Below are 192,789 nucleotides of genomic sequence, written 5' to 3' on the forward strand. Positions count from 1 at the left end.
GGACGGTTCCGGAGGCCGACATCGTGGACACTCTCATCACCGAGGCCAACCGGCTCGCGGAGCAGATGCGCTCGGCGGGGGTACCCTCCGGCGAGCCGTCGGTGAGCTGGGCCTAGCCCCGGACGGGCAGACGAGCCACCGCGACCGGCAGACGGCTCGACATCGGAGCGGGCCCGGCGACGGGCCCGGGCGGGAGGAGGGGGACGTGCTGCGGACCACCTCCCTGCGCGTCCTGGGGCCGCGCGACGTCGAGGCGGCCCTCGCGCTCGTCGACCGCGACCCGGTGGCCAACGTCTTCGTCGGCGCCCGGGTGCACGCGGCCGGGCTCGACACCTGGCGGCTGGGGGCCGAGGTGTGGGGCCACGTCGTCGACGGCGAGCTCGACGCGCTCTGCTACGCCGGGGCCAACCTGGTGCCCGTGGAGGCCGGTCCGGAGGCGGTGCGGGCGTTCGCCGAGCGCGCCAAGCGGCTCGGCCGGCGCTGCTCCTCGATCGTCGGCCCGCGCGAGGCGGTCGAGCCACTGTGGGCGCTGCTCGAGCCCGACTGGGGGCCGGCCCGGGACGTACGCCGCGACCAGCCGCTGCTGTCGATCTCCACGCCGCCGCTGGTCGACCCCGACCCGGACGTCCGGCTCGTGCGGCCGACCGAGCTCGACGTGCTGCTCCCGGCCTGCATCGACATGTTCACCGAGGAGGTCGGCGTCTCCCCGCTGGCCGGCGACGGGGGAGCGCTCTACCGCGCCCGCGTGGCCGAGCTGATCGCGGCCGGCCGGGCGATGGCGCGCATCGAGGACCGGCGGGTCGTCTTCAAGGCCGAGGTGGGCGCCGCGGTGCCCGGCGCCTGCCAGGTGCAGGGGGTTTGGGTCGACCCGGAGCTACGCGGGCGCGGGCACTCGGTCGCGGGCATGGCGGCGGTCGTCGAGCTCGCGCTCGCCGACATCGCGCCGGTGGTCTCGCTCTACGTCAACGACTACAACACTCCCGCCCGCCGGGCCTACGAGCGCGTCGGCTTCCGGCAGGTCGGCACGTTCATGTCCGTCCTGTTCTGAGCCCAAGCCTGCTTCGAGCGCGGATGCGGGCGCGGGGCTGCGCCCTGACCCGTCGCGGGCTTCCGTCGGCGCCTGCCGTTCGACGACCGGGTCCGTGCGGCCCCGGCCCCTAGGGCCGCACGGTCCCCCCTCCTCAGCTGAGGGGCACTCAGACCGGGAACTCCCGCGGCGTGTGCTGCACGCTCACCCAGTGGTCGGTCGTGAACTCCTCGATCGCCCACTCGCCGCCGAACCGGCCCAGCCCGGAGTTCTTCTCCCCGCCGAACGCGACGTGGTTCTCATCGTTCATCGGCTGGTCGTTGACGTGCGTCATTCCGGCCTCCATCCGCAGCGCGAAGCGCACCCCGCGGTCGGTGTCGCGGGTGAAGACCGCGCTGGACAGGCCGTACTCGGTGTCGTTCGCGAGCGCCAGCGCGTGCTCCTCCCCGTCCGCCCGAATGACGGTCGCGACCGGGCCGAAGACCTCCTCGCGGGCGGTCGTGACGTCGTTGGTCCCGAGCAGGACGTGCGGCGGCAGTACCAGGCCGGTCGGGCCGAACGGCTCGCCGCCGAGGACCTGCTCGGCTCCGTCGGCGCGGGCCCGGGCGACCTTGTCCTGGACCGACTCCAGCTGCTTGGCGTTGATGATCGGCCCGACGACCGTCGCCGGGTCGGCGGGGTCGCCCGCCACCAGGCTCTTCACCTTGTCCACGAAGCGGCTGACGAACTCGTCGTGCACCGAGGCGTCGACGATCACCCGGTTGGTGATCATGCAGACCTGGCCCTGGTGGAAGAACTTGCCGAAGACCGCCCCCGCCACGGCGTAGTCCAGGTCCGCGTCGTCGAGCACGACGAGCGGGCCGTTGCCCCCGAGCTCGAGCGAGAGCTTCTTGACCCCCGCCTTCGCCGCGATGCCCTGCCCGACCGGGGTCGAGCCGGTGAAGGACACGACGCGCGGCACCGGGTGCTGCACGATCGCGTCGCCGATGTCGCTGCCCGAGCCGATGACCACGCTGAGGAGCCCGGCCGGCAGCCCGGCCTCCTCGTACACCTTCGCCAGCAGCAGCCCACCCGTGACCGGCGTGTCACCGGCCGGCTTGAGCACGACGGCGTTGCCCAGCGCGAGCGCCGGGGCGACCGAGCGGTTGGACAGGTGCAGCGGGACGTTCCACGGGCTGATCACCGCGACGACGCCGACGGGCTGCCGGTAGACGCGGTTCTCCTTGCCGGGGGTGTCCGAGGGCAGGATGCGCCCTTCCATCCGGTACGGGTAGGACGCCGCCTCCAGGAAGTCGCGGTGCGTGATCGAGAACTCGAACTCCGCGACCAGCCGGGTGCTGCCGGCCTCCTTCACCGTCCAGTCGGTGACCTCGTCCTTGCGTGCGGCGAAGACGTCCGCCGCGCGGCGCATGACCGCGGCCCGCTCGGCCGGCGGGCGCGCCGCCCACTCCTTCTGCGCCTCGCGGGCAGCCGCGTACGCCTCGTCCAGGTCGTCCTCGCCGGCGAGCGGGATCTCGGTCAGGAGGTCGCCGGTGTAGGGGTTGACGTCCTTCGCGCTCTTGCCCGACCTCCCCCCGCGCCAGGTGCCCGCGATGGGCATCGCGTCGAAGCCGTCGTACGCCGCCGGTGTGCTGGTGTCCGTCATGCCCTCCGGAGTGCCCACGACGGTTGCGCTCGCAACCCGCCTGTGGAAACCGCGTACGGCGACCGCCCCCCGGCGCCGTATCCTCGCCGTGCCCGTCCCACCTCGCCGAGGAGCCCGCCCATGCCGCTGCGGATGTCGACGCTGTTCCTGCGCACCCTGCGCGAGGACCCCGCCGACGCCGAGGTCGCGAGCCACAAGCTCCTCGTGCGCGCCGGCTACATCCGCCGCGCCGCGCCGGGCATCTACAGCTGGCTCCCGCTCGGCCTCAAGGTGCTGCGCAACGTCGAGCGCGTCGTGCGCGAGGAGATGGACCGCGCCGGCTTCCAGGAGGTCCACTTCCCGGCCCTGCTGCCGCGCGAGGCCTACGAGGCGACCGGGCGCTGGACCGAGTACGGCGACCTGCTCTTCCGGCTGCAGGACCGCAAGGGCGCCGACTACCTGCTCGGGCCGACGCACGAAGAGATGTTCACTCTTCTGGTCAAGGACCTCTACTCGTCCTACAAGGACCTGCCGCTCTCGATCTACCAGATCCAGACCAAGTACCGCGACGAGGCGCGTCCGCGGGCCGGCATCCTGCGCGGCCGCGAGTTCGTCATGAAGGACTCCTACTCCTTCGACGTGACCGACGACGGGCTCCGCGAGTCCTACGCCAAGCACCGCGCGGCCTACATCGCGACCTTCGACCGGCTGGGCCTGGACTACGTCATCGTGTCCGCGGTCTCCGGTGCGATGGGCGGCTCGGCCTCGGAGGAGTTCCTCGCCCCGTGCGAGGCGGGGGAGGACACCTTCGTGCGCAGCACGGAGAGCGACTACGCCGCCAACAGCGAGGCCGTCGTCACGCCGGCGCCGGCCCCGCAGGGCTGGGACGCGCTCCCGGCCGCGCAGGTCGTCGACACGCCCGACACCCCGACCATCCAGAGCCTGGTCGACCTGCTCAACGCGCGGGACGACCTCAGGCGGACGGACGGCCGGGACTGGCAGGCGTCGGACACGCTGAAGAACGTCGTCGTCCAGCTCGTCCACCCGGACGGCACCCACGAGCCGCTCGTCGTCGGCGTACCGGGGGACCGGGAGGTCGACGCCAAGCGCCTCGAGGCGTCGGTCTCGCCGGCAGAGGTAGCAGCGTTCGCCGAAGAGGACTTTGCGAAGCATCCTTCGCTCGTGCGGGGCTACATCGGGCCGCAGGCGCTGGGGGAGAAGAGCGCCTCTGGCATCCGCTACCTCGTCGACCCGCGGGTCGCCGACGGCACGTCCTGGGTGACGGGCGCGAACGAGCAGGGCAAGCACGTCGTCGGCCTCGTCGCCGGGCGGGACTTCACGGCGGACGGCACCATCGAGGCCGCCGAGGTACGCGAGGGCGACCCCTCGCCCGACGGCCACGGGGTCCTCACCATCGCGCGCGGCATCGAGATCGGCCACATCTTCCAGCTGGGGCGCAAGTACGCCGACGCCCTCGGGCTGAAGGTGCTGGACGAGAACGGCAAGCAGGTCACGGTCACGATGGGGTCCTACGGCATCGGCGTCTCCCGCGCCGTCGCCGCGATCGCCGAGCAGACCTACGACGAGCAGGGCCTCTGCTGGCCGCGCGAGATCGCCCCCGCCGACGTCCACGTCGTCGCCACCGGCAAGGACGACACCGTCTTCGCCGAGGCCGAGCGCATCACGGCCGCCGCCGAGCAGTTCGGGCTGCGCGTCATGCTCGACGACCGGCGCGGCGTCTCGCCCGGGGTGAAGTTCAAGGACGCCGAGCTGATCGGCGTCCCGACGATCCTCGTGGTCGGCAAGGGGCTCGCGACCGGGGTGGTCGAGCTGCGCGACCGGCGCACCGGCGAGCGCTCCGAGGTGCCGGTCGCCGAAGCGGTCGAGCGGCTCCGCGAGGCCTGCTCCCTCGGCACCGTCGGCACCACGGCCAGCTGAGGCGTGCCCGAGCTCCACATCGTCCTCGCGCTCTGCACGGCGGCGCTGCTCGCCGGCTGGGTGGACGCGGTCACCGGCGGCGGCGGGCTGATCCAGCTGCCCGCCCTGCTGGTGCTCCTGCCGGGCGCCGCGCCCGCGCAGGTCCTCGCGACCAACAAGCTGTCCAGCGTGGCCGGGACGTCGGTCGCGGCCTGGACGTACTACAAGCGGGTCCGGCCGGACATGCGCACGGCGCTGCCGATGGCCGCGGCCGCGGTCGCGGGGTCGGCCGGGGGAGCGGCGCTGGCGTCGCTGATCCCGCAGTCGGCGTTCAGGCCGCTCGTGCTGGTCCTGCTGCTGCTGGTCGGGGCCTACACGCTGCGCCGGCCCGCGCTGGGCGAGTCGCAGGCGCTGCGCTGGTCCGGCCACGCGCACTACGCCGCCGCTGTGGGCGCCGCTCTCGGGATCGGGTTCTACGACGGCATCTTCGGCCCGGGCACGGGCAGCTTCCTCGTCTTCGCCCTCGTGGCCTTGCTGGGCTACTCGTTCCTGCAGGCGTCCGCGAAGGCGCGCATCGTCAACCTCGCGACCAACGTCGGCGCGCTTGCGGTCTTCATCCCGCAGGGCGCGCCGATGTACCGCCTCGGCCTGGCGATGGCCGCCTGCAACATCGTCGGCGGCCGGCTCGGCGCGAAGACCGCGCTGCGGCGGGGCAGCGGCTTCGTGCGCGTCGTCTTCCTCACCGTCGTGGCCGCCCTCGTCGTCCGGCTGACCTACGACGTGGTCACCGGCTAGGAGCGCTCCGGAAGCCCCGGGAAGGGCACGGCCGACCGGCGCCACAGCGCGCCGCGGACGGCCGTCTCCTGCAGGGCCCGCGCGGCCGTGACGCGCAGCGCCTCGCCCTCGGCGGCGGCGACCAGGTCGGCGTACGCGGCGGCCAGCCGCTCCTCGACGAGCACCGCCAGCCGCACCGCCTGCGCCGCCGTCGTCACCGGCCCGGGCAGGTCGTACGCCGGCGCCGCCGCGGCCGGCGAGGCGGCCGCCCGCTCCAGCGTCCGCTCGAGCGCGTCCCGGCGTGCGCGGTGCGCGGCGAGAGCAGCGAGGGCCTCCGGCGCGCGGTCGGCGGGCAGCTGGGCGCCGACCACGCCGTACGCCCAGACCGCCGCGTGCTCGCCGGCAAGCGCCGCCTGCAGCGCGTCCGTCTCGCTCACGCATCCCTCCGGCGCAGCAGCGCGGCGTGCGCGGCCTCGGAGGCGCCGATGGAGGCGAGCAGCCGGCGTACGGGCGCGGACGCGGTGACCAGGCCGTCGACGCGGGCGTCGGCCGCGGCGGACTCCTCCTGCGCGAGCAGCCGCAGGACCGCGGCGGGGGTGGCGGGCAGCGCGGGGGCCGTCGGAGCCCCGGGCGCCGGGGTCGGCGCAGCACTCGAGGCCGCGGCCGGGGCCGCGGGAGAGGTAGCGGTCGGGGCTGTGAGCGACGGCGTCGGGGAGGAGCCGGCGGACAGCGCCTCCAGGTGCCCCGCGTGCTCGGCCCGGAACGGCTCGAGGCGGTCGGCGAGCGCGGGCTGCTGAGCGATCGCCGCGTCGTACAGCGCGAGCAGTCGGTCCTCCGCGGCCCGTGCGCGGAGCAACGGCTCCGCGTCCGGGTCCGGAGGTGCTGGCGGCGCCGGGCCGTCCTCCCCGGTGCAGCCGCCCAGCGCCCCCGCACCGCCGAGAGCCACGAGCGTCCCGCCTCCGACGAGCACGGTGCGTCGGCGCAGCGGAGCGGGGGTCACCCGGCTCAGCCTGCCATCGGGGGCCACTACGCTGTGCGGGTGGGGCAGTGGCGCCCGGCGCGGTGCCGTGCCGTCCCGCCGAGCAGCGCCGCTCGTGCCAGCCAGCCACCAGACCAGCTACCCACGGACACCACCGCCCACGGTGGACAAGAGAAGAGGGAGGACCTGAGCCCATGGCGAGAGCCGCCTCCCGAGAGAGCCTCCTCGAGCTGCTCGCCCCGGTCGTCACGGACGCCGGGTGCGACCTCGAGGACGTCGTCGTGACCCCTGCCGGGCGCCGCCGCCTCGTGCGGGTCGTGGTCGACCGCGACGAGGGCCTGCCGCTCGACGTCGTCGCCGACGTCTCGACCGCCGTCTCCGCCGCGCTGGACGCGGCCGACGCGCTGGGCGAGACGCCCTACGTCCTCGAGGTCACCAGCCCCGGGGTCTCCCGTCCGCTCACCGAGCCGCGCCACTGGCGGCGGGCTGCCGGCCGGCTGGTGGAGGTGCCGCTCGTCGAGGGCGGGGCGCCCCTGCTCGGCCGCGTCGTCTCCGCCGACGAGGAGGCCGTGGTCCTCAGCGTCGGCGGGGACGGCGCCGGGGACGAGCGCCGCCTGGCCTACGCCGAGCTCGGGCCGGGCCGCGTCCAGGTCGAGTTCTCGCGCAAGGGCGAGGACGCCGAGCTGCAGGAGATCGAGGGCGCCGACGACGAGGACGCCGACGAGGCCGACGACGTCGACAACCCGGACGACACGGACGACGCGGACGACACCGACGACCCGGACGACACCGACGACACCGACAAGACCGACGAGGAGGCGTAGTGGACATCGACATGGCAGCCCTGCGCGGGCTCGTGCGCGAGAAGGAGGTGTCGTTCGACCTGCTGGTGCACGCCATCGAGCAGGCCCTGCTCGTGGCCTACCAGCGCACCGAGGGGCACGCCCCCCGGGCGCGCGTGGAGCTCGACCGCAACACCGGGCACGTCACCGTCTGGGCCCGCGAGGAGGCGCCGGAGGGGGCCGACCCGGCTTCCGGCCGCGAGTTCGACGACACGCCGACGGGGTTCGGCCGGATCGCCGCGACCACGGCCAAGCAGGTCATCCTGCAGCGGCTGCGCGAGGCCGAGGACGAGCAGACGCTCGGCGAGTTCTCCGGCAAGGAGGGCGACATCGTCTCGGGCGTCATCCAGCAGGGGCGCAACCCGAGCGACGTGCTAGTCGACCTGGGCAAGATCGAGGCGCTGCTGCCGCCGCACGAGCAGGTGCCGGGGGAGCGCTACGAGCACGGGTCGCGCATCCGCTGCTACGTCGTGGCGGTCCGGAAGGGCCCGAAGGGCCCGCAGATCGCGCTCAGCCGCACGCACCCCGGCCTGGTGAAGAAGCTGTTCGCCCTCGAGGCGCCGGAGGTCGCCGACGGCAGCGTGGAGATCGTCGCGGTGGCGCGCGAGGCCGGCCATCGCACCAAGATCGCGGTCCGGGCGACCCGCTCGGGGCTCAACGCGAAGGGCGCCTGCATCGGCCCGATGGGCTCGCGGGTGCGCGCGGTCATGTCCGAGCTGCACGGGGAGAAGATCGACATCGTGGACTGGGAGGAGGACCCGGCGCGCTTCGTGGCGAGCGCGCTCTCCCCGGCCCGGGTGTCCTCGGTCAAGGTCGTCGACCCCGAGGCGCGCGCGGCGCGGGTCGTCGTCCCCGACTACCAGCTCTCGCTCGCCATCGGCAAGGAGGGCCAGAACGCCCGCCTCGCCGCCCGGCTGACTGGGTGGCGCATCGACATCCGCAGCGACGCCGCGCCGGACCAGCCGGCCGAACAGCTGCGGGCCCGGCCCGGCGCGCCCGCGTCCGGCCGGCCGGCCGGCTCCTGACGGCTGGCCGCCTTGGCGCCCGGCCCGCGTCGGCGAGGAGTAGACTGGCCTGTGGCTGGTCGTACGACTCCCCAACGCACCTGTCTCGGGTGCCGCAGGCGTGCGCCCAAGTCGGAGCTGATCCGCGTCGTGGAGGCCGGGGGCGCATGCGTCCCCGATGTCCGCGGGCGGCTACCGGGAAGGGGCGCCTACGTGCACCCCGACCAGGAGTGCCTCGATGCCGCCGAGCGCCGGCGGGCGTTCCCCAGGGCCTTGCGGTCCCAGGGGCCGCTCGACTGCTCGGAGGTACGGGCAGCGGTCGACGCCCTGGGCCGTCAAGCCCGGGAAGCATCGTCGGCCGTGCGCAGTTCAACGCAGGAAGAGCCCCGTCAGGAAGCAGGTCGAGAAGCGATGAGCGCTCGATGAGCACCCAGCGATGACCATGTACGTGGACTAGCGGCCCACCCCTGCGAAGGGGCCCGGGCCGAAAGAGGAGAGCAGTGGCAAAGGTCCGGGTCTACGAACTCGCCAAGGAGTTCGGCGTAGAGAGCAAGGTCGTACTGTCCAAGCTCCAGGAGATGGGCGAGTTCGTCCGCTCCGCGTCCTCGACCATCGAGGCGCCCGTCGTGCGCAAGCTCAAGGACGCCTTCCCCGGCGGGAGCCAGGGGAGCGCCGATGGCGCCCCCAGCCGTCCCGCCCCGACGCCGGGCTCCGGCCCGCGCCCCACCCCCGGCAACTTCGGCGGTCCCCGTCCGGGCCCCCGGCCCGGCCCGGCGGCCCCCGCCGCGCCGGCTCCGGCGGCACCGGCCGCACCGGCCGCACCGTCGGCTCCCGCGGCCGCCGCTCCGGCCCCGGCAGCACCGGCGCCCGCGCCGGCGGCGCCCGCCGCGCCGGCTGCCCCCGCGGCGCCGACGACCCCCGCTTTCGCTCCCGCCGCGTCCGCGGCACCGAGCGCTCCGGCGGCTCCCGCCGGCCCGCGCCCCGGTGCTCCCGGCCCGCGCCCGGGCGCTCCGGCGGCTCCCGGCTCGGCGGCTCGTCCCGGCCCCGGTGGCCCTGGTGGCGCTGCCCCGCGCCCCGGCACGCCCGGTGCCCCCGCGGCCCCGGCCGCTCCAGGCTCGGCGGCCCGTCCCGGCCCGGGTGGCACGAGTGGCACGAGTGGCACGGGCGGTGCCGCTCCGCGTCCGGGTGCCTCCGGTGCCCGTCCCGGTGCTCCGGGCGCTCGTCCGGGCGGCCCGCGTCCGGGCAACAACCCGTTCAGCTCCGGTGGCAGCACCGGCATGCAGCGTCCCGGCGCCCCGCGCCCGGGCAACAACCCCTACTCGGCCGGCGGCAGCACCGGCATGCCGCGTCCGGGCGGTGCCGGCGCTCCCGGCATGCCGCGTCCGGGGGGCACGGCCGGGCCGCGCCCGACCCCGGGCCCGCGCCCGGGCGGTAGCGCAGGCCCCGGCGGCCCGCGCCCGAACCCCGGCATGATGCCGCCCCGTCCGCAGCGTCCGGCCGGCCCCGGCGGCGCCGGACGTCCCGGTGCTCCGGGCCGCGGCGGTGCTCCCGGCCGTCCCGGTGCCCCCGGCGGCGCAGGCCGTCCCGGCGGTGGCGGCGGCTACGCCGGCCGTCCCGGCGGCGGTGGCCCCGGTGCCGGTGGCGGTGGCGGCTTCGCCGGCCGTCCCGGTGGTGGCGGCGGTGGCCCGCGCGGCCGCGGCGGCACGGCGGGCGCGTTCGGCCGTCCCGGCGGGCGTCCGGCCCGTGGGCGCAAGTCGAAGAAGCAGCGCCGTCAAGAGTTCGACAACATGCAGGCGCCGAGCATCGGCGGCGTGCAGGTCCCGCGCGGCGACGGCTCGACCCCGGTCCGCCTGCGCCGCGGTGCCTCGTTGACGGACTTCGCCGAGAAGATCAACGCCAACCCGGCCTCGCTGGTGACCGTGCTGTTCCGCCTCGGCGAGATGGCCACGGCGACCCAGTCGCTCGATGAGGACACGTTCCGCCTGCTCGGCTCCGAGCTCGGCTTCGACGTCCAGATCGTCAGCCCCGAGGACGAGGACCGCGAGCTGCTCGAGTCCTTCGACATCGGCGGCGAGTTCGACGACGACGAGGAAGACCTCGCCCCGCGGCCGCCGGTCGTCACGGTCATGGGCCACGTCGACCACGGCAAGACCCGCCTGCTCGACGCGATCCGCAAGACCAACGTCCAGGCCCGTGAGGCCGGTGGCATCACCCAGCACGTCGGTGCCTACCAGGTCGTCCACGAGCACGAGGGCGTCGAGCGTCCGATCACGTTCATCGACACCCCGGGCCACGAGACCTTCACGGCCATGCGTGCCCGTGGTGCCAAGACGACGGACATCGTCATCCTCGTGGTGGCGGCCGACGACGGCGTGATGCCGCAGACGATCGAGGCGCTCAACCACGCCCAGGCAGCCGACGTCCCGATCGTGGTCGCGGTCAACAAGATCGACAAGGAGGGCGCGGACCCGACGAAGGCCCGCGGCCAGCTCACCGAGTACGGCCTGGTCGCCGAGGAGTACGGCGGCGACACGATGTTCGTCGACGTCTCGGCGCTGTCCGGCCTCGGCATCGACGACCTGCTCGAGGCGGTGCTGCTGACCGCGGACGCCTCGCTCGAGCTGGTGGCGAACCCGACCGCCGACGCCCGCGGCACCGCGATCGAGGCCCGCCTCGACCGTGGTCGCGGCCCCGTGGCGACCGTGCTCGTCCAGCGCGGGACGCTGCGGGTCGGCGACGCGATCGTGTGCGGCGACGCCTACGGCCGCGTCCGGGCCCTGCTCGACGAGAACGGCGACCCGATCGACGAGGCGGGCCCGTCCCGCCCGGCGCAGGTCCTCGGCCTCACGTCGGTGCCGGGCGCCGGTGACACCTTCCTGGTGGCACCGGAGGACCGCATCGCCCGGCAGATCGCCGAGCGGCGCGCGGCGGCTGAGCGCAACGCCCAGCTCGCCCGCTCCCGCAAGCGCGTCAGCCTCGAGGACTTCCTCGAGCGCAGCAAGGTCGAGACGCTCAACCTGATCCTCAAGGGCGACGTCTCCGGCTCGGTCGAGGCGCTGGAGGACGCCCTCTTGCAGCTCGACGTCGGCGACGAGGTCGACCTGCGGATCATCGACCGCGGCGTGGGCGCGATCACCGAGAACAACGTCATGCTCGCCGTGGCGTCGGACGCGGTCATCATCGGCTTCAACGTCCGGCCGGAGGGCAAGGCCCGCGAGCTCTCCGAGCGCGAGGGTGTCGACGTCCGCTACTACTCGGTCATCTACCAGGCGATCGAGGAGGTCGAGGCGGCGCTCAAGGGCCTGCTGAAGCCGGAGTACGAGGAGGCCCAGCTCGGCACGGCGGAGATCCGCGAGGTCTACCGCTCGAGCAAGTTCGGCAACATCGCCGGCTGCCTCGTCCGCTCCGGGGAGATCCGCCGCAACTCCAAGGCCCGCCTCATCCGGGACGGCGTCGTGGTGGCGGACAACCTGCAGATCCACTCGCTGCGCCGTTTCAAGGACGACGCGACGGAGGTCCGCGAGGGCTTCGAGTGCGGTATCGGCCTCGGGTCGTTCAACGACATCAAGGTCGACGACGTCATCGAGACCTTCGAGATGCGCGAGAAGCCGCGCGTCTGAGGTACGACCGCGGTGCGGGGCGGCCCTCTGCGGGCCCTCCCGCGCTGGCGGTGCCCGCCAGGGGCACCGCCATCGTCAGTCCATCAGGGGGCGCCGCAGGCGCTCCCTGATGGACTGTTGCGTCCTAGGAGGGGCAGGGGAGGGCAGTGTTCGTCGGGACCCTTCGCCTGGACCTCCTGCTCGGGGACGTCCACTCGCTCAAGGCCAAGCGCTCGGTGGTTCGCCCGATCGTCGCCGAGCTGGCCCGCTTCGGTGTCTCGGCCGCGGAGGCGGGCGCCCAGGACCTGCACCGGCGGGCCGTGATCGGCGTCGCCATCGTGGCGGCCGACGCCCGGCACTGCCGGGAGGTGCTCGACTCGTGTGAGCGCGCGGTGATGGGGCACCCCGAGGTCGACCTGCTCTCCGCGCAGCGGCGGATCCTGCGCCCGGAGGACGACCTCGACCCGTTCGACGTCGTCCACGACGACTGACTTGTGAAGACCGTGACTCCCCGCACCTGTCGGGAGTCCTCAGGAAGGAGCTCCGGCCATGGTTGACGCCGCCCGCGCGCGCAAGCTTGGTGACCGCATCCGGGTCATCGTCGCGGAGATGCTCGAGACCCGGGTCAAGGACCCGCGGCTGGGATTCGTGACGGTGACCGACGTGCGGATGACCGGTGACCTCCAGCAGGCGGAGATCTTCTACACGGTCTACGGGACGGACGAGGAGCGGGCGGCGACCGCGGCCGCGCTGGAGAGCGCCAAGGGCGTCCTGCGCAGCGAGGTCGGCCGCCAGACCGGCGTCCGCCACACCCCCACGCTCACGTTCACCGCCGACGCGATCCCGGAGAACGCCAAGCACATCGAGGACCTGCTGGCCCGCGCCGCGGCCGCCGATGCCGAGGTCTCTCGCGTCGCCGCCGGTGCGACCTACGCGGCGGGGCCGGACGCGTACCGGACGAAGGACGACGAGGACGCGGAGTAGGCACCGGTGACCGCTCTCGACGTCCCGGCCGCGCCGCGCGCCGCAAAGGAGGTGTTCGACCTCGTCGGCCGTGCGCTCGCGACGACGGACGACGTGGTGCTGCTCGCGCACACCACTCCCGACGGCGACGCCCTGGGCTCCTCGCTCGCGGTCGCGCACGCGCTGCGCCGGCTCGGCCACCGACCGCGCGTCTCCTGGGGCGACGAGCCGTTCCGGGTGCCGCGGCCGCTCCGGTCGCTGCCGGGCGCGGCGCCGGCAGACGGGCTCGTCGTCGCGCCGGCTGAGCTGGCCGTCACCGAGCGGACGCTGGTGCTGGTCTTCGACTGCGCGAGCGGGGACCGGCTCGGCGTCCTGCGCCCGGTGCTCGAGCGCGCCGCGCTCACCGTCGCGTTCGACCACCACGCCTCGCACGTCCCCTTCACGTCCGAGCGCGTCGTGGACGCCGCCGCGCCTGCCACGGCGGCGATCGCGTACGACCTGGTCCGGAACCTCGGCGTCGACCTGACACCGGAGATCGCGACCTGCCTCTACGCCGGGCTCGTCACGGACACCGGGTCGTTCCGGTTCTCCAACACCACGCCCGACACGCTCCGGCTCGCGGCGCGCCTGCTCGACACGGGCGTACGCCACGCGGAGCTGGCCCGCACCCTCATGGAGGACGTCCCCGGGGCACTCCTGCCCGTGCTCGGAGCCGCCCTGCAGAGCGTGGCCCTCGACCCGGCCGCGCTCGGCGGCGCCGGGCTCGTCACCGCCGTGGTGCCCGCGGACGCTCGCCGGCCGTCGGGCCTGTCGGTGGACGAGGTGCACCCGGTGCTCGACGTGGTGCGCCGGGCCGAGGAGGCCGACGTCGCCTGCGTCGTCTACGAGGGCGAGCCCGGCCGCTGGCGCGTCTCGCTCCGGTCCAAGGGGGCGGTCGACGTGGCCCGGGCCGCGGTCTCGCTCGGTGGCGGCGGGCACCGCGCCGCGGCCGGGCTGTCGGCGGCGGGCGAGGCGCACGAGGTGCTCGCCCAGGTGCGGCGGGCGCTCGAGGCGTCGGCCGCGAGCTGACCGCGACGGCAGGGGCCCAGCGGGAGCACCGGAGCCTCGCCCCGTGCTGCGCGGGCCTGCGCTGCGTCCCTCAGGCGCCGTGCGTCACGAGCCGCTGTCGACGAGGATGAGCACCGCCCCGAGGCAGCCGCACGCCGCGCTCGCCACCACCGCGACGCGGATCCAGCCGGCCACCTCGAGCGTGCGGACGAGGACCACGGCCGCGACCAGCCAGAGCAGCGTGAACGCGAGCCATACCCAAGCCATGCGCCGATCCTCTCAAGGCAGGGCGTGGCCCCCGCATCGCCATACCTGAGGCCCGGTGCGGGCAGCGAGGGACGGCAGCAGGCCTTCCTGGCCCAGCTGACGGCCGGGGAGAACGCACGCTGGGCGGAGGCCATGCTGGCACCGGCGACACCGCCGAAACAGGAGTAGGGCAGCCTGGTCGCGACCGGCGAGTTACAACCACCGAGCAATCGGGGAGTCGAACCGACGTGACCTCTGCCTTCCCGTCCTCCGCCTCCGGGCGACCGCGCGTCGTCGTCATCGGTGCCGGGTTCGCCGGCATCAACGCGATCCACGAGCTGCGCGGGGCCCCGGTCGACATCACGATCATCGACCGGAACAACTTCCACACGTTCCAGCCGCTGCTCTACCAGGTGGCGACGTCCTACCTGCCGCCCGAGCAGGTCGGGGCCACGCTCCGGACGGTCTTCCGGCGGCAGAAGAACGTCAAGGTGCGCGTCGGCGAGGCGATCGCCGTGGACTGGGACGGGCAGACCGTCGAGCTCAAGGACGGCTCGACGGTGCCCTACGACTACCTCGTCATCTCGGCGGGCGCCACGACCAACTTCTTCGGCATCCCGGGGATGGCCGAGCACTCCTACCCGCTCTACACGATGAGCGACGCGGTCCGGCTCCGCCTGCACCTGCTCGAGGAGATCGAGCTGGCCGCGCGGGACAACAGCTCGGACCGCTCCCACGAGACCGTCGTGGTGGTCGGCGGCGGGCCCACCGGGGTCGAGACCGCAGGGTCGCTGGCGGAGATGAGCTGCCACCACATCGGCGGCGAGGTCGACCTGCGGGTCGTGCTCGTGGAGATGATGCCGCGGCTGCTCAACACGTTCAGCGAGCAGTCCGGCGAGCAGACGCTGAAGGACCTGCGCAAGCGCGGCGTCGAGATCCTGCTCAACACCTCGGTCAAGTCCGCGGACGAGAAGGGCGTCGAGCTCAGCGACGGACAGCGCATCGACACCCACACCGTGGTGTGGGGCGCCGGCGTGCAGGCCAGCCCGCTCGGCCGCGCGCTGGGGCTCGAGCTCGGGCGTGGCGGCTCGGTCGTCGTCGAGCCGGACCTGCGCCTGCCCGGGCGCGACAACGTCTTCGCGATCGGTGACATCGCCTCCCCGAAGCGGCCCGAGGGCGCCCGGCCGTTCCCGCTGGTCGCCCCCAACGCGATCCAGCAGGGCAAGCACACCGGCAAGCAGATCGCCCGCCTAATCCAGGGCCAGCCCGCCGAGCCGTTCGAGTACTTCGACAAGGGCATCCTGGCCGTGATCGCCAAGGGCGACGCCGTCGCGGAGCTGCCGATCCCCGGGCGCGCGGGCAAGAGCTTCAAGACGAAGGGCTTCCCCGCCTGGGCGCTGTGGGCGGGCGTGCACATCGTCTACCTGGTCGGCTTCCGCAACCGGCTCAAGACCCTCACCGACTGGGTCTACAACTTCGGGCTCAGCAGCGGCGGCGGCGGCATCCTCGTCCGCGCCAGCCGCGGCGGGAAGGTCGACTCGCCCTGACGGCAGCCCGGCCTGACGACGACGGTGGCGGGCCCCGCCCGGACAATGGACGGGTGAGCGAGAGCGCGCCCGAGGGCATCGTCGTCGTCGACAAGCCGGGGGGCTGGACGTCGCACGACGTCGTCGGCCGCATGCGCCGGCTGGCGCGCACACGCCGGGTCGGCCACGCCGGGACCCTCGACCCGATGGCCACTGGCGTCCTCGTCCTCGGCGTCGGGCGAGCCACCCGGCTGCTCGGCCACCTCGCGGGGGCCGACAAGGCGTACTCCGCCACCGTGCGGCTGGGGCAGGCCATGACGACGGACGACGCCGAGGGCGAGCCGCTCGGGGGCGCGCCGGCCGGCGACGTGGCCGACGAGGCGCTGCACGCGGCGGTTGCGGCGCTGACCGGCGACATCGAGCAGGTGCCCAGCTCGGTCAGCGCCATCAAGGTCAACGGCAAACGGGCGTACGCGATGGCCCGCGCGGGCGAGGACGTGCAGCTCGCGGCGCGGCCCGTCACGGTCTCGCAGTTCACCGTCGGGGAGCGCCGGCCCAGCGAGGACGGCACGCTGCTCGACGTGGACGTCGAGGTGGTCTGCACCAGCGGGACGTACGTCCGCGCGCTCGCCCGTGACCTCGGCCGCGCGCTCGGGGTCGGCGGCCACCTGACGATGCTGCGGCGCACCCGGGTCGGCCCGTGGACGCTGCAGGACGCGCGCACGCTCGAGCAGCTCGAGGGGTCGGTCGACGTGCTCGCGATGGAGGCGGCCGCGGACCGCGCGTTCCCGCGCCGTGACGTCGATGCCGCCGACGCGGCGCGGCTCGCGCACGGGGGGCTGCTGCCCGCGCTCGGGCAGGCGCCAGGCCCGGTCGCGGTGTTCGGGCCGGACGGCACCTTCGTCGCGCTCGTGGAGGAGCGGGGCGGGCGCGCGAAGCCGCTCGCCGTGTTCGCCGCGGCGTGAGCCAGACGTGAGCCCGGCCCGCGCCCGGCCGGGGTACGGCCGGAAGCCCGGCTGAGCCCCGGCCTGTCCACGGCCGGCGCGGCGCCACCACCGGGACCGGCCTGCGTGCGCCGGGCCCGGGCCGCCTGCCGGCCGTCTGGCAGGCTGCACGGCGTGCAGGTCTGGCAAGGGCTCGGAGCGATCCCCTCCGACTGGGGCCCCTCGATCGTGTCCATCGGCGTGTTCGACGGAGTCCACCGCGGCCACCGCGCCGTCATCGGCCGGGCGGTCGCGCGCAGCCGCGCGACGCACGTGCCCGCGGTCGTGGTGACCTTCGACCCGCACCCGCTGGAGGTGCTGCGCCCCGCGGCGGCCCCCAAGGCGCTCACCACGGTCGCCCACCGCGCCGCGCTCCTCGGCGACCTCGGCGTCGACGCCGTCTGCGTGCTGCACTTCGACGCCGAGCTGGCCTCGTGGTCGCCGGAGACGTTCGTGGACAAGGTGCTCGCGCAAGCCCTGCACGCGGCCGACGTCGTCGTCGGGGAGGACTTCCGCTTCGGCCACCGGGCCGCGGGCGACGTACGCCTGCTCGCCGAGCTCGGCGCGACCCGCGGGTTCGCCGTCCACCCCGTCGGGCTCGTCGAGGAGGCCGGGCACCGCTGGTCATCCACGTTCGTCCGCGACCGGGTCGCACTGGGGGAGGTGGAGGCGGCCGCCCGCGCCCTGGGCCGGCCGCACCGCGTCGAGGGCGTCGTCGTGCACGGGGACGCCCGCGGCCGCGAGCTGGGCTACCCGACCGCGAACCTCGACGTCCCGGCACGCACGGTCGTCCCGGCCGACGGCGTCTACGCCGGCTGGCTCGTCCGCGGCACGCCGCACAACGTCTCGTCGGCAGGGGAGACCCGGCTCCCGGCCGCGATCTCGATCGGCACCAACCCGACGTTCGGCGGAGAGCGCCGGCGGGTGGAGGCCTACGTCCTCGACCGCACCGACCTCGACCTCTACGACGAGCACGTGGCGCTCGACTTCGTCGCCCGGGTCCGCGACACCGAGAAGTTCGCCGGGGTGGACGAGCTCGTCGCCCAGATGGACCGCGACGTGGAGCAGGTGCGCACGCTGCTGCGCTGAGCGGTGCGGCCTGCTCGGGTCGGGGCCCGTTGCCAGCCGCTTGCAGCGCGGTCCGCGTGGGAGGACGCACCGTCACCGGCTGGTAGCCTCGGGAGTGCCGTGTGAACCGGCCGCGGACAGAGAGCGCCTCGTGGGACAGCCCGGGGCACCGCGCAGCGACCCCCCGGAAGGAGCCCTGTGTCCCTCGACGCAGCGACCAAGAAGAAGATCCTCGACGAGTACTCCGTGACGCCGGGTGACACCGGGTCGCCCGAGGCGCAGGTCGCGCTGCTCAGCCAGCGCATCCGCGACCTCACCGAGCACCTCAAGACCCACAAGCACGACCACCACAGCCGTCGCGGGCTGCTGCTGCTCGTCGGCCGCCGCCGCCGGCTGCTGCAGTACCTCGCCAAGAAGGACATCAACCGCTACCGCTCGCTCATCGAGCGGCTCGGCCTGCGCCGATAGCGGCCCGAGGGGAGTGGCCACCGGCCGCTCCCCTCGCTGCTTCGCGGGGCCGGCCCCGGCCGGCAGGCCGACAGGGCTCGCCAGATCGGGCACGGCCCCCGCGGGCATCAGCAGTTCGACAGCCCAGCCACCGGGCGGGAAGCACGACGAGGACGTCGACGTCGGTCCTCGGTAGTGGCTCTCGGAGCGGGACCGCTCCGGGCGCTTCTCTCGAAGACCGGCTCCAGGCCTCCGGCCGTGCCTCCTGCTCCCAGCACAGATCAGGAGGACCCGTGGAGGGTTCCGACATCACGACGGCCAGCGCCGTCATCGACAACGGCCGCTTCGGCAAGCGCACCGTCCGCTTCGAGACCGGGCGCCTCGCGCGCCAGGCCGCCGGCTCCGCCGTCGCGTACCTCGACGAGGAGACGATGCTCCTCTCGGCGACCACCGCGTCGAAGAGCCCGAAGGAGCAGTTCGACTTCTTCCCCCTGACGGTCGACGTCGAGGAGCGGATGTACGCCGCGGGCCGCATCCCCGGCTCGTTCTTCCGTCGCGAGGGCCGCCCGAGCGAGGACGCGATCCTCACCTGCCGCCTCATCGACCGCCCGCTGCGCCCGTCCTTCGTCAAGGGCCTGCGCAACGAGATCCAGGTCGTCGTCACGGTCATGGCGCTCAACCCGAACGACCTCTACGACGTCGTCGCGATCAACGCCGCGTCGCTGTCCACCCAGCTGGCCGGGCTGCCCTTCAGCGGCCCGATCGGCGCCACCCGCGTCGCCCTCATCGAGGGCCAGTGGGTCGCGTTCCCGACGCACGAGCAGCTCGCGGGCGCCGTGTTCGACATGGTCGTCGCCGGCCGCGTCGTGGGCGATGACGTCGCGATCATGATGGTCGAGGCCGAGGCCACCGACCAGGCCTGGCGCCTGGTCAAGGAGGAGGGCCAGGGCGCTCCGACCGAGGAGGTCGTCGCCGAGGGCCTCGAGGCCGCGAAGCCCTTCATCCGCACGCTCTGCGAGGCGCAGTCCGAGGTCGCCGCCAAGGCCGCCAAGGAGACCCGCGAGTTCCCGCTCTACCCGGACTACCAGCCCGACGCCTTCGAGGCCGTCGAGGGCGCCGTCACGGCCGAGCTCTCCGCGGCGCTGACGATCGCGGGCAAGCAGGAGCGCGAGGCCGAGCTCGACCGCGTCAAGGGCCTGGTCACCGAGCGCCTGGGCGAGCAGTTCGCCGGCCGCGAGAAGGAGCTCTCCGGGGCCTACCGCTCGCTGACGAAGAAGCTCGTGCGCCAGCGCATCCTGCGCGACAAGGTCCGCATCGACGGCCGCGGCCTCGCCGACATCCGGCAGCTGGCCGCCGAGGTCGAGGTCCTCCCGCGGGTGCACGGCTCGGCGCTGTTCGAGCGCGGCGAGACCCAGATCCTCGGCGTCACGACGCTCAACATGCTCCGCATGGAGCAGCAGCTCGACACGCTCTCCCCGGAGACGCGCAAGCGCTACATGCACAACTACAACTTCCCGCCCTACAGCACCGGTGAGACCGGCCGCGTGGGCTCGCCGAAGCGCCGCGAGATCGGCCACGGCGCGCTCGCCGAGCGGGCGCTCGTGCCGGTGCTGCCGACGCGTGAGGAGTTCCCCTACGCGATCCGCCAGGTGTCCGAGGCGCTCGGCTCCAACGGCTCGACGTCGATGGGCTCGGTCTGCGCCTCGACGATGTCGCTGCTCAACGCCGGCGTGCCGCTCAAGGCGCCGGTCGCGGGCATCGCGATGGGCCTGGTCTCGGACGAGGTGGACGGCAAGACGGAGTACGCCGCCCTCACCGACATCCTCGGCGCCGAGGACGCGTTCGGCGACATGGACTTCAAGGTGGCCGGCACCAAGGAGTTCGTGACGGCGATCCAGCTCGACACCAAGCTCGACGGCATCCCCGCCTCGGTGCTCGCGGGTGCGCTGACCCAGGCCCGCGAGGCCCGGCTGCACATCCTCGACGTGATGAACGAGGCCATCGACGTCCCGGACGAGATGTCGCCGTTCGCGCCGCGCATCATCACCGTCAAGATCCCGGTGGACAAGATCGGCGAGGTCATCGGCCCGAAGGGCAAGATGATCAACCAGATCCAGGACGAGACCGGCGCCGAGATCACGATCGAGGACGACGGCACGATCTACATCGGCGCCGTCGACGGCCCGTCCGCCGAGGCGGCCCGCCAGACGATCAACGGCATCGCCAACCCGACGATGCCCGAGGTCGGCGAGCGCTACCTCGGCACGGTCGTCAAGACCACGACGTTCGGCGCGTTCGTGTCGCTCGTCCCCGGCCGCGACGGCTTGCTCCACGTCTCCCAGCTGCGCAAGCTGGCCGGCGGCAAGCGGGTCGACAACGTCGAGGACGTCGTCAAGATCGGGCAGAAGGTCCAGGTCGAGATCGCCGAGATCGACCCGCGCGGCAAGCTGTCGCTCGTCCCGGTCGTCGACGAGGCGGAGGCTGCCGCCGACGCTCCGTCGTCCGAGGCTGCCGCTGAGCCGGCCGACGCCTGACGTGGGGGCCCGGCTTCGCGACCAGCGGGCCGGCACCACGCGCACTCTCGCCCGGGAGGACGGGGGCGGCGGCACTGTCCGCCGCACCGTCCTCCCGGGCGGTCTGCGCGTCGTGACCGAGGCCGTCCCCGGCGTGCGCTCCGCCGCCATCGGCATCTGGATCGGCGTCGGCTCCCGCGACGAGGCCCCGTCCCTCGCGGGCGCGTCGCACTACCTCGAGCACCTGCTGTTCAAGGGCACGAAGCGGCGCTCTGCGTTGGACATCTCGGCGACGATCGACGCGGTCGGCGGCGAGATGAACGCCTTCACCACGAAGGAATACACCTGCTACTACGCGCGGGTCCTCGACGAGGACCTGCCGTTGGCCATCGACGTGGTGTGCGACCTCGTGACGTCGTCGACCGTCAGCACGGCCGACGTCGAGCAGGAGCGCGGCGTGATCCTCGAAGAGATCGCGATGCACGACGACGACCCGACCGACGCGGTGCACGAGCTCTTCAGCGAAGCGCTCTTCGGCAATGCGCCGCTCGGCCGTCCGGTGACCGGGACGGTCGAGTCGGTGTCGGCGCTCTCGCGCTCGGCGATCAACGGCTACTACCGCCGGCGCTACCGGCCCGAGGCGATGGTCGTCACGGTCGCGGGCAACGTCGACCACGCCAAGGTCGTCCGGCTGGTCAAGGCCGCGTTCACCACCGCGGGCGCGCTCGGCGGCGACGGCGTCCCCACCCCGCCGCGCCTCGGCACGACCAAGGCCCCGCGCGGCCTCGGTGGCACCCGGGTGCTGGAGCGGCGCACCGAGCAGGCCAACCTCGTGCTCGGCGTGCCCGGGGTCGCCCGGACCGACGACCGCCGCTTCGCCCTCGGGGTCCTCAACGCCGCGCTCGGTGGCGGCATGAGCTCGCGCCTCTTCCAGGAGGTCCGGGAGAAGCGCGGCATGGCCTACTCGGTCTACAGCTACAACGCGCAGTACGCCGACGCGGGCGCCTTCGGCGTCTACGCCGGCTGCCTGCCGAAGAAGGTCGACGACGTGCTGGCAGTCTGCCGTGAGCAGCTCGAGCTGGTGTCCACGAAGGGCATCACGCGCGAGGAGCTCGTCCGCGGCCAGGGCCAGCTGCGCGGCGCGCTCGTCCTCGGCCTCGAGGACACCGGCGCGCGGATGAGCCGGCTGGGCAAGGCCGAGCTCGTCTACGGCGAGCTGGTCGGGATCGACACGGTCCTGGCCCAGATCTCCGCCGTGACCCTGGACGACGTGCAGGCCGTGGCGCAGGACCTGCTCTCTGTACCGCCGGCGCTCGCCGTCGTCGGGCCGTTCGCCGAGGGCCGCGAGTTCTCCGCGGTCGCCTAGCAACGGCCTGGCGGCCGTCGTGGGGTGCCACTGCTCGTTCGACGACGATCCCGGGGCTCGGCGTGCGGGCCACGCCGGTCCGGCGGGGCCGAGTCCGGGGTCGTCGCCGCATCGTCCGCCGAAGGGGAACGTGACCAGATGACCAAGGTCGCCGTGATCGGGGCGTCGGGCCGCATGGGCTCGACCGCCTGCCGCGCGCTCGACGCCGCCGACGGCCTCGACCTCGTGGCCCGGCTCGGACGCGGGGACGACGTCGGCACGCTGGCGAGTGCCGGCGTGGAGGTCGCCGTCGAGCTCACCCGGCCCGACGTGGTGATGGCAAACCTGCGTTCGTGCATCGAGCAGGGCGTCTCCGTCGTCACCGGCACCTCCGGGTTCACCCCCGAGCGCCTGGACGAGGTACGCGGCTGGCTGGCCGGCGCCCCCGGCGTCTGCGTGCTCGTCGTCCCGAACTTCAGCGTCGGCGCCGTCCTCCTCATGCGCTTCGCGGCGCAGGCCGCGCGGTTCTACGAGTCCGTCGAGATCGTCGAGCTGCACCACCCGGGCAAGGCCGACGCCCCGAGCGGGACGGCCCGGCGTACGGCCGAGCTCGTCGCGGCCGCCCGGGCCGAGGCGGGGGTGCCGGCAGCCCCCGACGCCACGGTCGACTCGCTCGACGGCGCGCGCGGCGCCACCGTCGAGGGGGTCCCGGTCCACGCCGTACGCCTGCGCGGGCTCGTGGCGTCCCAGGAGGTCCTGCTCGGCTCGCCGGGGGAGACGCTGACGCTGCGCCACGACTCACTCGACCGGGAGGGCTTCATGCCCGGCCTGCTGCTGGCGGTCCGGCGGGTGCGCGAGACGCCCGGGCTGACCGTCGGGCTCGAGGCCTACCTCGACCTGCCGTGAAGGCCCGCCGGACGGCGCTGCTGCTCGCCGCGCTGGTCGTCGTCTACGCCGTCCTGATCGGCTGGCGCGGCGTCACCCTGATCGGCGACGGCCGACCCGTCCCCGTCGTGCTCGGCGTCGCGGTGCTGCTGCTGCCCGTCGTGGGCGTCTGGCTCACGGTCGCCGAGCTGCGCTTCGGCCGGTCGGTCGAGGCGCTCGGCCAGGAGCTCGGCGCCGAGGGCGGGCTGCCGGTGGACGACCTGCCGCGCCGCCCCAGCGGGCGCCCGGAGCGCGCGGCCGCCGACGAGCTGTTCGCGCGGCGCCGGGACGAGGCGAAGGCCGCTCCGGAGGACTGGCGGACGTGGTTCCGGCTCGCGCTCGCCTACGACTCCGCGGGGGACCGGGCCCGGGCCCGGCGCACCATGCGGCGCGCCATCGCGGTCCACGCGGGCCGGCGCGCGGACTGACGTCACCCGCGTACGGCGCCCGCGCTCTCCAGCTCCGCCGCCAGCAGCCGCGCGACCTCGTCGATGCGCGCCCCCTGCAGCAGGTTCTCGTGCCGCCCGTCGACAGAGGCCACGCGCACCTGCCCGGTGACGAACGGCGCCCACGCCTGCTCGGGGTCGCGGTAGGAGGAGTCGGCCGCCCTGACCATGAGGATCGACCCGGCGAACCGCCGTGCCGGCCGGTACGCCGCCGCCAGCCGGCCGCTCTCCTGCATGCTCCACGCGGTGCGGAACTCCACGTCGACGGGCGAGCCGTCGACCACGGCGTCGAGCTGCTCGCGCCACTGGCGCTGCAGGCTCCGCATGCGCAGCGCGACCGGCACGTTGCGGGCCTGGTTGCCGGTCAGCCGGGCCACGCGACGCAGCCGCTGGGCCGGCGGGAGGGCGCGCAGCTCCCCGAGCCGGTCGGCGGCCCGGCGGGCGAGCGGGACCGCGGCCGCCGGCGGCGCGCCCGCCGGGGCGTCCGAGTCGCCCATGGCGAGCAGCCGGACCGCCGCGCCGGCCTGCTGCAGCTGCACGGCCATCTCGTACGCGATGACGCCGCCGAGGGAGTAGCCGAACAGCAGGTAGGGCCCGTCCGGGAAGCAGCGCCGGGCCTCGGCCACGTAGCGCGCCGCCAGCTCCTCCAGCGTCTGCTCGTCCGAGGCGCCGCCGTGGAGCGTGGGCGCCTGGAACGCGTAGACCGGCTGGTCGTCAGGAAGGCCGGCGGCGAGGCGGCGGGCGAACAGCACGTTGCCGCCGCCGCCGTGGACGAGGAACAGCGGCGGACGGCCGCCCCCCACCCGGACGGGGACCAGCGGCTCCCAGCCCTGCACGCCGCTGCGCAGCACGTCGGCCAGCCCCGCCACGGTCGGGGCCTCGATCAGCAGCGAGATCGGCCGGTCGTAGCCGAGGCGCTGCTTCATCAGCGAGAAGGCCCGTGCCGCGCGCAGCGAGTCGCCGCCGAGGTCGAAGAAGTCGTCGTCGACGCCGACCTCGCGCAGCCCGAGCACGTCCTGCCAGATGGCGACGAGCGCGGCCTCCAGCTCGGTGGAGGCGGCCGTGGCGGGCTGCTCGAGCATCCGGGCCGCGCTGCGCTCGGGCAGGCCGCGCCGGTCGACCTTGCCGCCGGGCAGCCGCGGAAGCTCGGGCAGCACGACCACGGTGTCGGACAGCATGTACGCCGGCAGCCGGCGCGCGAGCCGCGACCGCAGCACGTGCGGCACGAGCGGCGTCGAGCCGGTGGGGGCGACGAAGGCCTCGAGCCGGACGGTGCCGGCCTCGTCCGGGCGCCCGACCGCCGCGGCCGCGGCGACGCCGTCGAGCTGTTGCAGGGCCGTCTCGATCTCGCCGAGGTCCACGCGGTTGCCGGAGATCTTGACGACCGAGTCCATGCGGCCGTGGCACTGCAGGACGCCGTCGGCGCCGAGCGTGCCCGCGTCACCGGTGCGGCAGGCGACGGTCCCGTCCGGCCGCCGGCGCCAGACCGTGCGTGTCTGCTCGGGCCGGTTCCAGTAGCCCGTGCCCCCGAAGGCGGTGACCACCGTGACCTCGCCACGCTCCCCGGCGGGCAGCGGGGCGCCGTCCTCGTCGACGATCTCGATGCGGCAGCCGTCGATCGCCCGGCCGGCGGGCAGCCGCCCTTCGCCGAGCGGCTCGTCGCCGGGGACCGCGAGACCGGCGACCGTCCCGGTCTCGGTGGTGCCGTACATGTTGTAGACCGTGGCGTCCGGCGGGAGCACCGTCCGCAGCATCCGGACGTCCTCCCAGGTCGGCGCCTCCGCCCCGAGGACGACCGCCTTGAGGTCGGCCAGCACCAGGCCCGGCGGCAGCGCCGGCACGAGCGCGCGCAGCAGCGTCGGGACCATCGGGACGGCCTGTATCCGCTCGGCGAGCAGCCAGGGGACGAGCCCGCCGAGCCCGAGGCGGCGTACGGGATAGGCGTGCAGGGTGCCGCCGCACATGACGACCCCGCGGACGACCGCCTCGTAGAACCCGACGGTGCCGGCCGAGAGCATGCCGACGCGGGCCCCGTCCGGGAGCCGCCAGAAGCGCGCCACCCAGCGGGCGAACGCCTGCCGCTGCGCCTGCGTCACGACGATGCCCTTCGGCACCCCGGTCGACCCCGACGTGAACATCACCGCCGCCAAGGCGTCCGGCGCGGGGGCGGGGGAGGAGCAGGCGCCGGGGTGCGGGCCTGCAGCGAAAGCCAGCGGGTCCTCGACCCGGCGGGACACGGCCTCGGCGTCGCCCGGGACGTCGCTCAGCAGGATGGGGGCGTCGACGTCGGCGAGGATCGTCTCGACCCGCTCCAGGGGCGCGGTCGGGTCGACCGGCACGACCGGCATCCCCGCGCGCTCGAGGCCGAGGGTCACCACGCAGATCGCGAGCGGTCCCTGCAGGCGCACCGCGACCGGGCGCGGAGCCGGGCCCAGCTCGTCGACGAGGGCCTGGGCGAGCCGGCCGACGAGCGCGTCGAGCTCGGCGTAGGTCGTCCGCTCCGGCGACTGCCCGCCGGTCACGTCCACGGCTACCCGGTCGGGCACGGCGCGGGCGACGACGCGGAGTGCCTCGTCGGCCGCACGCGCCCCGTCGGCCGGCCCTGCTCCGTCGGCCCGCTCCGGTCCGGGCCGGTCGTCCTCGCCCGCCATCCTCGCCACTCCTCCTGCTGGGCAGGCGGTCCACGCTAGGGGCGGGCGCGCGGGCGCGACGTCGACTTCCGGAATGTCGAGGTGGGCGGGCGCGGAGCGTCACGCGATCGCGCGGAGCAGGGCCGCCGTGCCCGCCGCGACCGCGACGACGACGAGGAACGGCGCGCGCAGCAGCAGCGCGAGGCCGCCGGCCGCGACCCCCGCGAGCCGGGCGTCCACCGTGAGCGAGCGCCCGTCGGACAGCGTCTGCACCGCCACCAGAGCGGCGAGCAGCGCGACCGGCAGCAGCGTTGCGGCGAGGCGTACGCGGGGCGGCTCGAGCGCTCGCGGCGGGACGAGCAGGCCGGCGAGCTTGAGCAGGTAGACGCCCGCGCTGGTGAGCAGGATGGCGCCCCAGACGCTCATGCGCCCGCCGACGTCGTGGAGGCACGGACGAGGACGGCGCCGGTGACGGCGAGCAGGGCGCCGGCCATGACGGGCACGCCCGCGGGGGACACCGGGACGAGCGCGAGGGCGAGCACGGCGGCGACGACGGCGACCAGGACGGGCCGGCGCCCCTGCAGCCTCGGCGCGACGAGGGCGAGGAACGCGGCCGGCGCGGCGGCGTCGAGCCCCCACGTCGCGGGGTCGCCCATGGCGGTGCCGCCGAGCGCGCCGACGAGGGTCGCGAGGTTCCACAGGACGTAGATCGAGAGCCCGGTGGACCAGAAGCCGAGCCGGGCGGCGGCCTCCTCTGGCTGCGCAACCGCCACGGCCGTCGACTCGTCGATCGTCAGCTGGGCGGCGGCGAGCCGGCGCGCACCGCGCACGCGCAGGATCTCGGCGATGCGCAGGCCGTAGAACCCGTTGCGCGCGCCGAGCAGGACCGACGTCGCCGTGCCCGACAGCAGCGGGCCGCCGCCGCTCACGACACCCACGAAGGCGAACTGCGAGGCGCCGCTGAACGCGAGCAGGGAGAGCGCGCAGGCCTGCAGCACGTCGAGGCCGCTGGCGGTGGCGAGCGCGCCGAAGGAGACGCCGTAGGCCCCCGTGGCGACGCCCACGCCCAACGAGGTGCGCAGCACGGCGCGGCGCCGGTCGGCGGGCAGCGTCATGCCGGAGCCGTCGTGTCGGCGGCCCGCTTGCGCGAGCGGTAGGCGCGCACCTTGTTCTTGTTGGCGCACCCCGAGCCGCACCAGGCGCGGGACCGGTTGCGCGACTCGTCGAAGAAGGCCCAGGCGCAGGTGTCGTCCGGGCAGATCTTCAGCCGGTCCCACGAGCCGTCCGCGCCGCTGCGGGCCGCCGCCACGAGCACCTGCGCCAGGGCGGCGCGGGCACCTTCGCCGCCAGCGACGAGGTCGGGCGTGCCCCCGGCGAAGCTCACGTGCAGGGGCAGCCGGGCGGCGAGGCCGTCGAGGACGGCCACCGCGCGGGTCGCCTCGGCGGGGTCGAGGAGCCCGTGCGCCGCCTCCCCGTGGCCGACGAGCGCGGCGCGCAGGCCCGCGCGGACGTCCCGCGCGACGGCGAGGTCGTCGTCGGCCACCTCGTCGTCGGCCCCGAGCAGGTCGTTCGACGCCAGCCACCGGCTCAGCCCGGCAGCGTCGGCCAGCGCGTCGGTGCCCTCGTCGACGTCGAGCGTGTTCACGAAGGCGCGCACGAGCGTGGCGTGCTCCGGCGCGGCGCTCGGCGGCGCTCCGGTCCCGGCGTCACTCATGTCACCAGCGTACGCGTTTCGGTGGTTGCGCTCGGGTATGTAACCGGCATAGCGTGAACACCAGTGACACAGTCGACCGAGGAGGAGTCATGGACGCGGACTACGTCATCGCGCAGGCGTACCTCATGGGGCTGCGAGCCGAGGCTGCCGGACAGCGTCGCGCCCGCGCCGCCGGCCCGACGACAGCGAGCCGCGCGCGGGGCCCGCATCTGGGCCTGCGTCGGGGCTTGCGTCGGGGCGCGTGGCGGCGAGCGGGGCGGGCGGCCGCACCGCCCGCGACGGCGGGGGAGGTCGTCTGCCTGCGCGCGGCGGCGGGGGCGCGGGCATGAGCGCGGCGCCGGCCCTCGTCGACGGGGTGGTCAGCAACCTCGTCGTCGACTGCAACGACCTCGGCCTGGTGAGCCGCTTCTGGAGCGGGCTCCTCGGGCTCGCGGTGACGGAGAGCGACGAGCAGTGGGCCGACCTCGAGCCGCTGCCGGGCGGGCGGCTGACGCTGTCGTTCCAGCGTGTGCCCGAGCGCAAGGAGGCGAAGAACCGGCTGCACCTCGACATCACGGTCCCCGACGTGGAGGCGGCCGGGCGCCGGGCCGCGGTCCTGGGGGCGCAGCCGGCCGGCCCGCTGCACGTGCCGGCGGACGTGGGCCCGTGGCGCGTCTGGCGCGACCCGGAGGGCAACGAGTTCTGCCTGCTCACCCGGGCCGGCTGACCCTTCGGCGGCGGCTCAGGCCTCGGCGGTGCCGTCCTCGAGCTCGAACAGCTCGCTCACCCCGGCCAGTGTCAGGAAGCGGGCGAAGCGGCTGCCGGGCACGACGCGCAGGACGAGGCGTACGCCGACCAGCCGGGCGCGGCGCAGGGTCGCCACCAGCGCCTGGAGCCCGCTCGAGTCGCAGAACGACACCGCGGTCAGGTCCAGCAGCAGCTCGCCGGAGGGCGCCGGGAGCTGGTTGAGCTCGCCGGTGAGGTACTCGCGCAGGCGGGGCCCGGTCTCGAGGTCGATCTCACCCGTCACTCGGACGATGGCGCGCTTCCCGTCGTGGTCCGACGTCCAGGTGCTGAGGTCCACGCCTCTCCCGTCTCGCGTGAAGGCTTCCCCTGGGCATGTCGGCCGCCTGTTTGACCGGGTGTCACCGTCCGCAATCACATCACACCGGTGGTCAGGGGACACGCGGACGCGGTAAGCCCCGGCCCGGGGAGCGCGCCTCGGGCCCCGGCGCGTCCCGCCGAGGCGTCGAGGGGCCGCGCCCGCGCTGCCCGGTACCGTTGCGCCATGGCCTCGACGACATCGCCCGACCGGCCGTTCGGGACGGTCCTGACCGCGATGGTCACCCCGTTCACCGCCGACGGCGCGCTCGACCTGCCCGGCGCCCAGCGCCTCGCGCAGGCCCTGGTCGAGGCCGGCAACGACGGCCTCGTCGTGAACGGCACCACCGGCGAGTCGGCCACCACCAGCGACGCGGAGAAGGACGCGCTCGTGCGCGCCGTCGTCGAGGCCGTCGGCGACCGGGCGACCGTGGTCGCGGGCGTGGGCACCAACGACACCGCGCACAGCTGCGAGCTGGCCTGCGAGGCCGAGAAGGCCGGCGCCCACGGGCTGCTCGTCGTCACGCCCTACTACTCCCGGCCGCCGCAGTCCGGGCTGCTCGCGCACTTCCGCACGGTCGCCGATGCGACCGGCCTGCCCGTCATGCTCTACGACATCCCGGCGCGCACCGGCCAGCCCATCGCGACCGAGACCCTCGTCCGGCTCGCCGAGCACCCGCGCATCGCCGCGGTCAAGGACGCCAAGGACGACCTGGCGGCCACGAGCGCCGTCCTCGCGCGCACGTCGCTCGCCTACTACTCCGGCACCGACGCGCTCACGCTGCCGCTGCTCTCGGTCGGGGCGGTCGGCGTGGTCGGCGTCGTGACCCACGTGGTGGGCCGCGAGACCCGCGAGATGATCGACGCGTACGCCGCCGGCGATCCCGCCCGTGCGCTCGCCCTGCACCAGCGGCTGCTGCCGGTCTTCACCGGGATGTTCCGCACCCAGGGCGTCATCCTCGCCAAGGCCGCGCTCGCGCTGCAGGGCCTGCCGGCCGGGCCGGTCCGCCCGCCGCTGCCCGACGCGACCGAGGACGAGGTGCGCCAGCTGCGCGAGGACCTCGCCGCCGCCGGCGTCGGGGCCGCCGCATGAGCCACCCGCACCCCGAGCTCGGCCCTCCGGAGCCGCTGCCCGCGGGCGGGCTGCGCATCGTCCCGCTCGGCGGGCTGGGCGAGATCGGCCGCAACATGGCGGTCTACGAGTACGACGGCCGGCTGCTCGTCGTCGACTGCGGCGTGCTCTTCCCCGAGGACGCCCAGCCCGGCGTGGACCTGATCCTGCCGGACTTCGAGTTCATCCGGGACCGGCTCGACAAGGTCGACGGCATCGTCCTGACCCACGGGCACGAGGACCACATCGGGGCCGTCCCCTACCTGCTGCGCGAGAAGCCCGACATCCCGCTGATCGGGTCCCCGCTGACGCTCGCCCTCGTCGAGGCGAAGCTGCGCGAGCACCGCATCACGCCGTACTCCCTGACCGTGCGCGAGGGCCAGCGCGAGCGCATCGGCCCGTTCGACTGCGAGTTCGTCGCGGTCAACCACTCGATCCCAGACGCGCTGGCCGTCGCGATCCGCACACCCGCCGGGCTGGTGATCCACACCGGCGACTTCAAGATCGACCCGCTGCCGCTGGACGGCCGCGTCACCGACCTGCGCGCGCTCGCGCGGCTGGGGGAGGAGGGCGTCGACCTCATCCTCAGCGACTCCACCAACGCCGAGGTCCCGGGCTTCGTGACCCCGGAGCGCGACATCGCGCCGGTCGTGGACCGGGTCTTCGCCAACGCGCGGCGGCGCATCGTCGTGGCCTGCTTCGCCTCCCACGTGCACCGCGTGCAGCAGGTGCTCGACGCCGCGGCCAAGCACAAGCGCAAGGTCGCCTTCGTCGGCCGCTCGATGGTGCGGAACATGGGGGTCGCGCGCGACCTCGGCTACCTCAAGGTGCCGGACGGCCTCGTGGTCGACACCAAGCAGTTGGAGGACATGCCCGACGAGCAGGTCGTCCTCGTCTGCACCGGGTCCCAGGGCGAGCCGATGTCGGCGCTCTCGCGCATCGCCAACCGCGACCACTGGATCCGCATCAGCGAGGGCGACACCGTCCTGCTCGCGTCCTCCCTGATCCCGGGCAACGAGAACGCGGTCTATCGCGTCATCAACGGCCTCAGCCGCTGGGGCGCCAACGTCGTGCACAAGGGCAACGCGCTCGTGCACACGTCCGGCCACGCCGCCGCGGGCGAGCTGCTCTACGTCTACAACATCGTCAAGCCGCGCAACGTCATGCCCGTGCACGGGGAGTGGCGGCACCTGCGGGCCAACGGCGAGCTGGCGGTCCTCACCGGCGTCCCGAGCGACCGGGTCGTGCTCGCCGAGGACGGCGTCGTGGTGGACCTCGTCGACGGGGTCGCCCGCATCACCGGCGCCGTGCCGTGCCACAACGTCTACGTCGACGGCTCCACCGTCGGCGACGTGACCGAGGCGTCGCTGAAGGACCGGCGGATCCTGCGCGACGAGGGGTTCATCTCGGTGTTCGTCGCCGTCGACTCCGCCAGCGGCAAGATCGTCGCCGGGCCGCAGATCTCCGCGCGGGGCGTGGTCCAGGACGACGCCGTCTTCGACCAGGTGCGCCCGCGCATCGAGGACGCCCTCGCCAAGGCCGCGCAGGACGGCGTCAACGACACCTACCAGCTGCAGCAGTTCGTACGCCGCGTCGTCGGCAAGTGGGTCAACGAGTCGCTGCGCCGCCGCCCGATGATCGTGCCCGTCGTCGTCGAGGTCTGACCGCTCAGCCGGAGCCGGCGGCGTACGGCTTGTCCGGCCAGTACGCCCACTCCTCGAAGTCGTCGACCCGCCCGTCGGGCGCGAAGTGCAGCACCCACAGGTCGCGGTACTCCTGCCGGACCGGGTCGCCGTAGCGCACCTGCAGGCGGACCACCGCGTCGTCGCCGCTGACCACGACGACGCGCGCGGTCATCGTGAAGACCTCGTCGTCGTCCTCGAGCCAGAAGGCGCGGATCGCCGCGTGCCCCACCTCGTCCGGGGCGTACGGCGAACGGCGGTACCTCGCGTCCTCGGTGAACAGCCGCCCGACAGCCTCCAGGTCCGCGGCGCGCCAGGCCTGCTCGTATCCGCCGACCCAGCGCAGCACCCCGGACTCGTCCATGGACCGCAGCATGCCGCAGCGATGCCGGGTGCGGCGGCGGGCCGGCCTTGTCCCGGACCGGCTCCCGGGCCGACGGTGCGATCGGCCGGACACGAGCCGTGACCGGCGTCACGGAAGCGCCGGCGCCCGCCGCCGGTTGGCACTCGGCGTGGCCGCCACAGCGGCCCGCACCCCCCGACTCCAAGGACGACCTGCCTGTGATTCCCGTTGCCGCCCGCTCCACCGCCAGTGCCGGGGCCCCGTTCGTCGCGACGACCATCGAGCGCCGCGACCTCGGCCCGAAGGACGTCCTGATCGACATCGCGTACGCCGGCATCTGCCACTCGGACATCCACACCGCACGCGGCGAGTGGGGCCACACCCTGTTCCCGCTGACGCCGGGCCACGAGATCGCCGGCGTCGTCTCGGCGGTCGGCTCCGAGGTCACCAAGCTCGCGGTCGGTGACCGCGCCGGCGTGGGCTGCATGGTCGACTCGTGCCGGGAGTGCGAGCCGTGCCTCGCCGGCGAGGAGCAGTACTGCGTCAAGGGCAACATCGGCACCTACAACGCCATCGGCAAGGACGGCCGGCCGACCGAGGGCGGCTACAGCGAGAAGATCGTCGTCGACGAGGACTTCGCGCTGAAGATCCCCGAGGGCATCTCGCTCGACGTCGCCGCCCCGCTGCTCTGCGCGGGCATCACGCTCTACTCGCCGCTGCACCGCTGGGGTGCCGGCCCCGGCAAGAAGGTCGCGATCGTCGGCCTCGGCGGGCTCGGGCACATGGGCGTCAAGATCGCGAAGGCCATGGGCGCCGAGGTGAGCGTGCTGTCGCAGTCGCTGAAGAAGCAGGAGGACGGGCTGCGCCTCGGCGCCGACGCCTACTACGCCACGGGCGACGAGGGCACGTTCGAGACGCTCGCCGGCACGTTCGACCTCATCGTGTCGACGGTCTCGGCGACGGTCGACATGGGTGCCTACCTCGGCTTGCTGAAGCTCGACGGCGCGCTCGTCAACGTCGGAGCCCCCGAGGAGCCGCTCGCCGTCCCGGCGTTCGCCCTGATCGGCGGGCGGCGCAGCCTCGCCGGCTCGATGATCGGCGGCATCCGGGAGACGCAGGAGATGCTCGACTTCTGCGCCGAGCACGGCATCGGCGCCGAGGTCGAGGTCATCTCGGCCGACCGGATCGACGAGGCGTACGACCGGGTCGTCGCCAGCGACGTGCGCTACCGGTTCGTCATCGACGCCTCGACGATCGCCGGCTGAGCCTTTTCCACGCCGCGAAGGGCCGCCCGCCGTGCCGGTGGGCGGCCCTTCGCGTCCCGCGCAGCCGGGGGCTGCCCGAAGGGGCGGACCCTGGGCGGCGACCCGCGGGAGCCTTGTGCCGGCCCGGACCCGGGAGCAAGGTACGAGCATGCAGACCCGGCGGTTGGGTGAGCCAGACGCGGATCTCGCGCAGGGCCGTCGGCCCGCCGCCAGGCCGGCTCGCCCCGGCGGCGTCGTGGGCCACGTGATGCGTCTGCAGGCGGCCGCGGGCAACCGAGCCGTCTCGGCGCTCGCCGCCGGTGCAGGCGACGGGCACACGAATGACGCTCACAAGAACCACAGGCACAAGAACGACGGTGCCGGCCGCGACGAGCCCGACCGGGGCGTCCACGAGGGCGCCGTCGAGGACGTGGTCGGGCAGGCCGAGGCCAAGGGGGCCGAGGAGGGAGCCGAGGACGCCGCCGGTGCCGGGCGGCTGCCGGTCGTCGCTTCGCTCACGCTCGCCGAAGGCTCCGGCTCCGCGCTCTCCGGACCGGGCCACGCGCGGCCTGACGCCGTCGCGTCGGCGCTCACCATGGCCTCCACCACCACGCGGTCCGGGACGGTGAGCCCCTTCGGGGCCGAGTACGTCACCTACTCGATCCGGAACCCGACCTGGAGGACTGCGGGCGGTGTCATCCACGTTGGCGGGCAGGTCGGGGTGGACACGACGTGGAACACCAACTCCGGCGGCAACACGAACGTCGCGGGCGCCAACGACCCCGCGGTCACCGCCACGACGTGGCGCGCCGCGGCCGACGACCTGACCCCCGACGCCACCGGGCGCCCGCCGCGCACGAGCTACTGGGCGGCGGACCTCACCGAGCGCCACGAGCAGTTCCATGCCGCCGACGACATCGCACGGGCGCGGCTCTACCTCCCGGCCGCCGGTGCGTGGCTCAACACCCAGACCGTCGACGTCTCGTGGTTCGACTTCGTGACCTCGCGACGGGTTGCGGCGCTGCTCGAGCTCGCCCGCCAGCGCATCGAGGCCGACGGATGGGCGTGGTACGACCGGACGGGCGGGGCGGGGGAGAACCGCGCGTACGCCGACGGCCGGGCTGCGTACCAGGGGCGCGCGGACGCGGTGCGCTCCCGGGCGGCGACGGAAGGGTGGACGTGAGCGACGACCCGGGCCACGCCCGCGCCGCGGCGTCGGCCCGGGAGCTCGGCCGACGAGGGCTGGGCGTCGACACGCCGGGCCTGGTCGCTGCGCTCGAGGACACGACGCTCGGAGTGCGCGCCGAAGCGGCGTACCTCCTCGGCGGCCGAGGCGACCCGTCCGCGGTCCCCGCGCTGCGGCGGGCCCTTCTCGACCCCGAGGCCCGGGTCCGCGTGGAGGCGGCGGCGGCGCTCGCCCGGCTGGGCGACGCCGACGGGGGCCGTCAGGTCCTCGTCGCCGAGCTGGAGGGCGAGGACTTCGCCGGTGCCCCGATGCGGGCGGCGCGGGCCCTCGCCGCTCTGGGCGACCCGCTGGGGTGGGCGCGGACGCTGCGGTCCCTCGACTCGGCGTTCCCCTCGAGCCGGATGGAGGCGGTCGCCGTGCTGCCGTTGTTCGCGCCGTTCGACGGGGAGCAGGTCGCCGGAGACGTCGTCGACGTCCGTTCCGCGCTGTGGCGCGCGACGCAGGACGAGGAGCCGCTGGTCCGTGACGAGGCGAGGCGCGCCCTCGAGGAGCTGGGCTAGCTCCCCGCGTCGCGCTACGACACCGACACCGTCACGACCGGCGACGTGGACGCCGCGACTGTCGTCGTCCCGGGCATCCGCCAGCGCAGCTGAAGCGACCCTTCGGCCGGCCCCCTCGCCACGACCCAGCCGTCCTTCGTCGTGCGGTAGGCGCGCAGCTTCTCCCACGCGCCCGAGCCGACGCGTCCCTGCAGCTCCAGCGGGGCCTTGGCGACCGGGTCGCCGTAGAGCGACAGGACGCGGCCGTACACCGTCAGCGTCCGCCCCGCGCGCAGCCGCTTGCGGTCTACCCCGATCTCGACCGTGGAGGCGTGGCGCAGCGTGAAGGCGGAGGTCTCCGGCGCGGAGATGGCGACGGCCGCGCCCCGGTCGTCGGTGTACTCCCACCGGATGTCGTCCAGCGTCCAGGTGCCCAGCGCGGCGGTCGGCGGGAGGACCGCCTTCGCCCGCCAGGCGAGGCCGTACTCGTCGGCCAGCTCGAACCGCACCGGGAGCGCGCTGCCTCGCGGCGGGCGCAGCGTCGCGGTCACCGACCCGTCCACCGGGGTGCTGAACCGCAGCGTGAGCGTCTCGGTCACCGGGACGGCCCGGGCGAAGACGTGCACCGGCCGGCTGACGTCGAGCGCCGTGGCGACCGGTGGCTCGACCCCGGCGCGCGCGACCGCGGCGCCAAAGGTGCCGGGCGCCGCCACGAGCGTGGTCAGAGCGGTGGCGGCGCCGACGACGGCGCCGACCAGCGTGCGGATGCGCATCAGGTGCTCCTCCTTCCGTCGCGTCAGGCGCCGTGGCACCACGGCGTGCACAGCGCGCGGCACGCCCGCGCGGGGTGCGAGCGGTCGGCGTACGGCCCTTCGAGCCGGGCCAGCAGGGCGCGCGCGTCTGCGGCGGGGGAGGGCGGGGTGTCGGTGCTGCTCATGAGTTCTCCTCGGGTGGCGGCGCGCGGCCGGCGACGACGGCGCCGCTGCGGTCGGGCACCAGGGAGACAGAGCGGAGCCGGGCAGCGCAGATACCGCTCTGTCAGGCAGCTGACGGTCGCCACCGAGGCGTGTCGCCGTTGTGACGGATGTGACTGGTGAGATAGGGGCGGTACCCTCCGCCCATGGCGACTCGGACGACGGGGGGCACCCGTCCGCGCTCTACAGGGGCGCCGGCATCCGGACGCGGCGGCGGGGCGTCCCGTCCGCGGGCGTCCGCACCTGCCCGCACCCAGCCCGGCATGGGGGCCCGGCTCGTCCGGGCGCTCGGCATCGCGCTGCGCGGGCTCTGGCTCGGGACCGCCCACGTGGTCGGCGGCTCCGTGCGCGCCTTCGGCCGCAGCGCCCGCGACCTCGACCCGGCCCACCGCCGTGACGGCATCGGCCTGGCCGTCATCGGGCTCGCGGTGGTCACGGCCGCCGCCGCCTGGTGGCGGGTGGACGGCGCACTCGGGGACGCCACCACCTGGCTCGTCGCCGGTGCCGTCGGCCGCGCCGACATCCTCGTCCCGCCGCTGCTGCTCCTCCTGGCCTACCGGCTGCTGCGCCACCCCGATCGCGAGATCGTGCTCGGGCGGGCCGCCGTCGGCTGGGCCGCGCTCTCGGCCGGGTCGCTCGGCCTGCTGCACATCGCGCGCGGCACGCCCCAGCCGCCCGAGGGGGCCGAGGCGATCCGCGGGGCCGGCGGCTACGGCGGCTGGCTCGCGTCCAGCCCGCTCGTCGACGCCGCGAGCGTCTGGGTGGCCGTCCCGCTCCTGTTGCTCGTCGTCGGTTTCGGCCTGCTCGTCGTCACGGCAACGCCGGTCAACGCGGTGCCCGAGCGGCTGCGCGGCCTGCGCGACACCGCGCTGCGCCGGGAGGCCGTCCCCGCCGAGCGCTCGCGTGGGCGCCGCGACCGCGGGGGAGAGCCGCGCGAGGGCGACCCGGCGTACGACACGCCCGTGGTCGCCGAGCCGGCCCGCCGCGGCCGACGGCCCGCCGCCCCGCAGCCGGCCGACGACGAGACCGAGGTGTTCGACGCCGAGCAGGCGATGGGGCTGGCGCCGGCCCCGCGCAAGGGGCGCAAGCGCGCCGGCGCAGACGGCCCGGGGGAGGAGCCGGCCGAGCGGCCCGGCGCCGGCCCGGTCGTCGCCCCGTCCGGCGACATCGACGCGACCGACGTCTTCGCGGTGCCCACGCCCGTCGACGCCGTGGACCTCGAGCCCCCCACGACGGTCCTCGAGCAGATTCCCGGCAGCTCCGACATGCCGCCGCGCGTCGAGCAGCTGCTCCTGTCCGGCGACGTGACCTACGAGCTGCCCGCGCCGACCATGCTGCGCGCCGGCTCGGTGCACAAGGCCCGCACGCCGGCCAGCGACGCCGTCGTCGAGTCCCTCACCGGCGTGCTGGAGCAGTTCGACATCGACGCCGCCGTCACCGGCTACACCCGCGGCCCGACGGTCACCCGCTACGAGGTCGAGCTCGGCCAGGGCGTCAAGGTCGAGCGGGTCACCGCGCTGTCCAAGAACATCGCGTACGCCGTGGCGAGCGCCGACGTCCGGATCCTCTCCCCGATCCCGGGCAAGTCGGCCATCGGCATCGAGATCCCGAACACCGACAAGGAGATCGTCGCGCTCGGCGACGTCATCCGCTCGCGGGCGGCCACCGGGACCCCGCACCCGATGGTCGTGGGGCTTGGCAAGGACGTCGAGGGCGGCTTCGTCGTCGCGAACCTGGCGAAGATGCCGCACCTGCTCGTCGCGGGTGCCACCGGCTCCGGCAAGTCGAGCTTCGTCAACTCGATGATCACCTCGATCCTGCTCCGGTCCACGCCGGACGAGGTCCGCATGGTGCTCGTGGACCCCAAGCGGGTCGAGCTGACGGCGTACGAAGGCATCCCGCACCTCGTCACGCCGATCATCACCAACCCCAAGAAGGCGGCCGAGGCGCTGCAGTGGGTCGTGCGCGAGATGGACATGCGCTACGACGACCTGGCGGCGTTCGGCTTCCGGCACGTCGACGACTTCAACAAGGCCGTCCGCGAGGGGACGGTGCGCCCGCCGGAGGGCAGCGAGCGCGTGCTGCGCCCGTACCCCTATCTGCTGGTGATCGTCGACGAGCTCGCCGACCTCATGATGGTCGCCCCGCGCGACGTCGAGGACTCGATCGTCCGCATCACGCAGCTCGCCCGGGCCGCGGGCATCCACCTCGTCCTCGCGACCCAGCGCCCGTCGGTCGACGTCGTCACCGGCCTCATCAAGGCCAACGTGCCGAGCCGGCTCGCGTTCGCGACCTCGAGCCTGGCCGACAGCCGCGTCATCCTCGACCAGCCGGGCGCGGAGAAGCTCGTCGGCCAGGGTGACGGCCTTTTCCTCCCCATGGGCGCCAGCAAGCCCATGCGCATCCAGGGCGCGTGGGTGACCGAGGCCGAGGTCGAGGCCGTGGTCGAGCACTGCAAGACCCAGCTGCAGCCGACGTACCGCGAGGACGTCACGGCCGTGGCCGCGAAGAAGGAGATCGACGAGGACATCGGCGACGACCTGGACCTGCTCGTCCAGGCGGTCGAGCTCGTCGTCACCACCCAGTTCGGGTCGACGTCGATGCTGCAGCGGAAGCTCCGCGTCGGCTTCGCCAAGGCCGGGCGGCTGATGGACCTCATGGAGAGCCGCGGCATCGTCGGGCCCAGCGAGGGCAGCAAGGCCCGCGACGTGCTCGTGAAGCCGGACGAGCTCGAGGGCGTGATGTTCACCCTGCGCGGGGAGTAGCCGGGAACTCCGCGTCACAGCCGGGCGTATCCCCCGTTGTCGGGCAGGGCCGTAGACTCGGCCCTGCCTAAGCCGGCCCGTCGCAGCACCGCCAGCACCGCGACGCCGGACGCCGCCCTCGAGACGACGGAGGACACGCCGTGACCATCGGCGAGACGCTCACCTCCGCCCGCCAGGCCGCCGGGCTCAGCCTCGACCAGGTGGCCGACCGGACCCGCATCCGGCGCACCGTGGTCGCCGCCATCGAGCACGACGACTTCAGCCACTGCGGCGGCGACTTCTACGCCCGGGGCCACCTGCGCACCATCGCGCGCACCGTGGGGGCCGACGCCGAAGCGCTGATCCGGCAGTACGACGACGAGATCGCCAGCGTCGAGTCCGCGCCGCGCCCCCCGAGCGAGGTGGTCGACCTCGACGCCGCCGTCGGCCGGAGCCGTCGCGGGCTCAACTGGTCCAACGTCCTCGTCGCCTCGCTCGTGGTCGTCGTGGGCTACGCCGGCTTCTCGGTCCTTCGCCCCGGTGGTGACGGCGGCGACACGGCGCCGACCGGCAACGCCGCCCCGGCCGCGGTATCCGACGTGCCCTCCCCGGGCGCGACACCGACCCCGACGGGCGCCGCCCCGTCGGCCACCCCGAGCCGCAAGCCGCCGGTGGTCGCCGCCAACCCCGAGGCGGGCGTACGCGTGGTCGTCGCCGCCACCGAGGGCCAGTGCTGGCTGCGGGCGACCGGCGCCGGGGGCAAGCGGCTCTTCGAGGGCATCGTCGCCAAGGGCAGCTCGCGCCAGTTCACCGACACCGAGGTGGTGAGCCTGCTCGTCGGCGACGCCGGGGCGGTCTCGCTCACGGTCAACGGCAAGCAGATCGGCGCTCCCGGCGCGCGCGGCGAGATCGCCCGCGCGCAGTTCACCCCCGAGGACCCGTGACGGCGGGCACTGCCGGTGCGCCGGGCCGGTGACGCAGCCGGTCCGTCCCGTCGAGCCGCTCCGGCGAGCACCTAGGCTGGGACGGTGAGTTCTCTTCCCGACGCGGCGGCGCCCGCGCCTGCTGCGCTGCGCTCGGTCGCCCTGGTCACGCTCGGCTGTGCCCGCAACGAGGTCGACTCCGAGGAGCTGGCCGGCCGGCTCGCCGCCGACGGGTGGCGGCTCGTGGACGACGCCGCCGAGGCCGACGTCGCGGTCGTCAACACCTGCGGCTTCGTGGAGGCGGCGAAGAAGGACTCCGTCGACGCGCTGCTCGAGGCAGCCGACCTCAAGGGCTCGGGCCGCACGCAGGCCGTCGTGGCCGTCGGCTGCATGGCCGAGCGTTACGGCGACCAGCTCGCCACCGCCCTGCCCGAGGCCGACGCCGTGCTGGGGTTCGACGACTACGCCGACGTCTCCGCCCGGCTGCGCGGGATCCTCGCCGGCGAGCGGCACGTCGCGCACGCCCCCCGCGACCGGCGCGCGCTGCTCCCGATCTCCCCGGTCGCGCGCGGCGCGGCGGCGCGTACGGTCGCCGTCCCCGGGCACGGCGCCACGGCGCCCGGCTCGGCCTCCGCCTCCTCCGGGGCGCCCGACCTGCCTGCGGGCCTCGCGCCGGCGTCCGGCCCGCGCGTGCTGCGCCGCCGGCTCGGCTCCGGCCCGGTCGCGCCGCTCAAGCTCGCCTCCGGCTGCGACCGGCGGTGCGCGTTCTGCGCCATCCCGGCCTTCCGCGGCGCGTACGTCTCCCGCCAGCCGCAGGAGGTGCTCACCGAGGCCCGCTGGCTGGCCGAGCAGGGCGTCCGCGAGCTCGTCCTCGTGAGCGAGAACTCCTCGTCCTACGGCAAGGACCTCGGCGACCTCACCGCGCTGGAGAAGCTGCTCCCGCAGCTGGCCGCCGTCGACGGCATCGCCCGGGTGCGGGTGAGCTACCTGCAGCCGGCGGAGGTCCGCCCCGGCCTGCTCGACGTCATCGCCGACACCGACAAGGTCGCGGCCTACTTCGACCTGTCCTTCCAGCACGCGTCCGGCCCGCTCCTGCGCCGCATGCGCCGGTTCGGCGACGCCGACCGCTTCCTCGAGCTGCTCGCCGCGATCCGTCAGCGCGCGCCGCTCGCGGGCGCCCGGTCCAGCTTCATCGTCGGCTTCCCCGGCGAGACCGACGCCGACCTCGCCGAGCTCGAGCGCTTCCTCGTCGAGGCCCGGCTCGACGCCATGGGCGTCTTCGGCTACAGCGACGAGGAGGGCACCGAGGCCGCGACGCTGGACGGCAAGCTGCCCGAGCCGGAGGTCGCCGAACGGCTCGAGCGCTTCTCCACGCTGGTCGAGGAGCTCGTCGCCCAGCGCGCCGAGGACCGCGTGGGGGAGCGGGTCGAGGTCCTTGTCGAGCGGGCGGGCGACGACGGCCCGGAGGGCCCGGCCGAGCACCAGGCCCCCGACGTCGACGGCCTCACCGTCCTCACCGGCGACGCGCCGGTCGGCTCGCTGGTCATCGCGCGCGTGGTGGCCGCCGCGGGCGCCGACCTCGTCGCCGAGCCGCTCGAGCCGGCGCTGTCGTCCACCTCGCCGCAGCCCGCGGGCGCGGCCGGCCGGCCGGCCTGACGCCACCGATGTCCGGGACCGAGCCCCTCGGCGGGCCGCTCGCCGCGGGCGCGTCGCACGGCGCGGCGCGCCCTGACGCGCCCGGCTCCTGGAACCTGCCCAACGCGCTGACCGTCCTGCGCCTGCTGCTCGTCCCGGTCTTCGCCTACCTCCTGCTGCGCGACGGCGGGGACGACACCGCCTCGCGCGTAGCGGCCTGCGTGGTCTTCGCGATCGCCTCCATCACCGACTTCGTCGACGGCGACATCGCCCGACGGTGGGGCATCGTCACCGACTTCGGCAAGCTGGTCGACCCGATCGCCGACAAGGCGCTGATCGGCGCGGCCCTCGTCGGCCTCTCCCTGCTCGGCGAGCTCTGGTGGGCCGTCACCGTCGTCATCCTGGTGCGCGAGGTCGGGGTGACCCTGCTGCGGCTCTGGGTCATCCGGCACGGAGTCATCCCGGCCAGCCGGGGCGGCAAGCTCAAGACCGTGCTCCAGGGCGTCGGCATCGGCCTCTACCTCCTCCCGCACCCCGGCGCGTGGGCCTGGCTGGCCGGCGGCGTGCTCGCCGCGGCCGTGGCGGTCACGCTGGTCACCGGGGTCGACTACGTCGCCCGGGCCGTCCGGCTGCGCCGCACGTCGGGCCGCTGACCCCGTGCACGCCGAGGTCGTCTGCGTCGGCGACGAGCTGCTGTCCGGGCGGGTCGCCGACGCGAACGCGGCCTGGCTCGGTGCTCGCCTGGCCGAGCACGGCGTACCCGTCCTGCGCAGCACCGTCGTCCCCGACGACGTGCCGGCCATCGTCGAGGCGCTGACGGGCGCGGCAGCCCGGGCCGGCCTCGTCGTCGTCACGGGCGGGCTCGGGGCGACCAGCGACGACGTCACCCGGGACGCGCTCGCCGCCGTCCTCGGCACCCGAGTCGTCCGGGACCGGGCCGTCGAGGACGTGCTGCGCCGGCGCTACGCCGAGCGCGGGGCCGAGCCGCCCGTCGGCGCCCTGCGCATGGCCGACGTCGTCGAGGGCGCCGAGGTGCTGCCCAACCCCGCAGGCGCCGCGCCCGGGCTGCGCGCCCGGATGGGGTCCGCGCAGGTCGTGCTCCTGCCGGGCGTCCCGTCGGAGGTACGCGCCATCGCCGAGGCCTCGGTGCTCCCCGGCCTGCCGGCGGCTGCGGGCCTGGTGACCCGCGCGCTGCACGTGCCGCGGACTCCCGAGTCCGCGGTCGGCGCGGCGCTCGCCGGGCTGGAGGCGGCTCTCCCGCCCGGGGTGCGCGTCGCGTACCTCGCGAGCCGGACGGAGGTGGAGGTCAGGCTCACGGCTGCGGCGGCGGCGACCACTGCGGCCGAGGCGCTGCTCGAGCCCGTCGTCGCCGACGCCCGGGCCGCGCTGGCCGCGCTCTCGCCGATCGTCGACGACGTCCCGCTGCCGGTCGCCGTCGTCCGCCGGCTCACGGCGCGCGAGGAGACCGTCGCCGTGGCCGAGTCGCTGACCGGCGGGCTGGTCACCGGGGCGCTCACGTCGGTGCCGGGCTCGTCGGCCGTGCTCCGCGGCGGGGTGGTGGCGTACGCGACGGCGGTCAAGGCGAGCGTGCTCGGCGTCGACGCGGCGCTGCTGGCCGAGCGCGGCGCGGTCGACCCGGATGTGGCGCTCGCCATGGCGCACGGCGTCCGTGCATTGCTGGGCGCCGAGTGGGGAGTCTCGACCACGGGCGTCGCCGGCCCGGGGCCGTCGGAGGGCAAGCCGGCCGGCGAGGTCCACGTCGGGGTCGTCGGGCCGGGCGTGCAGGGTGTGGAGTCCCTGCAGTTTCGCGCAGAGCGTGACGGCGTCCGGGCGTCCTCGGTCGCCGCGGCCTTGGCATCGCTGCGGGAACGGCTAGGTTGATTACAGCGTTGCACCACACATCCGGAACCGGTCCGAGCGCACGCGCGAGCCGGCCGCTGGAGTCCGGGACAACGCGCGGCCTCTCCGAGGCGTTCGCCGGTCGCGGAGAGGGAACGGTACGGGTACGGTGGGTAATCACCGTCCCAGGAGGGAGAGCCCCGCGATGATTATTCTCCGTCGCCTGCTCGGGGACGTGCTGCGGACGCGGCGCCAGGACCAGGGCCGCACCCTGCGCGAGGTCTCCGCTGCAGCCCGCGTCTCCCTCGGCTACCTGTCCGAGGTGGAGCGCGGCCAGAAGGAGGCTTCGTCCGAGCTACTGGCGTCGATCTGCGCTGCGCTGGACGTGCCCATGTCCGAGGTCCTGCGTGAAGTCAGCGACGGCCTCATCCTCGCCGAGGCGGAGGCCGCCGTACGCGACGCTGCCCTGCGGGAGACCGCGCTGCCCCCACGGTCCGCCCTGTCCACCGTCATCCCGCCGCCGGAGCCAGCGGCGGGGCGCGCCGGTGGCGTAAGCGGCGTCGACGGCCGGGTGGCCGTCGAGGTTGCGGCCTGAGCGCACGACGCGGCTGAGGCTTCGGCCGCTGAACGTCGAACTGTGGCCACGGCCGGCGGTTGCCGGCCGTGGCCACACTGCTTCTCGCGCCTCTTCCCGGCGCAGCCGTGGGCGCCGTCGCGCCTCTTCGTGCCGGGCCGTGCGCGCCGTCGCGTAGTCCTGGCGTCGACCGCATCCGTCGTACGCCCAGCAGCCGTACGAGCATCCCCGCGCCCGACGGGCTCGCCCGCGGGGCACGCGGCGTCCACTGCCGCGTACACGACACTGAATGCCGCGCGCTACCTCGCGGCCGTGGCGGTGCGGCGACTGGTGAGGTTGCCGGACGCTGGGTCTCGGCGGAGCCTGAACCGCATGCCTAACGAGCTGGCCAACAGCATGCGGCGTCCACTGCCGCGTACACGACACTGAACGCCGCGCACTACCTCGCGGCCGAGGCGATCCTGCCGGCGTGGGGGTTACCCGCAAACTGGGGCCTCAGCGGGGCCCGGCTCACGTGTCCGACGGCTGGCCCGCCGGGCATGCGGCGTCCACTGCCGCGCCGACGACAGCCAACGCCGCGCGCCTCGACGACGACGCCCGGACGATCGCCGCACTGCGCGGAACGCTCAACCAGTCGCCGCACTGGGCGGAACGTCCGACGCCGACGTGCCTACCCCTGGCACTCGATGTTGCTGACGCCGGCACCACCCGGCCCCGCCTCGTTGTCACAGGCGACCACGTTGCCGTGCGCACCCGGCTCGGGGGAGACGGCCACGACGTACCCCTTGACCCCACCCAGCACCCGGTTGCCGCGGAAGGTGTTGTTCTCCCCGGAGCCCGGCGCGCCGTTGATCACGTGGGTCTGGATGGCGTCGAGCAAGGTCCCGGTGCCGGTGTTGCCCTCGACGAGCCAGTCGCTGCCCTTGATGTCGATCCAGGAGTCGGCCGAGTTCTCGCCGCTCGTGCCGGCCTGCTCGAACCGGTTGCCGACGACGCGCCCACCGCGGGTGCCCTCCTTGATGTCGACGCCCTCGGCCGGGGTGTTCCAGATGCGGTTGCCCTGGACCAGCACGGCGTCCGAGCGGTCGGGGCCGCCGTCGGTGCCGTAGTCGCCCCAGTTCGACTTCGCCGACCCGACGTAGACGCCCTCACCGAACTGCGGCGACTTCAGACCCGTGTCGTGCACGTCGCTGTTCGCGATGACGCCGTTGGCCGACCCGGAGCGGAAGTGCACCGCCTCCTGGCCGATGCGGCCCACGTCGAGCCCGACGAGGACCGACCCGACCGAGCCGTCGAGCACGATGCCCTTCTTCGCTGTGCGCACCGTGAAGCCGTCGAGCCGCCAGTAGTCCCCGGTGACGTGGAGCCCGTAGCCGCCGTTGTCCGTGGAGCCGGTCGTCAGCACCGCTTTGCGCGAGCCGTGCAGCGTGATGGGCGCGGCCTTCGTGCCGGCGGCCGGCGCCTCGAACTGCGGGTCGCCGACGTACGTGCCGTCGGCCAGCTCGATCCGGTCTCCGGGACGGACCGAGGAGAGCGCGGCCCGCAGCTCGTCCGCCGTCGACACGTCGACCACGCGCTTCGCCTTCGGCGCGGCAGGAACGCTCGCCTGCGCGCTCGGCGCGGCCGCGGGCGCGCTGCTCCCGGTGCCGGGCGCGGTGCTCGAGGTGCCGTCCGCGGACACCGTGAAGGTGACCTCGCGCCGGGACCGGTTGCCGCCGGACTCCACGCGCGCCCGCAGCTCGTGCTCACCGGGGTCGGGGTCGAGCGTCAGCTCGTACGGCGGCGAGGAGTCCTTCTCCAGGTACGAGCCGTCCAGCGTCCAGGTCACGCTCTCCACCGCCTCGTCCAGCACCGTGACGGTCAGCGGCGCGGCCACCGTCGCGCCGTCGAGTTCGCTGCCGTCGGCCCGCAGCTCGTACGTCCCCCCGCCCGCGTCGGGCGTCGTCGGCGGCTCGGACGTCTCGGGCGTCGACTCCTCGGACGGCTCCTCCGATGGTGGCGCCTCGGTCGGCACCTGTGCGGGGCTCGACGCCGGGGGTGGCGCAGCCGTCTCGTCGTCGTCGCCTCCTGGCCACAGGAGGACGGCGAGGGCGATGACGAGCGCGGCCACGACCGCTCCTGCGACGGCCGCGACCGCCGTCCGACGGTCCAGGAAGCCGGGGGAGGCCACCCTCAGGCCTCCGTCCCGGCCCGGCGGCCGCGAACGGGAGTGGCACGGCAGGAGTCAGCGGTGGCGCTCGGGCAGATGCGAAGGGTCGACACGAGCAGGCAACTCTGCCACGCGCCCGCAGCGTTCCCTGCCGGCCACCTGGCTACCCGGGCAACTCGGCGCTCGGCCGCCCAGCCGCCCAGTCGGCCAGTCGGCCACCGGTCACGGTCGGTAGCGCGTGCGTCCCGCCGGTCGGGCCACGTCCGCCCGCCGCATAGGGGCGGGCGCCGGGCCCGGTTGGCAGCGGGGGCACCAGTACGTCAGCCGGGCGTAGGGCGCGTCGCCCTGCTCGGCGAGGAGCACGGCCGTGCCGCAGCGCCGGCACGGCTGGCCGGAGCGTTCGAAGACCCAGTGCTGGCGCCCGCGCCGCGACTCCCCGGTCGTCGACTGCTCGGGGTGCGCCTTGTTGCGCTCGAGCAGGACGCGGGCGCGCTCGACGAGCGCGGGCAGGTCGGGCACGTCCTCGACCCGCGTCCACGGGGACACCCCTTGCAGGAAGAGCGCTTCTGCCTTGTAGAGGTTGCCGATGCCGGCGAGGTTGCGCTGGTCGAGCAGGGCCTGGCCGATCTCGCGGTCGGGCTGGGCGCGCAGCCGGCGCAGCGCCTCGTCCCGGTCCCAGTCGGGGCCGAGCAGGTCGGGCCCGAGGTGCCCGACGGCCTCCTCCTCGTCGCCCGGCGCGAGGAGCTCGACGACCGGCATCCGGTAGCCCACGGCCTGCCACTCGGCGTTCTCCAGCACCACGCGGGCCTGCCAGGCAGGGCCGCCGCGCCAGCGCTCGCCCGGCCGGTAGAGATGCCAGCTGCCGTCCATGCGGAAGTGGGTGTGCAGGGTCTGCCCGTCGTCGATCCGCGTCAGCAGGTGCTTGCCCCGCGAGACGACCTCGGTCACGGTCCGCCCGGAGAGGTCGGCCGTGGCGAGCTGGGGGACGCGGAAGTCGGTGCGGGTCAGGACTCGCCCGGCCAGCGCGTCGTGCATCCGGCGCCCGGCGAGCCAGACGGTGTCGCCCTCGGGCACGGCGCCTCCTAGCCCCGGATCCGCAGGCCGCGCGGGGTCGCGACGAAGCCGGCGGACTCCAGCGCTGCGACGAGCGGCCCGCCGAGCACGGCCGACCCGTCGGCGCGCTCGACGGTGATGCGGCCGAGCGCCCCCTCGCGCACCGCGAGCGCGAGCGCGTCGACGGCGGGCTGCAGCAGGGCCGGGTCCTCGGACCACGTCAGCAGCGAGCGCCCGCCCCGCTCCACATAGAGCACCAGCTCGCCGTCCACGGTCGCGACCAGGGCGCCCGCCTTGCGGCCGGGCTTGTGGCCGGCCGCGGTCTCCCCGGGCCGGTCGGGCCACGCCAGCGCGCCGCCGTAGGGGTTGGCCGGGTCGGCAGCCGCGAGGACGAGCGCCTGTGGGCCGTCCGCCGCCGGCTGCCCGGGGCGTACGCCCACCGCCCCCCAGCCGGTCGCCGCCGCGCCCGCCTCCCGCCGCTCGGCCGCAGACTGCAACGCACGCATACGGTCGACCGCTCCGGGCAGCGCGAACTGCGCCGCTCCCAGTCCTTCGACGAAGTAGCCGCGACGACAGCGCCCGGCCTCCTCGTAGGCGGAGAGCACCCGGTAAGCCGCGGCGAACCCGCCCTCGGCCCGCTCGGCGGCCACGGCCCCGCGCACCACGACGCCGTAGCGCTCGAGCAGCAGGTCGGCCGTCGCGGTCGCCCGCCGGGTCGGGTCGGCCTCGCGCGCGGGCAGCACGGACCAGCGGCCTGCGGTCTGCGGCGGGCCGCCGCGGGTCGGCATCGCCGGACGGGCCCGGCCGTAGCGGCTGCGGGCCGGCGCCTTGCGGGCCCGGCGCGCACCACCGCCGCCGCCGCCGAGCAGCGTGCGGAGCGGGGCGAGCGTGTCGTTGGTGACCGCGCCGGCCCACACGAGGTCCCAGAGCGCTGCGGCGAGGGCCGGATCGTCGGTCGAGCCGACGGCGTCGGACAGCTGGCGGAAGAACCAGCCGCCGCCGCGCGACAGCGCGTCCAGCACAGCCTCGTGCACGGGCGTCGAGGCTGCCTCGTCGGGCACGGGGGCGAGCGTCAGCGGCGCGTTGTCCGCGAGGTGCAGCGAGACCCATCCGTCCCCGCCGGGCAGCGAGCCGGCGCCCGACCACAGCACCTCGCCACTGGCGCACAGCTCGTCGAGCAGCGCGGGGGAGTAGCCCGCGACCCGGGCCGGCAGGACCAGCGTCTCCAGGGCCGAGGCGGGCAGCGCCGCCCCCTGCAACTGCTCCACGACGGTCAGCAGCCCGTCCGCCCCCCGGAGCGGGGAGCCGATGTTCTGCCAGGCCGGCAGGAAGCGGGCCAGAGCGCGGGTGGGGACCGGCTCGACCTCCTTGCGCAGCGCGGCGAGCGACCGCCGGCGCAGGGTGCGCAGCACCTCGGCGTCGACCCACTCGGTCCCGGTGGCGCCGGGGCGGAACTCGCCCTCGAGCACCCTGCCCGCGGCGGCCAGCCGACGCAGCGCGTCGGCGACCACGGCGGGCCCGAGCCCGAAGCGGCCGGCGACGTCTGACGCCGGGAACGGGCCGTGGGTTCGGGCGTAGCGGGCCACGAGGTCGCCCAGAGGGTCGCGGACCGGCTCGAGGAAGGCCTCGGGCACCCCGACGGGCAGCGGGGCGCCGAGGGCGTCGCGCAATCGGCCGGCGTCCTCGATCGCGGCCCAGTGCTCGGCACCCGCGATGCGGACGCGGATGACCCGGCGCCGACCCTCCAGCTCCACCAGCCACGCGGGGTCGACGCCGCGCTCGGCGGCCTCGACGGTCTGCAGCGGGCCGAGCAGGCGGAGCAGGTCGGCCGTCCCTTCGAGGTCGCGCGCCCGGCGGTCCTCGGTCAGCCGCTGCAGCTCACGGTCGAGGGTGTCCACGACGTCGGCGTCGAGCAGCTCGCGCAGCTCCGCGGCCCCGAGCAGCTCGGCGAGCAGGGACTGGTCGAGCGAGAGGGCCTGCGCCCTGCGCTCGGCGAGCGGGGAGTCGCCTTCGTAGAGGTACTGCGCCACATAGCCGAAGAGCAGCGACCGTGCGAAGGGCGAGGGCGCCGGGGTCTCGACCTCGACGACGCGGATCTGGCGCGCCTCGATGCCGCGCATCAGCTCGACCAGGCCGGGCACGTCGAACACGTCCTGCAGGCACTCGCGCACCGCTTCGAGCACGATCGGGAACGAGCCGTACTGGCTGGCGACGGAGAGCAGCTGCGCGGAGCGCTGTCGCTGCGCCCACAGCGGCGTACGCCGCCCCGGGTCCCGGCGCGGGAGCAGCAGCGCCCGGGCGGCGCACTCGCGGAACCGCGCAGCGAAGAGGGCGGACCCGCCGACCTCCGCGGTGACGACGGGCTCGACCTCGTCCGGCGCGAGGACCGCCGCCTCCGCTCCGGCGGGCGGCGCGCTGCGCGACAGGCTCTCGTCGTCGAGCAGGCTGCCCGGCAGCACGTCCATGTCGGGCAGCCGCAGCACGATGCCGTCGTCCGCGTGCATGACCTGCACGTCCACCCCGTGCCGCTCCCGCATCCGCGCGGCGAGGGCCAGCGCCCACGGCGCGTGCACCTGCGCACCGAACGGGGAGTGGATGCAGACCCGCCAGTCGCCGAGCTCGTCGCGGAACCGCTCGACCACGATCGTGCGGTCGTCGGGCACGTGCCCCGTGGCCTGGCGCTGCTCCTCGAGGTAGGCGAGCAAATTCGTGGCCGCGAGCTCGTCCAGGCCGGCGGCCGCGACCCGGGCGCGCGCGGCCTCGGCGTCCAGCCGGCCCACCTCGCGGATGAAGGTCCCGATGCCACGCCCCAGCTCGAGGGGGCGCCCGATCGAGTCGCCGTGCCAGAAGGGCAGCCGCCCGGGCTGGCCGGGGGCGGGGGAGACGAGCACCCGGTCGTGCGTGATGTCCTCGATGCGCCAGCTGCTGGACCCCAGGGTGAACACGTCGCCGACCCGCGACTCGTAGACCATCTCCTCGTCCAGCTCGCCCACGCGGCGCGCCGGCCCCTCGCCGGCCGCGAGGAAGACCCCGAACAACCCGCGGTCCGGGATCGTGCCGCCGCTCGTGACCGCGAGCCGCTGGGCGCCGGGCCGCCCGGCGACGGTCCCCGCCGTCCGATCCCAGACCACGCGAGGGCGCAGCTCGGCGAACTCGTCGCTGGGATAGCGCCCGGACAGCATGTCCAGCACGGCGTCGAACGCGGACGCCGGCAGCTCGGCGAAGGGTGCGGCACGGCGTACGAGGTCGAGCAGGTCCCCGACGTGCCACGTGTCGAGCGCGCACATCGCGACGATCTGCTGGGCGAGCACGTCGAGCGGGTTGCGCGGGATGCGCAGCGCCTCGATGGCGCCGGCCCCCATGCGCTCGGCGACGACGGCCGTCTGCACCAGGTCACCGCGGTACTTCGGGAAGATCACGCCCTTGCTGACCGCGCCCACCTGGTGGCCCGCACGCCCCACCCGCTGCATGCCGCTGGCGACCGACGGCGGCGACTCCACCTGCACGACGAGGTCGACGGCGCCCATGTCGATGCCGAGCTCGAGGCTGCTCGTCGCGACGACGGCAGGCAGCCGCCCCTCCTTGAGCGCCTCCTCAGTCAGCGCCCGCTGCTCGCGGCTCACCGACCCGTGATGGGCCCGGGCGATCTCGGTGCCGGCGGGCGCGCCGCGGGAGGCGCCCGCATTGGCCATGACCTCGGCCGGCCGCAGCTCGCCCGAGGCGGGCAGGTCCTCGCCGGACGCCCGCTCCCACGCGATCTCGTTGAGCCGAGCCGTGAGGCGCTCCGCGAGCCGGCGCGAGTTCGCGAAGACGATCGTCGAGCGGTGGGCCTGGACGAGGTCGACGATCCGCTCCTCGACGTGCGGCCAGATCGACGCCCTGCGCTCGGCGCCCGCAGCGGACCCCGAGTGCTCCTGCACGGTCTCGGACAGGTCGGCCATGTCCTCGACGGGCACGACGACGTCCAGCTCGATCTGCTTGGCGCTCGCCGGGCGCACCACCGTGGGCGTGCGGCGGCCGCCGAGGAACCGGGCCACCTCCTCGATCGGCCGGACGGTCGCGGACAGGCCGACCCGCTGCGCGGGGCGCTCGAGCATCGCGTCGAGCCGCTCGAGCGACAGGGCCAGGTGGGCCCCGCGCTTCGTGCCGGCGACGGCGTGCACCTCGTCGACGATGACGCTCTCGACGCCGGCGAGGGCTTCGCGCGCCCGGCTGGTCAGGATGAGGAAGAGCGACTCGGGCGTGGTGATGAGGATGTCGGGCGGGCGCCGGCCGAAGGCCCGGCGCTCCTCGGCCGGGGTGTCCCCGGAGCGCACGCCCACCCGGATGTCCGGCTCCGGCAGCCCGAGCCGGACGGCGGCCTGCCGGATGCCCGTGAGCGGCGCGCGCAGGTTGCGCTCGACGTCCACCGCCAGCGCCTTGAGCGGCGAGACGTAGAGCACCCGGCACCGCTTGAGCGGCTCGTCCGGGACGGGGGACGCCGCGATGCGGTCCAGGGACCACAGGAACGCCGCGAGGGTCTTGCCGGACCCGGTGGGTGCGACCACGAGCGCGTCCTGGCCCCCGCTGACCGCGTCCCAGGCCCCGGCCTGGGCGGCCGTGGGCGCCTCGAAGGCGCCCGTGAACCACGAGCGCGTGGCCGCGGAGAACCGGCCGAGCACGTCCTCCGGCGACTCGGCCGCCGCCTGCTTCGCGCTCACCCGCGCCTCGCTTCCGTGGTCACCCCGTCAGCATGCCGCGCGGCACCGACATCGGCCCGTCGTGCACAGGCGGAGGCGCTCCGGCTTCGCCCTCGGCGCAGCCTGTGGACGAGGCGTCGGACGCGGGCGGTGCGCGCTCGCCGCGCGGCCGGGCATGCTGGACGGGTGCGGATGACGGAGTTCCGGGAACGGATGGTCGAGGCGTTCGGGGCGGCGCAGGCGAGCTGGATCGCGCGCGACCACGTCTTCGCCGGCCTCGGGCAGCGCACCGTCGACGAGGCGCTGGAGCGGGGCACGGACGCCAAGGACGTGTGGCGCGTCGTGCACACCGAGATGCGGCTCCCGCCGCGGCTGCGCTGAGGCGCGCGTGCACCTCGAGCTCGTCGCCGTGCTCGTGTACGACTACGACGAGGCGATCGCGTTCTTCGTCGGCGTGCTCGGCTTCGAGCTGGCCGAGGACTCGCCGGCGACGACGAACGACGGCCGCCCCAAGCGCTGGGTCGTCGTACGCCCGCCCGGCGCCGCGACCGGCATCCTGCTCGCGCGGCGGACGGCGCGGCCCAGGCCGCGGGGGTGGGCGAGCAGTTCTCCGGGAGGGGCGGCCTCTTCCTGCGCGTCGACGACTTCGACGCCGCCTACGACCGGATGACCGCGGCGGGCGTCGAGTTCGTCACCGCTCCGCGGGCGGAGGCGTACGGGCGGGTGGCCGTCTTCCGGGATGTGAGCGGGAACCGGTGGGACCTGCTCGGCCCGGCCTGACCCGAGCGACGCGCTTCGACCCCGGGGGCGGCGTCCGGCGCACGCGTCAGCCGACCTGGGCCGCAGCCTCCTCACGCTCCGACGCCCCGTCGAGGTGGAGCTGCATGAAGACGTCGGCCCGGGCGTACGGCATGTGGACCGTGTCCGCCGGCACGTGGGCGAAGCCGAACGACTCGTAGAGGTGCACCGCCGGGGCGAGCTTCGTCGAGCTGCCGAGGAACAGCGACGTGGCCCCGAGGGCACGTGCCCGTTCGATGGCCGCCGCGATGATGCCGCGCCCGATGCCCCGGCCGCGCAGGCCGGGGGAGACCGCCATCTTCGACAGCTCGTAGACGCCGTCGTCCGTGGGGCGCAGGGCGACGCAGCCCACGACCGTGCCGTCGATCTCGGCGACGAGGATCTCGCCGCCCGGGTCGACGATCACGCCGAACGGGTCGTCGAGCTGGCGCCGGTCCTCGGGCTCGAGCGTGAAGTAGCGGGTGATCCATTCCTCGTTGAGGGTGCGGAACGCCTGTGCGTCCTCCGGGGTCTGCAGCGGGCGGATCGTGAGCTCCATGGCTCCATTCCACGTCGCCTCGGACTGCACGTCCAGGATCTCGTTCGTCTGGACTGAGAGGCTGTGGCTATGGATGTGGAGCTGCGGCACCTGCGCTACTTCGTCGCCGTCGCGGAGGAGCTGCACTTCGGGCGCGCGGCGCAGCGTCTGCACATGGCCCAGCCGCCGCTGTCGCAGGCGGTGCGCCAGCTGGAGGAGGCCGTCGGGTGCGCGCTGCTGTCGCGCACCTCGCGGTCCGTGCGGCTCACGCCGGCCGGGGAGGCGTTCCTCGACCGTGCCCGGCGGACGCTGCACAACGTTGCGCGCGACGTGCACGAGGCGCGCAGCATCGGGCGTGGGGAGGCCGGCGTGCTGAACGTCGGATACGTGGGGTCGGTGATGATGACGCTGCTGCCCGACGTCCTGCGTCGGCACCTCGACGAGTTCCCCGGCGTCCAACTGCGCCTGCACGAGTCCTTCACATCCCGGGTGGTCGAGGGCCTGCTCGACGGGAGCGTCGACGCGGGCGTGGTGCGCGACGCGGAGCCGGTGGCCGGGCTGGAGGCCTCACCGCTGCTGACCGAGCGCTTCGTCGCGGTGGTGCCTGCGGCCCACCCTGCGGCCGGCGGGAGCTCTGCCTCGGTCCTCGAGCTGCGGGACGACCCGTTCGTCTCCCCGCCGCGCAGCGCCGGCCCGCGGGCCTACGAGAAGCCGATGAGCATCTGCGAGGAGCACGGCTTCCGGCCCGCGGTCGCCCACGAGGCGACCCACTGGCTGACGATCCTGCGCCTCGTGGGCGCCGGGCTCGGGGTGACGATCGCGCCGGAGTGCGTCCGGACGATCGCGTCGCCGGAGGTGCGCTGCCTGGACCTGCCCGGGACCCGGGTGCGCAGCGAGGTGGAGCTCGTGCACCGCGAGGGCGAGCCGCGGCCCATGGTCGCGGCCTTCGAGCGAGTGGCCCGCGCCCAGGCGCAGGCGCATGCGCACGCGCAGGCTCGCCGCGACGCATGAGCGCCGGGTGCGCCTCCCGGCGTGTCGGCGTGGCGATCGAACACGTGTTCGGGTTCACTGGACGCAGCTCGGGCACCCCGCTCGGGCGCGGCTTGTCCGGCCGTGCGGCCGGCACCCACAGCCGGCCGTCCACAGCGGGGCGCCGGAGCACGGTCTGTCCACAGCTCGCGCTCGCTCCGCCTGCGTTGTCGGTGGTCGGCCCTAGCGTCTGGAGACGTGGCTAAGACGATGGCTCGACCCGGGAGGACCCCCATGGCACCAGCAGCAGACCGCGGCGCCGACCGCGGCAAGGCACTCGACGCGGCGCTCGGCCAGATCGAGCGCCAGTTCGGCAAGGGCTCGGTCATGCGCCTGGGCGAGGAGGGGCGCGCTCCCGTCGAGGTCGTCCCCACCGGCGCCATCAGCCTCGACGTCGCGCTCGGCATCGGCGGCCTGCCCCGTGGGCGCATCGTCGAGGTCTACGGCCCGGAGTCCTCGGGCAAGACGACCGTCGCCCTGCACGCCGTGGCCAACGCCCAGCGGGCCGGCGGCATCGCGGCGTTCATCGACGCCGAGCACGCGCTCGACCCGGAGTACGCGAAGAAGCTCGGCGTGGACACGGACGCGCTGCTGGTGTCCCAGCCGGACACCGGCGAGCAGGCGCTCGAGATCGCCGACATGCTCGTGCGCTCCGGTGCGCTCGACATCATCGTCATCGACTCGGTCGCCGCCCTCGTGCCGCGCGCCGAGATCGAGGGCGAGATGGGCGACTCGCACGTCGGCCTGCAGGCCCGCCTCATGAGCCAGGCGCTGCGCAAGATCACCGGCGCGCTCAACTCGACGGGCACGACGGCCATCTTCATCAACCAGCTGCGCGAGAAGATCGGCGTCTTCTTCGGCAGCCCGGAGACGACGACCGGTGGCAAGGCCCTCAAGTTCTACGCCTCGATCCGGCTGGACGTGCGCCGCATCGAGACGCTGAAGGACGGCGCCGAGCCGGTCGGCAACCGCACCCGCGTCAAGGTCGTCAAGAACAAGATGGCCCCGCCGTTCAAGCAGGCCGAGTTCGACATCCTCTACGGCATCGGCATCAGCCGCGAGGGCGGCCTCATCGACATGGGCGTCGAGCACGGCTTCGTCCGCAAGTCCGGCGCTTGGTACACCTACGAGGGCGACCAGCTCGGCCAGGGCAAGGAAAACGCACGCGCGTTCCTGCGGGACAACCCCGACCTCGCCGACGAGATCGAGAAGAAGATCAAGGAGAAGCTCGGCGTCGGGCCGCGCGTTGACGCGCCCGCCGAGACCGAGGTGCCCGAGGTCGACTTCTGACCACGCCGCGCATGTCCCAGCGTCGCCGTCGGGGCGGGGGCCGGCACCAGCAGGAGCCGGCTCACGACTCCCCGGCAGCGGCGGGGCCTGCCGCCGACCCGCTGGCCGTCGCGCGCAAGATCGTGCTCGATCAGCTGGCCGCCGCTCCGCGGACCAGGGCCCAGCTCGAGGCCGCGCTCGCCAAGCGGGACGTCCCCGAGGAGGCTGGGCGGGCGGTGCTCGACCGGTTCACCGAGCTCGGCTACATCGACGACGCCGCCTTCGCCCGGTCCTGGGTGGCGAGCCGCTCGGCCGGGCGGGGGCTGGGCCGGCGGGCGCTGGCGCAGGAGCTGCGCACCCGTGGCGTCGCGGCCGAGACCGTCGCGGCCACCCTCGACGACCTCGACCCGACTGCCTCCGAGCAGGCGGTCCGCCGGCTGGTCGCCCGCAAGCTCGCCGGCACACGTGGCCTCGACCCTGCGGTCCGGCTGCGCCGGGTCGCGGGGATGCTCGCTCGCAAGGGCCATGCGCCGGGAGCGGCTCTGCAGTTCGCCCGCGAAGGGCTGGCGGCCGAGGGCGCCGAGCCGGCGGACGACGACGCTCCCTCCGCCGTCGAGGACTGACCGAGCGCTCGCTGCGGCGGGCCCACGCCGCCTCGTCCCGACTCCACCGGTACGTCCGCGCACCGCCGCTGCCTGCCGCCGCAGCGCCGCGTGGCCTCGCCGTCGCTCTGCGGCGCGGCCGGTCCTACCGCAACCTTTCCGTGACCCGGCGTACGGTGGTCCTCCACGCTGGCCGCCGGGGCCACCAGGACGGGGGAGGGGCTGTGGCGGACAGCGACCTCGCGGTCGGCGTCTACGCCGCGCTGACCCTTGCCGCGCTGGTCGCCCTGGCCGTGCTCGTCCTGCGCGGACGGGCGGCCGACCGCAGCGCGGCGCACCTGCTCGCGGACGCCCAGGCCGAGGCCGACCGGCTCCGGGCCCGGGCGGAGGCCGACCTCGCGGCCAAGCTCGCGCTGGCCGAGACCGCAGCCGTCGCCGCGGCCCGCGACCGCGAGGCGACCGAGGAGCACGCCCGGACGACCCGTGAGGACCTGCGGCGCCAGCGCGACGACCTCGAGCGCCGTGCCGAACGGCTCGACGAGCGCGAGGAGCGGCTCGAGCGGGCCGTGACCGCGATCGAGTCCCGCGAGCAGGCGCTGCGCACGCTCGAGGCGGAGCTGGCCGCCCGCGAGGAGTCGTTGCGCGACGTGGCGGAGGAGCGGATGCGCATCCTCGAGCGGGCCGCCGGGCTGACCGCCGAGCAGGCCCGCCAGGAGATCCTCGCCGGGGTCGAGCAGCGGGCCAAGCGGGACGCCGTCATCCGGGTGCGTGAGATCGAGCGCGTGGCCCAGGAGGAGGGGGAGGCTCGCGCCCGCGAGGTGGTGACCTCCGCGATCCAGCGGGTGGCCACCGAGCAGACCGCCGAGGCCGTGGTCACCGTGCTGCACCTGCCGAGCGACGACATGAAGGGCCGGATCATCGGCCGAGAGGGCCGCAACATCAGGGCCTTCGAGGCCGCGACGGGTGTCAACCTCATCGTCGACGACACCCCAGAGGCCGTGCTGCTCTCCAGCTTCGACCCGGTGCGCCGCGAGGTGGCGCGCACTGCGCTCGAGGCGCTGGTGCTCGACGGCCGCATCCAGCCGCACCGCATCGAGGAGTCGGTCGACAAGGCCCAGCGCGAGGTGGACGACCGTTGCCTGCGTGCGGCCGAGGACGCGGTCGTCTCGGTCGGCATCCACGACCTGCACCCCGAGCTCGTCACGCTGCTGGGGCGCCTGCACTACCGCACGTCCTACGGGCAGAACGTCCTCAAGCACCTCGTGGAGAGCGCTCACCTGGCCGGGCTGATGGCCGCCGAGCTCGGCCTGGACCCGATGCTGCTGCGGCGGTCGGCCTTCCTGCACGACATCGGCAAGGCGCTCACCCACGAGAGCCTGGGCAGCCACGCGCTCGTCGGTGCGGACCTGGCCCGCAAGTACGGCGAGGACCCCGACGTCGTCCACGCCATCGAGGCCCACCACAACGAGGTCGAGCCGCGCACGGTCGAGGCCGTGCTCGTGCAGGCGGCCGATGCGGTCAGCGGCGGGCGCCCGGGCGCGCGGCGCGAGCCGCTGGACGCCTACGTCAAGCGCATGGAGCGGCTGGAGGAGATCGCCTCCAGCCGCGACGGCGTCGACAAGGTCTTCGCGATGCAGGCCGGCCGCGAGCTGCGGGTCATGGTCCTGCCGGACAAGATCGACGACATCCAGGCCCAGATCCTCGCCCGGGAGATCGCCAAGCAGATCGAGGACGAGCTGACCTATCCGGGCCAGATCCGCGTCGTCGTCGTCCGGGAGAGCCGCTCCACCGAGGTCGCTCGCTGACGACGGCGCTCCGCCACGAGGGCGCGGTGCCCCGGCCGCGCTGAACGACGTCCCCGAAGGGTCGACCGTGGCCGGGGGACGCACGCGCGCCCGGCTCCGGCTCGCGCAGGCGGCCCGCCCACGACAACGCCCCCACGCCCGATCGGGCGTGGGGGCGTCGCGGAGCGCGAAGCGGGTCAGGCGCCGGCGTCCGGCTCCCCGGCCCCCATCTGCACGTTGCGGTCGGCCGTGCGTCGCCGCCCACGCTCCCGGTTGCGCCGCTCGAGCCACGTCGCCACGAGCGACAGCGCCAGGCAGATCACGATGTAGATCGCGCCCACAACGATCGCGACCGGGATGGTCGGGAACTCGAACTCGCCGTAGCTCGCCAGCTGCCGCGCCTCCGTGAGCAGCTCCCGGTAGGTGATGAGGAAGCCCAGCGCGGTGTCCTTGAGCAGCACGACGAGCTGGCTGATGATCGCCGGCAGCATGGCGCGGACCGCCTGCGGCAGCAGGATCATCCGCAGCACCTGGGACTTGCGCAGCCCGATCGCGTACGCCGCCTCGGACTGCCCGCGCGGCACCGCCGCGATGCCGGCCCGGAAGACCTCAGCGAGCACGGAGCCGTTGTAGATCGTCAGGGCGATGACGACGGACCAGAAGGTCGAGGCGGAGCCGGCGTTGGCGAGCGTGCCGTAGTAGATCAGAAAGATCATGACCACCACGGGCAGCGCGCGGAAGAGCTCGACGACGAGGCCGGCGGGCACGCGTACCCAGGCCCGGTCGGACAGCCGGGCGAAGGCGAAGAGGACCCCGAAGGCGAGGGCGAGCACGGCACCGGTCGCTGCGGCCTTCAGCGTGTTGCCGAGCCCGCTGAGCAGGGTCCGTTGAACCTGCTCGTACTGGAAGATCGACCACTTGCGGCCGGAGAACTGCCCGGTGTCGTAGAACTTCCAGACGACGTAGGCGAGCACGGCCACCACGGCGAGCGTGGTGAGCAGCCCGTAGAGGCGGTAGCGGTTGCGGGCCCTCGGCCCGGCCGCGTCGTACAGGACGGTGCTCATCGGGACCTCACGACCGCACGCTCGAGCCGACGTTGCGTCAGTGACAGCGGGAGCACGACGATCACGAAGCCGACGGCCACCCAGATCATCGCGTCGAAAGCGGGATAGCCGCGCTCGTTGAGCGTCGCCCCGATCGCGCCCGCCTCCATGACGCCGAAGCCCGAGGCGATGGTCGTGTTCTTCGCGAGGGCGATGATCACGCTCATCACCGGGGGGACCGCGGCGCGGAGCGCCTGCGGCAGCACGACCTGCGTGAGCGTCTGACCAAACGTCATGCCGATCGCACGGGCGGCCTCGGCCTGGCCCACGTGAACGGTGTTGATGCCTGAGCGCACCGCCTCGCAGACGAAGGCGGAGGTGTAGGCGGAGAGCGCAACGACCGCGAAGGCGAAGTAGCTGAAGCGGATGTCGAGCCGGGGGAAGCCGAACGCGACGAAGAAGAAGACGAACGTGAGCGGGGTGTTGCGCAGCAGCGTGACGTACGCGGTCCCGGCGGTCCGCAGCGCGGGGACCGGCGAGACCCGCATCGCGCCCAAGAGCGTCCCGGCGACCAGCGAGATGGCGCCGGACACGATCAGGAGCAGGACCGTGGTGCGGAACGCCTCGACGAACAGGTCCCAGTTGTCAGTAAGGGTCTCGAGCACCGGCGACTCCTCTCTCGCGAATCGAGGGGCGAAGCGTCCTACGGGGAAGCCCGCTTCGCGGCAGCGGGCGGGCCCACTTCCTGAAGGAAGTGGGCCCGCCCGTGGGTCGGCTTACGTCAGTAGCGCTCGAGCGGCGGCGGCGTGGCCGTGGAGCCAGACTGGCCGAGCGTGGCGTCGTAGATGCGCTGCCACTCCCCGCTGGTCTCCATCTCCTCGATCACGTCGTTCACCTTGTCGCGCAGGACCTTGTCGTCCTTGGGCAGCCCGACGCCGTACTTCTCCTCGCTGAACGGCTTGCCGACGACCTTGAGCTCGTCCGGCTGCTGCGCCGCGTAGCCGAGCAGGATCGCGTCGTCGGTCGTGATCGCGTCGACCTGTCCGCTCAGCATCTGGTCGACGCACTGCGAGTACTTCTGGAACTCGATCGTCTTGGCGCCCTTGTACTCGTCCCGGATGCGCTGCAGCGGCGTGGAGCCGGTGACGGAGCAGACGGTCTTGCCGTCCAGGGTGTCCGGGCCGGTGATGGAGTTGTCGTCCTTGCGCACCAGCAGGTCCTGGCCGGCGATGAAGTACGGGCCGGCGAAGGAGACCTGCTCCTTGCGCTTGTCCGTGATCGAGTAGGTGCCGACGTAGTAGTCGATCTGCCCACCCTGGATCGCGGTCTCGCGGTTGGCCGAGGGGACCGCCTTGAACTCGATCTTGTCCTCGCCGAAGCCGAGCTTCGAGGCGATGTACTTGGCGACCGAGATGTCGAAGCCGGAGTACTCACCGGTCGTCGGGTCCTTGTAGCCGAGGTTCGGCTGGTCCTCCTTGACCCCGATGACGACACTGCCGCGCGACGTCATCTTGTCGAACGTGGGGGAGCCCTCGAGGGTGACGCCGGTGGCCGCGGAGGGGGCGGGCGCCGCGCCGGCGTCCTCCTCCTCGGAGTCCTTGCCGCAGGCGGACAGGGCCAGCGCTCCCGCGATGGCCAGGACGGCCATTCTGCGCATTCGCATGTGTGGTGCCTCCTTCGTCGAGGCGGGCGGGTGCCCGCCGGCGAGGGTCAGTGAGTGAGGATCTTGGAGAGGAAGTCGCGGGCGCGGTCCGACCGCGGTGACGTGAAGAACTGTTCCGGCGGTGCTTCCTCGACGATGCGCCCGGCGTCCATGAAGACGACGCGGTTGGCCGCCCGGCGAGCGAAGCCCATCTCGTGCGTGACGACGATCATGGTCATGCCTTCGCGGGCCAGGCTCGTCATGACGTCCAGGACCTCGTTGACCATCTCGGGGTCCAGTGCGGAGGTGGGCTCGTCGAAGAGCATCACCTTCGGCTCCATGGCCAGGGCCCGCGCGATCGCGACACGTTGTTGTTGACCGCCGGACAGCTGCGCCGGATACTTCTCGGCCTGGTCGGCGACGCCGACGCGCGCCAGCAGCTCGCGTCCGCGCCGCTCGGCCTCCTCCGCCTTGCGTCGCCGCACCTTGACCGGTCCCAACGTGACGTTCTGCAGGACGGTCTTGTGCGGGAAGAGGTTGAAGGACTGGAAGACCATCCCGACGTCGCTGCGCAGCCGTGCGAGCTCGCGCCCCTCCTGAGGCAGCGGCTGGCCGTCGACCTCGATGGCGCCCTCGTCGATGGGCTCGAGCCGGTTGATGGTGCGGCAGAGCGTCGACTTGCCGGACCCGGACGGCCCGATGACGACGACGACCTCGCCGCGCTGCACGGTCAGCTCGATGTCCTTGAGGACGTGGAGCGCCCCGAAGTGCTTCTGCACCCCGCGCAGGGTCACCAGGGCCTCGCCCGTCGGCGCCTTCTGCAGCGTCGTCATCGCCCGGTGCTTTGTCGGCTCAGCATGCTGACGGACGCTAAGCCCGGCTATACGCTCCTGTCACCTGTTTGAGCCGAACTTGAGGTGGCGTGTTGCGGGTGCTCGTGGTGGAGGACGACGACCGGGTCGCCGGTGCCCTCTGCACCGTCCTGACCAGGCACGGGTTCGTCGTCCGGCGGGCGTGCAACGGCGAGCAGGCGTTGAGCGCGGGCACCGACACCGATGTCGTGCTCCTCGACCTCGGCCTGCCCGACGTGGACGGCTTCGAGGTGGGGGAGCGCCTCCGCCATCTCAGCGACGTCCCCATCATCATGGTGACGGCCCGGTCGGAGATCGCGGACCGGCTGCGCGGGCTCTCCGTGGGCGCGGACGACTACCTGTCCAAGCCGTACGACCTGCGCGAGCTCATCGCCCGGATCCACGCGGTCACCCGGCGGGCCTCGCACGCAGCGGTCCCGGCCCAGCGGACAGGCTCGGTGACCTTCGCCGGCGGCATCGTGCTGGACTTCGACACGCGCACCGTGCGTGTGGAGGGGCGCGAGGTCCTGCTGACGCGCAAGGAGTTCGAGGTGCTCGCCGTGCTCGCCCGCAGCCCCGGCATCGCGGTGCGGCGCGAGCAGTTGATGGGCGCGGTCTGGAACACCAGCTGGAAGGGCACCGAGCGCACGCTCGAGGTGCACGTCGCCTCCCTACGCGCGAAGCTCGGCGTCCCGGAGGCCATCGTCACGGTGCGTGGCGTCGGCTACCGCGTCCTCGCCTAGCCAGGCCGAGCTGTGCGCGCCCGGCTCCTCGCGGTCCTGCTGGCCCTGCTGGCCGGGGCGCTCGTCATCCCCTGCGTCGCGCTCGGGCGCAGCCTGGCTCACAACGCGCTGCAGGCCGTCTTCCTCGACCGGTCCTACGACGTCGCGCGCGTCGTCAGCCTGGCGCGCGAGGCGCGTACGCCCGCGGACGCCCAGGCGCTCGCCGCCGACCTCGCGCGCTACGAGCAGGTCTACTCGGGGACGATCGCCGTGGTCGACCCCGACGGGCAGGTCGCCATCGGGTCGGCCCCGGGCAGCCGGGTCGACCCCGCGGTGGTCGGGCCGGCGCTCGACGCGGCGCTGACTGGGCGCTCGTCGTCCGGGGTGGGGTTCCGCTGGCCCTGGGACGACCGCCCGGTCGTGGTGGCGGCGCCGGTGATGGACGCGGGCGACACCGTGGGCGCGGTGGTCGTGGTCGCGCCGACCGACCGCGCCGACGCAGCGGTGCTGCGCTCGTGGGCGGCGCTCGCGGCGGGCGCGCTGGCGGCGCTCGTCGTCGCGGTCGGGCTCGCGCTCGGCGCGGCGCGCTGGGTGCTGCGCCCCGTGGACGAGCTGGACGGCGTCGCCCACGCGATCGCGAAGGGCCGGTTGGACGCCCGGACGCCGGCCGATGACGGCCCGCCCGAGCTGCGCCGGCTGGCCGCCGCGTTCAACGAGATGGCCGACCACGTCGAGGCCTTCGTCGAGCAGCAGCGGGCGTTCGTCGCGGACGCCTCCCACCAGCTGCGCAACCCGCTCAGCGCGCTGCTGCTGCGCATCGAGGGGCTCGGGCTCGAGCTGCCGGAGGACAGCCAGGAGGACCTCGAGCAGGCGCGCGACGAGGGCCGCCGCCTCACCGCGCTGCTCGACGACCTGCTCGCGCTCGCCCGGGCCGAGCGCGCCGTCGCGGCTCCCGAGCTCGTCGCCCTCGGCCCGCTCGTGGCCCGGCGGGCCGACAGCTGGCAGGTGGTCGCGGTCGGGCGCGGGCTCCGGCTCGGGGTCGAGGCGCACGGCGACGCGTACGCCGTGCTGGACCCGGCGGCGTTCGCGAGCGCCCTGGACGCGGTCGTGGACAACGCGCTGAAGTTCACCCCCACCGGCCGCGCGGTCACGCTGCGCGTCGGCCAGCTGGGCGGGCGGGCGGAGGTCGCCGTGCTCGACGAGGGGCCGGGGCTGGCGCCCGAGGAGGTGGCGCGGGCGACGGACCGCTTCTGGCGCAGCCCGGGCCACCAGAACGTCCCGGGCTCCGGGCTGGGCCTGGCGATCGCGCGTGCGCTGCTGGAGCGCTCCGGCGCCCGGCTGTCGGTCGCGAACCGGCCCGAGGGCGGGCTCGTGGTGACGCTGGACGCTCCGGCCACGGCTCTGCCGGTGCAGGAGCTGCCGGTGCAGCCCTCGCCCGCGAAGGCCCGCGAGCCGGCGGCACGGGTCAGGCCTTGACCCGCCGGTAGTAGCGCTCCGCCCCGGCGTGCAGCGGCACGGGCTCGGTGAAGATGGCGGCGCTGCGGTCGAGCCGGGCGGCGAGCGGCACCGACCGGGCGAGCTCGTCGCGGAAGTCGAACAGCAGCCGGGTGAGCGCCTCGACGAGCGCGGCCGGTGCGTCGCGGCGGGTGAGCAGGTAGTTCGCGATCGCGATGGTGTCGACCGGCTCCACGCCTTGGTAGCTGCCGGTCGGCATCCGGGCCGTGCGGTAGGACGCGCCGAAGCGCGCGCGCAGCCGCTCGGCGGCGTCGCCGAGCGGCAGCAGCCGGATGGGGACGGCCGCCGCGAGCTCGGTGACGCCGGCGCTCGGCAGGCCACCGGACCAGAAGAACCCGTCGAGCTCGCCGGCGCGCAGCGCGTCGGCGGAGTCGCTGAGGCTCAGGTGGCGCTCACGGACGTCGCTGCGCGTCATCCCGGCCGCGGCGAGGACACGGTCGGCGACCACCTCCGTGCCGGACCCGGGAGAGCCGAGCGAGACGCGCAGGCCGCGCAGCCCGCGCAGGTCGCGAGCGGGCGAGGTGGCCGGCACGACGAGGTGGACGTAGTCGTCGTAGATCCGGCCCAGCGCCTGCAACGGGAGCGGCTCGGTGAACGGCGGGCGGCCGCGTACGGCATCTGCGGCGACGTCCGAGGCGCTGAACGCGACGGTGAACCGGCCGGCGGCCAGGCCGCGGATGTTCTCCACGGACCCGGTCGTGGGCTGGACGCGCGCGGACACCCCGTCCAGCTCGGACCCCGCCAGAGCGGCCATCGCGCGGCCGTACTCGAAGTAGACGCCCTTGTTGCCGCCGGTCGCGAGCACGACGGTGCCGGTGGCATCGGGGGCGGACGGCGGGGCGAGCAGCCGCACCGCGACCGCGAGCAGCGCGACCGGCAGCAGCAGGGTGGCCGTACGCCCCGGGTGGCGCCGCAGCGCGTGCCCCGCGCGCGCGGCGGCCCGGCGCAGCGCCGGGACCCGCCGTACGTCGCCCTGCGGCACCGTCGCGTTCGGCACGTGTCGGATCCTCCCGCTCCCATGCTCAGGCTTTGCTCAGATTCGTTGGTGCCCGGATATGTCACGTCTAGCGTCCCGCCCAACTTCTCGCCGCGGGGCGCCTTCGTGTCCCACGGCTGAAGTCGACCGAGGGCGCCGCTGCCGCTGGAAGCCGCAGCGGCGCCGTCATGTCGGTGCCATCGTGCCCTGCTCCGTCGATCGTCCGTGCCGTCGTCCACAGCACTTGTCCTCCGGAGGAACCGTGCGAGTACGTGCCCTAGCCGTCCCTGCCCTCGCCACCGCCCTGGCCGCCTCGGTCAGCACCGGCGTCGCCTACGGCGTCCGCAGCGCCGACGCCCCGGCCCCCGCCTTCAGCGTCCCGTCCCTCGCCGCCCAGTACCCGACACCGTTCGAGGCGAACGGCGCGACCAACTGGACGACCCTCGCCGAGGAGCAGACGTTCCTCTCCGCTCTCGACGCGGCCAGCCCGCGCACGAGCATCAGCCAGGTCGGCACGACCAAGCAGGGCCGGCCGATCCAGCTCGTGCAGATCCAGGGCACGCCGAAGAACAGCAGCATGAAGGACCACGCCACGGTCCTGTTCACCTGTCTGCAGCACGGCAACGAGCCCGCTGCCCGCGAGGGCTGCCTGGTGAAGCTGCGCGACCTCGCGCTGGCCGACGACCCCGCCGTCGTGAAGATGCTGCAGGACGTGACGGTGCTCTTCGTCCCGACGGTCAACCCGGACGGCCGCGCCGCCAACACGCGCGCCAACTCCGACGGGATCGACATCAACCGTGACCACCTCGAGCTGGAGAGCATCGAGGCCCAGACCGTCGCGAAGCTGTTCCGCGAGCGCAAGCCCGACATCGTCCACGACACCCACGAGTACTCGAGCGCGCCGCGTACCGACATCACGTACATGTGGCCGCGCAACCGCAACGTGCACGATGCCGTCCACGACCTCGCGTACGAGCTGAACGTCGACTGGGTCGCGCCCAGCGTCGAGGCCGGCGGGTTCACCACGAACCAGTACGGCATCACCGTGAAGAACGGCAAGCAGGTCGCGCAGAGCGCCGGCGACGGTGACGAGCGCATCCTGCGGAACGCGACGGGCCTGCATCACGCGCTGGGCATCCTGGTGGAGTCCTACACCGCGAACCAGAACGCGGCGGAGCAGGCCGACCCGAGCCTGAACCGCAAGCGCCGGGTGGAGACGCAGGCGAGGGCCATCGACGGGACGCTCGCCATGGTCGCCAAGAACCGCACCCGGCGTGACATCACCGCGGCCACGGACCTCTCCCGCGCCACCGCAGCAACGCGCTGGGCGAGCAACATCGATGCCTTCGCCTTCGCCGGTGCCGACAACGAGCTGCCGGCGACGAACGAGATCGCCCTCACCCCGCCCTGCGCCTATACCCTGACCGCGGCGCAGCTCGCCGAGGTGGGGGCCCTGCTGGAGCGGCACGGCGTCGCCGTGACCCCGCTGGAGAACGGCGGTGCCCGGGTCTCGATGGGCCAGGAGTCCGCGCCGGTCATCCCGCTGCTGCTCGACTCCCGGGCGCTGTACTCGCCGGTCAACGCGACGGCGACGACCACCTGCACCACGTCCTGACCGGACCCGCACAGGCCTCGGGGCCGGGCGCGCCGTGCTGGCGCTCCCGGCCCCGAGCCGTGTCACGACCCGCTCAGCGGTAGAGCGAGTTGAAGAGCAGCTTGAACGTGCCGTGCGACTGCGCCCGGTGCTGCGCCCGGAAGCCGAGCATCACCACGTGGCCCTCGCCGAGCGATGCCTCCACCACGGCGCCCTTGCCGGCGATCAGCTCCCCGCCGATGGCGAAGCCGCTCTGCAGCAGCTCGTCCGCCCCGGCGTACGTCGCCACCGTCCGCACCGACGGGTCCGTCGACGTGAACGCGTGGCTCGCGTCGTAGAACGCCGAGGCCTCGGCCGGCATCCCGTACGCCACGGGGTGCGTGTTGTCGACGTCGATGCCGAGGACGGAGCCGGGGATGTTGAGCTCCTCGTCGTCGACGCCGGTCGTGACATCGGTGACGGGGAGGCCGAACGCCCGGATCGGCAGCTGGGACGCGGTGTCGAAGGTGAGCAGCGTGCCGCCCTGCTCGACGAACGTGCGCAGGTTCTGCACACCGGCAGCGGTCATGCCGCCGGTGTACTGCGCCGGCATCGCGGTGGCGCCGAGGCCGTTCTGCATGCTCGACAGGGTGGCGTCGGGCAGGACGATGACGTCATAGCTCGCCCGCAGGTTGCCGGCGCGGACGGCCGCGTCGTGCAGCCGGGTGTAGTCGAGCTCGAAGTCCTCGAGCAGGTAGCGCGTCCAGCCCTCGTCCATGTTGCCGCCCCACGCGTGGTAGAGCCCGACGCGCGGCTTCTCCACGACGGTGGTGCTCCCGGGGTCGGCGGCGACGTTCGCGGTCGTCACCCCGAGCTCGCGGACCGCCGTGCGCAGCCGGGCGCGGGTGCCGCGGTCCTCTTCGACGAGGAATGCGCCGGCCGGCCAGCTGCCGAGCGAGGTGGAGACCGGTGTCGTGGCGCGGCGCACGGTCTCGCCGGCCTCCAGCATCCGGTTGACGACGGTGAAGGTGGCGTTGTCGCGCGGGTCGAGCGCCCAGGCGAAGCCGGGGTTGGCGTCGACCGTGCCAGGCGGCGGGACGGCCACGTCGACGGGCTCGGTGCGGATCCGCACACCGCTGACGTCGCCCTCGATTTTGTCGACGTCGACACCCATCTGGAACGACAGGGTGTAGCCGGTGATGTCGTACGGCGCGTCGATCGGCCCGCCCGGCCCGGTGCGCCGCAGCGGGTACTCCTGGGCGTTCAGCATGTCGGTCAGGTGAGCGCGGAAGGCCTGCGCGCCGCGGACGACCCAGCTGCCGCGGGGGTAGGTCTTGTCCCCGAGGGTGAAGGCGCGCGTGGCTGCCTCGACCTCGATGCCGCCGTGGCGCAGCACGTTGACGAGCCGCGCGGCGGTGCCCGTGTCGGCCTGGTCGGCGGGGATGACGTAGAGCTCGTCCGCGCCGTCCTCGATGGCCTTCGAGCCCATGGCCCAGATGTTGTAGAGGAACTCGTCGGGCTTCTCACCGACGACGTCGAGCATCCCGAGCGTCGCGGACTCGATGTACGCGCAGCTGTCGGCGAGGTGCCACTCACCGCCCAGGTAGGGGCTCGGGTAGAAGATCGAGGGGATCTTCGTCGACTCGCCGTTGGCGAACGTGGCCGGGAAGTTGGCCGGGTTGTTCACGACGGGGTTCGGGTTGGCGTGCGCCGTCTCGGTGAGGATGCCGATCATGTTGTGGTAGTACGGCGCGGACCGCAGGCCGCCGTTCCACCACATGTCGAACTGCACGTTCGACACCGCGCCGGGCTTGTTCTCGTCGTCGAGCCGGCGCGACATCGCGCTGCCGATGAGGTTGACCCCGCGGGTGACGCGCGGGTCGATGTTGGGGTTGACCGGGTCCTCGAACGGCGGGATGAAGATCCGTGCCGGGTTGGGCGCCGTCTGGTGGGCGTTGTGCATGACCTGCGGGTACCACTCGTTGAACAGCTGGTTCCCGATGTTCCGCGTCTCGTCCAGGTTGAACATGTACCAGTCGCGGTTGTTGTCGTGCCCGGCGTAGTGCTGGTAGAGCTCCGGTAGCCGCATCTCCCACGCCTTGCCGCGGTTCGCGGCGTACCAGTCGGCGAGGTAGGTCTGCCCGTCCGGGTTGATGCTCGGCACGACGATGGTGATCACGTTCTCGCGGATCCGTCGGACGTCCGCGGCCTCGCTGTTGGCCAGGTTGTAGGCGAAGCGGGGCGCCAGCTGGTGCGGGGCGATCTCGGTGGTGTGGATGCCGAAGTCGACCCACGCGACGGCCCTGCCGTCGGACGAGAGCGCCTTGGCCTCGGCCTCGTCGACGCCTTCGGCGCGGGCGAGCCGTTCCGCGGTCGCCTTGTGCTCCTCGATGTTCGCGAGGTTCTCCGCGGAGGAGATGATCGCCATCTGCTGACGGCGCCCCTCCGTGGTCGTTCCGACGTCGACGAGCTGGACACGGTCGCTCGCCGCGTCCAGGGCGCGGAAGTACTCCATGGTCCGCTCGTACGTCGTGATCCGGTAGTCGGCGCAGGGCGCCCAGCCGATGACCGACTCCGGTGTCGGCAGCGGCTCGTCGGCGACGGCGCCGATCGGGGTGAGGACGCCCGCGGCCAGCGTCAGCGTCAGGGGGATGGTGATCCTTCGTCGCACAAGAGCCTCCGTTGGTTCTCATGACGGGACGAAGGGGACACAACGCCTGAAGTCACTCGGAGGTCAACGTTCTTGAGCTTCCCTGAAGCTTTTCCCGGCGTGTCGCGGCGCGCATCCGGTCAGGCCTGCGCCAAAGCCCGGCGGTTGCCCGGGCCAGGAGGACGAGGGCGAGCCGTCTGACCCGCCTGCACAAGGGCTCGGGGCCGGGCGCGCCGTGCTGGCGCTCCCGGCCCCGAGCCGTCTCACGACCCGCTGCGCGCGGCGTCTACCGCAGCACGCCCTGGTGCTGCGGCCGGCCTGCCGACGCCTCGCGACCGGAGACGTCGGCCTCCTCGAGCACCAAGAGCCGCGCCAGTTCGAGGCTGAGCGCGCGTTCCGGTGCGTCGAGCTGGTTCTGCGTGCCCGCCGGCCGTGCAGCGGCCTCGCGCGCCCGCGTGAGCGCCTTCTGCATCGCCTCCCACGCCTGGGCCGGGTAGTCCTCCGCGTCCAGTCTCAGCGCGTACGCGATGGCCGCGTCGAGTGCCGACGCGTCCGGCGCCCCGTCCACGGTCAGCCTGTCGCTCAGCAGGTAGTGGTCGAAGTCCACATGGCCGCCCGCCTGCTGGGTGGCGTAGTTGAAGAGGCCGAAGCGGTAGCCCATGAAGTGCGAGAGGCTCCAGTCCATCTGCAGCGGCCCCTGCCGTCCGCCGAGCGGTGCCCATGTCCGCCCGTCGAGGCTGTAGTAGAAGCGCATCCAGAGCTGTCCGTTCGACGAGGCGTAGTCCGCGTCCGCCTTGAGGTGCACCTCGGTCGCGTCGCCGAGGTCCACCGTCGTGCCGGGGACGAAGCGCTCGACCGCCGCCTGGTCGATGCCGGCGGTGAAGGGCTGCAGGCGCGTGACGACCCCGACGGTGTTCCTGCCGTCGACGCGCTTGACCGCCGCGTAGGAGAAGCTCCGGGTGTACGCCGCGAGACCCGCGACGTCACCGTTCCCCATCCCCGAGATGTCGAGCTTCGTCTCGGCGGACGCCTTGGGCCCGAAGACCCGCTGCGACAGCGTGTTGCGCGCCTCCTCGAACCACGTCAGCTCGTCCCGGCCGGACAGCTTGGTGTACTGGAAGGCGCCCGTCACGGCCCTGCCGGTCGTCAGCCGCAGCCAGCCGTCCCGCTCCGTCAGCGACCAGTAGCGGTTGTCCGGCGCGTGGTTCCACTCCCAGGCCATGTCGAGGCGCGACCCGTTGGGTGCCACCTCTGCCGGGTCCGGGAACTCGACGGTGACGGGCTGTCCGACCAGCGACAGGTCGTCGATCACGTAGCTCACCTGGTCCGCCGGCGTCTGGTTCGGCGCCCACGGCGTCTCGACGACGAAGCGGACGTTGCGCACGTCGGCGGTTGCGGCCACGGCGTACGTGCCCGTGACCGTCGTCCACTGGCCGCGGCTCGCGGTGACATTGGCGATCGTGCGGATCCCCGCGTTGTCGTTGAAGGCCAGGATGAACCGCATCGTGGCCGGCCCCTCGTCGTAGCGCACCCGCGCCGACGCCCGATAGGTCACGCCCTGCTGGACGTCACCCGTGACCACCTGGCCCGGCCCGGACCCGTTGTTGACCCGGTTCGCGACGCGCAAGGAATGGTCGCCGCTGGCCGCGTCGCCCCGCGCGACCGTGAGGTCGGCGGTGTACTGGAGCTGCCACGGCGCCAGCTGGCCGCTCTCGAAGCCGCCGTTCTCGAGCAGCTCGACGCCGAGCTTGGACTGGTCGACGACGGGCCGCGGGGGCAGCGTCCACTGGGTGTCCATGTACGCCTTGTGCGGGGCGTCGTTGGCGAAGTCGTCCGAGGCCACGATGCTCTTCTGCCGCTCGAACAGCTCCTGCTCGGGCGACAGCCGGATCGGCTTGGCGAAGGCGTCTGCGAGACGTACGACCCCGTCGCGGCCGAAGGTCGGCCACCCGTCCTGCCAGGTCGCCGGGATCAGCGCGGGGATCCGGCCCAGGGGCCAGGTGTCGCGGAAGAACATGCCGTACCAGTCGGTCCCTCCGCCGGCTCGCGCGATCGGGACGAGGCTGCCCTGGGCGAAGCCGTCCGAGTTCAGCGCGCTTCGGGCCTCCCAGGTGTTGACGCCCCCGACAGCGGTGTAGCGCCCGAGCAGCTCCTTGGAGCGGAAGAGCACCACCTGACGGTTGCCGCCCGACGGCCAGGTGATCGACGCGATGTAGTAGAAGTCGCCGATCCTGAAGACCTGCTGGCCCTCGTACGACGTCGTGACGTAGGCCTGGGTCGGGAAGTTGGCCTTGCTGAAAATGTTCGGGTACTCGGCCACGACGCGGGTCAAGCCGGCGTCGAGGCGCACCGCGCTCGTCGTGCCTGCGCCGTAGAAGATGTAAGGCGTCCCACCGTCGGCGTCGTCGAAGAAGAGGGACGGGTCGTGCAGGCCGCGCCCCAGCTGGATGCGCGTCCACGCGCCGTTCTCGATGTCGTCGGTGCTGAACAGCAGAGCACCACCGAGGTTGTTGGTGTTGAACACGACGTACCACCGGCCGCCGTGGTAGCGCAGCGACGAGGCCCATTGCCCGGCGCCGTAGGAGTTCTGGCCGTTGCGCAGCGAGGACGGGTCACCGACGCCCGTCCGGTCGAAGACGTAGTTGACCGTCTCCCAGTTGACCAGGTCGTAGGACTTCATGATGGGCGCGCCGGGCGCCAGGTGCATGGTCGTGCTGACCATGTAGTAGACGTCGCGGCCCTCGGCGTTCTCGGCGGCAGGGAGGCGCTCCACCGAGATGTCGGGCACGTCGGACCGGAGCAGGGGCACGCTGTAGGTGCCGTCGCCGTTGTCGGTCGTGGTGTACGAGCCCCGCGGCTCCCACGCCGGGTAGGCCGCCTCGAGCAGCGGGAACAGGGCTTCCTTCGCTGCGGCGCTGATCTTCCCGGGTCGCGCGGAGGTGAGCGCCGCCCGCACGGCCAGGAGCAGTTGCGTGCGCTCCACGGCCGTCGTCGCCGCAGCAGCGCTCGTCAGCTGCTCCTGCAGGTCGCGCCCCGCGCTCGGGGCGATGGCACCGGCGCGCGCGAGCTTCCCGACCTCCCGCTGCAGGGCAGCGACCCCGATGTGCGGGGCCAGGCTGTCGAGGAGCGCCGGCCAGAGAGCGTCCCAGGCCGCGGCGGGCACCTTGCTCTCGCCGGCCGACGCGACGTACGCGGTCAGCAGCTGCAGCTGCCGTGTGGTGCCCGCGGCGTCCCCGCCGCCCTCGGCCGCTTGTGCCGCGTCGAGGTAGCGCTGCAGGTCCCGCCGGACGCTCGCAGGGACGTCGAGCCGGTCGACCACGGCCCGCAGGGCGGGCAGCGCCGCAGCTGCGGCAACGCCCGGGACGACGGCGCTCGCAGCCGCGCCCGCCTTCGCCGCGGTGCTCGCCTGGCTCGGCGGAACGGCGAACGGTGCCGCGGTCAGCGCGCCGGCCAGGACGACCGCACTCGCGCACAGTCGGCGTACGGGAAGCCTTCTCACAGATCCTCCTCGATCCTGGAAGTAGGAAGCAGCAGAGCGGTCGCGCACGACCGGGCCGGCGAAGCGACGCGAGGGGCGTGCGCGGCGCCCGGGCGGAACGACGAGACGGGGCGCCCCGGTGACCGGGGCGCCCCGTCGTCCTTGCCTCAGATGTTGGCGACCGCCACGTCGAGGAGCTCGAGCAGCTCGTCCTTGGCGTCCGGCGAGACCTTGTCGGTGCGCGCGGAGGAGATCGCCGAGCGCAGCTCGTCCAAGGCGTTCGACCGGGCCAGCGGAGTCGGTGCGTTGGCTGCGACGGACAGCGTGTCCTGCAGCCCGCGAGCGGTGCTCGCCGCGATCGAGCCGTTGCGGGACAGCTCGGCGACCCTTCGCTGCACCGCGCTGACCTCGTCCTGGCCGACGCCGGAGTCGTCGAGCACGGCCCACAGCTGCGCCCAGGCGTCGGCGTCGAGCTTGCCCGTCGCGGCGCGGGAGATGCGCTCGACGAGGTCTCGGCCCAGACGCCGTTCGGTGGCCACGTCGCCGGCGCCGTCGGCCTCCGCAATGCTGTCGAGCAGGCCCTGCAGGTCGCGCGCGACGCTGCCCTGCACGTGCCCGTCGCCGGCGAGACCGGCCACCGCGTCGGACAGGGCAGCGGCGTCCGGCTCGGCGCAGAGAGCGGTGATCGGGTTCTCCCCGACCGCCGTGGCGAGAGCCAGGCGGTACGGCAGCGCGTTGTACGGGCCGCCTGCCTCGGGGGCGAGGCCCTGGTAGAGGAACTGCACGGGTGCGCAGGGGTCGATCGTCGGGGTCTGGCCGTATCCGACCCGCAGCAGCTCACCGTGCGAGACGTCCCGCGTCCACACCCCGCCGGGGAAGGAGACCGTGTCGACGGACGAGAACGGGTTGTTCAACGTCGCGGCAAGCTGCGTCCACGGCCCTCTGACGCTGTCGCCGGTCCACGACCGGTACCACCGGCGGCCGCGGGGGTCGATGGCCTCGACGAGCAGGAGGTATTTGTCCGTGCCCTTGATCTTGTACGTCGCCGACGCTTCGAACAGGTCGTTCCTGTTCGGCTCCTGCAGCGCGATCACCGTGTTCGCGTTCCCGTAGCCGTTCGGGAAGTCCTCGATCCGCGTCTGCGAGCGGTACAGCTGCCCGTTGTCGTCGGAGGAGAACAGGTAGCAGAACTCCTCGTCGCAGATGTTCCAGAAGTCGAGCCAGAACCCGTTGCCGATGTTCTGCCGGATGACGTCAGGCATTCCCTGCGCATAGAAGTTCCGCACCCGGCTCCAGGACGTCGGGTCGCTGATGTCCCTCGTCGTGGAGTAGCCCGCGTTGCCGTTCTGGAAGATCAGGTACCACAGGCCCTGCGGCTCGAAGTAGAACACCTGCGGCGCCGCGCGGTAGCCGCGGCCGATGGCGGACTGGTCGAGGTAGTAGTGCGGGGCCTCGTCCGCGTCGGCCCAGTCGGTGAAGCTGGTGTAGGCGATGTTCCACCCGTTGCCGTCGGCGGTGGTGAAGAAGACGTGGTACTTGCCGTCCGCGAAGACCACCGTCGGGTCCTTCGAGGCGACGGACACGTGCGTCGCGTCCGGCTTCGGCGAGATCAGCACCCCGGTGGAGGCCCACCGGAACGAGTCGGGGGGCGTGTCCGCCTGTGCGGGGGCGGACATGGCCGGCGTGACGGCCATCGCCACGGCCGCGAGGGCGACGGCAGACCGCCGCCACAGACGAGTCGCCAGCTTTCGCATGGATGGGCTCCTTTGCGTCATCCGAGCAGGTGCGTGTGAGCGCTCACACAATGCGGCCACGCGGCGGTGTCGGGAGGATGGGAGGGCCGAGCGTGGCGGGATGGGACGTTAAGACCCTCTTGCGGCCGGGACAAGAGGCTCCGAAACTTTTCGGCGGGTTCGAGGGCGGAAGTCCTGTCGCGCCGGGGCCAGGACGCTCCCGGCTCGCAGCCTCCGGGCGCCGAGGCGGGCCCGCGTGCGGTGCCGGCGTCGTCGCGCTCTGCGGCCCGGAGGGGGAACGGGGCGCCGTACCCTGGTGAACCGTGGCCCGGACGTACGAGGTGCGCACCTACGGGTGCCAGATGAACGTGCACGACAGCGAGCGCCTCTCGGGCTTGCTGGAGTCGGCCGGGTACGCCCGCGCGGGCGCGGGCGAGGAGGCGGACGTCGTCGTCCTCAACACCTGTGCGGTTCGGGAGAACGCGGACAACAAGCTCTACGGCAACCTCGGACACCTGGCGCCGCGCAAGGCCGCGCACCCGGGCATGCAGATCGCCGTCGGCGGCTGCCTGGCCCAGAAGGACAAGGGCGAGATCGTCCGCCGCGCCCCGTGGGTGGACGTCGTCTTCGGCACCCACAACCTCGGGTCGCTCCCGGCCCTGCTCGAGCGCGCCCGCCACAACGCCGAGGCCGAGGTCGAGATCCTCGACAGCCTCGAGGTCTTCCCGTCGACGCTGCCGACCCGCCGCGAGTCGGCCTACGCGGCCTGGGTGAGCGTCAGCGTCGGCTGCAACAACACGTGCACCTTCTGCATCGTCCCGGCACTGCGCGGCAAGGAGAAGGACCGCCGGCCGGGCGACATTCTCGCCGAGGTCGAGGCGCTGGTGGCCGAGGGCGTCCTCGAGGTCACGCTGCTCGGGCAGAACGTCAACGCCTACGGCTCGGAGTTCGGCGACCGCTACGCCTTCGGCAAGCTCCTGCGCGCCTGCGGCGAGATCGACGGGCTCGAGCGCGTGCGGTTCACCAGCCCGCACCCGCGCGACTTCACCGACGACGTGATCGCCGCCATGGCCGAGACGCCCAACGTCATGCCGAGCCTGCACATGCCGCTGCAGTCCGGCTCCGACGACGTGCTGCGCCGGATGCGCCGCTCCTACCGGCAGGAGCGCTACCTCGACATCGTGCGCAAGGTGCGAAGCGCGATGCCTGAAGCCGCGATCACCACCGACATCATCGTCGGGTTCCCGGGCGAGACGGACGAGGACTTCGAGCAGACGCTCCACGTCGTGCGCGAAGCCCGCTTCTCCAGCGCCTTCACGTTCCAGTACTCCAAGCGTCCCGGCACCCCGGCCGCCGACATGGACGGGCAGATCCCGAAGCGGGTCGTGCAAGAGCGCTACGAGCGGCTCATCGCCCTGCAGGAGGACGTCTCCTGGAGCGAGAACAAGGCCCAGGTCGGCCGCGTCGTCGACGTGCTCGTCGCCGAGGGGGAGGGGCGCAAGGACGGCGAGACCCGCCGCCTGTCCGGCCGTGCGCCCGACAACCGCCTCGTCCACTTCGCGCCCGGCGACGAGACACCGCGCCCGGGCGACCTGGTGAGGGTCGAGCTGACCTACGCCGCCCCGCACCACCTCGTCTCCGACGCGCCGGTCCGCGGGCTGCGCCGCACCCGCGCGGGCGACGCGTGGGAGGCGCGCCAGGCCGGCCCGAGCGTGCCGGCGTCGCGGTCCGTGGGGCTGGGCATGCCGAGCCTCGGCGTCCCGGCACCGCTGCCGGCCGTGACGAGCGCCTGCGCCGTCGACTGAGGGTCGGGTCCCTGGCGGCCGGCGGGGCGGGGCCGCTGATCGGCGTGTCGCCGTGATGCCGGCCACTGCGGGTGCCCTCTTGGAGCGCGATCAGCTGCGGTGAGGCTAACCTAAGTCCACCATGAGCCCTGTCCAGCTGGCCGACGCGCCGCTCGCCCTGGCCGCCGCCACCCCGGCCGCCTGGCTGCGCACGCACCTCGAGCCCCGTCTCGGCGGCACCGCGCCGGGCGACTGGTCCGGGCTCGACCGGCTCGAGCTTCCTCGGCTGCGCGAGCTGCACGCGCTGACGATGGCGTCGCGCGGCGCCAGCCCTGCCGCCGCCGCGAAGTGGCTCTGCGGCTGGTACGCCGGCGGCGTCGCCGCCGCCATCGGGCTGGCCCTGGTGACGGCCGAGGCCGCGCTGGTCCCCGCCGCCGGGCAGGTGCGGTGGCGGGTGAACCCGGGCGGCTGGCCGGACGCGTACTCCCTGGGCGCCCTCCGCGTGGTCGTCGCCGCCGGGCACCCGTGGGCCGGTCAGCCCGGCGTCGACGTCGTCGCCACCCTGGAGGGCGTACGCGCCGCCGCACTGGCCGCGGCCGTCGCCGTGGCGTCGCCGCTGGTCGAGCGGTGCAGCAAGGTGGCGAAGGTCGGCCGCGTCTCGCTGTGGGCCGAGATCGCGGACTGCTACGGGCTCGCCGCGGCCGGGCACCCCGACGTCCCCGTGCGGCAGCGCGTGGCCGAGGCTGTGGCGGCGGCGGTGGCCCTGCCCGAGGCGCCGTGGCGCGCCCGCCCGGTGCTCGTCGCCGAGCAGACGCCGATCGGGCCGACGTGGCTGTCGCAGAAGGGCGGCTGCTGCCTGGACTACCAGACGGTCGAGCCTGTCGCCGTCCAGCCCGTCGCGGACGAGCCCGTGGCGGCCGAGCCCGTCGCCGCCGAGGCCGTCGTGGAGCCGGAGCCGCGGCCGTACTGCGACACCTGCTCGCTGCGCGACTTCGCCGACTGCGCGTCGCGCCAGCTGCGGGCGCGCCAGGTCGCGGCCTCGTCCGCGGAGTAGGCCGGGTCGCGCTCGGGTAGCAGGGTCCTCGACCAACTCGAGACGCGATCCGGAGGACCCGCCGTGAGCGACAAGCCGAACCCGATCCAGATGCAGAAGTTCCTCGGGGGCGTGGACTACCCGGCGTCCAAGGACGACCTGGTCAAGCACGCGGAGTCCAAGGGTGCCGACGACGACGTGCTCGAAGGGCTGCGCGCGATCGAGGACCGGACCTACGACGGCCCGAACGCCGTGAGCGCGGCCTTCTCCAAGGGCTGACCCCCGATCCGGTGCACCGCGGCGGCCGTGGGGCGGTCTCCGCGGTGCACCAGCCCCACGGCCGCGCCCGTGCGAGCCGCTCGTCAGGCGACCCCGTTGCGGTGCGCCCACACGGCTGCGGACGTCCGGTCCGTGACGCCGATCGCGGCGTACACCCGGGTCAGGTGCGCCTTCACGGTCGCCTCGGTGATGCCGAGCCGGCGGCCGATCTGCTTGTTCGCCAGCCCCGCGGCCAGCAGGGCCAGCACCTCGCGCTCGCGCTCGGTCATCTCCACCGTCGGCCGGGCCGCGCGGGTGGTGAGCAGGGCGCGTGCGGCCTTCGGGTCCAGCGGGGACTCCCCGCGGGCGACCGCGCGGATGCCGCGCACCACGTCCTGCGGGTCGCCGTCCTTGAGCAGGTAGCCCACGGCGCCGGCGTCGAGCGCGCCGACGACCCGCTCGCGCTCGACGAACGACGTCAGCACCACGACCTGCGCGTCGGGCGCCTGCGCCAGGATCCGGCGGGTGGCCTCGACACCGTCGACGCGCGGCATCGACAGGTCCATGAGCACGACGTCAGGGGCGAGGGCCGCGGCGAGGTCAACGGCCTCGTCACCGTCGGTTGCGGCGCCCACGACGTCGATGTCCGGTACGGCCGCGAGCAGCTGCTGCAGCCCGGCGCGTACGAGCGCATGGTCGTCGGCGAGCAGGACCCGGATCACGGCGTCGGCACCTCCACCTCGACGAGCGTGCCCCCGTCGGGTCCGGGTGACGCGCTGAACGTGCCGCCGGCCCCTGCGGCCAGGTCGTGCATCATGCGCAGCCCGAAGTGGCCGTCGGGGGAGTGGCCAGCCGGCAGTCCTCGCCCGTCGTCGGAGACCGCGAGCCGGACCCGGCCGTCCACCCGACGCACGGTCACGTCGACCGAACTCGCGTGCGCATGTGTTGCGACGTTGCGCAGCGCCTCACGCGCGACGCGATAGAGCAGCGCCTCCACCTCCCACGGCAGGGCGACGTCGGTCGGGACGTCGAGTCGTACGTCGATGCCCTGTCCCGCAAGGGGCGCGGCGAGGTCCGACAGTGCGGCGCCCAGCCCGGAGGCGGCGAGCGACGGCGGATAGATGTCGACGAGCAGGCTGCGCAGTTCCTGAATCCCCTGTCTGGTGACGGACGAGGCGGACGCGACGGCGGACCCGACGTCGGGGTCCGAGGCTGTGGCCCGCTCCTGCACGGCAGACAGCCCGTAGCTCACGCTCACGAGCGTCTGGACGACGCCGTCGTGCAGGTCGCGCGCGATGCGCCGCCGCTCGTCGTCCGAGGCGTCGAGCGCGCGCCGCAGCAGCAGCTCGCGCTCGCGCTGCCCGGCCTGCAGCCGCTTGACGAGCGTCCACGCGAGCGGCAGCTGCAGCGCCTCCAGCAGGAGCATGGCGACCAGGAGGCCGGGCAGCACCTCGCGGAACGTCGTCGTCGCCTCGGCCGCGACCGAGCTGAACTCCTGGTAGGTCTCCAGCAGCATCGGCTCGCCCGACGGCGTGACCACCTGCTGGTAGACCTCCAGCAGCGGGCGGTCCTTGGGCTCGAACCGGTTCTCCGGCTTGTCCAGGTCCCCGACCTCGGCCTCGACGCCTCCCTCGGAGAGGACCTCGAGCTCCTCGCCGTCGAATCCGAAGTGGTCGCCGATCAGCCGCTCGTCGTCGGAGTAGACGACCGTGCCGGTCGCGTCCCAGAGCTTGACCCGCACGATCGGCGCGGCGAGGACCCGCTCGCGCACCGCGGCGTCGAACCGCGCCACCTCGGCGGGCTCCCCCTCCGCCAGCCCGTCGGTGACGAGCCCGGACACCGAGCGCGCCGCGATGCTGGACAGCTCGGCCGCGTCGTTGACCGCCTCCCGGGTGGCGACCCGGCGCAGCGCGAAGCCGGCCGCGAGGGCGAGCAGCAGCAGGGCGGCGAGCCCCGCCGCGACGAAGCGCAGGAGCAGCCGGCGGGGCACGCCGGCCGTGAGAGAGCTCCCCGAAGCGCCCGGGCGTAGTGCGGCCATCCCGGGATTGTGCGGGGCGGGCGCGACGGGCGGAGGCAGTTCGAGGCCTTCGGCACGCCGCGGCCGCGGGAGCCGCCCGACGCGGGGGTGGGCGGGCTCCCGCGTGCCGCGGGGCATCAGGAGAACGCGGGGTCGGTGACGGGCAGCGAGCCGCGGACCCGGTTCTGCGCCTGGCAGTCCTGCACGCAGTTGGACGCCCCGGCCGACAGCTCGACCGCGTCCTCGCCGAGCACGCCGCCCATCCGGCCGCCGGACGCGACGGACCACGTGGTGACGGTGTCGGTCTGGGAGAGCTTGGTGGCGACCTGCGGGCTGTCCTTGCCGCGGAAGTCGGTGCCGTTGCCGAAGTTGATCTTCCCGGTGTAGGGGTTGACGTAGTAGTACATCCCCGGCGAGAGGGTGTGGGTGACGAGCACGTTCCCCGCGCCCTCGGGCTCCATCTGGAAGATCCCGCCCGTGGCGCAGTCCTTGGCCTGGATCTTCATCTTGAGCTCACCGGCGCCCTTGCGCAGCAGCACCAGGTCGCTGTCGGAGAGCTTGATCTCGAGCTCGCCGGAGTTGAGGGTGCGGGTGCCGAGGTCGGCGACCTTGCTGGCGAAGACGGGCGTGCGGACGCCGCCGGTGAGGTCCACCGGGTTCGGGGCGCCGGTGAGCGTGTAGTCGTAGGCCGCGAAGGTCGAGACGTTGACGTCGAACTCGACGTACTTCCCGCGCACCTTCAGCGTCGACCCGGCCGGCAGCTGGCTGGGCTTGATCTTGTCGCCCCCGCTGCGGACCGCGGTGCCGTTGGGCAGCGTGACCTTGAAGCCGCCGCCGGTGCAGCCGACGGAGGTGGCGGCCCCGGCGGACGAGGCGGGCAGCGTCAGGGCGGCCGCGGCGAGGCCGGCGGAGCCGATGGCGAACAGGGTGCGGCGCAGGCGCATGAGGTCCTCCTGGGGAAGCGGAGCCGTCGACCGGCTCCGACGTGCTCACCCTCGCCGCGCCCTGGTGGGCGGGACCATTGGCGAGGGGTCGTACGACCTTCGGACGGTCACGCCTGGCCCACCCCAGCTCACCCTCCGCGACGATCATGCAGATGTGGCGAGTTGTCCCCAGCACCCCGCCGCGATCAAGCACATGTGGCGAGTTGTCCCCAGGCCCTGCCACCGCTCACGGCCCCCGCGGTCGGGCAGGCGTCGCAAACGGGCGGGAGCGGCGCCGACCGGGGGCCAACGCCGGACACTCCGTGCGGCTCCGGGCGCCGTGACGGAGAATCGCCCGGTGCTCGTCGCCGCCGCGGTCGTCCCGCACCCGCCCCTGCTCGTGCCCGAGGTGGCGGCCGGCGCGGCGGCGGAGCTCGACGGCCTGCGCGCGGCGTGCGACCGGGCGGTGCAGTCCCTGCTCGCAGCGCGCCCGGACCGCGTCGTCGTCGTGTCGAGCGCACCGGCGACCGGCCCGCTGCCGGCGTCCGCGCGCGCGGACCTCGGGGCGTACGGCCTCCCGCTCGTCCTCGGCGGCGGCCCGGGGCCCGAGCGCCTGCCGCTGGGAGCCGTGATCGCGACCTGGCTGCTCGACCGCGCCGGGTGGGCGGGGGAGCGGAAGCTGCTGGGCGTCGCCCCCGACGAGCCGGCGGCGGTGTGCCGAGAGCTCGGGCGCCGGGCTGTCGGCGCCGGCAGGGTCGCGCTGCTCTGCGCCGGTGACGGCAGCGCCAGCCGTGGGGCGTCCTCCCCGCGGCGCCCGGACCCGCGTGCGGTCTCGTTCGACGACGATGTCGCGCATGCCCTCGGCGCGGCCGACACCGGCGTGCTGCTCGCGATCGAGCCGGAGCTCGCGGACTCCGTCAGCGCCGCGGGCCGCGCGGCGTGGCAGGTGCTCGCGGGAGCGGCCGAAGGGGCGGCGTACGAGAGCGACCTGCTCGTCAGCACCGCGCCCTACGGCGTCGCCTACCACGTCGCCACGTGGGCACTGGAGATCGGCGAAGCAGCATTCGCATGAAGATCGTTGCAGTAGTCGGCCCGACCGCGTCGGGCAAGACCGACCTCGGCGTGCAGCTGGCGAAGGCGTTGGACGGCGAGGTCGTCAACGCCGACTCCATGCAGCTCTACCGCGGCCTGGACATCGGCAGCGCCAAGGCGAGCCTCGAGGAGCGGCAAGGCGTGCCGCACCACCTGCTGGACGTCTGGGACGTGACCGAGCCGGCGAGCGTGGCGGAGTACCAGCGGCTTGCCCGCGCGGCGATCGCGCAGGTCCACGCCCGCGGGAGGACCGCCGTCCTCGTCGGCGGCTCCGGCCTCTACGTCCGCGCCGTGCTCGACGAGATGGCCTTTCCTGGCACGGACGAGGCGGTGCGCGCCCGCCTCGAGCAGGAGCTCGCCGAGGTCGGCGCCCTCGCGCTGCACGCCCGCCTCGCCGAGCTCGACCCTGCCGCAGCGGCGGCGATCGAGCCCAGGAACGGCCGCCGGGTCGTACGCGCCCTCGAGGTCGGCGAGATCACCGGACGCGGGTTCGTGGCCGAGCTGCCCGAGCCGACGTACGCCGCCCCGGCCGTGCAGGTCGGGCTGCGCGTGCCGCGGCCGGAGCTCGACGAGCGCATCGCTCGCCGCGTGGACGTCATGTGGGAGCGCGGGCTGGTCGAGGAGACGCGCGAGCTGGCCGGCCGGGGGCTGCGCGAGGGCCCGACGGCGAGCCGGGCGCTCGGGTACGCCCAGGTGCTGCGCGTCCTCGACGGCGAGGCCGACGAGGGCTGGGCGCGCGAGGAGACCGTGCGCGCGACGCGCCGGTTCGCGCGGCGCCAGGAGTCGTGGTTCCGCCGCGACGTGCGGGTGCACTGGCTGGACGCCGGCGCGGGCGACGCCGCCGGCCTGGTCGACCGGGCCCTGAGGAGCGTGGCCGGTCATGAGTGAGCTGAGAGCTGAAAGTGACGGCAGCGTCACGGAAAGCACCAGAAGCAGGCATGCCCGCCCGCGTCGGCTGGGTATCTCCCTCCCCATGCGCCGGCCCGCGCTCTCCCTCCACGTCCTGCTGCTCGGTGCGGCGTGCACCGGGCTGCTCGTCGTGCCGGCGCAGATGTCCGCGACGCTGGCCGGCCCCGGGCCGGAGCACGTCGCCGAGGGCTATGGCGGGGGAGTGTCGTCTCCCGACAGCGCCGCGACGGCCGCCGGCTCCGACGCGCTCGCCGCCGGCGGCAACGCCACGGACGCGGCCGTGGCCGCCGCGGCGGTCCTCGCGGTCACCGAGCCCGCTGCGGCGGGGCTCGGCGGTGGGGCCGTCCTGCTCCGCTTCGACCCGGAAGCCGGGACGGTCGAGCGGATCGAGCGCTGCAACCCGGCGGGCGCCGCGACCGCGTGGCAGGCCGCCCTGCAGCAGTGGGGGACGACCTCGTTGGGTGCTGCTCTCGAGCCGGCCCGCGCGCTGGCGACCGGGCAGCTCGCCGCGTCCCTGACCGCCGTCACGGATCGGGGGCCGCGGGCGCTGCGCTCCGGCGCCCTCGGCGCGTCCGTCCGGGACGCGGCCGCGGAGGCCGGGGTCGTCCTCTCGCCGGCGCGCCTGCCGCGGGCGATGCTCGCGGAAGCGTCCCCTTACCAGGAGCTCGACGTCTACGGCGGGTCGGCCGGCACGCTCGCCCGGCTCGAGCCGCCGGCCACGGGGGCCGGGCTCACCGCGGACGCAGCGGTGCGCCGGGTGCTCGCGGCCACCGCCGAAGGGGCCGACGGGCCGGACGACGACGCGGTGGTGGGCGTCGTGGCCGCCGACAGGTGGGGTGGCGTGACGGCGGTCGCGCTCACGCTCGGCGTACGCGGCGGTGCCGCTCCGGTCCCCGGGGCCGGCTTCCCGCTCGGCGCGCCGACGGCGGGCGGCTGCGGAGCGGCGGCCCCGACGATCGTCACCCGCACGGCCGACCGACTCACGGCCCCCCGCGACCTGCCGGCGACGGGCCAGTCGGCCTACCTCGCCGTCGTCGGCACCGGCGGGACGGGGAGGCCGGCAGCAGGGGCGGCCACGGGCGTGGCCTCCCTGGTGAGCGGGCGCGTGGAGCGCGGGCTCGCGCTGGACCAGGCGCTGGAGGCGCCGCGCGGCGTGCGCGTGGGCCCGCGGCGGATGGTGCTGGAGGCCGGGCTCGGGGCGGACGCCGTCCGCGGGCTCGGGCGGCTGGTCGCGAGCGGGGACGCCCCCGAAGCCGCGGCTCTCGTCGCCCTCGAGGTCAAGGACGACGGGCGGGTGCAGGCCGTCGCGGAGCGCCGCCGTGGAGGGGGCGGCAGCGCCGCGGTGGTCCACCCGGACACCGACTGAGGCAGCGCGGCCGCTGGCAGACTGGTCCCCATGCGGGTGATCAAGGGCCATGGGACCGAGAACGACTTCGTGGTCGTGCCGGACCCTGACGGCGAGCTCGACCTGCCGCCGCGCCTGGTCGCGGCCCTGTGCGACCGCCGGGCGGGGCTGGGCGGGGACGGGGTCATCCGGGCCGTACGCACCGCGAAGGTCGCCGAGGTCGCGCACCTCGCGGGCGAGGCCGAGTGGTTCATGGACTACCGCAACGCCGACGGCAGCGTCGCGGAGATGTGCGGCAACGGAGTCCGCGTGCTCGCCCGCTACCTCGCGGCGTTCGCGCACGTCGACCCGGCCGACCCGCTGCCGGTCGCCACACGGGGCGGCGTCCGTCAGGTCCGCTTCGAGCCCGACGGCCAGATCACCGTCGGCATGGGCCGCCCGGAGCTGCTCGCCGCGCCCGTGCGGGTGACCACGGAGGCGGGCAGCTGGGACGCGGTGGGGCTCCACATCCCCAACCCGCACGCCGTCGCGTTCGTCGACGACGTCACCGCTGCCGGCGAGCTGCTCGCGGTCCCCGCGGTCGAGCCGCCGGGGGCGTTCCCGCAGGGCGTCAACGTCGAGTTCGTCGAGCGGCGCGGCCCGGGCGCCATCGCGCTGCGCGTGCACGAGCGCGGCGTCGGCGAGACACGGTCGTGCGGGACGGGCGTCGCCGCCGCGGCCGTCGTCGCGGCCCGGGCGGCCGGCGAGGCCGCTCCCGCGCGGTGGACGGTCGACGTGCCCGGCGGGCGGCTCGCGGTGACGCTGCTGGCCGACGGCGAGGTGGAGCTCACCGGCCCGGCCGTCCTCGTCGCGACGGCCGAGGTCGAGGAGGCGTGGCTGACCGCTGCGCTCGCGGGTGCGGGACCGGCGGCTTGAGCCGAAACCGATGTGACGCCCGCCGCGCATCATGGGAGCCTCGTCGGGATGATGCAGCCCGCTCGAGACGTTGAGAAGACCGTATGACGAATTCCTCCGAGGCTCTGATGGCCTCCACCGAGATCACGTACGCCGAGAGCGGGCTCGCGAGCGACGAGCAGCCGATGCACTCGGACCCCATTGCTGCTGGCTACCAGGACGACATCGACGGTGTGGGTGTCGATGGCGAGCAGCTCGACCTGGCGGACCGCCAGGCCCTACGTCGCGTCGTCGGGCTCTCCACGGAGCTGACCGACGTCACCGAGGTCGAGTACCGCCAGCTGCGCCTCGAGCGCGTCGTGCTGATCGGTGTCTGGACCGAGGGCACCCTCGCGGACGCCGAGACGAGCATGGCCGAGCTGGCCGCGCTCGCCGAGACGGCCGGCTCGGAGGTGCTCGACGCCCTTATCCAGCGTCGTGACAAGCCGGACGCCGGGACCTACATCGGCTCGGGCAAGGCGAAGGAGCTGCGCGAGGTCGTCATCGCGACCGGCGCGGACACGGTCGTCTGCGACGGTGAGCTGACCCCGGGCCAGCTCATCGCGCTCGAGAAGGCCGTGCAGGTCAAGGTCATCGACCGCACCGCGCTCATCCTCGACATCTTCGCCCAGCACGCGAAGAGCCGGGAGGGCAAGGCCCAGGTCGCGCTGGCGCAGATGCAGTACATGCTCCCGCGCCTGCGCGGCTGGGGTGAGTCGATGTCCCGGCAGGCCGGTGGCCGCGTCGCCGGCGGTGGCGGCATCGGCACGCGCGGCCCCGGTGAGACGAAGATCGAGACCGACCGTCGTCGCATCCGGTCGCGCATGGCCAAGCTGCGCAAGGACATCGCCGAGATGGGTACGGCCCGCGAGACCCAGCGCGGCGCCCGCCGTCGCGGTGGCGTGCCTGCGGTCGCCATCGCGGGCTACACCAACGCCGGCAAGTCCAGCCTGCTCAACCGGCTGACCGGCGCGGGCGTGCTCGTGGAGAACGCGCTGTTCGCCACCCTCGACCCGACCGTGCGCCGGGCCGAGGCGGAGGACGGTCGGGCCTACACGATCGCGGACACCGTCGGCTTCGTCCGGCACCTGCCGCACCAGCTGGTCGAGGCGTTCCGCTCGACCCTGGAGGAGGTCGCCCAGTCCGACCTCGTCGTGCACGTGGTCGACGGCTCGCACCCGCACCCGGAGTCGCAGCTGTCGACCGTGCGCCAGGTGCTGTCGGAGATCGGCGCGGGCGACGTGCCCGAGCTGGTCGTGGTCAACAAGTGCGACACGGCCGACCCGCACGTGATCGACCGGCTGCGGCGCACCGAGAAGGGCTGCGTCGTCGTCTCGGCGCGGACCGGCGAGGGGATCGACGCGCTGCGCGCGGCGGTCGAGGCGGCGCTCCCGCACCCCGAGGTCGAGGTCGACGCGGTCGTCCCCTACGCGCTGGGCGCGCTCGTCGCCCGGGTGCACGACACGGGGGAGGTCCTCACCGAGGAGCACACCTCCGAGGGCACGCACCTCGTCGCGCGGGTCGACGCCGCGCTCGCGGCGGAGCTGTCCGCGTACGCGGTGGCACCCGTCGCCTGACGGCCGACCGCACGTCCACAACGCCCGTCCCGGCTCGTCCGGGGCGGGCGTTGCGCGTTTAGCGGCGGGGTCGAGCGGCTATCACCGGTGCCGAGATCGACGGCGCGTCGTAGCGCCGCGCCGCAGCCTCCAGAATCCGGGGCCGTCTCCGCAGACCCGCCATCGCGGGCTGCGTCTCCCAGTTCTCGCCCCACCTCGATCGGCAGGGCATTCCGCACCACGCAAGGGGTCACCATGTCCACCGTCGGCTCTCGTCCCACCGCCCACCGCACGCTGCTGCAGACCGCGGCCCTGGCCGTCGCCGCGACGTTCGCGCTCGTGGGCATCCTCGGGTTCATCCCCGGCATCACGACGAACTACAGCGACCTCGGCGGCGCCGGCCACCACTCCGAGGCCAAGCTGCTCGGCATCTTCCAGGTGTCGATCCTGCACAACATCGTCCACCTCGCGTTCGGCATCGTCGGCTTCCTGCTGGCCCGCTCGGTCGCCGGTGCCCGCGCCTTCCTCATCGGCGGCGGCGCCGTCTACCTCGTGCTGTGGCTCTACGGCCTGCTGATCGACAAGGACAGCGACGCCAACTTCGTCCCGCTGAACACCGCTGACGACTGGCTGCACTTCGTGCTCGGCGTCGGCATGATCGGGCTCGGCGTCGTGCTGTCGCGCAAGGTCGACCGCGCTGACGGCTCGATCCGCTAGGCACCGCGCCGTCTCGCGGCACGTGACGGGCGCTTCCGGGATCAAGACCTCCGGAAGCGCCCTTCCTTCTTCTGGTCTGTCCGTGCCTCGAGTCCTTCCTGCTTGTGTCAGGCCGAGACGGCCCGCGCGGGCACCACGGCGTACGTCGACTGGACGAAGCCGCCGCCCAGCACGCGCGTGGAGCGGTGCTCCAGGTCGATATCGGCCGCGGTCGCCCCGAACAACGGCAGCCCGTCGCCCAGCAGCACCGGAGCGGTCGTGATGGTCAGCTCCGAGAGCAGCCCGGCGGCGAGGAACGACTGCACCACCTGCCCGCCGTCCACGTAGACGCGCCGCGCGCCCGCGGCCTCGATGGCCGCGACCGCCTCGTCGACGCTGCGGACGACCGTCACGCGGCTGTCGGAGGTGGCAAGGGCCCGGCTGAGGACGAGCACCGTCCGCCCCGCGTAGGGCCACGCGTCGAAGGTCAGCGCCTTCTCGTAGGTCCCACGGCCCATGACTAGGCAGTCGATCTGCGAGATGAACGCGTCGTAGCCGGTGTCGCCGATGGCCTCGGCCCTGCTCGTGAGCCAGTCGATGTCGCCGTCCCGGCGGGCGATGTAGCTGTCGAGGCTGGTGGCGATGAAGACGGCACCGGTGAACCCGGGCTCGGTCGTGCCAGTCATGCGTTCGCTTCCTTCGGGAGGGCGCGGGTGGGCCGCGCGGGTCGGTGGGGGAGCAGGACGGCGTCGACGGCTGCCCGCAGCTCGTCGCGCAGCGGGGCCTGCCCGAGCAGTGGCCACAGCACGAGGGCCCCGTTGTAGGCCACGTAGACGGAGTGGGCGAGCCGCTGCGGTTCTGCTCCGTCATCGAGCTCTCGCGCGTCCACCGCCTCGCCCAGCAAGGCCTCGAGCTCGGACTCCACCCGTCGGGCGTTGGCCGCCGCGTGGCGCCGGAACTCCTCGTCGGCCACGTCGAGCTGGAGGAAGCCGAGGCTGTTGGCCAGCTGGGCCGGGCTGTCCAGGCCCTCGGTCAGCGCGGCGAGGCCCTCGTGCAGCGCCTCGAGCGCGCAGTCCGTACGTTGCCGGGCCTGCGCGAAGCAGGCGCCCGTGGCGTCGGCGGCACGCTCGGCGAAGGCCAGCAGCAGGGCGCGCTTTGACCCGAAGCGCTGGACCAGGCCGGCCGACGACATGCCCGCCTCGCGCGCGACCGCGGCCAGCGTCGTACCGGACAGCCCGTGCCGGCGCAGAGCCTCGCCGGTGGCCGTGAAGATCTGCTCGTCGCTGGTCGTGCGTGGCCGTGCCATCGAGCTCCTGTCTTGTTCGTTAACGAACGCACGTTAACCAATCCTCCGAAGCTCGACAAGAGGGTCAGTGATGGGCGGCCGTGGTCGAGCAGTCGCAGAGGCAGGCGTGGTCGCGTCTGTCGTGGCTGGACCGGTTGCCTGTTGTCGCAGTACATTGACACAAGCCTTGCGACAGACAGCTCGCTCCGTGGAGGCTCCGTGGTCGGGACGCTCGTCGCCGTGCTGCTCGGCCTCGCCATCCCGGCCGGGGTGGCCGCCGTGATCTACCCACGGGGCGACGCGCCGCAGCGGCTGAAGCTGGCCGACGAGAAGGCCAGACAGGTCGATCTGGCCCTGACGCCGGACGTCGCCGACGACGTGGCCGAGCGCCTGCTGCGCCGCAAGCGCGCTTCGCTCCTGGGTGGTCTCCTCGGCTTCGCCGGAGTGCTCCCATTGCTCGTCACCCTCGCCGACCGCGCCTGGGCCGGCCTCGTCGTCGCCTGGGCCGCTCCCGCAGCAGGGCGCGCCGTGGCCCTGGCCGTCGTCGCCGCCCGAGAGGCGGTCCGGGCGCCCGACGCTGAGGCTCCACGGCTCGCGCGCGCCGTCCGCCCGAGCACCCGCGACTACGTCCCTACGTCTGCGCTCGCCTGCGCCGGAGCCGCGGCGCTCGTGGGGCCGGCCGTGGCGCTGGCCTCGCTGGCGACCGGGTGGGGCGACCCGTGGCCGGTCGTCGGACGCACCGGCATGGTGCTGGCGATCGCGCTCCCACCTGCCGTGCTCGCGCTCACCCTCCTGCTGTGGCGGCGCTGGCTCGACATGCCGCAGCCGGCGGCCACGGTCCAGCAGCTCGCCTGGGACGACGCGCTGCGCGCCGGGCTCCTGCAGGACTCGCTCGAGCTGCCCGTCATGTGCTCGGTCCTCGTCGTCCTTCCTCCGCTGTTCGCGGACGAGCGCTTCAGCGCCGCCTTCCCGTTCGTGCTCCTCGTGCTCATCGGCCTCGCGGTGGCCTTCACGGTTCGCCAGAAGCAGGGTTCTCGCGAACCACACTTCCGCCACCGGCTCTGGCCTCCGCTGCAGGACGCGGTCCGATGATCGTCGTCGACCCGCGCTCCCCGGTCCCGCCCTTCGAGCAGCTGCGCGCCCAGCTGGCCGACCAGGTGCGGACCGGCCAGCTGGCCGCGGGGACCCGGCTGCCGACCGTCCGCCGCCTCGCCGCCGACCTCGGGCTCGCGCCCAACACCGTCGCGCGGGCCTACAAGGAGCTCGAGCGCGACGGCCTCGTAGAGACCCGCGGCCGCAACGGCACGGTCGTCGCCGCCCAGGACGCCCAGCACCGGGCCGCGCAGGAGGCCGCCGAGGCGTACGCCCAGCGCGCCCGCGCCCTCGGCCTGCCCAGCGCCGAGGCGATCGCCCTCGTCCGGGCGGCGCTGGGCGGGGCCTGAGGCCCACGTCCGCGATCGCGAGCCCGCGTCAGGCGTGTCCCGGCAGCGATGTCGCGTGAGTGTGACTGGTCTGTCGGTGACCGGTTCCTCGACGATTCCGGGATTTGGCGCGCAACACGCCGGTGTCGCGGAGCCGAAGCCCGTGATCGTCGCGCAGCGTTGGGGAAAGCGGCACGGGAACGGCCCGGCTCCGGCTCCGGCGCGACGGGGCTCCCACCCGCGGCCCGCCGGCAACGCCACGTATCCGGAACCGCGGTGTCGGTCTCCGCGTCCAAGAACCGCCACCCGAACGGGGAAGTGCGGCGTGCCGTGGGGGGCCGCTCACTAGCCTCCTCCGGGGCATCGCAGGTGGCGGAGGAAGGGGCAGATCCGGGTGGACCTGCAGGTGTGCCTGCTCGGGCCGGTCCGCGCCGTCCGCGGGGACGAGGCGCTCGCGCTGGGGGGCCCGCGGCCGCGCGCGCTCGTGGCGCGGCTCGCTCTGTCCGCCGGGGGGTCGGTGCCGGTCGAGACGCTCGTCGCGGCGCTGTGGGACCCGCCGGGCCCGCCGAGCGCGCTGAGCACGCTGCGGGCGTACGTCTCGCGGCTGCGCGGCGGGCCGCTGAACGGCCTGCTGGAGAGCGCGAGCGGCGGCTACGCCCTGCGCGTCGACCGGGCGGCCGTCGACCTGCTCGCCGTGCAGGGCCTGCTGCGCGCCGCACGCGCGGCCGCCTCGGACCCGGCGCCGGAGCGCTCCGAGCGGGCGCTGCTGGAGGCCGCGCTGGCGCTGTGCACCGGGCCGCCGCTGTCGGACGTGCAGGACGCGCCGTTCGCCCGGGAGGCGGCGGCGGCCTTCGCCGAGCCGTACATCTCGGCCCAGGAACGGCTCGCCGAGCTGCAGTTGCGGGCGGGGGAGCACCAGGCCGCCATCGAGAGCCTGTCCGCGCTCGTCGCGGCCCACCCGCTGCGCGAGGGGCCGGCGGTGCTGCTGGCAACCGCGCTGGCGCGCACCGGCCGCGTACCCGACTCCCTCGACGTCCTCGACACCCTGCGCCACACCCTCGCCGACGAGCTCGGGCTCGACCCCACGCCGCAGGTGCTCCGGCTGCGGCAGGCCCTGCTCGTGCACGACCCGGTCGTCCTCGGCCTCGCCCGGCCCGACGCGGTGGCCCCGGACGCCGCCGTCCCTCAGGCCGCCGCCCCTCGGCTCCCGCTGCCGCTGACCCGGTTCGTCGGCCGCAGCAGCGAGATCGCCCAGGTGCACGCCGCGCTCGACACCGCCCGCCTGGTGACCCTGGTGGGACCGGGCGGCAGTGGCAAGACTCGGCTGTCGCTGGAGGCGCTGCGCCGGGCGGAGCTCGGCACGGCGCAGCCGACCCTCGTCGAGCTCGCGGAGCTGCAGGACCCCGGGCTGGTCGCGGCAGCCGTCGCCCAGGCTCTCGACATCTCGACGCGCGAGGGGGACGTCGAGCCGCTCGTCGCGTCCCTCGCCGGCCGCCGGGCGCTGCTCCTGCTCGACAACGCCGAGCACGTGATCGACGCGGTCGCGCAGCTGACGGCCACCCTGCTCTCACGCTGCCCCGGCCTGCAGCTGCTCGTCACCAGCCGGGAGGCGCTCGGTGTCCCGGGCGAGCGCGTCGTCCCGGTGCCGCCGATGCGGCTGGGCGCCTCCAGCGAGGCTGGTGAAGCCGAAGCGCTCTTCGCCGATCGCGCGTCACTGGCCGCGCCGGGCTTCACGCTGGACGAGCAGACCCTCCCTGCCGTACGCCGGCTCTGCGCCGCGCTCGACGGCATCCCGCTCGCGCTCGAGCTGGCGGCCGCCCGGCTGGCCGTGCTCTCGCTCGACGACATCGCGGGGCTGCTGGACGACCGGTTCACGCTGCTCGCCGACAACGGCCGCGCCACTCCGGCGCGCCATCGCACGCTGCGGTCGGCGGTGGAGTGGAGCTACGGGCTGCTCGACGACCAGGAGCGCGAGCTCTTCACCGCCACCGGAGTCTTCGCGGGGCCGTTCGGCCTCGACGCGCTGCGCGGGGTGTGCGAGCCGGAGCTGGGCTTCGACGTGCTGGGGCCGCTCAGCCGGCTCGCCGCGAAGTCGATGATCGAGGTGAGCGGCGGCGTGGACGCCCCGCGGCGCTACCGGCTGCTCGACACGCTGCGCACCTTCGCCCAGGAGCAGCTGCCCGCGGACCGGGGCGACCGGCTCGCCGAGGCACACACCGAGTGGTACGCCGCACTGGTCGATGCGATCGAGCCCGAGCTGCGCCGGGAGGGGCTGCGCGCCGCCCACGCCCGCCTGGACCAGGAGCGCGCCGACCTGCGGGCCGCCCTCACCCGTGCGCTCGAGCGCGGCCAGCGGACGCAGGCCCTCCGACTCGCGGGCGGCCAGGCCTGGCATTGGCTGCGTCGCGGCAACCTGGTCGAGGGGATGCGCTGGACGGACGCGGCGCGCGCCCTGCCCGGGCGGGCGCCGGCTGACGTGGAGACGCGGGCGACGATGGGGGCCGCGATCCTCGCCTACATGGCGGGCGACACGCAGCGGCTGCACGCGCTGGGGGAGGCGGGCGCGGCGCAGGCCGCGGAGGCCGGCGACGCCAGTGCCGGGGCCGTCGCCCACGGCTACTGCGGATATTGGGAATCCCTCTTCGGCGAACTCGAGCGCGCTCCTTTTCACTTCGCCGAAGCGCAGCGCCTGTTCGCCGACGCCGAGCCGTGGGCCCGGAGCAAGGTCCTGATGACGCGCGGGCAGTACCTCCGCGCTCAGGGGCGCCATGCCGAGGCGCTGACCGTGCTCGCCGAGGCTGCCGCCGAAGGAGCCCGGTGCGGTGACGTGTGGGCCGTCGGGTCCGCCCGCTGGGTCGCGGCGAAGGTCCACCTCGATCTCAACGACGGGCGATCCGCGCTTCGTCTGTTGCTGGCCGCGTGCACGGACACCTATTTCGACAGCGACATCACGAGCACGCTGGCCGGGCTGCACGTCGCGGCCGCGGCGCTCGCGATGCTCGAACGCCACGTGGAGGGCGCCCGGCTGCTCGGCGCGGTCGACGCCCTGGGTGAGCGCTACGGCTACTCGGCGGTGCGCATGGATCCCGTGGACGGGCCGGCCTGCGTGGACCGGGTGCGCGAGGGGCTGACGCCGCGGGTGTGGGCGTCGGCCTACGACAGCGGCCGCGGCATGTCCGTCGAGGCGCTCCTCGACCTGCTCCGCGACGTCGCGCGGGCGACCCGCGTGCTCCCCGTGGCCGCCACCGGCTGACCCGGCGCGCGGGCGGGCGCCGGCGCGCCGCCCGCACCCGCGCCGCCCGCACCGGCGCGCCGGCCGCCAGCCGCGGCCTGCCCGCACCCGGCCCGCCCGCACCCGCGCGCCGCCCCGGCCGGCGGTTGCAACGACGTTGCAGCCCCCGTTCCGAGGCCCGGACCGCGCCCGCCGCCGACAGGCTGTGCGGTCATGATCCGCCTGCCCTCCGCCCTGCTCGGGGCGCCCTCGCCCGCCGTCGACCGCCCGCCGCTCTGGGCCGGGCTCGGCCTGCCCACCGGCCACGACGCGCCCGCCGCTGCGTACCCGTCGATCAGCGACCTCCCGGCCTGGCGCTGGTGCTGACCCGCCCGGCCCTCACCTCTCCATCCCTCGCCCGCAACGTCCTCAGGAGTCGGCTGTGAAGCGCACCGCCGCGCACCGCGCGCCCCGTCCCCACCTCGGCGTCCGCTGGACCCTGGCCGTCGTCACGATGCTCGCCGCGCTCGCGGCGATGGGCGCGCTACGTGCCGGCGCGTTCTCCGGCCCCGCCCGAACACCCGAACTCGCGTTCTCCTTCGGCCCACCGGGCGCCATGCCGGCGCCGGCTGCGCCGGCCAGCACTGCGCCACGCGACGAACAGCCGGCCGCTGCGCCGCCGTCCGCTGCACCGCCAGCCTTCCGCGCCGCATCCGTGCAGCCGGGTGACCCGGTCTCCTTCGACGCGTGCGCCGCGGAGGCGGTGCGGGAGTCGGACGAGCAGACGCAGTGGGAGTTCACCGGCCCCGGCACCGCACAGCAGCGGTGGGGCTGCCGGGTCGACGTCTCCTTCGCCCGGCCCGGCACCTACACCGCGACGGTGCGGGTGGGGGAGGCGACCCGCGCCCAGACCGTCCTGGTGAGCACGGCCGACCCGGTCGCGGTCGCGGTCGGGCAGGGCCTGCGCCGCTTCGTCGCGTCCCTGGGCGTGGTCGACGCCGCCAAGCAGCTCGTCGCGGGCATGCCGCTCGTCGGTGAGGCCGCCGTGCGGGCGATCGACGACAAGGTCGACGACTGGCTCGACGAGGCCGAGGCGAAGATCGCGGAGGCATCGCAGCAGGCGGGGCAGACGATCGCCGAACTGGACGCCCAGCTCGACGACCTCAACGGCGACGGCGACACCACGGACGACATCGACGGGCTGAGCGGCCTGAAAGTCGACCTCGACGCCGGGATCTCGCCGCACGCGGCCGCCACGTCGTACGACATCACCCTCAAGGCCACGGTCACGGTCGACGCGATGCCGCAGCTGGAGCTCCTGGCCGAGGAGCTGAAGATCGGCGGGCAGACGTTGTCCGGCGGCATGACCTTCACGTCGCAGACGAGCTTCGTGCTGCGGCCGCAGCTCCCCGAGGACAAGCGCTTCGCCATCCCCGCCGCGGACGCGCAGATCGGCAGCTTCAAGCTCGCGTTCGCCAAGGCCTTCGCCGCCGGCTCCACCCCGCTCGCGCTGGACGTCGGGCCGCTGTCCGCCACCGCGACCGGTGCTGTGAAGGCCGACGTCGCGGTCGGCGCCCGATTCGTCGACCCGAACGGCGACGGCGTCATCGACTTCGGCGAGCTGGGCGACCCGGCCAAGCTGGTACGCGTCAGCTGCTCGTCCGGCGGCGCGCAGGTCGCGCTCGACGTGCGCGCCGGCCTCAAGGGCCTGGAGGGCAAGGTCGGCAAGGTCACGCTGGACGACAAGAACCTCTGCGACGGGGTGAAGGCGCCGGAGCTGGAGCTGGCGGACCTCGGGGACCTCCGCAACGTCACGGCCGTCGACGTCGTCAACGCCCTGGCCCAGCTGACCACCGCGCTGGGCTCGCTGCAGCAGGCCGGCGACCTCGACCTCCCGTTCGTGAAGGAGGGCCTGTCGAGCGTCGCCCAGCTCAACGAGAAGCTCGTGAAGTTCTTCGTGGACAACGGGCTGACCGACCCGGCGAACCCGATGGCGACGGTCACCGTCCCGCCGGAGCGCGAGGCCGAGTTCGACAGCCTCGACGAGCTCGTTCCCAAGCTCACCTCGGCCCTCGGGGTCACCCCGCAGCAGCTGGGCATGCGCTGGGAGGGCCGTCGGCTGCTCTTCGACGTCAAGCAGGCCTCGGACCCGGCGGCGAAGCCGAACGTCGGCACTCTCGACTTCGGCGACGCCCTGCAGAGCACGGGGCTGGTGTCCCTCACCGGCTCTGCGAAGGCGACGATCGACCCGGCGTACGCCGTGAACGTCACCGCGGGCATCGACCTGCGACCGGGCCTCGAGCTCGACGAGCGCGCGTTCCTCAAGGCCGGCGACGGGCCGGAGCTGAGCCTGGACGGCGTCGTCACCGCCGACGTCGACCTCACCGGCAAGGCCTCGCTCCTCGCGGTCACCGTGAAGGACTCGGCGAACGGATCCGTTCCCCTGCTGCGGCGCAAGGACGCGGCCAAGCCCATGGTCTCCGTCGACCTGGTGGACCGTTCGGGCGACGGCTATGTGACGCTCGCGGAGCTGGCCGCGGCCGTCGCCGCAGCCGAGTCGCCGGTGCGGGTGACGTTCAACGCGACCGTCCCGCCGACCGACCTGCTCGTGTCGGGCTCGGTCATCGGCCAGCAGGTCGTCGGCGGCAAGGTCACAGTGAGCTGGCCCGACGTCTCGGTCACGAGCGGGACCGGCGCGCTGTCGGTGACGGCGGACGACACGTTCAAGAACCAGGTGCTGCCGTTCGCGTACGACCCGCAGAACCCGACCGCGGTCGTCGGGCAGGTGCTCGCCGCGGCCCGCGAGATGGTCGTCGCGCTCCGCGACCAGATCGCGAAGGACCCGTCGCTGAAGGCCCGCCTTCCGCTGGTGGGGCGCAGCGTCGCGGACCTCGACCCGCTGCTCGGCCGCCTGGTCACCTCGCTGGACGAGATCATCGGTGCGCACGACGCGTTGACGCTGGCAGAGGCCCAGAAGGTGATGGAGAAGGCGCTCGCCGCGGCCCTCGGGCTGAAGGGGGAGAACCCGCCGGACCTGGTGACGCTGGCCTACACGCCCGCCACCGCCGACAAGCAGGCCACGCTCACGGCCACGCTGACCCTCGGTGCCTGCACCAAGGCGCGTGCTCCCGGCCGCGCCGGCTGCACCGTGAGCGAGGACGCGCTGAAGCTCCCGCTCAACCTCGAGCTGGGCGACTCCTCCGGCGCGGGCCTCGCGGGGGCCGGCACCACCGGCGACGCGACGATCGACTACGACGCCCGCGCCGTCCTGTCGGTGGGCGTGCGCCTGCCCCGGGTCAACCTCGGCAACACCACCACCACGCCGCCGTCGTCCAACGGCTCCGACCCCGTCCTCTTCGTCAGGGACGACAGCTCGCTCGACCTCGGGCTGGGCGTCGCCATCGGCGCCACGCTCGACGCCACCGCCGGACCGCTCACGCTGAAGGTGGGCAGCGCGGAGAAGCCGGCGAAGGCGGCCCTGGCGGCCCGCTTCACGCTGAAGGCCGCGACCCCGACCGGGGCCGAGCTCCGTATCGGCTCCGAGCTGACCAACTGGATCTCGTCCCTGATGCCGCGCAAGGGGCAGGTGACCGTCCACGAGCTCGACGGGCAGCTGCGGGCGAGCTGTCCCGGTGTCACCGGCGTCGTCGACGCCTGCGCCGTGCTCCCGGTGTACGCGGGGTCCGGCGCGACGTACCTCGGAGACGTGAAGTTCACTGCACCTGACCTGCTGACGCCGACCGGCTGGACGTTCGACGCGAGCGCGATCCAGCAGTCCCTGCAGAACGGCAGCGTGCAGCTCCAGCTCATCCTGGACGGGCTGCAGACCCTCGCCGACAAGCTCGCGGTCGCGCTCGAGGCGATGCCCGAGGGCACGAAGATCCCGCTGCTCGGCGTCGACGTCACCGCGGGCGCGGACATCGTCAAGAGGTTCGACGAGGGCGTGCTCCAGCCGGCGCAGAACATCGTCGCCGAGCTGCAGCAGCAGTCGACCGCGGGCGCGCTCCGCACGAAGGCCCAGCAGCTGCTGGGCACGCTGCCGGTCCTGCGCCCCGGGCAGCAGGCCACCGTGCTGCTCGAGTGCCAGAAGGGCGGCGGCGTCGGCGTCTGCGACGACGGCGCCTCGATCACCACCCTGCACCGCTTCGAGGTCAAGCTGCCGATCGGCGCCACCGTGCAAGGGGAGGCGCCGGCGTTCGACGTCGGCTTCCCCGGCCTGCGGCTGAAGAGCGACGGCCAGCTGGCCGGCAAGGCGTCGTTCGAGCTCGACCTCGGGTTCGGCGTCGACCGGGTCAACGGCTTCTACGTCACCACCGACAGCACCAAGCCCGAGCTGCGCGTCACGGCGGCCGGCGCGCTGCCGAACGCCGACGGCCCGGCCAACGACCTGCGCGCCGAGATCGCGTTCCTGCCCATCACGCTCGAGGACCAGCACGCCGGCGACGAGGTCACGGTCACCGTCGGCGTCGACCTCGTCGGCGCCATCGCGGGGGGCCGCATCCCGGTGCAGCAGCTCGGGGCGGCCCAGCTCGTCACCAGCGTCGCGGCCGACGGCAGGATCGACCTCGCGCTCGCGACCGCGCTGTCCGGCAAGTCGTCGCTGCCCAAGCTCAAGGCGGACCTCGTGATCGAGGGCAAGTTCTCCTGGGCCAGCAACAGCTCGGTCAGCTCGTCGTTCTCGATCAAGTTCAACAACGTGACGTTCGACATGGGCAGCGTCATCACCGACTTCCTCAAGCCGGTGGCCGCGGACCTGCGCAAGTACCTCTCTCCGCTCGAGCCCACGATCGAGGCCCTCGACAAGCCGATCCCCGGGGTGGCCGAAGCCGCTCGCTGGGTGGGCAAGCCCGCACCGACGTGGTTCGACCTCTTCGAGGCCGTCGACAAGCTCAACACCCGCCCCGGCCAGGCGAGCGGCCTGCAGGTCATCACCCGGGTCAAGACGCTGGTCACCCTGGTCAAGGCGCTCGACAAGGCCAGCGGCGCCTCCGGTGAGCTCCCGCTCGGCTCGTTCACGCTCGACGCCACCGAGGCGCGAAGCCCGGTGCCGGCCGACGAGGTCGACGGGCTGCTCTCCTCGGTCAGCCTCACGTCCGGCGCCGGGGGCACGACGAAGGTCTTCGACCGCATCGGCTTCTCCGCGAAGAAGGAGCTCGACAACGCCCGCGCCGAGGGCGGCTTCACGTTCCCGGCCTTCGACGACCCCAAGCAGCTGTTCGGCATGCTTCTCGGCAAGGACGTCACGCTCGTCCACTACGACGCCGGACGCCTCGCGATCGAGCGCGGCTTCCAGTTCTCGTTCCCGATCGGGCCGTTCAAGCTCCACATCGGCGGCGCCGCCGGCGTCGAGGGGCACTTCGCCGCTGGCTACGACACCTACGGCTTCCGCAAGGCCTACCAGGTCCTCGGCGACGACGACCCGTCGAACAACGGCGTCTGGGACGTCTCCGCCGGCTTGCTGCAGGGGCTCTACCTCGACGACTACGACAAGGCCGGCAACGACGTACCCGAGATCACGTTCTGGGCCGAGCTCACCGCCGGCGCGTCGATCGGCGTGCCCGGGCTGTCGGTCGGCGCGGAGGGCGGCATCCGCGGACAGGTGGACATCAACCTGCGCGACGACGACGGCAAGCTGCGCTTCGAGGACATCGGCCGGCAGCTGAAGATCAACAAGAACCCGGTGTGCATGTTCAACGCTTCAGCGAAGATCAGTGCGTTCATCCGGGCCGTCGTGGACACCCCCTTCGGCGACATCAAGTACCCGATCGCCAACGCCGTGATCCTCGACGAGCCCGACCTGCTCGACTGGTGCAACACACCGCAGGGCGACGAGGAGCCGAAGACCGCCAAGCGGCACTCCGACGGCTCGCTCGTCCTCAAGACAGCGGCCGAGGCGGACACGTTCTTTGTCAACCAGACCGCGCCGGGCACCGTCGTCATCAACGCGAAGGGCGTGCAGGAGGAGTTCACCGGCGTGACCCGGGTCCTCGGCAACATGGCCGGCGGCAACGACATCGTCGAGGTGCAGAGCTCGGTCGACAGCCGGCTCGACGTCGTCCTCTGCGGCGGCATGGGTGACGACCGCCTGAACGCCACGACGGGCGTCGTCGGCCTGTACGGCGACAACGGCCCCGGCTTCGAGGTGCCCGACGACGAGGGCAAGCCGGAGAAGGTCGCCTGCGCCGCCGCTGGAAGCGGCGGCCGCGACGACCTGCGCGCCGGGGCGTACTCCGACGTGCTCGACGGCGGCAACGGCGACGACTCGTTCGACGCCGGCGCCGGCAACGACACGATCGACGCGGGGATCGGCAACGACTCGCTGCGCGGCGGTGCCGGCGACGACACGCTCAAGGGCGGCGGCGGCGAGGACACCACCGACTACAGCGACCACACCGACGCGGTGCGCGTCACGCTGCCCGGGCCGAGCGGGGCCGGGGCCGAGAAGGACACGGCCGACTCGGTCGAGACGGTGTTCGGCAGCAGCGGTGACGACGTCATCGTCGCGCCCGACGACCGCACCGTGCGGATCGACGGCGGGCCGGGGAACGACCGGATCGACGGCGGTGCGGCCACCGACCTGCTCTTCGGCGGCATCGGCAACGACACGCTCGCCGGAGGTGCCGGGAGCAACTCGCTCTTCGGCGGCGCGGGCGACGACCGCTGGGTCGACGGCGCGGGCTGGGACACCTACTCCGGCCAGGACGGCTTCGACACCGCGGACTACAGCGCGGCGTCGGGCCCGGTGACCGTGCGGCTCGACCGGCTGCAGAACGACGGCGTCGAGGGCGGCTCGCCCGACAACGTGCTGGACGCCGAGCGCGTGCTGGGCGGCGCGTACGACGACGCCCTGCGCGGCAGCAGCCTCGACGAGGAGCTGCGCGGCAACGCGGGCAACGACCTGATCGAAGGCGGGCCCGGCAACGACGGCCTCTTCGGCGGGGCCGGCAAGGACGCCGTCCTCGGCGACGCGGGCATCGACACCCTCGACGGCGAGGCCGGCGACGACCGGGTCGACGGCGGCAAGGGCGCCGACGACCTGCGCGGCGGAGCCGACTACGACCTGATGGACTACTCGGAGCGGACGAGCAACCTCTACGTCACCAAGGACGACGCCGTCGGCGACGGCGGCCCCGAGGACGTACGCGGTGGCTCGACCCCCGCGGACAACGTCCACACCGACCTCGAGCACATCAAAACCGGCACCGGCAACGACAACGTCTGGGGCTGGGGCGGCCACGACTTCCTCGAGACCCAGCAGGGCGACGACACCCTGCAGGGCAACGGCGGGTCGGACCGCATCGAGGCCGGCGACGGGGAGGACGACGTCTACGACGTCGAGCACAACAAGCGCGACACCGACACCGGGGACGACGCGGTCTTCGGCGGCGCCGGGGACGACTACATCCGCGGCGACGGCGGCAACGACACCGTCGAGGCGGGGGACGGCGACGACAGCGTGCAGACCGGCTCCGGCCGGGACACGGTGCGCGGCGGCGAGGGCGGCGACCAGCTCTGGGCGGGCGCCGGCGACGATACGGTCGAGGGCGGCCCGGGGGAGAACTCGATCCGCGGCGAGGCCGGCAACGACACGCTCACCGGCGGGCCGGGCGTCGACCGCATGCAGGGCAACAAGGGCGCGGACACGATCGTGGCCGGCGACGGCGACAACACGGTTTACGGTGACGACGGGCAGCCGGCGTCGTCCGGCGACGGCCCCAACACGGTCAGCGGCGGCAGCGGCCGGGACGTCGTCTACGGCGGCGACGCCGCGGACGTCGTGACCACCGGCGGGGGCAGCGACTCGGTGACCGGGTACGCCGGCAACGACACCATCACCACCGGCCCCGGCGAGGACTGGAGCTACGGCAACGAGGGCGACGACGTCCTCGACGGCGGCACCGAGAAGGACGTCATGGAGGGCGACGAGGGCAACGACCGGCTGCTCGGCGGGACGGGCCGCGACGCGCTCCACGGCGGCCAGGGCAACGACGTGCTCGCGTCCGGGGTCGACGACGACTCGCTCTGGGGCGACGAGGGCGACGACTTCCTCGACGGCGGCGCCAACGCCGACGCGTTCTACGGCGGCGACGGCACCGACACGCTCTCCTACGCCGAGCACAGCAAGCCGCTGCTGATCCGCTTCGACGGCAACGACGACGACGGCAGCGAGGAGGACGCGTCGTCGGCGTACGACGACGGCCGGCGGGACTGGCTGTGGGGCGGCATCGAGGCCGTGGTCGGCACCCCGGCCGCCGACGTCATCGGCCTGCAGAGCGGCTACCTGCTGCCGGCCATCACCTTCGACGGCCGCGACGGGGACGACACCCTGCGGGTCAACCTTCCGGGCATCGCGACCAACGTGACCCTGCTCGGCGGTCCGGGCGACGACACCCTCGTTGGTGGCACCGGTGCCGACGTGCTCGACGGCGGCGCCGGCAACGACACCGAGTCCGGTGGCGCCGGGGCCGACCGCTTCGTCCAGGGGACGGCCCCCAACGGCGCCGACACCCTGGCCGGCGGCCCCGACGCGGATGTGGCCGACTACTCGGGCCGTCCCGCCGGCTCGGTCGCGGTCACCCCGAACGACGTGGCCGACGACGGAGCGCCCGGCGAGCGGGACGACGTCCGCTCCGATGTCGAGGGGTCGCGACTCGGCGAGGTGATGCCGCCGCCTCCGCCGCCGCCCGTCGACTCGACGCCGACGCCGACGGTCCCGGTGCCCCAGCCGACGCAGCCGCAGCCCCAGCCGACGCAGCCGCAGCCCCAGCCGACGCGGCCGGCCCAGCCCGCGCCGCAGCCGGCGCAACCGGCACCACCGCCGGCCCAGCCCGCGCCGCAGCCGACGCAGACCGCGGCCCCGCAGCCCGCGCCGCTCAAGGTGTCGGTGAAGCCCGCGTCCGTCGCGGAGGGCAAGCCCGGCAAGAAGTCCAAGCTGACGTTCGTGGTGTCGCTGTCGGCCCCGGCCAAGGGCAAGGTGTCCGTGAGGTGGGCCGCGGCAGGCGTCACCGCGAAGGTCGGCAAGGACTTCGCCAAGGCGTCCGGCACCGTCACCTTCAGGAAGGGGCAGCGGTCCGCCACGGTCACCGTGCTCGTCCTCGGCGACAAGGCCAAGGAGAAGAACGAGACGCTGCGGGTGACGCTGTCGAAGCCCGCGGGAGCCGTGCTCGGGACGAAGACGGCGGTCGGCACCATCCGCAACGACGACAAATAGGGCGTACCTCCGGCTCCCTCAGCCGCGCCCGACCTTCTCCGGGCCCCGACCGCATCAGCGGTCGGGGCCCGGCTGCGTCGTGCCCGAGGTCGCGGGGGACCGACCTTGAGCCGCGGCCACCCCTGGCTCAAGCGCGCGGCAAGGGCGGCTCAAGGGCCGCGCGGCACGGTTCGGCCATGAGCTGCGGACGTGCGCGACGGGCCGGGGGTGCCGGCACCCCCGCCCGGTGGGGTGCTACCGCCCTCGTATCACCGGCCCGCTCCCGCGCTCGTACCTCCTTGGTGCCACGCGTCGCGCTCCGGGCCCCAGCCGCCTGCTTCCCCTTCAGGAGATCCCTGTGACCGGTCGACTTCCCGGGGTGCACCGCGCCCCGCGCACGCCCGCCCCGCGCACGTGGGCGTACCTCCTCGTCGCGGTGCTGGCCACGCTCGGCCTCGCAGGGGCGGTACGCGCAGGAGCCGCCCCCGGCTCGTCCGACATGTCCTTCAGCTGGGCGATGGCCGACCGGATAGGCCAGGACGCCGACGGGGACGGGAGAGTCGACTACGACACGAGCCCGGGATACCTGAACCCGACCTCGTGGAAGGCAACGTTCGACGCGTGCGCGGCGCCGGCGGTCAAGGACCGGGGCGCCGGGACGCAGGTCGTCTGGACCGTCAAGGGCGGGCCGCTCGACCGCACCGTCGCGACCGGCTGCAAGACCGAACAACAGTTCCCGAGCCTTGGTTCGTACGCCGTGACGGCCACGATCGCCGGTGACCCGGGCGCCACCACCGCCCAGACCGTCACGCTCAAGGACGTCTTCCTCGTGTCCGTCGGCGACTCCGTCGCGTCGGGGGAGGGCAACCCCGACACGGTCGGCCCGGCGCCCATCGGGCCGTTCCCGTTCTACGGGCCGGTCTGGCAGGACAGGCAGTGCCACCGCAGCGCGCTCGCCGGCCCCGCACAGGCCGCCATCCGCCTGGAGAAGCGCGACCCGCACAGCTCCGTGACGTTCCTGCACCTGGCCTGCTCGGGGGCCACGATCGAGACCGGCGTGCTCGGGCCGTACGAGGGGATCGAGCCGAAGCTGGGGCCGGTCAAGCCCGCGCAGCTCGACGAGGCGGTCCGGCTGGCGTCCGGTCGGAAGATCGACGGCCTGATGATGTCGATCGGCGCCAACAACCTCGGCTTCGCGCCGATCGTGAAGTCCTGCCTCGCGCTCGCGCACTGCCACACGGCGACGGTCCCGGTCCCGGACAACGCCCAGCACATCTACGACACCGGCCTGCCCAAGCTCGCGCCCGCCTACGCCCAGCTCGACGCCAGGATCGACCAGCTCGCCGCGGCCGGCAAGGTCGACAAGGTCTTCCTCTCGCAGTACTTCGACGTCGCGCAGTACGACGACGGCAGCATCTGCTCAGGCCTGACCGACGCGGAGCGGGCCGCGAACAAGAAGCCCGACGGCTCGGTGAGCGACGGCTTCTCCCAGGACGAGCACCAGTGGGCCACGTCCACTGTCGTCCCCGGCCTCAACAACGCGGTCAAGGCGGCGGCGGACAAGGCCGACGACAACGGCGGCCCCGCGTGGACGCTCGTCGACGGCATCGCGGCGAAGTTCGCCAAGCACGGCTACTGCGCGAAGGACCGCTGGATCCGCCAGCTCTTCGAGTCCTTCGCCTACCAGCACGACCAGAACGGCGCCTTCCACCCCAACGCCGAGGGCCACCTCTACGGCTACGGCGCCCGCATCGAGGAGGTCGCCGCCCCGGTGCTCGGCATCGCCGGCACACCGGCCCCGTTCGGCGCCGACCCGGCCGTCGACGCCACGGCCGAGGGCGTCAGCGGCATCATCGCCACGCTGGACGAGCTGAACGCCTTCGAGCAGATCGCGAACCTCATCCCCGTTGCGGACCGGGAGAACCTCAACGCGTTCTACCAAGACCTGTTCACCTGGATGGCCTGGGCACAGCAGAAGATCGAGCAGTTCTCCGCGCAGGCGGGCAGCACGATCACCGCGCTGGACGCGTTCCTCGACGACCTCAACGGCGACGGCAACTCGGCCGACGACATCCCGGGCCTCCCGGGCGGGGTGAAGGTCGACGTCGACGTCGACATCCAGCCGCACGTGCCGTCGACGGAGTACGACGTCAAGCTCAAGCTCGACGTCGCCCGGGACGGCAAGTCCGACTTCGAGTACGAGTCCGACGGCCTCGAGCTCGACGGCGTCAAGGCGCTCACCAGCGCGATCCGCTGGGTGTCCGACCTCGACGCGAGGGTCCGTCCGGCGAAGAAGGACAAGGACAAGGACTGGCTGACGATCCCCGCCGAGAAGGACTTCGGCACGGTCAAGCTCAAGCACGACGGGACGCTCGACTCGACGAGCACTCCGCTGAAGCTGAACGTCGGGCTGCTCAGCGCCTCGGCGACCGGCAAGGTCAAGGCCGACATCGCGGTGGGCGCGAAGTTCAAGGACCCCGACAAGAACGGCGTGATCGACGCGAGCGAGCTCGGCCTCGGGCTGTTCTCGGTCTCGTGCACGTCCGGCGGCGCCGACATCGCCCTCGACGTGAAGGCGGGGCTCAAGGGCCTCGAGGGGAAGGTCGGCAAGGTCACGCTCACGGACAAGAACCTCTGCGACGGGTTCAAGGCCCCCGACTTCCAGCTCGCCGAGCTCGGGGACTTCGAGAACGTCACCGTCGCGGACTTCGTCAACGGCCTGGCTCAGCTGACCACCGCGCTGAGCGCCGCTCAGCAGTCCGGCGACCTCGACCTCCCCTTCGTCAAGGAGGGCCTGTCGGCGGTCGTGTCGCTCAACGAGCGCCTGGTGAAGTTCTTCGTCGACAACGGGCTGACCGACCCGGCTGACCCGATGGCGACGATCACGATCGACCCGACGAAGCAACCGGACTTCGCGACTCTCGACAAGATCGTGCCGAAGCTGGTTGCCGCCCTCGGGCTTCCCTCGTCCGACGCGCTCAACGTCCGCTGGGAGGGCGGCCGGCTCCTCCTCGACGTGAAGCTGGCCTCGGACCCGGCGGCGAAGCCGGACGCGGGGACGCTGGACTTCGGTGACACGCTCAAGAGCGCGGGGCTGCTGTCGCTCACCGGGAGCGCGAAGGCGACGGTCGACCCGGCGTACGCGCTCGACCTCACCCTGGGCGCGGACCTGCGTCCCGGCCTCGCCCTGGACCAGCGGTTCTTCGTCAAGGCCGGCACCGGCCCCGAGCTCACCCTCGACGGGGCCGTGACGGCCGACGTGGACCTCACCGGCAAGGCCTCCCTGCTCGCCGTCACCGTCAGGGACACCGCCAACGGCGCCGTCCCGCTGCTGCAGCGCAAGGACCCGGCCAAGCCGATGGTCGCGATCGACCTGGTCGACCGGTCCGGCGACGGCGTGGTCACGCTCGCGGAGCTGGGCGCAGCCGTCGCGACGAGCCAGTCGCCGGTGAGCATCGCCTTCAACGCGACCCTGCCCGCGACCGTGCTCGACGTCGTCGGCTCGCTCGCCGGCACGCCGCTCGCCACCGGCAAGGTCACCGTGAGCTGGCCGCAGGTCCCGGACACCAGCGGCAGCGGGGCCTTCAAGCTGACCGCGGACGCGGCGTTCACCAACACCCTCCTCCCGTTCGCATACGACCCCGACGACCCCACGGCGATCGTCGGCCAGGTCCTCACCGCCGCCCGCGAGACGGTGGTGCGGCTGCGGACGGCGCTCGCCGACGACCCGTCGGCCGCGGCGAACCTGCCGCTCGTCGGCCGGAGCGTCGCCGACCTCGACCCGCTGCTCGCCAAGCTCGTGACCGCGCTCGACGACATCATCGCGGTCAACGACGCGCTCACCCTCGAGCAGGCCGAGCAGCTGCTCGAGAAGGCGCTCGCCCAAGGGCTCGGCGTGACCGGCACGGCCCCCGACCTCGTCAAGCTCGGCTACGAGCCGGCGACGGCGGACAAGCAGGCGGCCCTCCTCGTGAGCCTGAAGCTCGGCGCCTGCACGACGGACCGGTCGGCAGGGCGCGACGGCTGCACGGTCACCCCAGCCCCCTTCGACGTGCCGCTCAACCTGCGGCTCGGCAAGACGGCCTCGTCCCCGGGGCTCGCCGGGCTGGGCGCGGCCGGCAGCGTGCGCATCAGCTACGACGCGCGCGCGATGCTGGACTTCGGCATCGAGCTGCCGCGGGTCACCCTCGGCAGCACGGCGTCCACCCCGCCGGGGGCAGGCGGCGCGAAGCCGCGGCTCTTCGTCGTGGACACCTCCCGCCTCGACCTCGGCCTCGGGGCGAAGGTGTCCGGCACTTTCGACGCCACCCTCGGCGCGGTGACGGTCAAGCTCGGCAAGGCCGGGAAGCCCGCTCAGGCCGCCGTCGCCGCCCGCTTCGTGCTCGCCAAGCAGAGCCCAACGCGGCAGCGGCTGACCAACCTGAAGACGTTCTTCGAGTCCCTGCTCCCCGCGCCGGGCACGGGGAACGTGCACGAGCCGGACGCCGCGCTGCAGGCGACGTGCACCGGCGCTCCGGCCGGCGTCGATGCGTGCGCCGTGCTCCCGGTGACGCTGCAGTCGACCGAGCTCGGCGACGTCACCTTCCACGCCCCGGACCTGCTCGAGCCGGACGGCTGGGCGTACGACATCGAGGCGGTCAAGAATTCGCTGTCGAGCCCGGCCGTGCAGTTCTCGCTCCTCATCGACGGGCTGCGCCTCGTGGCGCAGAAGCTGCAGGCGGCGCTCGAGGCGATGCCGGCCGGGTCGAAGATCCCGCTGCTGGGAGCCGACCCCACCGCCGGAGCCGAGGTGCTCGAGCGGTTCGACCAGGAGGTCCTCGGCCGGGCGCAGACGCTGGTGACCCAGGTGCAGGAGGCAACGTCCATCCCGGCGATCGAGCAGCGCACCCGTGACCTGCTCGGCTCGATCCCGATCCTGCTGGACACCAACAAGGACGGCGTCAGGGACGGGCGGGACGTCACCGTGACCCTGCTGTGCCGCAAGGGGAGCGGGGTCGGCAGCTGCGACGCGGCCCAGCCGGTCGGCGACCTGCAGAGCTTCGAGGTCAAGCTCCCGGTGGGTGGCACGATCGTCGACGCCAAGTCCGCCTTCGACATCGGCTTCCCCGGCCTTCGGCTCGCGAGCGAGGCCGAGGTCACGGGCAAGGTGAGCTGGCAGCTCGACCTCGCGTTCGGCGTCGACCGCACCAACGGCTTCTACGTGCCGACCAACACGCAGCAGGCTGAGCTCCAGGTCACCGCCTCCGCGGCACTGCCGAACTCCACGTCCGGCAACGACATGGAGGCCACGCTCGCCTTCCTGCCGATCGCCGTCGAGGACCTGAACGTCGGCGACGACATCACGCTCGAGCTCGGCGTCGACCTCAAGAGCTCCGCCCCCGGCGGCATCCTCACGCTCCAGCAGCTGGGCAGCCTCGACCTCCAGCCGTCGATCGACGCGCAGGCGAAGATCGAGCTGGGGCTGGCGACGTACCTCCGCGCCGGGCAGACGTCGTCGCTGCCGAAGGTCAAGGCCGACCTGCGTGTCGGGGGCAAGCTGTCCTGGACCGGGGCCGCGGGGAGCAAGCCCGAACCGCAGTTCACGGTCAAGTTCGACAACGTCCGCTTCGACATCGGCAGCATCGTCACCGACTTCCTGCGCCCCGTCGCCCGTGACCTTCGCACGTTCATCTCCCCGATCGAGCCGACGCTGGACGCCATCGAGAAGCCGATCCCGGGCGTGTCCGAGGCGGCACGGTGGGCGGGCAAGCCCGCGCCGCGGTGGATCGACCTGATGCGCGCGGTCGACTCGGCGAACACCCAGGGCGGGCGCTCCAGCGGCCTGCAGCTGATCGACCGCATGCTGCTGCTGAAGAACCTCGCCCAGGCGCTGGACCAGCCTGCCGGCCAGAACGGCGAGCTGCTGCTCGGGTCGTTCGAGCTCGACACGTCCGCAGCCGCCGGCCCGGTCCCTGCGGACCAGCTGGACTCGCTGCTGAAGAACCCGACCTACGCGACCGGCACGGGCGGCACGAAGAAGGTGCTCGAGCGGCTCCCCGGCCTGACCGCCAAGAAGGAGCTCTCCGACGCACAGACGAAGGGCGGCTTCACGTTCCCGGCCTTCGACGACCCGAAGCTGCTGTTCGGCATGCTGATCGGGAAGGACGTCCCGCTCGTCTACTACGACGCCGGCAAGCTCGGCATCGAGCGCAGCTTCCAGTTCAGCTACCCGATCGGTCCGTTCACGCTCTACATCGGCGGCTCCGCGGGCATCGACGGCCACTTCGCCGCCGGCTACGACACCTACGGGTTCCGCAAGGCCTTCCAGGTGCTCTTCGACGACGACCCGGCCAACAACGGCGTGTGGGACGTCTCGAAGGGCCTGCTGCAGGGCCTCTACATCGACGACCGCGACCAGCAGGGCAACGACGTCCCCGAGGTCCGCTTCCGCGCGGAGTTGACAGCCGGCGCATCGGTCGGGGTGCCCGGCCTGTCGGTCGGCGCCGAGGGTGGGGTCGAGGGCAACGTCGACATCAACCTGCGCGACGAGGACGGCAAGGTCCGCTTCGAGGACATCGGCCGCCAGTTCAAGGTCAACAGGAACCCGGTCTGCATGTTCAACGCCTCCGCGCACATCGGCGCGTTCATCCGGGCCGTCGTGGACAGCCCGCTCGGCGACGTCGAGTACCCGATAGCCAGCGCCACCATTCTGGACGAGCCCGACCTGACCGAGTGGTGCAACACCCCGCAGGACGCAGGAGAGCCCAAGACGGCCAAGCGGTACGCCGACGGCACGCTCGTGCTCAACGCGACCGCCGCGCCGGACACGTTCCTCATCAACCAGGTCGCGCCACACGTCGTCTCGATCAGCGCGCTCGGCGTGCAGGAGCGGTTCGAGGGCGTCAACCGGGTCTTCGGCACGATGGGCGGCGGCGCCGACCGCGTCGAGGTCCACGGCAAGGAGCACGGCCGGCTCGACGTGGTCCTCTGCGGCGGCCTGCAGGCTGACCAGCTGCACGCCGACACGGGTGAGACGGGGCTCTACGGCGACAGCGGTCCCGGCATCACCATCGTCGAGGACGGCCAGCAGAAGCCGGTGCCCTGCGATCCCGGCGGCTCGGGCGGCCGTGACGACCTGCGGTCCGGGGCGTACGCCGACGTCCTCGAGGGCGGCCCGGGCGACGACGCTTTCGACGCCGGCGACGGCAAGGACGTGCTCAAGGGCGGCGCCGGCAACGACAGCCTGCGCGGCGGGCTGGGCGACGACGACGTGCAGGGCGGCGGCGACCAGGACACCACCGACTACAGCGACCACACCGACGCGGTGACCGTCACCCTGCCCGGGCCGAGCGGGTCGGCCGGGGAGAAGGACTCGGCCGACGGGGTGGAGACCGTCATCGGCAGCGCGGGCAACGACACCATCGTCGCGCCGAACGACCGCACGGTCCGCATCGACGGCGGCCCGGGCGACGACACGCTGCGCGGTGGCGACTCGACCGACCTGCTCATGGGCAGCAGCGGCAACGACACGATGTCCGGCGGCGGTGGCGGCAACCAGATCGCCGGTGGGCTCGGGGACGACCGCTGGGTCGACGGCCCCGGCTGGGACTCGTTCTTCGGCCAGGAGGGCGTCGACACCGCGGACTACAGCGCCGCGAGCGGCCCGGTGGTGGTCCGGCTGGACCAGCTGCCGAACGACGGGGTCGTCGGCGGCCAGCCGGACAACGTCTTCGACGCCGACACCGTGCTCGGCGGGGCGTACGACGACGTGCTCCGCGGCAGCAAGGCCGACGAGACGTTGCGCGGCAACGGCGGCAAGGACCTGGTGGAGGGCGGCCCGGGCCGGGACGCGCTCTTCGGTGGCGACGGGCCGGACACCGTGCACGGTGACGCCGGCCAGGACACCCTCGACGGCGAGGCCGGGGACGACACGGTCGACGGCGGCTCGGGCTCGGACGACCTGCGCGGCGGCGCCGGCTACGACACGGTCGACTATGCCGACCGCACCGAGTCGCTCAAGGTCAGCAAGGACGACGTCATCGGCGACGGCAGCTACCCCTACGACTGGAGCGCCGGCGGCCAGGCCCAGCTCGACAACGTCCGCACGGACCTCGAGCACATCGTCACCGGCAGCGCCCGGGACGACGTGTGGGGCTGGAACGGCCCCGACGTCATCGAGGCCCGCGAGGGCGGCGACAACGTCTTCGGCATGGGCGGCACGGACCGGCTCGACGGCGGGCCGGGCAACGACAACGTCTACGACGTCGACTACGGCGGCGGCATCCTCACCGACGGCGTGTCCGACGAGATCCTCGGCGGCGACGGCAACGACTACCTCGTGGCCCAGGGCGGCGACGACCGCACCGACGGCGGCGCGGGCGACGACGAGGTCTGGGGCTCGCCGCAGAAGGACACGATCCTCGGCGGGCCGGGACGCGACACGGTCAACGGGCGCGACGGGGACGACCGCATCGAGGTCCAGGACGGCGGCAGCTGGGTCGACGCCGGCCGCGGCGACGACACCGTCATCGGCAGTGCGCAGGACGACTGGGTCTACGGCGGCCTCGGCGCGGACCGGGTCGAGACGTTCGAGGGCAACGACACGGTGTACGGCTACAGCGAGCAGAACCCCGCCGCCGACGGTGCGAACATCATCAGCACCGGCCCCGGCGTCGACGCGGTGATCGGCGGCGACGCGGTCGACACGATCGACACCGGCGACGGCGAGGACCAGGTCAACTCCGGCGGCGGAGGCAACGACGTCGTCGTCACCGGCCCCGGCAAGGACTCGGCCAACGGGGGCGCGGGCAACGACACGATCGACACCGGCGAGGGCGACGACGCCGTCCGCGGCGACGAGGGCGACGACACCCTGCGCGGCGGCGACGGCCGCGACACCATGACCGGCGGCGACGGCAACGACACCCTCGGAGGCGGTGCCGGCAACGACGCCATGGACGGCGGCCAGGGCGACGACACGCTCGACGGCGGCACGGGCGCCGACATCTTCGGCGGCGACGCCGGCTTCGACACGGTCACCTACGCCGGGCGCACCACCTCCGTGGTCGTCAACTACGACGGCAACGCCAATGACGGCGACGAGTCCGACCGGCACGCCACCGACCCGACGTCGAGCCAGCGCGACTGGCTGACCGACTCGGTCGAGCGCGTCGTCGGCGGCACCGGCGACGACACGCTGACGGTGGACTACGCGAAGCAGACCCCGACCACGCTCGAGGGCGGCCCGGGGAAGGACACGCTGCAGGTCAAGGCCGCGACGGCGCGGGGCACGGTGACGCTGCTCGGCGGCGACGGGGACGACGCGCTGACCGGTGGGGCGGGCGCTGACGTGCTCGACGGCGGGCCGGGCACGGACGTGGAGAAGTCCGGTTCGGGTGACGACTGGTTCGTGCAAGGGGCTTCGCCCAACGGCGCGGACGACCTCGCCGGTGGGGACGGTGCCGACACCGTCGACTACTCCGGGCGGCTCGTGGGCTCGGTGGCCGTCACGCTCGACGAGGTGGCGAACGACGGTGCCGCGGGGGAGGGGGACAACGTCCGCTCGGACGTCGAGTCCTCGGTGCTCGGCGGGGTGGCGCCGCCGCCCCCGCCGCCCGTGGACCCAGAGCCGACGCCGACGGTGCCGGCCCCGCAGCCGACCCAGCCGCAGCCGCAGCCGACACAGTCCGCGCCGGCACCGACCCAGCCGCCGGCACCCGCACAGCCGGCGCCGCAGCCGTCGCAGACCACCGCGCCCCAGCCCGCGCCGACGCAGACGGCCGTGCCGCAGCCCGCGCCGTTGAAGGTGTCGGTGAAGGCGGCCTCGGTCGCGGAGGGCAAGCCCGGCCAGAAGGCGAAGCTGACGTTCGTGGTCTCGCTGTCGGCTCCGGCCAAGGGCACGGTGACGGTGAAGTGGGCGGCGTCCGGGGTGACGGCGAAGGCCGGCAAGGACTTCGCGAAGGCGTCCGGGACGGTGACGTTCAGGAAGGGCCAGAAGTCCGCGACGGTGACGGTGCTCGTCCTCGGTGACCGCGTCAAGGAGAAGAACGAGACGTTGAAGGTCACGTTGACGAAGGCGTCGGGGGCCGCGCTCGGGGTGAGGACCGCGACGGGCACGATCCGCAACGACGACCGGTAGGGCGTACCCGAAACGAATGCGGGTGCCAGGGCCGCGTGGACGGCCCTGGCACCCGGACGTGCGGGGGTCAGTCCCCGGCGGCCTCGCGGATGAGCGCGACGACGTCCGCGGGGCGGCTCATCATCGGCACGTGCGAGGTGTCGACCTCGACCGTGCGTGCCCCGGCGCGCGTCGCCATGAAGCGCTCGGACACGGGCGGGATCACGTGGTCCTGCTTGGCGACCATGTACCACGACGGGATCGTCTTCCAGGCGGGCACGCCCGACGCCTCACCGAACGTCGCGAGGGCCGCGGGCCGTTGTGCCGCGGCCATGACGGCGGTCTCACGCGGGTTGAGGTCGCCGGCGAACACCTCGTGGAAGTCGGCCGGCTTGATGGAGCCCTCGAGGCTGGCGGCGCCCGGCCCCGGCCCGGGCCAGCCGCGCAGGTCGACGTGGTCGAGCAGGTGCGTGTTGCCGCCGGCCAGGGTGCTGGCCGTCTCGACGTTCTCGCCCTGGTCGAGGGCGAAGGCCGCGATGTAGACCAGCGCCTTCACGTTCGGGTTGCCGGTGGCCGCGTTGGTGATGACGGCGCCGCCGTAGGAGTGCCCCACGAGCACGATCGGCCCGGGGATCTGCTCGATGACCGAGCGGACGTACGCGCTGTCCCCGACCAGGCTGCGCAGCGGGTTCGCCGGCGCCACCGCGGTGTAGCCCCGGCGCTGCAGGCGCTCGATCACCTCGTTCCATCCGGAGGCGTCGGCGAAGGCGCCGTGGACGAGGACCACGGTGGGCTTGGGGGCGTCCTTGGAGGCGGCGGAGCTGACGGGGGAGTTCAGGGTGGCGAGCAATGCCGCGGCGGCGAAGAGCCCGGCGGCACGGCGCAATGTCCGGCGTTGTAGTCGCATGCGGTCCTCCTGCTGGTGCTCGAGTGGAATGGCGGAAGCGGGCCGGCCTCGCGCTGCGCCGTCGGAACGCTTTTCGGCCGGCTGGCCGCCAAACTAGGAGCGGGCATTCGGCGGTGTCCCGGCTGTGCGTGCACAGCCATCGGCTGGGCGTGCAGCGTGATCTTCCGCAGCCGCCCGGTGACGCGATAGCGTCCGGGGACGACGGCCGGGTCGGCTCGGGGGTGCTCCCATGGCGTTGCTGCTCGACACCGCGGCGATCCCCGGTCCGCGGGCGCGGTTGGACGCGTTCCACGGCGCGTGCGAGGCCGCGGACGTCCCGTGGCACGTGGTGCACGAGAGCCCGCAGGAGGGGCTGCGCTCGAGGATCGAGTACTGGCAGGTGGGCGGGCTCACCCTGCTCACGGAGTCCAGCGGGGGCATCTCGTGCCGGCGGACGGCCCGCGAGCTGCGCGTCGCTCCGCGCGAGGTCCTGGTGCTGAGCGTGCAGCAGGGGGCCGAGTGGGCGGCCGAGACGCAGGGGACGACCCGCACGTCGCTGACCAGCGAGCTGTTCCTCAAGGACCTGACGACGACGTCGAGCTACGTGCGCCGCGGTGCGGGCTCGGCGCATTTCCTCTTCGTGGACCACGCCCAGCTCGGGCTGCCGGCCGAGGACGTACGCCGCGCCGTCCGCCGCCTCGAGTCCAGCCCGCTGGTCGACCTGCTGCGCGACCACCTGGCGGGGCTGGTCGCCGCGGCCCGCGTGGTGGCGCCCGGCCCGGCTACGGCCGCCCTGGCGGCGGCCACCACGGAGCTGCTGCGCGCGCTGGTGATGACGGCGGCGGACGAGGACGGCGCGCCGCGGGCGTACGCGCTGGCAGAGACGCTGCTGCCGCGGGTCCGGCTCTACATCGCCCGCCACCTGCAGGACCCGGGCCTCACGCCGGCGCGGATAGCGGCCGCGCACGCGGTGTCGCTACGCCAGCTCTACAACGTCTGGTCCGAGAGCGGGGAGCCGACGCTCGCGCAGTTCATCCTCGCCGAGCGGCTGGCCGGGGCGCGGGCCGAGCTGGCGTCGCCGGCGGCGCAGGGCCGGACCGTGGCGTCGGTGGCGTCGGGCTGGGGGTTCGTGGACGCGACGCACTTCGGGCGGCGGTTCCGGCAGGCGTACGGCGTGAGCCCGGGGGAGTGGCGGCGGCAGGCGCTGGCGGCCTGACCTCGTCTTGTCCACAGGCAGTGCGCTGGGGCTGCGTGCGGCACGCGGGTTGTCCCCAGCCTCCCCCGGAGACCGCGCCCGGGCGCTTAACCTCGTACGTCATGGCGAGCGGCGTGCGGAAGATCCCCGGGGTGAGCGAGACGCTCGCCGCGGCCGTTGCCGCGCTCGGGGGCGCCGAGCGGCCGGGCCAGGTCAAGATGGCCGAGGCGGTCGCCGACGCGATGGAGACCGGCGAGCACCTGCTGGTCCAGGCCGGCACCGGCACCGGCAAGTCGCTGGCCTACCTCGTGCCCGCCCTGCTGCACGCCGCGCGCGGGGACGGGCCGGTCGTGGTCGCGACCGCGACGCTCGCGCTGCAGGCCCAGATCGTCGACCGCGACCTGCCGCGGCTGGCCCACGCGGTGTCGCCGCTGCTCGGGCGCAAGCCGACGTTCGCGATCCTCAAGGGCCGCTCCAACTACGTCTGCAAGGCCAAGCTCTCCGGCGCCGTGCCGGACGACGACGCGTCGGCGCTCTTTTCAACGCCGTCCACGCCGCTCGGCAAGGACGTGCAGCGGGCGCGCGAGTGGGCGGGCGAGACCGAGAGCGGCGACCGCGACGAGCTGGTGCCGGGCGTGTCGCAGCGGGCGTGGCGGCAGGTCAGCGTGACCTCGCGCGAGTGCGTGGGGGCGCAGAAGTGCGCGTTCGGCCAGGAGTGCTTCGCCGAGCTGGCCCGGGCGCGGGCCGCCGAGGCCGACGTCGTGGTGACCAACCACGCGCTGCTGGCGATCGACGCGCTGGAGTCCTTCGCGATCCTGCCCGAGCACGACGTGGTCGTGGTCGACGAGGCCCACGAGCTGGTCGACCGGGTGACCGGTGTCGCGACCGCCGAGCTGACGGCCTCGATGGTCGAGCGGGCGGGGTCGCGGGCGCTCAAGCTGGTGGACGACGAGGCCGCCGACCTGCAGGACTCGGCCACCGAGCTGGCCCGGGCCATGGACGACCTCGCGCCGGGACGGCTTCCGTCGCCGCTGCCCGCCGCGCTCACCGACGCCCTGATCACGATGATGGACGCGGCGCGCGCGACCCAGTCCGCGCTCAACCGCGTGAAGGAGGCGGAGGAGGGCGACAAGAAGGCCGCCCGGGCGGCGGTCGACGCGGCGTACGAGGTGGCCGACCGGCTGCTCACCCAGTCCGCGTGGGACGTGGCCTGGGCCTCGGTCAACGAGCGCGGGCCGTCGGTCTCGCGCAGCCTGCACGTGGCGCCGCTGTCGGTCGCCGGCCTGCTCCGCGACCGGCTCTTCGGCGAGCGGACCGTGGTCTGCACCTCCGCGACGCTCGAGCTCGGCGGGTCGTTCGACCTGGTCGCGCGGTCGCTCGGGCTCGGCGTGATCACGATCGACGGCGAGGACGTGGCCGGGTCGTCCTACGCCGCGCTCGACGTCGGGACGCCGTTCGACGCCGCGCGGCAGGGGATCCTGTACGTCGCGTCCCGGCTCCCGCAGCCCGGCCGCGAGGCGATGGCACCGCAGGTGCTGGACGAGCTGGAGGCGCTGGTCTCGGCCGCCGGGGGCCGCACCCTGGGACTGTTCTCGTCGATGCGCGCCGCGCAGGAGGCGGCGTACTCGATGCGTGAGCGGCTGGACGTGCCGGTCATGCTGCAGGGCGAGGACACGACCGCCGAGCTGGTGCGCCAGTTCTCCTCGACGGCGTCGTCGTGCCTGTTCGGGACGATGTCGCTCTGGCAGGGCGTGGACGTGCCGGGGTCGGCGCTCCAGCTGGTGGTGATGGACCGGATCCCGTTCCCGCGGCCGGACGACCCGCTGATGGCGGCGCGCAAGGACGCGGCGGGGCCGGCCGGGTTCCAGACGGTCTACACGGCGCACGCGGCGCTGCGGCTGGCGCAGGGCGCGGGCCGGCTGCTGCGCGCCGTGACGGACCGGGGCGTGGTGGCGATCCTCGACCCCCGGCTGACGACGAAGTCCTACGGCCGGTTCCTGCGCGAGAGCCTGCCGCCGTTCTGGATGACGACCAACCGCGAGACCGTGCTCGAGGCGCTGCGCCGGATCGACAAGGACGCGCCGCCGATCGTGCCGGTGCGGGTGCCGCCGCCGCGGGCGGGAGCGTTGACGGCCGCTTCGGGGTAGGGGCGGCCCATGGCTGCGAAGGACCGGCTGTCGACCTACCGCTCGATGCGGTCGGCCGAGCGCACGCCGGAGCCGGTGCCGGCGGAGGGGCCGTTGCCCGCGGGCAACGACGACACGTTCGTCATCCAGGAGCACCACGCGACGGCGCTGCACTGGGACTTCCGGCTCGAGCGCGGCGGGGTGCTGGTCTCGTGGGCGGTCCCCAAGGGGCTGCCGACCGACCCGAAGCGCAACCACCTGGCGGTCCACACCGAGGACCACCCGATGGACTACGCGTCGTTCGCGGGGGAGATCCCGCACGGCGAGTACGGCGGCGGCCAGGTCTACCAGTGGGCGCGCGGGACGTACGAGACGGTCAAGTGGACCGACCGCGAGGTCCAGGTCGTGCTGCACGGCGGACCCGCGGAGATCGACGGCGCGAAGTTCGTGCTGTTCCAGACCGGCGGCAAGAACTGGATGGTGCACCGCATGAGCCCTGCCCCTGCCGCTGCCTCGGGGAGGTCGTGGGCGCCGTTGCCCGAGCTCATCAAGCCGATGCTGGCCACGGCCGGGTCGCTGCCCCCGCCCCGCGACGACGACCAGTGGGCCTTCGAGATGAAGTGGGACGGCATCCGGGCGGTCGTCTACATCGAGGGCGGCCGCGCGCGGGCCGTCTCGCGCAACGACCTGGACGTCACGGGCGGCTACCCCGAGCTGCGCGCCCTCGGCGAGGCGCTCGGGTCGCGGCAGGTCGTGCTGGACGGCGAGCTGGTGGCGTTCGGCCCGGACGGGCGCGTGTCGTTCGGGGCGTTGCAGCAGCGGATGCACGTACGCGGCGCCTCCCAGGTCCGGTCGCTGGCGCGCTCGGTGCCGGTGACGTATCTGATCTTCGACGTGCTGCACCTGGACGGGGAGTCCACGCTGGAGCTGCCGTACGACGAGCGCCGTGCGCTGCTGGAGGGCCTCGGGCTGGCCGGGGCGCGGTGGGCGACGCCGCCGGTGTTCGTGGGGGGCGGGGCGGACGCGATGGCGGTGTCGAAGGCCCAGGGGCTCGAGGGCGTGGTCGCCAAGAAGCGGGACTCGACGTACGACCCGGGGCGGCGCTCGGGGTGCTGGGTCAAGGTCAAGCACTTCCTCACCCAGGAGGTCGTGCTGGCGGGCTGGAAGCCGGGGGAGGGGCGCCGGCGCGGGGGCATCGGGTCGCTGGTGCTGGGGGTCTACGGCGACGAGGGGCTGACGTACGTCGGGAACGTGGGGACCGGCTTCACGGCGGCCGCGCTGGCGGACCTGGAGCGCACGCTCGCGCCGCTGGAACAGGCGCAGAGCCCGTTCGACGTCGAGGTACCGAAGACACACGCCAAGGACGTGCATTGGATCTCACCAACCCTGGTTGGTGAGGTTGAGTTCGGTAACTGGACCCGAGACGGAAGACTGCGTCACCCTTCGTGGCGGGGCCTGCGACCCGACAAGCGGGCCGAGGAGGTACGTGTAGAGCCGCAGGGAAACGGCTAGGCTGCACCACGTGGCCGATCGAGAGTGGACCTTCCTCAGCAACCACGGGCACGTGCTCGTGGCCATCGCCCAGGACCCGGAGGCTCGGGTCGTGGACATCGCCGAGCGCGTCGGCATCACCGACCGGGCCGTGCAGGCCATCCTGAACGACCTCGAGGCGACGGGGTACGTGCGACGGACCCGCGAGGGGCGTCGGAACACGTACCGCGTGCTCCGCGGGGGCCGGCTGCGGCACCCGCAGGAGAAGAAGGTGCGCGTCGGCGGGTTCCTGGAGCTGTTCGGCGCCTGATCCGCACTTCACGGGTGGCGGCCGCTGCGGCGGCCGTCTGCTCGTGATTGGTCGGTGTTCGAGGTGCTGGCCTTCGGTGATCACCGTTGCGCGCATCCGGGTGCGGGTGCTGTTCCTGGGGTTGCCTCGGCCGTCGCCGTCCTCGTCGCTCCTCCCGGCTGGCTCGGGGGCGCCGTTTCGTGGTCTCGCGCCGGCGTGGCGGGGCGCGTACGCCCTCCGTGTGACCGGGCCGTCACCCGTCTGTGGATAACGCCAGCGGGGTGCGTGCGCACTAGCTACGGTCCCGGTCATGCGCCTCAGGTCCTTGAACGCGGTGGCCGCCGCCGGGTCGGCCGTGATCATGCTCGGTGGGTGTGGTGGTGGGGGTGGCGGCCAGGCTGCGCCGGCGGTGGTCATCCCGACGCAGGTGGCGAGTGTGAGTGCTCGTCCGGCGGCGCCTACGCCGACGGTGGACGTGACGTCTGAGACGTACGAGAGCGCCAAGAGTTTCGTCGGCCACTACGTCGACCTCGTCAACTACGCGTATCGCACGGGGGACGCGCGCCCGATGCGGTCGCAGAGCCTCGCTGAGTGCGTAGCTTGCTCCAGGTACTCAACCTCGGTGTCGGACGTGTTCTCCTCAGGCGGCCACTTCGAGAAGTACGCGATGGAGGTCACCGACCTGGCCGCTCCGGGGCGAGCTGGCACGGAGGTGCAGACCGTCATGGTCACCCTGGATTACGACGGCCTGGTGTGGGTCGACAATGCAGGAAAGCGGCGGTCTGTCGATAAGCCTGCTAGCGACGTTCGTCTATTCTTCCGACTGCAACACGCCGGTGATGGGTGGCGGGTTGCGGGCATCGACAGCGGTGCGGTCACGTGAGCGTCATGAACAACGAGCGCCTCCGGGTCAGCAAGACTTTCATCCTGTGCTTCGTGGCGGCGATGGCACCAGCCGGCGCGGCGTCTGCTGTCGGGGTCACGCCCGCTCCGTGCGGCGGTCTCAGCTGCACGCCGGGGTGGGGGGTGACTAGCCCAGGAGCTACCACCCGACCAACTTCCCCTCCTGGATCGTCCGCACCGTCCGGCGACGTCCACGAGGGCCCGTACGTCGAACGGGCCTATACGCCAGCGTGCGACGGAAACACGCCCGGGGACGTCGTGGACCCCGGATGCACTCGCGCGACAACAGGCTGCGGCCCCGGCGAAATCAGAAGCTGGATCTGGACTCGCACGGTCACTCCTCCAGCTCCTCCTCCCGATGTATGGACGTTGGGTGATCTGGTCTGCCGAAGTGAGTCAGCGCCGGCGCTGGAGGAGCCGCGGGCTACGCCGGAGCAGATTTACGAGGCGTATCGTCACCTGCCGGTGAAGCGTGCCGACGTCGGCGTGCAGCCCGAAGGGAGAACCCTGGTTGGTCTCCCGACAATTTTCTTCACGCGAGTTTCAGATGAATCGCGATGGGAGGACGTGCGAGTAGCTGGGGAGGAGATCGACTTCATCGCCACTCCCGAGAAGTACATCTGGCACTTCGGCGACGGCATCGAGCTGACGACGACCGACCCCGGCAAGCCATACCCGAACCAGACCGTTACCCACAAGTACATGGACTCCGGGGCCACCGTCCGCCCTTCCGTCACCGTCGTCTGGGCCGGTAAGTACCGGCACCACGACGAGACGGTCTGGCGCGAGGTCCCGGACCATGTCGAGGCGGACGGTCCGACGGTCGCCTTGGAGGTCGCGTCAGCCGGATCGGAGCTGGTCAGCGGCGAGTCGTAGGGGCGTCCGGATCATCCACAAACGTGTCACGAAGCCCTTTGCCGAGAGTGCTCTTACTGCTACGCTCCACCTCGGTCGCAGAGGTTCGTGCGTGTGTGCGTAAGTTGCGTGGCGCTCGCAGTGGATCGTTCACGCGGGCGTGTAGGTCCCATGCAGAGGTGGGGCCCCCGTGGCGACCAGAGCCAGGAAGGTTCGAGGTTATGGCTCAGGGCACCGTTAAGTGGTTCCGTGACGACAAGGGCTACGGGTTCATCGAGCAGGACGGCGGCCCCGACCTGTTCGTGCACTTCCGCGCCATCCAGGGCAACGGGTTCAAGACCCTCGCCGAGGGGCAGCGCGTGGAGTTCGACACCGAGCAGGGTCAGAAGGGGCCGCAGGCGGTCAACGTCCGCGTCGTCTGAGACACCCCTAGACTTCGACTAAGCCCCGCCGGCCAGCAGGCCGACGGGGCTTAGTCGTTACGCCGAGCAACATTTCTGGCCTCGCTTGCGGCCGTCCTCGTGCCTGCATTCTTTCGCCATGCAACCGGCGCCGTTACGAGCTCGTTAATAGTCGACGTCGCACGTGACAGCTGGCTGCACTCAGACCTTTCGCAGGACCGCCACGACCCGTCCCAGAACGGTTGCGTCGTCGCCCGGAATGGGCTCGTAGGCAGCGTTGTGCGGCAGCAGCCAGATGTGGCCGTCGCGACGGCGATACGTCTTGACTGTCGCCTCGCCGTCGATCATGGCTGCCACGATCTCGCCGTTGTCCGCGACCGGCTGCTGTCGCACCACGACCCAGTCGCCGTCGCAGATCGCGGCCTCGATCATCGAGTCGCCCCGGACCTCGAGCAGGAACAGCTGCCCGTCCCCGACGAGCCGACGGGGGAGAGGGAACACGTCCTCGACGGCCTGCTCCGCGAGGATCGGGCCGCCCGCGGCGATCCGCCCCACGAGCGGCACGTAGCTCGGCGCCGGTCGCTCGTCGAGCTCCCCTGTCTCGTCCGGCACCTCGTCCAGCTCGGGCGACACGACCTCGATGGCCCGGGGGCGGTTCGGGTCCCGTCGCAGGTATCCCTTGCGCTCGAGCACCCGCAGCTGGTGCGCCACGCTGCTGGGGCTCGTCAGGCCGACCGACTCCCCGATCTCACGCATGCTCGGGGGGTAGCCGCGGCGCTCCACGTTGTCGCGGATCACCTCGAGCACCTTGCGCTGGCGGGGGGTCAGCCCCGAGGCGTCGGCAGGCCCGTCGGGGATCTCGCGGACGCTCACGCGCTCCTCCAAGTCGTACTGCGCACCCTCGCGGACGCCGGTCAGCGCCGCGATCTCTGAGGCAAACGCTAGCGAGGACGGCGGTCCCGTTCAAACATGTGTTCGATTCGGCGTGTTGCTTGTCGGTCCCAGGTGGTACAACACGTACAGGTGTTCGATCGAACGCCTGTACGAGGACCTGGAGGCTACTGATGAGCACGCTGACCGTCGCACCCCGCCCCCTGTCGCACCCGCAGCAGGCCGTCTCCCACCTGCGCCTCACGACGCGGGGCAAGGCCGTGATCGTGGTCGCGCTGGCGATCCTTGCGCTCCTCGCCCTCAGCTGGGGCCGCGGGGGCGGTGTCCAGGCCTCCTCCACGTCGGCCGGTCCGGCCACCGCCTACACCAGCGTGGAGCCCGGAGACACGCTCTGGGCCATAGCGCTCAGAGTCGCCCCCCAGGACGATCCGCGCGACACCGTCGACCGCATCCTCGAGCTCAACGCCCTGACCACGGCCAAGATCGAGCCCGGTCAGCGGCTGATCGTGCCGTTGTCGTGACCTGCTGAGCTGCGGGGTCTGTTGACATCCCGTCCGAGGGCCCGGTCACACTGCGGACGCGGAACCGATTCCGTGCGGATTGTCGGGCTGTTGCCCGCCGGGCTTGCCGTCCTGGTCGGCCATCACAGCCACGTCCGTCCGCCCATCCTGCCGGCTCACGTCGAGGGGCCGGCGAGGCAACGACGCCTTCCGGGAGACCGCATGAGACTTCCCAGCCGACTCCGCCGCCCGCGGACCGACGTGCTGACCGCCGCCGCGTCCGCCAGGCCTGGTGTGAGCGCCCCAACGAGCAGCCGTCCGAGCGCCTCTCCAGGCCGTACCAGGGCCAGGACGTCGCTGCATCGCCTGACGGCTGTCGCCCTGGCTCTGCCGATGCTCGCCGCCTCGGGAACCATCGCCAGCGCCGCCACGGTCGCGACCGCCCCCGCCGCGCTGGCTGCCGAAGGGCCAGCGGTGACGTCGCCGGACGGTCTCCTGGCGCTCGCCGTATCGACCGACGCGGGCCGCCTCACCTACGAGGTCACGCGGGCTGGGCGCAGCCTGGTGCTGCCGTCGGCCCTCGGCCTCCGCCTGACCGACGGCACCACCCTGGGGAGCGACGTCACGGTGACCGGCACCTCATCTCGTGCCAGCGACACCACCTGGCGGCCGGTCTGGGGTGCCGACCCCACCGTGCGCGACGACTTCCGGGAGCTCACCGTGGGGTTCCGGCAGGCCGACGGCCGCACCTTCAACCTCGTCGTCCGCGCCTATGACGACGGCGTCGCCTTCCGCTACGACGTACCCGCCCAGCCCGGCCTGCCTTCGCTGCAGATCGTCGACGAGGCGACCGAATTCGCGCTCACCGGCGATCCGGACGCCTGGTGGACGCCGCGCTCTCTCGCGTACGACGGGGACGAGCAGCTCTGGCGCTCGACCGCGTACAGCCAGATGGGGTCGAGCATGACCCCCGCGACCTTCCGCTACGCGGACGGCACGCACCTGTCGATCCACGAGGCCGACCTCGTCGACTACGCGGGCATGACCCTCGTCAAGGAGGGGCAGCGCCTGCGCGCGGCTTTGACGCCCACGCCGGGCCGCGCCGCGGCCGTCGTCACGTCCACCGGCCGCGCGACGCCGTGGAGATCACTCACGATCACGGGGGACGCGGCAGGGCTCGTCGAGTCGCACCTGCTCGAGAACCTCAACCCGCCCTGCGCCATCTGCGACCAGGACACCTCCTGGATCCAGCCTACGAAGTACGTCGGGATCTGGTGGGCGCTGCAGCACGGCGCGTTCACCTGGGAGACCGGCCCCAACCACGGTGCCACGACCGCGCGTGCGAAGCAGTACATCGACTTCGCCGCGGCGCACGGCATCGGCGGGCTGCTCGCCGAGGGGTGGAACGAGGGCTGGGAGGGCTCCTGGGCCGACCAGGACTTCGTGAACGCTACGCCCGACTTCGACCTCGCGGAGGTCGTCGCCTACGGCAAGAGCAAGGGCGTCGAGTTCATCGCCCACAACGAGACTGGCGCCTCGCTCGACAACTACGAGCGTCAGATCGACCAGGCCTTCGCGCTCTACGAGAGCCTCGGGATCCACTACCTCAAGACCGGCTACGTCGGTCAGATCCCCGGCCAGTACACCTACTCGCAGCGCTCGGTGAACCACTACCGGACCGTGCTGGAGAAGGCCGCGCAGCACCAGATCAACGTCAACTGCCACGAGTGCATCCATGCCACCGGCGAGGTGCGGACCTATCCCAACGCCATCTCCCGCGAGGCGATGCGCGGCCAGGAGTACGACGCCTTCAGCGAGGGCAACTCGCCCGAGCACACACTGATCCTGCCGTTCACGCGCATGTTGTCGGGTCCCATGGACTACACGCCCGGCATCTTCGACATCTTCTGGGACCCCCGCAACGCCGGTCGCCGCGTCCACACGACCGTTGCCAAGCAGCTGTCGTACTACGTGAACTACTTTTCCGGTGTCCAGATGGCGGCTGATCTGCCCGAGCACTACGAGGGCCGGCCAGGGCTGGAGTTCATCGAGGACGTGCCCGCACGGTGGGACCAGACCGACGTGCTCTCCGCGGCAGTCGGCGACCACCTGGTGACGGCCCGGCGGTCCGGAGGCGAGTGGTACGTCGGCGCGATGGCGGGCGAGCGCGCGCAGACGCTGCGCTACCCGCTCTCCTTCCTCGGCAGGGGCGACTGGGTCGCCGAGTCCTACACCGACGCGCAGGCCACCGACTACACGACCAACCCGACCGCGCTCACGATCGACCGGTCCGTCGTGACGCGCAAGGACACCTTCGTCGCCGCGCTCGAGCGCAGCGGGGGGCAGGCGGTCCGTTTCCGGCCGGCCACCGCGGCCGACCTCGCCGAGCTCCCACGCTACGTCGAGCCCGAGCTCGACGTCGTGTCGGTCGCGGCACCCGCAAGCGCCCAGGAGGGGGACCTGGTGACGATCACCGCGACCGTGGCCAACGCCGGCTCGGTGCCCGGCGGCGACGTCGTTACGATGAGCGTCAAGGGCGGCGCCGTGACCCAGTCGCGCAACGTCCGGGTGGATGGCGACGGCACGCGCACCGTCGCGTTCCAGGCTCGGCTCACCGGCCGGCACAGCGCTCGCGTCATCGTCGGGGACGAGCGGGTCACCGTACGCATCGAGCACCCGTCCGACGCAGTCCCGGCACCGACCGGGCTGCGGGTCACCCGGTTCGCCGGCTCGCTCGTCGCCCTCGCGTGGGACATGGTGCCCGGCGCGAGCTACCAGGTGTTCCGCCGCAGTGCCGACGGCATCTACGAGGAGCCGATCGCGGTGCTGCCGGCAGGGGCGACGAGCTACCTCGACACCGGAGTCTCGATCGGCGGGACCTACTCCTACGTCGTCCGCGCCGTCGTCGAGGGGCGGACATCCATCCCGTCGAACGAGGTGACCCAGACGACGTCGGCGCAGCAGGTGCAGGTCACCTGGCGGGTCCGCGTCCCCGACTTCACCCCGCCGGGCGACACGATCTACATGCCCGGCTCGATCCCCGAGCTCGGGCCATGGGACCCGGGCAAGCTCGCGATGACGCGGGTCGGCCCGAACCTGTGGGAGGCCAGCCTGTCGCTGCTCGAGGGCACGACTGTGGACTACAAGTACACCCGCGGCAGCTGGGCCAAGGTCGAGGACTGGGGCGAGATCGTCGGGACGAACAACCGCCGGGTCACCGTCTCGTACGGGACGACCGGCGCCCAGCTCGTCAACGACACCTCGACCGACCCCGCGACGCCTGACATCCACGAAGCGGTCCGGTCCTGGATCGACGTCCGCTCGTGACGCCTGATCGGGGCGGTCGGCGCTGACACGTCCACAGCCGCGCTCGTCCCCGCCGGCGCTGCGACAGCGCCGGCGGGGGAGAGCGGACACGCACGTCGTGTCTCCTCGGCGACGCCGCTGCGTGCCCGATCGGCGCGACACGCCCGACACGCCGAGCGCCCGAAATCTGCTTTGCACCGCGCGACCTGCGACGACGCGATCACGCCCCGACCCCCGCTTGCGGCCTTGGGGTTGGGCCACCTAAGGTCCACTACATCTTGTACTTACACCCGTGTAAGTCATCCACATGTGGTCCCCAGCTTCTCCCGAGGTTGTCCCCAACTTCGTGCACAGGCCGGGCCCCCAACGCCTGAGGAGGCAGCGGTGCACTGCCCGTTCTGCCGCCACACCGACTCTCGCGTCGTCGACAGTCGGGTGAGCGACGACGGTGCCAGCATCCGGCGCCGCCGGCAGTGCCCGGAGTGCACGCGCCGCTTCACGACGCTCGAGACCGCCAGCCTCGCCGTCATCAAGCGCAGTGGCGTCACCGAGCCGTTCAGCCGGGCCAAGGTGCTCGTCGGGGTCCGGAAGGCCTGCCAGGGCCGCCCGGTCACCGAGGACCAGCTCGCCCTGCTCGCCCAGCGCGTCGAGGAGGCCATACGCCTCTCCGGCTGCGCCGAGGTCGAGGCCCACGAGGTGGGACTGGCTGTCCTCGAGCCGCTCCGCGAGCTCGACGAGGTCGCCTACCTGCGCTTCGCCAGCGTCTACCAGGGCTTCGACTCCCTCGAGGACTTCGAAGCCGCCATCACCCTGCTGCGCGCCGAGCGGGATGCGGTGGGCCTCGAGCCCGCCGCGGGCTCGGCGAGCGGCTGACCGCGTACGAGGCCGACGTTGGCCGGATCGGACGCGAACGAGTCTCAGCTGCCGGAATGGCCTGAGATGCCCAGCTTGTTTCACATCTATGAGGAGGACCGGGTCGTGACGGAGACGTCGAGCGAGCGCAAGCCGACGGTGCGTCGCCAGCGCGGAAGCGTGCCAGCGGGGCTGAAGGTCGAGCGCATCTACACGACTCCCGGGGTTCACCCGTACGACGAGGTGACCTGGGAGCGTCGCGACGTCGTCCAGCAGAACTGGAAGACCGGCGAGACGATCTTCGAGCAGCACGGGGTCGAGTTCCCCGACTCGTGGTCGGTGAACGCCTCCACGATCGTCACGACGAAGTACTTCCGCGGCGCCGTCGGCACCCCGCAGCGCGAGTGGAGCCTCAAGCAGCTCATCGACCGCGTCGTGCTGACCTACACCAAGGCCGGCAAGGACAACGGCTACTTCGCCACGGAGGCGGACGCCGAGGTCTTCGAGCACGAGATGACCTACGCGCTGCTGCACCAGGTCTTCGCGTTCAACTCCCCGGTGTGGTTCAACGTCGGCACCGCTGAGCCGCAGCAGGTCTCGGCCTGCTTCATCCTCGCGGTCGACGACTCGATGGACTCGATCCTCAACTGGTACCGCGAGGAGGGGCTGATCTTCAAGGGCGGCTCCGGTGCCGGCCTCAACCTCTCCCGCATCCGCTCGAGCAAGGAGCTGCTGTCCTCCGGCGGCACCGCGAGCGGCCCGGTCAGCTTCATGCGCGGCGCCGACGCCAGCGCGGGGACGATCAAGTCCGGCGGGGCAACCCGTCGCGCGGCGAAGATGGTCGTGCTCGACGTCGACCACCCCGACATCGAGGAGTTCGTCGAGACCAAGGCGCGCGAGGAGAACAAGATCCGCGCGCTGCGGGACGCCGGCTTCGACATGGACCTGGGCGGCGCGGACATCACGTCTGTGCAGTACCAGAACGCCAACAACTCGGTCCGCGTCAACGACGAGTTCATGACCGCGGTCGAGAAGGGCACCGAGTTCGGCCTGCGCGCCCGCAAGGACAACGCGGTCATCGAGACCGTCGACGCCCGCGAGCTGTGGCGCAAGATCGCCCAGGCCGCGTGGGAGTGCGCCGACCCGGGCGTGCAGTACGACGGCACGATCAACGACTGGCACACGAACCCCGAGACCGGCCGCATCACCGCGTCCAACCCGTGCTCGGAGTACATGTCGCTGGACAACTCCTCGTGCAACCTCGCGTCGCTGAACCTCATGAAGTTCCTCCGCGACGACGACACGTTCGACGCGCAGACCTTCGCCAAGGTCGTCGAGCTCGTCATCACCGCGATGGACATCTCCATCTGCTTCGCGGACTTCCCGACCGAGGCCATTGGCGAGACCACCCGCGCCTACCGCCAGCTCGGCATCGGGTACGCCAACCTGGGCTCGCTGCTCATGGCCACCGGCCACGGCTACGACTCGCCCGGTGGGCAGGCCATCGCCGCCGCGATCACGTCGCTCATGACCGGTGTCGCCTACCGCCGCTCGGCCGAGCTCGCCGGCATCGTCGGCGCCTACGACGGCTACGCCCGCAACGCCACCGCGCACAAGCGGGTCATGCGCAAGCACGCCGCGGCGAACGACTCGCTGCGCACGCTCGGCGCGATGGACCGCGACCTCCACACCCTCGCCACGAAGGCGTGGGAGGAGTGCCTGTCGATCGGGGAGCGCAACGGCTGGCGCAACGCGCAGGCCTCGCTGCTCGCCCCGACCGGGACCATCGGCTTCATGATGGACTGCGACACCACGGGCATCGAGCCGGACTTCTCGCTGGTGAAGTTCAAGAAGCTCGTCGGTGGCGGCTCGATGCAGATCGTCAACCAGACGGTGCCGCGGGCCCTGCGCCAGTTCGGCTACCCGCAGGAGACCATCGAGGCGATCGTCGAGTACATCGCCGAGCACGGCCACGTCGTCGACGCGCCCGGCCTGCGCCCGGAGCACTACGAGGTCTTCGACTGCGCCATCGGCGAGCGCGCGATCGCCCCCATGGGCCACGTGCGCATGATGGCCGCGGTGCAGCCGTTCCTGTCCGGCGCCATCTCCAAGACGGTCAACATGCCGGAGACGGCGACGGTCGAGGAGATCGAGGACGTCTACTTCCAGGGCTGGAAGATGGGCCTCAAGGCGCTCGCGATCTACCGCGACAACTGCAAGGTCGGCCAGCCGCTGTCCGACGCGAAGGCGAAGCCTGCTTCGGCTGAGGCTCCTGCCGCCGAGGCCGCGCCGGCGCCGGTCATCGAGTACCGCCCGACCCGCAAGCGCCTGCCGAAGTCGCGCCCGTCGATGACGACCTCGTTCCGCGTTGGCGGCGCCGAGGGCTACATGACGGCCGGCTCCTACCCGGACGACGGCCTCGGCGAGGTCTTCCTCAAGCTCGGCAAGCAGGGCTCGACCCTCGCCGGTGTGATGGACGCCTTCTCCATCGCGGTGTCGATCGGTCTGCAGTACGGCGTGCCGCTCGAGACGTTCGTCGAGAAGTTCACCAACCTGCGCTTCGAGCCGGCGGGCCTCACCGACGACCCCGACGTCCGCATGGCCCAGTCGATGATGGACTACATCTTCCGTCGCCTGGCGCTGGACTACCTGCCCTTCGAGACGCGCGCCGAGCTCGGCATCTACTCGGCCGAGGAGCGGGCGCGCCAGCTCGACACGGGGTCGTACGAGGCCGTCCAGTCGGCTGACGACGACGTCGAGGAGGAGCTCGAGACGTACGCCCAGTCGGCGCCGGTGTCGCCGGCTCCCAAGGCTGTGCAGTCCGCTCCTGCGGAGGTGCACTCGTCGGCGGAGCTGATGGAAGCGCAGTTCGGGCGGACCGCTGACGCGCCGCTGTGCATGAGCTGCGGGACGAAGATGCGGCCTGCGGGTAGCTGCTACGTGTGCGAGGGGTGCGGGAGCACCAGCGGTTGCAGCTGATGTGAGGCGTCAACGTCCGCTCATTGAGCGGACGTTGACGCCCCGCATCTCAGCGCTGACATTCTCACGGGGGCTGCAATGGGCGAAAGTTATGGGCAGAGGCGCCGCACCAGGTCGGAGACCGCACACAGAGAGGCGCAACTGTGAAGGCGAGGTCGGTACGGGATCTCGCTGCTGAAGCGGACCTCGAGCTTGACTACGCGCTCGTCACGCTTTGGGATGCCGGTGTTGATGAGGTGCGCCAGCCTGACGACCTTGTGCATCCAAACCAGATTCGCCTCGCCCAAACTGCGCTCGGACTGCCCACCAAGGCTGACGTGACGTCCCCGGCTTACTGGCGGGGGAGGCTATCGATTCATGGCGACTTGGATTGGCAAACACTCCTGGCAACCCTCGATATCGCGTACCACCCGGAGGCGCGGCGGCTGCCTAAGGGGGCAGTAGCGAAACTTCGTCGACATGCTGAGTCGTTGGGGCGCGGGATACCGGTGCAGGCGCGATCGCCGGAGGTCGTCAAGCCTGGTGCAGTGGTCGCTCCTCTGATGTGGCGAGCTGTCGGGCGGGAGCGCGAGATCGTCTACTTGACGCCGGCTCAGCTGGAAAGCATCCATCAGGCTCTGATCGACGACTTCGCGGACACAGATGATCCCTTCGGTTATCCCTGCGGAGTACGAGAGCCGGCCCTCCTCGAGTCCGCCGCTTTTCGCCCTCAAACTAGCTTGGGGGAGCACCAAAAGTACCCCACGGTCGAGATGGCCGTTGCCGCACTGTTGCACTCTTTAATCCACGACCACCCCTTCCATAACGGCAACAAGCGAACAGCTCTTGTGGCGATGTTGGTTATGCTTGACGAGCATGACCTGCTATTGACCTGCAGCGAGGACGAGGTCTTTCGGCTGGTGTTACGCGTTGCTCAGCACAGTCTGGTGCCTCGAGGTGCAGATCACCTTGCTGATCGCGAGGTGCTAGCTGTAGCTTCATGGATCCGTCAAAACACTCGCGGGATCGAATGGGGGGAGCGCCCGATCAAGTGGAGCCGCCTCCGTAGGATCCTCGTGGGCTACGGCTGCACACTCGAGAAGGCTCGCAGTGTAGGAAACCGCATGAACATTGAGCGTGAGCACCTGACGCGCGGCTTCCTAGGACGGACGAAGCGCGTTGCTCTTCGTACCCAAGTCGCTTACGGAGACGAGGGTAGAGAGGTAGATCGGGACACGCTCAAGAAGATTCGCAAGGATCTGCTTCTCGATGAGGAGCACGGGATTGATTCGAGCGCCTTCTACGAGAACGCCTGTCTGCCCGCTGACTTCATCAATCGGTATCGCAAGACCTTGAAGAGGCTCGCGAGATTGTGATTTGGACTGACGAGCTCTAAGACGAGGACCAAATTGATAGACGGCGTGCGATTTGGCCGGGTGTTGCACTGTTAGAGGCAGCGGCCATAACGAGGTCGAAGGCGTCGTCCTCTGGAGCGACGAGCCGTTGACCGTTCACTTGCAGGAATACGCAAGCCGCAAGCCAGGCGAGGCGCTTGTTCCCGTCCACCAGGGGATGTGACGAGACGCATGCGTGCAGCAGGGCGCCCGCCTTGTGATGTATCGTTGGGAAGGCGCTGATGCCGCCAAATTCGGCAGCCGGTCGACCGGCGACAGCTGCTAAGAGCGCTACGTCTCGAACAAGGGCGCGGCCATCAATGGCAATATCACTAATAGTCGCAAGCTGATGTGTGGACAGGAAAAGCGTCATGCCTCACCTAGTCGAGATAGAAGACTGCGGTACTGCGCGGCGTCTTCCTTTGCTGCGACCACGACAGCCATGTCCTCCGGATGTGAGAGCTGACCTGGAGTTTTAGCGATGCTGTCGCTGGCGACGTCGCGCAGAGATTCTGGGGGTGGAAAATCGTCTCCGCTGAACACGTAGCAAGTGTAGCACGCTGAAAATGTCTCGAGTTCTGTGCTTTGCGAGTATGGGAAAGGTGCTCGTAAACTGGGCTCCTTACGTCACTATGTGCGTGACTCTCGGGCGCCTCGAACGGGAGCCTTGTCTGTCGCGCTGGGGCCACCTGAAACGACGCCTCTGTTGACTGCACGCCTCCTTCAACGCGTATCTCTAAGCGTATTTCTGCAAGCCTTGTTGATCGACGTGCAACTGTCTGGGCCGCCTTGTGCTATTCGCGCATGACCCGCGAGAACATGTGACAAAGTGTGTAGACGGCCACACCGTGCGCTGTCTTCTCTCTCGTTCATAGTGCGCTCGTTGAGAAGCCCCGGCCAACTCAGGTGCACTGACGGCTTCCCTGATCGCCCAGACCGTTCCCCCGGAGTTGCTTCTGTCGTGGATTAGCATCGCCAAGGGGGTCGTGTCCGCCGCCGGGCCAAGCGCCTCGCGCGTTGCACGGCTAAAGCCTCCCGAACGCGACTAGCTGGTCCGCGACCGGCGCAGCGGCGGGCGAAACGAGCCGTGGACGACCTTGCCCGCCATCACGAGCGCGAAGTCGGTGTACCCGGCCGCATCTCGATCGGTGCGTCGACGGCAGCCGGCTGCACGCCAAGGCCCTGCCCAACGACAAGGCCGCCTCCGCGGCGTCCTCGGCACGCTGGCCGAGCACGGCCGGGTGCTGCTGGTCGTGGACCAGCCGGCCTCGATTGGCGCACTCGCGATCGCCGTCGTCCGGCTGATGGGCATCGACATCGCGTTCTTGCCGGGGCTGGCGATGCGCCGGATCGCCGACCTGCACCCCGGGCAGGCCAAGACCGACCCGCGACGCCTACGTGATCGCTCACGCCGCTCGCACCATGCCGCACACCCTTCGCCGGGTCGGCAAGGACGACGAGACCCTCGCCGACCTCGCCGCCGAGCGAACCCGGCTGGCCAACCGGCTGCGGGACGCGCTGCTGCACGTGCACCCGGCGCTGAAACGCCTACTGGGCAAGCATTGCGACCGCCCCCGGGGCCTCGCCGTCCTCGCGGCCGCCTCCACCCCGCAGGCGTTGCGCGAGCTCGGGCCCGACGGAACCGGCGCGCTCAAGAGTCCGCGGTCGCCGCCGCTGGCCAAGGCCCTGCCCGCCAAGATCCTGGCAGCGCTCGACGAGCGGACCGCGACCGTGCCCGGCACGGATGCGTTCGGCCGGATCATCGCCGGCGTCGCCGCCCAGCTCGCCGCCGTTCACGCCGAGCGGGACGCGCTCGGCAAGGACCTCGAGGCCCACCTGGAGGCCCACCCTCTTGCCGAGGTCCTGACCTCGATGCCTGGCGTCGGGCTCAGGACCGCAATCACTTGGCTCACCATCCTTGGCGACGGCACGGCGTTCCCCACCGCCGCGCACCTCGCCACCTACGCCGGCCTCGCCCCGGTCACCCGACGCTCGGGGTCCTCGATCAGGGGCGGGACCCGCTTCCGCGCGGCAAACCACGCCCTCAAGTCCGCGCTGTTCTTGTCAGGCTTCGCCAGTCTGGGCGCCCCGGCCTCCCGGGCCTACTATGACCGCAAACGCGCCGAAGGCAAGCGCCACAACGCCGCTCTTATCTGCCTGGCCCGGCGCCGCGTCGACGTCCTGCTCGGTATGTTTCGCGCCCGCACCAGGGCTTTGACCCCGGTTCTTGGACACTCCGAATCCCGCACGGGCGGCAGGAAGCGAAATGTTCGAGCAGCAGCTCGGCCGCCGCGAGGTACGACGCGCCGTAGACCGTCACCGCGTCCCGCACCTCCCAGACCCGCTCCGCGAGGGGCTCGTAGGGCCACAGCTGCAGCGGCAGGGCGAGCAGGTCCGCATGGCCAGGTCCGCCGCGGCGGGGGAGAGGGCGCCGGACAGCTGCAGCCGGCGCAGAACTTCCGCGGCCTCGAGCAACACCAGCTCCGGGGGCGCCAGCGCGGCGTCAGCCACGGCCCGGGCGGCCCAGTCACCCGAGGGCGACGACTCGACCAGGAGCGCCACCGGCGCCGAGGAGCCGGTGACCAGCGTGGTCACCGTCGGCCGGCGTCCCGCGCGGCGAGCAACTGAGCGACCGGCACGGTATGACTGGTCCACCGTGCCCGGCTGCGGGCGCGTGCGTCGAGGTCCTCGACGGTAGGACGGCAGGCCAGCTCCGTGAGCTGGGCCGCGAGGTACTCCTGCAGCGATCGTCCTGTGCGCGCCGCGCGGGCGGCCAGCTCGCTGCAGACCTCGAGGGCAGGTCCCGGATCGTGATGTCCGGAGCGCATGCACGCCAGCTGCAGACGCACTGCTCTACAGCGGCCTCACTCGACAACCTGCCGGTACCTTCGCACCATGAGCACGACCGAGCCGCCCGCCCAGCTGCCCGACGCGCTTCCGGATGACGACCACGACGCCCTCACCGCCGCGCTGTCATCAATCTGGCTGCGGCGCGTGGTCGCCTTCGCGGACTACGTGGGCGAGGGACGGCAGCTCACCAGCAAGGGCAACCTCCGGCTGGCGGACGCCCAGGCGCTGGCCACGCTGCTCGAGACCGGGGAGACGCTCGACCGCGACTTCGGCGGGTTCACCCAGAAGGTCCGCCGCGCGGTCGAGCTCGAGCTGGTCGACCTGACCCATGAGCTGGCGCTGGCCTCCGGCGCGGTCGAGGTCCTGCGCAAACGCTTGGTCCGCAGTGCAACGCTCGACTCGCTGCTCGAGCGGCCGGCCGAGGCCTGGCTGGAGCTGTTGACGGCGCTGCTCTTCGACGTGGGGCCGGTGCAGCACCACTGGCGCGATGACCGCTACGGCTTCGGCTGGCACGCGGAGGCCGCCGACCAAGCCCTGGCGTCGTTGATGACCGGCCTGCACGCCGCCGGCGACCGGACCGAGCTGGCCGCGTTCGTCGAGGGGGTCTGGGCTGAGCTGGGGGAGACGGTCGACCTGTCCGTCCTGCCACCGGAAGAGGTCCGGGAGGACCGCAAGGGCTTCGTCCGGGACCTGCTGGGCGGGATCCAGCGGCTGCTCGAGTTCGGCGCCGTCGAGCTCGACGAGGACGGCCACGCGACGGTGGACGAGGCGCTCGCCCCGCTCGACGACCCCACGGTCGCCCCGCGAGCGCTGCGCGTGCGTGGCTCGGTCGCGCTGACCCCGCTGGGTGCTTGGGCCATGGAGCAGGTGGAGGCCGGCTCGCCGGACGCCCTGCTGACCGCCGACCCGGAGGAGCTGCTCGCGGTCGCGGTGCACATGCCGATCGAGGAGGGCATCCAGCAGATCCGCGACTGGGTCGCCGCCGGCGAGGGAGGCGCAGGCCGACTGGTCGACGCCCTGCTCGGGATGAAGGCGGAGCATGATCTCGTCCGCGTCACCGGTGCGCTGGCCCTGTCGGCCCTCGACGCGCGGCACCCCGACGCCGTCGTCGCCGTCGAACGTCTCGGACAGCACGCGGGCCTTCGGCCGTTCGCCGACGTGTGGCGGCTGAAGGCCGGGCTCTACACCCTCCCGCCGGAGGGCGAGAGTCCCGAGCGACTGGTGCAGCTGCTCTACGCCGCGCTGCTCATGGAGCCGTTCGAGACCCTCGCTCCGCTGATCTCCGCGGTCTGCGCGCCCTTGTCCGTCGACGAGGCCGTCGAGCGGATCTGGCGGTTGCGCATGTCCGAGACGGAGCGGGTGCTGGAGGGGCTGGCCGGCTCCCTGACGCTCCCGGCCGAGGCGAAGGCCGCACGCAAGGCGCTGTTCAAGCACCGGTCGCTGGGACTGGCGCAGCCGGAGTAGGGGCTACACCGCGTACGCCGGCCGCTCCCGTAGCACGCGGCGTCCTGGCAGCTCGATGCACGCGAACGTGCTGCCCACGACGACCAGCACCACCGCCGGAAGCAGCCAGAGCGGTCCGGCTGCCCATGGCCGGTCGAGGAACCCGACGCCCAGCAACATCAGCGGTACCGCCGCGACCGCGAGCCCGCTGCCGATCGCGCACACCGAGAGCAGCGAAGCCTCCCGCCGCAGCATCGCCCGCAGCTGCCGGGAGGTCGCACCGCTGAGCCGCAGTGCCGCCAGCTCGTCCCGACGCTGTGAAGTGGCCGCCACGAGCTTGTTCGCGATGCCCATCAGCACGTACCCAAGCAACACCAGGATCACGACGAGGTTCAGCTTCACCTCCGGCGGCACAGGCAGGGATCCGCTGGAGATGGACGACAGGGCGAGCCCGGGCTGCACGTCCACCGCTTCCGCCAGCCTGGAGCTTCTCTCGGTACGCACCAGCACGCGATCAGCCAACAGTCCCGTGTGCCCCTCGGCCAGGTCGCGAGACAGCACCACCGACCCGAACCCGAGCGACCGCGAATACACCGCCACGACCCGCGCCTGCACCGACGCGCCGTCACCGAGCAAAAGAGCCACGTCGCGCCCGACCCCGGCGTTCCGCGACCGGGCCACGTCCTCGGACACCGCAACGGTGGCTCCGTGCAGATCGGCAACGTCGCCGGCGCGTACACCAAGGTCCAGCACGTCCCAAGTGTCGGGCTCGAGCACCATTGCCGGCTCGGGCTCCACCTCGACGTCGCCGAGCACCGTGTGCGGCCAGAGCACGGTCGTCGACGAGACAGCCGAAGCGGCCTTCACCCCAGGAATCGTGCGCAGCTGCTCGACCAGCCCGTCTGGCACCCCGCCCAACGCGCCGGCCGACACCTCGTGCTGCGCCAGCGACCCGGCGCTGCTCTCGCGCTCGACGGCGGCCATCACCGTCGTCTGCGCGAGGACGTAGGTCAGCACCAGCACCACCGCCATCGCGAGCGTCGACACCACCCCGGCCGACCGGACGGCGAACGCACGCACGTTCTCCACCGCCAGCCACAGGGGTGACGACGCCCGCCGCTGCGAGCGAGGCCCGAGCAGAGCGCCGAGCCGCTGCAGCAGGGCCGGCCCGGCGAGGGCGAGGCCGATCGAGGCGATGATCCCCGCCAGCGACGTCATCCCAGCGCCGAGCGCGGAGCGCATGAGCAACGGTGCGACGGACAGCACGAGGGCACCGCCGAACAGCACGAGGCCAGAGACGACCCGGACGCGCGAGACCTCGCGCGGCTCGCTATGCGATTCAAGAACCGCTTCGACCGCGGACATCCGCGACGTCCGCCGCGAGGCAGCCCGCGCAGCAACCTGCACGGTGGCTCCGAGCAGCAGCAGGGCGCACAACGCCGGTAGTGGGCTCCGGGCGAGTGGCATCTCTGGCGGCAACCCGAGCCCGGTGAGCAGCCCGCGCAGCTGGCCCGCCACGGCGTACCCGAGGACGATGCCGGGAACGGCGCCAACGGCAGCGGCAACGGAAGCCTGCCCGGCCGCCAGCGAGCGCACCTGGCGCGGGGTAGCGCCGACAGCGCGCAGCAGGGCGAGCTCGCGGCGCTGGCCCTCGACCGCGACGGACAGCGCGCCGGCGACGATTAAGCCGACGACCAACAGCACGATCCCGCTCAACGACCCCGCGGCCGCGAGCAGCAGCCCGCGCGACGCGGCCGCCGCGGGGGAGGCGGCGTCGCCACGGCTCGCGCCCGTCGACGCCACGAGCCCCGAGCCGGCGAGCCGCGACCGCACCTCGTCGGCGACCTCGGACGATCGGCCCGGAGCAGCACGGACGCCCACGAGGTCCACCGTCCCGGCGCGTACGCCGGACTCCCGCCCCGCGAGCCGCAGCGCCGTCGCATCGGCGAGCAGGACACCTGCGTGCGGTGACCCGACGACGGCCGTGACGACGTACGACCCCGACCGGCCCGCGATCACCAGCCGCGCCCGGTCGCCCACGGCGAGCCGGGTGGCAGCGGCCAAGGAGGACCCGAGCGCGACCTCGCCGTTCCCCACCGGTGCGCGCCCCTGCACCGCCACACGCCCGAGGAGGGCGGCCGACGACCACCCGTGCCCCGCGGAAGCAGGGTCCTCCGTGCTCACGACCCGGCCCCCGGGCGCGACGACCGCGGCGGGAAGGCTCACGTCCCCGACCACCGACTCCACCCCGGGCACGTCCCGCAGCTGCGAGACGACGGACGCAGGCACCACCGCCCGCTCCGGCAGCGGCACCGACACGTCCCCCGGCACCGGCAGCGACTGCCGAGCAGTCACGACGACGTCCGCGCCCGCGAGCCGCCCGGGTGGCAGGTGCGAGCGCACCCCTGACTCGAAGAGCACACCAGCACCGGTGAACAGCGCCGCGCCGCCGAGGACGGCCAGCGCGATCGCGAACAGCGCCGCCACGCGGCGGCGCGCCATGCTCGACGCCAGCTGCAGCACGGCTCAGCCCTCCTCGAGCGCGACGAGCCGGTTGGCGACGGCCGGAGCGGTGGGCGAGCCGACCTGTTCGACGACCCGGCCGTCGGCCATCACCAGCGCGGTGTCGGCGTACGCGGCTGCCGCCGGGTCGTGCGTCACCATCACCACCGTCTGCCCGAGCTCGGTGACGAGGCTGCGGAGCAGGGCGAGCACCGTGCGCGCGGTACGCAGGTCCAGCGCACCCGTCGGCTCGTCGGCGAACACCACCGCAGGCCGGGCGATCAGCGCCCGGGCGATCGCCACGCGCTGCTGCTGGCCGCCCGACAGCTCGGCCGGCCGCGCGTCCAGCCGCTCCGGCAGACCGACCCGCGACACCAGCTCGCGCAGCCAGCCAGGGCCGGGGGTCTTGCCCGCGAGCCGTAGCGGCAGCGTGATGTTGTCGGCGACGCTCAGCGACGGGATGAGGTTGTACGCCTGGAAGACGAACCCGATCCGCTCCCGCCGCAGCTCCGTCCGCCGCGTCTCGCCGAGCCCGGAGACCTCGACGCCCTCGATCCGTACGCTGCCCGTGGTGGGCACGTCGAGCCCCGCCGCACAGTGCATCAGCGTGCTCTTGCCCGACCCCGACGGGCCCACGACCGCGACAAAGGCCCCCGACGGCACCTCGAGGGAGACGTCGTCCAGCGCTCGCACGCCGCCGGCGTACGTCTTGGACACGGCCTCCAGCGAGATGGCAGAAGCGGGACCGGGGTGTAGCGGTTCGGCGAAGACAGGTTCAGCCATCGGGGCGACGCTCACGAGGCACTCCTTGCATCGATGTGGAGGTGCCTTCGACGCTAGGCAGCGGGGACGCTGCGGCCGAGCCCGCGCACGGGCGTCTTCACGGTGCAGCAGGCACTACCGACAACCGGTGGCGAGCCCCCTACGCTCGAAGGGACCGCAAGCCGCCCCGATGGACGGAGCTCGACGTGCCGCCCCAGGCGCCCCAGGACGACGAGGCCCAGGAAGGCCTGCGTGCTCGGCTGCCGCGCGTGGCCGGTGACGCCCTCGTCTCGCTGGAGCAGGTGGCCGGGGCCTTCGTAACCGCGGTGCTCGCCTTCGGCGTGCTGTCCTGGCTGGGCGTCGTCCTCGTGCTGTGCGTCGTCGGGGTCGGCCTGCTGCTGGTCCCGAACGCGCTGCGGGCGGTCCACGCGGTCGCGGAGCGCGAGCGCAACCGCCTTCGCCGGACGAACGGCCCCTTCCTCGGCCCAGGCGACCCGCCTGGGCAGCTCGGAGCGGCGCGCAACGACCCGGACGTACGCCGTGAGCTGCGCTGGCTCGTCGGCCACGCCACCGGCGGGCTGTTGCTCGCGGCGCTCGGCCTGCTGCTGCCGATCTCCGGCCTGCGCGACGTCACCGTGCCGCTGTGGTGGCGCTTCTTCGCGCAGGGCGAGGTGACGCCGACCCTGAGCCTGTGGGTGGTCGGCAGCTGGGGGAGCGCCTTCGCGGCTCTCCTCCTGGGCGTCGGGTGGATCGCGCTCAGCGCGACTCTCACCCCGGCGATGGCGCGTTGGCTCGTACGCCGGGGGCTGCGCCTGCTGCCGCTCGACCCCAGCAGCGACCTCACCCTGCGCGTGGCTCAGCTGTCCGCGACCCGGGCCGCCGCGCTCGACGCGCACGCGACCGAGCTGCGACGCATCGAGCGGGCGCTGCACGACGGCACGCAGAACCGGCTCGTCGCCGTCACCGTCCTGCTCGGCGCCGCGCGACGGGCCGCGGAGCGCAACCCGGCGGCCGCCGCGGAGATCCTCGAGCGCGCGCAGGCCGCGGCGGAGGACGCCCTGGCCGAGCTGCGCGGCGTCGTACGCAGCATCCTCCCGCCCGTGCTCGCCGACCGCGGCCTCACGGGAGCGCTGCGCGGCCTCGCCGCGACCAGCCCGATTCCGTGCGACCTGCGCGTCGACGTCCCCGGCCGGTGCGCGGCGGCCGTCGAGGCCACCGCGTACTTCGTCGTCGCGGAGTCGTTGACCAACGCGGCGCGGCACAGCGGCGCCACCGCGGTCGACGTCGACGTGCGCAGGCGTGGCGACGAGCTATACGTGCGGGTCACCGACAACGGCAAGGGCGGGGCCGACGAGGCGCGCGGCAGTGGCCTCCTTGGCATCCGGCTGCGCGTCGAGGCGCTCGACGGCACGGTGACGATGACCAGCCCGGTCGGCGGGCCGACGACACTGGAGGTACGGCTGGCATGCGGATCGTGATCGCCGAGGACGACGCCCTGCTTCGCGAAGGCGTCGCCCTCCTGCTCAAGGCCGAGGGGCTCGACGTCGTCGCCACCGCCGAGGGGCCGGACGCGTTCCTCGCCGCCGTCGACGAGCACCGTCCCGACGTCGCCATCGTCGACGTCCGTATGCCACCCACGCACACCGACGAGGGCATCGTCGCGGCGGTCGAGGCCCGCCGCCGGCAGCCGGAGCTAGCCGTGCTGGTGCTGTCGGCGTACGTCGAGCAGGCCTTCGCGACCGACCTGCTGGCCAGTGGGGCGGCGGGGCTCGGCTACCTGCTCAAGGAGCGTGTCGGGCGCGTGGAGTCGTTCCTCGAAGCGCTGCACCGGGTCGCTGCCGGCGGGACGTCCATCGACCCCGACGTCGTCGCGCAGCTCATGACGCGCGGGCGCGCCGACGCCGGGTTGGAGCGGCTGACGTCGCGCGAGCGTGAGGTGCTCGACCTCATGGCGCAGGGCCTGGGCAACGCGGCCATCGCCGAGCGGCTGGTCGTCACCGACGGGGCGGTGCACAAGCACATCCGCAGCATCTTCTCAAAGCTCGACCTGCCACCGACCGAGCAGACCGACCGGCGGGTCGTCGCGGTGCTGAGGTATCTCGAGGACCTCCGCCGCTGACCCCGCGGGTCTCCACGAAGAGTGCAGCGGCGCAGCTGAGCTGAACTGGACGTCCGAGGTTGCACCACCCATGAAGTACACACGGGTCCGGGGCGAAAGGCCCGCAGCAGCCGGCACCTCAGGACCCACCTCCTCCCGCCGATAGGCACTCGCGCCCGGCGAACGTCCGTGCGGAGGAAGTCGAGAGAGGTAGCTCCCCTGATGCACGGGCCCAGATTCCGTCTTTTGTCGATGGCCACAGCACTTGCCATCGCGTCGACCGGCGCCGTCGCGACCGCGACGTCCGCATCGGCGGCCGACGCGACGTACGCCCTCCAAGGGCTGAGGTTCGTCAACGTCTCGGACAGCCCGTGGTACGACGACTACAGCGGCCGCGTGACCAGCGACGGCACCATCGCCATCGGCTTCGACCCCGACGACGGCCCCTTCGTCCCGGTCCTCAAGGCCGAGGGCCGAGTGCAGGTCTACTACAACGACGGAGCGCCGCACTTCACCATCAGTGGCAGCGCCGCCGAGGCCACGACCGGCAAGGACGTCCAGTTCCTTCAGGGCAACCAGGACTTCGTCATCGACTCGCTGGTCGGGGAGGGAACCCCGATCTACAGCAGCTACAAGTACATCAACATCTTCGACGACTCCTACTTCACGCCGCGGCGCGTGCAGATGGAGAGCACCCCGTCGGGCGGCCGCCTCGATTTCCAAGGCACCCTCGGGGTCCCGGCGCTGGGCAACCTGCAGCTGCCCATCCAGGAGAAGAACGAGGTGCGCGCCGAGCCGGGCCGGCTCGCGCTGTCTGGTGTCGGGCCGGAGATCACCGCCGACGGCTTCGGCATCGGCAACTACGGCCCGCACCTCTTCAACGACGCCGTCGACCCCGGGGACAAGCTCACGATCGACTACGCGTACGACTCCGAGCACGACACCGACACCTTCACGGTCCGAGGCAAGGGCTCGCTGCAGGTGCCCGGCGGAGCGCAGCGCGCCGCCATCGAGCTCGGCGGCACCGACGCCCAGGGCGAGCAGCTGGACCCGCTCGTCGTACGCGACGGTCAGGTCGCCGCGCTGGAGGCCCGGGCCATCGGCACCCTGTCCGCCGGCTACGTGAACATCGAGCCCGTCAACGTGATCGCCCGCTACCTGCCGCCGAAGGACGACTCGATCTTCGCCCGGCTGGGCTTCTCCGGCCCCGCCCGGCTCAGCAACGCCGGTGACGCGCCGGTCGACGTCACCCTCGACGCCCCCGGGATGGTGCTGACCGTCAGCGGCTGGGACCCGTTCGGCTACACCCTCCTCGGCACGCTCAAGGCGTCGCTCGCCAACGGGCACTACAAGAGCCTCTACAGCAACGGCGGGAACATCGTCCTCAACGGCCCGGTCGAGATCGCGGTCGCACCGGGAACCTACGTGGGCGACAACTTCCCGCTGGTCCAGGTCAACAACGGCAGCGTCTCCGGCGCTTTCACCAATGCGAGCGACGGCACCGTCCTCACTCTTCCCGACGGCCGCAAGTTCCGCGTCGACTACCGGCCGGACACGGTCCTCGCCACGCAGGTGCCCGGCGTGGCGGCCCCGGCCGCCCCCGCCCGGCCGACCGTCGTGCGTGGCGACCGGCAGGCGACGGTGTCGTGGACGGAGCCGGAGGCCAACGGGGACCCCATCACCAAGTACACCGTCACCGCGCACGACGCCAACGGCGTCGTCGACACGCTCACCGCCGGCCCCGACGCCCGCTCGCTGCCGTTCCCCGGGCTGACCAATGGCACGGCCTACACGTTCACCGTCGTCGCCCACAACGGGACCGGCGCCTCCGACCCCTCCCCGGCCTCCGCCGAGGCGACGCCCGCCGCCGTCCCGGGCGCCCCGACAGCCGTCAGCGCACTGCGCGGCGACGCCAAGGCGACGGTCTCCTGGTCCCCGCCGTCCGACAGCGGAGGCGATGCCGTCGTCGCATACACCGTCACGGCCTCGCCCGGCGGCGCGACCCAGCGCGTGCCCGGCAACCAGTTCAGCGTGGTCCTCGGCGGCCTCGCCAACGGGGTCGCGCACACCTTCGTGGTGACGGCCGAGAACGCCGTCGGCGCGGGCGTCGCGTCCGCTGCCTCTGCCCCCGTGACGCCGGCGACCGTGCCGGACGCGGCGACCGACATCATGGCCGTCCCGGGCAGCGGGAAGGCGACCGTCTCGTGGACCGCGCCCGCGGTCGACGGCGGCGAGGCCGTCTCCAAGTACAAGGTCGTCACCTACGACGCCCACGGCGGCTACCTGAAGGACGAGACCGTCGTGGGCGCCACGTCCCTCCTCGTCACCGGCCTCGTCAACGGCGCGCGCTACTCGTTCCGGGTCTCCGCGGTGAACGCGGTCGGCGGCAGCACGCTCTCCGCCTTCTCCGCGCCGGTCGTGCCGTGCGATGCTCCCGGCGCCCCGGTCGAGGTGTCGGCGCAGGCCGGCGACGGCCGCGCCACGGTGACGTGGTCGGCGCCGCTCAGCGACGGCGGCGCGCCGGTCACCGGCTACCTCGTCACCGCGTACGACGCCGAGGGCCGCCCGGCCGGCAGCGTCCGCGCGGGCGCGCAGGCAACCTCCGCCGTAGTGGAGGGGCTGACCGGTGGGGTCGCCTACACCTTCCGCATCGCCGCGGAGAACGCCACCGGCGCCGGTGAGCTGTCCGGGGCCTCGGCCGCCGTGACGCCCCGCGGCGTCGCGGGCGCCCCGGCCGACGTCACCGCGGTCGCCGGCGACCGACAGGCCACCGTGTCCTGGAAGGCTCCCGCTCGCGACGGCGGCGCGCCGATCACCGGCTACACCGTCGTGGCGTCGCCCGGTGGGACCTCCGTGGTCGTCGGCGCCGACGCGCGCTCCGTGGTCGTGCCCGGCCTGGCCAACGGCACCGCCTACACCTTCACCGTGACGGCGACCAACGCGCTGGGGCAGAGCAGCCCGTCGGCCGCGTCGACCGCCACCGTGCCGGTCGCGGCTGCCCCGGTCGTCCCCGCTCCGGCCCCGGTCGCTCCGGCCCCGGTCGCTCCGGGCCCGGTGGCCCCGGCTCCGGTGGCCCCGGCTCCGGTCGCGCCGGCCCCGGTCGCCCCGGCCCCGACGCCGACCCCTGCCCCCGCCATCGTCGTGCCCGCGAAGGCCGCCACGAAGGTGAAGCAGAACTCCGTCGCCGTCGGCTGCACCGCCGGGACCGGCACCGTCACCGCGTGCGAGATCAAGCTCGTGGCAACCGTCCGCGGCAAGCAGGTCGTCATCGGCCGTGGCACGTTCACGGGCGCCGGCGAGGCGTCTAGCGTCGATGTCAAGGTCGTGCTGACGCCCGCGGGCAAGAAGCTCGTCGCCCGACCCGGCGGTCTGCGCACCCAGGTCGTGGCCTCGGTCGAGACGACGGCGGCCGCGGAGCCGACCGTGCTCAAGGCCGTCGCGACCGTTGTCCCGCCGCGGGTCATCGTCACCCCCGCCGACCTGCTCTTCGCGTACGGCTCGGCTGAGCTCACCCCGAAGGGGCGCCGCTACGTGGCGGGCCTGCGGGAGCGGGTCGGAGCGGCGAAGGCAGCCCGGTTCGAGGGCTACACCGACAGCGCCGGAAGCGCCGCGCTCAACCAGCGCCTCGGCCTCGCCCGGGCCAAGGCGGTCGCCGCTGCGCTCGGGCTGGACGAGAGCGTCAAGGTGACCTTCGTGTCCTTCGGCGAGACGAACCCGCACGCCTCGAACGCGACCGCCGACGGCCGCGCCGCGAACCGGCGCGTCGACATCGTGCTGTCGTACTGACCGAGCCGTTCCGCCGCGAGGCCGTCCCCTTGTCCTGGGGGCGGCCTCGCGCCGATCGTGGGCCAGCAAGGCCTGGTCGTTGCACCCCGCGGTAGTGCAGGCGGTACCAACGAGACGCCAGCCCGGGGGATCGGAAGCGCCGCTCGAAAGGACGAGTGTTGACCACGTCAGCACGAAGCCTCGAGAAGGAGCGACATGCGCCTCACCTCCGGCCCCACCGCCCGCAGCCGCCGCACGCTCGCCGGCGTCGCCCTCGCGGCGGTCGCAGCCACGACCGTGCTCACCACCGTCCCGGCCGACGCTGCGGGCACCCAGCGAGCCGACGCCACCCAGCAGCGTCTGAACGCCTTGGTCACCGAGGACCAGGCCCCCGGCGCGCTCGGCGCCGTCAGCAACCGTGACGGCAAGATCCGGAACTACACCGCAGGCGTCGGCGACCTCGAGACCGGCGCCAAGGTCCCGACCGACGGGTACGTCCGCATCGCCAGCAACACCAAGACCTACACCGCGGTGGTGGTCCTGCAACTGGTGGGCGAGGGCAAGGTCGACCTCGACAAGAGCGTCGACACCTATCTGCCGGGCGTCGTCCGCAAGAACGGCAACGACGGCCGCCGCATCACCGTCCGCCAGATCCTGCAACAGACTTCCGGGCTCCCGGACTACGACGAGGACATCTTCCTGCCGTTCGACAAGGCGCAGCGCACCTACCGGGACCCGCGCTCGCTGGTCGACGTGGCGCTGACGCACAAGTCGCACTTCAAGCCGGGTGCGAAGTGGGAGTACAGCAACACCAACTACGTGCTCGCCGGGCTGATCGTCGAGAAGGTCACCGGCCGCCCGATCGGCGAGCAGATCACGGACCGCATCCTGAAGCCGCTCGGGCTCAGGCACACGTACTGGCCCGGCCTCGGCACGCTGACCATCCGGTCCCCGCACCCCAAGGGCTACCACCGAGAGAAGGCCGGTGACGCGTTCCAGGACATGACCGCGTTCGAGCCCTCGGGAGGCTGGGCCGCGGGCGCGCTCGTCGCGACCCCGAGCGACCTGCTGAAGTTCTTCCACGCCGTCCTCGACGGCAAGCTGCTCAAGCCCGAGCAGCAGAAGGAGATGCTGACGACCGTCAAGGCGCCCGGCTTCGAGCCGGAGAGCGGCTGGTCGTACGGGCTCGGCATCGCCAAGAAGAAGTTGTCGTGCGGCGTGGAGGCGTGGGGCCACGGCGGGGACTTCGTCGGCTACGAGACCCGCGACCTGGTGACCCGCGACGGGCGCGGCGCTGCCTTCGCCGTCACCGCCCTCCCGGTCACGCTCGAGCCGCTGAGCCACCTCAACAACGCGGTCGAGAAGGCGGTCTGCGAGGCGTAGCGCCAGAGGGAGCGGAGCTGTGGAGCGCTGACCGCGTCAGGGCGCGGCCAGCGCTCCACAGCTCCGCCGTCGCCGGTGCGGGGAGCACTCGGCGAGGGGCAGCGGCGCGCCGCCCCCGGCGTACCGTGGCCTCGGGCACCCAGCCCGCTTGGTCCCGAGATGTCAGGGAGGACATCGCACCGTGAAGACCTTCTCCCGAGCGCTGGCCGCGGCCGTCGTGACCGCTCTCGTCGGTACGCTCGCGCCGGCCGCCACCGCCGCGCCCCCGGAGCCTGCGCTGACCGACGCGACGTACTTCAACAGCGCGTCGCAGAACGCGGCGGACCCGTTCGTGCTATTCGACGAGGCGAGCGGCTACTACTACGCCTATTCGACCGACGGCGCGGACCGCGGCTGGGACTTCGGCATCTACCGCTCGGCCGACCTCTCCACGTGGGAGCACGTCCCTGGTGGTGCGCTTAGCCAGAGCGACCCGAAGCGCTGGGGCAAGGACTGGTTCTGGGCGCCGGAGGTCTACCACAACGACAAAACCGGGCTCTACTACTTCTTCTACGCCGCCCGCATGCAGGACGACGTCCAGCAGACGTTCGGCTACGCGGACTTCGAGGAGCCGAGCAAGGTCGGGGTCGCGGTGTCGACGTCGCCGGCGGGGCCGTTCCACAACATCTCCGACGAGCCCATCGACTACTGGCCCTACGACCCGGACTACCGGGACGTCAACCTCATCATGGACGCGACGCAGCGGAAGCCTCCGGCCACACGGGAGGAGGGTGAGACGGCGCCGCTGGGGACGTACATCCCCTTCATCGACCCCAACGTCTTCTTCGACGACGACGGGCGCGTCTATCTCTACTACTCGCGCAACGCCTACCGGAACTGGGTCTGGGACACGGACCTCGGCAAGTACATCGAGGAGTCCAACATCTACGCGGTCGAGCTGACCGCGGACTGGTGGAACGACCCGACGGGCACGACGATGCCGTCGATCACCCCCGCGTACAAGAACGCCAATGTCCGCCCCGGTGCTCCGGAGGGTGCGCGCCGCGACGGGTTCACCCCGGTCGTGAACTACGGCTCGGACAAGCAGGCGTGGGAGAACGCCCACGTCAACGACTACACCGTCTACGTCGGGCAGAAGAAGGACCGTCGCTGGTCCGAGGGCTCGACGACGGTCAAGCACTACGTGAACGGCAAGGCCGTCTACTACCTGCTCTACTCGGCGAACAACTGGGAGAACGAGAACTACGGCGTCGGGTACGCGACGGCGGACAGCCCGCTCGGCCCCTGGCGCAAGTTCGAGGGCAACCCCGTGCTGTCCAAGAACGCGGCGCTCCCGATGTACGGCACCGGCCACGGCAGCGTCATCGCCTCCCCGGACGGCAGCGAGCTCTACTACGTCCACCACGGCCGGCCGGGTGCGACGTCCGGGCCGCGCAAGCTCTACACCGAGCGCATGACGATCGACGACGCGAAGCCTGATGCGAACGGCAACCCGACGCTAAGCATCGACCAGACGACGGCGGACCGCCCGGTTCCGTCGGGCGTCGGCCCGTTCTCGATCACAGCGGGAACAGCGACGAAGCTCGAGCCCGGCGAGGCTGCGGACGTCGCGGTCACCGTCAAGAGCGCCCCCGGCGCCGCGCTCCCGCTGACCGACCCGCTGAACCGCGTCACCGCTCTCGTGGCCGACCCCGCCGTCGCCACCGCAACCGTCTCCGGCGGGACGGTCCGCGTGACCGCCAACAGCGCCGGCACGACGCAGGTCACCGTGACGTACCAGCGGCAGCAGTCCTCGGGCGCCTACGTCGACGTGCACAACCTGACCGAGGCCGGCGCGACGCCGGTCGCGGTCACCTTCACCGTCGTCGTCCACCCGACGCTCGCCCAGCTGCGCGCGACGGTGGACGAGCTCGTCACGGGCAAGCACGTGGTCGCCAGCTACGGCCGGGACCTGCGCGAGCTGCTCGACACCGCCGAGGCCGCCCAGGCGCGCGGCGACGACGGCGCGGTGCTGGCCGCGGTGCGGCAGCTGAGCGGGGTCGTGACCGCGGCCCGCCCGGCCAAGGTCGACGCGTACGCCCGCCAGCAGCTGACGCAGCTGCTCGGGCTCTGGCTCGCCTGAGCCTTCCGACGGCAGGGCCGCGCGCGGGCAGCGCGGCCCTGCCTCGGCTGGGGCGTTCCGGACGCGGGTCGCGGCCCGCTGCCCGGGTCTGGGAGGCTCGGGGAGTGACCAACGACGAGCTCGCGAGCCTCGACGCGCAGACCCGCCAGGCGCTGGACGCCTACGGCTTCGACGCCGACCAGTTCCGCCGGCTGCAGGCCATGGTGGCGGAGGGGGCGCTGTCGCCGGAGACCAACGCCGTGACCGGCGGAGTGGAGTCGTCCCGCCCGGAGGACATCACCCGCCTCCCGGCACCGGGGGACGCCGGCTACGAGGAGGCGCACGCGACCGGCCTCGAGCTGCTCCGCTCGGGCACCGTCGCGTCCGTCGTGCTCAACGGCGGGATGGCGACCCGGTTCGGCGGCGTCGTCAAGGGCGTGGTCGAGGCGATCGACGGCAGGAGCTTCCTCGAGCTCAAGCTCGCCCAGGCGCACGCGATCGGAGCGGCCCTCGCCGCTCCCGCCCACGTCGCCGTCATGAACAGCTACGCCACCGACGCCACGACCCGCGAGTTCGTCGCCGGCCTCGACCTACCCGAGCCGCTCTACTTCAGCCAGTACGTCTCGCTGCGCCTCGAGGCGGACGGCTCGCTGTTCCGCGACGCCGACGGCCGCCCGTCGCTCTACAGCCCCGGCCACGGCGACTTCCTGCTCGCGTTCCGCCGCTCCGGTGTACTGCACGAGCTGCAGGACCGCGGCGTGCAGTACGTGACGGTCTCCAACGTGGACAACCTGCCCGCCCGGCTCGACCCCGTCGTGCTCGGCGTCCACATGCTGCAGGGCAAGCCCATGACCGCCGAGGTCGTGCAGAACAAGGGCGACGTCGGCGGCTCTCCGGCCCGCGTCGACGGGCGCCTGCAGATCGTCGAGGGCATGCGCTTCCCGGCAGGCTTCGACGCCAGCAAGCTCCCGTTCACCAACGTCAACACCGTCACGTTCGACCTCGAGGCGCTCGACCAGGACTTCGAGCTGACGTGGCTCTACGTCGAGAAGCAGGTCGAAGGCCGGACGGCCGTCCAGCTCGAGCGGCTCTACCACGAGGCATCCGCCTTCCTGGACACGACGTACCTCGAGGTCCCGGCCGTCGGGCCGCGTGGGCGCTTCCTGCCGATCAAGACCCCGGCCGACCTCGAGGCCGCGCAGGGCCCGCTGCGGGAGCTGATCGACCGGCCGCCGCTGTCCTGATCGGTCGCCCTCAGGCTCCACGTCCGGTCCGCCAGCGGTGCTTAGGGCCAGCGTGCCGGCAGGGTCACCACAGCTGGTCGGGCAACGGCGTCACCCCTCGGATCCCGTCGAGCGTGAAGAGATGGCCCTCCGGGTCGCCGTCGACATAGCCGCCCACGGCATCGCTCCGGACCAGTTGCAGGTCCCGGACGACGAGGGTCTCGCGCTCGCCGAAGTCGTCGACGTAGTCCAGCAGCACCGGAGTGCCGCTGGCCACCGCCGCGAGCAGGGCCTCCAGGCCGTCTAGGCCGAGGCTCGCGGCCGGCGGGTCGCCGTCGCTGCGTCCGACCGCGAGCGGGTCCTGCTGCGGCGCGTTCAGCAGTGTGTGCGCCAGCTCGGCCGGCGACGGGGGTGCGGGTGCGGCGCTGCTGCTTCTCCCGCGCGTCCGGCGCCACGCGGGCCGGGGCCGCCGCGACCCAGTGACGGCGCGCGCTGCTGCACCGGCCGCTCGACGACGACCTCGCCGCTCTCGGACTGGCGGACCGGTGCGTACCCCGCCGCCCGCAGCAGGGCCACCGTCTCCTCGACGGGCTTCGCGCTCGCCAGCACCGTCGGCGCGAGCAGCCGCGGCTGCAGGGCGGCCAGCCCCTGCGTACGCGAGACCTCGGCCAGCAGCGCCACGTCGTCCGAGACGACGCAGCTGGCCACCGGGGCCACCCGCAGCCGGCCGTGCCGTCGGGCGACGTCGTGGATCAGGTACGTCAACGGCTGGGGCAGCGGGGTCCGCGCGGCCACGACGCCCAGCCGGCGCTCGAGCTCGTCGGCGGTCGTGCCGGCGTCGAAGGCCCGGCGGACGGACGCAGCGGAGAAGCGCCAGACCGTGGCCCCACCACGCGCCTCGACGTCCGCCGCGCTGCCGAGCAGCTCGGCCAGGCCAGGGTCCGGCGGCCCCGTCACGACGGCGGTCAGGTCGGCCTGGAACGTCGCCGTCGAGGCGGCTGGCGGCAGAAGCGCAGTGCACGCATCGCGCAGCGCCTCCCGCGCGCCCGTCTCGTCGGCCAGCACGAGTGCGCGGCCGATGGGGGAGGCGGCGTCGAGCGCGACGACGCCGAGCCGTCGGGCCTCGTGCCAGACCGCCTCGACGTGCGGGTCGGACTGCGGCACGTAGGCCAGCGGCCGCTGCCAGGCCACGCTCGCAGCGACCGCCGGCAACGACGCCGTGGCCTTCCCTTCGGGCAGCGCCGCGAGGGCACGGATGAGTGCGGCGCGCAGCGGGCGTACGCCCACCTGCTCGTGCCGGTAGCCGAGTGGCGCGGTCTTCGGCTCGTCCTCGCCCACGTGGCCGGGCGACCACGGCAGTGCCCACCACGCCGCGACGAGCTCCGCGTGCCGGTCACCCGGCCCCAGCGCCCGCCACTCGTCGAACGTCGGCGTCGGCAGCACGGCGTCCTGCGCGCTCACGAGACCGGCCGCCTGCGCGACGGTGAGCGCGAACGCGAGGTCCTCCTCGCTCCACCCGATCGCCTTGGCGAGCCGCCGGGTCTCGCGGACGCCGATGCCGCCGGCCTTCAACGTTGCGGCTGGAGCAGCCGACAGGCTCTCGAGAGTCGTCGCCAGACCGTCGAGGAACCCTGCCGCTGCGCTGCCCGCCTCTCCGGCGACCCGCTGCGGCTCGACCGGTTGCACCGGGGCGTCCGGGGGACGCGGCGGCAGCGTGACCCGGAACGAGGGGTCGCGCAGGGCGAGCACGGTCTCCCGGGCCATCACCGCCGCGGACCAGTCGAGCCGGCGCAGCAGGCCGCGGTCGAGCAGCCACTGCTCGGCCGACTGGGCCCCCCTCGAGCGAGCGGGCCATCCCGACCAGCTCTCGGCCTCGACGACGGGGTTGCCGTAGACCAGCTCGTCGAGGAGCTTCTGCACCGGCAGCGGCGTGCGGCCGACGAGTGGGCCGAGCAGGTCACGACTGCTCAAGGCGCCGGTCAGGGACTGCAGGCGCTCGGCCTTGCGAGTCGGCACGCCCAGGCCCAGCGCCGTCAGCCGTTGGCCGAGCTGTTCGCTCGTCAGTGCGGCGAGGAGGTCGGCGAGGTCGGGGCCGAGCCCGATCGGCATAGGCCAGAGGTGGCGCAGCCCCTCGCTCAGCCGGATCCGGCCGCCCGCCCGCCACGCCAGTGCGGAGCGCCGCAGCTACTCGAACGCCTCGTCCGCGCGCGTCGCGTCCGGCGTGCCCGGGTCTCCCACCAGGACGAGCTCCCCGGCGTCGGCTCCGTCGCCGATCCCCTGCACCACCTCCGCCAGCGCGAGCGTCGCCGCGTCGAGCTGGGCCAGGGCGAGGGCCGTCGACGGCGAGGACGCCAGCCGGGCGGCGAGGAGCGGGATGGAGGCAGGGACGGGGTCGGCCGTCGCGTCGGGCCGCCGGGTGAGAACTCCCGCGAGCTCGGCCTCGGACAGCGTGCCGAGGTACGCCTGCAGGTCCCGCATCGGGCCACCCTACGATCGGCCCGGCCTCGCCCTCCGGCGCGATCCACAGAAGCGAGCAACGGTTGACGCATCCCGTCCCGGTGCAGCAGCGTTGCCCGCGGCCTGACATCGCCGGACAACCGGGGGCGAAGGCCGCGTCTCGCGGAGGTGCCACGTGACCCGTACACCCGCCCGGCTGCTGCCGGCCCTGCTCTCTCTCGCGCTGGCGGTGCTCCTGCTCCCCGCGCTGTCCACGGCGCCGGCCCAGGCCGTCCCACCGGTGGACGCTGCGCTGGACGTGATCCCACGTCCGCAGAGCGCGGTCGCGACGGGCGGGTCGGCCACGCTGCCGGCGGTCGTCGGGCTGGTCGCGGCGCCGTCGGCGGATCCGGCCGCCCTGGCCCAGCTGAAGGACCTGCTCGGCCGACAGGGCGTCAGCACGCGCGACGGGGCCATGACCGGCCGCGACGGGGTGACCTTCTACCTGGACGGGCCGGGTGCCGGCGCCGCCCTGCAGCGCATGGGCACCCAGGGGCCTGCGGGCCTGCCATCCGGCGGGTACGTCCTCGCGTCCGGGCGCGACGGCAAGGGCTGGTCGGTCGTCCTCGCGGGAGTCGACGCCGACGGCACGTTCCATGCCGTCCAGACGCTCGAACAGCTCCTTCCGGCCGCCGCCGGCACGACGCGCACCCGGCTGCGGGGCGTGACGATCCGCGACTGGCCGGGCTTCGGCACGCGCGGCGTGATCGAGGGCTTCTACGGCGCGCCCTGGTCGCCGGAGGACCGGCTCCGCCAGCTGGAGGCGTACGGCGACCTGAAGCTCGGTACCTACGTCTACGCGCCGAAGGACGACCCGTACCACCGCGAGCGGTGGCGCGACCCGTACCCGTCGGACCAGCTCGCGCAGCTGGGCCAGCTCGTCACGACGGCGCGCGACAACCACGTCGACCTGGTCTTCGCCGTCTCGCCGGGCCAGTCGATCTGCTACACCTCCGAGGCCGACATCTCCGCGCTGTACGCGAAGGCGGAGGCGGTCTACGGCCTCGGCGTGCGCGACTTCGCGCTCTTCTTCGACGACATCTCCACTTCGCTGAACTGCGCTTCGGACCAGCAGCGGTTCGGCGCGGACGCCTCGCCCGCGGCGGCCGCCCAGGCGTACCTGCTCGACCGTTTCCAGCGTGAGTTCCTCGCCGCGCACGCGGGCAGCGGGCCGCTGCAGACCGTCCCGACCGAGTACTCCGGCCTCGGCGCCTCCGCCTACAAGTCGCGGTTCGCGGCCCTCGTGCCCGCCGGCGTCAACGTCTACTGGACCGGCTCCGACGTCGTCGCGCCGACCGTCACCGCGGCGCAGACCCAGCAGGCCAGGACGCTCTACGGCAGCCACCCGCTGCTGCTGTGGGACAACTACCCGGTCAACGACTACTCCGAGGACCGGCTCTACCTCGGCCCGCTCGTCGGCCGCGCCCCGGACCTGCCCGCGGCCGGCCTCGACGGCGTGATCGCGAACCCGATGGTGCAGGCCGAGCCGTCACTGCTGCCCCTCGCCACGACCGCGGACTACGCCTGGAACCCCGCGGCCTACGACCCCGACGCCTCGCAGGCCCGCGCAGCCCGCTACCTCGCCGGCGACGCGGCCGATGCGCTGCTCACGTTCGCCGACGTCAACCGCAGCTCGCCGTTGGGACAGGCCGAGGCGCCGCGGCTCGCCACGCTGATCGCGGCGTTCGAGGCCGAGCTCGACGCCGGGACGCTCACGTCGAGCACGACGCGCCGGCTGGAGGACGCGTTCGAGGAGCTGCAGAAGGCGCCCGGAATCCTGCGCGAGAACGCGCAGACGCAGAGGTTCGCCGAGCAGGCCGACCTCTGGCTGCGAGAGGCGGAGGCGCTCGGCCGGGCCGGGGCGGCCGCGGCGGGCTCGCTCTATGCCCAGTCCCGCGGGCACGAGACGTCGGCGTGGAACGACCGAGCCGCCCTCGAGGAGGCGCTCGCCGAGTCGATCGAGCTGCGGCCGACGGTGGGCTACGGGGTGCTCGACACCTTCCTGCGCCGGGCGCAGCAGGCCAGCACGGTCGTCACGCTCTCGTCGCCGGCGGCGGGGACGACGTTGACGCCGGGCAGCGACGTCGTGCTGACGGCAGGCATTGCGTCCGGCTCGGCGGGTGTTGCGGCGGTGCGGTTCTACGTCGGCGGCCGCCTCGTCGGCACCGCGACGGGCGCGCCGTGGCAGGTCACGTGGACCGACGTCCCGCGCGGCGTCGCGCAGGTCGTCGTCGAGGCCGAGGACGCCTCCGGCCGTCGCATCGCGTCGACACCGGTGGACCTCACCGTGGGCGTACCCGATCGGGCGCTGCTCCTCATCGGCATGGACGCGCCGACCAGCAACCCCGAGGGGACGGTGGGCGAGCAGGCCGTCGTCTCGCGGCTGGCGCGGCTCGGCCTTGCGACCGACATCCGGATCGCCGCGAGCACGACGACGGCTGACGCGAACGGCTATTCGCTGATCGTGGTCTCGTCCACGGTCGCCTCCTCTGCCGTCGGCACGAAGTTCCGCGACCTCGCGATCCCGGTCGTGGCGTGGGAAGCGTTCGTGTTCGACGACTTCAGGATGACCACGAACCAGGGGGAGGAGTTCCGCCAGCAGACGATCGACGTCGTGCCCGGCACCCCGCTGTCCGCCGGGCTCAGCGGGACCGTGGCCGTCTACCGCGCCCCCGGGCGCATCCGCTGGGGCGTGGTCGGACCCGGGGCCGTCGTCGCGGCGACCTACACCGGCATCCCGACACGTGCAACGCTCTTCGGGTACGCCGCCGGCGCGCCACTGGTCGACGGCAGCCCCGCTCCGGCCGCGCGGGTCGGCATGTTCCTCGGGGACGAGGCGCTCGACCCGGGGCTGGCCAACGACGCGACTCTCGCACTCTTCGACCGCTCGGTGACGTGGGCGCTCGGGAGGTGAGCGACCCGCGCGAGTGGCTCGTCCTGTCGGCAGGCACGGTCGTGCTCGAGCGCGAGGCCGTGTCGCCCGGCTGGGTCGCGGTCGCGGGGGAGCGGATCGTGTCCGCCGGTCGCGGCGACCCACCGGCCGGGGCCGCGAGCTACGTCGACCTGCCCGGCCGGACGATCCTGCCCGGCTTCGTCGACCTGCACATGCACGGCGGCGACGGCGCCCAGGTCACGTCGCCCGACCCGGACGAGATCCTGCGGGCCGTGGCGTTCCACCGGTCCCGCGGCACGACGCGGACGCTCGCCAGCCTCGTCACGGACGACCTGGACAAGATGGCGGCCGCGCTCGAGGCGATCGCCGGCATCGTGCACGCCCAGGACGGGCTGGGCGCCGTGGTGGGCGCGCACCTCGAGGGGCCGTTCCTGAACCCGCGCAAGCGCGGCTCGCACGACCTCAGCTTCGTGCTCCCGCCGACCCTTCCCGCGCTGCGCAAGCTGCTGGACGCTGCGGACGGCACGGCGCGGGTCGTGACGATCGCCCCGGAGCTCGACGGGGCGACCGATCTGATCCGGGAGCTGGTACGCCGCGACATCGAGCCCGCCGTCGGCCACACCGAGGCGGACCACGCCCAGACGAAGCAGGCCTTCGCCGAGGGCGCCCGGCTGATGACGCACCTGTTCAACGCGATGCCGCCGCTGCACCACCGGCAGCCCGGCCCGGCGGGCGCCGCACTCGCCGACCCGAACGTCGTCTGCGAGCTCATCAACGACGGCGTGCACGTCCACCCGGACCTCGTGCGGGTCGCGACGAGGACCGCGGGCGTCGACCGGATCGCCTTCGTCACCGACGCCACGCCGGCCGCCGGCCGCAGCGACGGCGACTACTTCCTCGGCCCGGTCCCGATCCAAGCCCGCGGCGGGACGGTGACGCTGGCGGACGGCGGGCTGGCCGGGAGCGTGCTGACGATGGACCGCGCCGTCCGGCTCGCGGTGGCTACCGGCGGGCTGTCGCTCGTCGAGGCGTCGCGAGCGGCGAGCCTGACGCCGGCCCGGTTCCTCGGGATCGCGGACCAGGTCGGGAGCATCGCGCCGCGCAAGCTGGCGGACCTGGTCGTGCTGGATGCCGTGGGGGACGTGGAGGCGGTGCTGGCCGCGGGAACCGTCGTCGCCGGCCGGCTGCCGACGTGACGGCGCAGGTCTTCGCGCCCAGCGGCGTCTGAGACCCTGGGCTCGCTCCACGCGGGGCCGTCTGGCAACCGCGGTGTCGCAGGAGGAGACGCGGTGCCATCCGATGCTCCGGTCACGCCAGGCGGCTCCACCGCAGCGATCGGGCCGTCGCCACGTGCTCTCGGGAACGTGCCCACCGGCGAGCTGCTGGCGGGCTACGCGGCGACGCTGGCCGAGCTGAGGGCCCGCGGGGTCCTCCGGACGGCGAACGCCCCCGCGGGCGACTACGGGGAGTGGCTCGTGGCGCGAGCCTTCGGCGTGGAGCTGGAGGCGAACTCCGCGAAGTCCTACGACCTCGTCCTCGATGACGGCCGCCGGGTCCAGGTGAAGACCAGGGTGGTGTCCGACCCGCCCCGCAACGGACAGCTCCAGACGTCGGTCTTCCGCAGCTGGGGGTTCGACCTCGCGGGCCTCGTGCTGCTGCGCGAGGAGGACTACCACGTCGTCCGCGCCGTGCTGTTGCCCCGGGACGTCGTGCAGCAGCGCGCCCGGCGCAGCGAGCACGTCAACGGGGCCTCGTTGCAGATGACCCCCGAGCTGCTCCGCGACCCGGCTGCCGAGGACGTGACGGAGCGGCTGCGCCAGGCGGCTCTGCGGGGGTGACCGCGCTGCGACGCGCCGCGGACGACTGACGGCGTCAGCCGCGCGCCTGACGGGCGAGCTTCTCCTCGCACGCAGCCCGCAGCGCCGCCCGGTCCACACCCAGCGCCTGCAGCACCCGCGGGAACGTGCCCCGCTCCTGCTCGCACGCCGCGGCGACGACGTGGGCGCCGAGCAGCCGGTCGGCGCCCGAGGACTGCTTGAGGGCCGTTGCCGCCCGGAAAGCCTGGTCCGCGGTGGCAGTGGCGCGGAACCCGCGCGGCCCGACGCGCCGCCCGGCGGCGACATCGGGCTCCCGCACGGAGCCGTCGACGCCGACGGACACGAGGGCGTCCGCGTGCACCCGGGCCAGTGCCGCGCGGAGGGACGCGTCGGACACGCCGAACCCGACGAGCACGTCTGCGGCTGTGCCGTCCGGCAGCCCGAGCGCGGCGAGCACCAGGTGCTCCACGCCCGGCAGGTCGTCCCCGGCGGCCAGTGCCTCCTGCTCGGCGCCCGTGAGCAGGGCGTTGACCGTGCGGACGTCGGCGGCCTTGTCGCGAAAGCTCATTGCTTCTCCTTGCGGGATCGGGTCCGGGAGCGGGGCGACGGTTCTGGCAGCAGCGGCGCGAACTTCTTGTGCGCGGCCTGCGCGCTGATGCCGAGCGTCTGGCCCACGTCGGCCCAGGTCCAGCCCGCGCCGATCGCGTGCACCACTGCGGCCGACTCGAGCTGGTTCGCCAGCCGGCGCAGCGCGAGCACGGCGGCCAGTGCGGCCTGCGTGTCGTCGACCGCCGGAACCTCGATCACCTCCGCCATGGTTATCAACCTAGGTTGATGAGCTTCTGCTGTCAACCGCAGTTGATAACAGGCGAGCCCCGCTGCCGAGGATCGGCAGCGGGGCTCGGGCGAGCCGGACGGGAGGGCCTACTTCACCGATCCCGCCGTCAGCCCACCGGCCAGCCGCTTCTCGATGAGCGAGAACAGCACCACCACCGGCACGATCGCCACGATGGAGACGCCGAAGATGTACTGCCACTGCGCGGCGTAGAGCCCGAAGAACCGCGGCAGCGCGACGGTCAGCGGCTGCAGGTCGTTCGAGGTCATGATGATCGACGCGGCGGCGTACTCGTTCCACGCGGCCACGAAGACGTAGATCAGCGCCGTGACGATGCCGGGCCACACCAGCGGCAGCGAGATGCGGGTGAGGATCTGCAGCCGGCCCGCGCCGTCGAGGGCCGCCGCCTCGTCGACCTCGCGAGGGATCGAGGCGAAGAACGCCTGCATGATCCACACCGCGAAGGTCAGGTTGAAGGCGGAGTTGACCAGGATCATCGCGATCCAGGTGTCGTTCAGCCCGAGCTGCAGGAACTCCCGGAAGAGGCCCACGGCCAGCACGGTCGGCTGCAGCATCTGCACGATGAGCACGAGCGCGAGGAAGACGGTCCGCCCGGGGAACGTGTAGCGAGCCGTGAACCACGCTGCGGGTGTCGCGACGAGGAGCACGATGGCCGTAGCGACGACCGAGATGACGATCGTCGCCGTCAGCCCGTCGGACGGGTGGACGTTCGACGACCACATCGTGCGGTAGTTGTCGAAGTGCAGCGCATCGCCGATGTAGGGCGGCGGGATGCGGGTGATCTCGGCCTGGGTCTTCAGCGAGCCGATGAACATGATCGCGTACGGCACGATGAAGACCGCGATGATGACGACCGACCCGAGGAGCATCAGCCACGGGTTGGGCCGCCGGTTCACGCCCGCGCCGCGCGAGCGGCGGCCGCGGCCGGAGGAGTCCGCGGTCGAGAGGCCGGCTCGCGGGGCAGGCACCGACGTGGTGACACCAGGGTCGACGACGGACATCAGCGGTCCTTCGTGGGCCGCAGCACGGCCAGGTAGACGGCGATCACGGTCATGACGACGAGGAAGTTCACGACCGACAGCGCGGACGCGACGCCCGGGCCGAGCACGGTCTTGTACTTGAAGATCAGCGTCGTGGTGATGTCGGCGTCGTAGCCGGGGGCCTCGACGAGGATCTGCAGGATCGGCAGCGAGTTGAAGACGTTGATGATCATGATGAGCGTCGCGATGCTGATGGCCGGCCGCAGCATCGGCAGGATCACCTTGGTGTAGCGCTGCCAGGCCGACGCCCCGTCCACGTACGCCGCCTCGACCACGTCGTCCGGCACCCCTTGCAGCCCGGACAGGATCGTGTAGGTGGTGAACGGCAGCGACACGAAGATGGCCACGACCATCGCGGTGATGAACGCCGGCACGGCGCTCTTGGTGAAGCCGTAGGGCGAGTCGAGGATGCCGACGTCGACGAGGAAGCGGTTGATGATGCCGTAGTCCGGGTTGAGGCCGTAGAAGAAGATCGACGTCGTCATGACGACCGACGCCGCCCACGGCACGACGACCGCGAGCCGGACGAGCTTGCGGCCGCGGAACTGCTTGTTGAGGAACTGGGCCAGGAACAGCGAGATCACGATCGAGACGACCGTGACGACGGCCACCCAGATGAACGTGTTGAGGAAGACCCGGCCGATGTTGACACCCGGGTAGTCCAGCGCCTGCTGGTAGTTGTCGAAGCCGGCGCCCCCGCGCTCCACGCCGATCCGGTTGAACTTCCGGAACGACGTGTAGACCATGTAGCCGGCCGGATAGAGCACGACGCCGAAGATCAGCAGCAGCGCCGGCGCGAGCCACGGCAGCGCGGTGAAGAGGCTGCTGTGCCCGGGTGCCCGCCGGGCCCGGCGCGGGCGCGCCCCGAGGGTCGACGGCGCCGGGGCGGTCGTGGTGGCCACGGCAGACCTCCTGTTCCGGAATGACGGATCGACGAACGGCAGGGGAGAGGTGCCCGCCCGCGCATCGGGCGGGCACCTCGGCGGTCGGACGGTTGCGTCAGCCCCCGGCGTTGGCCTGCTCCTCGATGCCGCTCAGGACCTCCTGGGCGGACTGGGTGGCGATGCTGCCGGCGTTCTGCTGCAGCGCGTTCTGCAGCGCGGTCCAGTTCGGGTTGCCCTGCGGGAGGAAGCGGACGCTGGACAGCACGTCGTAGAACGGCTTGTTGTTCGTGTCGGACGCCGACTTCTCCTGGATGGCCGCGCTCGTCACCGGCAGCAGGCCCGTGCCCTCGGCCCACGGGCCGTAGACCTCGGGCGTGTAGAGGTAGTCGAGGAACGCCTTGGTCGCGGCCTTGCGGTCCTCGTCACCGTTGTCGAACGCCTCGATGAAGTCCGTGACACCGAGGTTGGCCGACGCGGAGCCGTCCTTGGTGGGCATCGGAGCCACCTCGAACTTGACGTTCGGGAACTTGCTGCGCGTCTCGGCGAGCAGGCCGGGGTGGCTGACGTACATGCCGAGCTTGCCCTGGTTGAACAGGTCGGCGACCGCCTGCCGGTTGCTCGCGCCCGGGTTGGGCTGCGTCGCCTTGGCGTCGATGAACTTCTTCATCTCCTCGAACGCCGCGACGTTCTGCTCCGACGCGACGGTCAGGTCGCTGCCGGACACCCAGTCCCCGCCGTTGCCCCACACCCAGAGGCTGGCCTCGACCTGGGCCTCCTCCTGGCCGAGCGGCATGCCGTAGCCGTAGACGCCGCCGCCCAGCTTGGAGATCTTGGTCGCGGCGTCGAGCAGCTCGTCCCACGTCTTCGGCGCCGCCGAGATGCCGGCCTGCTCGAAGAGGTCGGTGTTGTACGCCAGCAGACGCGCCGAGGCGATGTCCGGCGCCGCCCACTGCGTGCCGTCCTCGCCGACGCCGTTCTTCAGCAGCGCAGGCTCGATGCTCTGCAGCGTCTCCGGGCTCATCACCTCGTCGATCGGGTAGAGGATGTCGCTGTTCGCGTAGTCGGCGAAGTTGTTGTCGTTGAGGATGTCCGGCGCGTCCTGGCCCTGGATGCGGGCCTGCACCTTCTCCGTGAAGCCGTCCCAGGCCTCGATCTGCAGCTCGACCTTGACGTTCGGATACTTGCCGTTGAAGCCCGTGATGACCTTCTGCCAGTCGGCCTGGGAGGTGTCGGTGTAGCTCGGCGCGAGGATCTTGATCGTCGTCGAGAGGTCGGCCCCGGCGCTGGCGGCGGGCTGGGCCGCGCCGTCCGAGCCGGAGTCGCCCTCGTCGTCGCCGCCGCAGGCGGACAGCAGCAGGGCACCGGCCAGGGACAGCGCGGCCCAGCGGGCCGGTCCGAAGCGGCCCCTGCGGCGGAAGGGCGAGGAGTCGGTCATGGGGTCCTCCAGGGTCTGAAGAGCTGTCTCGTGGTGCCGGGGCGACGAGCGGGTGGAGCGGTCGGGACCGAAGCCGGTCGCGGGGTTCAGGAGCTCGGGTTCAGAGCGTCATGGCGGCCTCTGCGGCCAGGGCGAGGGCGCCGAGCACGACGGCCCGGTCGCCGAGGGAGTTCTGCAGCACCCGCACGGGATGGCCCGAGCGGGGAGTCGTGTAGCGCTGGACGGCGGCCTGCACCGCATCGGACAGCACGGTGCCGCCGGCGGCCAGCGAGCCGCTGACGACGACGGCCTGCGGCGCGAGCAGCGTGCACGCGTCGGCGACGACCTTGCCGATCAGGGCGCCGGCGTCGCTGACGGCACGCACCGCCGCCCGGTCGCCGCGGCCGACGAGCCGCTCGAGGTCCTCGCGCGTACGCGCCGCCTCGCCGTGCACCGCGCGCAGCTCGCCGAGCACGTGGTCGAGGGAGGCGACGGTCTCGAGGCAGCCGCGGTTGCCGCAGACGCAGAACCCGCCGCCTTCGACGACCTGCACGTGCCCGATCTCGCCCGCGCCGCCGCGGAAGCCGCGGTGCAGCCGGCCGTCGAGCAGCACGCCGAGCCCGACACCGGACGAGGCGTCGAGCCCGAGCACGTCGGCCATGCCCTGCGCAGCTCCGTGCTGCGCCTCGCCGACCGTCAGCAAGTCGGCGTCGTTCTCCACCGACACGGGCAGGTCGCGGCCCAGGGTCTCGGTGACCACCTTGGCCACGGTCACGCCGCTCCACCACGGCGCGCGGGTCGAGACGGCCGATGCCGTGACGGGGTCCACGACGCCGGGCACCCCGACGACGACCCGGGCCAGCCGCTCGACCGGGACCCCGGACGCGGCGACCGCCTCCGAGACGACCCCCTCGACCAGGCCGGCCAGCGGCCCGACGTCCTCGGCGTCCGCCTCGAGCGGGGCGGGGAAGAGCCGCTCGGACTCGGCGAGCACGCGGTGGTCGAAGTCGCCCACCGCTCCGCGCACGCCGTCGTAGGACAGGTCCAGGCCCATCACCACGCCCCGGTCGGGCGCGAGCCGGACCAGCCGCCCCGGCCGGCCCGTACGCCCCCCGGCCGTGCCTGCGCCCGAGCCGTCCGCGATCTCGACGACCCCGGCGCCGGCCAGCTCCGCGACCAGGCTCGAGACCGTCGTCGAGGAGAGCCGGGTGGCGCGGGCGAGCGCGGCGCGGCTGGCAGGGCCCTCGCGCAGCACCCCGAGCAGCAGGGCGCGGTTCGCGGACCGCAGCGCCTGCTGGCCTCGGGTCGCGGAATCGGCCGGCATGGCCGGAACGATCGCGCTAGCACCGGGCTCTCGTCAATGCCCGGACGATTACGACCCTGTAAAGGCTCTGTCAGCACAAGATCAGCAAGAAGTTGGAGAAAGTCGAGCCCGAGCACACCTTCGCATCGCCAGTTCCTCCACTGCTTGACACCCGGTAGACGACGGGTCGATGCTGCGGACGGCCGTCGCCGGGTTTGGCCCGCACCTCGGGCGGCATCAGACGGCCACCGTGCGCGACGAGGCGCCGACCCCGAACCCCCTGCCGAAGGAGGCACCGTGGAGGTCGTCCCCGTCGACGGCCCGGCCGAGGCCGGCGCGCTCGTCGCCGACATCGTGGCCGCCGCGGTCACGGCCGGCGCCCGCGTGCTCGGGCTCGCGACCGGGTCCTCGCCGCTGCCGGCCTACGCCGAGCTCGGGCGCCGTTGCCGGGCCGGGGAGGTCAGCCTCGCCGGCCTCGACGCATTCCTGCTCGACGAGTACGTCGGGCTGCCCCCCGACTCGCCGCAGAGCTACGCGCGCTTCATCCGGGACGAGTTCGTGAACCTGGTCGACCTCGACCCCGCGCGGGTGCACGGGCCGGACGGCAGCGCGCCCGACCCGCTCGCCGAGGCGCGCCGCTACGACGTGGCGCTGCGCGACGGCGGCCCGGTCGACGTGCAGATCCTCGGCATCGGCGCCAACGGCCACATCGGCTTCAACGAGCCGGGCTCCTCGCTCGCCTCGCGCACCCGGCTCAAGACGCTCGCCGAGCGCACGCGGCAGGACAACGCGCGCTTCTTCGACCGTCCCGAGGACGTGCCGCGCCACGTCATCACGCAGGGGCTCGGCACGATCCGCGAGGCCCGCCACCTCGTGCTCGTCGCCACCGGCGAGGCGAAGGCCGCCGCGGTCGCCGCCGCGGTCGAGGGCCCGGTCACCGCGAGCTGCCCCGCGTCGGTGCTGCAGCTGCACCCCCACGTCACGATGGTCGTCGACGAGGAAGCCGCGGCGCAGCTGCGCGACCTCGACCACTACCGCTTCGTGCTCACGCACAAGCCGGCCGGCCAGGGGTTCTGATGGCGCAGGCCCTCGCGCCGGCCGCCGCACCGGAGGAGGGGTACGCCCGGGAGGGCGTCGCCGCCATCGTGGCCGTCGACGTCGGCGGCACCACGATCAAGGCCGCGCAGGTGACACCTGAAGGCGGACTCCTGACTCGTCGTACTGTCCCCACGCCGCACGACGGCACGCCCGTGGCCGACGCCGTCGCCGGGATCGTGGCCGAGCTGCGCACCCCCTCCACCGAGTCCGTCGGCGTGGGCATGCCCGGCCTCGTCGACAGCCGGGCCGGGGTGGTGCGGTTCTCCGCCAACCTCAACCTGCGCGACGCTCCCATCGGTGCCCAGCTCTCCGAGCGGCTCGGCGTGCCGGTCGCGATCGAGCACGACGTGCGCGCCGCCTGCGCCGCGGAGCTGCGGCTCGGCGCCGGGCGGCGGGTCGAGGACCTGCTCTGCGTCGTGCTCGGGACCGGGGTCGCCGCCCGCTCGATCATCCGCGGCCGGCTGCTCGACGGGTCGACCGGCACGGCCGGGGAGCTCGGGCACGTGTGCATCGACCCCGGCGGCGAGCCGTGCGCCTGCGGCGCCCGCGGCTGCGTCGAGGTGTACGCGTCGGCGGCGGGCGTGCTGCGCAGGTTCCGCACCGCGGGGGGAGACCCCTCGCTCGACACCCCCGGGGTCGTGGCCGTCCTCGGCCGCGACCCGCTCGCGGACCGGGTCTGGGCCGACGCGGTCGACGCGCTGGCCGCCGGGATCGCCGCGGCCACGCTGCTCACCGACCCCGCGCTCGTCGTCCTGGCTGGGGGCCTCAGCGGCGCCCGCGACGCGCTGGCCGGGCCGCTGGCCCGCGCGCTGCAGGAGCGCCTGCCGTGGCGGCAGGCCCCCGCGCTGGAGATCTCCGCGCTCGGCGCCGACGCCGGGCTGCTCGGATCCGCGCTCGCCGCCGCCGATGCGGCAGGCTGGCAGGAACGTACCCGCCGCTGGGCCCCGCCCGGCGCGCAGCACCCGCAGGACGCCCGCTTGGAGGACGCGCCGTGACCACGTACGTCGAGACCGAGATCGCCGCCCAGCCCGACTGCTGGCGGCGCGCGACCGAGCTCGCCCCCGCGTACGCCGAGGTGCTGCCGCAGCCCGGCGAGCGCGTCGCCGTCGTCGGCTGCGGGACGAGCTGGTTCATGGCGATGAGCTACGCCGCCCTCCGCGAGCAGGGCGGGCTCGGGTGGACGGACGCCTTCGCCGGGTCGGAGTTCCCCTTCGGGCGGGACTACGACCGGCTGGTCGCCATCACCCGGTCCGGCACGACGAGCGAGATCGTCAGCCTGCTTCAGCGAACGTCGATTCCTGCGACGGTGATCACTGCTTGCCCCGGGGAGCCCGCCGCGGCGCAGGGCGGCGCGGTCGTCGACCTGTCCTTCGCCGACGAGGAGTCGGTGGTGCAGACGCGGTTCGCGACGACGACGCTCGCGCTGCTTCGCGCGTCGCTCGGCCACTCGTTGGACGCCGCGATCGTCGACGCCGAGGCCGCGCTGGCCGTCGACGTCGCGCCCTGGGTGCCATCGACCCAGGTGTCGTTCCTCGGGCGCGGATGGACGATCGGCCTGGCCCAGGAGGCCGCGCTCAAGGCGCGCGAGGCGTCGCAGACGTGGTGCGAGGCGTACCCGGCGATGGACTACCGGCACGGGCCGATCGCGATCGCCGAGCCCGGGCGTCTGGTGTGGATGTTCGGCGAGCCGCCGACGGGGCTGGCCGACGACGTCGCGGCGACCGGCGCCGAGCTCGTGACGAGCGAGCTCGACCCGCTGGCCCACCTCGTCGTGGCGCAGCGGCTCGCGGTGGCGAAGGCGCAGGCGCTCGGGCTCGACCCCGACCGGCCGCGCTCGCTCACCCGCGCGGTGGTGCTCTCGCCCGAGCAGGTCTGAGGCCGGTGCTGCTCACGGCCGACCGGGTCGTCACGGCCTCCCAGGACCTCCGGCCGGCCTGGCTGCGGGTGACGGACGGCCGGGTCGAGGCGCTCGGGCAGGGCGAGACGCCGGTGCGCGCCGACGAGCACGTCGCCGGCGTCGTCGTGCCGGGCTTCGTCGACGTGCACTGCCACGGCGCGGTCGGCGCGGACTTCGCAGGCGCGGACGAGGCGGGCGTGCGGGCGGCGGCCGCCTTCCACTGGCGGGCCGGCACGACGTCGGTCGTGGCGTCCGTCGCGACTGCGCCGCTGGACCTCATGGAGCGCCAGGTCGCGCGGCTCGGCGGGCTGGTCGCCGACCGGGTCGTCGCCGCGGTGCACGTCGAGGGGCGCTTCCTGTCGCCGTTGCGCAAGGGCGCCCACGACGAGCGGCTCCTGGTGCCCCCGGACCGCGCCGACCTGGACCGGCTGCTCGCGGCGGGGCCGGTCGCGATGGTGACGCTGGCGCCCGAGCTGCCGGGCGGGCTCGACGCCGTACGCCGACTGCACGACGCGGGGGTCGTCGCCGCGCTGGGGCACAGCGACGCGGACGCGGCCACCGCGACCGCGGCAGTGGATGCCGGTGCGCGGTCGGTGACGCACCTGTTCAACGGAATGGTCCCGTTCTCCCATCGCGCGCCCGCGCTCCCCGGCGTCGCGCTCACCGACGACCGGCTGACGCTCGAGCTGGTGGTCGACGGGCAGCACCTGGACCCGCTCGCCGTGACGATGGCGCTGCGCGCTGCGGGCGACCGGGCCGTGCTCGTGAGCGACGCGATGTCCGCGACCGGACAGCCGGACGGGCGCTACGACCTGGCCGGCAACGAGGTCGAGGTCGTCGACGGTGTGCCGCGCGTCGTCTCGACGGGCTCGCTCGCCGGGAGCACGACCCCTGTCGCCGGCGGCCTGCGCCGTCTCGTGCTCGACCACGGGCTCGGGCTGCAGCAGGCGCTGGCGGCGGTCACGTCCCGGCCGGCGGCGCTGCTCGGCCTCGAGGGCGTCGGCGACCTGGGGCTGGGGACGCATGCCGACCTCGTCGTGCTCGACCCCCACGAGCTGACCGTCCTGCGGGTCATGCGGGGCGGGGAGTGGCTCTGAGCACGGCCGCCACCACGTACATCCGCGTCGAGCGGAGCAGGGACGGCACCTACGCGGCCGACCTCTCGACCGACCTCGACGCGCTGTGCGAGGGGATGGAGTACGGCGACGTGTGCGAGGGCGAGTACGAGGTCTGGGTCCATCCCGGCGGCGAGCTCTGCGCAGTCGTCCCGGACCGGGCCGTGGCCGAGCGGGACCATTGGGCGACGCCGCGGGCGGACCTCTGGCTGCCCGAGCTCCGTGTGGTCGGGTCGGACCCGGCGCGGGTGGCGGAGGCGTACGAGCAGCTGACCCGGCGCCGCTAGCCGCCGTCGCGCTCCAGTGCGGCGAGCACGTCGCGGACCGGGCCGGCGGCAGTGACGAGGCGGGGCCCGGTCTCGTAGGAGACACCGCTCGCCGAGGCGGCCGGGGCCACGGGCACAGAAGCCCGGAAGTGCACTTCCTGCACCCCGGTGCGCCTCACCAGCTCCGCGACGTTGTGCGCGCGTACGCCGCCACCGGCCAGCACACCGATGCGCCCGGCCGCCTGCTCGACCAGCGCCGCCAGCATCGGAGCTCCCTCGGCACAGGTCCGCGCGCCGCCCGAGGTGAGGACGCGCGTGAAGCCCAGGCCCACCAGGCGCTCGAGCGCGTCGGGCAGGTCGGCGAGCGTGTCGAACGCCTTGTGCATCGTCACCGGCGCGCCGCCGCAGGCCTCGACCAGCCGGGCCAGCACCGGCTCGTCGAGCGCGCCGTCGGGTGTCAGCGCGCCCAGCACGAAGCCGACGGCCACGCCCGGCGGCACGGGCAGTGCGCGTACGGCCGCGATGTCCGCGAGCATCACGTCCACCTCGGCGGGGGAGTAGGCGAAGCCGCCACCGCGCGGGCGAATCATCACCTGAACGCCGATGCGGGAGACCCGGGCCAGCACCGCGGCGACCGTGCCGATGCTGGGCGTCGTGCCGCCCTCGACGAGCCCCGCGCACAGCTCGACGCGGTCGGCGCCGACGGACTCGGAGAGCACCACGCCGTCGACGTCGTCCAGGCAGACCTCGGTGACTACGTGCACGGGTGCAGGCTAGGCGCTCCGGCGAGACGGAGCACCAGCGTGCGGCTTCGGAGCCGCGAGCCGGACGTCAGCGGCCGTTCGCCAGCCAGCCGTTCGTGCCGCCGTTCACACCGAAACCGAGGATCAGCCCGTCGGTGCTCGTGGACAGCGTGAAGTCGACGACAGCTTCAGAGTCGCTGGCGATGGTCGTGGTGCCCGAGGCGAGGTCGACGCTGTAGACACGCCGGACGCCGCCCGCCACCCCGGACGTGATGCCGCTCGCCGCCGTCGCATAGGCGACCCGAGAGCCGTCGCCGGAGAGGGCGACGTCCCACACCTCGGCGTCGGGGAGGCTGCCGTCCGCGCTGAGCGAGACGACCGTCGTCGTGCCGGCCGCGAGGTCCGTCACGAACGCGACCCGGTGGCCCTCGGAGGCCCAGCCGCCGCTGCGCGGGACGGTGCGCGTGGCGCCGTACGCGACCTTCGTGCCGTCGGCGGAGAGCGTGGGCCCGCTGGCGGACCATGTCGCACCCGTGCCGTCGACGGGCGGCAGGACGCTGCGCGTCGTGCCCGACACGAGGTCACGGACGTAGACGTTGTTGAACGGTCCGACGCTCGCCCCGGCCAGGCTCCCGTCGCGGGAGGTGAAGGCGACGAAGCGGCCGTCGGCAGAGATGGACGGCGCGAAGCTGGCGTTGTCGCTCAGCTCGCCCGACGGCTCGACGCTCACCAGCTCCGTGGTGCCGGTCTGGCGGTCGTGACGGAAGACCTGGAGGTAGGAGCCCGTCGCTGTGTGCCCGCGGAACGCGACGTAGCGGCCGTCCGCGGAGAGCACCGGCCGGCTGTTCATGTTGTCGTTGGCCGACTGCTCGCCCTCGCTGAGCCCGGGCCCCGCGGAGACGAGCTCGACGGGCCCCGTGCCGACCGTGGAGACGAAGACGTTGTAGCCGTCCGGGGCGCTGGCGACCAGGGCGCGCGAGGACGAGACGAAGGCGACCGTCGTCCCGTCGGCGGAGATGCCGATCTCCTTCGGGCTGACGTTCGGCGCCACGACCACGGAGTCGCCGGTCTGCCGGTCGAAGCGTGCGACCGAGCCGTTCTGGTCGTACGCGACGTAGCGGCCGTCGCCAGACACGGCCGGCTTCGAGGCCGGGCCGGACGTGCCCGTAAGCGACGGAAGGCCGGAACCGGACCAGGCCGCGGGCGACGTGGGGGTGGGTGTCGGCGTCGGCGTGGGTGTCGGGATGGGCGTCGGCGCCGGGCTCGAGGACGGGGCGGGAGACGCCGGCGGGGTCGGGCTCTGCGACGCGGAAGCGGCCGGGGAGGCGCTCGGAGCCGGTGCGGCCGCGGGCTGCGGCGCGGAGGGCGCGCTCGGCGCGGGGGTGGGCGTCGGCCCGGGGGCAGGCAGCGGAATCGCCGCAAGCGCCAGCCGGGGCGAGACGAACGCCTTCGCACCCTTGGCGGCCGAGACCACGGCCCGCAGGGACAGCGAGCCAGAGGTCGACGCCGCCACCGAGAACCGGGCCACGCCGGAGGCGTTTTCCCGTGCCGTCATCGGGCTGCCCCAGCGGCTGCCGTTCAGGCGCTGCAGCACGACCTTCCGACCGGGACGGGCGGGCCGTGCGGTGAGGGTGATCTCGGCCGAGGTCGTGGCGGTCGCCGCCCGGGCGACCCGCAGGACGGCCGTCTGCGCGACGACGACCACGCGCGCCTTCGGCGTGGTGAACGAGCCCGACACGACGCGCAACGAGTAGGCCCCGGTCCGCGCGGGGGCGACGAACCGGACGGCGTAGCTGCCGGTCCTCGTCGTGCGGCCGACACCGGCGCGTACCCAAGTCCGGCCGTTCCAGCGCTGGACGGTGACGCTGCGTACGCCCGCCCGGGCGAACGTGCCCTTCGCGACGAGCTGCTCACTGGGAGCGGCGGTGCTCACGGAGACCGTCAGCGACGGCTTGGCCGCCGCCTCGGCCGGCTGGGCCACGAGCCCAGTGGTTGCAAGAACGGCAAGGCCGACGAGCGCCGGAGCGCGGTTCACGGTTCCCCCCAGGAAATGCAACGGCGCGCATCTCGCGCCGTCCCCGATACACGCGCAGGCTAGTGCATCCGTGGGGAGGCCGATCTCGAACTCCTGGACCTGCCGGTCAGCGTTCACTCTCGCGGGTGTGTCCGGGGGCCAGCGCCGCGTACGCCGCCTCCTGCAGCGCGGCGTGCGGCGCGTAGTCGGCCGGGCCCTCGAACAGCCGCTGGGTTAGCACGATGACGGTGAGGCCCCGTGCCCGGTCGACGAGCCACGACGTGCCGAGCCCGCCCTCCCAGCCGAAGGCGCCGCGCATCGGGCCGTCCGTGAGGAGCGAGCCGCCCAGGCCCCACGTCCGGCCGTCGAGGAAGACGCCCGCGCTGCGCGCCTGCTCCGGTGTGAGCTGGCCGCGCGTCATCTGCTCGGCCGCGCCGGCGCTCAAGACCGGTTGGCCGTCCCGCAGCAGCATGCGGGCGAACGCCAGCAGGTCGTCGGCCGTGGACAGCAGCCCGCCCGCACCGTCCTCGAACGCCGGCGGCCGGCTCCACTCCCCGTCCGGCCCGTCCCACACCTCGAGCCCGCCGCCCGTCGGCCGGTACGCGGTGGCGAGCCGCCCGGGCTCGCGGGCCCAGAACCCCGTGTCGCGCATGCCCAGCGGCTCCAGCACCCGCGACGTCAGCGCATCGCCGAAGGTGCACTCGGCCGCGCGGGCCACGAGCACCCCGAGCACCTGGGAGCCGGTGTTGTAGAGCCACCGCTCTCCCGGCTGCGCCATCAAGGGCAGCGTTCCGAGTGCGGCGACCCAGTCGTCGGGCGCGGGCAGCGACTGCGGGCGTGGAGGCCCGACGAGGCCGAGCCGCAGCCGGTCGGCGGCCGCGACCACCGGCCACGGCTCCGGGCCGTCGAACATCTCCATGGCCACGCCGAAGCCGGACGTGAAGGTCAGCAGGTCCCGGACCGTGACCGCGCGCTCTGCCGGGACCGCGTCGTCCAACGGGGCGTCGGGCCGCCGCAGCACCCTGCGGTCGGCCAGCTCCGGCAGCCAGCCGTCGACCGGCGCGTCGAGTTCCAGCAGCCCCTCGTCGACCAGGGCGAGGACGACGGCGGCCGTGAGCGGCTTGGACGTCGAGGAGATGCGGAAGACCGAGTCGCGCTGCACCGGTGCGCCGTCCAGGGCCAGCCGGCCGCGGGCCTCGACGTGGGCCTGCTCGCCGCAGGCGACGAGCGCGACCAGGCCGGGGAGCGCACCTTCGTCGACGAACCGCGCCGCGGCTGCGGAGAACTCCTGAAGCCCCGTGCCGGTGAGCCCGTCAGACACGGGCCGTGGGACGCCACATCGGGTCGCGGCCGGTCAGGCCGAGGACCCGGTCCATGAGCAGCGCATCGTCCGGCACTGGGACCGGCGGCCCGAACAGGCCAGGCGTGCCGTTCGGTGCCTGCGCGACGCTGGCCAGCAGGAAGCCGTGCAGCGCCTCGGCCAGGCCGTCGTCCCACTGGAACGGCTGGCCGGTCGCCACCGACAGGTCCCAGCCGTGCACCAGCAGCTCGTCCAGGGCGAAGAAGCCCGCCGCGTCACCCGGCAGGTCGATGCCGCCGACCCGGGTAGGGCCCGACCACGCGTCCTCCAGCCTCCACGCCTCCGCCAGCGTCGCGAGCAGCCCGGGGAGCTCCTGCCGCCACCCGGGCCGCAGCTGTGCGGCATCGGGCTGCGGCGCGGCGCTGCCGCCCACGAGGTCCTTGCGGGCCGCGGCCGTGAAGCCGAGGCAGAGCCCTTCGACGTGGTGCAGCAGCGCGGCGACGCTCATGTCGGGGCACGGCGTCGGGTCGGCCAGCTGGTCGTCGCGCACCGTCGCGACCAGCTCGGCCAGCGTGCGGGTGGCGGGGCCCAGGTCGAGCATGGGGCGTCTCCTCGTCGGCGGTGTCCTTCGCGGGCGGTCGGAGGGCAGACGACCGGCGACGGCCGGACTCATCGGCTCCGGCACGTTGGGTGGAGAAGGCCGACGGCCGCCCCGCGGATCGCGGGACGGCCGTCGGGTGGTGCTCGGCGTCAGTAGGACAGCTTGATGTCCGTACGCCGGTTCAGCTGCCGCCCGCGGGCGGTCGTGTTGCTCGCGATCGGCGAGGTCTCGCCCTGAGTGACCGTCACCGCGTCGGCGTCCAGGCCCTTGAGCAGGAACGTGCAGACCGAGACCGCGCGCCGCTTCCCAAGGCCGACGTTGTAGCTGGTCGTGTCCCGCGAGTCGGTCGACCCGACGCACGTGACCGTGCGGACGCCCGTGAGCTTCGTGCGCAGCGACGTGAGGTACTTCCGGTCCGCCGGGCGGATGACCGCGCTGTCGGTGTCGAAGTAGACCGGGCGGATCACCAGGACGTTCTGGGCGACGACCTTCGTCCGGGTGTGCACGACGAGGGTGGCGCCGCCGCCGCGCCGCGCGATGCGCGAGACGACGGACATCTCACGGCCACCCGGCTGGGCGGCCAGCGCCCGGCCGAGGGTCGTCAGCTTGACCGGGACCGAGAGGTAGCGGACCGACGAGGTCGCCGCGACCTTCATCGAGCCGCGGCCGGTGACCGTGGGCTCGCCGTTCACGGTCGCGAAGAGCGTGACCCCGCAGGCGTCGATGCGCGCGTTCGAGACCGAGCAACTCACCGGAACGGTGCTTCCGGAACCCGCGATCGTCCTCCGCGTCGGCGCCGCCGTGCCGCCGGTCACCGGGGGCAGCACCACGGGGGCCACCGGCGCCGGGACGACGCTCGGGACGTACGTGGCGCCGACGACCTGGTTGTAGGCGTCGGTCAGCCGGAACTTCACGCCCTTCGCCACGCCGGTGAAGCCGGGAGCGGGGACGAACGTGATGGTGCCGGTCGTGGTGTCGAGGGCGTACGTGCCCTCACCGGCGACGACCACGACGGTCGAAGGGTTGCCGGAAGCGTCGAGCAGCGTGGCCGACCCGCCGCGCGGGACCACGATGCCGCCGGTCTGCTGAGCGGTGCCGGTGCCCGTCGAGGACAGCGAGGACGGCGCGGCGAGGGCCGGCGCGGTCGTCGTCACGGTCACGGTCGCGGTGACCCGGCGGCCGGCGCCGTCGACCGCGGCGTAGCCGAACGTGTCGGCGCCCGAGTGCCCGAAGGCGGGGGTGTAGGTGACGTTGCCGGCGGCGCCGACGACCGTGGTGCCGTGCGCCGGGGCCGCGGTGACGGCCACCGAGGAGCGGTCGAACTCGCCCGAGTCGTTGGTCAGGACGTCGATCTTGACCGGCGTTTCCGCCGGTGTCACGGCGGTGTCGTCCGCGGCACGCGGCGTGACCGTCACGGTGACTGTGCCGACGGCGATCCCACCACGGCCGTTGTCCACGGTGTAGGTGTAGGCGTCGTTGCCGCTCCAGCCGGCGTCCGGGGTGTAGGTCACCCGGCCGTCGGCGCCGAGCACCGCGCCGCCGTGGGCGGGCTGCGTGATGCCGGTGACCGTGAGCGGGTAGCCCGCCGGGTCGGTGTCGTTGGCGCGGACGTCGGTGGTGACCGCGGAGCCGACGGGCGTGGTGGCCGTGTCAGGCCCGACGACGGGCGCGCCGGCCGCGACGACCGTCAGCGTGAGGGTGGTGACGGCGGTGCCGCCCTGGCCGTCGGCGACCTCGATGATCGAGACGTACGAGCCCGGCGTCGTCACCGTGCCGGTGAACGCGCCGCCGGTGCCGAGCGTCACGCCGGCGGGCAGCACGCCGCCGGTCCTGGTGTAGGTGAGCGGGTCGTGGTCGGCGTCGGTGGCCGCGAGCGCGGTCGGCGTGTCGCCGAGGACGACCGTCTGCGCCGTGTTGCTCGCGGCCCCGGTGTAGGCGGGGGCGATGTTCAGCACGTGCCACTGCGCGTAGAGCGTCGCGTGTGCGTTGGCGCTGTAGGTCGAGCCGGGGGCGTACGCGGTGCCCGAGCCGTCCGCCGCCGTGTTCCAGCCGGTGAAGGCCCGGCCGGCGTACGTGACGCCGGAACCGGTCGCGACAGTCACCGAGCCGCCCTCGACGAAGTCGGCCGAGGCGGGCGCGCCGGTGCCGCCGTTGGCGTCGTAGCCGACCGTGTAGACGGGCGCCCACCGGGCGTACAGCGTGACGTTCGCGTTGCTGGCGTAGGTCGCGCCCGCCGCGTAGCTCGTGCCGCTGCCGTCGGCCGCGGTGTTCCAGCCGCGGAAGACGTAGCTGGCGCGGGACAGGCCGGTGCCCGCGGCGACCGTCGTCGAGCCGCCGGCCGAGAAGGTGGACGCGGCCGGCGTGGTGCCGGTGCCCGCGTTGGCGTCGTAGCTGACCGTGTAGGTCGCGAGCGCGACGTCGAAGAAGCGCTCGACCGGCGAGGCGAAGGCGAAGGTGCCGTTGCCCGGCTGGGTGGCGCGGACCTTGCAGACGCCCGGCGCCACCGCGCGGATCGAGAGGCCCGTGACGGTGCAGACCGACGGCGTGTAGGACGCGAGGGTGACGGGGAGCCCGGAGCTGGCCGTCGCGCCCGACGGGAAGGTCTGCGGAGCGCCGGTTGCGAGCAGCTGCGTGCCCGGGGCCGGGAAGGTGATCGACTGCCCGGCGAGCGTGGAGACGGGGAAGGTCACCTCGACCGGCGGGGCGAACCCGTACGTCGCGTCACCGTCCTGCGTCGCCTCGATGGTGCAGGCGCCGGTGATGAGGGCGTCGATCTTCGTCGGGTCCACGGAGTTCACGGCGCAGATCGCCGGGGACTTGCTGGTCAGCGTGACCGGCAGGCCCGACGAGGCGGTGGTGTCGGAGGCGACCGTGCTGCCCGGCGCGGCGACGACCGGGCTGGGGAAGGTGATCGTCTGGCTCGTCGTCGACGGGCTCAGGGTGACGGTGTTGGAGCCGGTGCTGAAGGCGAGGCCGTCCGAGACGCGGAAGTCCATCGTGTCGAGCGGGCCGGCCGTCAGGCGCAGCTTGCCGAGCTCGATGTCCTCGGTCGTGACGAACTGGCCCGCCGTGACCGGCGTCCACGACGAGCCGGTCTGCAGCTCGAGGGCCCCCTGGGTGGGCGTCGCGACGATCTTCACCCCGGCCATCGGGTTGTCGTCGGGGTCGGAGTAGGTGCCGAAGGTCGACAGCGGCAGCGCGGTCGGCACGCCCGGGACGACGTTGACCGTGCGGCTCGTCGTCGTCGGCGGCTGGTTGAACGGGTTGTCGTAGGTCACGACCTGCGTCGAGTAGGCGCCCCAGTTGGGGGCCCCGAACTGGACGCCGAAGAAGTTCTGCCCGCCCTCGACGTTGCCGAAGACGATGTCGATCCGGCTCAGCGCGTCATAGGTGACGCTGGCCTGGTCGCGCGGGTCGTTCGGCCGGTTGCCCTGCTCGGTCGCCTTGAAGCGGACCCGGTTGGTGCTGGAGGGCTGGGAGACCTCGAGCCACGGCTGGTTCGCCGTGTTGCGGGCGTTGACCACCGTGTAGCGCTGGAAGCCGGTGAAGTCGGTGAACTGGTACTCCGGGCCGTTCGACGTGTCGATGTCGATCGAGGTCATCGTCACGTTCTTGAGGACGACCGGCGTCCCGGACCCGGGGCGGGAGTACGTGCCCGCCTCGTAGAACGCGAACGAGAAGCCCGTGGTGCCGCCGCCGCTCGGGGTCGTGGCGTCGATCTGGAAGTTGCCGGCGGTGGTGCTCGCGCTGCCGGGGTTGTCGTACGACCCGACCGTGGTGTTCGGCGAGATGTGGCTGGTGACGACCGCGTCGACGGCCACGCCCGACACGTTGGCCACGTTCTTGTAGAGCACGACGTCGCCGTCTTTGGTGCCGGAGCCGGTGCCGCTGATGTCGACGTAGTTGCCCGTGGTGTGGTTGAAGGCCAGCGTCTGGCCGGACATGTTGAGGCTGGTGTACGCGGTGGAGCGCGAGGCGTCGAGCAGGCCGGCGCCGGTCAGGCCGGTCGCCACGAGCGCCGCGGCCGCCGCCGTGGCTGCCCAGGTGCGCCGGCGGAGGCGGTGCCGGGGTGCGTATCTGTGCACGAGAACTCCAGAGAACGGCGCGCACCGGGCGCGGCGAAAGATCAACGTTCCCTCTATCGGCCGTACAGATCGCGGTCTGAGCGGTGTCGGGCCGCCCGCCGGTAGCCTGGGTGTGGCGTGACACACCGACAGGAAGCACCCCATGAGCAGCACAGCTGAGGTACGCGGCCCGGACGAGGACCAGGGGCCCGGCCCGGCGCTGCTCGCGGGCGACGCTGCGGGCGAGGCCGCGCGGCGGCGTACGTTCGCCGTCATCTCGCACCCGGACGCCGGCAAGTCCACGCTCACCGAGGCGCTCGCGCTGCACGCGCGGGTGATCCAGGAGGCCGGTGCCGTCCACGGCAAGGCCGGTCGCCGTGGCACCGTCTCCGACTGGATGGAGATGGAGCGCAACCGCGGCATCTCGATCACCTCGTCGGTGCTGCAGTTCGGCTACCGCGACGCCGTGATCAACCTGCTCGACACCCCCGGCCACGCCGACTTCTCCGAGGACACCTACCGCGTGCTCGCGGCCGTCGACGGCGCGGTCATGCTGCTCGACGCCGCCAAGGGGCTGGAGCCGCAGACGCTCAAGCTCTTCGAGGTCTGCCGCGCCGGCAAGGTGCCGATCATCACGGTGATCAACAAGTGGGACCGCCCGGGCAAGGAGCCGCTCGAGCTGCTCGACGAGATCGAGTCGACGATCGGGCTCAAGCCGACGCCGGTCAACTGGCCGGTCGGGATCGCCGGCGACTTCCGCGGGCTGCTCGACCGGCGGACGGGGGAGTACGTCAAGTTCACCCGCACCTCGGGCGGCGCGACCGTCGCGCCCCAGGAGGTCTTCAAGCCGGTCGAGGCGGCCGAGCTCGAAGGCGTCGCGTGGGAGACCGCGGTCGAGGAGTCCGAGCTGCTGGAGGCCAGCGGCGCCGACCACGACCAGGACGCGTACATCGCCGAGGAGACCTCGCCGCTGCTGTTCGCGTCGGCGGTGCAGAACTTCGGCGTCAAGCAGCTGCTCGACGTCCTCGTCGAGCTGGCCCCCGCCCCCGCCCCGCGCCCCACGGTCAAGGGGGACCGGCGTGAGCTCGACGCACCGTTCAGCGCGTTCGTGTTCAAGGTGCAGGCCGGCATGGACACCGCCCACCGCGACCGGGTGGCGTACGCCCGGGTCTGCTCGGGCGTCTTCGAGCGCGGCATGGTCGTCACCCACGCCGCCAGCGGCAAGCCGTTCCACACGAAGTACGCCCAGGCGCTCTTCGGCCGCGAGCGCTCCACGCTCGAGACGGCGTACCCGGGCGACGTCATCGGCCTGGTCAACGCCAACGCGCTGCGCGTGGGCGACTCGCTCTACGTCGACAAGGCGGTCGAGTTCCCCGCCATCCCGTCGTTCGCGCCCGAGCACTTCTCCGTGATGCGGGCCAAGGACGTCGGCCGATACAAGCAGTTCCGCCGCGGCGTCGAGCAGCTGGACCAGGAAGGCGTGGTCCAGGTGCTGCGCTCGGACCTGCGTGGCGACCAGGCGCCCGTGCTGGCCGCCGTCGGGCCGATGCAGTTCGAGGTGTCGGCCTACCGCATGGAGCACGAGTTCAACTCGCCCGTGATGATGGAGCCGCTCGAATACACCATCGCCCGCATCACCGACCCCGACGCCGCCGACACCCTCTCGCGGCTGCCCGGGGCCGAGCTGATGATGCGCAGCGACGGCACGGCGCTGGCGTTGTTCCTGAACAAGTGGCGGATGATGACGATCTCGCGCGAGCACCCGGGGCTGCGGCTGGACCCGCTGGTGGGCGGGGCGTCGGCGGTCTGAGCGACGAGTCGTGGAGTGCTGACCGCGCTATCGCACGGTCAGCGCGCCACGAGTCCTGGTGCACGAGCGGCCGGAGCTGGTCGGCCGCAGCGTAGGCCCCACGTGTCGTGTCGCTCATGCAGGCATGCAGGTCGCTCCGCACCGCCTGATGGGACCGGTCCAGCCGCGTGCGATGAGCAGTGTCCCCACCTGCTTCGCCACCTCACAGGGGCGCCCCGTGACGTCGGGGTAGCCGTAGCGCAGGGTGGCTCGAGCGCCGAGGGTCACGGCGTTGTCCCGCGCCATGTCGCGCCAGATGTCCTGCGGCCTCGAGTGCCCCAGACGGCCGTCCAGCTCGATGAGCACGCCGTAGTCCTCGTAGTCGACGTCCCGGTAGACCGTCGCCACGCTGACCACTTCCCTGGCTTGCCGCCGGCCCGTCGGTAGGCCGTGGCGACGCTCCACGTCTCGCAGGTAGCGCAGCTCGAGCAGTGTGTGGGCTCCTGCCGCCACGTCGTCGAGCACCCCGAGGACGTCGCGCCGGCGGTGGAAGCGCCCGTGGCGGGAGGCCGCGTCCCGCAACCGCTCCGGCGTCGTCAGGCGACGCTGAACCGCCTGTGCGACGAGGGCCAGGGCGTCGTCGAGGGTCCGCGCCGTGGCGGCGAGGTCCAGCACGGTGTGCTCGAGGCGTGTGCGACGCGGGGCCGCGCTCGGGTGAGTGCTCCCGTGGAGCAGCTTTGACCTACGCACGTGGACGCCCGCGGGTGGTGCAATGCGACGGTCGGCCGGGATGACGATCGTGGGCTGCGCGGGAGGTGCATCAAGAAGCCCCCACAGCCACGCGGCCGAGCCGTGGCTGGCGGTGGCGCCGCGGCCGCACGCGAGCACTGCCGCCCAGATCTCGCCGAGCGGCGTGAGCGGCCCTTGATCGACGCAGTAGACCGCTCGGTGAACGGTCCGCCAGCGCCCGGACTCGAGGCGCCAGTCGAGGGCATCGGTGGAGAGGACCTGCAGGGCCTGGCCACGGGAGATGACGCAACCCTGCTTCTGCGCGACCTGCATCAGCCACGTCATGGCACGAGCCTGGCGTCGTCCGCCGCGGGTCGTGCGTCGTCACCGACGGTCTGTGGACGAGCGCGCCGTCCCGCCGCACCTGTGGAGGACTCAACCCACGCGGTCGTGGCCGGAGCTCCACAGCTGCGGGAGGACGAAGGATCCTGCAGATAGGCGCAAGGCGTGGAGTGCCGGCCGTGCCATCACCCGGCCAGCACTCCACAACTCGGCAGTGCCGCCTCAGCCCAGCGGCATCTCGTCGAACAGCACCGTCGGCGCCTGCGGGTCGCGGGTGTCGTAGCGGTAGGACCGGACGACCATGTCGGCGGTGTCGAGCACCGAGAACACGGTGATGTCGTTGCTCGAGACGTACGGCATCGGCCGGCCGGCGGCGTCCAGCAGCGGCGCGACGGTGGGGACGACCGGCTCGAGGCCGCCCGGGTCCCCGAGCAGGACGTTCTCGCCGTCGTCGGGGAGTGCGCGCTTCACGCCGTTGAAGTCGTCGAACGCGCCGTAGGAGTTGCCGACGTTCGACGTCTCGATCCAGTTGACGCCGGCCTCGTTGACGAAGCGGTTCCACAGGTGCGAGTGGCCGTTGTGCACGAGGTTGACGCCGTAGCGGCTGAACAGGGGCTCGAGGTCGCGCAGGATGTGGTCGTCCTCGAGGGGGTACTCGTACTTCACCGACGTGGCGTTGCCGGCGGCGTCGCGCGTGACCGTGGGCACCGGGTCGGTGAACGCGGGGGCCGAGTTGTCGCCGAGGCCGTGCCCGGGGTGGTGATACATCACGACGCGGACCTTGGCCTTGCGCGCGTCCTTCGAGGCGAGCTGCTTCTCCAGCCAGGCGTACTGCTCCGAGCCCTTCGACACCGGCTCGAAGATGTGCTGGCCGTAGCCCCACTTGGTCGGGTCCGCCAGCGTCGAGGACGCCTCCTGGAACTTGCCCTTCACGTTCGGCGCGGTGGACCCCGAGCGCCAGATCTGCGTGACGAACAGGCACACCACGAAGACGTCGCCGATGGTCGTCGACCAGTAGCGCGGCCCGCCCTCGTACGAAGCCGGGAACGGGAACATCTCTTCGTACGTCGTGGCGTTCCACGAATTCGCCGTCACCCACTGCTCGCGGTCCCCGGACCCTTCGCTGGCGTAGCGGCGCGAGGCGACCGAGCGCGGGTGCGGGTCGTTGAACTGCGCGTCGAGCGTCGCCTCGACGGTGCGGCCCATGACCTCGTGGTTGCCGATCGACGGGTAGAGCGGCGTGTTCTGGATCAGCGGCGCGCCCGCGTACTGCTTGCCCCCGAGCGTGAACCTCGCCCGCCCGGTCAGGCCTGCGAAGAACGCCAGCCCGGTGGTGGAGTCGAACCACTCGCTCGCCCGGTCGGGGACGTTCACGAGGTCGCCGGCCATCAGCACGCCGTCGAGCTCCACGCCGACGGTCTCGGCCACCTTGGCCAGGTTGGCCGGCGTCATGTTCTTGAGCTGGTGGTCGCTGGTGAGCAGCAGCTTCACGTCCTCGCTACGGCGGGCCTTCGCCTCGGCGGAGTACGCCGCGCTGACCGTCGCGCGCCCGTCGGAGTGCAGCGAGACGACGCGGTAGGGCGTGCGGACGCCGCGCTCGAGCCCGATGACCCGTGCGGTGTGCCGGAAGACAGGCCGCGGGGTGAGCTTCGCGTACGCCCTGGGCGCCCGGGAGGCAGCGTCCTCCGCCGTCTGGCTCAGCTGGTACGTGTCGGCGCGCTTGCGCCGCCAGCCCTCGCCGGCCGCCTTCGCGCCCGTGACCGCCGCGACGGCGTCCGCGGCGGACAGCGTCGCCACGGCGGGCCCGAAGAGCACGAAGTGCTCGTCGCCCTCGGTCTCGGTGTGCCACACGACGTTGACGTCGCTCCAGCTCGGGTCCAGCTGGTAGGGCTCGCACAGCAGGGCCGGGCCGTCGGTGGAGTAGGCGCGACGGGACGCGGCGGACGCCTCGGGCGCGCCGGCGGCGGTCAGCGCGGCACCGGCGACGAGGCCGGCCGAGCCGGCGAGGACGCTGCGGCGCGAGACGAGGGAGGGGTCACCGGGGGCGGGGGGATTCGCAGTCACGTGGCTGAGCCGATCGGGGCCGGGTGAACCCCACGTTCTGCTCAGCTGTCGGGAGCAGGAACATCCGCTGCCGACTCGCGAGGGTGGTTGCGTCGGGACACCAGGCGGCCGCAGAACGGCAATGCGCACGGGCGCCGCGGCGCGGTCACCGCGTCCGCTTGCCCTCGCGCAGCGAGCCCACGGTCTTGGCCACCCGTGCCGCTCGTGTCTCGGGCTTCTTCGCCTCCTCGATCCAACGGACCCACTCCTTGCGGTGCGAGTAGGCCAGCGTCTCGAAGGCCGCCCGGGCCACGGCGTCGGCGACCAGCTCCGCGCCCAGGTCGTCCGGGACCACGACCTCCCGGGGCGCGGTGTCGGGCTCGACCTCGACCTCCACCTCGTCACCGGCGGCCACGCCCGCCGCGGTCCGGTGCTCGGCCGCGAGCGGCACGAAGTAGCGGCCGCCCATCGGCGCCACGGTCGTGCGGTACGTGTGCCCGCCGATCGTGACGACCACCGCCGGCCGCTTGCCTCCGCCCAGGGCCTGCACCACCTCCTCAGGCACCGGAAGACCGGTAGCCGTCTTCCCACCGAGCTCGACCGTCGTGCGGAACCTCATGGCCGGAGTATCCCGCGACGGACCTGCGCGGGGGGACATTCCTGGAGTTCCCCGGCGTACGACCCCGGTCGGGCGGGAAGGAAGCGCCACACGCCGGAAGCGGCGGCGACGTCGACGTCGTGCTGCGCCCTCCGGCGACCGGTCGAGACCAGGCCGCGCGGCCCCGCCGCACCCACGAGCCGACGCTCCGCCCGAGGAGAGACCCATGTCCCAGACCCCCGCCAGCACGCCGTCCGGACAGGACCGGGAGGGCGCCCGCGCAGCCATGCGCGACCTGCCGGGCGAGACCGCGCTCGGCAACGTCGACCCGGCCACCGCCAAGAGCCCCGACGAGATCGGCCGGCGCGCCGAGGACGTGGCCGCCGAGGAGGGCTTCGTCGCCAGCCGGCCGGGCGGCGGGGACTCCGCCGCGGCGTCGAGCCGCGCGGAGGCGGACGCCGGCAGCACGGCGGCCCCGACCGGGATCTCCGATCTCGAGCGCAACACGTCCGACACCCCTCTCGGCGACCTGTCGACCGGGGGAGAGGCAGCCCGGCAGGCGCTCGGGGTCGACCCCGCGGACAACCGGTTCGGCGAGGTGCCCGACAACAGCACCGGCGAGGCGACGCGGGCCGAAGTCCTCGGGGACCAGGCCTGACCCCGCCGCTGCTTGGGGACGCAACAGCCCGAGGGGCGAGATCGTCACCGGCGCCACGGGGCAGCGTCCCATCGCCGCCGGGCAGCGTCCGTTCGCAGCCGACCTACGCGGCCACAGCACCAGCAACGGGAAGGCAACGACCATGGGCAAAGGCCCCGACAGCCCCTCCGACAACCACGCGCTCGCCCAGGCGGTGCACGACCTGGGAGCCGCCTTGTGGCTCGGCGGGGCGGTCATGGGCGTGGCCGGCGTGAACAAGGCCGGCCGGCGCCTGCCGCAGGGCATCGACCGCATCAGGGTCGCCGACTCCGCCTGGAGCCGGTTCGGCCCGGTCGAGTGGGCGGGCATCGCGGCCATGCTCGGCGCCGGGCTGCGGCTGACCCAGGTCGGCAAGGGACGCATGGCGCTGCAGCAGGGCTTCGCCACGGCGGGGATGCTCAAGGCCGGGGTGGGCGTGCTCGGGGCGGCGGCCACCGCGTACAGCACCTACACGGGCAAGAAGGTGGCCAAGCTCGCGGAGGAGGCGCACGCGCGCGGCGTGACCGTCGACGTCGAGGACGCCACGGTCCCGTCTGCGACCACGCCGCCCGAGATCGCGCGATGGCAGAAGCGGGAACGGGTTGCGCAGTACGTCGTCCCGGTGCTGGCGGGCGGCAACATCGCGCTCGGCTCCTACCTCGTGCAGTCCTACCGCGCGGGTGCGACGGCCAAGGGGGTGGCGCACCGGCTGCTGCCCGGCCGCTGAGACGAGCCGGCAGCGGGAAGCACGGGCGGCGTCAGCGCAGCCCGTGCTCGTGAGCGAAGACGACGATCTGCACCCGGTCGCGCAGGTCGAGCTTGCGCAGGATGCTGCCCACGTGGGTCTTCACCGTCGACTCGCTGAGGAAGGTCTCGGCCGCGACCTCGGCGTTGCTCAGCCCGCGTGCGACGGCGTCGAGGATCTCGCGCTCCTTGTCGGTGAGCGAGGAGTAGGCCGTGGGCAGCGGCTCCGAGTGCCGGAAGCCGCCGTCCAACAGCGTGTGCAGGTCGTCCGGGGCCAGAACGGCGCTTCCTGAATGCACGGTCCGGATCGCGGCGCGCAGGAAGTCAGGCGTCGCGTCCTTGAGCAGGAAGCCGCTGGCGCCGTAGCGGATCGCCATGGCCGCCCGGTCGTCGAGGTTGAACGTCGTGAGCACGATGACCCGCACCGGGCGCGTGCGGCGCGCAGCGGCCTCGGGCGCGAAGATGAGCCGGGTCGCCTCCACCCCGTCCATCTCCGGCATGCGGATGTCCATGAGCACGACGTCGGGCTGCGTCGTCGCCACCAGGTGCACGGCGTCACGCCCGTTCGACGCCTGGCCGACGACCTGCATGTCCGGCTGCGCGTCGAGGTTGACCGCCACCCCGGAGCGGAAGAGCTCCTGGTCGTCGACCAGCAGGACCCGGATCGGGTCGCTCATCGTCCCCCCTTCGGTCGGAGCGGCACGTCGGCCGTGACTGCGAACTCGATGGTGCCGTCCGCCGTGTCCTCCCGCCGGGTCCAGAGCCTGCCCCCGACGGCCTCGAGCCGGCGCGCCATGCCGGGCAGCCCGAGGCCCTCGCCAGAGGTGTACTCGAGTTCCTGAACAGTGTTGCGTACTTCGAGCCGGAGGTCGTCCGCGCCCCACACCCGGCCGACGAAGACGGGCAGGTCGCGCCGCCCGTGCCGGATCGCGTTCGTCAGCATCTCCTGCAGCACCCGGTAGGCCACCACGTCGAGCTCCGGCGGCATCGGCTGCGGCTGGCCCTCGACGGTGAGCCGGACGTCGTGCCCGGCGCTGCGTACGCCGTCGATCAGCTGGTCGAGACCGCCCGGCGGGCGCGGGGGAGCGGCGTCCGGCGAGGTCGAGGCAAGCACCTGCCGCACGTCACCGAGCGACGAGCGTGCGGTCGCGGCGATCTGCTCCATGGCCGAACGGATCTTCGCGATGTCGTCGTCGCCGTAGAACTGCGCTGAGTCCGCCTGGGCGAGGATCACCGTCAACGAGTGGCCGACCACGTCGTGCACGTCGCGCGCCAGCCGGGCTTGCGCGGCCTCCAGCCCGGCGATCTCCTGCGCCCGCTCGGCCTCCGCCTCGGCGGCGCGGCGCTGCGCCACCGAGCGGCGGTAGGCGTCGCGCACGCGCAGCAGCAGCCCGACCAGCCACGGCCCGGCCAGCGTCGCGAGGACCAGCGCCAGCCCGTTGGCCACCGCCGGCGCCGACAGGTCGCCCGAGAGCCGGTCGAGGCCGAGCCGGCGCGGCAGGTCGGTACCGGTCGTCGCCACGTAGGCCACGGCCAGCACCGCGCCCGTCGGGATCGACAGGCCGCTGGCCCAGACCGTCAGCGGCCGCCCGTAGCGCGCCGTGCCGTAGGCGACGAGCACCGTCGCCAGCTGCACGAACGCCACGTCGCGGCCGACGAGGACCTGCAGGACCGCGGACACCCACACCAGGGCGAGGGCGAGCGCGGGCTGAAGCCGGTAGGCCCCCGCCGCCGCACCCATGGCGAGCGCGGCGAGCGGGCTCGGGTTGTTCACCGCGATCCCGCGCTGGGACTCCCACAGCCCGAACGCGGTCACGGCGAGGCCCACCGCGACCCCGAGCAGCATCCGGCGCTCGGCCGCGCTGGGCGGCCAGGAGGAGGACTGGGCCATGGGCTGGGCGAGTGCCGATCGGTCAAAGGTCAGGGAACGCAACCATGCAACCACGTCAACGGTGCCTGGCCAGCGCCCCCGCGATCAGCTCGTCCAACAGCGTGGGGTACGCCGTCCCGGCCGCCGCGAACATCTTCGGCACCTGCGACTGCTCGGTCATGCCCGGCATCGTGTTGACCTCGTTGAGGACGAGTCCGTGCGCCGTCACGAAGAAGTCGATGCGGGCGACGCCCGAGCAGCCCAGCGCGTCGAACACCGCCAGCGCGGCGGCCTCGAGCTCCTTGCGCTCGACGTCGCTCACCGCAGCGGGGATGCGGAAGTCCGCGGAGCCGTCGTACTTCGCCGTCGTGTCGAAGAGGGCGCCCGGCCGGACCACGACCTCCAGCGCGGGCGCGACGACACGCGTGCCGTCGGCCCGCTCCAGCACCGCCACGTCCACCTCGCGGCCGACGACCAGCTCCTCGACGAGCACCCGCCCGTCGAGCTCCAGCGCCGCCGCGATCGCCGGGCCCAGCTCCGCCTGCGACCGGACGAGGGCGACGCCGTGGCTCGACCCCGCCGCGACCGGCTTGACCACCGCGGGGAGGTCGACGGGGACCCCGTCCGCTGGCGAGGACACGAGCACGCCCGGGGCGACCCCCACGCCGAGCTCGGCCGCCACCAGCTTGGTGGCCCACTTGTCCATCGCGAGCGCGCCGGCGCGTACTCCTGACCCGACGTAAGGCACGCCGGCCAGCTCGCACATTGCGGCCAGCGTCCCGTCCTCCCCGCGCGGCCCGTGCACCGCGGGGAAGACGACGTCGCACGCGGCGACCACGCCCATGGCCCCCGCAAAGGTCGTCCGCGCGCCGTCGAGCAGCCAGCCGCCGTCGCGCGCGATCGTCAGCGGGACGACGTCGTAGCGCCGCCAGTCCAGTGCGCGCCGCACCGACTCGGCCGTGGCGAGGCCGACCTCGTGCTCGCAGTTCTGCCCGCCCCCCACGACCGCGATCCGCGTCCGCGCGGTCATGCGCTCACCGCCAGGTCTCCTGCCGTGACGACCCGCCGGCCCACCCGCGGCCCGATGCCGGTGACGATCTCGTGCTCCAGCGTCCCGGCCCACCGCGCCCAGTCCGCCACCGTCGGCTCGCCGTCGGCGCCCGGGCCGAACACCGTCGCCACCTCGCCCGGCGTCACCGCGTCGTCGCCGATGTCCACGACGATGCAGTCCATCGACACGCTGCCGACGACCTTGCGCCGGCGCCCCCGCAGCTGCACCCAGGCCGAGCCGGACGCCGCGCGCGGGATCACGTCCGCGTAGCCGACCGGAAGGAGAGCGAGCCGGGTACGCCGCGGCGTGGCGTACGTCCGGCCGTAGCCCACGTGCGTCCCCGCCGGCACCTCGCGCACGCCGACGACGGGCGCGGCGAGGGTCAGCGCGGGGTGCAGCAGCGTCGTGCCCGACGGGTCGATGCCGACGAGGCCGGCGCCCACACGGCAGAGGTCGAAGTGCGTGTCGGGCAGCGTGAGCGTCGCGGCGGTCGCGGCCAGGTGCCGGACCCTGGGACGCAGCCCGGCGCCCCGGGCCGCTGCGACCGCCTCCACGAACCGCTCGCGGCCCTGTCGGTTGAGCGGGTCCCGCGGCCGGTCGGCCCAGCCCAGGTGCCCCATGACGCCGACGACGCGCACGTGCCCCTCCCGCTCGGCTGCCCGTGCCGCCGCACAGAGCCCTCCCCACTCGGTCACCGATGCGCCGTCACGAGCCATCCCGACGTCGACGTGCAGGTGGACGCGGACCCGCCGGCGCGTACGGGCGGCGGCTGCGGCCACCGCAGCGAGGTGCGCGTGACCGGGGACGCCCAGCTCGACGTCGGCGACGAGGGCGTCGTCGAAGGCGGCGTCGACCGGGTTGAGCCAGCTCAGGAGGGGGGCGCCGACGCCGGCGGTGCGCAGGTCGAGCGCCTCCTGCACGGAGGTCACGCCGAGCGCGCTGGCCCCGTTGGCGAGGCTCGTCCGGGCGACGGCGGCGGCGCCGTGGCCGAAGCCGTCCGCCTTCACGACCGCCATCAGGCCGCCGCCGGCGCGGGAGGCGAGCAGGCGGGTGTTCGCGGCGACCGCCGAGAGGTCGACGGTGAGCGTCGCGCCGCTCACGGCTCGACCGGCCCGTAGACCGCGCGGTCGGCTCCGGTCGTGAACGCCCAGTAGCGGTCGCCGAAGCTCCAGTGCCACCACTCGGTGGGATAGTTCACCAGGCCTGCGCCCCCGAGGGCCCCCGCGAGCAGGCTGCGGTTGCGCCGCGCCTCGACGTCGACCGCGGCGTCGAACGCGCACCGCCCGGCGCTCTCCTCGGGCGTCGCGTCCAGCTCGGTGCCCATCCACAGCTCGCGCCCGAACGCGTCGGCGAGCGTCACGTCGACCGCGGCGCCGGCCACGTGCGGCGCCACCTCGAGCGGGGCGACGTAGCGCGAGGCCATCCGGCGCAGCTCGTCGTCATCGAGCCAGGGGAACGTCGCCCGCAGCTCGCGGGTGTAGCCGGTGAGGACCGCGGACTGCGCCCGCGCGGTCCGCAGGCCCTCGACGACGAGCAGCCGCACCCCGGGCGGGAGGGCGGCGTCGGCGGCCATGAGCCGGTCGGCCAGCCCGGCGCGTACGTGCCGGCGGTCCTCCCCGGGCTCGGCGCAGGCGATGCCGCACGTGGCGAGGTCGACGAGCCGGTCGCCGTTGTCCTCGACCGGGATGGCGACGACGTCGGGGTCGGCGAGAAGCGTTGTCATGCCGGCGACGCTAGGGATGCCGCGAGGGGCCCGGCGTCGGTCGCAGGTGCCTATCGGCGGTACTTGAGGGGGAGCAGGGGTGCCGGTGAGGCGGCTGTGACTGCTGTGACGCGGACGGCTGATTCCGCCGGAATCACGTCGGTGCCCTCCGGCGCGGCGCCTTGAACGGGCCCCCGCTCGCTGGCGTAGACATGCCCGACCGACCAGTGGAAGGCCTCCGCACGTGGCACCAACCAGCAGGCGCGGACGAGGGCTCGAGGGCTCCGCCGTCGCAGCACTCAGCCGTCGTCCCGTCCCCGCCGCGCGCGAGGAGTCCGTCCCGGCCCGCAGCGGCGGGCTCGTCGCCGCCCTGCAGCGGCCGCGGCCGGATGCTGCGCAGGGTCGGACCGTCCTCGACGTGCTGTTGCGCGACATCGCCGAGAACCCGGACAACCCGCGCAGCACCCTCGGCGACCTCGCCGAGCTGGCCGACTCGATCCGCGAGAGCGGCGTCCAGCAGCCCGCCACCCTGGTCCCCGCGGCGGCCTGGGTCGCCAGCCACCCCGATCACGCGGCGGCCGTCGCCGGCCGCAGCTACGTGGTGGTCATGGGCCACCGGCGGCGCGCGGCGTCCGAGCTGGCCCAGCGGGACACGCTGCCGGCCATCGTTCGCGAGGACCTGGCCGACCCCGTCGAGGCGCTCGTCGCCGCCGGGTTGGAGAACCTGCACCGCGAGGACCTGACCCCGCTGGACGAGGCGCGCCAGTACGCCGCGCTGGCCGAGCGGAAGGTGAGCCAGCGCGACATCGCCCGCCGGCTGGGCGTCGCACAGAGCCAGGTGTCCAAGCGGCTCGCGCTGCTCCGGCTCGCTCCCGACGCCCAGCGCGACCTTGCCGACGGCGCGCTCTCCCTCGCCGACGCTGCCGCCCTCGCTGCGCTTCCCGATGCGCAGGCGGAGGCGGCGTACGCGCTGGCCAAGGAGCGGTCGCTGCCCGTGGCCTCCGCGGCGCAGGAGCTCACGCGCCGGGCGGAGGCCGAGCGCGCCGTCGCCCGCGCGCAGGAGCAGGCCGCGCGCGAGGCCGTGCCGCTGGTCGACCCGGCCGCCGAGTGGGATGCCGACGAGGCCGAGGCCCGCCGGCTGCATGCGGAGGACGAGGTCGCGGCAGCCCGCGCGGAGGGAGCGCTCGTCGCCGTCGCGACGCCGCAGGGGCTCGACTACTACACGACCGTCGCTCCGGCAGCCGGCGGCGACGCGCGTCCGGCCTCGGCTGCCGACGACGAGCGGGAGCGGCGCCGGGCGGCCAAGGCGCGGGCCGCAGCCTGCGCTGCGTTGGTGCAGGCGCCTCCGGACGCGCGGGCGATGCTCCGCGAGCTGGCCGACGCGACCCTGCGTCGCCGAGCGGACAGCGCGGGCGCGCTCAAGCTCGTCCACGGCTGGCTCGGCCGGACGATCGGGGACACGTACGCGAAGGACCCCGAGGTCTGGCGCGACAGCCTCGCCGCGGGGCCGGACCGCCAGCACGCATGGGCGGCGTGGGCCATGACGGTCGCAGCGGATGAGCTCTCGGCCCGCGCGCCGCGCGGGGACTGGGGGCCGCGGCAGGCGATGCACCTCCAGCGCCTGATGGACAGCGCGGGCTATGCCCCCACGGCATGGGAGCTGCGCCGCCTCGAGGCCGCGCGCACCCCGGACGCCGGCTCCCCGGACGCCAATTCCCCGGACGCCGGCTCCCATTACGCCGGTGATTCCGGCGGAATCAATGTCGAGACGGCTGCAGGAGACATCCCGTGATCACCGTCGCCATCGCGAACCAGGCCGGGTCGGCCGGCAAGACCACCAGTGCTGTCACCCTCGCCGCTCTGCTGGCCCAGGGCGGGCACGAGGTCCTGCTTCTCGACTCCGACGCGCAGGCCAACGCCACCACGTGGCTCGGAGGGAACGAGCCGGAGGCGACCCTCGGTGACGTGCTGCTGCGCCGCCGCGGGCTGACGCTCACCGACGCGGCCGTCGAGACCGACGTCCCCCGGCTCCGGCTGGTGCCGGCCGACGAGCGGCTCGACGCCGACGCGGTCGAGCTGTCCCGTGCGCTCGGTGGCGAGCAGCGGCTGCGCCAGGCGCTCGAGGCGATGGCCGAGCAGCAGGCCGCCGCGGACGTGGTTCTCGTGGACTGCCCCGGCGCGCTGAGCATCTTCACGATCGCCGCGCTCGTCGCGGCGGACTCCGTCGTCACCGTCGCGCAGCCGACCGTCAAGGAGCTGGCCGGGGTGCCGAAGCTCGAGGCGACCGTCGAGGACGTCCGTGGCGCCTACAACCCCAAGCTGGCCCTCGGTGGCGTCATCCCGTGCAACGTGCCGCCGGCCGGTGCCGGTGCGCTCTACTCCCAGGCGCTGGCGCTTCTGGGGGAGAACTACGGCGACGTGGTGACGCCGCCGGTGCGACGCAGTGTGCGGGTGCCCGAGGCGTACGCACAACAACGCCCGCTCCCGGTGCACTCGCCGCGCGAGGCCGTCACGGACGACTACCGCGCGGTGCTCGACGCCCTGGCCCGGGCCGGAGTGCTCCCTGCCACCGGGGAGCCGATCGGCGCGCCCGCTCCGCGCAGGCGAGTGATTCCGGCGGAATCACGGGCGGTCGACGAGCCCGGGCTCTGGTAGGGAGTCCGGATGGCTGTTGGTCTGTCGGGGGAGCGGCCGCGGCGGCCGTGCTCACGGCCGCCGTGTCAGTGATCATGATGGCATTCGCTGGGATTCGGCATTTGGTGTCGCGTGATGCTGGGTCAATCTCGCGGAATCCCGGGTATTTGGGACGGCAATGCCGGAAGAACCTGGAATTCGCGTCCTTGCTGGTGCGGACGGAGCCCTCAGAGGGAGTGGCATAGCGCTGCCAGTGATGGTAATCGCCCTGCGCCACAGGCATTCCACTCTCCGAAAGGTGAAGAGGCTGTGGGCTCAGACGCTCATCTCGCCACGGCCGCCACGATTTCTCGCGTCGCCTGGTCGATGCCCTTTCCGGGCAGGTCGTAGTTCCCGTGCGTGGAATTGCGGAACGCGGTGAGATTGTTCGTGCAGACCGCATCGCCGGTGTCGCACCACGAGCCGACGCGGCTCGCGAGGTCGGCGGGGACGTACGGCACCCGGGCCTCGAGGATGCCGTTGTCGACCAGGCAGCTCGCGGTGCCCCGGCGCCAGGCCGACAGCGCCCCGCCCCGGCAGGCGGACGGCACGACGCCCTTGCCCTCGGGAAGGTAGAGCTTGGGGTCGCCGAAGAGGGCGACGTACGCGACGCGCGAGCGCACGGCGAGGGGGAGGCCACCGAGCGAGCCGCCGATCACGTGCGCGCCCTGGGAGTAGCCGGCCAGCACGTAGCGCTCCTGTGGGCAGAGCGCGGAGCGGGCGGTGAGGTACGCGGTCGTCTCGGCGACGCCCTGGGCCACGCTCGCGTCGTAGGCGCCGAGCCCGGTCCAGCTCAGGTCGGCGCCCACCATGTTCAGGAAGGCCTGGGTCGTGTCGGTGCCGACCCCGACGGCCGGGTAGCGGGCGCCGCTCTGCGCCTGGGACCCCAGCTCGTACTGGCTCACCGTCCTTCCGGCCAGTGCGCTGGTCGAGGTGGTGAAGAAGCGGGTGGCCTCACCGGCGCCCAGCGGCTGGCCGGACCCGCGAGCGAACACGAGCGTCGCGCTCGCACAGCTCGCCGACTCGGCCGCGACGGCCGGCCCGGGCAGCCCGAGCAGGCAGCCGGCGGCCGCTGCGACAGCGAGAAGGGCTCGGGCCAGGCGGCGAGGCGCGTGCATGGAGGCTCCCAGGGAGACGGCAGAGGTCCGACGCCCGGAATCTAGGAGCCTGCGCGCGTGCTGGGGGCCCGGAAGATGCGGCCATGGCCGCTAGGTGCCAAGCAGGCCCTTCACGTACGCCGCCTGGCCGAGGTGCTGCATGTCGTCGCCGATCACGCTCACCAGCCGCACCCCGAGCGTGACCGGCGGGTCCCACTGCTCGTCGACGACCCGGTCGAGGTCCGCGTCCGTGAGCCCTTCGAGGTAGTCGAGCGTGCGGTCGAGGACGGCGTCGAGGTAGCCGGCGAGGAGCGCGGCGTCGGCCTTGACCTGCGCAACCTCCGCAGAGGATTGCCCGTATCCCGTCTCGCCCTTGTCGAACGGCAGCCCGAAGCGCTGCTCCCAGCCCTGCGCGGTCCACACCTGCTCGTAGCCGCCGGCGTCGGCCAGGTGGTCGTCCTGCACGCGGGCCAGATGCCACACCAGCCAGGCGATCGAGTTGCCCTTGCCCTCCGGCTGCGTGGTGAGCTGCTCGGTCGAGAGACCCTCCACCGCGTCGTGGCCGAGCTCCCGCATCCGCTCGAACGCGTCCTTCAGCAGGTCCGCAACTGTCATGGGGTCTCCTCGAGATCGTCGGGCCAGGGTGCCTGTCCCCCGGTGGTGGCCCGCGCATTCGTGCCCGGCGCCCGCGGGCGGTGTCGCGGCGGCGTCCGCGCCGGTGTCGCGGTGGTCCCGTGCTGATCCGCGGTGGTCGCGGCGGTCGTGCGTGCGCCGCCGGTGCGGAACACGGGTGGCACAGCTCCCGTTGCCCCGGCATGACCCGCGTGATCGTCGCCGCGTCGTACGGCGGCCCCGAGGCCCTGACCCTGCGCGACGAGCAGGTCCGGAGCCCCCGCCCGGGCGAGGCCGTGCTGGAGGTGCGCGCGGCCGGGGTGAACCCCGCCGACTGGAAGTCCTACAGCGGAGCGTGGGGCGCCGACCCCACGAAGCTGCCGATCCGGCTCGGGTACGAGGCGGCCGGCGTCGTCGCGGACGTCGGCCCCGACGCAGTGGGCCCCGCCGGCCCCGTCCGGGTCGGCGACGAGGTCATCGCGTTCCGGGTCGCCGGGGCGTACGCGGAGCGGCTCGTCGTGAAGGCCGCGGCCCTCGTGCCGAAGCCTGCGGGCATGGCCTGGGAGGAAGCAGCCGGCCTGATGCTGGCCGGCGCCACCGCGTACCACGCGCTCGTTGCCTCCTCGGTGGCAGCGGGCGACACCGTGCTCGTGCACGGGGCGGCCGGCGGCGTCGGCCTCATGGCCGTCCAGCTCGCCGTTGCGCGCGGTGCCCGCGTGATCGGCACGGCGAGCCCTGGCCGGCACACCGCGCTGCGGGAGCTGGGGGCCGAGCCCACGGCGTACGGCCCCGGCCTCGCCGACCGGCTGCGTGCGCTGGCCCCGGCCGGCATCGATGCGGCGGTGGACACCGTCGGCACCGACGAGGCGGTGGACGTCTCGGTCGAGCTCGTCCGGGACCGCGAGCGGGTCGTGACGATCGCCGCGTTCGAGCGCGGCGAGGCCGTCGGGATTCGGCGGATCGGCGGCGGGCCGGGGGCGGACCCGGGGACCGCGCTGCGGGACGCCGCCCGGCTCGAGCTCGTCCGGCTCGTCGAGCAGGGCGCGCTGCGGGTGTTCGTGGACGAGGCCTTCCCGCTGGCCGCGGCGGCCGAGGCGCACCGCTTGGGCCAGCAGGGCCACAGCCACGGCAAGATCGTGCTCGTCCCCTAGCCGTGGCCGCTGGCGGCGCCGTCGGCCGTGCGCACGCGTGTGCCTGGCGGTGGCTACGCGCCGTCGTCCTGGCGGTCCCGCCCGGGCGCCGGATCGCCCGCAGCAGCGCGGCTGGCACCGTTCCGACGGGCTGCCGCGCGGTCGGCCGGCGCGGACAGGCGGTCGCCGGCCCGCGGGCGGCGGCTACTCCACGGGCGTGACCGCGACGTCCCACGGCCGCGCCGCGACGCCGGTCCCGAACGGCGCCAGCTCGGTCAGCAGCCGGATCGAGCGGGCCAGCGGCGTGCTCGACCCCTGCCACCCGGCCACCCGGTGCCGCGGGCCGGCCGGGCCGAACAGCGCGACGTTGCGCGCCTCGTGGGTCGGGTCGTGCCGGATCGTGCCGCTCACGCCGTCGAAGCCGGCCCGCCGCAGCCCCGCCGCCCAGCGGTGGGGTAGCGCGTAGTCGTCCCCGCCCACCAGGTCGGCGGTGACGCCGTACGGGCGGGAGCCGGGCGAGCGCAGGTCGGCGAGGCGGGGCGGCGACCCCGTCCGGGTCGCGGTGAGGAGCCGTCGGCTGTCCACGTCCACCCGGTCGACCAGGCCGCAGCCGCGGAAGACCTCGAGCCATGCGGCGTAGGCCCGGTCGGCGAAGTAGCAGGTGCCCTCGGGGCGCTGCAGGTCGAAGCGGCCCGGCGAGGGCGTCGGGAGGCTGGAGAAGAACCACGGCGTACGCCGCTCGCCGGTCTCCGGGTCGCGGGCGCGCCAGATGCGGAAGAACGGCCCGACCGCGGCTTCGTCGGCGACCGCGGGAAAGCCGTCGAACGAGCCCTCTCCCAGGCCCGCGGAAGGCGGCGGGGGAGCGGACGGCGCTGCAGGCGCCGCGAAAGATGGCGGTGCGGGCGACGGCGGTGCGGGCGACGGCGGTGCGGGCGACGACGGTGCGGGCGACGGCGGTGCGGGGTCGTGCGGCTCCTGCATCAGGCGGCGAGGCTCCGCGCCCACCCGCGCGCGGCGGCGACGACCGGACCGGGGAAGCCTTCGCGCAGCACGTCGACGGGGCGCTCTCCGTCGAGGGCCGGCTGGGGCGAGACGAGCCACGAGGCGACGGTCCACCGGGAGACCACGGGCTCGGGAAGCTCGGCGAGCACGGCGTCGAGCCCGGCCAGCGGCGCGCCCTCGGAGAACTGGAAGCGCGGATAGACGACGCGGCCGGAGCCGGTGGTCAGCGCGAGCAGCCCCTTGCGCTTGCTCACCGCCTGCTTGGTGATGCGCTGCCCGTCGCGCGAGGACAGCAGGGCTCGGACGCCGTCGACGTCGTAGAACGCGCCGAGGTGCGCCTCCCAGGCGGCCGCGGTGTCGACGACGCGCCCGGCCGTCTCGCGGGCGAGCGCGTCGGGGTCGTCGACGCGGTCGAGCCGGCTGCCGTCCGGGTCGCGCAGGAGCAGCTCGGCGATCATCGAGTTGACGAACCGCTGCTGGCTCGGCCGGAGCCCGACCAGCGCTGGAGGAGCCGAGCGGCGCGCCGCCGCTGTCGCGGTCGAGCGCACGATGCGCTGGGTCGGGCTCACGGCAGCTCCTCGGTCAACGTCGTCAACCGCCAGAGTACCCGGTTGGTCAACGCCGTCAACTCCGGCGAGGAGCTGCGCCCACGCCGTCACACCCGCTCGACCAGCTCGAACGGGGCCGCGACCAGCCCTACCCGGGTCCGGACGTGGTATCTGGTGCGCCCGCGCTTCTCGACGGTGCCGGTCAGCCCCGCGTACTTGCCCCGGCCGCGCAGCCGGACCGCTGCGCCCACCGGGAGCGGGGCCGGGCCGGGCGCCGTGGGGCGGGAGGGGGTGGCCACCGACGAGGCCGCGACGCCTTCGGCCGGCGCCGGGGCGCGAGCCGCGCGGGACCGGTAGAACGCGAGCTGGGCCTCGTAGGCCGGGTGCATCGCCACCTCCTGCCCCCGGAACGTCCAGCGGAAGACGGCGGCGAGGTCGAAGCGGCTCGAGCACTTGGCGCAGGACTGCACCTTCTCCGGCCGCCGGTGCCGCGTCGTCACGTGGCCGCGCGGGCACGTGCCGGTCCACGGGCCGGGGGCGCGCTCGGCCGTGGGAGGCACGCACCGCTCCCCGCTGCACCCGATGGCCAGCGCCTTCGCCCGCCAGACCGCGTCGTGGCCGTGCCTCGGCCCCACGAGCGCGTGCGCGATCTCGTGCAGCAGGGTGTCGCGCACCTCCGCCTCCGTGTGCAGCTGGGTGAGGACGCGGCTCAGCCCGATCTCCCGCCGCTCGAAGCGGCACACCCCGGCGCGGGTCTTCGCGTTGTCGAAGACCAGCCGCCAGCTCGAGAGCCCGTGCCGGCGCAGGAGCTCCTCGCCGTGCGCGCGGGCCTCCGCAAGCTCCATCGTCCCCGTCTCCTCGTCCGTGCTCGTTGCCGTCGTGCTCGTTGCCGTCGTGCTCGTTG

149 protein-coding genes and 4 pseudogenes (1 of these 153 cut by a window edge) are annotated in these 192,789 nt (G+C 73.4%); 92 read left to right on the plus strand and 61 right to left on the minus strand.

Annotation, left to right across the window (positions count from 1 at the left end; translation table 11 throughout):
- Nucleotides 1-116, plus strand: partial view of a flavodoxin-dependent (E)-4-hydroxy-3-methylbut-2-enyl-diphosphate synthase gene (gene ispG / locus G9H71_RS07200; RefSeq protein WP_331272807.1) — the final stretch only. Its footprint begins 1,093 nt before the window's first position; the window shows 116 of its 1,209 coding nt (coding positions 1,094-1,209); the start codon falls outside the window, past its left edge; it ends in the stop codon at nt 114-116.
- Between the two features lie 92 nt (nt 117-208).
- A complete protein-coding gene (locus G9H71_RS07205) occupies nt 209-1,048 on the plus strand; it encodes a GNAT family N-acetyltransferase (protein ID WP_196791831.1) in 840 nt (279 codons plus the stop codon).
- 148 nt (nt 1,049-1,196) lie between these two features.
- Here the strand turns inward: G9H71_RS07205 and G9H71_RS07210 are convergent, their stop codons facing one another.
- Entirely contained in the window at nt 1,197-2,672 is a 1,476-nt protein-coding gene (locus G9H71_RS07210; protein WP_166280143.1) for an aldehyde dehydrogenase family protein, read from the minus strand.
- A gap of 120 nt (nt 2,673-2,792) precedes the next feature.
- On the opposite strand from G9H71_RS07210, the gene G9H71_RS07215 reads away from it, so the two are divergent.
- Together G9H71_RS07215 and G9H71_RS07220 are read left to right on the plus strand one after the other, a co-directional pair.
- A complete protein-coding gene (locus tag G9H71_RS07215) occupies nt 2,793-4,589 on the plus strand; it encodes a proline--tRNA ligase (RefSeq protein WP_166280146.1) in 1,797 nt (598 codons plus the stop codon).
- A 3-nt stretch (nt 4,590-4,592) separates the two neighbouring features.
- Complete coding sequence (locus tag G9H71_RS07220; protein ID WP_166280148.1) at nt 4,593-5,363, plus strand: sulfite exporter TauE/SafE family protein; 771 nt, start codon at nt 4,593-4,595, stop codon at nt 5,361-5,363.
- Here G9H71_RS07220 and G9H71_RS24950 read toward each other — a convergent pair.
- Together G9H71_RS24950 and G9H71_RS24955 are read right to left on the minus strand one after the other, a co-directional pair.
- Nucleotides 5,360-5,779 carry a ferritin-like domain-containing protein gene (locus G9H71_RS24950; protein ID WP_166280151.1) on the minus strand — a complete coding sequence of 140 codons (420 nt, stop codon included), beginning with the start codon at nt 5,777-5,779 and terminating at the stop codon, nt 5,360-5,362. The two genes, G9H71_RS07220 and G9H71_RS24950, sit on opposite strands and share 4 nt — an antisense overlap.
- Nucleotides 5,776-6,342, minus strand: a complete 567-nt coding sequence (locus G9H71_RS24955) for a hypothetical protein (RefSeq protein ID WP_166280154.1) — start codon at nt 6,340-6,342, stop codon at nt 5,776-5,778. The genes G9H71_RS24950 and G9H71_RS24955 overlap by 4 nt, the downstream gene beginning before the upstream one ends.
- A gap of 173 nt (nt 6,343-6,515) precedes the next feature.
- On the opposite strand from G9H71_RS24955, the gene rimP reads away from it, so the two are divergent.
- The 8 genes and pseudogenes from rimP (at nt 6,516) to G9H71_RS07265 (ending at nt 13,797) form a co-directional block, all read left to right on the plus strand.
- Nucleotides 6,516-7,145, plus strand: coding sequence for a ribosome maturation factor RimP (gene rimP, locus G9H71_RS07235; protein WP_166280157.1), 630 nt, complete (start codon nt 6,516-6,518; stop codon nt 7,143-7,145).
- Nucleotides 7,145-8,188 (plus strand): transcription termination factor NusA, encoded by a 1,044-nt coding sequence (gene nusA, locus G9H71_RS07240; RefSeq protein WP_166280160.1) that lies wholly within the window; start codon nt 7,145-7,147, stop codon nt 8,186-8,188. Before rimP ends, nusA begins: the two co-directional genes overlap by 1 nt.
- Before the next feature lie 129 nt (nt 8,189-8,317).
- On the plus strand, nt 8,318-8,593 hold the full coding sequence (locus G9H71_RS07245; protein ID WP_407939676.1) for a YlxR family protein: 276 nt from the start codon (nt 8,318-8,320) through the stop codon (nt 8,591-8,593).
- 74 nt (nt 8,594-8,667) lie between these two features.
- Nucleotides 8,668-8,805, plus strand: a pseudogene (locus tag G9H71_RS25645) (translation initiation factor IF-2 N-terminal domain-containing protein); the annotation flags it as partial.
- The gene (infB, locus tag G9H71_RS24435) at nt 8,794-11,787 is read left to right on the plus strand and encodes a translation initiation factor IF-2 (protein ID WP_456238368.1); all 2,994 of its coding nucleotides are present in this window, start codon (nt 8,794-8,796) and stop codon (nt 11,785-11,787) included. The pseudogene G9H71_RS25645 and the gene infB, both read left to right, overlap by 12 nt.
- A gap of 146 nt (nt 11,788-11,933) precedes the next feature.
- The gene (locus G9H71_RS07255) at nt 11,934-12,257 is read left to right on the plus strand and encodes a DUF503 domain-containing protein (protein WP_166280169.1); all 324 of its coding nucleotides are present in this window, start codon (nt 11,934-11,936) and stop codon (nt 12,255-12,257) included.
- A 58-nt stretch (nt 12,258-12,315) separates the two neighbouring features.
- Nucleotides 12,316-12,750: a 30S ribosome-binding factor RbfA gene (rbfA, locus tag G9H71_RS07260; protein WP_166280172.1), complete on the plus strand. Its 435-nt coding sequence runs from the start codon at nt 12,316-12,318 to the stop codon at nt 12,748-12,750.
- Nucleotides 12,751-12,756: 6 nt separating this feature from the next.
- Nucleotides 12,757-13,797 carry a DHH family phosphoesterase gene (locus G9H71_RS07265; protein ID WP_166280175.1) on the plus strand — a complete coding sequence of 347 codons (1,041 nt, stop codon included), beginning with the start codon at nt 12,757-12,759 and terminating at the stop codon, nt 13,795-13,797.
- A gap of 84 nt (nt 13,798-13,881) precedes the next feature.
- Here the strand turns inward: G9H71_RS07265 and G9H71_RS07270 are convergent, their stop codons facing one another.
- Nucleotides 13,882-14,043, minus strand: coding sequence for a hypothetical protein (locus G9H71_RS07270; RefSeq protein WP_166280178.1), 162 nt, complete (start codon nt 14,041-14,043; stop codon nt 13,882-13,884).
- Nucleotides 14,044-14,270: 227 nt separating this feature from the next.
- Between G9H71_RS07270 and G9H71_RS07275 the strand changes: the two genes are divergently transcribed.
- The 8 genes from G9H71_RS07275 to G9H71_RS07310 all read left to right on the plus strand — a co-directional run bounded on the left by G9H71_RS07275 (nt 14,271) and on the right by G9H71_RS07310 (nt 23,256).
- On the plus strand, nt 14,271-15,569 hold the full coding sequence (locus G9H71_RS07275; RefSeq protein ID WP_166280181.1) for an NAD(P)/FAD-dependent oxidoreductase: 1,299 nt from the start codon (nt 14,271-14,273) through the stop codon (nt 15,567-15,569).
- A 53-nt stretch (nt 15,570-15,622) separates the two neighbouring features.
- Nucleotides 15,623-16,513 carry a tRNA pseudouridine(55) synthase TruB gene (truB, locus tag G9H71_RS07280; protein WP_166280184.1) on the plus strand — a complete coding sequence of 297 codons (891 nt, stop codon included), beginning with the start codon at nt 15,623-15,625 and terminating at the stop codon, nt 16,511-16,513.
- 153 nt (nt 16,514-16,666) lie between these two features.
- Nucleotides 16,667-17,620, plus strand: coding sequence for a bifunctional riboflavin kinase/FAD synthetase (locus G9H71_RS07285; protein WP_166280187.1), 954 nt, complete (start codon nt 16,667-16,669; stop codon nt 17,618-17,620).
- A gap of 177 nt (nt 17,621-17,797) precedes the next feature.
- Nucleotides 17,798-18,067 (plus strand): 30S ribosomal protein S15, encoded by a 270-nt coding sequence (gene rpsO, locus G9H71_RS07290; protein WP_166280190.1) that lies wholly within the window; start codon nt 17,798-17,800, stop codon nt 18,065-18,067.
- Between the two features lie 272 nt (nt 18,068-18,339).
- Nucleotides 18,340-20,580, plus strand: a complete 2,241-nt coding sequence (locus tag G9H71_RS07295) for a polyribonucleotide nucleotidyltransferase (RefSeq protein WP_331272808.1) — start codon at nt 18,340-18,342, stop codon at nt 20,578-20,580.
- Nucleotide 20,581: 1 nt separating this feature from the next.
- Nucleotides 20,582-21,925 carry a M16 family metallopeptidase gene (locus tag G9H71_RS07300; protein ID WP_331272809.1) on the plus strand — a complete coding sequence of 448 codons (1,344 nt, stop codon included), beginning with the start codon at nt 20,582-20,584 and terminating at the stop codon, nt 21,923-21,925.
- A 138-nt stretch (nt 21,926-22,063) separates the two neighbouring features.
- Entirely contained in the window at nt 22,064-22,810 is a 747-nt protein-coding gene (gene dapB / locus G9H71_RS07305) for a 4-hydroxy-tetrahydrodipicolinate reductase (RefSeq protein ID WP_166280193.1), read from the plus strand.
- On the plus strand, nt 22,807-23,256 hold the full coding sequence (locus tag G9H71_RS07310; RefSeq protein WP_166280196.1) for a hypothetical protein: 450 nt from the start codon (nt 22,807-22,809) through the stop codon (nt 23,254-23,256). The genes dapB and G9H71_RS07310 overlap by 4 nt, the downstream gene beginning before the upstream one ends.
- Nucleotides 23,257-23,258: 2 nt before the next feature.
- Here the strand turns inward: G9H71_RS07310 and G9H71_RS07315 are convergent, their stop codons facing one another.
- The 4 genes from G9H71_RS07315 to G9H71_RS07330 form a co-directional block, all read right to left on the minus strand.
- A complete protein-coding gene (locus G9H71_RS07315) occupies nt 23,259-25,925 on the minus strand; it encodes a non-ribosomal peptide synthetase (RefSeq protein ID WP_166280199.1) in 2,667 nt (888 codons plus the stop codon).
- A 99-nt stretch (nt 25,926-26,024) separates the two neighbouring features.
- Nucleotides 26,025-26,330 (minus strand): AzlD domain-containing protein, encoded by a 306-nt coding sequence (locus tag G9H71_RS07320; protein WP_166280202.1) that lies wholly within the window; start codon nt 26,328-26,330, stop codon nt 26,025-26,027.
- On the minus strand, nt 26,327-27,019 hold the full coding sequence (locus G9H71_RS07325) for an AzlC family ABC transporter permease (protein ID WP_166280205.1): 693 nt from the start codon (nt 27,017-27,019) through the stop codon (nt 26,327-26,329). The genes G9H71_RS07320 and G9H71_RS07325 overlap by 4 nt, the downstream gene beginning before the upstream one ends.
- Complete coding sequence (locus G9H71_RS07330; protein WP_166280208.1) at nt 27,016-27,618, minus strand: CGNR zinc finger domain-containing protein; 603 nt, start codon at nt 27,616-27,618, stop codon at nt 27,016-27,018. Before G9H71_RS07330 ends, G9H71_RS07325 begins: the two co-directional genes overlap by 4 nt.
- A gap of 89 nt (nt 27,619-27,707) precedes the next feature.
- Here G9H71_RS07330 and G9H71_RS07335 point away from each other — a divergent pair, with 89 nt between their 5' ends.
- A complete protein-coding gene (locus tag G9H71_RS07335) occupies nt 27,708-27,947 on the plus strand; it encodes a hypothetical protein (protein ID WP_166280211.1) in 240 nt (79 codons plus the stop codon).
- Nucleotides 27,944-28,324 carry a VOC family protein gene (locus G9H71_RS07340; protein ID WP_166280214.1) on the plus strand — a complete coding sequence of 127 codons (381 nt, stop codon included), beginning with the start codon at nt 27,944-27,946 and terminating at the stop codon, nt 28,322-28,324. The genes G9H71_RS07335 and G9H71_RS07340 overlap by 4 nt, the downstream gene beginning before the upstream one ends.
- A 15-nt stretch (nt 28,325-28,339) precedes the next feature.
- Here G9H71_RS07340 and G9H71_RS24960 read toward each other — a convergent pair whose 3' ends face one another.
- Entirely contained in the window at nt 28,340-28,681 is a 342-nt protein-coding gene (locus G9H71_RS24960; protein ID WP_166280217.1) for an STAS domain-containing protein, read from the minus strand.
- A 204-nt stretch (nt 28,682-28,885) separates the two neighbouring features.
- Between G9H71_RS24960 and dapA the strand changes: the two genes are divergently transcribed.
- Nucleotides 28,886-29,791, plus strand: a complete 906-nt coding sequence (dapA, locus tag G9H71_RS07350) for a 4-hydroxy-tetrahydrodipicolinate synthase (RefSeq protein WP_166280220.1) — start codon at nt 28,886-28,888, stop codon at nt 29,789-29,791.
- Nucleotides 29,788-31,473, plus strand: a complete 1,686-nt coding sequence (locus G9H71_RS07355; RefSeq protein ID WP_166280223.1) for a ribonuclease J — start codon at nt 29,788-29,790, stop codon at nt 31,471-31,473. Before dapA ends, G9H71_RS07355 begins: the two co-directional genes overlap by 4 nt.
- 4 nt (nt 31,474-31,477) lie before the next feature.
- Here G9H71_RS07355 and G9H71_RS07360 read toward each other — a convergent pair whose 3' ends face one another.
- The gene (locus G9H71_RS07360; RefSeq protein WP_166280226.1) at nt 31,478-31,855 is read right to left on the minus strand and encodes a YybH family protein; all 378 of its coding nucleotides are present in this window, start codon (nt 31,853-31,855) and stop codon (nt 31,478-31,480) included.
- A 197-nt stretch (nt 31,856-32,052) separates the two neighbouring features.
- Between G9H71_RS07360 and G9H71_RS07365 the strand changes: the two genes are divergently transcribed.
- The 3 genes from G9H71_RS07365 (at nt 32,053) to G9H71_RS07375 (ending at nt 34,824) form a co-directional block, all read left to right on the plus strand.
- Entirely contained in the window at nt 32,053-33,099 is a 1,047-nt protein-coding gene (locus G9H71_RS07365) for an NAD(P)-dependent alcohol dehydrogenase (protein ID WP_166280229.1), read from the plus strand.
- Nucleotides 33,100-33,343: 244 nt separating this feature from the next.
- On the plus strand, nt 33,344-34,261 hold the full coding sequence (locus G9H71_RS07370; protein WP_166280232.1) for a hypothetical protein: 918 nt from the start codon (nt 33,344-33,346) through the stop codon (nt 34,259-34,261).
- Nucleotides 34,258-34,824, plus strand: a complete 567-nt coding sequence (locus tag G9H71_RS07375) for a HEAT repeat domain-containing protein (protein WP_166280235.1) — start codon at nt 34,258-34,260, stop codon at nt 34,822-34,824. Before G9H71_RS07370 ends, G9H71_RS07375 begins: the two co-directional genes overlap by 4 nt.
- 14 nt (nt 34,825-34,838) lie before the next feature.
- Here the strand turns inward: G9H71_RS07375 and G9H71_RS07380 are convergent, their stop codons facing one another.
- Together G9H71_RS07380 and G9H71_RS07385 are read right to left on the minus strand one after the other, a co-directional pair.
- Entirely contained in the window at nt 34,839-35,576 is a 738-nt protein-coding gene (locus G9H71_RS07380) for a hypothetical protein (RefSeq protein ID WP_166280238.1), read from the minus strand.
- 23 nt (nt 35,577-35,599) lie between these two features.
- A complete protein-coding gene (locus G9H71_RS07385; RefSeq protein ID WP_166280241.1) occupies nt 35,600-35,740 on the minus strand; it encodes a hypothetical protein in 141 nt (46 codons plus the stop codon).
- A 183-nt stretch (nt 35,741-35,923) separates the two neighbouring features.
- Between G9H71_RS07385 and G9H71_RS07390 the strand changes: the two genes are divergently transcribed.
- From G9H71_RS07390 to G9H71_RS07415, 6 genes are all read left to right on the plus strand, one after another.
- Entirely contained in the window at nt 35,924-38,542 is a 2,619-nt protein-coding gene (locus tag G9H71_RS07390) for a DNA translocase FtsK (protein ID WP_196791749.1), read from the plus strand.
- A gap of 140 nt (nt 38,543-38,682) precedes the next feature.
- On the plus strand, nt 38,683-39,465 hold the full coding sequence (locus tag G9H71_RS24445; protein WP_166280247.1) for a helix-turn-helix domain-containing protein: 783 nt from the start codon (nt 38,683-38,685) through the stop codon (nt 39,463-39,465).
- Nucleotides 39,466-39,591: 126 nt separating this feature from the next.
- The gene (gene rimO, locus G9H71_RS07400) at nt 39,592-41,100 is read left to right on the plus strand and encodes a 30S ribosomal protein S12 methylthiotransferase RimO (RefSeq protein ID WP_166280592.1); all 1,509 of its coding nucleotides are present in this window, start codon (nt 39,592-39,594) and stop codon (nt 41,098-41,100) included.
- Between the two features lie 8 nt (nt 41,101-41,108).
- Complete coding sequence (gene pgsA / locus G9H71_RS07405; RefSeq protein WP_166280249.1) at nt 41,109-41,732, plus strand: CDP-diacylglycerol--glycerol-3-phosphate 3-phosphatidyltransferase; 624 nt, start codon at nt 41,109-41,111, stop codon at nt 41,730-41,732.
- 4 nt (nt 41,733-41,736) lie between these two features.
- Complete coding sequence (locus G9H71_RS07410) at nt 41,737-42,960, plus strand: CinA family nicotinamide mononucleotide deamidase-related protein (RefSeq protein ID WP_166280251.1); 1,224 nt, start codon at nt 41,737-41,739, stop codon at nt 42,958-42,960.
- Nucleotides 42,961-43,123: 163 nt separating this feature from the next.
- On the plus strand, nt 43,124-43,513 hold the full coding sequence (locus tag G9H71_RS07415) for a helix-turn-helix domain-containing protein (RefSeq protein WP_166280253.1): 390 nt from the start codon (nt 43,124-43,126) through the stop codon (nt 43,511-43,513).
- Nucleotides 43,514-44,162: 649 nt separating this feature from the next.
- Here the strand turns inward: G9H71_RS07415 and G9H71_RS07420 are convergent.
- The 3 genes from G9H71_RS07420 to G9H71_RS07430 form a co-directional block, all read right to left on the minus strand.
- Nucleotides 44,163-45,662, minus strand: a complete 1,500-nt coding sequence (locus tag G9H71_RS07420; RefSeq protein WP_166280255.1) for an Ig-like domain-containing protein — start codon at nt 45,660-45,662, stop codon at nt 44,163-44,165.
- Between the two features lie 201 nt (nt 45,663-45,863).
- On the minus strand, nt 45,864-46,715 hold the full coding sequence (locus G9H71_RS24965) for an Fpg/Nei family DNA glycosylase (RefSeq protein WP_166280257.1): 852 nt from the start codon (nt 46,713-46,715) through the stop codon (nt 45,864-45,866).
- Between the two features lie 8 nt (nt 46,716-46,723).
- Nucleotides 46,724-51,394, minus strand: a complete 4,671-nt coding sequence (locus tag G9H71_RS07430) for an ATP-dependent helicase (protein ID WP_166280259.1) — start codon at nt 51,392-51,394, stop codon at nt 46,724-46,726.
- Between the two features lie 171 nt (nt 51,395-51,565).
- Here G9H71_RS07430 and G9H71_RS07435 point away from each other — a divergent pair, with 171 nt between their 5' ends.
- A complete protein-coding gene (locus G9H71_RS07435; protein WP_196791843.1) occupies nt 51,566-51,754 on the plus strand; it encodes a DUF3046 domain-containing protein in 189 nt (62 codons plus the stop codon).
- Between the two features lie 73 nt (nt 51,755-51,827).
- A pseudogene (locus G9H71_RS24970) lies at nt 51,828-52,153 on the plus strand (VOC family protein).
- Nucleotides 52,154-52,199: 46 nt separating this feature from the next.
- Here the strand turns inward: G9H71_RS24970 and G9H71_RS07445 are convergent.
- Nucleotides 52,200-52,709, minus strand: coding sequence for a GNAT family N-acetyltransferase (locus tag G9H71_RS07445; RefSeq protein ID WP_166280263.1), 510 nt, complete (start codon nt 52,707-52,709; stop codon nt 52,200-52,202).
- A gap of 69 nt (nt 52,710-52,778) precedes the next feature.
- On the opposite strand from G9H71_RS07445, the gene G9H71_RS07450 reads away from it, so the two are divergent.
- The 4 genes and pseudogenes from G9H71_RS07450 (at nt 52,779) to rny (ending at nt 57,393) form a co-directional block, all read left to right on the plus strand.
- The gene (locus tag G9H71_RS07450; RefSeq protein ID WP_166280265.1) at nt 52,779-53,699 is read left to right on the plus strand and encodes a LysR family transcriptional regulator; all 921 of its coding nucleotides are present in this window, start codon (nt 52,779-52,781) and stop codon (nt 53,697-53,699) included.
- 252 nt (nt 53,700-53,951) lie between these two features.
- Nucleotides 53,952-54,980, plus strand: a pseudogene (gene recA, locus G9H71_RS07455) (recombinase RecA); the annotation flags it as partial.
- A 38-nt stretch (nt 54,981-55,018) separates the two neighbouring features.
- Entirely contained in the window at nt 55,019-55,609 is a 591-nt protein-coding gene (locus tag G9H71_RS07460) for a regulatory protein RecX (RefSeq protein ID WP_166280594.1), read from the plus strand.
- A gap of 203 nt (nt 55,610-55,812) precedes the next feature.
- Nucleotides 55,813-57,393, plus strand: coding sequence for a ribonuclease Y (rny, locus tag G9H71_RS07465; RefSeq protein WP_331272811.1), 1,581 nt, complete (start codon nt 55,813-55,815; stop codon nt 57,391-57,393).
- Nucleotides 57,394-57,569: 176 nt separating this feature from the next.
- Here the strand turns inward: rny and G9H71_RS07470 are convergent, their stop codons facing one another.
- The 4 genes from G9H71_RS07470 to G9H71_RS07485 all read right to left on the minus strand — a co-directional run bounded on the left by G9H71_RS07470 (nt 57,570) and on the right by G9H71_RS07485 (nt 60,890).
- Nucleotides 57,570-58,436 (minus strand): amino acid ABC transporter permease, encoded by an 867-nt coding sequence (locus tag G9H71_RS07470; RefSeq protein WP_166280269.1) that lies wholly within the window; start codon nt 58,434-58,436, stop codon nt 57,570-57,572.
- Nucleotides 58,433-59,080 (minus strand): amino acid ABC transporter permease, encoded by a 648-nt coding sequence (locus G9H71_RS07475; RefSeq protein ID WP_166280271.1) that lies wholly within the window; start codon nt 59,078-59,080, stop codon nt 58,433-58,435. The genes G9H71_RS07470 and G9H71_RS07475 overlap by 4 nt, the downstream gene beginning before the upstream one ends.
- Before the next feature lie 116 nt (nt 59,081-59,196).
- Nucleotides 59,197-60,078: a glutamate ABC transporter substrate-binding protein gene (locus G9H71_RS07480; RefSeq protein ID WP_166280273.1), complete on the minus strand. Its 882-nt coding sequence runs from the start codon at nt 60,076-60,078 to the stop codon at nt 59,197-59,199.
- A 47-nt stretch (nt 60,079-60,125) separates the two neighbouring features.
- Nucleotides 60,126-60,890, minus strand: coding sequence for an amino acid ABC transporter ATP-binding protein (locus tag G9H71_RS07485; protein ID WP_166280275.1), 765 nt, complete (start codon nt 60,888-60,890; stop codon nt 60,126-60,128).
- 92 nt (nt 60,891-60,982) lie between these two features.
- Between G9H71_RS07485 and G9H71_RS07490 the strand changes: the two genes are divergently transcribed.
- Both G9H71_RS07490 and G9H71_RS07495 read left to right on the plus strand, forming a co-directional pair.
- Entirely contained in the window at nt 60,983-61,651 is a 669-nt protein-coding gene (locus G9H71_RS07490) for a response regulator transcription factor (protein WP_166280598.1), read from the plus strand.
- Nucleotides 61,652-61,663: 12 nt separating this feature from the next.
- Entirely contained in the window at nt 61,664-63,106 is a 1,443-nt protein-coding gene (locus tag G9H71_RS07495) for a sensor histidine kinase (RefSeq protein ID WP_166280277.1), read from the plus strand.
- Here the strand turns inward: G9H71_RS07495 and G9H71_RS07500 are convergent.
- The gene (locus tag G9H71_RS07500) at nt 63,096-64,142 is read right to left on the minus strand and encodes a TAXI family TRAP transporter solute-binding subunit (protein WP_166280279.1); all 1,047 of its coding nucleotides are present in this window, start codon (nt 64,140-64,142) and stop codon (nt 63,096-63,098) included. The two genes, G9H71_RS07495 and G9H71_RS07500, sit on opposite strands and share 11 nt — an antisense overlap.
- A 241-nt stretch (nt 64,143-64,383) precedes the next feature.
- Here G9H71_RS07500 and G9H71_RS07505 point away from each other — a divergent pair, with 241 nt between their 5' ends.
- The gene (locus tag G9H71_RS07505) at nt 64,384-65,736 is read left to right on the plus strand and encodes a M14 family metallopeptidase (RefSeq protein WP_166280280.1); all 1,353 of its coding nucleotides are present in this window, start codon (nt 64,384-64,386) and stop codon (nt 65,734-65,736) included.
- Between the two features lie 73 nt (nt 65,737-65,809).
- Here the strand turns inward: G9H71_RS07505 and G9H71_RS07510 are convergent, their stop codons facing one another.
- The 3 genes from G9H71_RS07510 to G9H71_RS07520 form a co-directional block, all read right to left on the minus strand.
- Complete coding sequence (locus G9H71_RS07510; RefSeq protein ID WP_166280282.1) at nt 65,810-68,365, minus strand: M14 family zinc carboxypeptidase; 2,556 nt, start codon at nt 68,363-68,365, stop codon at nt 65,810-65,812.
- A gap of 265 nt (nt 68,366-68,630) precedes the next feature.
- Nucleotides 68,631-71,843, minus strand: a complete 3,213-nt coding sequence (locus tag G9H71_RS07515; protein ID WP_331272813.1) for a beta-xylosidase family glycoside hydrolase — start codon at nt 71,841-71,843, stop codon at nt 68,631-68,633.
- Between the two features lie 146 nt (nt 71,844-71,989).
- The gene (locus G9H71_RS07520; RefSeq protein ID WP_231134292.1) at nt 71,990-73,576 is read right to left on the minus strand and encodes a non-reducing end alpha-L-arabinofuranosidase family hydrolase; all 1,587 of its coding nucleotides are present in this window, start codon (nt 73,574-73,576) and stop codon (nt 71,990-71,992) included.
- A 302-nt stretch (nt 73,577-73,878) separates the two neighbouring features.
- On the opposite strand from G9H71_RS07520, the gene miaB reads away from it, so the two are divergent.
- From miaB to G9H71_RS07535, 3 genes are all read left to right on the plus strand, one after another.
- Complete coding sequence (gene miaB, locus G9H71_RS07525) at nt 73,879-75,360, plus strand: tRNA (N6-isopentenyl adenosine(37)-C2)-methylthiotransferase MiaB (RefSeq protein ID WP_331272814.1); 1,482 nt, start codon at nt 73,879-73,881, stop codon at nt 75,358-75,360.
- Between the two features lie 121 nt (nt 75,361-75,481).
- The gene (locus tag G9H71_RS07530) at nt 75,482-76,393 is read left to right on the plus strand and encodes a hypothetical protein (protein WP_166280283.1); all 912 of its coding nucleotides are present in this window, start codon (nt 75,482-75,484) and stop codon (nt 76,391-76,393) included.
- A 63-nt stretch (nt 76,394-76,456) separates the two neighbouring features.
- Nucleotides 76,457-76,651 carry a DUF2795 domain-containing protein gene (locus G9H71_RS07535; RefSeq protein WP_331272815.1) on the plus strand — a complete coding sequence of 65 codons (195 nt, stop codon included), beginning with the start codon at nt 76,457-76,459 and terminating at the stop codon, nt 76,649-76,651.
- Between the two features lie 83 nt (nt 76,652-76,734).
- Here the strand turns inward: G9H71_RS07535 and G9H71_RS07540 are convergent, their stop codons facing one another.
- The 3 genes from G9H71_RS07540 to G9H71_RS07550 form a co-directional block, all read right to left on the minus strand.
- Nucleotides 76,735-77,352 (minus strand): response regulator, encoded by a 618-nt coding sequence (locus G9H71_RS07540; protein WP_166280284.1) that lies wholly within the window; start codon nt 77,350-77,352, stop codon nt 76,735-76,737.
- Nucleotides 77,349-78,668, minus strand: a complete 1,320-nt coding sequence (locus G9H71_RS07545) for a sensor histidine kinase (protein ID WP_166280285.1) — start codon at nt 78,666-78,668, stop codon at nt 77,349-77,351. Before G9H71_RS07545 ends, G9H71_RS07540 begins: the two co-directional genes overlap by 4 nt.
- 116 nt (nt 78,669-78,784) lie before the next feature.
- A complete protein-coding gene (locus tag G9H71_RS07550; RefSeq protein ID WP_166280286.1) occupies nt 78,785-79,591 on the minus strand; it encodes a hypothetical protein in 807 nt (268 codons plus the stop codon).
- Between the two features lie 319 nt (nt 79,592-79,910).
- On the opposite strand from G9H71_RS07550, the gene G9H71_RS07555 reads away from it, so the two are divergent.
- The 6 genes from G9H71_RS07555 (at nt 79,911) to G9H71_RS07580 (ending at nt 86,122) form a co-directional block, all read left to right on the plus strand.
- Complete coding sequence (locus G9H71_RS07555) at nt 79,911-80,642, plus strand: class III extradiol ring-cleavage dioxygenase family protein (RefSeq protein ID WP_231134293.1); 732 nt, start codon at nt 79,911-79,913, stop codon at nt 80,640-80,642.
- On the plus strand, nt 80,639-81,550 hold the full coding sequence (gene miaA / locus G9H71_RS07560; RefSeq protein WP_166280287.1) for a tRNA (adenosine(37)-N6)-dimethylallyltransferase MiaA: 912 nt from the start codon (nt 80,639-80,641) through the stop codon (nt 81,548-81,550). The genes G9H71_RS07555 and miaA overlap by 4 nt, the downstream gene beginning before the upstream one ends.
- 85 nt (nt 81,551-81,635) lie before the next feature.
- Nucleotides 81,636-82,937 carry a gamma-glutamyltransferase gene (locus tag G9H71_RS07565; protein ID WP_166280288.1) on the plus strand — a complete coding sequence of 434 codons (1,302 nt, stop codon included), beginning with the start codon at nt 81,636-81,638 and terminating at the stop codon, nt 82,935-82,937.
- Between the two features lie 30 nt (nt 82,938-82,967).
- The gene (gene dapF / locus G9H71_RS07570) at nt 82,968-83,831 is read left to right on the plus strand and encodes a diaminopimelate epimerase (protein ID WP_166280289.1); all 864 of its coding nucleotides are present in this window, start codon (nt 82,968-82,970) and stop codon (nt 83,829-83,831) included.
- Between the two features lie 83 nt (nt 83,832-83,914).
- Nucleotides 83,915-85,426 (plus strand): GTPase HflX, encoded by a 1,512-nt coding sequence (hflX, locus tag G9H71_RS07575; RefSeq protein WP_166280290.1) that lies wholly within the window; start codon nt 83,915-83,917, stop codon nt 85,424-85,426.
- 234 nt (nt 85,427-85,660) lie between these two features.
- On the plus strand, nt 85,661-86,122 hold the full coding sequence (locus tag G9H71_RS07580; protein WP_196791751.1) for a DUF4383 domain-containing protein: 462 nt from the start codon (nt 85,661-85,663) through the stop codon (nt 86,120-86,122).
- Nucleotides 86,123-86,229: 107 nt separating this feature from the next.
- On the opposite strand, the gene G9H71_RS07585 is transcribed toward G9H71_RS07580, so the two are convergent.
- Together G9H71_RS07585 and G9H71_RS07590 are read right to left on the minus strand one after the other, a co-directional pair.
- Complete coding sequence (locus tag G9H71_RS07585) at nt 86,230-86,787, minus strand: dihydrofolate reductase family protein (RefSeq protein ID WP_166280291.1); 558 nt, start codon at nt 86,785-86,787, stop codon at nt 86,230-86,232.
- The gene (locus G9H71_RS07590) at nt 86,784-87,407 is read right to left on the minus strand and encodes a TetR/AcrR family transcriptional regulator (protein ID WP_166280292.1); all 624 of its coding nucleotides are present in this window, start codon (nt 87,405-87,407) and stop codon (nt 86,784-86,786) included. The genes G9H71_RS07585 and G9H71_RS07590 overlap by 4 nt, the downstream gene beginning before the upstream one ends.
- A gap of 198 nt (nt 87,408-87,605) precedes the next feature.
- On the opposite strand from G9H71_RS07590, the gene G9H71_RS07595 reads away from it, so the two are divergent.
- The 6 genes from G9H71_RS07595 (at nt 87,606) to G9H71_RS07620 (ending at nt 111,325) form a co-directional block, all read left to right on the plus strand.
- On the plus strand, nt 87,606-88,478 hold the full coding sequence (locus tag G9H71_RS07595) for a hypothetical protein (RefSeq protein ID WP_166280293.1): 873 nt from the start codon (nt 87,606-87,608) through the stop codon (nt 88,476-88,478).
- Nucleotides 88,475-88,828, plus strand: coding sequence for a GntR family transcriptional regulator (locus tag G9H71_RS07600; RefSeq protein ID WP_166280294.1), 354 nt, complete (start codon nt 88,475-88,477; stop codon nt 88,826-88,828). Before G9H71_RS07595 ends, G9H71_RS07600 begins: the two co-directional genes overlap by 4 nt.
- 373 nt (nt 88,829-89,201) lie before the next feature.
- Nucleotides 89,202-92,060, plus strand: a complete 2,859-nt coding sequence (locus tag G9H71_RS07605; protein WP_166280295.1) for an AfsR/SARP family transcriptional regulator — start codon at nt 89,202-89,204, stop codon at nt 92,058-92,060.
- Nucleotides 92,061-92,252: 192 nt separating this feature from the next.
- The gene (locus G9H71_RS07610) at nt 92,253-92,405 is read left to right on the plus strand and encodes a hypothetical protein (RefSeq protein WP_166280296.1); all 153 of its coding nucleotides are present in this window, start codon (nt 92,253-92,255) and stop codon (nt 92,403-92,405) included.
- Nucleotides 92,406-92,460: 55 nt separating this feature from the next.
- Nucleotides 92,461-101,229: a Calx-beta domain-containing protein gene (locus G9H71_RS07615; RefSeq protein ID WP_166280297.1), complete on the plus strand. Its 8,769-nt coding sequence runs from the start codon at nt 92,461-92,463 to the stop codon at nt 101,227-101,229.
- Nucleotides 101,230-101,566: 337 nt separating this feature from the next.
- Nucleotides 101,567-111,325 (plus strand): Calx-beta domain-containing protein, encoded by a 9,759-nt coding sequence (locus G9H71_RS07620; protein WP_166280299.1) that lies wholly within the window; start codon nt 101,567-101,569, stop codon nt 111,323-111,325.
- A gap of 67 nt (nt 111,326-111,392) precedes the next feature.
- Here G9H71_RS07620 and G9H71_RS07625 read toward each other — a convergent pair whose 3' ends face one another.
- Nucleotides 111,393-112,211, minus strand: a complete 819-nt coding sequence (locus G9H71_RS07625) for an alpha/beta fold hydrolase (RefSeq protein WP_166280301.1) — start codon at nt 112,209-112,211, stop codon at nt 111,393-111,395.
- 229 nt (nt 112,212-112,440) lie between these two features.
- Here G9H71_RS07625 and G9H71_RS07630 point away from each other — a divergent pair, with 229 nt between their 5' ends.
- From G9H71_RS07630 to G9H71_RS07660, 7 genes are all read left to right on the plus strand, one after another.
- Nucleotides 112,441-113,406 carry a helix-turn-helix domain-containing protein gene (locus G9H71_RS07630; RefSeq protein ID WP_166280303.1) on the plus strand — a complete coding sequence of 322 codons (966 nt, stop codon included), beginning with the start codon at nt 112,441-112,443 and terminating at the stop codon, nt 113,404-113,406.
- A 101-nt stretch (nt 113,407-113,507) separates the two neighbouring features.
- Nucleotides 113,508-115,532 carry an ATP-dependent DNA helicase gene (locus G9H71_RS07635; RefSeq protein ID WP_166280305.1) on the plus strand — a complete coding sequence of 675 codons (2,025 nt, stop codon included), beginning with the start codon at nt 113,508-113,510 and terminating at the stop codon, nt 115,530-115,532.
- Nucleotides 115,533-115,541: 9 nt separating this feature from the next.
- A complete protein-coding gene (gene ligD / locus G9H71_RS07640) occupies nt 115,542-117,023 on the plus strand; it encodes a non-homologous end-joining DNA ligase (RefSeq protein WP_166280307.1) in 1,482 nt (493 codons plus the stop codon).
- Nucleotides 117,024-117,033: 10 nt separating this feature from the next.
- On the plus strand, nt 117,034-117,312 hold the full coding sequence (locus tag G9H71_RS07645; RefSeq protein ID WP_331272816.1) for a helix-turn-helix transcriptional regulator: 279 nt from the start codon (nt 117,034-117,036) through the stop codon (nt 117,310-117,312).
- A 289-nt stretch (nt 117,313-117,601) separates the two neighbouring features.
- Nucleotides 117,602-118,174, plus strand: a complete 573-nt coding sequence (locus G9H71_RS07650; protein ID WP_166280309.1) for a DUF6318 family protein — start codon at nt 117,602-117,604, stop codon at nt 118,172-118,174.
- Nucleotides 118,175-118,659: 485 nt separating this feature from the next.
- Nucleotides 118,660-119,070 carry a hypothetical protein gene (locus G9H71_RS07655; RefSeq protein WP_166280311.1) on the plus strand — a complete coding sequence of 137 codons (411 nt, stop codon included), beginning with the start codon at nt 118,660-118,662 and terminating at the stop codon, nt 119,068-119,070.
- Nucleotides 119,071-119,270: 200 nt separating this feature from the next.
- Nucleotides 119,271-119,471, plus strand: a complete 201-nt coding sequence (locus tag G9H71_RS07660; protein WP_166168190.1) for a cold-shock protein — start codon at nt 119,271-119,273, stop codon at nt 119,469-119,471.
- A 180-nt stretch (nt 119,472-119,651) separates the two neighbouring features.
- Here G9H71_RS07660 and lexA read toward each other — a convergent pair whose 3' ends face one another.
- Nucleotides 119,652-120,335 carry a transcriptional repressor LexA gene (gene lexA / locus G9H71_RS07665; RefSeq protein ID WP_407939677.1) on the minus strand — a complete coding sequence of 228 codons (684 nt, stop codon included), beginning with the start codon at nt 120,333-120,335 and terminating at the stop codon, nt 119,652-119,654.
- Nucleotides 120,336-120,514: 179 nt separating this feature from the next.
- Here lexA and G9H71_RS07670 point away from each other — a divergent pair, with 179 nt between their 5' ends.
- From G9H71_RS07670 to G9H71_RS07690, 5 genes are all read left to right on the plus strand, one after another.
- Nucleotides 120,515-120,862 (plus strand): LysM peptidoglycan-binding domain-containing protein, encoded by a 348-nt coding sequence (locus G9H71_RS07670; protein WP_166280313.1) that lies wholly within the window; start codon nt 120,515-120,517, stop codon nt 120,860-120,862.
- A 372-nt stretch (nt 120,863-121,234) separates the two neighbouring features.
- The gene (locus tag G9H71_RS07675) at nt 121,235-124,168 is read left to right on the plus strand and encodes a glycoside hydrolase family 97 catalytic domain-containing protein (RefSeq protein WP_166280315.1); all 2,934 of its coding nucleotides are present in this window, start codon (nt 121,235-121,237) and stop codon (nt 124,166-124,168) included.
- A gap of 363 nt (nt 124,169-124,531) precedes the next feature.
- The gene (nrdR, locus tag G9H71_RS07680) at nt 124,532-125,020 is read left to right on the plus strand and encodes a transcriptional regulator NrdR (protein WP_166280317.1); all 489 of its coding nucleotides are present in this window, start codon (nt 124,532-124,534) and stop codon (nt 125,018-125,020) included.
- Between the two features lie 105 nt (nt 125,021-125,125).
- Nucleotides 125,126-127,978, plus strand: a complete 2,853-nt coding sequence (locus tag G9H71_RS07685) for a vitamin B12-dependent ribonucleotide reductase (RefSeq protein WP_331272818.1) — start codon at nt 125,126-125,128, stop codon at nt 127,976-127,978.
- Between the two features lie 143 nt (nt 127,979-128,121).
- Nucleotides 128,122-129,333, plus strand: a complete 1,212-nt coding sequence (locus G9H71_RS07690) for a type II toxin-antitoxin system death-on-curing family toxin (RefSeq protein WP_166280321.1) — start codon at nt 128,122-128,124, stop codon at nt 129,331-129,333.
- Between the two features lie 16 nt (nt 129,334-129,349).
- Here G9H71_RS07690 and G9H71_RS25470 read toward each other — a convergent pair whose 3' ends face one another.
- Nucleotides 129,350-129,724 carry a type II toxin-antitoxin system death-on-curing family toxin gene (locus G9H71_RS25470; RefSeq protein ID WP_166280323.1) on the minus strand — a complete coding sequence of 125 codons (375 nt, stop codon included), beginning with the start codon at nt 129,722-129,724 and terminating at the stop codon, nt 129,350-129,352.
- Between the two features lie 775 nt (nt 129,725-130,499).
- Between G9H71_RS25470 and G9H71_RS25475 the strand changes: the two are divergent.
- The 3 genes and pseudogenes from G9H71_RS25475 to G9H71_RS07705 form a co-directional block, all read left to right on the plus strand.
- A pseudogene (locus G9H71_RS25475) lies at nt 130,500-130,730 on the plus strand (IS110 family transposase); the annotation flags it as partial.
- A 43-nt stretch (nt 130,731-130,773) separates the two neighbouring features.
- Nucleotides 130,774-131,979, plus strand: a complete 1,206-nt coding sequence (locus G9H71_RS07700) for a transposase (protein WP_196791752.1) — start codon at nt 130,774-130,776, stop codon at nt 131,977-131,979.
- A gap of 267 nt (nt 131,980-132,246) precedes the next feature.
- The gene (locus G9H71_RS07705; protein WP_166280325.1) at nt 132,247-133,665 is read left to right on the plus strand and encodes a hypothetical protein; all 1,419 of its coding nucleotides are present in this window, start codon (nt 132,247-132,249) and stop codon (nt 133,663-133,665) included.
- 3 nt (nt 133,666-133,668) lie between these two features.
- Here G9H71_RS07705 and G9H71_RS07710 read toward each other — a convergent pair whose 3' ends face one another.
- Nucleotides 133,669-136,167, minus strand: a complete 2,499-nt coding sequence (locus tag G9H71_RS07710; RefSeq protein WP_331272819.1) for an ABC transporter permease — start codon at nt 136,165-136,167, stop codon at nt 133,669-133,671.
- Nucleotides 136,168-136,170: 3 nt separating this feature from the next.
- Complete coding sequence (locus tag G9H71_RS07715) at nt 136,171-136,929, minus strand: ABC transporter ATP-binding protein (RefSeq protein WP_166280614.1); 759 nt, start codon at nt 136,927-136,929, stop codon at nt 136,171-136,173.
- A 185-nt stretch (nt 136,930-137,114) separates the two neighbouring features.
- Between G9H71_RS07715 and G9H71_RS07720 the strand changes: the two genes are divergently transcribed.
- From G9H71_RS07720 to G9H71_RS07745, 6 genes are all read left to right on the plus strand, one after another.
- Complete coding sequence (locus G9H71_RS07720) at nt 137,115-138,386, plus strand: sensor histidine kinase (RefSeq protein ID WP_331272821.1); 1,272 nt, start codon at nt 137,115-137,117, stop codon at nt 138,384-138,386.
- A complete protein-coding gene (locus G9H71_RS07725) occupies nt 138,374-139,027 on the plus strand; it encodes a response regulator transcription factor (RefSeq protein ID WP_166280327.1) in 654 nt (217 codons plus the stop codon). Before G9H71_RS07720 ends, G9H71_RS07725 begins: the two co-directional genes overlap by 13 nt.
- Nucleotides 139,028-139,258: 231 nt before the next feature.
- The gene (locus tag G9H71_RS07730; RefSeq protein WP_166280329.1) at nt 139,259-142,792 is read left to right on the plus strand and encodes a fibronectin type III domain-containing protein; all 3,534 of its coding nucleotides are present in this window, start codon (nt 139,259-139,261) and stop codon (nt 142,790-142,792) included.
- Between the two features lie 195 nt (nt 142,793-142,987).
- Nucleotides 142,988-144,154 (plus strand): serine hydrolase domain-containing protein, encoded by a 1,167-nt coding sequence (locus G9H71_RS07735; protein ID WP_166280331.1) that lies wholly within the window; start codon nt 142,988-142,990, stop codon nt 144,152-144,154.
- 181 nt (nt 144,155-144,335) lie between these two features.
- Nucleotides 144,336-146,276 carry a family 43 glycosylhydrolase gene (locus G9H71_RS07740; protein WP_331272822.1) on the plus strand — a complete coding sequence of 647 codons (1,941 nt, stop codon included), beginning with the start codon at nt 144,336-144,338 and terminating at the stop codon, nt 146,274-146,276.
- A gap of 104 nt (nt 146,277-146,380) precedes the next feature.
- Nucleotides 146,381-147,499, plus strand: a complete 1,119-nt coding sequence (locus tag G9H71_RS07745) for a UTP--glucose-1-phosphate uridylyltransferase (RefSeq protein WP_166280333.1) — start codon at nt 146,381-146,383, stop codon at nt 147,497-147,499.
- Nucleotides 147,500-147,563: 64 nt separating this feature from the next.
- On the opposite strand, the gene G9H71_RS07750 is transcribed toward G9H71_RS07745, so the two are convergent.
- The 3 genes from G9H71_RS07750 to G9H71_RS07760 all read right to left on the minus strand — a co-directional run bounded on the left by G9H71_RS07750 (nt 147,564) and on the right by G9H71_RS07760 (nt 149,956).
- Nucleotides 147,564-147,755 carry a hypothetical protein gene (locus G9H71_RS07750; protein WP_166280335.1) on the minus strand — a complete coding sequence of 64 codons (192 nt, stop codon included), beginning with the start codon at nt 147,753-147,755 and terminating at the stop codon, nt 147,564-147,566.
- A gap of 98 nt (nt 147,756-147,853) precedes the next feature.
- On the minus strand, nt 147,854-149,587 hold the full coding sequence (locus G9H71_RS07755; protein WP_166280337.1) for a helicase-associated domain-containing protein: 1,734 nt from the start codon (nt 149,585-149,587) through the stop codon (nt 147,854-147,856).
- Nucleotides 149,588-149,662: 75 nt separating this feature from the next.
- Complete coding sequence (locus tag G9H71_RS07760; RefSeq protein ID WP_166280339.1) at nt 149,663-149,956, minus strand: hypothetical protein; 294 nt, start codon at nt 149,954-149,956, stop codon at nt 149,663-149,665.
- A 154-nt stretch (nt 149,957-150,110) separates the two neighbouring features.
- On the opposite strand from G9H71_RS07760, the gene G9H71_RS07765 reads away from it, so the two are divergent.
- From G9H71_RS07765 to G9H71_RS07775, 3 genes are all read left to right on the plus strand, one after another.
- On the plus strand, nt 150,111-152,888 hold the full coding sequence (locus G9H71_RS07765; RefSeq protein ID WP_166280341.1) for a beta-N-acetylglucosaminidase domain-containing protein: 2,778 nt from the start codon (nt 150,111-150,113) through the stop codon (nt 152,886-152,888).
- Entirely contained in the window at nt 152,885-154,063 is a 1,179-nt protein-coding gene (gene nagA, locus G9H71_RS07770) for an N-acetylglucosamine-6-phosphate deacetylase (protein WP_331272823.1), read from the plus strand. Before G9H71_RS07765 ends, nagA begins: the two co-directional genes overlap by 4 nt.
- A 168-nt stretch (nt 154,064-154,231) precedes the next feature.
- Nucleotides 154,232-154,705, plus strand: coding sequence for a DUF6998 domain-containing protein (locus G9H71_RS07775; RefSeq protein WP_166280343.1), 474 nt, complete (start codon nt 154,232-154,234; stop codon nt 154,703-154,705).
- 34 nt (nt 154,706-154,739) lie between these two features.
- Here G9H71_RS07775 and G9H71_RS07780 read toward each other — a convergent pair whose 3' ends face one another.
- The 6 genes from G9H71_RS07780 to G9H71_RS07805 all read right to left on the minus strand — a co-directional run bounded on the left by G9H71_RS07780 (nt 154,740) and on the right by G9H71_RS07805 (nt 160,202).
- A complete protein-coding gene (locus G9H71_RS07780) occupies nt 154,740-155,252 on the minus strand; it encodes a Clp protease N-terminal domain-containing protein (RefSeq protein WP_166280345.1) in 513 nt (170 codons plus the stop codon).
- Nucleotides 155,249-155,500, minus strand: a complete 252-nt coding sequence (locus tag G9H71_RS07785) for a helix-turn-helix domain-containing protein (RefSeq protein WP_166280347.1) — start codon at nt 155,498-155,500, stop codon at nt 155,249-155,251. Before G9H71_RS07785 ends, G9H71_RS07780 begins: the two co-directional genes overlap by 4 nt.
- Before the next feature lie 108 nt (nt 155,501-155,608).
- Nucleotides 155,609-156,541 (minus strand): carbohydrate ABC transporter permease, encoded by a 933-nt coding sequence (locus G9H71_RS07790; protein ID WP_231134295.1) that lies wholly within the window; start codon nt 156,539-156,541, stop codon nt 155,609-155,611.
- On the minus strand, nt 156,541-157,482 hold the full coding sequence (locus tag G9H71_RS07795; RefSeq protein WP_331272825.1) for a carbohydrate ABC transporter permease: 942 nt from the start codon (nt 157,480-157,482) through the stop codon (nt 156,541-156,543). The genes G9H71_RS07790 and G9H71_RS07795 overlap by 1 nt, the downstream gene beginning before the upstream one ends.
- 97 nt (nt 157,483-157,579) lie before the next feature.
- Complete coding sequence (locus G9H71_RS07800; RefSeq protein WP_166280349.1) at nt 157,580-158,899, minus strand: extracellular solute-binding protein; 1,320 nt, start codon at nt 158,897-158,899, stop codon at nt 157,580-157,582.
- A gap of 100 nt (nt 158,900-158,999) precedes the next feature.
- Nucleotides 159,000-160,202, minus strand: a complete 1,203-nt coding sequence (locus tag G9H71_RS07805; RefSeq protein WP_166280351.1) for an ROK family transcriptional regulator — start codon at nt 160,200-160,202, stop codon at nt 159,000-159,002.
- A gap of 276 nt (nt 160,203-160,478) precedes the next feature.
- Between G9H71_RS07805 and nagB the strand changes: the two genes are divergently transcribed.
- Genes nagB through G9H71_RS07830 form a run of 5 tightly spaced genes read left to right on the plus strand, consistent with a single transcriptional unit; the run spans nt 160,479 to nt 164,578 of the window.
- A complete protein-coding gene (gene nagB / locus G9H71_RS07810; protein WP_166280353.1) occupies nt 160,479-161,258 on the plus strand; it encodes a glucosamine-6-phosphate deaminase in 780 nt (259 codons plus the stop codon).
- Nucleotides 161,258-162,274, plus strand: coding sequence for an ROK family protein (locus tag G9H71_RS07815; protein WP_166280355.1), 1,017 nt, complete (start codon nt 161,258-161,260; stop codon nt 162,272-162,274). The genes nagB and G9H71_RS07815 overlap by 1 nt, the downstream gene beginning before the upstream one ends.
- A complete protein-coding gene (locus tag G9H71_RS07820; RefSeq protein ID WP_166280357.1) occupies nt 162,271-163,155 on the plus strand; it encodes an SIS domain-containing protein in 885 nt (294 codons plus the stop codon). Before G9H71_RS07815 ends, G9H71_RS07820 begins: the two co-directional genes overlap by 4 nt.
- Before the next feature lie 5 nt (nt 163,156-163,160).
- Nucleotides 163,161-164,273, plus strand: a complete 1,113-nt coding sequence (locus tag G9H71_RS07825) for an N-acetylglucosamine-6-phosphate deacetylase (protein ID WP_166280358.1) — start codon at nt 163,161-163,163, stop codon at nt 164,271-164,273.
- On the plus strand, nt 164,264-164,578 hold the full coding sequence (locus G9H71_RS07830) for a hypothetical protein (RefSeq protein ID WP_166280360.1): 315 nt from the start codon (nt 164,264-164,266) through the stop codon (nt 164,576-164,578). Before G9H71_RS07825 ends, G9H71_RS07830 begins: the two co-directional genes overlap by 10 nt.
- Here the strand turns inward: G9H71_RS07830 and G9H71_RS07835 are convergent.
- The 5 genes from G9H71_RS07835 to G9H71_RS07855 form a co-directional block, all read right to left on the minus strand.
- On the minus strand, nt 164,575-165,321 hold the full coding sequence (locus G9H71_RS07835) for a copper homeostasis protein CutC (protein ID WP_166280362.1): 747 nt from the start codon (nt 165,319-165,321) through the stop codon (nt 164,575-164,577). The genes G9H71_RS07830 and G9H71_RS07835 overlap by 4 nt on opposite strands.
- Nucleotides 165,322-165,388: 67 nt before the next feature.
- The gene (locus G9H71_RS07840) at nt 165,389-167,335 is read right to left on the minus strand and encodes a TolB family protein (protein WP_166280364.1); all 1,947 of its coding nucleotides are present in this window, start codon (nt 167,333-167,335) and stop codon (nt 165,389-165,391) included.
- Between the two features lie 106 nt (nt 167,336-167,441).
- A complete protein-coding gene (locus G9H71_RS07845) occupies nt 167,442-168,635 on the minus strand; it encodes a serine hydrolase domain-containing protein (protein ID WP_166280366.1) in 1,194 nt (397 codons plus the stop codon).
- Nucleotides 168,628-169,215 carry a TIGR03086 family metal-binding protein gene (locus G9H71_RS07850; RefSeq protein WP_166280368.1) on the minus strand — a complete coding sequence of 196 codons (588 nt, stop codon included), beginning with the start codon at nt 169,213-169,215 and terminating at the stop codon, nt 168,628-168,630. Before G9H71_RS07850 ends, G9H71_RS07845 begins: the two co-directional genes overlap by 8 nt.
- 149 nt (nt 169,216-169,364) lie before the next feature.
- Nucleotides 169,365-173,300 carry an Ig-like domain-containing protein gene (locus tag G9H71_RS07855; RefSeq protein ID WP_166280370.1) on the minus strand — a complete coding sequence of 1,312 codons (3,936 nt, stop codon included), beginning with the start codon at nt 173,298-173,300 and terminating at the stop codon, nt 169,365-169,367.
- Between the two features lie 142 nt (nt 173,301-173,442).
- Between G9H71_RS07855 and G9H71_RS07860 the strand changes: the two genes are divergently transcribed.
- Complete coding sequence (locus G9H71_RS07860) at nt 173,443-175,089, plus strand: peptide chain release factor 3 (protein ID WP_166280372.1); 1,647 nt, start codon at nt 173,443-173,445, stop codon at nt 175,087-175,089.
- A 114-nt stretch (nt 175,090-175,203) separates the two neighbouring features.
- Here G9H71_RS07860 and G9H71_RS07865 read toward each other — a convergent pair whose 3' ends face one another.
- The 3 genes from G9H71_RS07865 to G9H71_RS07875 all read right to left on the minus strand — a co-directional run bounded on the left by G9H71_RS07865 (nt 175,204) and on the right by G9H71_RS07875 (nt 178,801).
- Nucleotides 175,204-176,142 (minus strand): hypothetical protein, encoded by a 939-nt coding sequence (locus G9H71_RS07865; protein ID WP_166280374.1) that lies wholly within the window; start codon nt 176,140-176,142, stop codon nt 175,204-175,206.
- A 219-nt stretch (nt 176,143-176,361) separates the two neighbouring features.
- Nucleotides 176,362-178,203 (minus strand): metallophosphoesterase family protein, encoded by a 1,842-nt coding sequence (locus G9H71_RS07870; protein WP_331272826.1) that lies wholly within the window; start codon nt 178,201-178,203, stop codon nt 176,362-176,364.
- Between the two features lie 145 nt (nt 178,204-178,348).
- Nucleotides 178,349-178,801: a YdeI/OmpD-associated family protein gene (locus G9H71_RS07875; RefSeq protein ID WP_166280376.1), complete on the minus strand. Its 453-nt coding sequence runs from the start codon at nt 178,799-178,801 to the stop codon at nt 178,349-178,351.
- Between the two features lie 205 nt (nt 178,802-179,006).
- Here G9H71_RS07875 and G9H71_RS07880 point away from each other — a divergent pair, with 205 nt between their 5' ends.
- A complete protein-coding gene (locus tag G9H71_RS07880; RefSeq protein WP_166280378.1) occupies nt 179,007-179,438 on the plus strand; it encodes a hypothetical protein in 432 nt (143 codons plus the stop codon).
- Nucleotides 179,439-179,580: 142 nt separating this feature from the next.
- On the plus strand, nt 179,581-180,183 hold the full coding sequence (locus G9H71_RS07885; RefSeq protein WP_166280380.1) for a hypothetical protein: 603 nt from the start codon (nt 179,581-179,583) through the stop codon (nt 180,181-180,183).
- 31 nt (nt 180,184-180,214) lie between these two features.
- Here the strand turns inward: G9H71_RS07885 and G9H71_RS07890 are convergent, their stop codons facing one another.
- From G9H71_RS07890 to G9H71_RS07910, 5 genes are read right to left on the minus strand one after another with little or no spacing between them, the layout of a single operon-like run.
- Nucleotides 180,215-180,877 carry a response regulator gene (locus G9H71_RS07890; protein WP_166280382.1) on the minus strand — a complete coding sequence of 221 codons (663 nt, stop codon included), beginning with the start codon at nt 180,875-180,877 and terminating at the stop codon, nt 180,215-180,217.
- The gene (locus tag G9H71_RS07895; protein WP_166280384.1) at nt 180,874-182,091 is read right to left on the minus strand and encodes a sensor histidine kinase; all 1,218 of its coding nucleotides are present in this window, start codon (nt 182,089-182,091) and stop codon (nt 180,874-180,876) included. The genes G9H71_RS07890 and G9H71_RS07895 overlap by 4 nt, the downstream gene beginning before the upstream one ends.
- 55 nt (nt 182,092-182,146) lie before the next feature.
- A complete protein-coding gene (locus tag G9H71_RS07900; RefSeq protein ID WP_166280386.1) occupies nt 182,147-183,100 on the minus strand; it encodes a D-alanine--D-alanine ligase family protein in 954 nt (317 codons plus the stop codon).
- Complete coding sequence (gene alr / locus G9H71_RS07905) at nt 183,097-184,221, minus strand: alanine racemase (protein ID WP_331272827.1); 1,125 nt, start codon at nt 184,219-184,221, stop codon at nt 183,097-183,099. The genes G9H71_RS07900 and alr overlap by 4 nt, the downstream gene beginning before the upstream one ends.
- Nucleotides 184,218-184,844, minus strand: a complete 627-nt coding sequence (locus G9H71_RS07910; protein ID WP_166280388.1) for a M15 family metallopeptidase — start codon at nt 184,842-184,844, stop codon at nt 184,218-184,220. The genes alr and G9H71_RS07910 overlap by 4 nt, the downstream gene beginning before the upstream one ends.
- A gap of 223 nt (nt 184,845-185,067) precedes the next feature.
- Between G9H71_RS07910 and G9H71_RS07915 the strand changes: the two genes are divergently transcribed.
- The gene (locus tag G9H71_RS07915; protein ID WP_166280390.1) at nt 185,068-186,615 is read left to right on the plus strand and encodes a ParB/RepB/Spo0J family partition protein; all 1,548 of its coding nucleotides are present in this window, start codon (nt 185,068-185,070) and stop codon (nt 186,613-186,615) included.
- Nucleotides 186,612-187,478, plus strand: coding sequence for a ParA family protein (locus tag G9H71_RS07920; RefSeq protein WP_166280392.1), 867 nt, complete (start codon nt 186,612-186,614; stop codon nt 187,476-187,478). The genes G9H71_RS07915 and G9H71_RS07920 overlap by 4 nt, the downstream gene beginning before the upstream one ends.
- A 302-nt stretch (nt 187,479-187,780) precedes the next feature.
- Here G9H71_RS07920 and G9H71_RS07925 read toward each other — a convergent pair whose 3' ends face one another.
- A complete protein-coding gene (locus tag G9H71_RS07925) occupies nt 187,781-188,614 on the minus strand; it encodes a cutinase family protein (protein WP_166280394.1) in 834 nt (277 codons plus the stop codon).
- A 90-nt stretch (nt 188,615-188,704) separates the two neighbouring features.
- Nucleotides 188,705-189,208, minus strand: coding sequence for a mycothiol transferase (locus tag G9H71_RS07930; RefSeq protein WP_166280396.1), 504 nt, complete (start codon nt 189,206-189,208; stop codon nt 188,705-188,707).
- 200 nt (nt 189,209-189,408) lie between these two features.
- Here G9H71_RS07930 and G9H71_RS07935 point away from each other — a divergent pair, with 200 nt between their 5' ends.
- Nucleotides 189,409-190,356: an NADP-dependent oxidoreductase gene (locus G9H71_RS07935; RefSeq protein ID WP_166280398.1), complete on the plus strand. Its 948-nt coding sequence runs from the start codon at nt 189,409-189,411 to the stop codon at nt 190,354-190,356.
- Between the two features lie 183 nt (nt 190,357-190,539).
- Here the strand turns inward: G9H71_RS07935 and G9H71_RS07940 are convergent, their stop codons facing one another.
- The 3 genes from G9H71_RS07940 to G9H71_RS07950 form a co-directional block, all read right to left on the minus strand.
- Nucleotides 190,540-191,316 carry an RES family NAD+ phosphorylase gene (locus G9H71_RS07940; protein ID WP_166280400.1) on the minus strand — a complete coding sequence of 259 codons (777 nt, stop codon included), beginning with the start codon at nt 191,314-191,316 and terminating at the stop codon, nt 190,540-190,542.
- Nucleotides 191,316-191,906 carry an antitoxin Xre/MbcA/ParS toxin-binding domain-containing protein gene (locus G9H71_RS07945; RefSeq protein ID WP_166280401.1) on the minus strand — a complete coding sequence of 197 codons (591 nt, stop codon included), beginning with the start codon at nt 191,904-191,906 and terminating at the stop codon, nt 191,316-191,318. Before G9H71_RS07945 ends, G9H71_RS07940 begins: the two co-directional genes overlap by 1 nt.
- An 86-nt stretch (nt 191,907-191,992) precedes the next feature.
- The coding region (locus tag G9H71_RS07950; RefSeq protein WP_231134296.1) for a SprT-like domain-containing protein at nt 191,993-192,789 on the minus strand (797 nt) is incomplete at its 5' end.

Origin of the sequence: Motilibacter deserti (assembly GCF_011250635.1) — a bacterium.
GTDB classification, from domain to species: domain Bacteria; phylum Actinomycetota; class Actinomycetes; order Motilibacterales; family Motilibacteraceae; genus Motilibacter_A; species Motilibacter_A deserti.

Excerpts from the sequence above, each read along its gene's own strand:
- G9H71_RS07780 (WP_166280345.1), bottom strand. The coding sequence starts at position 155,252 with ATGAGCTTTCGCGACAAGGCCGCCGACGTCCGCACGGTCAACGCCCTG.
- G9H71_RS07890 (WP_166280382.1), bottom strand. The coding sequence starts at position 180,877 with ATGAGCGACCCGATCCGGGTCCTGCTGGTCGACGACCAGGAGCTCTTC.
- G9H71_RS07885 (WP_166280380.1), top strand. The coding sequence starts at position 179,581 with ATGGGCAAAGGCCCCGACAGCCCCTCCGACAACCACGCGCTCGCCCAG.
- G9H71_RS07590 (WP_166280292.1), bottom strand. The coding sequence starts at position 87,407 with ATGGCACGGCCACGCACGACCAGCGACGAGCAGATCTTCACGGCCACC.
- G9H71_RS07445 (WP_166280263.1), bottom strand. The coding sequence starts at position 52,709 with ATGGAGCTCACGATCCGCCCGCTGCAGACCCCGGAGGACGCACAGGCG.
- dapB (WP_166280193.1), top strand. The coding sequence starts at position 22,064 with ATGACCAAGGTCGCCGTGATCGGGGCGTCGGGCCGCATGGGCTCGACC.
- G9H71_RS07755 (WP_166280337.1), bottom strand. The coding sequence starts at position 149,587 with ATGCCGATCGGGCTCGGCCCCGACCTCGCCGACCTCCTCGCCGCACTG.
- G9H71_RS07940 (WP_166280400.1), bottom strand. The coding sequence starts at position 191,316 with ATGCAGGAGCCGCACGACCCCGCACCGCCGTCGCCCGCACCGTCGTCG.
- G9H71_RS07760 (WP_166280339.1), bottom strand. The coding sequence starts at position 149,956 with ATGCGGGACCTGCAGGCGTACCTCGGCACGCTGTCCGAGGCCGAGCTC.
- G9H71_RS07480 (WP_166280273.1), bottom strand. The coding sequence starts at position 60,078 with ATGCGAATGCGCAGAATGGCCGTCCTGGCCATCGCGGGAGCGCTGGCC.
- G9H71_RS07315 (WP_166280199.1), bottom strand. The coding sequence starts at position 25,925 with ATGGCGGGCGAGGACGACCGGCCCGGACCGGAGCGGGCCGACGGAGCA.
- G9H71_RS07715 (WP_166280614.1), bottom strand. The coding sequence starts at position 136,929 with ATGGCTGAACCTGTCTTCGCCGAACCGCTACACCCCGGTCCCGCTTCT.
- G9H71_RS07900 (WP_166280386.1), bottom strand. The coding sequence starts at position 183,100 with ATGACCGCGCGGACGCGGATCGCGGTCGTGGGGGGCGGGCAGAACTGC.
- G9H71_RS07800 (WP_166280349.1), bottom strand. The coding sequence starts at position 158,899 with ATGACCGACTCCTCGCCCTTCCGCCGCAGGGGCCGCTTCGGACCGGCC.
- G9H71_RS07815 (WP_166280355.1), top strand. The coding sequence starts at position 161,258 with ATGGCGCAGGCCCTCGCGCCGGCCGCCGCACCGGAGGAGGGGTACGCC.
- G9H71_RS07670 (WP_166280313.1), top strand. The coding sequence starts at position 120,515 with ATGAGCACGCTGACCGTCGCACCCCGCCCCCTGTCGCACCCGCAGCAG.
- G9H71_RS07355 (WP_166280223.1), top strand. The coding sequence starts at position 29,788 with ATGAGCCACCCGCACCCCGAGCTCGGCCCTCCGGAGCCGCTGCCCGCG.
- G9H71_RS07935 (WP_166280398.1), top strand. The coding sequence starts at position 189,409 with ATGACCCGCGTGATCGTCGCCGCGTCGTACGGCGGCCCCGAGGCCCTG.
- G9H71_RS07660 (WP_166168190.1), top strand. The coding sequence starts at position 119,271 with ATGGCTCAGGGCACCGTTAAGTGGTTCCGTGACGACAAGGGCTACGGG.
- G9H71_RS07565 (WP_166280288.1), top strand. The coding sequence starts at position 81,636 with ATGCGCCGGCCCGCGCTCTCCCTCCACGTCCTGCTGCTCGGTGCGGCG.
- G9H71_RS07910 (WP_166280388.1), bottom strand. The coding sequence starts at position 184,844 with ATGACAACGCTTCTCGCCGACCCCGACGTCGTCGCCATCCCGGTCGAG.
- G9H71_RS07860 (WP_166280372.1), top strand. The coding sequence starts at position 173,443 with ATGAGCAGCACAGCTGAGGTACGCGGCCCGGACGAGGACCAGGGGCCC.
- G9H71_RS07635 (WP_166280305.1), top strand. The coding sequence starts at position 113,508 with ATGGCGAGCGGCGTGCGGAAGATCCCCGGGGTGAGCGAGACGCTCGCC.
- G9H71_RS07850 (WP_166280368.1), bottom strand. The coding sequence starts at position 169,215 with ATGCTCGACCTGGGCCCCGCCACCCGCACGCTGGCCGAGCTGGTCGCG.
- G9H71_RS07730 (WP_166280329.1), top strand. The coding sequence starts at position 139,259 with ATGGCCACAGCACTTGCCATCGCGTCGACCGGCGCCGTCGCGACCGCG.
- G9H71_RS07215 (WP_166280146.1), top strand. The coding sequence starts at position 2,793 with ATGCCGCTGCGGATGTCGACGCTGTTCCTGCGCACCCTGCGCGAGGAC.
- G9H71_RS07790 (WP_231134295.1), bottom strand. The coding sequence starts at position 156,541 with ATGTCCGTCGTCGACCCTGGTGTCACCACGTCGGTGCCTGCCCCGCGA.
- hflX (WP_166280290.1), top strand. The coding sequence starts at position 83,915 with ATGACGAATTCCTCCGAGGCTCTGATGGCCTCCACCGAGATCACGTAC.
- G9H71_RS07330 (WP_166280208.1), bottom strand. The coding sequence starts at position 27,618 with ATGAGTGACGCCGGGACCGGAGCGCCGCCGAGCGCCGCGCCGGAGCAC.
- G9H71_RS07485 (WP_166280275.1), bottom strand. The coding sequence starts at position 60,890 with ATGACGACGCTGCAGAAGGCGCCGACGGGCGAGGCCCTGGTGACCCTG.
- G9H71_RS07625 (WP_166280301.1), bottom strand. The coding sequence starts at position 112,211 with ATGCGACTACAACGCCGGACATTGCGCCGTGCCGCCGGGCTCTTCGCC.
- pgsA (WP_166280249.1), top strand. The coding sequence starts at position 41,109 with ATGTCCGGGACCGAGCCCCTCGGCGGGCCGCTCGCCGCGGGCGCGTCG.
- G9H71_RS07320 (WP_166280202.1), bottom strand. The coding sequence starts at position 26,330 with ATGAGCGTCTGGGGCGCCATCCTGCTCACCAGCGCGGGCGTCTACCTG.
- G9H71_RS07630 (WP_166280303.1), top strand. The coding sequence starts at position 112,441 with ATGGCGTTGCTGCTCGACACCGCGGCGATCCCCGGTCCGCGGGCGCGG.
- G9H71_RS07520 (WP_231134292.1), bottom strand. The coding sequence starts at position 73,576 with ATGCGAAAGCTGGCGACTCGTCTGTGGCGGCGGTCTGCCGTCGCCCTC.
- G9H71_RS07930 (WP_166280396.1), bottom strand. The coding sequence starts at position 189,208 with ATGACAGTTGCGGACCTGCTGAAGGACGCGTTCGAGCGGATGCGGGAG.
- miaA (WP_166280287.1), top strand. The coding sequence starts at position 80,639 with ATGAAGATCGTTGCAGTAGTCGGCCCGACCGCGTCGGGCAAGACCGAC.
- G9H71_RS07735 (WP_166280331.1), top strand. The coding sequence starts at position 142,988 with ATGCGCCTCACCTCCGGCCCCACCGCCCGCAGCCGCCGCACGCTCGCC.
- G9H71_RS07545 (WP_166280285.1), bottom strand. The coding sequence starts at position 78,668 with ATGGCCGCACTACGCCCGGGCGCTTCGGGGAGCTCTCTCACGGCCGGC.
- ligD (WP_166280307.1), top strand. The coding sequence starts at position 115,542 with ATGGCTGCGAAGGACCGGCTGTCGACCTACCGCTCGATGCGGTCGGCC.
- G9H71_RS07875 (WP_166280376.1), bottom strand. The coding sequence starts at position 178,801 with ATGAGGTTCCGCACGACGGTCGAGCTCGGTGGGAAGACGGCTACCGGT.
- G9H71_RS07550 (WP_166280286.1), bottom strand. The coding sequence starts at position 79,591 with ATGCGCCTGCGCCGCACCCTGTTCGCCATCGGCTCCGCCGGCCTCGCC.
- G9H71_RS07450 (WP_166280265.1), top strand. The coding sequence starts at position 52,779 with ATGGATGTGGAGCTGCGGCACCTGCGCTACTTCGTCGCCGTCGCGGAG.
- G9H71_RS07675 (WP_166280315.1), top strand. The coding sequence starts at position 121,235 with ATGCTCGCCGCCTCGGGAACCATCGCCAGCGCCGCCACGGTCGCGACC.
- G9H71_RS07270 (WP_166280178.1), bottom strand. The coding sequence starts at position 14,043 with ATGGCTTGGGTATGGCTCGCGTTCACGCTGCTCTGGCTGGTCGCGGCC.
- G9H71_RS07880 (WP_166280378.1), top strand. The coding sequence starts at position 179,007 with ATGTCCCAGACCCCCGCCAGCACGCCGTCCGGACAGGACCGGGAGGGC.
- G9H71_RS07460 (WP_166280594.1), top strand. The coding sequence starts at position 55,019 with ATGTCCCAGCGTCGCCGTCGGGGCGGGGGCCGGCACCAGCAGGAGCCG.
- G9H71_RS07470 (WP_166280269.1), bottom strand. The coding sequence starts at position 58,436 with ATGAGCACCGTCCTGTACGACGCGGCCGGGCCGAGGGCCCGCAACCGC.
- G9H71_RS07585 (WP_166280291.1), bottom strand. The coding sequence starts at position 86,787 with ATGACTGGCACGACCGAGCCCGGGTTCACCGGTGCCGTCTTCATCGCC.
- G9H71_RS07530 (WP_166280283.1), top strand. The coding sequence starts at position 75,482 with ATGAGCCCTGTCCAGCTGGCCGACGCGCCGCTCGCCCTGGCCGCCGCC.
- G9H71_RS07335 (WP_166280211.1), top strand. The coding sequence starts at position 27,708 with ATGGACGCGGACTACGTCATCGCGCAGGCGTACCTCATGGGGCTGCGA.
- G9H71_RS07390 (WP_196791749.1), top strand. The coding sequence starts at position 35,924 with ATGGCGACTCGGACGACGGGGGGCACCCGTCCGCGCTCTACAGGGGCG.
- G9H71_RS07360 (WP_166280226.1), bottom strand. The coding sequence starts at position 31,855 with ATGGACGAGTCCGGGGTGCTGCGCTGGGTCGGCGGATACGAGCAGGCC.
- G9H71_RS07725 (WP_166280327.1), top strand. The coding sequence starts at position 138,374 with ATGCGGATCGTGATCGCCGAGGACGACGCCCTGCTTCGCGAAGGCGTC.
- G9H71_RS07895 (WP_166280384.1), bottom strand. The coding sequence starts at position 182,091 with ATGGCCCAGTCCTCCTCCTGGCCGCCCAGCGCGGCCGAGCGCCGGATG.
- G9H71_RS07435 (WP_196791843.1), top strand. The coding sequence starts at position 51,566 with ATGACGGAGTTCCGGGAACGGATGGTCGAGGCGTTCGGGGCGGCGCAG.
- G9H71_RS07580 (WP_196791751.1), top strand. The coding sequence starts at position 85,661 with ATGTCCACCGTCGGCTCTCGTCCCACCGCCCACCGCACGCTGCTGCAG.
- G9H71_RS07340 (WP_166280214.1), top strand. The coding sequence starts at position 27,944 with ATGAGCGCGGCGCCGGCCCTCGTCGACGGGGTGGTCAGCAACCTCGTC.
- G9H71_RS07600 (WP_166280294.1), top strand. The coding sequence starts at position 88,475 with ATGATCGTCGTCGACCCGCGCTCCCCGGTCCCGCCCTTCGAGCAGCTG.
- G9H71_RS07650 (WP_166280309.1), top strand. The coding sequence starts at position 117,602 with ATGCGCCTCAGGTCCTTGAACGCGGTGGCCGCCGCCGGGTCGGCCGTG.
- G9H71_RS07785 (WP_166280347.1), bottom strand. The coding sequence starts at position 155,500 with ATGGCGGAGGTGATCGAGGTTCCGGCGGTCGACGACACGCAGGCCGCA.
- G9H71_RS07705 (WP_166280325.1), top strand. The coding sequence starts at position 132,247 with ATGAGCACGACCGAGCCGCCCGCCCAGCTGCCCGACGCGCTTCCGGAT.
- dapF (WP_166280289.1), top strand. The coding sequence starts at position 82,968 with ATGCGGGTGATCAAGGGCCATGGGACCGAGAACGACTTCGTGGTCGTG.
- G9H71_RS07865 (WP_166280374.1), bottom strand. The coding sequence starts at position 176,142 with ATGACGTGGCTGATGCAGGTCGCGCAGAAGCAGGGTTGCGTCATCTCC.
- G9H71_RS25470 (WP_166280323.1), bottom strand. The coding sequence starts at position 129,724 with ATGACGCTTTTCCTGTCCACACATCAGCTTGCGACTATTAGTGATATT.
- G9H71_RS07210 (WP_166280143.1), bottom strand. The coding sequence starts at position 2,672 with ATGACGGACACCAGCACACCGGCGGCGTACGACGGCTTCGACGCGATG.
- G9H71_RS07700 (WP_196791752.1), top strand. The coding sequence starts at position 130,774 with ATGCCGCACACCCTTCGCCGGGTCGGCAAGGACGACGAGACCCTCGCC.
- G9H71_RS07610 (WP_166280296.1), top strand. The coding sequence starts at position 92,253 with ATGATCCGCCTGCCCTCCGCCCTGCTCGGGGCGCCCTCGCCCGCCGTC.
- rimP (WP_166280157.1), top strand. The coding sequence starts at position 6,516 with ATGGCGAGAGCCGCCTCCCGAGAGAGCCTCCTCGAGCTGCTCGCCCCG.
- G9H71_RS07805 (WP_166280351.1), bottom strand. The coding sequence starts at position 160,202 with ATGCCGGCCGATTCCGCGACCCGAGGCCAGCAGGCGCTGCGGTCCGCG.
- G9H71_RS07380 (WP_166280238.1), bottom strand. The coding sequence starts at position 35,576 with ATGCGCATCCGCACGCTGGTCGGCGCCGTCGTCGGCGCCGCCACCGCT.
- dapA (WP_166280220.1), top strand. The coding sequence starts at position 28,886 with ATGGCCTCGACGACATCGCCCGACCGGCCGTTCGGGACGGTCCTGACC.
- G9H71_RS07325 (WP_166280205.1), bottom strand. The coding sequence starts at position 27,019 with ATGACGCTGCCCGCCGACCGGCGCCGCGCCGTGCTGCGCACCTCGTTG.
- G9H71_RS07925 (WP_166280394.1), bottom strand. The coding sequence starts at position 188,614 with ATGCACGCGCCTCGCCGCCTGGCCCGAGCCCTTCTCGCTGTCGCAGCG.
- G9H71_RS07415 (WP_166280253.1), top strand. The coding sequence starts at position 43,124 with ATGATTATTCTCCGTCGCCTGCTCGGGGACGTGCTGCGGACGCGGCGC.
- rbfA (WP_166280172.1), top strand. The coding sequence starts at position 12,316 with ATGGTTGACGCCGCCCGCGCGCGCAAGCTTGGTGACCGCATCCGGGTC.
- G9H71_RS07385 (WP_166280241.1), bottom strand. The coding sequence starts at position 35,740 with ATGAGCAGCACCGACACCCCGCCCTCCCCCGCCGCAGACGCGCGCGCC.